This is a genomic window from Actinomycetospora rhizophila, from assembly GCF_042657905.1.
Lineage (GTDB): Bacteria > Actinomycetota > Actinomycetes > Mycobacteriales > Pseudonocardiaceae > Actinomycetospora > Actinomycetospora rhizophila.
Window position 1 is genome coordinate 169,618 of sequence record NZ_JBHSKG010000003.1, and the last position, 226,913, is coordinate 396,530.

Below are 226,913 nucleotides of genomic sequence, written 5' to 3' on the forward strand. Positions count from 1 at the left end.
CCTCACGCCGCTGTCGCGGCAGCTGGCGACCCCGCTCATCGAGTCGCTCGCCGAGGACCTCGTGTGCGTCGAGGAGGACGTGCTCGCCGTCATCGGGCCGCCGCCGGACGGGCGCACCACCTACGACGCCGCGGTCCGCGCGGCGCTGGGCCGGCGCGACGAGCCGCCGGCCCCGGACGACGACCCCGCGCTCGCCGGGCCCACCGACCCCGCGGGCTCCGGGGGCACCGTGTACCGCTGGAGCACCACCGAGCCCTCGCCCGCCGACGTCGCGGAGCTGTGGTCGGTCGTCGACGGCATCGGCGGCGACGCGGGCTGGTTCGTCCCGCTCGGCGCGTGGACGGTGTGGGGGTGGGCCGACCAGCTCCTGGGCGGCGTCGGCGGGTACCGCGGACGCCCGGCGCGCCGGGCCCTGGCCGTGGGCGACGTCGTCGACGGCTGGTGCGTCGAGGCGGTCGAGCCCCGGGTGCGCCTGCGGCTGCGCTCCGAGATGCGCGCGCCCGGCACGCTGACCCTCGAGCTCGCCGTCGACCCCGACGTGTCGGGCCACGGCTCGCACCTGCGCCTCGCCGTCCGCTTCGTCCCCACGGGCCTCGCGGGCCTGGTCTGGGGCCGCGCGCTGCTGGCCGGCGCGCCGGCGGTCTTCGGCGCCATGGCCCGCGGCATCGCCGCCCGCGCCGCCGTCATCCCCCTCGTACCCCCCATGTGAGCACTTTCCGGCCCTATGGCGCCGGAAAGTACTCACATGGTCGCGACCCCGGCAGGAAGCGCGCCACGGCGTCGTGGACGGCGCCGGCGGGGTCACCGCCGGCCCCGGCGGTCGCGGCGCGCTGGCGCTCGGCGCCCGTGCCGTCGGCGCGCAGACGCGCCAGGCCCTCGCTCGCGCGCTCGTGGTCGCCGGCGTCGGTGAGCGCGTCGGCGACGTGGGCGCGCAGCGCGTCGAGCACCTCGGCCGCCGGCGCGGGGCGGCCGGTGCGCGGGTCGACGAGCGCCTCGGTGAGACCCCGGCGCGACGCCCGCCAGTGCGCCAGCCGCAGCGCCTCGACCGGCGCCGTGGGCAGCGGCCCGCCGTCGCGGTGCTCGCGGGCGGCGGTGAGCACGAGCGCGCGGGCGAGCACGGCCACCAGCACCGTGTCCTCGATCTCGAGCGCCACGTCGGTCACGCGGACCTCCACGGTGCCCAGTTCCCGGGAGAGGCGGGCGTCGAAGTAGACCATCGCGTCGTCGAGCACCGTGTCGGTCGCGAGCATCGCCTCGACGGCCTCGTCGTAGGCGGCCAGCGACCCGAACACCCGCGTCGGCCCCGCCGACGGCCAGCGCGACCACACCACCGACCGGTAGCTGGCGTAGTCGGTGTCGTGGCCCCGCCAGTGCGGGGAGTTCGCGGCGAGCGCCCGCAGCGCCGGCAGCCACGGACCGACCCGGTCGAGCACGCCGACGCCCTCCTCGGGCGAGGTGACCTCGACGTGCACGTGCTGCCCGCTGGTCAGCTGGGAGGTCGCGATCGCCCCGAAGCGCTCGGCGATGCGCCCGTAGCGCCCCTCGGAGACCGCGCCGGGCTCGCTCCCGGCGTCCGGCGCCACGGGCGAGGTCGCCAGGCCCGCGACCTCCACCCCCGACGCCCGGGCGGCCTCGCGGGCCTCCTGGCGCCGCCGGCGCAGGTCGTCCGCGAGGTCGTCGGCCTTGTGGTGCGGGGCCGTGGCGGTCTCGACCTGCTCGGTGCGCATCTCGCCGTCGAGGTCGCCGTCGGCCTCGTCGCGCACGGTGCCGGCCCGCCCCCGTGGCGCGCCGGTCGCGGGGTCGACGAGCAGCAGTTCTTCCTCGGCCCCGAACGGGGGCACGTCGCTCATGGCCTCCGTCTACCCGATGCGGCCCGCACGTCCTGCCCCCGCACGCCCGACGGCCTACCGTGATCGCCGTGCGGGGTGACGGCGACGGCTGGGTGGTCTGCGACGCCGGGCACCGGCACTGGGGACGGTTCGGCGCCGCGGGGCTGCTGCTGCGCCACGGCGACTGCGTCCTGCTCGCGCACCGGGTGTGGTGGAGCCACCACGGCGAGACCTGGGGCATCCCCGGCGGCGCGCGCAACAGCGACGAGACCGCGCGCGAGGCCGCGCTGCGCGAGGCGGTCGAGGAGACCGGCGTCGAACGGGCGCGGGTCCGCCTGACCGGCGAGACCGTCGACGACCACGGCGGCTGGTCCTACGTCACCGTCCACGCCCGCCTCGAGACCGGCGACGCCCCGGCGCTCGAGCCCACCGACGGCGAGGCGACCGAGCTGCGCTGGACGCCGGTCGGGCGCGTGTCGGACCTGCCACTGCATCCGGGGTTCGCGGCCTTCTGGGCCGGTCCCGATGCCGTGGAGCACCTACCGTAGGAGCCATGGCTCCTCCCGTCCCGGCCCCCAGCGACTTCCTCGGCGTCGACGCCGACCTGAGCGCCGAGGAGCGCGACATCCGCGACGCGGTGCGCGACTACGCCGCCGCGGAGCTCTCCCCGCGCATCGCCGAGTGGTACGAGTCGAACACGCTGCCCCGCGACATCGCCAAGGGCCTGGGCTCCCTCGGCCTGCTCGGCATGCACCTCGAGGGTTACGGGTGCGCGGGCACCAACGCCACCAGCTACGGCCTCGCCTGCCGCGAGCTCGAGGCCGTCGACTCGGGCCTGCGCTCCTTCGTCTCCGTGCAGGGCTCGCTCGCGATGTTCGCCCTGCACCGCTGGGGCTCCGAGGAGCACAAGCAGCAGTGGCTGCCGCGCATGGCCACCGGCGAGGCGCTCGGCTGCTTCGGGCTCACCGAGGCCGACGCGGGCTCCGACCCCGGCTCGATGCGCACGCGCGCCCGCCGCGACGGGGACGACTGGGTGCTCGACGGGTCCAAGATGTGGATCACGAACGGGACGCTCGCCGACGTCGCCGTCGTCTGGGCGCAGACCGACCCCGACGCCGGGTCGAAGGGCATCCGCGGCTTCGTGGTGCCCACCGACACCCCCGGCTTCACCGCGGGCGAGGTCAAGCACAAGCTCTCGTTGCGCGCGTCGCTGACCGCCGAGCTCGTGCTCGAGGGCGTCCGGCTGCCCGCCGACGCGGTGTTCCCCGAGGTCAGCGGCCTCAAGGGCCCGCTGTCCTGCCTCAACGAGGCGCGCTACGGGATCCTCTGGGGCGCGGTCGGCGCGGCGCGGGCCTGCTTCGCGGCGGCGCTCGCGTACTCGGTGGACCGCGAGCAGTTCGGCCAGCCCATCGCCGGGTTCCAGCTGACCCAGCGCAAGCTCGCCGACATGGTCGTCGCGGTCAACCAGGCCGGGCTGACGGCCTCGCGGATCGGGCGGCTCAAGGACGCCGAGACGCTGCACCCCGCGCAGGTCAGCTTCGGCAAGATGGCCAACGTCCGGGCCGCCCTCGACGTCGCGCGCACGGCGCGCACGGTGCTCGGCGGCAACGGGATCACCCTCGAGTACCCGGTGTTCCGGCACATGACGAACCTCGAGACCGTCCTGACCTACGAGGGCACCGAGGAGATGCACGCCCTGTCGATCGGGCAGGCGCTGACGGGCATCGCCGCGTTCCGCTGAGTGCTGACGTGCCCTAGCGCGGGGGAGCGCACTCCACGCGGTTGCGCCCCCCGTGCTTGGCGGCGTACAGCGCGGTGTCGGCGCTGACCATGAGGCCGTCGAGGTCGTGCGACGCCGCCGGGTACGACGCCGTCCCGATCGAGGCCGTGAGCCCCCGGACGACGCCCCCGCCCCGCGCGGGGGAGACGGTGACCTCGCACTCGCTGATCCGCCGGCGCAGGCGCTCGGCGGTGCTGCCGATCTGCTCGGGCCCGGCCTCGGCGACCAGGACGACGAACTCCTCGCCGCCGAAGCGCCCGACGGCGTCGTAGGGGCGGACCTCGGAGCGCAGGGTGTCGGCGACGGCGCGCAGGACGTCGTCGCCGACGAGGTGCCCGTACCGGTCGTTGATCGCCTTGAAGGCGTCGATGTCGACCATGATGACGCCGAGCTCACCGCCGCGGCGGCGCAGGCGGGCGAGCTCGCGGTCGGCCTGGTCGCGCCAGGCCGACGCGTTGGCGAGTCCCGTCTTGGGGTCGGTGCGCGCGGCCCGGGCGAACTGCTGGATGAGGAAGCCGCGGTGCATCCCCATCACCGGCACGAGCAGCACCGGCAGCAGCCACGGCGTCGTCAGCGCCACGACCGCTAGTGCGGCGCCGAGGGCGAGCGCGCCGAGGCCGATGAGCGTGTCGGTGGGGGAGCCGAGCCGCTTCCACCACGGCGTGCCGGGGGCGCTCAGGCAGATCATGAACACGACGAGGCCGTGGTTGACGATCCAGCGCGTCAGGCCGGCGGCGACGAGCACGGCGAGACCGACCGGGCCCGCGACCTTGGCGAGTAGCCCGCCGGGCACCAGCTCGAGCACGCCCGCCGCCGCGATCGAGGCGATGAGGACCGTCGCCGCGGAGTAGGTCCACCGGTGCACGACGGGGCGTTGACTGACGCGCAGCCACCAGTACGCGAACGTGATGACGACCAGGGCGAGCGCGAGACCGAGGGGGAGCAGCAGCAGGCCCGCGAAGCTCCACACCGACTTCAGCTCGATGTAGGGCTGCCCGTCGGCGACGATCTCGCGGCGCCGTTCGATGCCGCGGGCGGTCTCGACGTGGACGACGAGCCCGAGGACGAGCAGCGCCAGCGCCCGCCAGTCGGCGGTGCCCACCGGCTCGAGCCCGGCGACGGCGAGCGAGAGCGCGACCGCCAGGACGTCGATGACGAGCACGGCCACGACGACCCGGCGCGGCGCCTGCCAGAGGCTCCAGCGGCGGGGGTCGAAGCGGCGTCCCGGTGTGGTCTGCGCGACATCGGGCGTTCCGGACGACCCGGACCCGGGCGCCGAGCCGGTGCCCGAGCCGGTGGCGCCGTGACGCGGCCGGCGGCTGGGCCGCCAGGGACGCGCTGCGCCGCCCGGACCGGCCGGGAGGTCGGCGTCGGTGACTGCGCGTACCGAACGATCGGGCGGGACTGCTCCGGGCGCGGGAGAGAGCGCGGACCCGGGGTCGATGGGACCCCTCCAGGGCTCACGCGCCGTCACGATGAGTGACCTCCTCCAGGTCCTGCGGCACGCGCATCGGGCGCGGTCCGCGTGCGGAACACGGTACCGACGACCTCTGGATCTCGGCAGGAGGCGTCACCCATTGGGAAGAGATCACTCCGATGGTTGACGCCCAGTCGCCGTCTGGTCACGCACCGCTTCTTTGACCAGCATCGAGGAGCGGATGTGACGCGGAGTGCGGCCGGATGTGAGGGTTCGGTCGCTCTCCGTCAACGCTGCGCGACCCGCGTCCGGTGCTCGATGCCGTACTCGGGTTCACCACACAGCGTGTGCGTTGGACCACGTCCGTGTCGGCGGGACGACCCGTCCCGGCCGGCCTCCCGCTCTCGTCGAAAGGACGCCCCGTGGCCGACTCGAACTGGCACCGCGACTCCAACTGGCACTTCGCGGACTCGAACTGGCACCGCGACTCCAACTGGCACTACGCGGACCCGAACCGGCACCGGGACTCGAACTGGCACCGCGACTCCAACTGGCACTGAGCCCACTCGTGCGGCGGTTACTGGCTGGTATCGCTCGCCGAGCGAGTGATACCAGCCAGTAACCGCACGCGCGCTCACCCCGACCGGGCGCGCGACCACGCCAGCGCGCACCCCAGCGCGACGAGCACCCCCACCCCGCCGGCGATCGCCACCGCGACGGCCGGCCCCGTCGCCTCGGCCAGCACGCCCGCCAGCAGGACGCCCAGGCCCTGGGTGACGCGCAGGGCGGTGACGGCGAGCCCGAAGGCCTGCCCGCGGTGGGCGTCGGGCACCGCGGCGACGAAGGCCGCGTTCGCGGGCACCTGGTAGGCGCACGCCAGCCCCGAGACCACCCACAGGGTCACGACGGCGGCGAGCGGCGGGTGCAGCGCCGAGGCGATCAGCGGCACGCACGAGGCCACCGCGAGCGGGCCCAGGAGGCGGTCGCGGCGCGCGGGCGGCACCAGGCGCGCGAGCAGCACGATGCCCAGCGCCGCCCCGAGCGGGTTCGCGGCGAGCAGCAGGCCGACCGCGACCGGGCCCCCGCCCAGCGTCGCCGCGTAGGGCGCCGCCAGGCCCTCGATCGTCACGACGAAGGCCGAGACGCACGCGAGGGCCACCAGCGCCCGCAGCCGCCGGTCGCCCACGACGATCCGCGCGCCCTCGCGCAGCCCGGCGGCGCTCTCCGCGGCCCCGGTCGCCCGCTGCTCGGCCACCCCGAACTGCAGGATCGCCGCCGAGACCACGAACGTCACCGCGTCGCCGAGCAGCGCGACCGGCACGCCGACCAGGGCCACGAGTGGCCCGCCCAGCGCGAAGCCGAGGACCTGCCCGCTCTGGTACGTCGTGCCCGACACCGCCGAGGCCACGAGGTAGCGCTCGCCGGTGAGCACGTGGGGCAGGATCGCCGCCCGCGCCGCCGCGAAGGGCGCGGCGATGAGCTGGCCCGCGACGACGAGCAGGCACAGCGCCCAGAACGGCATCCCCGGCACGGCCATCAGCGCGAGGACCGCCGCCCGCAGCAGGTCGCTGACCACCATGGTCAGCCGCCGCGGGGCCCGGTCGGCGATCCCGGACAGCAGGGGGCCGGCCACGAGGTCGGGCAGGAACGTCAGCGCGTAGGTCAGCGCGGTGAGCCCGGCCGACGCCGTCTCGGTGTAGACGAGAACCGCGAGGGCGACCCGGGCGACCTGGTCGCCGAGCACCGAGAGCAGCTGGGCGAGCCACAGCGCGAAGAACTGCGGGTCGGCGAGGACGTCCCGGAACCGCGCACCGCCCGTGTGCGGACCGTCATCCTCGGTCACGGTGGGACGACTCTACGGTCCGCGGCGGCGACACGCCCGGGAATCCGGGGACACTGGCGCCACAGCAGCATCACGGTGCACACTGCACGGCGGTTGCGATCAGTTCGATCTCTGCCCTGGACGAGGACGTTGGGGAAGACGCTTCTCGTCGAGTCGGAGGTCAGCAGTGAGCACCCGTGGCGTGATCTACGTCCACTCGTCGCCGTCTGCGGTCTGTCCGCACGTCGAGTGGGCGATCTCGGGCGTCCTCGACGCCCGTGTCGTGCTGGACTGGACCGCCCAGGAGGCGGCTCCGGGGACGGCGCGTGCCGAGGTGTCGTGGGCCGGGCCCGTGGGCACCGCGGCCCGTGTGGCGACCGCGCTGCGCGCCTGGGGGATGGTGCGCTTCGAGGTCACCGAGGACCCCTCGCCGGGCACCGACGGCGAGCGCTTCAGCCACGTCCCCGGCCTCGGGCTCTGGCACGGGCGCACCAGCGCGAACGGCGACATCGTCCTCGGCGAGGACCAGGTCCGCGCGGCGCTGGCCGGCGCCGGCACCCGGGAGTCGCTGACCCGCCGCATGGACGACCTCCTGGGCACCCGCTGGGACGACGCCCTCGAGGAGTTCCGCTTCGCCGGCGAGGGCGTGGCCCCCGCGCGGCTGCACCAGGTCGGCTGATCGAGCACGGCGGCAGGACGCCCACCGGACGTGTCGGGGGAGGCTGGCAGGCTGGACGTCATGCTCGGTCGGCTCCGTGACGGTGCGCTGGCGGACCGCCTGCGCCCGGGAGTCGTCCTGCCGGTCCTGCTCGCCGTGGCCCTCGTGATGCTCGTGATCGCCGGCGCCCTGCTCGGCTCCCGTGCGGCGTCCGTCGGCCGGGCCGCGGTGGGCGACACCGGGCCCGTGCTCGTCGGCGCCGAGCTGCCCGAGGACGGCTCGGCGGGCCCGCCGGCCGTGGTGCTCTCACCGGCCGCCGCCGTCCACCCCGAGTCGGCCGCCGTGCGCGACGTCCTCCAGCGCTGGACCGACGCCCGCAACGCCGGCGACCTCGCCGCCTACCGGGAGACGCTCGTGCCGGACGCGCGCGTCGACCCGACGACGTTCGCCGACACCGCGCGCACCCAGCGGGTCGGCTCGGTCGTCATCCGCCGCATCGACCCGGTCGCCGGGGGCGAGCTCGTCGTGCCCCTGGGCTTCGTCACCACCCAGGACCCGGCGGTGGCGCCGCCCGACGTCCGCGTGCCGCGCCTGTGCTGGCAGATCAGCGCCGTCGTCGAGACCGCGGGCGGGCGGCCCCGCCTGCTCGACCCGCGCCCGGGCAGCCAGCTGCGCTCGCCCTGCTAGCCGTCGGGCTGCAGCAGAGCGAGCGCAGCGGGCCGGTGGACCGTCAGGCCGGCGTGATCGCCAGGCAGACGTTGTGCCCGCCGAAGCCGAAGGAGTCGCTGATCGCGGCGTCCAGCGACGTCTTGCGGGCCTCGCCCGCGACGACGTCGAGGGTGACCTCGGGGTCGAGCTCCTCGAGGTTCGCGGTGGGCGGGATGAGCCCCTCGCGCACCGAGAGGATCGTCGAGATCGCCTCGACGGCACCGGCGGCGCCGAGCAGGTGACCCAGCGAGCCCTTGGGTGCGGTGAGCACCGGGTGGTCGCCGATGGACTTCTTGATCGCCACCGTCTCGGCCACGTCGCCGACGTTCGTCGCGGTGGCGTGGCAGTTGACGTGGCCGACGTCGGAGGGCTCGAGGCCCGCCGTGCGCAGGGCCGCGGCGATGGCGCGGGACTGGCCCGTGCCCTCGGGGTCCGGGGCGGTGATGTGGTACGCGTCGGCGCTGGTCCCGATGCCCGCGAGACGCCCGTGCACGGTGGCGCCACGGGCCTTCGCGAACTCCTCGCGCTCGAGCACCACGATGCCCGCGCCCTCGCCGAGCACGAAGCCGTTGCGGCCGGTGTCGAACGGCCGCGAGGCGCGCTCGGGCTCGTCGTTGCGCAGCGCCATGGTGCGGGCCTGGCTGAAGCCCGCGAGCGTGATCGGGTGGATGCACGCCTCGGTGCCCCCGGCCACGACCACGTCGACCTCGTCCGCCATCAGCATGCGCCAGCCCCACGCGATGGCCTCGGCGCCCGACGCGCACGCCGACACGGGCGCGTGCACGCCCGCCGCCGCGCCGAACTCCAGGCCGACGTGCGCGGCCGGGCCGTTCGGCATGAGCATCGGGATGGTCAGGACCGCGACCTTGCGCAGCCCCTGCTGCTCGAGGATGTCGTCCTGGCCCAGCAGGGTCAGCGCCCCGCCGATGCCGGTGCCGACGACCACCGCGAGCCGCAGCGCCTCGACCTTGGGCGACCCGCCCTCGGCGTTCGGGTAGTCGCCGAGGTCGGCGTGCTGCCAGGCCTCGCGCGCCGCGATGATCGCGGTCTGCTCGCTGCGGTCGAGGCGGCGGGCCTCGACCCGCTTGATGACCTCGGTCGGTTCGACGGCGAGCTGCGACGCGATCTTGACGGGCAGCTCGTAGGTGTCGACCCAGTCCTCTTCGATCTTCGAGGCGGCGCCGCGACCGGCCAGGAGGCCGTCCCAGGTGGTCGCCACGTCGCCGCCGAGCGGGGTCGTCGCGCCCATACCGGTGACGACGACCCCCTGGCCGGTGCTGCTCACGAAGTCGCCTTCCCTCAGGAGTGGCTGGAGATGTAGTTGACGGCGTCCTGGACGGTCGTCAGCTTGGCGAGCTCGTCGTCCGGGATCTTGACCCCGAACTTGTCCTCGGCCTGGACGGCGATCTCGACCATCGAGAGCGAGTCGATGTCGAGGTCGTCCACGAACGACTTCTCCGCGGTGACCTCCGCGGCGTCGACGCCGGCCACCTCCTCCACGATGCTCGCGAGGTCGGGCAGGATCTCTTCGTTGGTCGCCACGGGCTCCCTTTCTTCGGTGGACTGCAGTGCTCGGCTGGGAACGGTAGGGCAGATCAGGGCAGGACGGTCACGGCAGGACCACGACCTGCGCGGCGTAGGACAGGCCGGCGCCGAAGCCGACCAGCAGCGCGACGTCGCCGGACTTCACGCGCCCGGCGCCGCGCATGTGGTCGATGGCCATCGGGATCGAGGCCGACGACGTGTTGCCGGAGTACTGGATGTCGTCGGCGACGCGCAGGTCGTCACGGCCCCCGACCTGGCGCAGGCGCTTGGCGATGGCCTCGACGATGCGCAGGTTCGCCTGGTGGGGCACCAGCACGTCGATGTCGGAGGGCTGCAGCCCGGCCGCCTCGACCGCGCGCAGGGCCACCGGCGCGATCCTGGTGGTGGCCCAGCGGAACACCGCCTGGCCCTCCTGGCGCAGCGCGTCGGACTCGTCGATGTGGATGGTGGACACGAGGTCGCCCGCCGCGCCCCAGATGACCGGGCCGACGCCGACCTCCTCCTCGGTGGCCGCTGGTCCGATCACGGCGGCGCCCGCGCCGTCGGCGAAGATGATGCAGGTCGAGCGGTCGTTCATGTCGAGCCAGTCGGAGAGCTTCTCCGAGCCGATCACGAGCACGTGCTTCGCCGTGCCCGACCGGATCATGTCCCCGGCCAGCCCGGCGCCGTAGCAGAAGCCGGCGCAGGCGGTGTTGATGTCCATCGCGCCGATGCCGTTGACCCCGATGCGGTCGGCGGTCTGCGCGGCGGCGTTGGGGATGGGCTTCTGCATGGTGCAGGTCGCCACGATGACGGCGTCGAGGTCGGTGGGGGCGAGGCCCGCGTCGGCGAGGGCCTTCGACCCGGCCTCCACCCCCATGGAGACCACGGAGTCGTTCTCGTCGCCGAAGCGGCGCTCGACGATGCCGACGCGGCTGCGGATCCACTCGTCGTTGGTCTCGACGATCTTCTCGAGGTCGTGGTTGGTGACGACCTTGTCGGGCTGCATGCTGCCGAGCCCGAGGATCCGCGCGCCCGCGGCCTGGGGGGTCAGCTGGAGCCTCATGCGTGCTCCTCGATCATCTGCACGGCCTTCTCCAGGTCGTCGGGCGTGTTGATGTTGTGGGTGGGCGTGCCCTTGACCTGGCGCTTCACCATCCCGGAGAGCGTGCCGGCCGGGGTCAGCTCGATCGCGGCGCCGAGGCCGCGCTCGCGCATGGTGTCCATGCAGGCGTCCCAGCGCACCGAGCGCGTCACCTGGGCGACGAGCCGGTCGAGGAACTCCGCCCCGCTCGTGACCACCGCGCCGTCGGCGTTCTGCAGCAGCGGGTGCGAGGGGTCGGCGGGGGCGAGCTCGCCGCGGTGCTCGGCGACCCACTCGCCCAGGGCCTTCTCGGCGGGCTCCATGAAGCGGGTGTGGAAGGCGCCGGCGACCGACAGCGGCCGGATGCGGGCGCCCTCGGGCGGCTCGGCGACCAGCTGGTCGACCGACTCCTTTCGGCCCGCCGCCACGACCTGACCGGTGCCGTTGCGGTTGGCGGGCTCGAGGTCGAGCTCGGCGAGACGGGCGAGCACGGCGTCGGCGTCGCCGCCGAGCACCGCGGCCATCGTCGTCGGCTCCTGCGCGCAGGCGGCGGCCATCTCCTTGCCGCGCACGGCGGCCAGGGCGACGGCCTGCTCGGCGTCGATGACCTCGGCGATCGCGGCCGCGGCGAGCTCGCCCACCGAGTGCCCGGCGACCAGCGCGCCGTCCGGGACGGTGACCTCGAGGCGGAGCTGGTCCCACGCGAGCAGCGCGGACGCGACGAGCAGCGGCTGGGTCACCGCGGTGTCCTCGATGGCGGCGGCGTCGGCCTCGACGCCCAGGTGCACGAGGTCGAGCCCGGCGGCGTCCGAGAAGGCCTCGAGGCGCCCGCGGGCCTCGGGGCGGTCGAGCCACGGGGCGAGCATGCCGGGCTTCTGGGCGCCCTGACCCGGGGCGAGGATCGCGATCACGTAGGCCACCTCATCACGGCTCGGGGTCGGCCCGAAGGTGTCGGGGCGACGAACTCGCGTGCGTCGCGGTTGTCGAGTTCCCACAATGCCCTGGCTCACACACCTGGCGCGAGCCCTCCGGCTGTGGCGTGTCCGCCCTGCTCAGGGCTCATCCGCGGTGCCCGTCCGGGTGGAGACGATCGAGCCCGATCGCCAGTCGCAGGACCAGCGCGCCGCGCGCCTCGCCGGGGTGGACGCCCGTGAGTTCGGCCACCCGGCGCAGGCGGTAGCGCACGGTGTTGGGGTGCACGAACAGCGCCCGGGCCGCCGCCTCGAGCACGCCGGCGACGTCGAGGTAGCACTCCACGGTGGCCGCGAGCTCCCCGCCGGCCTCCCGCAGCGGGGTGGCGACGTCGCGCCGGAGCTGGTCGACGGCCTGCGCGTCGCCGTCGAGCACGCGCTCGGGCAGCAGGTCGTCGGCGGCGACCGGACGCGGCGCGCCGGGCCACGCCCGCACGGCCCGGTGCCCGGCGAGCGCGGCCGCGGCGCTGCGGTGGGCCTCGGTGAGCCCGGCGACCGTCGGCCCGGTGACGACCGCGCCGGGCCCGAACGACGCCGACAGCTCCGCCAGCGGCGCCCCCGGTCCGGCGATCATCACCAGCCGCGCGCCGTGGGTGCCGAGCAGCACGGTCGCGCCGGCCCGGTGCGCCGCGCGGCGCACGGCGTGCAGCGGCTCGGGCGGCTCCTCGGACGGCGGTTCCCCGACGACGACCGTCGCCTCCACCGCCGGGTCCCAGCCCAGCGCCGACGCGCGGGAGAGCAGGGTCGCCTCGGCCTCGCCGAGCACCACCGCGTCGACGACCAGCGCCTCCAGCCGGGCGTCCCACGCGCCGCGGGCCTCGGCGGCGCTCGCGTAGACCGTCGCCGCCGAGAACGCGACCTCGCGCCCGAAGCGCAGCACGGCGTGCACCAGGGCGGCGCGCTCGGCGTCGTCGGCGCCCAGCGGCGGGATGCTCTCCTCGAACACCTCGATCGCGATGCGCACCAGCTCGACGGTCTGGCGCAGCGTCACCCGGCGCGCCAGGTCCAGCGGGGCGGAGCGGAACGCCTCGGCGGTCAGGCGCGGGGTGGCGTCGGGGTCGCGCAGCCAGGCGGCGAAGTTGCCGGCGCCGGTCTGGGTCACCAGCAGGACCCCGGAGCGCTGTTCGGCGGTCAGCCGCCCGAACCAGGCCAGCCGCTCGGCCATGGCGGCCACGCCCGCGGCGGCGATGTCCCCGGAGGCCTTCTCGACACGGCGCAGCGTGGTGAGACGGACGCCCGCCCGAGCCGCGGCGCTGACCATGACCGGGGAGCATGGCACGGATGCCGACCGTGCGGACCCTGCTGCGGAGCGACCGTCCCGTCACCGAGGGCGGTGGCGTGTGCTCGCGCCACGGGCTGTCGTTCGGGCACCACTACGACCCGGAGCGCACCGCGTTCGGGGCCCTCGTGGCGCACAACGACGACGTGCTCGACGCCGGCGTCGCCTACGGCGCCCACGAGCACCGCGACGTGGAGATCCTCGCGTGGGTGCTCGACGGCGCGATGATCCACACCGGCCCGGACGGCAGCGAGACGCGGGTGCCCGCGGGCACCCTGCAGCACCTCGTCGCCGGCACCGGGTGGCACCACGACGAGCGGGCCTCCGACGACGCGCCGGCGCACCTGCTGCAGTTCTGGGTGGGCCCGGGGATGGACGACCCGCCGCCCGGTGAGCCGTCGCTGACCCACCACGAGGTCGACCGGGACCTCACGCTGGCGCTGCGGCGCCCGGGCGTGACGGTGGCGATCCGGCGGGTCCCGGCGGGGGAGTGGAGCCCCGAGGACGGCGCCTTCCGCCACGTGCACGTCACGCGGGGCTCGCTGGGCGACGCCGTGGCCGGCGACAGCCTCGAGATCACGGGCGCCGGGCCGGTCACGTTCGCGGCGGGCCCCGACGGCGCCGAGCTGGTCGTCGTCACCACCGCCTGACCCCGGACACACGACGGGGGCGGCGCGTCTCCCGACGCACCGCCCCCGTTTTCGTGAGGTGACTCCGCTGACCTGCTTACAGCGGCGTGACCTGAACGGCCTGCAGGCCCTTCTGGCCCTGCTCGACGTCGAACGAGACGCGCTGACCCTCGTCCAGGGTGCGGAAGCCGCGGGCCTGGATGGCCGAGTAGTGGACGAACACGTCAGCGCCACCACCGTCGGGAGCGAGGAAGCCGAAGCCCTTCTCGCTGTTGAACCACTTGACGGTGCCTTCTGCCATTCCTGCTCCTCATACCGATGTCACGAGGCGATGTTCTTCCGCCCCGACCTTCAGATCCGCCGCCGGAGCCGAGGCTCCCTACGTCGGAGTCCCGCCGCTGCGATCGTCCGGGGACGTCCGAGCAACGCGACGCCGACAGCCTATCCGGAAGGACGGGGTCGGTTGCCAGCCCCGATCGCCGATCTCGCGACGAACGGTCACTGCACGATCACCGCACGCCCCACGAGAGCCCTCAGGCCACCCCGGAGTCGGAGGTCTGCGGGCCGGCCGCCTGCGGGTCGTCGATCTGGTACTGCTCGGCGGCCCGGATCACGGTGTCGCGGCCGACCTCGCCGCGGCGGGCCAGCGCCGCGAGCACGCCGACCGTGATGTTCTGCGCGTCCACCCCGAAGTGGCGGCGGACCGCCGGGCGGGTGTCGGAGAGCCCGAAGCCGTCGGTGCCGAGCACCGTGTAGTCGCCGGGCACCCACTTGCGGATCAGGTCGGGCACGGCCTTCATCCAGTCCGACACGGCGAGCACCGGGCCCGCGGCGTCCCCGAGCGCCTCGGTGACGTACGGGGTGCGCGGGTCGGCCTCGGGGTGGGCGTGGTTGTGCTCGTCGCACTCGACGCCGTCGCGGCGCAGCTCGCCCCACGACGTCGCCGACCACACGTCGGCCTGCACGCCCCACTCCTCGGCGAGCATCCGCTGCGCCTCGAGCGCCCACGGCATCGCGACGCCGGACGCCAGGATCTGCGCGCGGGGGCCGGGGCCGCCGGGGGCCTGGGCGTAGCGGTAGAGCCCGCGCAGCAGGCCGTCCACGTCGAGACCCTCGGGCTCGGCGGGCTGCCGGTAGGGCTCGTTGTAGACCGTCAGGTAGTAGATGACGTTCGGGTCGCGGTGCGGGTCGGCCTCGCCGTACATGCGCGCCAGCCCGTCGCGCACGATGTGCCCGATCTCGAACGCGTACGCCGGGTCGTAGGCGACGACGCCGGTGTTGGTCGCCGCGAGCAGCAGCGAGTGCCCGTCGTTGTGCTGCAGGCCCTCGCCGACCAGCGTCGTGCGGCCGGCCGTCGCGCCGAGCAGGAAGCCGCGCGCCATCTGGTCGGCGGCGGCCCAGATGCCGTCGCCGGTGCGCTGGAACCCGAACATCGAGTAGAAGATGTAGATCGGGATCATCGGCTCGGCGTGGGTGGCGTAGGACGTCCCCACCGCGGTGAACGAGGCGACCGAGCCGGCCTCGTTGATGCCCTCGTGGAGCAGCTGGCCCGCCTCGGACTCGCGGTAGGCGAGCAGCTGGTCGTGGTCGACCGAGGTGTAGAGCTGGCCCTCCGGGTTGTAGATCTTCAGGTTCGAGAAGAACGAGTCCATCCCGAACGTCCGCGCCTCGTCGGGGATGATCGGGACCACGCGCTTGCCGATCTCGGCGTCGCGCGTGAGCTCCTTGACCAGCCGGACGAACGCCATCGTCGTGGCGATCTCCTGCTTGCCCGAGCCGCGCTTGACGACGTCGTAGACCTTGTCGCCGGGCAGCACCAGCGGCTTGTTGCGCAGCCGCCGCTCGGGCAGCGGGCCGCCGAGCTGGCGGCGGCGGTCGAGCATGTACTCGATCTCCGGGGCGTCGTTGCCCGGGTGGTAGTACGGCGGCAGGTAGGGGTCGCGCTCGAGCTCGGCGTCGCTGATCGGCACGCGGACCTCGTCGCGGAACGTCTTGAGGTCCTGCAGCGTCAGCTTCTTCATCTGGTGGGTCGCGTTGCGGCCCTCGAACGTCGGGCCGAGCGTGTAGCCCTTGATCGACTTGGCGAGGATGACCGTCGGGCGGCCCTGGTGCTCCATCGCCGCCTGATAGGCGGCGTAGACCTTGCGGTAGTCGTGGGCCCCGCGCTTGAGGTTCCAGACGTCGTCGTCGGTGAGATCCTTGACCAGCTCCTTCGTCCGCGGGTCGCGGCCGAAGAAGTGCTCGCGGACGTAGGCGCCGTTGTTGGCCTTGTAGGTCTGGAAGTCGCCGTCCGGCGTGGTGTTCATCAGGTTGATCAGGGCGCCGTCGCGGTCGGCGTGCAGGAGCCGGTCCCACTCCCGGCCCCAGACGACCTTGACGACGTTCCAGCCGGCGCCGCGGAAGTACGACTCCAGCTCCTGGATGACCTTGCCGTTGCCGTGCACCGGCCCGTCGAGGCGCTGCAGGTTGCAGTTGATGACGAAGGTCAGGTTGTCGAGACCCTCGGCCGCCGCGACGTGGATGGCGCCGCGCGACTCGGGCTCGTCCATCTCGCCGTCGCCCAGGAACGCCCAGGTGTGCTGCTGGGAGGTGTCCTTCATCCCGCGGTTGTGCAGGTAGCGGTCGAAGCGCGCCTGGAAGATCGCGTTGATCGGCCCGAGGCCCATCGAGACCGTCGGGTGCTCCCAGAACGCCGGCATGAGGCGCGGGTGCGGGTACGACGGCAGGCCGCCGCCGGGGCCGGCGTGGCTCAGCTCCTGCCGGAAGCCGTCGAGGTGCTGGGCGCCGAGGCGGCCCTCGAGGAAGGCGCGGGCGTAGATGCCGGGGGAGGCGTGGCCCTGGATGTAGACGTGGTCGCCGCCGCCCGGGTGGTCCTTGCCGCGGAAGAACCAGTTGAAGCCGACCTCGTAGAGGCTCGCCGCGCTCGCGTAGGTCGAGATGTGCCCGCCGACGCCGACGCCGGGGCGCTGCGCGCGGTGCACCATCGCCGCCGCGTTCCACCGGATCCACGCCCGGTAGCGCCGCTCGGTGTCCTCGTCGCCGGGGAACCAGGGCTCCTGGTCGGTCGGGATGGTGTTGACGTAGTCGGTGGAGTACAGCGACGGCACCGACACCCGGCGCTCGCGGGCGCGCTGGAGCAGCTGCAGCATGATGTAGCGGGCCCGCTGCTCGCCCTGCCCCTCGAGCATCGCGTCGAACGACTCGATCCATTCGGAGGTCTCGTCCGGATCGATGTCGGGCAGATGGGACGAGAGCCCGTCGCGGATGATGTGGACCCGGCCGGTGTCCGCGCCTGCGGAGCCCTTGTGGGTGGTCACGGATCGCTCTCCCTGTCGCTGGTTCGTCGACGGCGCGCGGCCGGGTCCGGATCGCGGGCTCCTGGCCGTTTCGGAACCGATTCTGCCCGGTGGTCCGTGGTGGCGCCGCCCCGCTGGTGGTCGTGCTGACGTGCCTGGTCACCCCATCGTCACCCGCGATGACCTCCGCGTCACGTCTACCCGCGAGTAGCCCGGTGCCGGCGCTCCGCGGCGGTTGCGGTGCGCGGAGACGGGCACCCGACCCCGCGTGGCTGGTTGCGCCCGCTGCGTGACCCGTGTTCGCTGGGCGCTTCACACGGGTGACGTGCACCGCACGTCGCCCCCGGACGAGGAGGAGGCACCGCGCGTGGTGGCGGCCACGGGGGATTCGGACAAGTCCGATCTCGCCGGCAAGCTCGGCATCGAACCGGGCATGATCGTTCAGGAGCTGGGCTGGGACTCCGACGTCGACGACGAGGTCCGGTCCGCCATCGAGGACCGATGCGGTGAGGACCTCCTCGGCGAGGACGCCCAGGAGGTCGTCGACGTCGTCCTCCTGTGGTGGCGCGACGGGGACGGCGATCTCGTCGACACCCTCATGGACGCCCGCTCGCCGATGACCGACGAGGGCGTGATCTGGGTGCTCACGCCCAAGACCGGCAACGACGGCCACGTCGAGCCCTCCGACATCGCCGAGGCGGCGCCGACGGCCGGGCTGTCGCAGACGTCGAACATCAGCCTGTCCGAGGGCTGGGTCGCGACGCGGCTCGTCGCACCGAAGGCGTCCGCCCAGCGACGCCGCTGACCTGCGCACCTCGTACGCTGGACGGGTTTCGTGACCCGGACGGACAGGAGACAGGTCGCATGACCGTCGAGGTGGGCTCGCAGGCCCCCGACTTCACGCTCAAGAACCAGGACGGCCAGGAGGTCTCCCTCAAGGACTTCCGGGGGAACCAGGCCGTCCTGCTGGTCTTCTATCCCTTCGCGTTCTCCGGCATCTGCACCGGCGAGCTGTGCTCGGTGCGCGACGACCTCTCGTCCTTCCAGAACGACGACGTCCAGGTGCTCGGCGTGTCGTGCGACGCGCCGTTCGCCCTCAAGGCGTGGGCCGCGCAGGAGGGCTACGAGTTCCCGCTCCTCTCGGACTTCTGGCCGCACGGAGCGGTCTCCGAGTCGTACGGCGTCTTCAACGCCGACGCCGGCATGGCCATCCGCGGCACGTTCCTGATCGACAAGGACGGCGTCGTGCGCTTCGCGGAGCAGAACGGTCCCGGCGAAGCCCGCGACCAGCAGGGCTGGCGCGACGCGCTGAAGCAGCTGGCCTAGATCTCCCTCGCCGCCGGAGCGAACGTGCTGTTCGCTGCTTCTATGCGGCGGAAGTCCCCGTTCGCTCCGGACCGGGGCGCGTAGCTCAGCGGAAGAGCACCGGCCTTACAAGCCGTCGGTCGCAGGTTCGAATCCTGCCGCGCCCACGCAGGTCAGAGGCTTATCGGCCTCCCGCCTAGGGGTCTCGTGTCATCAAACGTGGTGCGAGCAGGCGCTACGGTCGCACCATGTCGTCCTCCTCGGCCTCGACGCGGCGTCGACGCGGGACGGTTCAGAAGCTGCCCAGCGGGTCGCTGAGGGTGCGGGTGTACGCCGGGTACGACTCGGTCACGCAGCAACGGCACTACCTCACAGAGGTCGTTCCGGCTGGACCGAAGGCAGCTGCGCAGGCCGAGAAGGTCCGGACCCGCTTGGCCGCTGAGGTCGATGCGGGACGTCAGCCGCGGACGTCCGCGACCGTCGCTCAGCTGATGGAGCGCTACCTGGAGATCGCGCGCGTCGAACCCTCCACGCGCCAGGGCTACGAGGGTCTCGTGCGGAACCACATCGTTCCGCTGCTCGGCGACCAGCAGGTCGGCCGCGTGCGTGGAGAGGTCTTGGACTCCTTCTACGCCGAGCTCCGGCGGTGCCGTGTGCACTGCCGACGTGGTCGAGCAATCGTGGATCACCGCACGCAGGTCGAGCACCAGTGCGATCAGCGCTGTCGTCCGCATCGGTGCCGACCGTTGGGCGAGGGCACGATCCGCCACGCTCACAACCTGCTCAATGGAGCATTCTCCTTGGCCGTGCGATGGGAGTGGGTCGGCACGAATCCGGTCGCGACGGCCGTGGCGCCGACCATGCCGGCACCGAACCCTGAGCCGCCGACGGCCTCACAGGCGGCCCGCATCGCCTCCGAGGCGTGGAAGGACCCGGCGTGGGGCCTGTTCGTCTGGCTTGCGATGACCACGGGAGCCAGGCGTGGCGAGCTGTGCGCGCTTCGCTGGAAGCGCATCGACTTCGGAACGGGCGTGCTCTCGATCCGAGGGAGCATCGCCGAGGTCGGGGGCCGGTCGTGGGAGAAGGACACGAAGACCCACCAGCAGCGCCGTATCGTCCTTGATGCACAGACACTCGCTCTCCTGCGCGCCTTTCTCGTACACACCGCAGAACAAGCGGCCGCACTCGAGCTTGCGTTGCCAGAGGACGGGTTCGTCTTCTCGCCAAGCCCGGACGGGTCGAGCTGGCCGAAGCCCGGCACGGCGACCCAGCGCTACTCCCGCATGTGCGCCCGACTCGGGTACGGCATGCACCTTCACCAGCTCCGACACTACTCGGCGACCGAGCTCATCAGTGGCGGTGTCGACATCCGCACGGTGGCGGGCCGCCTGGGACACGGGGGAGGGGGAGTCACGACCCTTCGTGTCTACAGCGCGTGGGTCGCCGAGGCAGACCAGCGAGCCTCCACCTCGCTGGCGGCCCGCATGCCGGACCTTCCCAACCCGGTGTTGGGAGACGGCAGCACCCCGATAGGCAATCCAGTGCTCCCGACGCCGCCGGGGGAGGCGCCGACCGATCCATACAGGAAGATTGCAGCCGACCTGAAGGCGGCAATGCGGTGCGGGGTCCTGAAGCCGGGCGATGAACTCCCGACCATCAAGGACCTTTCCGCTCAGTACCAAGTCGCCTTCAGCACGGGTCACCGGGCCGTCGCTCTCCTCGCGGAGAAAGGCCTGATCGTGGTCTCGCGAGGCCGGCGAGCGAGGGTTGCGGGACGACGATGACCGCAGTGCGGCGTTTGCGCGCTCGTCCGCTGCCCCGGGGGCGCTAACCTCCCACGACCCCGTGCCAGATGGCCTACCTGCGGACGATCGCAACCGGGCAATCGGCCCGGTTGAGCACCGAGTGGGTCACCGAGCCGAACAGTCGCCGCCCGAGCACGCTGCGGTCCCGTTGGCCGACCACCAGCAGCGCCGCGCCGTCGGACTCCTCGACCAGGACGTCGGCCGCGGAGCCGTGTCGGCAGACGGTGGTGGCGCTGACGGTGGGGAAGGCCAGGCGCAGTCGGGCGATGGCGGTCACAAGTCGGGGCCACGACATACTCTCGACGCCGACCGCTGGGGCGACCTCGTGAAGGACGTCGTCGACAAGGTCGGGTGGCCGCGCGACGAGCGCCGTCAGGTCGACGCGGCGTTGCGCGGCGGCGCGGAACCCGAACTCGAGCATGGATAGCGACGGTGGCGAGCCGCCGATGCCCACCACGACCCGCCCCGCCTCCCGGCGCCGTCGCGTACCGATGCCCGGTGCTGCGGCGGACTCGGGAGACTTCAGCCGGACGACGGCGACCGGGCACATCGCGTAGGCCGCCACCCCGAGGCACACCGGCCCCCCGGACCGTGATCCCGTCCGGCGGGCTGTATTCCCGACGACGAGTAGGTCTGCGCGCTGGCCGAGAAGTGCGGGGACCGCTGCGCCGACCACCGAGCGGGCATGGACCGTGGTGTCGGATGCAATGGCGCGGGCGCGACCGACCGCCTCCTCGAGCAGCGGATCGCTGCTGGTGTGCGCGGGCGGCCCGTCGCATGTCCGTCGTTGGTGCGCGCGCACGAGCGCAGGCTGCGCGTGCACGATGCTGAGGTCGCAGGAACGGGCTGCTGCCTCGGCGGCCGCCCATTCCACGGCGGCTAGTCCGGCAGCACCCCCGTCGGTGCCGACGACGACCGCGGGCGACGGCAGGCCGCTCACGAGTTCCCACCACCCGTCAGCAGATCCTGGTGTGCCGAGGTCCCCACGTCCGCCCGCCTCCATCCTGTCGTGCCGCAGATGCCGTGGCCCCCAGCTTCATCCGCGAGTCGACGATGGGCTTTGTAGGGACGACCAACGTGGTCGCGCTCCTTTGTCGTCCCGCGAGGAGCGCGGGATGGGTGGGTAGATGCGGTTCACGCCGCCGACGATCGTTCGATGATCGGCATCGGTCTGACTACCGCGGTCGGACAGGGTGCGTGGTGCAGGACGGCGTGGCTGACCGAACCGAAGAGGGCTCCGGTGACGCAGCCGCGTCCGCGAGATCCGACCACCAGGAGCGCAGCGCCGATCGACTCGAGGGCGAGGGCACGAGCGGGTTCCTCGAGCACGAGGGTCGGCCGGACGTCGACACGCGGGTACCGGTTCCGCCACGGCGCGAGGGCGGCCGCGAGTCGGTGTCGTTCGACGGCCTCGGTCGCGGTCCAGTCCTCCCCGCGACCCTCGAAGTCAGCTGGCGGTCTCGGGGTCCAGGCGTGCAGAGCGGTGATCCCAACGCCGCGCTGGGCCGCTGCGGCGAACGCGAAGCCGATCGCGGTTCTCGACCGGTCGGAGCCGTCGATGCCGACGACCACCCGCGTGCGTGACGGACCGTGTCCACCCTCGCGGGCCGGGGGGACCACGACGACGGGACACGCCGCCCGGGAGCACGTCGCGATGCTCACCGAGCCTGCCAGTGCGGCACGGACCGGCCCCAGGCCGCGGGTGCCCACCACGAGCAATTGCGCGGGCTGCGATGCGAGGGCCGGTGCGGCGCCTCCGACGATGGTCCTACTGGTCACCTCGATGTCCGGAGTGGTCACTCGGACCCGCTCCTGGGCTCGGCGCAGCAGCACCACGCTCGCACCGTCTGTGTCCGAGACCGGAACGAACGGCCCTGGCGCCACCGGTGGCGAGCACGCGTTCACGATGAGGAGCGGGCAGCCGCGCGTCGCGGCCTCGGCGGCCGCCCAGTCCAGCGCGTCCCACGCCGAGCGTGACCCATCGACGCCGACGACCACCGGCTCGCCCACGCGAACACCTCCGACGAACGGGTTCCGCCAGGAATAAAGAATCGTAACACGATATAGATGCAGACAGTAGCTTCCCGTAAGAGATCAGCGGTTGCAGGGCAACGGACCGTCGCGGCTCAGATCGACGCCGAGCCGTCCGCTGAGCGCACTTCGTTGTGGGGAATCAGGCCGTGCTCGCGCACCGGTCTCCTCGCTGGAGCGCAACTAGGGTCGCATGCCGAACCGGGAACGGACCAACGCCTCGAAGTCCTCAACTGCAGCACCGTCGAGCTCGTCGACCGCGCGCAGGGCCAAACAGCCTCGCCGAACGGCAGGTGGACCCCGGCGACCGTTCCACCGTGCGGGTCGGGCTGACACCGACCGGGGCAGCGGATGCCGGCTGTGGTGAGCCCGCTGCACCAAGACCAGATGCGCCGTGTGGTGGGGGCCGCTGCGTCCGTGAAACGGAACCCGCTGCCGAGGACGCCGACAGCGCCTGACGTCGCACGGGAGCTGTCGGCGACCACAACGAGAAGGTCGTTGCTCCGATGCGAACGGTCATCGATCGCCACCCACCGCTGCGGGCAGCGAGGTGCTGGTGGTGGTGGAAGAGCGTTCTTGTCGTGGCGGCACGGGACCAGCCCTCCAGATTGTGCTGTCGGCACAACCCGAAGGAGCGTCGAACACGAGAAGTTCGCAGTAAGAGGTTTCCGATGACGAGGGGTGGGCGTGGCCGAAGAAGAGCGAACTATCATGCCGGGAACAGCGTGCTCGCTCGAATTGGACGCAGGGCAATCGGTCGACATCATCGACGTCAAGGGGCAACAGGTCGCCGACCTGGTCGCGTTCTCGCTGACGAACGTCGACCGTGAGTGGCTGTCACCCACCCACACCCGGTCGTCGTTGGGTCGGCTCAAGTTACGTCGTCTAGACCCACTCCTGACCAATTTCCGCCGAATGATCCTGAAGCTCGTCCACGATGACGTCGGAGTCCACGACATGACCTTTGCCTCGTGCGACAGGCAGCGCTACCTGCTCGGCTACGGTATAGCCGAACATCCCAACTGCCGCGAGGCGCTCTCTCGAGTTCTCCTGCCGTACGGCATCCCCGTCCACCGAATTCCGGACCCGATCAACCTGTTCCAGAACTCGACGGTCGATGCAGACGGAGTGATCGAGACGATCGCCCCGACGAGTCGGGCGGGCGACCGGCTGTCGCTGGTGGCCACGATGAACACGCTGCTCGCCGTGGCTGCCTGTCCGCAGGACCAGAGCCCCTGCAACGGATGGGCACCTACTCCCATCGCGCTGCGCGCCCCCATCGGTGCATTCGCGCCGTGACGGGCCGCGCAGCTCACCGCTGTGCCCTTCGGTCGGAGTCGAAGACGATCAGGTGTCCGGAGGCACGACCAGCACCGCTCGGTGTCCGTGGCGGAGTAATGCCCTGGCGTTGCTGCCGAGCAGACGCTCTCGCAATGTCGATCGTCGGCGGGAGGCGACCACGATCACGCCGACGTCCTGCGCTGCGGCTTCCTCGGCGAGAGTGTCGGCCACGCTGCGCGGCCCGAACTCTTCGGTGGCTAGTTTGACCGTCTCCGGCGGTAGCCCCTCCTCGCTGATTCGGCCCGCCACCTCTGGCTCGATCGCGACCCGTGGGCTGGGCCCGCCGAAGATCGCTGGGGTCTCGACGTAGCGGACGAGCTGCAGTCGGTCGCGGAACAAGTCTGCGGCGACGACCCGCGCTCGATCGGCGGCGGGGGACCCGTCGTGCGCGATCATCACCGCGCCGCCCACGGCGGCGGCGCGCTCCTCGGCCAGCAATGGCGGTACGACCAGCACTGGCGTCGAGCTGTAGTTGACCGTGGTGCGCGAGACGCTACTGAACAAGCCTGGGAGCCCCCGGGCGCCGCGAGAGCCAACCACGACAACCGCGGGCCGGAACCGCTCGGCGAGCTCCGCGAGTGCCAGGCCTTCGCCCCCGTGGACCTCGTGCACGAATGGTTCTGCCGTCCAGCCCGCCGCCTCGGCGAGGGTGACTCCCCTCGCGGCCACGCTGTTCGCCGTTGAGGCCGCCTCCTGCCGCACCAGCCTCCACAGATGATCGCCGTTCCAGGCCCGCCGCGCGAGCCGGCGATGCATGGTGGAATCGGCGCCGGGCGCGGTCCAGAGGTGGGCCACCCGGGCGTGACGAAGGGGCATCAGCTCCGCAGCGATCGAGACGGCGGTCATGGCGGCATGAGACCCGTCGAAACCGAGCAGCACCGAACCGTCGCCTCGACGGCCCAAAACTCGGTCGCGGGTCGCCACTACGTTCATCAGGCCGCCTCGTGATTCGTGTTCTAGGGTCGGCCTCCAGCTCCTCCGGCTCACTCTCGCGCCTTTCGCTCGATCTCCGCCCGGGGCGGCCGCGCGAATGTGGCGCGCAGCGTTCCCTCTCCGCTGCACCCATCATGGGGCGGCGCCGAGCCGGCTCCGTTGGAGTTTCTTGCCAAGGCAGCTCGCACTTCTTGTCGGTCTGAAGCCAACGGGCGCTGCTGCTGACCACACCGAGGTCCTCGATGGCGCGCGTCCTGCTGAGGACACCCGCAAGTCGACTCCCCGGGCGACGGGTGAACCGGACCACCCGCCGATGGGGAGGGACGCTGAAGGTCGAGGTCTGGACGGAGATCCACCTTCATCGGGCCAAGGGATGCCGATCAAGGCGCTGGTCGCCGGGGATCGGGTGAAGCACGATCCGTCAGGTGTGGGTCGCCGCCGCGCCGCCGAAGGACCAGTGCCAGCGAGGGGCTCGGTCGTCGACGACCCACGCCTTGGTCATGTGCGTGATCGACCATCCCGAACTCGGCGCCACCCGGGAGCAGGCCGCCGCCCCGAACGTCTTGGCGCCGCCACTCCGGGTGCAGATCGCCGGTTTCGACAACCTCTGGTGGCGGCTGCGCACGGCCGAGTGAGCGAACCCCTCCGGGGGGGATCGCAAGGTGGTCGCTCGTGGCCACCGCCTGTGTCGCGGACCGCGAGCGCGAGCCGAGGCCGAGCTCTTTCTTCGCCGGCTCGACCTCCGGCAGATGTCGCTCTGGGCAAGGCGCGGGCCGAACAAACTCGTCGTTCGTCAGGTCCGTCAGACGCGTGCCGGCGCCCGGCCCTTGGCCCTCGGCGCGGTCCTGCGGGTGCTCGTCGCGGTGAGCCGCCTCGGGCTGCAGGCGCTGACCGGGACTCTGTGAGGGCCGGTCAACGCCGTCCGTCTGGCGACAGCTCGGCCGGCGCCGAGGGGGAGGGGGCGGCGCCCCAGCCTCGGCGCACAACCACGACTCCTCTCCGCTGAGCAGCCACTGCACCGAGTCCGACGCGCGAGCCCCGGAGGCCTCGGAGATCGTCCAGCCGTTCCTTCATCGACATCGCCCACTGCGGCGCCGCGGTCGACCTCGCTTTGCTGCTAGCTTGCACGACCACCTGATTCTCCCTCGATCAGGCCGTGGACCCCGCAGTCGCCGACGACGCCAGCAAGAGCAGAACCATCGTCGGAGGGCGCCGAACAAATCCAGCAGCTCGTCATCGCCCGCACCATCTGGGGCCGGCACATTGCCTGATAGTTACCGAAGGTTGGGCATTGGTCGCACGGTGCCTCTGCTCGCCACCGGTCAGAGCGTCGTCAGGACGTCGAAGTCGTAGCCGTCGGCGCGGGCGAGATGGATGGCCTGGTGGCTCTCCCCGCGCCCTCCTCCGCTGAGGGCCACGGTGCCTCGCGGGCCTTCGTAGGTCACCCGTGTTCCGGCCGCGACCGCCGCGACGTCGTCAACGCGAACGGATCCGGCTGCCCGCGTCAGCGAGGTCAACGCCAGCAGACCCTCGTAGCACGACTCGGCAGCGTTGTTGAGCGCCGGGGCATCGGGGCCGTAGCGATGCACGTAGGCCGACATGAAATCCATCGCCGACGTCGTTGCGAGCGAGCTGAAGTAGGCGGCCGCGACATAGAGGTTGCCGGTCGCCTCCGCACCCGTCGCGAGCAACATGTTCTCCTCCATGAGAGGAGCGAACCGCGGCATGATCGAGTCCAGGCCGACCTCGGCGAACTCCCGATTGAACATCACGGCGTCCTGACCGACCAGCAGCATCAGAACACCGTCCGCCTCGCTGCGCGCGATGTCGACGAGGGTGGATGAGAAGTCTCGGCACCCGTACGAGACGAACGATTCGTGCACGACCTCGATGCCGGCGACGCGGGCGTACTCCCGCACCCGCGCCGCCGTGCGGCGCGGCCAGACGTAGTCCGCGCCGACCAGGGCCCATCGACGGACCCTGGCGTTGTCGCGCATCCACTCCAGCGCGGGTGCGACCTGTAGTTCGGGCACCTCTCCGCTGGTGAACACACCCCGCGGGATCGGGCCGCCTTCGTAGAGCGAGGTGTAGACGTAGGCCGCCCGGTCTCGCAGCACCGGCGCGAGCGCTTCCCGAACGCTGGAGATGTGCCAACCGGTAACGGCGTCGAGCTCGCGACGTTCGAGCAGGTGGTGGACGGTGCGTCGGATCTCGGGCAACGAGGTGCCCGCATCGATCACGGTGAGCTCCAGCTCGCGCCCCAGCACTCCACCTGCCGCGTTCACCTCTGCGGCGGCGAGCTCCGCGACGGCCTCGCACGAGGGGCCGAAGATGCCGCCCGGGCCCTGCAGGGGTATCGCGAGGCCGACGCGAAACGGCTCCTCCACGCGACCTCCTCGTCCGGCACGCAGAAGTGGAACGACATATCTTCATGTGGAAGTATCGCGAGGACCGACAGGGAAGGCAAGGCTAGGGGGACGGGTGGCATCAGACGGACCGAGTGCGATCGAGCTCGCCCGGTTGGTCGCGGACCGGGCGTTCGTGTGCGAGCGGGCCATCCACGCGGTGGTGTCGCCGGTTGGTCTCACCGTCGAACAGTGGTGGGTCCTGCACCACCTGACGGAGGTCGAAGCGGCGTCGATGTCGGGCCTGGTGAGCGCGTGTCGCGCGTCTGCGCCGACGATGACGCGGATCATCGACAAGTTGGTCGAGAACGCCCTCGTCTACCGCGGTCTGGACGGACCGGACCGGCGCCGGGTGCTCGTGCGTCTCGCACCGGGCGGGCGCGCCCTGGCCGCCTCGCTCGCCGAGGAGGTCGAGGTGGCGCTCGGGGCGCAGTTCGAGGGGCTCGTGCCGTGGCAGGTCGGCGCGCTCCAGGCTGTGCTTCGGATGCAATAACCACTCATTGACATATTTTCATATGGAAGTAGCGTCCTCGTCACCCCACAGGACGGAGGACGACGATGTCGACCGGCCCCACAGACTTCACGAAGTCCGGCGTGTCCCGGTTCCCTGACCGTGATCTCGCCGTACCGCGCTACCGGTGCGAGGTCGGCGTTCCGCTGGCCGATCAGAAGGAGCTCGGGCACAACCGGTGGCACCCGGACATCCCGCCGCTGCACGAGCTCGGCCCCGGCGACGAGATCATCCTTGAGGCGGGCGGGTACGACGACTACCAGCTCAAGGACGTCGACGACGACCAGGACATCCGCGACTTCGACCTGACTCGGACCCACCCGATGGCCGGCCCGGTCAAGGTCGACGGGGTCGAGCCCGGAGACCTGCTCGTGGTCGACGTCCTCGACGTGCAGCCGTTGTCGGGGATCGGCTACTCCAACATCCTTCCCGGCATGGGTGGTCCGCTCGCCTCCTGGTTCCCCGAGGGCTACAAGACGATCTGGGACCTGCACGGCCTGTTCGCCACCAGCCGCCAGATCCCCGGTGTCGAGATCCCGGCCATCTCCCACCCCGGCGTCATCGGTGTCGCACCCTCGATGGAGCTGCTCGAGACGTGGAACGCCCGGGAGGACCCGCTCATCGCCGACGGGTACGCGGCTCCGCGCGCCGACGCGATGTCGACCGCGGTGCTACGGACGCTGCAGGGTGAGGAGTGGGAGCGGGTCGCGGCCACGGCGGCCCGCACCGTGCCCCCGCGGGAGAACGGCGGCAACCTCGACATCAAGAACCTCTCGCGCGGGTCGCGCGTGTACTTCCCGGTGTTCGTCGAGGGCGGGATGTTCTCGACCGGTGACTTCCACTTCGCCGAGGGCGACGGCGAGATCACGTGGAACGCGATCGAGATGGACGGCGTCGGCTGGTACCGCTTCAACGTTGTCAAGGACGGCATGGCGCGATACGGGGTCCGGACCCCGATGCTGCGCCCGTCGCCCGTGGACCCGAATCTCGGCGCTCGCTACCTCAGCTTCACCGGCCTGTCGGCCAAGGGGACCGAGCAGAAGTACATCGACGCGACGATGGCAGCCGTCGACGCCGTCGAACAGGCGATCGCCTACCTGGGCAAGTTCGGGTACTCCCCGGAGCAGGCGTACACCATCATCTCGGTGGCCCCGTGCGAGATGCACATCGGCGGCATCGTCGACATCCCGAACGCGGCGGTCACCTTGAAGGTGCCGCTCGACATCTTCGACAAGGACATCCTGCCCACCTGATCGGCCGCCGGCTCCGGTCCGACCGGCGCGGCTCCGTCGCCGCACGTGCAGACGCTCGCAGCCCCCTGCACGCGTGTGCTGTGACGGAGCCCGCCGGTCCGCCTCCCCCGCGGGCCGATGCCGACGACCCGGGGGGCTGCCATCACGCCTCGACCACGTGAAGCTCGGACCAGTCAGGGGGAGAGGCGGCCTCCCTCGCGGACCACCCGCGTCACGAGCCCGTCGGTCCAGCGGGGCGAGAATGACGGTCAGCACGAGGCGGCGCGGGCGGGAGGATCGTGGGCCTCCTCGAGGGTGCGGTGGCGGGCTCGGTGATCGCAGTCGTCCTAGCCTTAGGCGTGCTGGTCTGCGCCTCGAGCGGCCTCGGCTACGCGACCGCGGTGCGGGTCGCCGGCACCGTGGCCTCCGGTCGGGGACTCGCGCTCGGACTCGTCGTGAGCGCCTACGCCGTCGGCTCCGCAGTTCTCGCGCCGGTCGCTTCGACGGCGTCTACCTCCTCTCCTCTCCGTCGCCGCCCTCGGGTGGTGCGTCGCCACGTACACGCGGCTCGCGCCCGGTTCGGTCGTAGCCCGTCCGACCTGAGTCTCGGCCGGCTCGACCTTCTCGCCGGCGCGCGCTCGCCCCAACAGCGGGCGACGATGCGTCGGTGAGGGAAGGCATGCAGGATCGCGTCGACGATCCGGAGGTCCAGGGCGTCGACTCCGACATCATCTTCGTCTCCGATGCCCTCCAGGCCCGGCTGGACACCTTCTGCGCGCAGCGACCCGAGCGCACGGTGACCTCGGTGACGTTCGATGCCATCGAGCATTTCGGGCGCCGACTGCCCGAGCTGATCGAAAACGCCCTGGCCCGGCCCGTTTCGCCGCCCTCCGAACACACGGAGCTCCGGTACCTCGGGGCGGGGCCGGTTCAGGTTCGGCTCCGGCCCGGTGTCGCCGGAGCGCGGATGCTCCGCCGGCTCTCGGACGAACTCGGACGGTCCTGGCGGACGTGGGTGCCACCGGTGCTGAACGCCTACCTGCCTGGGCGGCGGGAGCCTGAGAACATGCCGTGGCTGGTCCAGGACGATCGACGTCCCGGGGGTGCGTCCACGGGACACCGAGGAGGAGGCCCCGTGCTCGTGATCCGGGTCGACCTGGTCGAAGAGATCGTCGCCCACGCCCGCCGCGATCACCCCCGGGAGGCGTGCGGGCAGCTGTTCGGGGCCGCGGACGGCGGCCGAGCGATGCGCTACGTGCCGATGACGAATGCCGACGAGGCCGACGAGCAGTACGACAACTTCCGTTTCGATCCGGACGAGCAGCTCCGGGTCCACCTGGACGCGCAGTCGCGGGGCGAGGAGGTGGTGGCTGTCGTGCACTCCCACACCGGGATGCCCCGCCGGCTGCCCGAGGGCCGGAGGCAGTCGGAGGCGTACCCGTCGGCCAAGGACGTCCGCTTCATGGGCCTGCAGCCCGACGTGCACTTCGTCATCGTCGCGCTCGACGGCCCGGACGCCGAGACCGAGCTGCGGTCGTTCCTACTCGGCGGGCACGGCGAGGTCGTCGAGGACGAGGTGACGATCGGTCCCGGCGGGACGTACGGAGGTTGATCCCGGTCCGGGTGCGTGCCGACGTCATCTCGGTCGCAGTCCGCATGGGGAGGCGGCCCGGCGATCTCCAGCAGGCGCGCAGCGGGATCGGTCAGGAGCCGACATGCGCCGCAGGCCCGGCATAGGAGCGGTGTCGCCGTCCTGACCCGGCGGGCGCGACACCTGTACAAGGCCACAACTACCTTCCCGACGTTTGTCGCTGCTCGACAGCCCGAGGTGGCCGTACCTCGTCCATGGTCAAGGGACGAACAGCAGTCCCTGGAGGTGGCATGTCCTTGTCGAGGGGCGACATCACCCCGCGCAGCGCGGTGGTCGTCGGCGCCGGCATCGTCGGTCTGAGCACCGCGTGGTTCCTGCAGGACCGGGGCGTCCACGTGACGGTCGTCGAACGAGACGAGGTCGGAGCCGGAGCCTCTTGGGGCAACGCCGGCTACCTCTCACCGGCGCTCGCGGTGCCGCTGACCTCCCCCCACGTCCTGGGCGAAGGGCTACGGGGTCTGGCCGACCCGGGAGCGCCCCTGAGCATTCCGCTCCGCGCCGACCCGCGCCTGTGGGGCTTCCTGCTCCGGTTCGCCGCCCACTGCCGCTCCGCTTACTGGCGTCGCGCAGTTCGACACCACCTGCCCCTGCTCGAGGAGTGCCTCCGGGCCTTCGACACCCTCGCGAGCAACGGGGTCGACGCCGAGACCCATGACGCACCGGTGGTCGCCGGGATGGAGTCGGCACGCGCGGCTGCGGCGATGCGCCGCGAGCTGACCGTTCTGCGGAGTCTCGGCGTGCCCGTCGAGTTCGACGATCTCGATCGTCACGAGGTGTCGTCGCTACGGCCGCAACTCTCGGAACGTGTCGTGGCCGGGCTGCGGATCGACGGACAGCGTTACCTCGACCCCGGCCGGTTCGTCGACCGGCTGGCCCAATCCGTGGTCCGCCGGGGCGCCTCCATCCGACCGCGCTTCGCGGCCCGGAGGATCGTCGCCGACCTCGACCGCGTCTTCGTCTGCCCTGACGAGGGGCCACCGGTGACCGCGGACGTAGCCGTGGTCGCCACGGGCGCGCGGTTAGATGACCTCGTCCGCACGCGTGGTGTGCGCACCCGCGTCAGGGCCGGCCGCGGTTATTCGTTCAGCGTGCCCACCGACACCCCGGTGGACGGCCCCATCTACCTCCCCGGCATCCGCGTCGCGTGTACCCCGTATCGGGGCGAGCTCCGGGTGGCGGGGACGATGGAGTTTCGAGACGTCGACGAACCGGCGGACCCCCGGCGGGTCGACGCCATCATCGACTCGGTCCGGCCCTTCCTGGCCGGTGTCAACTGGGACGAGCGCAGCACCCCGTGGGTCGGGGCCCGGCCGGTCACTGCCGATGCGCTCCCCATCATCGGTGCGACGCGGCAGCGCGGTGTCTTCATGGCCGGAGGACATGGCATGTGGGGAGTCACGTTCGGCCCGATCACGGGTCGGCTGCTGGCGGAACAGATCACCACTGGGAAGCAGCCGGCCGAGCTCACCCCCTTCGACCCCCTCCGCTGATGGCTCCGCGCATCGACGCGGGGACCGGGGTGGACGAGGCGATCGTCGAGGCCGTGGAGGCGATCGCCCGGGTCGTCGCGGACCACCCCGACGCCATCGGGGCGCAGCCGATCCTCGATGTCGTGGTCGCGTCGGCGTTGCGTGCCGTACCGGGCGCGCGCAGCGCCTCGACGCTCCTGCTGGATCGACGACGTCATGCCGTCGGGGTGTCCGCCTCCGACCCCGCGACCGCGGGGCTCGACCAGGCGCAGGTGACGCTCGGGGAAGGACCTGCCGTCGAAGCGGCCACCGGGTCGACGATCACGTCGGAGAACGATCTGCCGCACAGCACCCGGTGGTTGCGGTGGGCGGCGTTGGCTGTCGGGACGGGTCACCTCACCGTCATGTCGCTGCCGATCCGGACCAGACGCGTCCGAGGCGCGGTCACGCTCTACGGGGCCGATTCCTTCGCCTAGCAGGACGTGCTGGCCGCACGACTCGTCGCCGGGGCCGCGGCCCTGGCGGTGGACAACGCCCTCAGCGTGACTGGTCTGACCCGCGCGCTCGAGACGCGGGACGTCATCGGACAGGCCAAGGGCATCCTCAAGGAACGCTTCTCCGTGGACGACCGTGCGGCGTTCGCTCTCCTCGTGAAGTCGTCGCAGGACACCAACATCAAGCTGCGTGAGGTGGCCTCCCTGCTCGCGGACGGTTCGCTCGGCCTGCCGCCGCGCTCCTGACCCGGTCGTCGGGAAGACCACCGGGTCAGGGGCGCCACGAGCCCTTCGTTCAGGTCTTGCCCTCCGTCGGACGGGGCCGATCCCGGTGACCCGCGGGTCGAAGCGGGCGGTCCACCATCCACACCGACCACGCGGTGCAGAGGACGAAGAACGTGGTCAGCGACGGGATACCGGCGAAGGCCGCGAGCAGTGCGAGGACGGCCGCCACCGACGCACCGACCACGAGCACGGCGCGTTGCCACGCCGGCCGGGCCTGTGCGGCGAGACGGCGTTGCGATGTGGCGAACCCTCGAACCAACTCGGGTCCTCCGCCGACAACCGACCCTCGATGTCGGCCAGAGTCCGGCGTTCGGAATCACTGAGCATGGTCGGGCCTCCTTCAGTCCTCGACGTCACTCGAGCACAGGCACGTCATGGCGGTACGGCCTCGCGGTGAGCACCGTGACCGACACCGTTCGCCCTACGGGGAGTTGGCAGGTCCGGGTCTCTCCCTCGATCGCCCCGAGCAGCGCGCGGCCGATCGGCGACGCGGTGGAGTACACCTCGACGTCCGCGGCGGCCGGGACGTCACCATCGCCGAGCAGGACGGTCTCCTCCTTGGACGACCCGTCGAACTGCACGGTGAGGAGCATCCCGGCTTCGACCAACCCGTCGTCCGGTGGCGCGCTCCCGATCTCGGCGGTCAGCAGGAGCTCCTGGAGGTGCCGGATCCGGCGCTCACGCCAGCGGTGCCGGGCCCACGCGTCCGCGTCGGCATCTGCGTCGTGCTCAGGCTGGAAGCCCGCGCGGTGTTCCAGGAGCAGCCGCTCGAGCTCGTCGCGGACCTGCTCACATCCCTGCGGGCTCAGCCAGGCCGGCCTGTTCGTGGTCATGCGGCGTTCCTCCGTGTGAGGCGGGAAAGGTGGTGACGAGGCGGGGCGTGGGGCCGGGCAGTTCGCGCGCGGACCTTCCCTCGGTTACGACCATCACCGGGCAAGGAGTCCGGGCCAGGAAGTCCTCGATGTCCGGATGTCGTCGTGTCGGGCCCCTCCGCTGCTCGAGTACGACCAGCTGGGCACGCCGCCCCGCGACACGCAGCGCGGCGACGAGGTCCTGTGCCGGCGCGAGCCAGGTCTCTCGGCGGTCGGCCGCGTCTGCTCGGGGAAGGGCTGCCCCACCCTCGGCCACCACGAGGAGAGGTGCCGCCCGTCGTGCGGCCACGGCTGCGGCCAGGTCGAGAACGCCGCCGTCGTCGTGCGCCATCAGGCCGACCACGACAGGACGGCTCGACGGTGTGGAGGCCCACGACCCGGTGCGGCGCGGCGGGACGACGACGACCGGGCAGTCGGCCCGACGGAGCGCCTCGGCGACCGTACGCCCTGCGGAGGGTCCGCCGTCCGCCAGTCGACGACCCCCCACCACGAGCAGGCTGGCTCGTCGGGTGTATCTCGCCAGGACCGGTCCGATCGCACCGTGCTCGCGAATGACCGTGATCCCGAGGCCCGGCGCGACCGCCGTGGCCGTGCCGAGTGCCCGGTGCAGCCACCGTCGGGGGTCCACGGAGTCCGGCCGATCGTCGCGCTCGACGTGCAGCAGGTGAAGGTCAACTCCCCGGTGCATCGCCTCGACGGCGGCCCAGCTCACCGCCGTGAGCACGCCCAGGGAGTTGTCGACACCGACCACGACCGCGTCGCGGACGCCTCCCCACCGCATGATGGGAGCGGAGGTTGCCGGCGGGGGTAGCGGGAGGGTTGCGATGCCGCCGTGGTCGCTCGGAAGCGCCCACGTGTCTGGTTCCGTCTCCACCGCCCCGCCCCTTCCGCACTCCGGCCATCACGGACCTCGTCCTCCGTGATGGCCAGGATGCGGTGACGACGGGTGCTGGCCGTTGTCGTTCACGGACAAACCTGGCGTGCGAATGTGGCCGCTCTCGCCAAGCAGTGGTCAGGCGTGCTCGTCGTCGGTCGCCGCCAGAGCGATGAACATGGCGATTCGCTGTTCGGGGCGATCGATTGCGAGGTGCGTTGCGGTGTTCATCTTCCGGAGCCGGTAGCGCACGGTGTTCGGGTGGACGTCGAGCTGGGCGGCGGTGACGCCGATGTCGCCGTGCGCCGCGAGCCAGGCCCGCAGGGTGTCGATGTACCGGGTGCCGTGCTGCTCGTCGTGTCGTCGGAGTTCGACGACGGGTCCCCGTTCGGGGACGCGGCCGTCGGCCGCGATAGCACGCAACCTGCGCAGGAGGATCCGGTCCCACGACTCGTCGTAGGCGATGGGCGGCGACCCGGGGTGCGCCACGTGCAACGCCAGTCCCTCGTCCGCCTCGCGCCGGCTGGCGGGCAAGGCCATGGCGTCGGCGGGCCCACCGATCCCCGCGTGCAACGAGATGTGCGACGGCATGGCAGCACGCACCGACTCCACCCAACTGCGCGCGCCGTCGGGTGTCTCGTCACGCATGGGCAGCACCGTGTACACGGTGTTGGCGAACAGCGCGCTCCGTCCCCACCGCGACCAGCCGAACCCGGTGGTGACGTGCTCGAAGACCAGCAGGACGCCGGCGTGCTGCTCCTCGTCGACGTGCGCCTGCAACGCCACGACCCGCAGGGCCGCGTTGGTCAGTCCGAGCTGGCTGATCATCGCCTGGCCGTCGCCGGTGCCCTCCAGCAGACGCGTGACGAGGTCGGACTCGACCTGACGTTCCAGGTCGGCGCTCGCCCTCGACCGCAGGAGGTGCAGTGCTGCCGTACGGGCGCCGTCCTCGAGGATTCGGCAGCGACGCTCGTCGAACGGGCCATCGGATTCCACCCAGAGTGAGCCGAGCAGCTCCCGTCCCGCCCGGACCGCCACGACCATGCGCCCGTCGAGACCGTGCTGCGGCGACGGCGCGACGAAGAGCGGGAGGTCGGAGGAGGCGAGGTGGCGGAACACGCCGCGCTCGGCGAAGACGCCGCGAATCGTCTCGGGGAGGCGGCGACCGAGGATGGTCTTTGAGCGCACCGCGTCCACGGCGTCGTCGAGGCTCGAGTACGCCAGGACCCGGGAGAGCTGGTCCTCGATGACGACCGGGCCGCCGACCGTCGCGGCCAGGGTGTCGGCGAGGGCGAACAGGTCGGTGGGGCCGCGACCCGCCTCGGTCTCGCGACCCTCGAGGACCAAGCCGTACGCCAGACCCGTCAGGTGGCTCCAGGACACCTCCGGCTCCGCGAGCACGACCGCTACGCCGGCCTCCTCGGCGGACGCCTGAACTGTCGGCTCCAGGGGGGCCGGAGCCCGTACCAGGGCGACCGCCGCCCGAGCGCGCGCGGCGAGCCGCACCGCTACGTCCGGGGTGTCCAGACCCACCGCCAGGAACACGTCCCCGGTGGCGACTCGAGTGTCGGTGGGATCGTGCACGATCAGGCTCCGCAGCAGGACGTCCCGCGAACGCGGACAGCAGACCAACCGCGCCCCGCTGCTCGCCAGCACGTTCACCAGCCGGTCAAGGGTGATCATGCGCGCCTGCCTCTCGCAGAGATCTCGGAGCCGGCCCGCAGGATCCCCGATCCATCGGTCGGGTTGTCACGCGCGGACAGATCGATTCTCAGAGCTTGTGGTTCTCCACCATCCCCGCCCCCGGTCGACGGTCCACGCTGGTGGCGTGTCAGCAGTACCTCGCTGGACTCGGAGGTGGTGGAGATGCTCGACACAGATATGGACGCCAGCACCCGGAGCCGGTCTCACCCGGATGTCGGCGCGCCGGGTGACCGGGGCGAGGAAGCTGCGCTGGTGGCGGTACCGCTGCCGCGGTCGGCGCCTTCTGCGGGACCGGTGGTGGTAGGCGCCGACGGCTCGCTCGGCGGGGAACGTGCCCTGCGCTTCGCCGCGGAGCACGCGGACCGGCTCGGAGCGGACCTGTTCGTGGTCACCGCCGAGAACAGCGGCCGCGCGGCCGTTCCCGAGATCGTGGAGGATGCCCTGGTCGCGCAGCTCGCCGCGTGCCGCGCGGCCCATCCTCGTGTGACCATCCGCCTCCGGGTCGTCGAGGTCGGGGCCGGGCAGGCCCTCCTGCGTGCGGCACGTCGCGCGCAGCTGGTCGCGGTCGGTACCCCGAGACGTCACGGTGCGGCGCGTCCTCCGCTCGGGGCGACCGGCTGGGACCTGCTGCAGGCTTGCTCCTGCCCGGTCGTCGTGGTCCCACCTGGCGCTTTCGCTGATCCGGGATCACGCATAGCCGCGCACGAGACCGACGGAGGCACCGTCGCACCCGCCGCAACGGTTCTCGCGTCGGGGTGGCGAGATCGGTGACCTGCCCTGCCTCCCAGCTCGAGATCGCGGTCGCGATGACGGAAGCCGGAGGCCCGTCGTGTGCTCGGTCGGTCCTCTCGACCGGACGACGGTCGACGACCTCCGCTGCACGATGCTGGCCTACATGCGTCACGGAGCCGCGCCGTCCTCGGCGGCCGGGGGCCGCCAGGTCACCTGGTGCACCTTGCGCGTGCTGCTGTTGACCCCTTGATCCGTCGCCTAAACCCTCGGCTCGGGGGAAATCGTCTTGTCCTCAAGAACCAAGCCGTTGGCTCGTATTCGTGCGGATCCGACTAACCGACCGCACGCGACAAGAGCCATCCTGAGCGGACCGAGGGTCCGGGTCTCCTCGGAACTGGAGATGTCGGGCGCACCCCACAAGAGCGTCTGTGGCGCCGGGAGCTACATCAACGGGCGGCCTCTGGTCCGCAGACGCTCCAATAATATCGTGTTACGATATAAAGTATCGGCACTTCGTCCGGCTGCCGCCGGTCCGGGGAGGTCGGTCATGCCCCGTGACCGGAAACGTCGACGTGGGACGCGCGTCGTCCAATCGGACGCTCCCATCGCGGCGTACGTAGGTCGGCGTGGCGCGGTGAGGAGATGTGGTGGCGATGACTTCCCAAGGAGCTGACCGACGGTCGGTGGGGTCCGCGGCGGGATGGGCAGGGAGATCGACGCACCGGGGCAGGCCGGACGGTGAGCCGTTCGGCGAAGACGTGGAGTGCGATCCGGCCACGCCGTGCTTCGCGGTCGCGATGACCACCAGCGGGGTGTCGGTGGTGTGTGCGGCGGGGGAGCTCGACCGCTCCGCGGTCGACGAGCTGCGCGGCCTCCTGCTGGCTCGTCTGTGTCTCTGCGTGAAGGGTGCAGCAATTATCTGCGACCTCAGCCAGGCGCGGGTGTTCGAGCCCACGCTCGTGACGCGCATGCTCTCCGGCACGGCGGTTCGCGCCGCGGGGCTGGTGGTCTGCCTGTTCGTGCTGCCGTGTCCTGGGTTGCGCAGACCGTCCACGGCGACCCTTTCCACCAGCGGCGCTGTTGGGACTTTCGCGTTGCTCGACGACATCGACAGTGGCTTGCGAAGGACCGGCGATCCCGGTCTCGAACGCGACGATCGACAGGTGCGCCGAGTCCTCGACCGGACCATCAGGCACTGCTTGCGCGATCTGCGTGGCCAACCGCCCTACGACACCCTCGACGCGGCCACCCGGCAAGCGCTGCGGTGGCGACTCACCGACGCCGCCCACGCGGGGGTCGGCGTCGGTCCCGGCCTGCTGTCGGCGGCTGCCGGGATCCGGAGGGCGCTCACCTCGCTGAACGCCCGACAGCACCGTGACGCCTACTTCGCCCTACTCGACGCCGAGGACCACCTCACGGGCCGCGTCGAGCCCACCTTGCCTGAATCTCCCAGATCGGCCGTACCACCGAGCGTGCCCACGCCGCGCGTGGCGAGCACCCGCGAGTGGCAGGCGGCCTCCGGCCCACAAGGTGGTACGCGGCGTCGCACGTCCATCCCGCGGCAGCAAGTGGTGCGACGACCCCAGCCGACCGGAGGCAGCCGATGACCCGAGTCGGGCCACGACCGGTGGCCACTGGGCAAGCACCAGCGCGCCGCTCGCGCCAGGGTAGTTCGGTGGTGCGCTACCTGCACACCACCGACCCGAAAGACATCGCCGTTCTCTACCTGGTCACGTCGTTCGCGTTCTTCATGGTCGGCGGGCTGATGGCGATGCTCATCCGCGCCGAGCTGGCCCGGCCGGGTCTGCAGATCCTGTCGGTCGAGCAGTACAACCAGCTGTTCACCATGCACGGCACGATCATGCTTCTGCTGTACGCGACGCCGATCCTGTTCGGCTTCGCCAACTACATCGTCCCGCTGCAGATCGGCGCCCCCGACGTCGCGTTCCCGCGGCTCAACGCCTTCTCCTACTGGCTGTTCCTCTTCGGCGGCATCATCGTCGTCTCCGGGTTCTTCACCCCGGGCGGGGCCGCGTCGGCGGGCTGGTTCGCCTACACGCCGCTCTCCGACATGACCCACACTCCCGGCTTGGGTCAGGACCTCTGGGGTCTGGGCCTCGCGGTATCCGGCCTCGGCACGATCCTCGGCGCCGTCAACTTCACGACGACCATCGTGTGCCTGCGCGCCCCGGGCATGACCATGTTCCGGATGCCGATCTTCACCTGGAACATCCTGGTGACGATGTTCCTCGTCCTCATGGCGTTCCCGATCCTCACTTCGGCCCTGCTCGGGCTGGAGGCCGACCGCCACCTGGGCGCCCAGCTCTTCGCGCCCGAGCACGGCGGGGCGATCCTGTGGCAGCACCTGTTCTGGTTCTTCGGGCACCCCGAGGTCTACATCGTCGCCCTGCCGTTCTTCGGCATCGTCACCGAGATCTTCCCGGTCTTCAGTCGCAAGCCGGTCTTCGGCTACAAGACGCTGATCTACGCGACCGTCGCCATCGGGGCGCTGTCGATCGCGGTGTGGGCCCACCATATGTACGCCACGGGCGCGGTGCTGCTGCCGTTCTTCGCCTTCACCTCCTACCTCATCGCCGTGCCGACCGGCATCAAGTTCTTCAACTGGATCGGCACCATGTGGCGCGGCCAGCTGACCTTCGAGACGCCGATGCTGTTCGCGATCGGCTTCGTCGTGACGTTCCTGTTCGGCGGCCTCAGCGGCGTCCTGCTGGCCAGTCCACCGATCGACTTCCACGTGACCGACTCCTACTTCGTGGTGGCGCACTTCCACTACGTGCTGTTCGGCACGATCGTGTTCGCCACCTACGCCGGCATCTACTTCTGGTTCCCGAAGATGACCGGCCGGATGATGAACGAGCGGGTCGGCAAGCTGCACTTCTGGCTGACGTTCATCGGGTTCCACATGACGTTCCTGGTGCAGCACTGGCTGGGCAACGAGGGCATGCCGCGCCGCTACGCCGACTACGCGGCGTCCGACGGGTTCACCGTGCTCAACACCATCTCGACGATCGGGGCGTTCATCCTGGGGGCCTCGACGCTGCCGTTCATCTGGAACGTGCTCCACAGCTTCCGGTACGGCCGTCCGGTGGAGGTCGACGACCCCTGGGGCCACGGCAACTCGCTGGAGTGGGCGACGTCGTGCCCGCCACCGCGGCACAACTTCACCGAGCTGCCCCGCATTCGCTCCGAGCGCCCGGCGTTCGAGCTGCACTACCCGCACATGGCCGACCGGATGCGGAGGGAGGCCCACATCGGCTCCGGTGCACCGAGTGTGGGCGAGGCCGCGGCCGGTGCCACGGGCCAGGAGCACCTGCCCGGTAGCGACCCCCGCAACCGCTGACGTGACCGTTGGTCGTCGGGGTCGCCCACGGCGTCACGAGGCCAGGAGCAGGGCGCCGGTGACCAGGAGGGCGAGGACCTTCGTGACCTTCAGGCCGATGTAGGCGTGGTGCCCGCGCGATCGGGGCGGGTCCTCGCCGGCGAGGACCCGGTCCGTCCGGCGGGCCAACGTCGGGCGCACGGCTCCCACCTGCACCACGAGGACCACAACGGCGGCGGCCCCGACGGCCACGACGCGGCCGGTGGCGCCCCCGAGTACGCCGGCGACCACCAGCACGACGGCGAGCGCGACTTCGGTGGCATTCAGGGCGCGGAAGACCACCCGTCCGATCCCCAGCCCGACGCGCAGGGTCACCCCGGATGCGCGGAACTTCAACGGCGTCTCGAGGAACGAGATGGCCAGCACCATCCCGAGCCATAGGAACGTCACCGCCGTGGTCACCGCCAGGGCCGGATTCATCACTCGCTCCTCTCCATGTCGGCGGAGGTGTCGATGGATCCGTCGACTCGCCCAGGGGCGTTGGCGCGCAGATGCGCCACGCAGAGGTCGGGCTCGACGAACGGGTCGAGCCACTCGACCGTGAGCGGTGTCCCGAGGGTGGTCATGGCGCCCTGCATCAGTCCCAGGTGCAGGGAACAGACGAGCCGGTCACCGGTCTCCACCAGGTCCAGGAACGGACAATGACGCAGCGCGAGCTGCCGGTCAGTGGCCGGGGCCCGCTGCTCGGGCGCGAACCCCAGATCGTCGAGCAATGCAAGCAGACGGGCGGTTGCCTGCCCGTCGGTGAGTTCCTGGTCCGGGGCCGGCTGCTCGATCATGTCCGCGCCCCAGGCTCGCCCGGCCTCCTGGGCCCGGGCCACGGCGTCGGGTCGGGCGCCCAGCTCAGCAGCGAGGATGCCGGCCAGCAGCCGGTAGCTGCGGGGGCCATCAGGGTCCATGCCGCGTCGGGCCCGGAATGCCAGCGGCGGGCGGCCCGGACCGTCCACCGTGCCGTCGACCTGTTCGACGTGGCCGCTGCGGACCAGGGACTCGAGATGGAAGCGCGCCGTGTTCGGGTGTACGTCGAGTCGACCGGCGATCTCGGCGATGGTCAGTTCGGATCCCGCATCCCGGAGCAACGTCACGACTTCCCGCTTCCGTCCGACGAGCGCACCGCGAGCGCCGGCGTCAGCAGACCTCCACGCCCGTCCCGGCCGCTGTCCGCCGTCACTCACGCGGGCCGCCGCGAGCCGGTCCGAGGCATCACGCGACCTGGTGCGGCAGCGCCGCCACCATCGGGGTGTCGGCCCCGAGTGCACCGAGCTTGGCCGCGCCGCCGGGTGCTCCCAGCGGCGCATCCCGGCCCGCGAGGGGCTCGGTGAAGAACCGCGCGTTGTCGGCCAGGTACTCCGCGAACTCAGCGGGGAGGTCGTCCTCGTAGTAGATGGCCTCCACCGGGCACACCGGCTCACACGCCCCGCAGTCGACGCACTCGTCGGGATGGATGTACAGGCTGCGCGCGCCCTCGTAGATGCAGTCGACGGGGCACTCGTCCACGCACGCCCTGTCGAGCACGTCGACACACGGCAAGCCGATCACGTACGTCATGAGCTCGAATTTACACAACACGCTCTAGTATCAATAGGGCGGAGCGACGAGAGGAACCCATGGCCACCTCAGAACTCGACGTCCGGGGCATGCGCAAGCCCGACAAGCACCCGGCGATCTTCCAGGCCTTCGCCGCCCTCGCCGTCGGCGAGTCCTTCGTCCTGGTCAACAACCACGACCCGCGCCACCTGCGCGAGGAGTTCGACACCGAGCACCCCGGCAGCTACGGCTGGGACTACCTCGATCGCGGGCCCGCGAGGTGGCGGATACGGATCAGCAAGCTCACCGCCGCTGCGCTACCGCGCGTCCTGTGCGACGTCACGACGGCCGCCGCCGCGGATGATCCGGACGCCGCGGGAGCGGTGTGGTCGCTGTCGATGCGCCGTCGCGACCTCGACGCCAACATCGTCCGCCTACGGCCGGGGGGCGGCATCGACGAACATCGGGGTCCCGACCTCGACGTCCTGATCCTCTGCCTCGCCGGCACGGGCCGGGTCCTCACCGAGACCGATCCACTCGAGCTCCGATCCGGAACCCTCGCGTGGCTTCCGCGCGGCTCGCGGCGCGGGTTCGCCGCCGGCCCGGAGGGGCTGAGCTACCTCACGGTGCACCAACGACGACAGTCTCTCGTCCTCGAACCCCCGACCGCCTCGAGTCCGTGAGTCGCCGGGGTCGCCACCGCGGGACGTCTCGACGTCGCCATCCAGGACCTGGCCGCGGTCGAGCTCGCGGAAGCCGGCTATTGGGCGTCGCCGACCTCTTGTCGAGTCGGACAGGCCGCGGCGGCAAGTATGTCCGACGCATACAGACCCTCTCCCGGTCGTGAGAGTCACACTCCGAGCGACGGGTGACCTCGCCGTCATGGAGGTGGTGGTGATGGCCGTCAAACGGACTGGTCAGGCGCGCCGTGGCCCTGACCCGGCAGCCGGGACGCTCGATCCCAGCGTCATTCGTCCTCAAGGGTGCCCCTTGCCCACAGCCGACGAGGTCGAGCGCGGTACCCGCGTCGGTCCGGACCGACAGGAGGTAGCCGAGGCGAGATGGGAGAACGAGGGCGGGCGCCTGCTCAGGGCCGCGGCTCACGGACGGACACGGGGGCGCCGGCGTGAAAGGAGCCCGGGATGACGACACGATCCGGCGTCCGGGTCGCTCGGGTCTACGAGCAGCGCACACCTCAGGACGGCGCCCGCGTGCTCGTCGATCGGGTGTGGCCCCGCGGGCTGACGAAGGCTGCCGCGGACCTCGACGCGTGGTGCGCGGACGTCGCGCCGTCGACCGCCCTGCGTAGGTGGTACGGCCACGACCCGTCGCGATTCGAAGAATTCGCGCGTCGCTATCGGGCAGAACTCGACGAACCGGACCGGGCGGCCGCACTGGAGCATCTGCGCGGGCTCGCGGCCGAACGAACGCTGACCCTGCTGACAGCAACTCGGCAGCCCGAGATCAGCCAGGCCGCGGTGCTCGCGGACCTGCTCGATGCGCAAGTCAGTGGCGACTGACAGCAAGTCGTGCCCGTCGAATGATATGCGAACGCAACGTCGTGCTTGGGGAACGAGCGGACATGGCGCCGACACTGTTGCTTGAAGGCCGTGGTCACCGTCGTCGATGCGGAGCTGGGTCGGTCATGGAGGTGCTCGTCGTCGGTGCAGGGATCGCGGGACCGACGCTGGCCTACTGGCTGCTGCGTGCCGGGCACACTCCGATACTGGTCGAGCACGCGCAGGAGCTGCGACGCGGCGGTCATCTCGTCGACTTCTGGGGTGCCGGCTTCGACGTCGCAGAGCGGATGGGCATCGTCCCGGAGCTCACGGGGCGGGGACACCATCTGGCCGAGGCGCGGGCGGTCGGCTCGAGTGGGCGACGGATCGCCTCCTTCGAGCTCTCCACCTTCGTGGGTCCGGACGACCGTTACGTCAGCATCGCCCGGTCCGACCTCGCCTCCGTCGTCTACGCCGCCCTCGAGGGACGTGTCGAGACCGTGTTCGGCGACTCGGTGAGGGCGCTCGACGACGACGGGGACGCCGTGCACGTCACCTTCGAGAGCGGGACGGCACGCACCATCGACCTGGTGATCGGGGCAGACGGTCTGCACTCACGGGTGCGCCGGCTGGCCTTCGGGCCACAGGAGCGGTTCGAGAGGAACCTCGGTCTCGTCGCCGCCGCGTTCGACGTCGTCGGATACCGCCCCCGCGACGACCTCGTCACCATGCTCTACGCCGAGGTCGGGTTCCAGCTGGTCCGGCTGTCCCTGCCCGACGACGTCTCGATGTTCTTGATCACCGCGCGACACGGGGGCGAGGCGCCGGAGAACCGCGCTGACCAACAGAACCTGCTGCGGGAGCGGCTCGGCCGAGGTGGCTGGGAGACCTCCGCGGTGCTCGAGGCCATGCCGTCGGCGCGGACGTTCTACTTCGACAGGGTGAGCCAGGTCCGGATGCCGGCCTGGAACCGCGGCCGGGTCGGCCTCGTCGGCGACGCGGCGGCGTGTCCGTCGCTGCTGGCCGGTCAGGGGTCCGCACTCGCGATGGTGGAGGCTTACGTCCTGGCCGCCGAGCTGTCCCGGTCGGACGGCGACCACGTCGGGGCGTTCGCCCGCCAGCACGCCCGGTTGGCGCCGTTGCTGCGCTCGAAACAGGACGCGGCGCGGGGACTGGGGCTGGCGTTCGCGCCGGCGACCTCTCTGCACCTGATGACCCGGAACGCGACGGTCAGGCTCATGGGTCTGCCGTTCGTCGCGAGACGGGTCATGGGGCGCAGCCTGCGGGATGCCGTCGAGCTCCCCGCCGAGACCACGTTCCACCGCTTTCCCTGATCACTGCGCCGGGCCTCGACGCAGGCACGCGTCGCCGCGTCGCCGCCCGCGAGGCCGAGAGGCCGAGACGAAGCTGTTGTCCTCTCCGAACAAGGCGCGCGGTCGTCCTTGTCGGATTCAGTAGATGGACTTCAGCGGGATGGAGCGCATCCTGAGCGATCGACGGCGAGTCTCCGGAGCGGGAGGTGTCGAGCGTGGGCGGCACCGAAGGGGCATACGGAATGGATGAGCTCCAACGTGGGCAGCGTCCGGGCCGGCGACCATCGCGAAGCCGATCGGCGGAAGCCATCGAGGGCGGCCGGACCTCTCGAAGGGGTCGAACTCTGGCTGTGCGGTCTTCAGGCCGGCGTCGCGCTGTCCAACGATGTCGGAGGGTGGGGTGTGTCGGCCCACGCGGGTGGGGTCAACGCCGCAGCCATCCGTTGCATCTGGTCGCGGTGCAGTGGGCTCAGCAGGGCGAGCAGCCGCTGACCTTCCGGAGTCAAGAGAACCCGCACCGTGCGACCGTCGTCCGGGTCCTCGTGTCGCTGCACCAGCCCGTTGCCCGCAGCGCGGTTGACCAGCTCGACCGTGCTGTGGTGCCGCAGCTGCAGCCGCTCCGCGAGCTCGCCCACGGTGGCCCACTCGCGGCCGGGAAAGCCTTTCAGCGCGAGCAGCAGCTGGTAGTGCTGCGGAGTGAGGCCGTGCTGGCGCACGGTCTCGTCGCTGAAGCGCAGGTAGGAGCGGACCGCGAAGCGGAAGTCGGCCAACGCCTCGAAGTCACGCTTCGTCATCGAGCCTGAATCACCCACGTCCAACACCACGACCTTCATCACCTCGTGACCCACCGTCACCCCGGCAATCTACCGCACGGCCATCAAATATCGTGGTACGATATAATAGATCAGTCCCTCGTTCCGCCCCACCGGTCCAGGAGGTCCGTCATGCTCAGTGACCACGAACGCGAGACGCTGGTCGAACTCGAAGCTCGACTGCTCGCCGACGATCCGACCTGGGCGATGGCGTTCGACGCCGCCAGCCGACGGGTGTCACGCCAGCAGGCGTTCGAGCTGGCCTTCCACGTCGTGGCGATGACGGTCTGCGTCGCACTGACCGGGCTCATGCTCGCGGTGCACGCACCGGGCCCCGCGCTCTTCTTCGCCGCGGTGGCCGCGACGTTGTTGTGGTTGATCCGACGGCTCCGACGGCTCCGCCGGACTGGCGAGGCTCGCAGCTCGCGTTCGGGCTCGGGCTCGGGATCCTCGAGCCCGGGTGCTTGAGCCCGGTCCGGCCGGGTCGAGGCGGACCGAGTCCCTCCGGCCCTTCTCGTCGTCCGGGCAGTCGGTGAGAGATGCGCGAGGCGCATGGAATCAGTCGGGATCGTCGATCAACGCGAGCGCGGTGTGTGCCGTCCACAAGGACGTCGGGAGGAATGATGAGTGAGCCCGCCCCGGTGGTCGTGGGCGTGGATGGTTCGGTCTCCGGGCGCGACGCGTTGGATTGGGCGGTGGCTGAGGCCGCTACGCGGCTCCGCCCGTTGTGGATCGTGCACGCCTGTCCGCCTCCGATCGATCCAGGTCCGCTCGGGCCGGTGCCGTCGCTCTCGCCGTACACCGGCACGTCGGACGTACTCCAAGAGGCGGCGCGACGAGCCCGGCTGGTTGCCCCTGAGGTCGAGGTGACCGCTCGCCTGGTCTCGGGCGGTCCGGTGCCAGCGCTCCTCGGTCAGCGGGCCAGTCTGATCGTGGTGGGCAGTCGTGGTCGGAGCGGCGTGCGTCGTGCCCTTGCGGGCTCGGTCAGTGTCGCGGTCTCCGCACGGGCCCAGTGTCCGGTGGTGGTGGTCCCCCCGTTGCGCGAGGTGGTTCCCGGCCCGTCACGAGCTCAGGTCGTGGTCGGTGTCGACGGCTCGTATCTCTCGAGCCGGGCGATCGACTTCGCACTGCGGGCCGCCGCTCAGCGCGGGGTCGGGCTCACGGCCCTGCATGCGTGGATTCCGCGTCCTCCGGTCGACAGTGGTGGCCTTGCCGATGACTGGGCCGCCTCCCGAGCCGCGGAGTGCCGCGCCCTCGACGGCGCGCTCGCAGGGCGGCGGGGGCAGTTTCCCACCGTGGCCATCAAGTCCAAGCTCGCGTGCGACGACCCGGCGCACGCGCTGGCCGTGGAGTCAGCCGGGGCCGCGCTGGTCGTCGTCGGTTCCCGAGGACGCGGCTGCATGGCTGGGGTCCTGTTCGGGTCGGTCAGCCAGGTGCTCCTGCACGAGGCTCATTGCCCCATCGCCGTGGTCCGACCGCGAGCGGCCACTGCCGGGCCGGCCCGAGCAGCGTGACGGCCGCACAGCGGACGCTGACATGTCTCTCCGCAAAGGCAAGTGCGCCGAGTTTCTGATCCACGGAGACGTTCCCTTCATAGGAGGTAGCCGCCATGGCCCAACCGTTCTACCCGCAGCCCACACCGGAGCTCTCAGAGCGGCGCAAGGCGCTCGCTCCGGAGATCCACTCCGCATTCGAGGCGTTCAGTCGCGCGGTGTTCGCCGAAGGCGCCCTGGCTGAGAAGACCAAGCAGCTCATCGCGGTCGCCGTCGCGCACGTCACCCAATGTCCGTACTGCATCGACGGCCACACGCGGCTCGCCCGCCGGAAAGGGGCGAGCGCGGAAGAGCTCATGGAGGCGATCTGGGTGGCGGCCGAGATGCGGGCCGGCGGCGCGTACGCGCACTCCACCCTCGCCCTGCACGCGTCGGGCGAAGTGCCGGCACACGAGCAGCATCGGTGATCCGCACCGAATTCGCTCATCGGGCCCCTCATGGAGCTCGGAGCATGGCCCGTGTGGCTAACAGAATTCTCGAGAGATCTGATCGTGTTCGCGTCGATCTTCAGGGGCCCATCGGTGCGGACGCACGCGGTGGGGAACGAGATGATGCAGGAGAAGTGAGATGATGATGCCCATCGTCGTATTGATTGCGGCCCTGGTCCTGCTCGTGGTGGTCCTCGGGTCGAGCGTCCGGGTGGTCAAGCAGTTCGAGCGCGGGGTCGTCTTCCGATTCGGCCGGGTGGAGGAAGGAACCACCCGCGGTCCGGGAATCGCGCTGCTGGTGCCGTTCGTCGACCGGATGCAGAAGATCAACATGCAGATCGTGACGCTGCCCGTCCCGGCCCAGGACGGCATTACGCGCGACAACGTCACCGTCCGAGTGGACGCCGTCATCTACTTCCGTGTCGTGGACCCCGTGCGCGTCGCGGTCGATGTGCAGGACTATCTCACCGCCGTCGGTCAGCTCGCCCAGACCTCGCTGCGCTCCATCATCGGCAAGAGCGATCTCGACGACCTGCTGAGCAACCGGGAAAAGCTCAACCAAGGCATGGAACTCATGATCGACAGCCCGGTCCTGGACTGGGGGCTGCACATCGACCGCGTCGAGATCAAGGACGTATCCCTGCCCGAGACGATGAAGCGCTCGATGTCGCGCCAGGCGGAGGCAGAGCGCGAACGCCGTGCCCGCATCATCACAGCTGACGGCGAGAAGCAGGCCGCGACCACGTTGTCCGAGGCCGCCGAGACCATGGCCGACCACCCCGCCGCGCTCCAGCTGCGACTCCTCGAGACCGTCGTCGAGGTCGCCGCCGAGAAGAACTCCACCCTGGTCCTGCCCTTCCCCGTCGAGCTGCTCCGCTTCCTCGAGCGCGCCACCCCCGCCGAGTCCGACCAAGGCACGCCGGCGCCCACTACGGCCGCGACCGTTGCCCGGGGAGCCGCACCCTCGCCGGCACCTGCGCCTCCGACGCTGCCGGACGCCGGTGCCTTCGGTGCGCAACGTCAGGAAGACCCCGCTCGGTTCCCCTCGACGGAGCCGGCCGCACTCCGTGACGAGTCCGAATGGAGGCCCGCGATGTCGGTGCCCGATCTGCGGACAGCGGAGAGGTGACGACGGCCTGCCGAGCAGCGCAGGAACGTCACCCACCTGCCATGCCGCGCGTCGAACCTCGCGGTCCAGCGCAGGAGCTGCTGCTGGCCGACCGGGGTCGGCTCGATCTCGGACGCTATCGAGGACTCAGTCGGTGTCTGGCTCGAGCGCGCTGGCGGTGTGGGTGCGCTTCTGAAGGTCGACCCCGATGACGACCGCGTCGCGGGCCTCTGGCTCGACGACCTTGGCGGGCGACCGCGGACGAGGTGGCGACCTCCAGCGTCGAAGCTCCGAAACACACTTCCGCTGAGTGAGCCGCGACCGGAGCGCCGACCGGCTCGAAGAATCCCGGCACAGCCAGCCCGAAGGGCGGCACGAAGCTCACGAGTCAGACCGGTCGGCGCTCCAGAAGCAGACGCTGGACCTATCGCCTGCGCCGCCCAGGAAGCGACCGCAGTGCGACCTCGTGCGCCGCTCAGTCGCAAGCGAGGTCGAGCTACCCTGCTGTGAAGGGGTCGTAGTGAATGCGGATGAGTGGGGTTCCAGCCTCGAGCATGGCTGAAACGGTTGCGCGCACCATGTCAGGTGACCCGCTGATCATTGTCTCGCGATCGGCCCATGCACCGTAGCGGGAGACGACTTCGGCAAGAGTTCCGACCTCGGCGTCTCCGGGTTCGTCCCCGTGTTCGACGACCGGGATCACCGTGAGCCAGGGGTGTTGGCGGGAGAGTGCGCGGAGGCGATCGATGGCGTAGAGGTCGGCGACGTCGCGTCCACCGTAGAAGAGGCCGACTCTGCGAGTGGAGCGGGTGTTCACTAGCTCCTCCAGTATCGCGAGTGCCGGGGAGAGTCCTGTACCTCCGACGACCATCAGAAGGTCGCGCTCCGATTGGGGGGCGAGGGTCAGCTGGCCCATCGGAGGGCCGATGCGCCACACGTCGCCAACGTTGCTGTGGGCGACGATCGCGCGGCTGACCCAACCTTCGGGAACGGCGCGGACATGGAACTCGACGATCCCGTCGCTATCGGGCGCGTTCGCCGGCGACAGCGATCGCCACATACGGGGCCGTTGGGGTATCTCAATGCTGAGGTATTGCCCGGGAGCATAGGGAATCGGAACGCTCGTTTGTGCCCGAACGACAGCGAGATCGTCGAGCAGACGCTGGTGATGCGTGATCCGAGCCATCCAGACGGCGGGCCCGCGCTCGGATTCGGCTGCATCGCGCATGATCGTGGCCACAAAATCGTACGCGTCCCGCCATGCGTGTTCAATCTGGGGAGTCCACCTTGGACCGGACACCTCAGCCATGGCTCTGAGCAACGCGTCGCCCACCACCTCGTAGTGCTTGGCGAGCACGCCGAATTTGCGGTGGTCGCGTCCGAGCTGGCGAAGGAAGATGGCGACGTCGTCCGGTCGATCCACTGTCTGCAGCACGTGGATGAGCGCCTGGAGGAATCGGCTGCGTTGGACCCCCATGGCAACGGGAAACAGGTCCCGAGTCTCGGGTGCCGTGTAGAACAACAGACCGTAGAACAACTTTCCCACTTCGTCAGAACGCGGGGTGATCGCGGCGAAACTCGAACGGATGAGGGAGACCGTGGACGCAACGTCGTTGGAGGACGAGCCGGTACGAGGGACGGGGGTCAGGGCCGGGGCCCACACTGGAGGGTGGGGCTGGCCGGCCCCTTCGGGAACCGTGTCTCGTCTGTGCCTGCCGTCTCTCATCGTCGCTGGCCCCTTCCGAAGCGGGGCTACAAGTCCTCCCACACCCGCGAGCCCGGACGGTACCTCGTGTCACGAGGTAACTGGCGACCGGGCCGCTCTCCTGGCTGACCGTGGGGAGTACGCCACGAGCGTCCACGCCGTTGAAGTCGAGGTGGGACTGCAGCGCCGCTGGCGGGGGCGACGTCGCTTCAGTCGGGTGGCTGCCTCCAACCCCGGTCTGTCGCTGCCACGGGTGGCGGCGGCTGAGCGGTTCGACGCATGGAAGAGCCCGTCAGAGGTGTCCTCCGTCAGGCATGTCCCTTGCCGTGGAGCCGAGACCGGCACCGGCTGAGGCGATGTCGACCTCGTCACCGCGCCCGGCAGTGCCCTGTCCACCGGCTCGGGCGTCTCGGATCGCGCGCCACACGCGGTAGGGCGTGGTGGGCATGTCGATGTCGGTCACGCCGTACTGACGTACTGCGTCGAGTACCGCGTTGACCACCGCCGGGGGAGAGGCGATCGTGCCGGCCTCGCCGACGCCCTTGACCCCGAGAGGATTGGTCGTGGCGGGGGTGGTGGTGCGGTCGGTGGTGAAGGTGGGCAGGTCGGCCGCGGTCGGGAGCGTGTAGTCGACGAAAGTGCCCGAAAGCAGGGTGCCGGAGTCGTCGTAGGCGGCTTCCTCGAACAGCGCCTGGGCGATGCCGTGCGCGAGGCCACCATGGACTTGGCCTTCGACCAGGGTCGGGTTGACCACCGTGCCGACGTCGTCCACGCAGACGTAGTCTCGTAGCTGGACCCAACCCGTTTCGGTGTCGACCTCGACCGCGCACAGATGTGTCCCGTGTGGAAAGGAGAAGTTCTCCGGGTCGAAGGTCGCTTCAGCGTCGATTGACGGTTCGACCCCGTCGGGCAGGTCGTGCGCGGTGAACACGGCCAGCGCGACGTCCTGGATCGTCACGCCCAGGTCGGTGCCCCGCACCGAGAACCGGCCACCGTGAAACTCGATGTCCTCGACGGCGGCCTCGAGCATGTGCGCGGCGATTGGCAGAGCCTTGGCGATGGCCTTCTCGGCAGCCTTGACCACGGCAATGCCCCCGACCGAGAGCGACCGGGACCCGTAGGTGTCCAGCCCGCGAGGTGCCGACGCGGTGTCGCTGTGGAGGACCTCCACGTCGTCGAAGCTCACGCCGAGCTGATCGGCAGCGACCTGGCACCATGATGTCACGTGGCCCTGCCCGTGCGGTGAGATTCCGGTGACGACCTCGACCTTTCCGGTGGGCAGCATTCGGATGCTGCTGTGCTCCCACCCGCCGGCGCCGTAGTTCAGCGAGCCGAGCACCCGCGAGGGCGCGAGCCCGCACATCTCGGTGTAGGTGGAGATGCCGATGCCCAGTTGAACGGTGTCGCCGCTTCGGCGGCGCTGGGCCTGCTCGCGACGCAGCCCCTCGTAGTCGAAGAGCTCCTGCGCCTTCTCGGTGGCGGCCTCGTAGTTGCCGGTGTCGTACGTCAGCGACGACGCCATCATGCAGGGGAACTCGTCATGGGTGATCTAGTTCTTGCGGCGCAGTTCCATCGGCTCCATGCCGAGCTCGACAGCGAGCTCGTCCATCAGCCGTTCGATGCCGAAGGTCGCTTCTGGTCGACCGGCGCCGCGGACGGCGTCGGTGGGCGTCTTGGTGGTGAAGACGTTGGTGCAGGAGAACCGGTAGGCCGGGATCTTGTAGATGCCCGGGTACATGAACCCGCCGAGGATCGGCACGCCCGAGGTCAGGATGCGCAAATAGGCGCCCATGTCGGCGAGTAGGTCGACTTGGAGCCCGGTGATGGTGCCGTCAGTGCGTGCGGACACCGTGAGCTTCTGGATCTGGTCACGCCCGTGGTGGCCCGACAGCAGGGACTCGGAGCGGGTCTCCGTCCACTTGACCGGCTTTCCTAGCTTCTGAGCGACCAGCACGAGCAGGATTTCCTCGGGCGTGACCTGCAGTTTTCCGCCAAATCCGCCACCGACGTCCGGCGCAATGACCCGCAGCCGGTGCTCGGGGATGTCCAGGGTCATCGCTGTCATGGTCCTGAGGATGTGCGGAACCTGGGTGGCGGACCACATCGTGAGCTGTTCAGGGTTCGGATCGACCACGACCGAACGGGGCTCCATGAACGCCGGGATCAGGCGCTGCTGGCGGAAGCGTCGGCGGACCACGATCTGGTCCGGGTCGGACTCGGCAGCCTCGAAGGCTTCGTCGACGTCGCCACCGGTACCCGCCGCGCCGGAGTCGAACCTCCAGACCGCGCTTCGGTTGGTGCCGAGGTGGGGGTGGACCAACGTCGCCCCCGTGGCGAGTGCCTCCTCCATGTCGAGCACCGGGTCGAGCGGGTCGTAGTCGACCTCGACCTTCTCGACCGCGTCCTTGGCGGCCGCAGCGTTGCGGGCGACGACGACCGCGACTGCGTCCCCGGCGAAGTTGACCGTCGTCGGGGCCAGCGGGTGCGCCGCCGGGGCCTTCTGGTCCGGGGTCACCGACCACGCGTTCGGCAGCGCGACCGTGTCGGCAGCCAGGTCGGAGGCGGTGTACACCGCGACCACCCCCGGGACCTGTTCGGCGGCGGCGCGATCAATGCCGGTGATCGTGGCGTGGGCGAAGGGGCTGCGCACCATCGCGCAGTGCAGCATCCCGGTCAGAGCGATGTTGTCGGTCCACTGTGTCCGTCCGGTGACCAGTCGTCGGTCTTCCTTGCGCAGCCGGCCTCGACCGACCTCGGTAGCGGACGGGGAGGGCTCAGTGACGGTCATCAGATACTCCGGTCTGGACTCCGCGGGAAGCGACGAACTTCCGCGGTTCGTGTCGTGAATGCAATGGGTGCATCGAGGTTGCTTCAGACGATTCTCGTGAGTTGCGGCCTCAGTCGTTTCCTCCGTCGGAAACTGTGGTGCGAGAGTGGGCTGACTGTGAGCGCGCCAGTGCGCATCTCGACGGCAAGTCGGATCGCTAGCATGAACTTCTGCGTCGCGCTAAGCGGGCGGCGCGCCTACGATAAGTACCTGAACGGAACGCATCGCTGTGTCGGGAATGTCCGGGGTCGGGTGCACGACGCCGCTGTACTCCCGCGCGTAACGGCGGGATACGTCGAGTGGCAGTATCTACTCCTCGCGGCGGCGCCGCCGGACGAGTCTGCTCCTCGGGGTCAATCGCCAGGAATAACAGCTCCGCAGGCCCCGCAGCGCGTCGGTGGCTCTTCGTCGGCGATCCGCCCGCATTCCGGGCACAACAGGTGCATCCAACACACCGGATCGCCCCCCGTCTCCGGCGCACGGGGCAGTCGAGTGCTCATTGCTTTCCACCTTCCTCGCTGTGCTGCTGGAGGAGTTTCCGGGCTCGAGGGAGGACCGGACGTCAATGAGCCGTCGGTCCCGTGCCTCGGCTGCGCGGCACGGAAAACGAGCCGGAACTTGCCGATCTGAACCTCGTCGCCGTCGGTCAGTACCGCCATGTCACTCAGCGCGCCGTTGACGTACGTTCCGTTGAAACTGCCGACGTCGACGACGACGAAGTCCGCGCCCTGGCGGCGGAACTCCGCGTGTCGACGAGAAACCGTCACGGCGTCGAGGAGGACGTCGCTGTCGGGGTGCCGGCCCACTGTGATCACGGCCTGATCGAGCGGACGGCGGAACCCGGCGTTCGGTCCACGTCGGGCGATCAGCAGCGCTGACTCCGAACGCGCCGCGTCCGCTTCGTCCGTCTCGCACTCTTCGCGCGTTCGGGTCAAGCCCCCCGTCATCCGTGTCATCTGTGTCTCGACTCGGACACGAGTGTTACCGGTGGTGTCGGCTGTTTCTCCCCCGGCACTCCGATGTCGTGGCGGGTCTGCGTTGTACGAGCGTGCCGGACTGCTCTGATCGAACACGACGTACCTCCTTCGAACTTGTCGCCGTCGGACCAGGGTGGCCTGTACTCAAAAATATCGTATCACGATACAGTGGCGTTAGGTGGTCTCGTTCGATTCGGTGAGTGTCGTGCACAGGCGCGCTGGCCCGCCGGTTCAGTGCGCCCTTGTCGCTCCACGAGCTCGACCGCGACGCGTTGCAGACATTGAATCCGGGTGTTCGGCGGGGTCCGGCTCTAGTAAGTGGGACGAGCGAAGCCCTTGGATCTGCGCCGGACCAGTCACGACAGATGCTCTGTCCCTCGTCCGGCGCCATGCGCCCCCGGCGGCTACTCGCGGATGGCCACGGCATGTAGGGCGAGGGCGACTCCCGGGGGAGGGGAGGAGGAGTCACCAGCCCGTCCGTTCAATGCTCTGGGCTGATCCGGCTACCCAGCCGGCACCGGCGCGCTGTCGATCAGGGACGCCGATGGGGGCAGTGACTTGCGGGGGCGTGCGCGAGTCGAGCGTCGCAGTCTCGTGCGGCGTCGCTGCCGCTACTGTCACGACGGTCCGGACCGACACTTCCGCGCTCCCTCAGGGCTTCGCCTCGAGAGGCGTCTGTTCGAACAGCTCGAAGGGATCGCTCGATGGGCCGTCCAGCAGGGTCTGCTCGCCGCCCACGCCGACGATGATGTCGTTGCGGAACCGGGCGCTCGCCCGGCGTAGCTCCTCGACGACGCGTTCGAGGGACGTCACCTCGAGGACGAACCGGTTCCACCCTCCGGGGCGCGGTGTTCTCCCGTCGGGCATCGCCTGGCTTCCGCCGGCCCGGCCGTTGAGAACGGACAGCACGAGGCTGAGGTCGCCGCGCGAAAGCATCGGAGTGGGGCGGGGCGCATGTCCTCGTAGAAGTCCAGGTGTCCGCAGTAGAACGTGATCGCCGCAACGACGTCGTCGACGATGTACCTCAAACTGACCGTGGCCAGGTCTCTTCGGCCTCCGCCGTAACGCCGCCGGGATGTCGGGGAGTCGGATCAGTCGCCGGTCCGGCCGACCTCGGGTTCGGGGACGTCGCGTTGCTCCGCCCGGGCCCGTGCGGCCAGGCTCGTGGCGATGAGCCCGTCGTAGATCAGGATGCCGGCCACCCCGCCGATGAGGGGGCCGACGATGGGCACCCACCAATAGTTGTCGAAGTATGTTCCGGCTCCGGGGAACGCCAGCGGGCCCCACCCCTCGATCCAGGTCCAGAGGCGAGGTCCCAGGTCACGTGCCGGGTTGATGGCGTAGCCGGCGTTGGTGCCGTAGGTCAGGCCGATCGCCACGACGAGGAAACCGATCAGCAGCGGTGCCAGGTTGCTGCCCGGGCCCTGGTTGCGCCGGTCGATCAACGCGGCGATGAGCGCGACCAGGAGAGCGGTCCCGACGATCTGGTCCAGGAGCGGACCGGCGAGTCCGCCGCCGAAGTACTTGGCGGGGAAGGTCGCGAAGACGGCGAACGTGTCGAGGGAGCCGGTCCGCGTGGGCACGTTGTTCGCCACGTCGTAGGCGTTGATGGCGGGCCGGTACACCGCGTAGACCAGCGCGGCAGCGACGAAGGCTCCGACGAGTTGGGCCAGCCAGTACGCGGGGACCTTGGCCCAGGCGAATCCTCGACGCAGAGCGAAGGCCAGGGTGACCGCCGGGTTCAGGTGGGCTCCGGAGACCCCGCCGCTGATGTAGACGCCGAAGGCCACCGCGAAGCCCCAGCCGAAGGCGATGATCAGCCAGTTGCCGGGGCCGAAGGCGTCGGCCTGACGGCCCGAGCCCGGCAGTCCGACCACCGCCACCGCCACCGATCCGCAGCCGAAGGCGATCAGGACGAACGTGCCGAGGAACTCGGCCAGACATTCGCCGCCGAGCCCGCCGAGGATGCGCGGCACACCGACATCGCGCTTCGAGGACGTCATCGTCGCCCCGTTCCTCGAGCACTCGCGACCGCACCCGGTGTCGCGACCGGAGCCGACCCGGGTGGGACGTCGTCCGTCCGGCGTTCGCTGCGAGGAGCCGCCGTCGCGCCGCGGACGGCCCGCACCACCTCCGCGAGCAGCCCGATCAGACGCTCGTCGCGGTCGTCGGTGGGGAGGGGGGCGAGCGCGTCCACGACGGCGATGACTGCCTCGTGGACGACCGCGTGGGCAGGCAGGCGCAGCCACCGGAGCCAGGGGTGGCCGAGCCGGCGCCGAGCGCGTTGCCGCAAGGCCGTCAGGCGGCGATCGCCAGGGGCGACGGCCAGCCCCGTCGTCGTGCAGCACAGCACGACGACGTCGTCGAGTCCGCCCTGCCGCGGACGGATGTCGATGAGGTCCGGCGCCGACGGGGCGAGTCGGGTCCTGGCCCGATCGCTGACCGCGTCGTTGACGCGACGGGCCACGACGGCGACCGCGCCCGGCGTGCACGCTGGGCGGTCGGTGAAGCGCAGCCCGGCCAGCACCGACACGTACTCCATCAGGCACGCGCCCTGCTCGGGGTCCGTGTGCTTGCCGACGTCCAGGCGTGGCAGTCCTGTGACTGCCGGCCGCTCGAGAACCATGTCCGGGCCTTCCCTTCCGAGACGCAGACCCTGGCCCACCAGCGTCGCACGTCGCGTCCATTATGAATGTCGTGCGACAAGAACGATATGCAAGCGCAACAACGTGCTAGCCTGGACGAGCGCAGCGGTAGGTGGCACGACGCGCGCGGGTCCCTCATGCCCCGTCGACGACGTCCGAGGTCGTGCGGGGCGGGCGCGGGCGCGGCCACCGTGTCCGGACCGTCGTGTCCCGCACGAGGAGGCGGTGGAACATGGTCGATCGCACAGAGAGGGCCACCGGTGTCGTCGCCGGTGTCGGCGGCAACCCGGCCACGTTGCGGGCGGTCCGGTGGGCGGCCCGTGAAGCCGGCCGCCGTGGCGTCGGCCTCGACCTCGTGCAGGTCCTGCCCCCGTCGCACCACGACCATGTCCTGCGGGCGCCGCAGGGACGCGCCCGGGCCCTGCTCGAGCAGGGCCGCCAGGTCGCCGCCGCAGTTGCCCCCGACGTCCCCGTCCGCCTCTCCGTGGTGACCGGCGTCTGCGGGCCCGCGCTCGTCCACGTCGCGGAACGCGCCGAGCTCCTGGTCCTGGGCTCCCGCACCGCGGCCGGGGACCTCGACCTGACGGTCGGGCGCGTCGTCGGACACGCGATCGGCCACGCCCGGTGCCCTGTCGTGCTGGTCCCGCAGATCTGGGATCCCGCCGCGGCACACTCCGGCAACGTGCTGGTGCACGTCGACGGCACGCGCGAGTCGATCGGCGCCGTGGCCTTCGCCGCGGACGTGGCCGACCGGTGGGGCGCGCCCCTCCAGCCTGTCGCCGTGGGGGTCCGTCACGGCTCCCGGACCGACGAGCAGGCCACCCGACAGCGGCTGGCGAACGCCGTCGCCGGAACCCCCGATCAGCATCCCGACCTCGCGCTGCACGAGACCGTGGTGTGGGGCAACGCCGCCGAGGCGATCCTGCACGAAGCTCGTGCGCAGGCGCGGCTCATCGTCCTCTGCTCTCGGGGGTACGGTGCGCTCGCGGCATCGCTCCTGGGCGCGACCACCCAGACGGTGATCCGCATGGCGAGCTGTCCGACCGCCGCCCTCCCGTCCGGGGTCGCCGAGGTCTGGGCGACGCGCGGGGTCGGGCAGGTGACGGCGGACGCGTGACGACCTGTGCTCCGCGCAGCAGTGGGGGTCGTCCGGCGAGTCATCATCGAGCCGTGGCGCGGCCGGGTGCGCGGCCCCGGCCTCCCCGCCGACGCCTTCGCCGTCGTCATGGCGACCGGCATCGTCTCGATCGCCGCCCGGGACACCGACCACGCGGTGGTGTCGACCGTCCTCGCGGTGACCGCGAGCGGCGCACTGGGCGCGCTCGCGCTGTGGTCGGCGATCAGCGTCGCGACCACGGGCAGGGCGATCGCCGCCGGCCCGGACCCGCTGGCCCGCTCGTTGCTGCTGTTCAGTGCCGTAGCCGCCTGCGACGTCGTGGCGGCCTGCTCCAGGTCCGACGACGTGGTGTCTGTGGTGCTCGGGGCGGTGGCCGTGGTGCTGTGGCTGGTCCTCGTCCCGCGGACACTGGCGGCACTGCGGTCGCGACCACGCGGGGCGCGAGCCGACGGTGCCCGCGGAGGATGGTTGCTCGCGGCGGTGGCGACCGAGTCGCTCGCGCTCACCGCCGCGCAGCTCACCGGGGCGGGGGTGCTGGTCCCGGTCCTGCTCGGTGTCGCCCTCGCCTGCTGGGTGCTGGGCCTGGCCGTCTACCTCGTGATCGCCGTGCCCGTCGTCCGGCGCGTCGTCGCGGCCCGGGGCGGCGTCGAGGTCCTCGGTCCCGACCTCTGGGTGCTCATGGGCGGGCTCGCGATCGCCACGCTGGCCGGGAGCGGTGTCGTCGCCGCGACCCGGGCCTCGGGGGCGCTCCCCGGGTTGCCCGAGATGCTCGGCCCTGCACCGGTGGGCCTCTGGGTGCTCGGCACGATGTGGATCCCGGTCCTGGTCGCGATGGAGATACGGCGCCGGCGACGGGCGGCGTGGCACTACGAGCGCGCGCGGTGGGCGACGGTGTTCCCGCTGGGCATGTACTCCGCGGCCAGCTCGGGGCTGACGAGCGTCGGAGAGACGACCGGCGTATTGCCCTCGGTGCTGCGGGACACCGGTCACGTCGCCTTCTGGGTGGCGCTCGTGTCGTGGTGCCTCGTGACCACGGGGTTCCTGCGACAGAGCTGGCGGCGCCCGCCGTCTCTGCCGTGGCGTCCCGTGGGCTCGCGGCCCGGATGACGAGGATCGATCCGCGCACGGCGCGCCGCGACCGACCCGACCTCAGGGGCGCAGGCCGAGCTCGGCGGCGAGGGCCGGCGGCAGGTCGTACAGCTCGACGCGCGCCTCCCGGGTGAGGCAGCGGATGCGCAACCGGGCGAGCGCGCGCACGAGTACCGGGTCGCACCCGTCGAGTCCCGAGAGGTCGACGACCAGCTCACGGCACGCCGCGCTCGGCAGCTCGTCGGCGAGGGCCCGCAGGAGCTCGCGGGAGCACCGCTCGAAGCGCCCACGCAGGACGAGGGCGACGCACCCGGCGCCGTAGCGGCGCAATCCCATCGCGCCCCGACCATCAGGGGAGACAGGCTCGACGTGGGCGCGCGCCTCGGTGACCGCGGCGCGACGCCGAGCGGGGAGGTCGGCAGGCAGGTCGACGTCGTCGATGACGAGCCTGTCCCAGGGGCGGACACCCGCGTCGGGGTCGAGGGTCATGGTCGGTTCCTCCTCGCGCCGTGGTCGGGACACCCGCAATCGCTACTATTGTACGTCGTGCACAACGCACGACAAGCGGCTAGCGTGAGGTCCGACGACAGGGACGGAGGGATGCGGATGGCGACCGAGGCAGGACGGGTGCAGGCGTTGCTCACCGCGTACCGCTGGGTGGCCTTCGCGGGCCCGCGGACCACGACGGGTGTCGGTGTGGTCCTCCTCGGCGCGGTCACCGTGCCGCAACTCTCCCTGCTGGGCGGGAGTCGCCCGGGCTGGGTGCACGTGTGGGCCGTGCTGGCCGTCGCGGTCGCGCTGCTCGCCGTGACGGCCATGCTCCGGGCACGCTCCCGCGTGGTGGCGGGCCTCGGCTGGTTCGGGGGCAGCGCCGTCTGCGCCGTGTCGATCACACTCTGGCTCCTCAGCCGGACGGTGGGTCTGCCCGGTCTGGTCGGCACGGTCGGTCGCTGGGACCACCCCGGCGCCACGGCCGCACTGGGCCTCGCGGCCGCCTTCCTCGTGCTGCACGTCTCGCTGCTGCTCGGCGTCACCGTCGCGCGGCCGGGACGCCGGCACTGGCACGACTGACGGACGGGACACCGTGACGACCCTGGACTTCCCGGCCTGGCTGCGCATCGAGCACTGGCTCAACGTGCTGTTCCTGACCCTGCTCATCCGCAGCGGCCACGAGATCCTCGCGACCCATCCCAAGCTGTACTGGCGGGACGACAGCCGGCCCGGCACGGAGTGGGCGCGGTTCACGCGCAAGACGATGCCGACGGACAAGCTCTACGACACCCTCGACGAGGAGGAGAGCTACTCGCCGGTGATCGCCCTGCCCGGCCGGAAGATGCTCGGGATGGGCCGACACTGGCACTTCATCAGCGTGCTGGGATGGATCGCGACCGGGGTGGCGTACATCGCGCTGCTGTTCGGGACCGGGCAGTGGCACCGCTACATCCCGTACTCCTGGGAGATCGTCCCGACGGCGTGGAACGACCTGCTCACCTACCTGAGCTTCGACCTCCCGCCCCTGCTGCCCGGCGAACCCCTCGACGGCATCCAGAAGCTCACGTACGCCGCGGTGATCTTCCTGCTCGCGCCGTTCCAGATCCTCACCGGCGCCGCCCAGTCACCGGCGGTGGAGGCACGCTTTCCCTGGTACGTCCGACTGTTCGGGGGCCGGCAGGCGGCGCGCAGTCTGCACTTCCTCGGGCTGGTCGCGTTCCTGGCGTTCATCGTCGTCCACGTCGCGATGATCGCGCTGTGGGGGTGGGGCGAGCTCAACGCACTCATGATCTTCGGCGAGGTGCGGGACACGGGTTGGGCGAACGCCGCCTCGCTCGGGATCCTCGCCGCGATCGTGCTCGTGCACGTCGCGGCCACCGAGTGGAGCCTGCACCATCCCCGGTCGGTGCAGCGGGTGCTCGGGGCCGTGCTCGAGAAGGTCCGGCATGTGGCGCTGCGGCCGCTCGTGTCCCGTCAGGACTACTCCCGCGCCGCGCTCTCCCCGGAGCACCGCGTCAACGGCAAGCCGCCCGACAGCGACGCCTACAAGACACTCGCCGTGCACGGCTTCGCCGACTGGTGCCTCGACGTCGGGGGGCTCGTCGAACGACCCGTGCGGCTCTCGCTCGACGAGCTGCGCGGGCTGGGCGAGGCGCAGACCCAACGCGTGCTGCACAACTGCGTCCAGGGCTGGTCGAGCATCGGGGAGTGGACGGGACTGCCGCTGCGCGAGCTGCTCGACCACGTGCGGCCCATGCCCGAGGCCCGCTACCTCTGCGTGCTCTCCCTGCAGGACAACGCCCGCGACGAGCCGAGCGCCGACGGCGGCGGGCGGTTCTACGAGGTCATCGATCTCGAGCTCGCCCGCCAGTCGCACACATTGCTCGCCTACGGGATGAACGGCGGGGCCCTGCCGATCAAACACGGGGCGCCGTTGCGGCTGCGCATCGAGAACCAGGTCGGCTTCAAGATGGTCAAGTGGATCGAGCGGATCGAGCTCGTGTCCTCCTACGACGTCATCGGGCGCGGGGCCGGCGGTTGGCGCGAGGACAACGTCTACTACGACAAGGACGTCGCGATCTGATGAGCACCCTGAACGCCGCCGACACCCGTCCGGCCGACCTCGTCCCGCTCGACGACGCGCAGCGCGGGCGGGTGCGCGCCCAGCTCACGCGGGAGGGCATCTCCTGCGGGACCTGCGGAGGCACCGCGTTCGCCGTCGGCGACGCCCTCTACCTGGGCTTCCTGTTCCGCAGCGAGCGCACCGACGCGTGGATGGTCGCGCTGACCTGCACCGAGCCCGAGTGCCCGTCACCGCGCACCGCGGTGCGGGTGCAGGACCCGCGGGGCCTGCTCGGACCCCGCGACAGCACGGGTGAGGCCGCGAGCAGCCAGCGCCGGACCTCCCTGCCGCGCCGTCCGCGCTCGCGCAACGGGACCGGCCCCCAGGCCTCCGCCGCCGCATCGCCGTAGCGGGTCCGGCGGACATCGGGCTCGGCAGGAGGAGGCGGTGATGATGTCGAGCGCCGGGAACGAGCGACGTCTCCAGGAGATCCACGGAGCGGTTGCGGGCCGACGATCGCCGGACTCGCCCGTCGGCTGACGCGCATCGTCTGGCTTTGATCGTCAGGCCGACGTCACCCGGTGGCAACGTGGGCCTCGCTGAGATGATCGAGCCACTCGGCGCGGAGCGCGCGCTCGTAGAGAGCAGTCCGGGCGTTGCCGCAGGCGGACGGCCAGCGGAGGCGGGAGTGGACGACCGCCCCACGCCAGCCGCAGCAACACGCAGCCCGCCAGCCGATGCTCGCGTCGTCGACGCCGGCCCCTTCGAGCGCTTCGCGCCCGTCGACACGCACGTTCAGTGAGTGCAACGAAATGGAGTTAGCCGTCTTCGCGGCCGACGAAACGCTCCTGCAAGGCCCGGCGCGCGACGGGGCCGTCGGCGTCCTCGGCGACCGAGTGGGCGTCCTTCTGGACGACGGCCTTCATGCTGGACCTCCGGGTCCTTCACGTCCGGCGCTGGCCGGCGCGCGGGTCGGGGAGCCCGAGGCGGTCGAGCACCGGCGACAGTCCGGCCAGTTCGACCTCGAGCTCGATGTAGCGACTCCCCTGTTCGTCCGACAACGCGCCGCGGTGGTGCAGCAGGGCCAGCCGGTGGAGGCGGCCCGCGACCAGGGCGCCCCAGCGGATCGACGCGTCGTAGACGCGGGACTCGTCGTGCCGGCGTTCCTCCGACCCGTCGAGGGCGCGCAGCGCCGCGACCTCGGCGAACGCCTGATCCAGGTCGTTGACGACCCCGCTCGGGTCGCGGGTGGGTGCCGGTCGGCGCTCAACTCTCCGTTCGGTCACGGGGCCTCCTCGGTAACGGTGGCGGGGTCAGAGCGGCGGTTCTGCGATGCCCACCACGGCGTCCTGCCCGTCGAGCGTCAGCCAGACACGCTCGGGACCCACAGCCAGGCCGGAGACGGGGGCGCTCCGCGCCGGGCCGTCGGGGAGGGCGTTGCGGAAGGGGATGGTGGCGATGCGCGGCAGGTGGCCGTCGGGGTATCCGGTGAAGCTCCTGGTCGCGAAGACCACGAGCTCGTCGTCGGTGGCGGCGTAGACGCGGGTCTCGTCGGTGCCGACGTGGCGCACCGGAGCGCCGAGATCGGCGCTCGCCACGACGGCCAGGCCCTCGTGGTCCGGCGGCGTCTCGACCGCGAGCAGTCGGTCGCCGTCGCGCTCGGCGACGTAGAGCCGGTCGACCTTCACCCGGTCGCCGGCGCTGTGGCCTGCCCGCACGTCGATGCGGCCCTTCTCCTCGACCTGCCCGGGAGCGCCCTTGTAGTGGGTGATCCCGTCGGGGCCGAGCACGTGGTAGGCCACGGGCCGTCCGCGGGCGGGCCCGTCGAGCTTGGCGTCGGGACTCGCGTGCACGTCCTGCGGCGGGAGCGCGTGCTGGTTGCCCAGGTCGACCGCGGACACGGTCGTGCGGTCCTCGGAGAGGGCGAGCAGGGCGCGGGAGCCGTCGTCGGTGGCGAGGAAGTCCGGTGCGCGGCCGAGGGGGAGCGCCCCCACGGGCCGCAGGTCGCGGACGTCCAGCGCGACGACCTCATCGGCGTCCGGCCGGGCGACGTACGCCACGGACGGGTCGCTCGGGTCGGTGACGACGTTCTCCCCGACGCGGCCCAGCGGGGGGGACAGCGTCATCCCGGGGGCGCCGGGGTCGACGCGGGCGACGCGGCCGTCGTCGGTGAGCGCGAGCAGGGCGTGGGTGCCCGGCGACCAGACCGGTTCGTGCAGAGCCGCGTCCGTGTGCCGTACGACCACGACCGGGGCCGGCCCGGCGTCCCCGGCGGTCGCGCAGCCGGTGACCAGCAGGGCGGGCAGGACCGCCGCCGCGAGTGCCCCGAGGGTGCTGTACGAGCGGCTCCGGCTCACGACGCGCGCCGGGTCAGGTCCCGCTCGGGGCGCTCCCCGCGCGGCGGGTATCCGCGGACGGCGGCCGCGAGCACCTCGGCGAGGTGCACCGGAGTGCGACCCACGTCGGACTGCTCGATCTGGGTGCGGCAGCTGTAGCCGTCGGCGATCACCAGCGTCTCGGGGTCGGTGTCGCGCAGGATCGGCAGCAGCTTGTCCTCGGCGCACGCCATCGACACGTCGTAGTGGCCGTCCTCGAAGCCGAAGTTGCCGGCGAGGCCGCAGCAGCCGGCGTCGAGCACCTCGAGGTCGACACCCGCCCGCGCCGCCACGGCCTGGTCGGCGTCGGTGCCGAGCACGGCGTGCTGGTGGCAGTGCGGCTGGGCGACCGCGCGCCGGTCGAGACGTGTCGCGGGACGCCAGTCGGGCGCCTCGGCCTGGAGCAGTTCGGCCAGCGTGTACGTCTGCGCGGCCAGGCGGTGGGCGTCCTCGTCCCCGTGCAGCAGCTCGGGCAGGTCGGACCGGAACACCGCGGCACAGCTGGGCTCGAGGACCAGGATCGGGGTCCCGTCGCGGAGCTGGGGCCGCAGCACCTCGAGCGTGCGCCGCAGGACCCGCTGGGCAACCGGCAGCTGACCGGTGGAGATCCAGGTGAGCCCGCAGCAGACCTCGGCGTCGGGGACGGTGACCTGGAAGCCCGCGGCCTCGAGGACGGTGACGGCGGCACGCGCGATGGCCGGGTGGAATGCGTCGGTGAACGTGTCCGGCCACAGCAGCACCCGGCCCCGCGGGTGCGGTTCCGCGGGGACCTGCGGGGTGCGCCGGGCGAACCAGGTGACGAAGCGCTCCTCGGCGAAGCTCGGGATCTCCCGCTGCGGGGCGACGCCACCGGCCTTCTTGACCAGCCGTGACAGGCCCGGCGTCGCCGTGGTGCGGTTGACCAGGCGGGCCACGGGGGCGGCACGCGTCGCCAGACGCGCCCAGAGCGGGAGCCAGCCCATCGACCAGTGGGCGAGGGGTCGGCGCCAGGCCCGGCCCGCGTAGTGGTGGGAGAGGAACTCGGCCTTGTAGGTGGCCATGTCGACGTCGACCGGGCAGTCGCTCCTGCAGCCCTTGCAGGCCAGGCACAGGTCGAGCGCGTCGCGCACCTCGGTCGAGCGCCAGCCGTCGGTGATGACCTCGCCGCGCATCATCTCGAACAGCACCCGGGAGCGGCCGCGGGTGGAGTGCTCCTCCTCGCGGGTCGCCCGGTAGCTCGGGCACATGACCCCGCTCTCGTGTCCCCGGCAGTGGCCGATGCCGACGCAGCGGGAGACCGCGGATGAGAACCGGTGGGAGTCGTCGGGGTAGTCGAAGAAGGTCTCCGGTTCCCAGGGCCGGTGGTCGCTGCCCTGGCGCAGGTCGGTGTCGAGGCGGCGGGGGTGGACGACCTTGCCGGGGTTCATCTTCTCGCCCGGGTCGAACAGCGCCTTGAGCTCGCCGAACGCCTCCACGATCCGTTCGCCGAACATGATCGGGAGCAGCTCGCCGCGGGCCTGCCCGTCGCCGTGCTCGCCGGAGAGCGACCCGCCGTACGACGCGGCGAGCTGCGCGGCCTCGACGAGGAACGCCCGGAAGTCCGTGACGCCGCCCGCCGTGCCGAGGTCGAAGGGGATGCGGCAGTGCACGCAGCCCTGGCCGAAGTGCCCGTAGACGGCGGTCTCGCCGAGGCCGTGGCGGGAGAGCAGGTCGAGGTAGTCGCGCAGGTAGTCGCCGAGCCGGTCCGGTGCGACGGCCGCGTCCTCCCAGCCCGGGTGGGTCTGGGAGCTCAGCGGCGGGTAGGCCGTCGCACCGAGACCGGCCTCGCGGGCCTCCCAGAGCTGTTGCTCGGACAGGGGCTGGTCGAGCACCTTCGCGCTCGGGGGATCGTCGCGGCGCCGCAGCTCGTCGACCAGGCCCCGGGCGGCCCGGTCGACCGCGTCCTGATCGTCGCCGGAGAACTGGGCCATCAGCCAGGACTCGCCGCGCGGGAGCTCGGCGATGGCCTCGTCGGCCAGTGACTCGTTGCGCTCGAGCTCGACGAGCCGGGAGTCGATACCCTCCAGCGCCGAGGGGCCGTGCGCGACCACCGCGGGCACGTCCGACGCGGCCGCGACCACGTCCGGGTAGCCCAGGACCACGAGGGCCGACGCCGACCGGGTGGGGAAGAGCTCGATCTCGGCCTGCAGGACGGTGACGAGCGTGCTCTCGCTGCCGACCAGGGCCTTGGCGACGTCGAAACCCTGCTCGGGCAGCAGCGCGTCGAGGTTGTAGCCCGAGACCCGCCGCGGGATGTCGGGGTAGCGCGCCCGGATCTCCTCGGCGTGCCGGTCCCGCAGGGCGCGCATCCCGCGGTACAGCTCGGCGCGCCGGCCGCCCGCGGCGAGGATCCGCTCGTACTCCTCGTCGGACGTCGGGCCGACCCAGCATCGCAGCCCGTCGTAGGTGAGGATCTCCAGGCGGCGCACGGAGTCGGCCATCTTGCCGTACGCCTGCGCCGTGGAGCCGCACGAGTTGTTGCCGATCATCCCGCCGATCGAGCAGCTGGCGTGGGTGGAGGGCTTGGGCCCGACCCCGAGGCCGTGCGCGGCGAGCTGGTCGTTGAGCGGGTCGAGCGCAGCGCCCGGCTCGACCACGGCGGTGCGGGCCTCGACGTCGAGCGACACGAGCCGGTGGCAGTACTTGGTCCAGTCGAGCACCACCGCGGTGTTCGTCGTGCTGCCGGCGAGGTTGGTGCCGCCGCCGCGGGACAGGATCGGCACCCCGTGCTCGTGGCACACCGCCACGGCCGCCTCGGCGTCGTCGACGGTCCTCGGCACGACGACGCCGATCGGGACCTCGCGGTAGTTCGAGGCGTCCGTGGAATACGCCGCGCGGGACCCGGCGTCGAAGCGCACCTCGCCGTCGACGCGGTCGCGCAGCGCGGCCTCCAGGCCGACATCGGTGTCGGTCCCGGCCCGAGCGCGGCGGACGCGGGGGAGATCCAGGTCGACGATCACCGTTGCCCCCCGGGCAGGTGCGACTTGATCGACTCGGTGAACTCGTGAGTCTTCTGCTTGACGCCCTTCTCAGCGATGCCGAGGGTCTCCGGGTCGCCCTTCGCGACGGCCTTCGCGGCGTGCTTGAGCTGCATCTTCATGATGTGCGGCGGCACCGGCGGGATCTCCGGGTCGACGACGACCTCGAGCACGCAGGGCACGTTCGACGACAGCGCCTCGTCCCAGGCCCCACCGATGTCCGCGGGGCTGTCGCAGCGGATCCCGCGCAGGCCCAGCAGCTTCGCGTACTCCGCGTACGGGACGTCGGGGATCCATTGGCTGCCGGGGTACTTCGGGTCGCCGGCCATCGCGCGCTGCTCCCAGGTGACCTGGTTGAGGTCCTGGTTGTTGAACACGCAGAACACCAGCGGCGCGCTCTGGAACCGCTCCCAGTACCTCTTGATGGTGATCAGCTCGAGCATGCCGTTCATCTGGAAGACGCCGTCGCCGATCAGCGCGATGATCGGGCGGTCGGGGAAGGCGAACCGCCCGGAGATCGCGTACGGGGTGCCCGGTCCCATGGTGGCGAGGTTGCCGGCCAGCGACGCCTTCATCCCCCGGCGCATCCTCAGGTGGCGCGACCACCAGTTCGCCGTCGATCCGGCGTCGGTGGTCAGGATTGCTCGATCGGGCAGCCGCTTGGAGAGCTCGTGGACCACCAGCTCGGGGTTGAGCGGGTCGGCGTCGTCGTGGGCGCGGTCGTCGAGCACCCGCCACCACTCGTCGACCTGTTTCTCGATCTGTTCCCGCCACGAGCGATCGGTCTTGCGCTCGATCATGGGGATGAGCTCGCGCAGCGTGTCGCCCGCGTCGCCGACGAGGTGGGACTCCATCGGGTAGCGCACGCCGATCATCCGGCCGTCCAGATTGATCTCGACGCCGCGAGCCTGGCCTTCCTCCGGCAGCCACTCCGCATAGGGGAACGCCGTGCCGACGAACAGCAGCGTGTCGCAGTTCGACATCACGAAGTCGCTGGCCGTCGAGCCCAGCAGCCCGATGGGCCCCGTCACGTAGGGCAGATCGTCGGCCGGCTCCACCCGGCCGAGGGAGGTCTTCGCGACTCCCGCCCCGAGCAGCTCGGCGATCTCCATGACCTCGTCCGCGGCGGTCTGCGCCCCCTGCCCGACCACCATCCCCACCTTGTTCCCGCTGTTGAGGATGTCGGCGGCCTTGCGCAGCTCCTCGGGCGGCGGGATCACGCGGGGCTGGCTCCAGCCCACGCCGGAGAACACGGCGCCGTGCTCGCGCGGCGGGGACTCCACCGCCTCGGACTCGCCGACGTCCTCCGGGATGATCACGGCCGTCACGGAGCGGTTGGTCAGGGCGACCTTGCACGCCCGGTCGATCAGGTGGCGGGCCTGGCCGGGGACCATGCAGGTCTGGATGAAGTCCGAGGCGACGTCCTTGTACAGCGAGTTCGGGTCGATCTCCTGCTGGAACGCCGATCCCAGCCCGATCCGCTTCTGCTGTCCGATGATCGCCACCACCGGCTGGTGGTCGAGCTTGGCGTCGTAGAGCCCGTTGAGCAGATGGATGGTGCCGCCCCCCGAGGTGGCCATCGCGCAGCCGATACCACCGGTGAACTTCGCGTGGGCAGTCGCCATGAACGCGGCCATCTCCTCGTGGCGAGCCTGGATGAGCTCAGGATCGCCCTCGGCTCGGTCCAGCGCGCCGAGCATGGCGTTGATGCCGTCCCCGGGATAGCCGTAGATGCGGTGCACGCCCCACTGACCCAGGCGCTGGAGAACGTAGTCCGCGACGAGCATCAGGCCTGACTCCTTCCGGTTCGAGTGGCTCGAGGATGACACAACATCGTGCGCTATGCACGACGTGTTTCCAATACGAAGTGCGCATGGTACGACGTACCGGTGACCAGGAATGTGCCCATCGAGGGCCTGGAAGTGGCGGCCTACACGCTGCCCACGGACGCCCCGGAGTCCGACGGCACGCTGACCTGGGAGTCCACGACGATCGTCGTGGTGCAGGCGCACGCGGCCGGGTGCACGGGGCTCGGCTACACCTACGCCGGATCGCCGGTGGCCACGGTGGTGGAGAGCGCGCTGGCCGACGTCGTGCGGGGGCGCGATCTGCTCGCCGTGCCGGCTGCGTGGGCGGCGATGCACGCCGCGGTGCGCAACCTGGGGCGTCCCGGCGTCGTCGCCGAGGCGATCTCCGCGGTGGACATCGCGCTGTGGGACCTGCACGCCCGCGTGCTCGGAGTTCCGCTGTCGGTGGCGCTGGGCGCGGTGCACGAGGCCACGCCGGTCTACGGCAGCGGCGGGTTCACCTCGTACGACGACGAGCAACTGCGCACGCAAGTGGGCGGGTGGGTCGACGAGGGCATGACCTCGGTCAAGATCAAGGTCGGGCGGTGTCCCGAGGACGACGAGCACCGGCTGGACGTGGTCCGCAAGGCCGTGGGCGACGGCGTCGAGCTGATGGTCGACGCCAACGGTGCCTACACCCGCAAACAGGCCCTGGGCTGGGCGGGACGGCTCGCGGACCGGGGCGTCACCTGGCTGGAGGAGCCGGTGAGCTCCGACGACCTCGAGGGGCTCGCCCTGGTCCGCGACCACGGTCCGGGTGGCGTCGAGATCGCGGGCGGCGAGTACGGCTACGACCTGCCCTACTTCCACCGCATGCTCGACACCGGCGCGGTGGACTGCCTGCAGGCCGACGTCACGCGCTGCGGCGGCTACACGTCCCTCGCGCGCGTGGCCGCCCTGTGCGACGCCCGCAGCATGGACCTCTCGCTGCACTGCGCGCCTCAGGTCAGCGCGCACGCCGGTATCGCCGTATGGCACCTGCGCCACCTCGAGTACTTCCACGACCACGTGCGGATCGAGACCCGCGCGTTCGACGGCGTCCTGCGCCCGGAGCCCGACGGCACCCTGCGTCCGGACCGCACCCGCGCCGGGCACGGGCTGACGCTGCGCGCCGGCGCCCTCGAGCCCTACCGGATCGCCTGATGCCACCGGTCCCCGCCCAGCGACCCTCGACTCCCCGGGAGCGCCCGTGACCACCCAAGAAGTTCCGCCGGCCCAGCCGGCGGGCCCCTCGCGCGACGTCTCCGACGGGTCGACCGCCACCTTGGCCTCGCCGCAGGTCCTGCGCGAGTACGCGCTGCTCGCCGACGGCGAGCGCGGCGCGCTGCTGGGGCCGCGCGGCGACATCGTGTGGATGTGCGCCCCGCGCTGGGACTCGCCCGCCGTGTTCGCCGGCCTGCTCGCTGCACCCGGGCACTACGACCTGACCCCGACCGAGCGGTACGTGTGGGGCGGGCACTACGAGGACGCCTCGTTGATCTGGCGCAGCCGGTGGATGACCGACGGCGGCCCCGTCGAGAGCCGGGAGGCGCTCGCCCTGCCCGCTGACAGGGACCGACTCGTGCTGCTGCGCCGAGTGCTCGCCGACGACGTCCCGGCCTCGGTACACGTCGTGCTCGACCCGCGCGGTGAGTACGGGCGCCACCCGCTCACCGAGCTGCACCGCGACGACGCGGGCTGCTGGACCGGTCGGATCGGTGACCTGCGGATGCGGTGGCGCGGTGGCGGCGACGCGGTCCCGGTGACGGTCGACGGCGGCACCCGCCTCGAGCTGGAGATCGTCGTCCCGCCTGGCCGTCAGCACGACCTCGTCCTGGAGATCGGCCTGCGACTGCCCGACCAGGCCCCCGACCCCGACCTCACCTGGCGGGAGACCGAGACCCGCTGGCAGGCGAACGTCCCGGCGTCCTCGCGGCTCATCGGGGCGGCTCCGCGTGACGCCGCCCACGCCGCCGCCGTGCTGCGCGGCATGACCACGAGCTCGGGCGCGATGGTCGCCGCGGCCACCACCAGCCTGCCCGAGCGTCCCGGCGGACGGGCCAACTTCGACTACCGCTACACCTGGGTCCGCGACCAGTGCTACGCCGGGCGCGCGGCCGCGCTCGCCGGTCTCGACGACCTGCTCGACGACGCCGTGCGCTTCCTCGGCGCCCGGCTGCTCGACGACGGACCCCGGCTCGCCCCGGCCTACGCGGTCGACGGCGGCCCGGTCCCCGACGAGACCCACCTCGGCGTGTCCGGCTATCCCGGCGGCGGGGACCGGATCGGTAACCGCGGCGGGCACCAGTTCCAGCTCGACGCCTTCGGCGAGATGCTGCTGCTCCTGGCTGCGGCCGCGGAGCGTGGCCGGCTGGACGCGGACGGTTGGCGGGCGGTGGAGATCGCCGTCACCGCCATCGAGCAGCGGTGGAGGCAGCCCGACGCCGGGGTGTGGGAGCTCGAGGACCGGGAGTGGACCCACAGCCGACTGGTCTGCGTGGCGGGCCTGCGCGCGGTGAGCGCCACCACGGGCAGGGGTACGGCCGGGCGCTGGTCGGCGCTCGCGGACACGATTCTCGCCTACACCGCTTGCACCTCCACCCACCCGAGCGGACGTTGGCAGCGCGCCGCCGACGACCCCCGTCCCGACGGGGCGCTGTTGCTCGCCGCGATCCGCGGGGCGCTCCCGGCCGACGACCCACGCAGCCGCGCGACCCTCGAGGCCTACCTGCGGGAGCTGACGAGCGAGGGATACGCCTACCGGTTCCGCGTCGACGACCGGCCCCTCGGTGACGCCGAGGGCGCCTTCCTGCTCTGCAACTTCATCACCGCCCTGGCCTGCCAGCAGCAGGGCGACGCGCTGTGCGCCCGCCACTTCTTCGAGCGCGGACGGTCGGCCTGCGGGCCGCCCGGCCTGCTCACCGAGGAGTTCGACGTCACCCAGCGCCAGCTGCGCGGCAACCTGCCGCAGGCCTTCGTCCACGCCCTGCTGCTCGAGGCCGCCACGGTCCTCGCGCCGCTCGAGGACGGCGCCCCCAGCACCACCCACCGAACGGAGGAACGATGACCAGGACCGCAGTCGTGACCGGGGGCACCGCCGGGGTCGGGCGCGCGACCGTCCGCGAGCTCGCCGCGGCGGGCTACGACGTCGCCGTCCTGGCGCGGGGGCAGGCGGGCCTCGACGGTGCGGCCGCGGACGTGAAGGGCGCCGGTCAGCGGGCGATGCTGATCGTCTGCGACGTCGCCGACGCGGACGCGGTCGAGCGGGCGGCCCACCAGGTGGAGGAGGGTCTCGGCGAGATCGACCTCTGGGTCAACGTCGCGTTCGTCGGGACCCTGGCCTTCTTCTGGGACACCACCGTCGAGGAGTTCCGCCGCGTCACCGAGGTCACCTACTTCGGGCAGGTGCACGGCACGCGCGCCGCCCTGGCCCGGATGCGGCCCCGCGATCGGGGCGTGGTCATCAACGTCGGCTCGGCCATGGCCGACCGTTCGATCCCCCTGCAGGCCGCCTACTGCGGCGCCAAGCACGCGATCAAGGGCTTCACCGAGTCGGTGATCACCGAGCTGGCGCACGAGCAGAGCGGGGTGCGTGTGTGCACGATCCAGCTGCCGGGACTGAACACCCCGCAGTTCACCTGGAACCTCGAGCGGGTGGACGGCCACCCCCGCCCGGTGGCGCCGGTGTGGCAGCCCGAGGTCGCGGCGCGCGCGATCCGGTTCCTCGCCGAGCACCCGCGCCGCAACATGTGGGTCGGTCTCGCCACCGTCTACACGATCCTGGGCGAGCGCCTCGCGCCCAAGCTCGTCGACTTCTACCTCGCGCGGTACGGGGTGGCGGGCCAGCAGACGAGCGCGGACCTGCCTCGACGCGGCTCGAACCTCGACGAGCCATGCGACGCCGAGGTCGACGCCGGAGCGCACGGGCCGTTCGACGACGAGGCGTGGACCCGCGACCCGCAGACGTGGGCCTCGGTGCACCGTCGCGCCCTGCTCGGCACGATGGCGGCCACCGTCCTCTCCGGCACCCTGCTCCTCGTCGGTGTGCGCGGTCGGGGCCGCAAGCGTGAGGGGCTCCGCCGGTGACCGGGCGGTCCCGGCGGGCCGACCTCGTCCACGCCGGCCACGTCGTCCATGGAGCAGCCCTGGTGCTGTGCCCCGCTCGGGTGGCGGCACGGGCCGACGGGGGAGCGGACGGGCGGAGCGAGGTCGCCTTCATCCGGGTGCTCGGTGCGCGACACGCCCTGCAAGGGCTGGCGGGGCTGACGGCGCCGCGGTGGATGTCGCCCACCCTCGGCGGCGCGGTCGACGTCCTCCACGCGGTGAGCATGGTCGGACTGGCCCTGCTCGACCGCGATCATCGGCGCGGCGCGTCGGCCGGCGCGGCGATGGCACTCGCGTTCGCTCTCGCTGACCGGTGGGCGGCCGCGGGACGGTGAGCTGCCCGGACGCGCCCTTGTTGCGCTGCGCCATGATCGTGCATGGTGCACGACGGGGGACGCGGGAGGCCTCGCCGCCACCGGAGGGGGACCACGATGGGACGATACGGGTATGGGTGAGCCAGTCGGGAGGGCCGTGCCGGACGCGCCGGGGCGCGCGCCGTTCGCCGAGCGCCTGGAGCTCGCCCTGCGGGGGCTGCTGGAGCTCAGCGTCGGCGTGCTCAGTGACATGGAGGAGAACGTCTCCCCGTCCCACCTGCGCGCGCTGCAGGCGCTGGACCACCTCGGGGGAGCCAAGGTGACCGTGCTCGGCGACGCGCTCGGCGTACCGCCCTCGACGGCGAGCCGGATCAGTGACCGGCTCACCGCCGCGGGGCTGATCACCCGCGAGGTCGCGCCCGACAACCGGCGCGCGACCCTGCTCGAGCTCACCCCCGCCGGCCGGGAGGTCCTGTCCGATCTTGCCGGGGCGCGGGCCACCGCACTGGAGCGTGTCACCGCGTCCATGACCCCGGAGGAGCGGGACGCCCTGCTGCTCGGAGCAGAGGGCTTTGCCCGCGCCTACGGGGAACTCGACCACGGCGTGGATGAGGAGCCTGCGGGCACGGGCCCGTGACGGCTCGTCCGCCGTCCCCGCGGGAGATCGTCGCGGATCTGGTCGACCGGGTCCTCGACGTCCCCGGCTCCCGCGCCGCACCCACGGCCGTGGCGTGGCTGCGCACCGTGCTCGACGCGGACAGGGTCGAGGTGCACCTGCTCGACCGGCGCCGGGAGCGCCTCCACCTCGCCGCCGCCGCGACGCGCGACCCGGCGTCCCGGGCGGTCGAGCACCACCTCGACGTGCGGGAGAATCCCGTCGCCCAGGCGCTGCGGGCCGAGGTGGTGCTCACCTACCGCGTGGGGGACGAGGAGGTCCGCCACATACCGCTCGAGGCCCACGGCCACACCCACGGCGTCCTGACCGTGGCGGGACCGGTCGGGCACGGGGCCGACGACGTCACGACCGTGTCGTTCGCGCCGTCGGACTGGCGGCGGCTGGGCCGGACCCTGGCCCTCCTCCTCCGTCAGGCGGCCACGACGACCGACGAGCTCGAGCTGGCCCGGCGCACGTACGACTACAGCATCGCCGCGGAGCTGCAGTGGGACCTGCTGCCGCCGGCGGACGTCGCGACCGACCGCATCGCGCTCCGTGCCCTCGTCGAGCCCGCTCCCCGCGTCACGAGCGACCTGTTCGACTGGTCGCTCAACGGCGACCGTCTGACCGTCGCGCTGCTCGACGCGGCCGGGCGTGGGCTGGTCGCGACCCAGGTCGGGGACCTCGCCCTCGCCGCCCTGCGCAACGCCCGGCGCAGCGGCCTGGCGATCGCGGAGCAGGCGGCGCTGGCCGACCAGGCGCTGTGGGACCGTCACCACGGTCACGCGGCCGTCGACGCCCTCCTGCTCGAGATCGACCTCACCGGGGGCACGGCGAGGGCGGTGCACGCCGGTTCTCCGGTCGTCCTGCGTCGACGCGATCACGAGGTGGAGCTGCTCGACCTCGGCGCCGTCCATGAGCCCCTCGGCCTGCTCGACCGCACGCGGTACGACGCCGGGGTCGTCGACCTCCGTCCCGGCGACGTGATGATGCTGCTCTCGGACGGCGTCGCCGCAGCCCGTGATCCCGACGGCCGCGTGTTCGGGGTCGACGCGCTGGCCCATCGACTCGCGCACACCAGCGTGCCCCGCGACCTACCCTCCTGGCTCGTCGGCGAGCTGCGCGCCCGCGCGGGCGGGGACCTCGAGGACGACGCCACGGCGCTGGTGCTCGAGTGGCACGGGCAGGCGTCGCGTCCGGAGGGCTCAGGCCGGCGCGATGGCGTCTGACGGCTGTGCGGCCCGCTCGGGCCGGCGGTTGACCTCGAGCACGGGGGACCGGCTGAGGACGACGGTGCCGATCGCCAGGAGCAGCGCCCCGAGGACGGCACCGACCAGCCATGGCCCGGTCCGGATGCGTTCGTCGAAGACGAGAACGCCCCAGGCGATCGCGACCAGCGGGTTGGCCAGTGTCAGTCCCGGTTCGGTGGCGAGCAGCAGGCCGGCGTTCATCGAGCTCTGGAGCAGCGCGAAGGCGGCGGTGCCGACGGCCAGCGCCGCGTAGGTCTGCCACGTACCGAGCGGGGCAGCGAGGCCGTGGTGGGTCGTCGCACCGGCCGCGGCAAGCAGCGTCGCCGTGGCGCCGTAGCCGACACCCGAGGCGAGACCGAGCAGCGCGGCCCTCCGGTTGCCGCGGGCGGACGCACCGGCTGCCGCGGGGCCGCCCATCAGCACGACGAGGGCACCGAGGCCGACGGCCCACGTCGTCCCCGGCACGGTGGTCGGGTCGCCGTGCTTCGGTGCCAGGCAGAAGAGCACCGCGGCCAATCCGACGGTCATGAGGACGATCGCCACCTGGTCCCGGCGCACGAGGCGCACGCCGAACAGGAGGCTGGTCCCGAGGACGGCCAGGGGGAACTCCATGACCAGGACGGGCTGGACGGCGACGATCCGGCCGATGGAGAGCGCGCCGATGTGCACGGCCAGACCCAGCACGCTCGCGCCGAGCCCGGCGAGCCATCCGGGGCGCCCGAGGAGCTGGACCACGAGTCGCAGCGGCCCGCCTCTCGGGCCGGGTTCCGTCCGCATCGAGCGGCGTTGGAGAAGGTCCCCCACCGCGTTCAGGGTCGCGGCGAGCATCGCGAGGACGAGGGGCAGGATCACCGCCGCCTCCTGTGCCCGCTCCGGCCCGCCGGCGCCGGACGGCCCCGGCACATCGTGGTGTGCCGGGGCCGCCTGGTCGCGCTCAGCGGTGCGTCCTGGCGCCGCCGATGCCGCCGAGGGCTGCGGCGACGACCGAGACGCCGAGCCAGAGGGCGCCCCAGCCGCTGGCGTCGGTGGTCGACTGCGCCAGCGACCCGGTGCTCGGCGGTGGCGCCGATCCGGCCCCGGCGAGCATCGTGCCGACGTCGCCGGCCAGCGCGCTGCCTCCGACCACGCCGAGCGCGACGAGGCCGGCCGTGGTCAGGGCCCAGACCAGGACCCCGTGCAGGACACCCCCGTCGCGACGCTCGGGCCCGGCCACCCGGCCGGCCAGCACGCCGCCGACGAGGAACGCGACGAGCGCGAGCACCGCGCTGACGATGCTGGAGGCCGCGCTCTGCTGGGTGCCGAGGTCGAGCCAGCCGAACCCGACGAACAGCAGCTCCAGGACGAGGAAGACCGGCAGCGCGACCAGCGCGCCGGCCCACACGGCCCCCCAGTGGAGGCCCGTGCCGACCGGTTCCTGCGCGGACCGCTGCCCGCCCTCCTCGTGGACCTCGTCCCGGGGTGCCGTCGTCCCCGAACCCGACCTCGATCGATCGACGTGCGTCGTCATGTTTCCTCCTCGCGGTGACGTCGGACCGTCCTTCCGGCGCCTGCGCCGGTCGCGGGTCACCTGGCCCGGACCGGCCTGCCAGCGCCGTCCCACGAGGATAGGCAAAACCTGCTTATTGCAAAACGTGCATCACGCACGAAATCTGAGTCGGTGCATCGGAGGTGGCGACGGTGACCGTCGCCCGGCCCACGGCCGCCGTGGCGACGTCGCTCCACCCTCGAACGCTTGGCCGCCGGCCCTGCGGCGGAGCCCGTGGCGGCTCAGCCGCAAGATGCACGTGATGGACCAGATGCACGACGTGCACAACGCAACACAATGGGCACCCTCGGCGCATGACTTCGACCGCAACGCCGCGTCCGCTGGTGTTCACCCTCGGGCACCGAGAGCTGATCATCCGCCGGCGCTATCAGCTCCTCAGCATCATCAACGACATCCTCATCGCCGTCTGGTTCACCATCGGCAGCTTCATGTTCTTCTCCGACAAGCTGACCTACGCCGGCACCTGGCTGTTCGTCATCGGCAGCATCGAGCTGCTCATCCGCCCGGCCATCCGCCTGATCCGCCAGATCCACCTGCAGCGCCTGCCCGGCTACCAGGGCGTCCGCGCACCCGAGTCGGAGCACGACTTCTGAGGCCACCACCGACTCGTGCCGCGGCTCGAGACGAGGTGCGCACCTGGCGCGCGGCGGCGGGTGTGCGGCGGACGCCGGAGGCGCCCCGTCCGCGGGCGGGGCCGTCGACCTTCTCGCCGGTCACACGGGTGGGTCCGCTCGTGTCGTCGACGCCCGTCCCTCCGGCGGCTCGCTGCCGATCCGACGCGTCCAGGAGCGCACCCGCCCAAGAAGTCGTGCATTGAGCACGTTGTGCCCACATCACATCGAGCCGCTAGCATGCCCAGAGTGCGCCGCGGAATGGGCGGCCCGTTCCGACAGGCGGGAGGTTCCATGGGTCTGCGGCAGTGGCTGGCGTCGTGGCCGGTGATCCGGCAGATCACCGCGGGCGACTCGGGTGGGCACGGAGCGGCGGTGAAGAGTTCGGTCAGCGTTCACGTGGACCCGCGGATCGCGTCGGCCGACACCGTCGTGAAGTCGGTCTGCCCGTTCTGCGCCGTCGGTTGCGGCCAGGACGTGTCGGTCCGGAATGGCCGGGTCGTGCAGATCGAAGGTGACCCGGACTCGCCGATCAGCCGGGGGCGGCTGTGCGCCCGGGGGTCGTCGAGCCTGCAGTTGGTGACCAGTCCGCTGCGGGAGCACCGGGTGCGCTACCGACGCCCGTACGGCACGGAGTGGGAGGACCTGGACCTCGACACCGCGATGGACATGATCGCCGACCGGGTGATCGCCTCGCGGCGGAAGGGCTGGCAGTGGGAGGCCGAGGGTCTCCGGGTGCGCCGGACCCTCGGCCTGGCCGGCCTCGGTGGCGCCACGCTGGACAACGAGGAGAACTACCTCATCAAGAAGCTGTTCACGGCCATGGGGGCAGTGCAGATCGAGAACCAGGCCCGCATATGACACTCCGCCACCGTCCCCGGTCTGGGGACCAGCTTCGGTCGGGGCGGCGCCACGACCTTCCAGCAGGACCTGCAGAACGCCGACTGCATCATCGAGCAGGGCTCGAACATGGCCGAGTGCCACCCGGTGGGGTTCCAGTGGGTGATGGAGGCGAAGGCCCGAGGCGCCAGGGTCATCCACGTCGACCCGCGCTTCACCCGTACCAGTGCCCTGGCCGACATCCACGTCCCACTGCGCGCCGGCACCGACATCGCCTTCCTGGGCGGGCTGATCAACCACGTCCTGCAGGGTGGCCACGAGTTCCGTGAGTATGTGCTGGCCTACACGAACGCCTCGACCGTCCTCACCGAGGACTTCGCCGACACCGAGGACCTCGAGGGCGTCTTCTCCGGCCTCGACCCCGACCAGCGCAGCTACGACTTCCGCACCTGGACCTACGAGGGCACCGAGGTCCAGGCGGCGGCCGGGCAGCGGGAGGAGCTGCGGGCCGACGACTCGGCCCCGGCGGGTCTCGGGACCTCGGGCGGGGAGGTCCACGAGGCCGGGCGGGGCGAGGCGCACGGGTCCGGCGGCGCACGGGTGCCCGCCGACGCGCCCCGGGACGAGACGCTGGCCCACCCGCGGTGCGTGTTCCAGGTGCTCAAGCGTCACTACGCCCGCTACACCCCGGAGATGGTCGAGGACGTCTGCGGGGTGCCGCAGGACGTCTTCGCGCAGGTCTGCGACCTCGTCGTGGCGAACTCCGGACGAGACCGCACGACGTCGTGGGTGTACTCGGTGGGCTGGACCCAGCACACCACCGGCGCGCAGAACATCCGGGCCGCCTCGGTGCTGCAGCTGCTGCTGGGCAACATCGGCCGGCCCGGCGGCGGCATCATGGCGCTGCGCGGGCACGCGTCGATCCAGGGCTCGACCGACATCCCGACGCTGTTCAACCTGTTGCCCGGCTACCTGCCGATGCCGCACGCGCAGGTCGACGACGACCTGCAGACCTATCTGGAGGCCGAGTCGACGCAGAAGGGCTACTGGGCGAACGCCGACGCCTACCTGGTCAGCCTGCTCAAGGCGTGGTGGGGCGATGCCGCCACGGAGAACAACGACTACTGCTACGACCACCTGCCCCGCGTCACCGGCAGCCACAGCACCTTCGAGACGGTCATGGCCCAGCTCGACGGGACCTGCACCGGGTACATCGTGCTCGGGCAGAACCCCGCGGTGGGCACCGCGAACGCGAAGATGCAGCGTCTGGGCATGGCGAACCTCGACTGGCTGGTCGTCCGCGACTTCCAGCTCATCGAGAGCGCCACCTGGTGGCGGAGCGGCCCGGAGATCGAGACCGGGGAGATGGCCACCGAGAACATCGGCACCGAGGTCTTCTTCCTGCCGGCGGCGGCCCACACCGAGAAGGACGGCAGCTTCACCAACACCCAGCGCCTGCTGCAGTGGCACCACCAGGCCGTCGAACCACCCGGCGACGCCCGCAGCGACCTCTGGTTCACCTACCACCTGGGACGCCGGATTCGGGAGAAGCTCGCGGCCGCGTCGGAGATGGCCACCGCCGAGGACCGCGAGCGGGACCGACCCCTGCTCGACCTGACGTGGAGCTACCCGACGAAGGGTCCGATCGACGAGCCCGAGGCCGAGGCCGTGCTCGCCGAGATCAACGGGTGGGGCTCCGAGGGGAACGCGCTGTCGAGCTACGAACAGCTCACCGCCGACGGTTCCACCGCGTGCGGCTGCTGGATCTACTGCGGCGTCCGCGCCGACGGGGTCAACCAGGCCGCGCGGCGGCGTCCACGCGTCGAGCAGAGCTGGGTGGCGCCCGAGTGGGGCTGGGCCTGGCCCTTGAACCGGCGCATCCTCTACAACCGCGCCTCCGCCGACCCGGAGGGGAAGCCATGGAGTGAGCGCAAGGCCTACATATGGTGGGACGCCGAGCAGGGCCGCTGGACCGGGCACGATGTCCCGGACTTCCCGCCCACCACGGCGCCCGACCACGTCCCGCCGGAGGGGACGCGCGGGCCGGCGGCGCTCGCCGGGATCGACCCGTTCATCATGCAGGCCGACGGCAAGGGCTGGCTCTACGTGCCGTCGGGGTTGGTCGACGGGCCCCTGCCGACGCACTACGAGCCCCAGGAATCTCCTCGGACCAACGCGCTCTACCCGCAGCAGCGCAACCCGGTCCGGCAGATCTCGGCGTTCGTCCATCCCGCGGACCGCTTCCAGCCCAGCGGGGACGAACCGGGCGCCGAGGTCTTCCCGTTCTCGCTGTCGACCTATCGCATCGCCGAGCACCACACGGCGGGCGGGATGAGCCGCTGGTCGCCCTACCTCGCCGAGCTGGCCCCGGAGCTGTTCTGCGAGGTGTCGCCGGAACTCGCCCGTCATCGCGAGCTGGAGCACGGCGGCTGGGCGACGCTCGCGACCGCCCGCGGCGTCATCGAGGCCCGCGTGATGGTCACCGAGCGGATGGCGCCGTTCGTGGCCGGCGGGGGGACCACCTACCAGGTGGGGTTGCCCTACCACTGGGGACACGGCGGTCCCGCATCGGGCGACGCGGCCAACGAGCTGACCCACATGTCGCTGGACCCGAACTCCCACATCATGGAGACCAAGGCGTTGACCTGCGACATCCGCCCCGGCCGGCGCCCCCGCGGGGCGGCCCGGCTCGACCTCCTGCGCGACTACCAGCGCCGCGCGGGCATCACCGCCGAGACCGGGACGGAGGTCTCCGGATGACGATCCACCCCCTCCCTGATCCCGTCGTCGCGAGCGGCTGGTCCGACGCGCCCCCGCGGATGGGGTTCTTCACCGACACGAGCATCTGCATCGGGTGCAAGGCCTGCGAGGTGGCGTGCAAGGAGTGGAACGCCATCCCGCCCCGGGCGGGCGACGCCGCCGCCGTGGGTCAGGACTTCACGGCGATGTCGATGGACAACAGCATGGGCCTGGGCGCGGACACCTGGCGCCATGTCGCGTTCATCGAGCAGCGCAAGCCGCTGGGCATCCAGGAGCCCGGCCAGATCCACGGCGACGACCCCTCGGGCGGCGACGTGCTGGCCCTGGCCGCGCAGGGGTCCGGCACCCCGGTCGGCGAGGCGGGGATGACGCCGACGACGCCCGGCCCGGCCGGAGAGTTCCGATGGCTGATGGCGTCGGACGTCTGCAAGCACTGCACCCACGCCGCCTGCCTGGACGTGTGCCCTACCGGCTCGCTGTTCCGCACCGAATTCGGGACGGTCGTGGTGCAGGAGGACATCTGCAACGGCTGCGGCTACTGCGTCCCGGCCTGCCCGTACGGGGTCATCGACCAACGACCCGACGACGGCCGGGCGTGGAAGTGCACCTTGTGCTACGACCGGCTCTCGGTGGGCGCCGAGCCCGCGTGCGCGAAGGCGTGCCCGACCGACTCCATCCAGTTCGGTCCCCTCGACGAGCTGCGGGCCCGCGCCGACGCCCGCCTGGCCGCGATGCACGACGCCGGCGTCACCGACGCCCGCCTCTACGGGCGGGACCCCGACGACGGCGTCGGCGGCGACGGCGCGTTCTTCCTGCTCCTCGACGAACCCGAGGTCTACGGCCTCCCCCCGGACCCCGTCGTGACCACCCGCGATCTGCCCTTGATGTGGCGACACGCCGCCGTCGCGGCGGCGACCCTCCTCGCCGGGGTCGCGGCCACCTTCGTCCCGCGCCGACGCGGTGCCGGGACAGCACGCGGGAGGCGGCGATGACGAGCTCGGAGGTGACCCGCTCCGGACTGCGCGGCACGCGCCCCGAGCGCGAGGCGGTCACCGGCGTGTACGCCGGGCGACGCGGACGCCGACGGGGGGAGCAGCCGCGGGTCGGCAGCGGGGAGGGGACGTCCTACTACGGCCTGCCGGTGCTCAACCAGGTCACCTGGCAGACCCTCGACATCGGCGGCTACCTCTACCTCGGCGGACTCGCCGGCGCGTCGTCGGTGCTGGCGGCGGGCGCGGAGGTCACCGGCCGGCCCATCCTCGCGCGGGCCATGAAGGTCGGAGCGCTCGGTGCGGTGGGTCTGTCCCTGGTCGGACTCGTCCACGACCTGGGCCGTCCAGACCGGTTCCTGCACATGCTGCGAGTGCTGAAGCCGAGCTCGCCGATGAGCGTCGGGTCGTGGTTGCTCACCGCCTACGGGCCGGTCGCGGGTGTCGCCGCTGCCGCCGACGTGGCCCGGGTGCTGCCGCGTACCGGACGCGCCGCGACCGTCGTCGCCGCTCTGGTCGGACCCGCGGTCGCGGCGTACACGGCGGTCCTCATCAGCGACACGGCCGTTCCCGCATGGCACGACGGCTACCGCGAGATGCCGTTCCTGTTCGTCGGGTCCGCGGCCACGGCAGCCGCGGGTCTCGGGCTGCTCGCCGCCCCGGCCGCCGAGAGCGGCCCCGCTCGGCGGACCGCAATCGTCGGGGCGCTGCTCGAGGTAGGCGCGGGCCGACTGATGCAGCGCAGGCTCGGGATGGTCGCCGAGCCCTACGAGCGGGGCCGCTCCGGGGCGTTGGTTCGCGCCGGGGAGATCGGGACAGCGGTGTCCGCCGTGGCGGCGCAGCTGGTGGGTAGGGCGCCGGCGAGGCGCCGACGAGTCGCATCCGTTCTCTGCGGTGCGGCCCTCATGGTGTCCTCCGGGTTGACCCGGTTCGGGGTCTTCCTCGCCGGTAAGGCCTCGGCCGCCGACCCCCGCTACACCGTCGAGCCCCAACGACGCCGACGAGAGGCGCGACGAGAAGGGGCCGGTGTGGAAGTCGGCTGACGTGCTTCACCGCGCAGAAGCCTATTGAGGGCGGTGGGGTCACGTGCGACCGAGAACACGTCAACCCCAGCGCGCGCCGTGAGAGGTCGCGTTCGCGTTTCGGAAGCGCCTGTGCGAGCAGGCCGCACCAAGCCTGGTACGAGAAGCGGGGGAGGAGGCCCGGGAAGCGCAGCAGGCGGCCGGGGTGGGGATCGGTCATGACCACCGTCGGCCGCTCGAGCACACCGCCGGCCGCCCGGACCGGGCACCGAGGGCACGTCGGGCCTGTGAGTTGATGGCTGATCACCGCGGAGCTGCCGACTGCGCCTCCGGGACGCACCCACCAGCGCACGTGGAGAGGGTGTGACTCAGGCTCCGCTCGCTCGCTGGGAGGCAATGCCGACCCCGCAGTTCCCTCAGGATCGTCTCCTTGCGAGGCGCGGCGCGCATCGGATGGGAAACGTGCAACGGAAGGAAGATATCTGCGCCGGAACCGTGCTGGAGGACGAGGCTGGCGGACCGTGCTCGGCGGCGAGGTTGTTGCGCCGGGCGTACCCCAGGATCGGCCAGGTGCCGGTTTCCTCGAAGCGTCATCGGCTCTTGCCGCGGACCTCGTTCCACTTCTCCCTGCCGGCTTCCAGCGCGCCGCGGGTCTTGGTCTTCGCTGCCGACTTCGTCGTGGTCTCGGCGGCCTTCCCGGCTCCTCCCCCGATCAGCTCGCCGAGGCCCTTGCCGCCCTTGGCGTGCAGGTCGAGCCGGTTGGTCGCCTCGGCGAAGCGCAGGTAGGTGTCCACGCTCGCCACCACGATGCGGGCGTCGATGGTGACGATCTCGATACCGACCAGGGAGACCTTGGCGAAGACGTCGATGACGAGGCCCTTGTCGAGGATGAGGTCGAGGACCTCGGCCAGCCCGCCCTGCGGTGAGCGCTGGACCCTGCTCCCTCCGGCCGGAGGACTGATAGTCACAGAGAAGCACCTCCGCGCCGTGGGGGACCGGCCGTCCAGGGACCGCCGATCGGCATCGTCGCAGGGTCGTCCGAGTAACGGTCGAACCCGAGCGACTTCCTTTCGACAATGGGCCGACTGCCTCGTTGCGGAGCTCGCGATGCCCGCCGAACGGGGTGTCGGCGGTGCGCTGCCCGAACAACGGACGTTCCCGTCGGGTGGTTCGCGGCGGTGTGGGCTAAGTTCCCGTCGTTCGTGACCCGCTGCCGGCCAGGGGCTGCGACGCGGCACCAGGGATCGCGGTCGACGTCAGAGGTGTCGGTTCGCGCGGAACCACCGCGGACTCGATGTCGGCGACCGAAGCGCCGGTCGCCAGTACGTGGACTCTTGTCCACTCTCACCGGCTCACTTGTGCCCGCCGGGATGACCATCTACCTCGCGAGCGGCCGCAGCTCGGTCGGCTGCGCCGATGGTGTCGAGCGGGCCCACGCGAGCGTCACGCGACGCTGGTGGCGTCAGCAATGGTCGGATAGACGGCGAAGGCGTCGGCGAGTCCGAGCCGGTTGACCATGCGGGTCAGGGGTCCCTATGGAGGGCCTACGAGGCGCAGAGGTGCAGTTTGGCCGTATCGCTGCTTCGTCTCGAGGAGCGCGCGGATGCCGGACAGCGCCAAGAACGTCATCTTGGTGCAGTCGATGATGACCGGGGCGTTCGCGGTCTTGGCGCCGACGAACGCGGCTCTCAGCGCGGCGCGGGTCGCTGGGTCCGTCCCCAGATCGACGTCGCCGGACAGCTCGACGACGATGAAAGCCGTGCCGTCCTCACGCTGACAAAATTCGACGCGTCTAGCCACGTATCCTCCGTCGTCGGTCCTCGACCAGTAGACGGTTATCGCCACAGGTCGACCGAGTACCCAGCTGGATCCGAGATCACGAAGAGATCACGAAGATTGCGCTGGGAAGGAGACCGTGTACGTCCGTGTGCCAAGCCGATCCACGACGAGTCGGGGGAAGGTGTGCCGGGGATGGCGGGCCGGCAGGGGAGTGCGGGGCCCCCTCCACGCCTCCCGGCTCTGCTCCCGGCGAACTAGACGTCTATGCCCTGAGCGGCCAGGACTGTCAACACGATCGCCTGGATGAGAAGGCCGGCGCCGGTCAGCAGCTCGTATCGCAGGTTGAGTCGCACGAGACGCGCGATCAGCCGGCCCATGAGCAGGCCGATGACCGACAGCACAATAGTCATCAGACCGAGAACGAGCGCAGAAATCCAAGGATTGAACCCGAGCAAGCCCAGGCCTGTCCCGCCCACGAGATCGTCGATGCTCAGCGGGAGAGGCAGGCCGAAGATCGTCCACGACTCCTCCATCTCATCGGGCTCGTTGTCCCGATGTCGATAGGCTTGGACGAGAAGGAAGACCCCGAAGAGCGCCAGTGTCGCCGGACCGATGTACTCGGCTGCCTCGCCGATCTCGTCGGCGAGGAGGTTCCCGAACAGCAGGCCGAGCAAGGGGGCTACCGCGTCCCAGAAGCCGAAGACTGCGGCCACCAGCAGGACCCGCATCCAGCGGAGTCGTAGGGGCCCCAGAATGATCGACGTGCGGCGCCGGTCGCGACGCTCACGCCGGCGAGTGCGAGGAAGTGCGACCGCGGTGGCGCCCGCCATGTGGTGCAGGTCGAGGTCGTCGGCACGCAGCGGGAAGAACCCGACGGCGAACCCGAGGACCGCCGATGTCGTGGCGAGGAGAAGCGTCGGGATGACGAATCCGCGCTCGGTGGTCTGGCGGATCAGATCGAGCAGGGTGTAGCGGGGCGGGGCACCACCGGCAACGCGGGCATCGCGACCGCGACCCAGACGGCCCCCGCGGCCTGAACGGTGAACCACCGGCTCGGCCGGGAGACCACGCGCGGCCCCGGCGGCTTCAACGGCCTCAGCTTGCGCCGGGCGTGCCGGTGCGATCACAGACGTTGCAGACCCGCACGTCGTCGCCGAGGGATAGCTGGCGGCGCGCGGCCGCACGCCCGACGTTGGCACTGCTCGTCCAGGTCGCGCATCCACGCGACGACCGCTGGCCGAGCAGCAGTCTGGGATAGACGACCTCGGCGCCAACCGGGCGCGCGGTCGGTGCCGGAGCCTCGCCCCGAGGCTCTGGAGATGAACCCCCGGACTGCCACCGGGTTGGCCGCTTCCGCGACTGAGCGAAACACAATGGATCGGCTTCACCTTGACCGCCCGTGACCGCCTCCGCGACGAGCTTGTCGGTGATGTGGTCCCCGACAGCCCCTCCGTCGCGAGGTGCCCGAAGAGCGAGCTCCCCCGTGGTGCGCGCCGCGGCTCGTCGGCGAAGCCCGCTTCCGCAGCTGACCCGGAGACGCTCCGGTGGCGTCGAGCAGCGCATGACCGCCAGCTCCGGGTTACGGGCATGGTGACCACGTCTCCGCTCTCCTCGCTGCAGCCCTCGGCGGGCACGGCCGCGAGAACAACACCTCTGGAACGAGGGTGAGCCAGGTCGAGGGCGTGGCGGAGGCGTCGGCGATCGGCGGCGGGCGGCAAGGACCACCGGTGAAGGACCCGCATCGTCAGGCCTGCGCAAGGTTGCGGCCACCGGGCGGTCGGCAACCCGCGCGCTGGAGCAGGTGGTCTCCGACGGGAGAATGTCCGGCCGACGACGGGTCGAGCGAGGTGCTGGTGACGAGGCCAATCCGCGGCGCGGAGCCTGATCGCGCGGTCGAGGGCGAGGTCGACCGACGCGTCCGGTGGCCGTTCCTGATCGTGCTCGGGGCCCCGGCGTTCGGCACGACGTTCGCCATCACGGCGCTGACCACTTACCTGCCGAGCCTGCTGGGAGCGGAGTCGAGCCCGCTCGTAACGGGCCTGGTCATCGGCGGGGAAGGGGCCGCGGGGCTGGTCCTGCCGCTGCTGGTGGGTTTGGCCAACGACCGGGCGGCGCGCTCGGTGGCCCACCGGCTCTGGTTCGTACTCGTCGCGGCGCCGCTGTGTCTGACCGGACTGCTGCTGGTGGCGACCGACCTCAACCGTACCGTGCTCATCGTCGGGGCCGCCGCGTACTTCGTCGGGCACTTCGCGTACCTGACGCCCTACGAGGCGCTCTACCCCGACCTCGTCCCGAAGCAGGTCAGCGGCCGTTCCCGGACCGCAGCCTCCTCCTGGCGCTTCGCCGGGCTGGGGGCGGCCCTGGTCGGCGGCGGCTTCCTGCTCGACCTGTGGGCGCCGGCGGTGTTCCTCGTGGCGGCCGGCGCCGTGGCGATCGGCACGGTCGCGCTCCTCGCAGGCCTCTGGTCCTCCCGTCGGGAGCCGCTGGCGGATGCGGCAGCCTCGCCGGGCGGGCTACGGGCGGTCGTCCGCCTCGTACGTGATCGGGAGGTCGCGGTCGTCCTCGGGGCGACCCTGCTGTGGAACGTCGCCCTCCAGGGCCTCAAAGCGTTCGTCGTCCTGTTCTTCACGGTCGGGCTCGGGCGCAGCGCCAGCTTCGTGTCCGGAGTGGTGTTCCCCCTCGTCGCGCTCGGTCTCGTCGTTGCGATACCCCTCGCGGGGCGAGTCGCCGACACCGTCGGGCACCGGCGCGTGCTCGCCGTCGCCTCGGCCGTGTACGGAGCCGGTCTGATCGGCGCCGGCTTCTCCCACAGCGCGTGGATGATCGCGCTCGTCCCCCTACCCGCAGCGGGCGCCGGGGTGGTCATGACCCTCAACTACTCCGCGCTGATGCAGGTGCTGCCCGCCGAGCACCACGGCGGCGCCGCCGGTCTCTTCCTGCTCAGCCGCGGCGCGGGCTGCCTGCTCGGGCCGCTCGCCGTCGGCGCCGCGGTATCGCTGGCCGCCCCGCTCTTCCCCGCCACCCAGGGATACAACGCCATGTGGTTCGTCATCGGGCCAGCTGTACTGGCCGCCGTCCCGCTGCTCCTGTGGGCGCGCGGGAGCCGGACATGACCGGCGCCGGCGTCGAGGACGCGGAGCGCGAGCTCGTCCCGCGATGGTTCCGCCGCGCCGTCGTCGTCTGCGCCGGCCTGCTGGTCATCGGTGCGACGGTGTGGGTGCTCGGATGGATCGCCCTACAGCTGGCCCTGGTCACGTTGTCGGTGGCCACGGCGTTGCTCCTGGCCGCGCTGCTCTCCCCGCTCGCCCGCCTGCTGCACCGCGTGCTGCCGGCCTGGCTCGCCGCCGGCCTCAGCGTGCTGTTCCTCGTCGGGGCCGTCGCAAGCACCGGGTACCTCCTCGAACAGCGGATTCGCGGGCAGCTCGAGAACCTGGCGTCGTCGCTGACGGCGAGCATCAACAGCATCCGCGACTGGCTGGTGACGGGGCCGCTCGCGCTGCGACCCGAGCAGGTCGACGAGGTGCGCGCCCGGCTCGTCGACGCCCTCCGGGGCGCCGCGCCGAGCGGTGTCACCGCCGCGAACACGGTGATATCGGTGCTCTCCGGGCTCCTCATCGCCTTGTTCGTCCTGTTCTTCTTCCTCAAGGACGGGACGGGGATGTGGCGCTCCGTGGTCGCCGTCGGGCCGGCGGCACACCGGGAGCGCCTCGAGGAGGCCGGGCTGCGTGGCTGGGAGACGCTGAGCCGGTACATCCGTGGCGTGGTCGTCATCGCCGTGGCCGACGCCGTTCTGATCGGGATCGGTCTGGTCGTCCTCGGTGTGCCGCTCGCGCTCACGCTGAGCCTGCTCGTGTTCCTCGGAGCCTTCGTACCCCTGCTGGGCGCCACCCTCAGCGGGGCCGTCGCGGTCCTGGTGGCGCTGGTCACCCGCGGCCCGGTCGTCGCCCTCCTCGTGCTCGGCGTCGTGCTCCTGGTGCAGAACGTGGAGGGCAACCTCCTCCAGCCGTTCGTGCAGAGCCGGGCGGTCAAGCTGCACCCGGTCGTCATCCTGTTGGCGGTCACCGCCGGATGGGTGCTGTTCGGCGTGGCGGGTGCCGTCATCGCGGTCCCTCTCGTCGCCGTCGCCCGCAGCGTCACCGAGTCCCTGCGCAGCCACGGCGTGACGGGCGACGAGGAGGCGGGCGAGCCCCGGTCACCCGCCTGATCGCACCGCCGAAGCCGCGGCCGTGATCGGCACCGGCGCCGGGGTGTCCCTGACGAAGCACGCCCGTCGAGACCTAGAGCGGGAAGACGGCGCTGGCCGTGAGCCACCCCGTGACGGCGGTGCCCGCGCCGGTGAGCGAGACCCGCCAGGTTCCTCGCCGCATCCCCAGGCACGCACCAGGACCGCCCGGGCGACGAGGGCGAGAACGACGACCGGCCGCGAAGGAGACGCAGAGCAGCTGTCCGCCCGGGACGTCGAGCACCAGCAGCGGGTCCTGCACCGCTGCAACGACTCGACCCACGCGTGTGCGGGGCGGGTCGCCGGCGCGCCAGGGCCACGATCACGCGTGCCCGCCGGACAGGTGCCTCAGTCCTCGTCCCCGTACGGGTCGGGGGGCGTGACCGTGTCGGACCCTCGGTGCAGCGGGGTCATGAGGTCGAACCACGTGTCAGCGGGGACGGAGCCGCCGGTGAGGTCGCCGTCGGAGCAGGTGCGCACCGGGTCGACGCAGACCGGCTCGGAGTCGTCGAGGGAGAAGGCCATGACGGCGGCGGCGTAGCGGTCGGTGGCCCCGAGGAACGCCGCCGAAGCCGAGCGCTGGGTGGTACCGGTCTTGCCGATCATCGGCCGCTGCCAGCCGGCCTCCTCGGCGGCGTCGGCGGCGGTGCCGTCGACGTGGTCCTGCGACAGCGCCGTCCGCAGCTGCTCGGCGATCTCCGGCGAGACGGCCCGCTCGCAGTGCGGCGCCGGTGGGGCCACGTCCCGGCCAGCACGGTCGGTCACCCGCGCCACCAGCGTCGGTGGGCACCAGGTGCCGCCGGCGGTGATCGTCGCGGCGACGTTCGCGAGGTCGAGCGGGCTCGTCGGATCCGGTCCGAGCGTGAACGAGGCCTGTTCGGCGGCGCGCACCCGCTCGGCCAGGGAGCGGCCGTCGGGTCCCGGCGCGGCCAGGGTCGTGCGCAGGCCGAGGCGGCGGGCGACGTCGACGACCGGGTCGACGCTGCCCAGCCGGTCGAGGAGGGCGACGAACGCGGTGTTGGGCGAGCGGGCGAGAGCCTCGCGCAGGGTCAGCTCGTCGTCGAAGGACCCGAGGTTCTCGACCGTGTAGTCCTCGCCCGCGTCGTCGAAGGCGGTGGAGGTGTAGCGCTGGGGCACGTCGAGTTCGCTGTCCGGAGCCACCAGCCCGCGTTCAAGGGCGGCGGCCGCGGTGAATATCTTGTAGATGGAGCCTGCGCCCCGCAGTGGAGCGGTCGTGATCGGCAGCATCGTCTCGCCCGCGGCGGCGTCGTCGCCGTAGGGGCGGTTCGCGGTCAGCGCGAGGACCGGTCGGCGGTCGGGGCGCGGCGCCACCACGGACACCGCCTCGGCGACCTCCCCGTCCGGGTCGACCGCGTCCCGGGCCGCCGCGCGGGCCTCGGCCGTGACCCGGGGATCGAGCGTGGTGCGCACGGTGTAGCCGCCGGTGGCGAGGTCGAGCCCGGCGGCGGTGAGGCGGTCGACGACCTCGCGGCAGAAGAAGCCGGTGCCCTCCCGCGCGCCGCGGCAGCCCTCGGCGAGCAGCGCCGGGTCGGGGACGACACCGAGCGGCGCGGCGCGGGCCGCTGCGGCCTGCGCCGGGGTCAGCGAGCCGACCTCGGTCATGGCGGTGAGCACCTGGCCGCGGCGGGCCCGGGCCGCGTCGGGGTGGTCGATCGGGTCGTAGTCCGCCGGGGCCCGGACGATGCCGGCCAGCAGTGCGGCCTGCGGCACTGTGAGGTCGGCGGCGCTCGTGCCGAACCAGGTGCGGGCCGCGGCCTCGACGCCGTAGGCGCCGCGGCCGAAGTACACGAGGTCCAGGTAGCGGGCCAGGATCGTGTCCTTGTCGAGGCGGTCCTCGATGCGGTGGGCGAGCCGGACCTCGGTGAGCTTGCGCACGAGCGTGTCGGCGGTGGCGGCCCGGCGCTCCTCCGGGGTGTCGGCGAGGGTGTAGAGCCGTTGGTTCTTGACGTATTGCATGGTGATCGTCGAGGCACCCTGGCCCTCCAGCGGCGTGCTGTGCACCGCGTTGCTGACCAGCGCACGGACGAGACCCTGCGGGTCGACGCCGTCGTGGGCGTAGAACCGGCGGTCCTCGATCGCGACGATCGCGGCCTTCATCGTGTCCGCGATCCCCGACGGACCGACAGGCAGCCGGAAGCGGCGGTAGAGCAGGGCCATCGGTGCCCCGGTCGCGTCGGTCACCACCGTGGCCGCATCTGGCGCGCGGTCGAGGACGCCGATGGTGGTGGCCCCGACTCCCGAGGCGGCCCGCGCGAGCACGGTCCCCGCGCCGATCGCGACCGGGGCGAGCAGCGCGGCCATCAGCAGGCCCGCGAGTGCGGTCGCCACGGCGCCCCGCAGCAGCAGGAGGCCCCGACCGGCGTCGGGCTCGTGCTGTTGGTCTCCATGGTCGAAGTCCTCGACATCGCGGCTACCCATGTCTCCACGTGAGCACGTCCGCGGCCCGACACGGACGCGACCGGCTGCCGATCACCTGACGATGCCGGCGATGGCCATGTCGGCGCCTGACCCGCGGGCACGCTCGGGCGTGCAGGGCGTCGCTCAGGACCCTGGGGCACCCGACCGCGGGAGAGTCGACGGGCTCGGCGGCGGGCTCGGCGTGGGCGGGGCCGGCTGCTGGGTGACCGAGGGCGGGAGCACCACCGGGGTCGTCGGGGGCAGGGGTTCGGGGTCGCTCTCGGCGCGGACTCCGCACGCGGCGGTCGCGCCGAGGGCGATCGCTGCGACGGCCAGCAGCCGGGCACCGCGTCGGGTCACGACGGCACCTCCTCGAGCGCGACGACGAAGCGCGCCCCGCCGCCGGGGCGGTCCTCGACCCACACGCGCCCGCCCAGGCCGCGGACGTGCTGGGCCACCAGCGCGAGCCCGAGGCCGGTGCCCCCGCTGTAGGCCCCGTTGAGCCCGGACCGTGCGCCACGGGTGAAGCGCTCGAAGACGCGCTCGCGCAGGTCTGCCGGCACACCCGGCCCGGCGTCGTCGACCTCGATCGCCGCCCGCGCGTCCCGGCGCACCACCCCGAGCCGGACCGCACCGCCGCCGTGGTGCCGCGCGTTGTCGCACAGGTTCGCGAGGACCTGGTCGAGGCGCCGGCGGTCGGCCAGTACGAGCGGCGGCGGGTCCACGACCTCGAGCACGGCGTCGGCGGCGAGCGACGCCGGCACGTTCTCCACCACCACGGCGAGATCGACCGGCGCGAGGTCGTGGCCGTCGGGGACCTGGATCCCTCGTGAGATCTCCAGCAGGTCCTCCACCATGCGGTGGAACCGCTGGACGTCGGCGCCGAGCAGGTCCACGGCGCGCCCGGCGGTCTCGGGGAGGTCGGCGCGACGGCGGCGCAGCACCTCGACCGCGTTGATCATCGTGGTGAGGGGGGTGCGGAGCTCGTGGCTGACGTCGCCGGCGAAGCGGGCGTCGCGCTGCACCCGCTCGGACAGGGCGTCGGCCGTCGCGTTGAAGCGCGCCGCCAGCGGGGCGAGGTCGGCCTCGCGCCGGACCGGGAGACGGGCGGACAGGTCGCCCTCGGCCATGCGTCCGGCCGCGTCGGTGAGCTCGGTCAGCGGCGAGAGGGCCCGCCGGGCGGTCCACCAGCCGAGCAGCACCCCCAGCAGCCCGGCCAGGAGGGTGCCGGCGACCAGGACGATCGAGAGGAACCGCAGCGTGCGGTCCAGCTCGGTCAGGGGGACGAGCCGGACGAACAGGTCGCCGTCGGCGGTCACGGGCAGCGCCACGGCGAGGACCGGGGCCCCGTCGAGGACCAGCCGCTGACGGGCCGGGGTCCCCGAGGCCGCGAGCGCGAGCAGGGCGGGGGACACGCCGTCGGCGTCGACCTGCCGCCCCGCGGTGGTCCACCGCCCGTCGGACCGCAGCAGCACGGCGGTCCGGGGCTCGCCGGTGAGCCCGACGAGCAGCGTCGGCAGGTCGGCGGACCCACGGCCCAGGCTGTCGGCGACGAGACGCGCGTCGACCACGGCCTGGTTGGTCGCGCCCCGCTCGCGCTGGTCGAGCATGAAGGTCGACGCGAGCTGCCAGGTCGTGACCGCCAGGAGTGCGGCGACGGCCGTCGTGACCACCCCGAACGCGAGCGCGACCCGCCAGCGCAGGGACACCGCCTCCCAGCGGCGGCACAGGCGGTTCACGGTCCGGTGCGGTACCCCGAGCCGCGCACGGTCAGCACCAGGGTCGGGTCGTCGGGATCGGGTTCGATCTTGCGACGCAGGCGGCGGACGTGGACGTCGAGCAGCCGGGTGTCGCCGAAGTAGTCGTAGCCCCACACCCGCTGCAGCAGCTGCTCGCGGGTGACGACATCACCGCCTGCCGTGGCCAGCTCCACCAGCAACCGGAACTCGGTGTGCGTCAGGTGCAGCGGCTGCCCGGCCCGCTCCACCGCCTCGCGCCCCGGGCTGATGACCAGGTCGCCCAGCCGCAGCTCCGGCGAGCTCGGCGCCTCCTCCGCACCCGCGGGACGCCGCCGGCGCAGGAGCGCCCTGATCCGCGCGGCCAGCTCGCCGGCGATCAGCGGCTTGGTGACGTAGTCGTCGGCACCGGCCTCGAGCCCGGCGATGACATCGGCGGTGTCGGAGCGCGCGGTCGCGATGATGATCGGCAGATCGCCACGGGAGCGCAGCGTCGAGCACACCTCGATGCCGTCGATGCCGGGCAGCATCAGGTCGAGCAGGACGACGTCGAGGTCGGGGTCGACGACCTCGAGCGCCTCCTCGCCGGTGGCGGTCTCCACGACGTCGTAACCCTCATCGGCCAGGGCCAGCCCGAGGGCCTGACGGATGCGCTCGTCGTCCTCGACGAGCAGGACACGCGTCCCCATCTCGTGGCCCCTCCCGCAGCGTCGGTGGGGAAACGCTACCCGCCTTCGGCCAGCCGAAGAGGGCCCGCGGAGCAGCGGGAGCACCTTCGTCAGGTGATCGTCAGGTGCGTGTGATCGCGCGGCGCTCGGCGGGTGCCATCTCGACCACGTCACCCGAGTGGCGGGCCGCCCGGAAGGCCGCGACCTCCTCCTTGACCACGGGCGCGAGGAGGTACAGCCCGATGATGTTGAACAGGGCGAGCAGGAACAGGACCGCATCGGCGAAGTCCAGGACGGCACCCAGGGTGAGCACCGAGCCGATGACGACGAACAGGCAGAACACCACCTGATAGATCCGCTCCGAGAGCGTGCTGCGGCCGAAAAGGTACGTCCTGGCCTTCTGGCCGTAGTAGCCCCACGTGATCATTGTCGAGATCGCGAAGAGGGCGACGGCGACGGTCAGCACGTAAGGGAACCAGGGGAGCACGGTCTCGAATGCCGAGGAGGTCACGGAGACCCCAGCCGGGTCCTGCCCGGCGACGGCCGCGGCCTGCGCGTCGCGCCAGTAAGGCGTGTCGGCGACGACGATCGTCAGGGCCGTCATCGTGCAGATCACGACCGTGTCCACGAACGGCTCGAGCAGCGCCACGTAGCCCTCGGTGACGGGGTAGCGGGTCTTGACCGCGGAGTGCGCGATCGGCGCCGACCCCAGCCCGGCCTCGTTGGAGAACGCGGCGCGCTGGAACCCGACGATGAGGGCGCCGATGACTCCGCCGGCGACGCCAGCCCCGGTGAACGCCCCGCTGATGATCGCTCCGACGGCTGCGGGTACGAGCGGCAGATTGACCGTGAGCACGATCAGGCACGCGGAGACGTAGACCAGGGCCATCGCCGGGACCAGCCTGCTGGTCACCTTGCCGACCGACCGGATGCCGCCGAAGATCACGAGGCCGACCACGAGGGCCAGGACGACGCCGGAGACCAGCGCCGCGCCGTCGCCGCCGAGGACGCGGCCTCGCCGCCGGTCACCTCGGTGAGCTGGGCGAAGGTCTGGTTGGCCTGGAACATGTTCCCGCCGGCCACCCCGAAGAACAGGATGAACACCGCGGCGAGGCCGGCGAGGAGCTTGCCGAGGTTGCGGCCGAACGCCGAGGGGGAGCGTTCGGCGATCCCGCGGCGCAGGTAGTGCATCGGCCCGCCCGAGACCGTGCCGTCGGGGTGGTGCTCGCGGTAGCGCACGCCGAGGGTGCACTCGACGAACTTGGTGCACATCCCCAGCAGCCGCCACGATCATCCAGAACGTGGCACCACCCCCGCCGATCGTGACCGCGACGGCGACGCCGGCGATGTTGCCGAGCCCGACCGTGCCCGAGACCGCGGAAGTCAAGGCCTGGAAGTGCGGGATCTCGCCGGGCTCGTCATCGCCGGTGTAGCGGCCGCGCGCGATGCGCACGGCGAGGCCGAAGTTGCGGAACTGCGGGCCCCGGAAGTACACCGTGAAGATCAGGGCCGCCAGGATCAGCCGATACCCCGAGCAGCGGTACCTCGGCGAAGACGACGGCCGACAGCCCCTCGGCGACCGGCGTGAACACGGCGTCGATGGCGTCCTCGACGGCGGTGAGTGCTCCACTGGAGGCGCCGCCCGCAGCGAGGACGTCGAGTTCGGCGGGTACGGCGGCTGCGACGGTCATGGACATCAGCTCAGGTGATGACGGTCACGGCGCCAAGACGCGTCGAGGGTTCGTCAGAAAATCGTCAGCGACGGCGCGAGCCACGACGCCCGCCGTCGCACCCACTCGGCGAACGTCAGACGAGCGACAGGTGCTGGCCGGGTCTGACCGGCCTCGAGCGGCGACGCTGGTGGACACGGGGCCGGGAGCGGTCAGCGGCCCGACCTGCGCACTACGGAGAGGGCGGCCATGGCACGTCACGGAGACGCGGCGCACGAGGTCCCAATCGACATCGGCGGGGACTTCGAAGCTTGCGGGAAGGCGGCAGGAGTGACGCCTGCGTTGGCGTGCCTGTGCGGGTTCAGGGGTCTGGGCCGTCACAGCGCGGAGGGGCTCGTGCACCGGCTCGTCGAGGGCGCCGTGCACGCGGTGCCGGCCGCCGACGCTGGCGGCGTCGCTGAACTCACCGACGCCGACGCGCGGTCGTGGGCCGCAACCCTGCCTCTGGTCAAGGAGCTCGCTCACCTCGCCGTCGCGACGGACGAGGGCCCCCTGGTGGAGGCGATGGAGGCGCGGCCGGGGGCGGCGATGGTGACGGACCTGAACGAGACCTCGACGCGGCGGTGGCCGCATTGGGCGAGACGCGCCCGCACCGCTGGCGTGGGCGCGGTGTTGACAGTGGTCCTGCCGTGCGGCGCGCGTCGACGGACACAGCTGTTCAGTCTCTACGGACCCCGGCCCGGCATCTTCGACGCCTCGAGTGCCGCAGCCGCGCAGGCGTTCGCCGCCCCGCTCGCCGTCGCCCTCCCGGCGGCCCACCGCGCTGCCGCGCTGGAGCGCGCGCTGGCCTCCCGCGATGTCATCGGACAGGCCAAGGGCGTGCTCATGACCCGCCAGGGCATCGACTCCACTTCCGCGTTCGATCATCTCGTGCGGCTCTCGCAGGAGAGCAACACGCGACTACCGGCCGTCGCCGCACGGCTCGTCGACGAGGTCGAGACCGCGGCCGAGCGCGGGTCCGGGGACGCCCACGACTCCTGACATGGTCTTGGTAGACCGCTCGAGGACAGGAGCCACACCTCGGGTGGGCGGCTTTGGTGCTCCGATGACGACTCCGTCGACTGGCACCGTGCTCAGCGAGCTGCCTGCGGCGACATCTCACCCGCCGAGCTGGAAGCCGCCCAGTACCGTCACCACCGGCCCCACCCGCGCACCCCGGCCGATAGCTCTGGGACACGCCAGGGCGGTCCACCCGGTCGTCCCGGGCTGGCGTCGCGCGACGTCTTCGCTCAGGCCGAAGGTGCCTTCACGGCACGGCATTGGCGCCTCCAAGGCCTTTGGATGGCTCGTCCGCACCCTGAAGAGGAAGGTCACACCTAGATTCGCGGAGATTGCGGCCCGCCTCGTCTGTGGAGTCGTGAGCTCATTAGGAGGGTCCCGACCGTCAGCCTCGCCGTGGACGAAGGCGCGTCGGTCCAGGGCCAGCAGAGTTGGCGGCGACATATCTCTGACGATCTGGAACGCTCTTTGTCGAGAAGGAACGGCTGTCGGACGATCGTCAGGTCGCGGTGCCGATCGGTCGGTCACCCTCGAACTATGTGGACTTACGCGTTGGCCGGAGCGGCATATGTCTTCATGGCGTTGTGGGTCGTGTCGATGTGGCGGCTGCGGAAGACCAGCGATCGACGTGCGTCACGCGATCGGGACCTGTCGTTCTCGGTTGCGGCTGGCGTGCTGTCCGTGATCACGGCTGTCACCGCCATCGCGCTGCTCCTCTGAGTCGGAGACTCGGAGCGGCCTCTCCGCGAACGGCTCGACGGCTCGACCACGGCCCCGTGGGTGGGGCAGCCGAGGGCGACAGGGTCGACCGCTGAGCCGACGGGAGGGAAGGTGCGAGGGGTGCCGCGCGCCTCGGGCGGGTGCTGCGTGGCCTGCTTCAGATCAGCGTCGGGACGTACTGGAATGATCTCGCCCCGGCTCTGTCACCAATCTCCTCTCCCTGCGCTGCGTGGATCGCGCCGACGGCGATGTCGCTGCTGACGAGTGCCCTGCCAACAATCGCGTGCCGCTGTCACCGCCGATTCCAAAGGGCTGCTACCTGACGATTGCCTGTCGCCTCGGGCGCTTCCGTTTCTCGGCGTGGGGCCTGGTGAAAGCTTGTTGAGAACACGCGGAGTCGTCGCGCGACGCCGCTCGACGCCAAGGCTCGCCGCGACCGGTCCGGGTTCGCGGGAAGCATGACGGCGACCCGGAAGGGGAGCAGTGACCATGACGACCGAGGGGCGGCGGCGGCCGCCGGGCCAGCTCGTTGCTGCGCTGCTCGCCGCGATGCCGGGTCTCGTGTTCGGAGCGGCCACCTACCTCGGCCTGCCGCACCCGGAGATGCCGCCGCCGCTGGCCGCAGTGGTTTATGGCGTCGCGATCATCGGGGCGGCGTTCACGCTCTCCTGGGGCGCTGAGGCCGCCCAGGTCGACATCAGCGCCGGGCTCGCGATCGCGCTGCTGGCTCTGATCGCGGTGCTGCCCGAGTACGCGGTCGACTTCGTGTTCACCTGGCAGGCCGGCCAGATCTATGAAGCCAACGGCGGGCAGTGCGTGCCGCTGCCCGGCGGGGCCAACCCGTGCTCGCTGGCCCTGGCCAACATGACCGGCGCGAACCGGGTGCTGGTCGGCGTGGGCTGGCCGCTGATCATTCTGGTGGCTTCGATCGCGGTGTGGCGCTCGCGACGCCACGGCGGCGGGGAGAGCGCCACCACGCACACGGACGGGGTCGATCTCGCACCGGCGATGTCGGCGGAGGTCGTGTTCCTGGGGCTGGCCACGCTGTATTCCCTGACGCTGCCGCTGCGCACCTCGCTGACGCTGCTGGACTTGGCGGTCTTCGTCGCCATCTTCGCGGCGTACGCGTGGCGCCTGGCCCAGGCGCCGGCCCAGGAGCCCGACCTGGTCGGCGTGTCGGCCTGGGCGGGGGAGAAACCGCGCCGGGCCCGCCGCGCCTGGGTGCTGGGGTTGTTCGCGGTGGCCGGCCTGGTCATCCTCGCCACCGCCGAGCACTTCGCGCAAAGCCTCGTCGACGCCGGCACCGACCTCGGCATCGACCAGTTCCTGCTCGTGCAGTGGGTGGCGCCTCTGGCCAGCGAGTCGCCGGAGCTGATCGTGGCATGTCTCTACGCGATGCGGCTCAAGGCCTCGGACTCGCTCGGGACCCTGCTGTCCAGCAAGGTCAACCAGTGGACGCTGCTGGTGGGCACGATCCCGCTCGTGTTCGCCCTCTCGGCCACGACGTTCGACGGACTGCCACTCGACGCAAACCAGCGCCTCGAGCTGCTCATCACCGCCGCGCAGTCCCTGTTCGCCGTGGCCCTGCTCATGGACCTGCGGTTGAGCCGCCGCGGTGCGGCGCTGCTGTTCGCCCTGTTCGCCGTGCAATTCACGGTCAGCGTCACCGCGGGAGCGGCCGTCAACCGGATCACCATTCTCGTCCTGTCCGCGATCTACGTCCTGCTGGCGGTCGGGCAGGTGCTGCGGCTGCGGCGACGCGTGGTGCGCACCGTTCGCGACGGGTTCGCCACCCCCTACGCCGAGCTGGAGCAGGACCAGCCGGCGACCCGCTGAGCCGTCGAAGAATCGGCCCTACCGCACGACCGGCAAGGGCCACCTCGCGCCGATGTTTGTCGGCCGAGGTGGGGAGACCTCGTTGAGGGAGGACGCCATGACCGAGGTGCACACCCGGACCATCGAGACCCAGGTGCCGGCGCGCCTCGACCGCCTCCCCTGGTCGCGGTTCCACTGGCGCATCGTGCTGGGCCTCGGCACCGTGTGGACCCTCGACGGCCTCGAGGTGACCATGGTGGGCTCGGTGGCCTCGCGGCTCACCGAGGCCGACAGCGGACTCGGTCTCACGCCGGGGCAGATCGGCGTGAGCGCGGCGATCTACATCCTCGGGGCGTGTCTCGGCGCCCTGGTGTTCGGGCAGCTCACCGACCGATTCGGTCGCAAGAAGCTCTTCCTCGCCACGCTGCTGATCTACATCGCGGCCACCGTCGCCACCGCGTTTCGTTCAGCGTCTGGTGCTTCTTCCTGTGCCGGTTCATCACCGGGGCCGGCATCGGCGGCGAGTACGCGGCCATCCATTCCGCGATCGACGAGCTGATCCCCGCCCGTGTCCGAGGCCGGGTCGACCTCCTGATCAGCGGGACCTACTGGCTCGGGGCAGCCGGCGGCGCCGGTCTCGCGATCCTCTTCCTCAACGAGTCGATCTTTCCGGCCGATGTCGGCTGGCGGCTGGCGTTCGGCGTCGGCGCCGTGCTCGGACTGGTCATCCTGTTCGTGCGTCGGCACGTCCCTGAGAGCCCGCGCTGGCTGTTCATCCACGGACGCGAGGACGAGGCCGAGCGGGTCGTCGACGGCATCGAGCGCACCGTCGAGGCCGAGACCGGGGAGGAGCTCGACGAGCCCGGCAAGACCCTGCGGGTTCGGCAGCGTCGCACCATCCCGATCAAGATGATCGCCGGGACCGCGTTCAAGCTCTACCCGAAGCGGGCTGTGCTCGGGATCGCGCTGTTTGTCGGGCAGGCGTTCCTCTACAACGGCATCACGTTCAACCTCGGCACGCTGATGTCCACTTTCTTCGGGGTGGCGGCTGCCATCACCCCGGTGTTCTTCGTGCTGTTCGCGCTGGGCAACTTCCTCGGGCCGCTCACCCTCGGGCGCCTGTTCGATTCGGTCGGGCGCAAACCGATGATCACTCTCACCTACTTGGGATCAGCCCTGTTGACGCTGCCGCTGGCCTGGTGGTTCGTGACGGGGGCACTGACGCGCTGGACCTTCATCGCGATGGTGATCGCCGTGTTCTTCCTCGCGTCGGCGGGCGCGAGCGCGGCCTACCTCACTGTCAGCGAGATCTTCCCGATGGAGACCCGGGCGCTGGCCATCGCGTTCTTCTACGCGGTGGGCACCGCCGTTGGCGGGATCACCGGCCCGCTGCTGTTCGGTCAACTGATCGGCAGCAACGACCCGGACCTGGTCGCGGTGGCATTCCTCGTCGGTGCGGGCGTGATGGCCCTTGGCGGACTGGCCGAGATCGCGTTCGGGGTGCGCTCGGAGCGCGCGGACCTCGAGGCGATTGCCGCGCCTCTGACGGCCCACGAGGCCGAGAGCGCCGACACCACGGGGCCGCCCGGGCGCTCAGGGCAGGGGGCGGGGCGTTCGGACCGACCGGCCCAGGCCCGTCGGTCCCGTGAGGAGGCCGCGCTCGCCCGGGCCCGTGCGGCTGAGCATCGCGCCGCGGTCCACGAGCTGGCGATTGCCTCCTGGGGTGACGCCCCGACTGGTTCGAGTGAGGCGGCGATGTCGACGGACGGCGTCGACCGCCAGCGGGTCGAGAAGACCCTCGCCGAGATCGACGATCTCCGCGCCCTGGAGTTCGACGAGCAGGCCATCGCCCAGGAGGAACTCGCCTTCGCCGATGAGGCGGACGGGCACGCCGCAGGGGCGGCCACTCATCGAGCCCGAGCCGCGGAGCACCGGGCACTGGCTCACGCCGATGAGGCTGCGGCCCTGGTCGCCGAGGACGACGGCACGGCCGCTAGCCACCGTGCGCTGGCCCGCGCGGCCGCCGAGAGGTCTCGAGCCGCGGCGCAACGCGCGCTGGCCGAGCAGGTACTCGTCGACCAACAGGAGCCGGAGTCCGACGAGTCCGGCGAGGTCGCGAGTACGCGTGACGGCGGAGACGAACTGAGTTGTCTGGGCCCAGACGAGGTCGCTCGCGCTCGCAGCGCGATGCACACCGCGTGGGCGGAGGTGCACGACGAGCGGTCTCGCGTAGAGACTGATCTCGCGGAGGGACGCAGCTCAGCGGGCGACCGCACCAGCGGGTTGCAGCAACGGGCCCTGGCCGCGGAGCAGCACCTCCAGGCGGCCGAGCACCGCGCCGCCGCTGGGATAACCCGAGCTCACCGCGAGGCCGCCGAGCAGGCCGAGAAGCGACAGGCCGCGCGCGCCGAGCGCGAGCGGCGCGCGCACCAACTCGAGGATCGGGTCCGCCGGCGCACAGCCCATCGGGCCGAGCGCGACCGGCACGGGCTCCGGCGCTTCCAGCCGGGTCCCGGTCCGTCCCTGAGCCCTCCGTTGGGTGGACTGAACGCCGCACCGGGCGACAGCGAGCACGCCCTCGACCACGAGATCGAGACCGTGGCGCGGGCCGTGTCGGAGCAGGGCGCCATCGATCGGCACGACCTGGCCCGCCTCGTCGGAGCCCGGTATTGGGGCCCCGGCCGCTTCGGAGCCGCGCTCGACGCCGCTGTCGAGGAAGGCCGCGTCCGGAGGCTGTCGCGCCGGACGTACGGCCCCACCGATGGCGCTCCAGGTCCGGTCGACCCGTGACCGGCACAGACCTAGGAGCCGCGTCGTCGTGACCGTGTCATCGCTCGCCACACCCGCAGCGGCCACATCCCGAGCACGGGAGCGTTGCGCCCCAGGTCCTCCGAGTCGGGGCGATCGAACGCCGCCGCGTAACGCCGCGCGTCCGCGGCCGAGGAATAGCGCTTGGAGCCACCCGCTCCGCACCCGCGCGAGCACGACCAGACCAGCACCTCGTTCTCAGCGGTGAACCGGTACTTGTGCCCCAGCACGACGCACGCCGTCACCGGTCACCCGCCCGACAACGTGCCGGAGCCTCGATTGCATCCACGACAGCATCCACCCACGCCAGAGTGCCCGACACCAACGACCGCGCGCGGTGTCGTCCCAGCACGAGGCGATGCGTCTCGGCGCACCCCCGTCCGCGGCACCGACGGGTCCGACAAAGCGATGCAGGGTCGGCGAGCTGCCGGGTTCCCGCCACGTCGGCCTGTGCAAGCTCGCTGCAACCTGGCCTCGGCGGGTGACCTCGGCATGATTCCCGCCCGGCTTCGAGCGATCGGCGTCGTCGTCGCGAGCTCGTTGCTCGTCCTGGCCGGCTGTGCCGACACCCCTTCTGCACCGGCAGCGGCGTGGCCGCAGCGGCCGGTGGTGCGCCTGGCTTTCGACGTCGCTCCCGACCTGCGTTCGGTCGCGGGGAGGGAGACGGTGTCGCTCACGCTCGGCCGGCGGGTGTGTGAGCTGGTGTTTCGGGCGTGGCCCAACAAGCCGTCGGCAGCGCGCGCGGGCAACCAACTCGAGGTCACCGGCGCGATCGTGGACGGTCGTCATGTCCAGCCCCGGGTGCTTCCAGCGGGCGCTCCCGATGGTGTGCCGGGGACGCTCGTGGAGCTCCCGCTCCCGCAGTGCGTGCCCGCCGGCGAGGAGATCCGCGCCGAGCTCGACTTCGCGCTGCGTCTCGGGGAGAACGCCGACGAACGGTTGGGCGTGTCGCCGGAGACCGGTACCGCGTGGTTCGGGTCGGGGTTCCCGCTGCTCGCGTGGGTCCGCGGACAGGGGTGGGCCCGAGAGGACGCCGTGGACATCGCGGGGGAGACAGCCACCAGCGAAGTGTTCCGTCTCAGCGACCTCACGGTCTCGGTTCCTGATGGCATGCGGGTCGCGGGCACAGGTCAGGCTCAGGGCGAGCGCCCTGGGCCTCGCGCCGGGACGAGGACCCACCGCTTCAGTGCAGACGCCGTCCGTGACGTGGCGGTGGCGGTGGGGCGTTACGAGGTGCTCGAGCGTGACATCACCGGCACCCGTCTGCACTTGTTCACCCCGGTTGACGGCACGCGCGTGGAGCCCGAGCAGTGGGCGGGCGAGCTCGACCGGGCCCTGCAGCGATTGACCGGCCGGTTCGGCCGCTTCCCGTACCCCGATCTGTGGGTAGCGATCGCACCTGCGCAGTCGTCGGGCATCGAGTTCCCCGGCGCCCTGCAGTTCGGCGACACCCGGCCCGAGAACCTCACGGGGCTCGCGACCCACGAGCTCGCCCACCAGTGGTTCTACGGCCTGGTCGGCGGCAACCAAGCCCGCGACCCTTGGCTCGACGAAGCGTTCGCGTCCTACGCCGAGGCCTCTCTCGGCGGCGCGACCGATCGAAGCTATTACGACCTCGAGGCCATTCCCGACCGGGTGCGCGGCGATCTCGGGGACCCGATGGCCGAGTGGGGCGATCGCGGATTCGGCACCTACTACCAGGGGGTGTACCGGCAGGGCGCGGCCGCGCTGCTCGCCGCGCGGGCGCAAGCCGGCCCCGACCGCTTCGACGCTGCACTGCGCGGCCACATCGCGCGCCACGCGCACGCCGTCACCCGCCCAGCGGACGTGGCGGCGGCATTCGACGACCTACCCGACGTGCTCGACCTGTTGCGTCGCTACGGAGCCCTCCCTCCCGCGGGCTGAGGAGCTCCCGATGACCGGGAACTCTGGCTCAGCTCACTCCGCATCGCGCGCCGACCGTGCGAGCTCGAGTGCCGAGCCCGTCCTCGACCCGGAAGCGGCGCTCAGCCCGGAGCTTGTCCGATGGTCACGGTGAGCGTGGTGGACTGCGGTCCGCGCTGAACGACCACGGGTACCTGTTGTCCGGGTCGGGTGCCGCGCAGGGCGCCGAGCAGCTCGCCGACCGTGGCGATCTCGCTGGAGCCGACGCGGGTGATGACGTCTCCGGGGCGTATTCCGGCGCCTGCGGCGGGCCCGGCAGGGGCGACGTCGAGCACGACCGCACCGCGCTGCGCGGCGACCCCCAGCAGATCGCGTAGTGCGCCGGTCAGGGGCTGCACGGCCACGCCCAGGTACGGGTGGTCGGCGGTGCCGTCGACCAGCAACTGGTCGACCACGTCGACCACGCGTGTCGAGGGGATGGCGAACCCGATGCTCACTGCCCCACTCGCCGGGGGCAGGTAGGCCTCGTTGATGCCGATGACGCTGCCGGTGGCATCGAGCAACGCTCCTCCGGAGTTGCCCGGGGAGATCGCCGTGTCGGTCTGGATCAGATCGACCAGCTGTTGGGCGCCGCGCGTTGAGGCGCCCGGCACCTCGCGGCCGACTCCGGAAACCACGCCGGCGCTGACGGTGTTCTCCAGGCCCAGCGGGCTGCCGATGGCGACCGCGAGCTCGCCGGGTCGGGGGAGCTGGTCGGCGTAGCGGGGCATCGGCAACCCGTTGCGGGCGACCTGGACCACGGCGAGGTCGGTGGTGCGGTCGGTGGCGCGCACGGTCCCGGGCACGCGGGTGCCGTCGGCGAAGCCGACCTCGACCTGGGTCGCGCCCCGCACCACGTGTTCATTGGTGACCAGCACACCGTCGGCCCGGTAGACCACACCGCTGCCCAGCCCGCCATCGGTGAAGATCGTGACCACGGAGGGGCTGGCGCGCTCGACGAGGTCCGGGACCGCGGCCAACGTCCCCGAGCTCTCTGTACTCGGCGCGGGAGGTACCGGTGATGGTGAGGTCCCCGCAGTGGTGGGGGTCGCTGCGGGTGGGTTGCCGCAGCCCGCCAACGCCACGAGCAGCAGCGCAATGAGCGGCGCGACCCGCAGTGTCATCAGTGACCTCCCGCGTGGGCGCACCGGCGGCCTGCCGGGCAGAGCTCGTGCACGGCGCGGTGGACCGCTCGCCGACGGTGGGCGCCGAGATCGCCACGCTGCTCGATTGCGGGGACCGGGCGCCGAGCCAGTCATGGCGTCGCTCCGGACGTGCGGCAGGAGGGCACCCGAGGCGCCACTGAGGAGAGTTCCGGGGTCAGTGCGAGGTCCTGCAGGCTCGAGCCCGGGCCGGTGAGCGGGAACCGGTTGCGGATCTCGTTGACCGTGCGCAGCAACGTGTTGGCCGCGTTGGAGGGCACCGAACGCAGTGTCTCGACCGCGGCCGACGCGTCGGCGGCGCGAGCGCGCAGCAGGCTCACCACCGGTTCGGTGACCTGTTGCCCGCCCTCCACCGGAGCCGGGCCGGCGGCGTTGATGCCGTCCGCGGCCGCGGTCAGGGCGCGGGCACGCTGGTCGAGGAAGTCCACCCATTGCGCCCGCGTGGCCACGGGGTCGGCCGGGTCCACCGGCGGGGCCGGGGTGTCGGTGCGGGTCGCGGGCAGCAGAGCGGTGCACACCTTGTCCAGCCACTGCTCGGCGCTCGGGGGCGAGAGGCCGGGGCGGGGATCGGGGCCCATGGGCCGTGGGTCGGGGTTTGACGTCGGTGCGCTGCTGTCGCTGCACCCCGTCAGTAGCAGCACTGCGATCCCGACCAGCACACTCAAGGTGCCCACGTGTCGCGCAGCCGCGCGCGGGCCGGTGCCGCCCCAGGGACGGGCTCTCGTCGCCCTGCCTGTGGGGTGAGCCGTTCTCGACTGGGTTGTCGGCGACAAAGCTGGTACCGCCTCTCGTGGTCCTCCTGCCCCTCGAGGCCGCGGATTGGGTCGACGGCGTGGCGAGGGTGGCCCATGAAGTTCATCTCGCCATGCTCGTCTGATGCGCTCGCTCACCTGTGGGGCGCCCTGGTGGTCAGCGCGGCGGACGAAGGATGACGGAGATGGCTGATGGATTGGTGGGCTAGGACGTCAGACGATGAACCGAATCGGCGCGGCGAGTTCGTCTGGCGAATATTGCTCGACGAGGCGAGCGTCCGCCCCGATGCGGACGGTGTAAGTGGTCGAGCCCTCGGGGACGCCCTCGACGATGAACGGGAAGATGCACTGTCGAAGGCCGGCGTCGGATGGAGACTCTCCGACGGACAGCGTCGAGCGCGCGACGATCTCACCCTCGGCGTCCTCCACGACCACCGGGGTACCACCGTTCACCGGCCGAGGGTGCGAGCTGTTCCCGGCACATGATTGATCCGTGACCGTCACGGTTCCCGAGATGCGTTGCATGCCTTCAGGGATTTCGGGGCCGGGGTCGGCGCACCCCCCCACCAACACGGCGACGGCAACGGCCACCATCATCGGCATCAAGCGTCGCATCTTCACCTCTTGCAAAGCTTTCGCGCCTTGACGCGTTCTCGCGTCAGTGCAGCAGTGGTCAAGGGCATCGGAACCCGGTCCGTCCACAGTGAAGGTGGCCGCCCTAGAGGCCCGGCCGCGGCTGCATCAGCCCTTGGCCGCCCGCCGTGTGGTCGGGGTGGAAGGCTCCGGCCGCGACGCGGCGCTCGATGAGCCAGGGGACGGTCGCAGACCAGACGGCCGTGAGTTCTGGTGGACGTGGCGGCTCGGGAGTGGATCGACGAGGGAGCCGGCACTGCTCGACGGCGGTGCCGGGCGATCATTCGACGACCGGGCCGCCGCGTGCACTCGCCCCGCGCAGTCCGCCGAGTGCGGCGGCGGCGACGGACACACCGAGCCAGAGGGCTGCCCACCCGGTCGCACTCTGGGCGACGTCGACGATGAGCGCTGCTTCAGGGGCGGTCACCAGTGCCGCCGCGACCCCGACGTTGCCCACGAGTACGCCGCCGCCGAACAGGCCCAGGCCGAACAGGGCCACGATCGCCAGCGCCCACATCAGCACACCGTGCAACAGGCCGGCACCAGAGCCTGCTCCCCGGGTGGTGGAGCCGGCCAGCAGTCCACCCACGAAGAAGGCGGCCGCGCCCAGGACCATGCTCACGGCGCTGGCCGTGGCTGCCTGTCCCCGGCCGCTCACCCCGAGATCGAGCCATCCGAGGGCGAGGAACAGCATCTGCAGCACGAAGAACACGGGCAGCGCGACGAGCGCGCCGGCCCACACGGCACCCCAGTGGACAGATCGACTCCGAACGGGTTCGCTCCCGCCGACCCGCTGGTCGGGGGAGGTGGCGTCCGGGGAGGTGGCGTCCGGAGAGGCCTCGGGTGAGCCGGTGGCCGGCTCAAGCCTGTCCGGCGAGCCCGGGGTGCCCCGGTCGACCGGAGCCTCCGAGCGACGATCAACGCCCGTCATCTCCACGGAATGGTTGCCAATGGTCATCGTGACTCCTTCTACCTCGGGCTTGGACGAAGGGTCGGTCACCGCATCGTCGGACACGACCTTCGTCGAGGAAATCGGCGGTGGCGATCGCCGGCCCCCGGCTGTCACGCAGTCTTCGCGAGAAGGCTCAGCTCGACTGCGGCACGTCGGTCTCGACAACGAGCGTCGGCGCGCAACACGCCGGTGCAGGTAATTCGTCTCGTACGTCTCCAGCGGGGTCGCGGGGTTTCGTCGGTGCTACCCCGGCCATCGTCACACCATGACGTGCGTCGGCTCCTTACGATTCTCTGACACCGGCGATGGCCGCTGCACACGAAGTCAGGAAGGCGGCCGGTCGGCGCGGACGCCCGTTCGCGTCCGTGACGGGGCACCGATTCCCTGCCGCAAGCATGGCCCCCATCGAGGCTCACTACCCGGCGAGCTTTCGTTTCGTCAGGTAGTCGTCAGACTCGCTCCAAGAGCCGGCCCGTCGCCTTCGATGATCGCGTTCCCCGCTTGCGGCACGTCCCGGTGCCGAGCGCGCCGGCCGAGCTGGCTTCGCGATGCGGATACCTGACGATCACCTGACAAAGCTGCTCCTGGCCAGCAGTGCCCGGCCGAGGCGGGCACCAGGCAGGCGTGCACGACGAGAGGCGCCAGCGGCGGTCTCCCGCATCCCGCCTCCGAGGTGGGACAGCGTCGGGGGACCGGCGACGTCGGGCAACCCGCCTCTCCGAGCCGCGGCGCGACGCGGGTGTCGGATCTGAATGTCCGGGAGGGGTGCGGGTGGCAACGTGGAGTTCATGGAGCCTCGGTCAGGGTCCGGAGCGACGGCTCGCGGGCCTGGCCTCGTCCTTGATCGTGCTGCTGGCTGTCGGCGGCTGCGCCGAGACACCGACGCCCACCGGGTCGGTGGACATCGTCGAGTTCTCCGCCGAGGGGACGTCGGGGACCGCGTTCGGCTCCTACGTCCTCGTCGGTGACCTGTTGAGCACCGGCGCCCGCTCGTTCTCCGGCCTGCCCTTCAGCGCTCGTGTCTCCGCGCCCGGGACGATCTCGCCCAAGATGTCGGTCTCCGTGGTGGACGTGCCGCCGAACTCCCGTGTGACCTGCCGGATCACGCTCAACGACGAGGTTCTTGTCCAGCGCACCGGGGACGTCCCCGGGCGTGACGTCGTCTGCATCGCACCCGAGACGATCGGATGACCGAAGGAGATGAGCTACCCGACGACAACGATCACCGGATCGCGGACTCGGCGCCGAGCCCGCGATCGTGGTGTAGCCGGCCTTGCGCTCCTGCTCGTCCTCGCTGAGAGCGCCGATCCGGGCGAGAGGAGGCCTCGGCGGCCCCTGCGCTCGAGGGAGCGGGCCCGCTCGCGCCCGGTCCCGGAGCTGGTCAAGCATGCTGTTGCTCTGCTTGGGAAGCGCCGAGCTTGAGCTGACCGCTGGTGGTCGCGACGTTGAAGCAGCCGAGGTCTGCGCCCTGACCGCGACCCCGACGAGCTGCCCGCTGCCGACGGCGGGGAGCGCTGAGCGGGGCTCAGCGAGAAGTCGGGGGAACCAGGACAAGACCGGGTGCGTCGAGCCCTGCATGACCACTTCGGAAGCCGGCCATCTACACCGCGACCAGGTCTGCACTCTCTTCGCCCTGGCTCTCGACGGGCACAGCCGCGCCGAGGACGAGCTGAGAGAGCTCGCCGTGCACCATGACGGAGCCGCGGAGCTTCTCGGCGTTCTGGCTTGCAGCGATGCCAACGTGCACACCGGTGCTCCGCGCCCTGCGGACGTCGCCGCCACCGACCAGGTGATCGCTGCCGTGCTCGAGGCCGTCCTCGGTAGGGCTCGGCGCACGTAGGTCCGAGCTCCGGGCGACGACGGGTCGGCCTGGTCGGGCTCCTCAAGGCCGGGCGGCCGTGGGGCCTTCGGCCCTGCACGGAGCCGCTTCGCGGCGCTGCTCAAAGGCCCTTCTTCTCCCCGTGGGGCGTCCCGAGTCTGAGGGGCCCGGAGCAGGCAAGCCGTCGATGAACCGGCCCCGCACCGACCTGGTGATCCCGCCGCAGCCCTCCCGCGCTGAGTAGCTCGGCTGCGGCCTGCCGCCCGTCTTGCGATGGCGGGCCCACCGGGTCGGAGGAGGCCGAACCCCCGACGGTCCCTCCGGGACCTGCCCCGGACCCCTCTTCGCGACTCGCGCCCCACGGGGCGAAGGAAATGGCAGCGGCGGCCCGGCAAGGGCAGCGGCGGTCGGCTTCTCGCCCCGGCTCACGTCGCGTCCGGGAGGACAGCAGAGATGACCGACCCCGCCACCGACGAGAACCGTCAGCGCGAGTTGACCGACCTCGAGCTGATCGAGCTCTACCGTCATCACGACGACCTCGATGCGATCACCGCCCTGATCCGTCGCCACGATGCGGGTCTGCGCACGATGGTTCGCCGGATCCTGCGCCACGACGAGGATGCCGCTGACGTCGCGCAGACCACCTGGGTTCGCGTCCTGACCGCTCTGGGACGACCCGAGCACGAGGTCCACGGCATCGTCCGGGGCTGGCTTTGGAGCATCGCTCGCAATGAGGCGATCGACCGGCTGCGGCGAGCCCGTTGCCGCCCCACCACCGGCATGCGCGGACTGGACCCTGAGGTTCCCCCGTTAGCTCGGAGACCGACGATCATGGCCGTGGGCCGTGAAGGGAGTCTGCGATGGTGGCGCCGAAGAAGTACCCCGACGAGCTGCGGGAGCGGGCGGTACGGCTCTACCGCACCAGCAGCCCGCGCCCGACCTTCCGGGCCCTGGCCGACCAGCTCGGGGTCCACCACGAGGCGCTGCGCAACTGGGTCCGGCAGGCCGAGGCCGACGCCGGCGAGCGCGACGACCGCCCGACCAGCACCGAGAACGAGGAGCTGCGCCGGTTACGCAAGGAGGTCGCCGAGCTGCGCCGGGCCAACGACATCCTGAAGGCGGCGAGCGCTTTTTTCGCCCAGGAAATGGACCCGACAAGGAAACGGTCATAGCGTTCGTCGAGGCCCGTCGTGACGAGTTCGGTGTCGAGCCGATCCTTCGCCAGCTCGAGATTCCGCCCTCGACGTTCTACGGCTGGCTCGACCAGGAACGCGGCCCCTCGGCGCGCCGCCGCGGCGACGCCGAGTTGCTCGAGCAGATCCGCGCCGTGCACGAGCGGTCCGGGCAGACCTACGGCGCCCCGCGGGTCCACGCCACCCTGCACCGCCGCGGCCGGCACGTGTCCCGCAAGCGGGTCGAGCGGCTCATGCGCGCCGCCGGCCTGCAGGGCGCCTACCTGCGCAAGCGGTGGCGCAAGCCCTCGACCAGGCAGGACCCGCGGGCCTCACCGGCCCCGGACCTGGTCGAACGCGACTTCACCGCGCCGGCCCCGGACCGGCTCTGGGTCGCTGATGCCACCCGCTTCCCGTGCGGCGAAGGCGTGTTCTGGCTGGCCGCGGTCCGCGACGTGTTCTCCAACCGCATCGTCGGGTGGAAGACCTCCGACCGCTGCGACACCGAACTCGTGCTCGGCGCGCTCGAGTACGCGGTCTGGACCCGCGAGGTCCGCGACGGCCAACTTCGCCATCATTCCGACCGCGGGTCGAACTACACGTCGTTCCGCTTCGGGACGCGGCTCGAAGACCACGGGATTCTGGCCTCGATGGGCTCGGTCGGCGACTCCTACGACAATGCGCTGATGGAGAACTTCTTCTCCACCCTCAAGACCGAGCTGGTCTACCGCACCAGCTGGCGCACCCGGGAGCAGGCCGAGAACGCCCTGTTCGCCTACATCGACGGCTGGTACAACCGCGAACGCATCCAGGCACGCCTGGGATGGCTGTCCCCCGACGAGTACGAGCACACCTGGCACACCAGCCGAGCTCACCCCGAGCCCGAACCGGCCAGGTAGGAACCACTCCGAGCAAGCGGGGGAACCTCAGGTGGCAGGCGCTTCCCGTCCGTCCGCCTCACGGAGGGCCTGGATCCCCACTAGCAAGTCGTTCCCTCACTGGTGCGGCTCGATCCGGCGGGCCGCCCCGCGCCGCACGGAGTTGTCGTCGGGCCGACGGGTCGTTGTGCTCCTCCGGCGTCGGGTCCAGTCTTCTTCTGTCCGACGAAGCGTTCAGACCGGGCAGGGACCCATGGCCGACCCGCTCACTTCCCTCCACGGCGTCGCACCCAACTCCCGGGAGGTCCTGACCTTCGCGGGAGTGACCCTCGTGGTCCACGTCGACGGGACCACGACCGGCGGGGCGTTCTCGGTCATCGAGGAGCTCCCGCCCCTGTCGGACACCCCGCTGCACGTCCACGAGAACGAGGACGAGTACTTCCACGCCGTCGAGGGCGAGCACGTGATCCGGATCGGCGATCGGGAGCACCGGCTCGCTGCGGGCGAGAGCGTGTTCGCGCCACGCGGGACCCCGCACGCGCAGCGGCGGGTGACGCCCGGCGAGGGGCGGGTGCTCGTCGTCATCTCCCCGTCCGGTCTCGAGGGCTTCTTCCGTCGCCTCGCCGCCGCGGAGGCCGACGGCACCCTCGACGGTGAGGCCCGCGAGGCGGCCTCCCGCGAGTACGGGATCACCTGGCTCTAGCCCGGCTCGGTCGTGTCCACCGTCGCCCTGCCGCCGAACGCCGACAACCGGATCGGGGACGCGAAGAGCCCGGGCGGCCATCGTCGCCTCGACCCGTGAACGGGCTCCGGCTCCTGGATCGCGGGGCGGTCGCCGCCACCTGGCTCGCTGCGGTCGTCGGTGCCCGAGGCCCGACGCCTCGTCACGCCGGCTCCGACCTCCGCACCGCGCGGAGCGGGGTCGGGAAGGCCGGGTGAGTCGCCAGAGCGGTGATCTCGAGGACGTTGTGCGGGAAGACCGGCAGCGTGCCGAGGTGCGTCTCGAGCGCCTCGCGGCTCTCCGCGTTCCAGATGGTCACGCTGGTCCCGGTGTTCGGGAGTCGCCACATCCACGTGATCGTGCCCGCGTCGATGAGCGCGGTGGCGACCTCGCGCTCCCGTGCCATCAGCTCGTCGCGCTCCTCGGCGGAGAGCTCGAGCAGTCCCGTCGTCGGGGTCGCCCTCACGAGGAAGTCCACGGTGTTCTCCGATCGGCGTGTGCGGCACGTGATGTCGCACTGTGACATCACGATAGCCCTGATGTCATGGTGTGTCATCACGTCCGGTACCGTCAGCACGTGCCGCGGTGGGAGCAGGGCAGCGAGGAACGCCTCACGGCGGCCGCGTTGCAGCTGTTCCGCGAGCAGGGCTTCGAGAACACCAGCGTCGTCGAGATCGCGCGCCGGGCCCGTGTCACCAACCGGACGTTCTTCCGCTACTTCTGCGACAAGCGCGAGGTCCTGTTCGCCCACGCCGACGACCTGCGGGCAGCCCTGGTGGAGGGAGTCGGTCGGGCGTCGGGCGTGGCGGACCCGGTCCGGATGGTGGTCGGGGTGCTGGCGCAGCACGACTGGGAGGGCCTCGCCCCGCGCCGTGCCCTCCGGGAGCGGCAGGCCGTCATCGCGGCCAACCCGGAGCTCCTCGAGCGCGATCTGATCAAGCAGCACGCCATGGCACTCGAGTTCGCCGACGTCCTCGCCCGGCGGGGGGTCGACGGAGACCTCGCCGGGGTCGCCGCGAGGGTCGGGGTCCAGGTGTTCCTGACCGCCTACCTCCGGTGGCTCGACGCCGAGGAGGGGAGCGAGGACCTGGTCGCCATCTGTGACGAGCTCCTGTCGGCCCTGCGGGCGACCGTGCTCGCCGGATGACGTCCGCGGCATCGCGATGACGTACGTCGACGTCGCGAGTCGGGTCACCGCCGGTGCGCGCGTGCCGGCGTCGTCCTCCGCGATCGTGACCGGGCTCGTGGCCGAGGGGGCACGCGGGCCGGCGAGCGGAGCGCTGAGCTGGTGCGTGCCGTGGAGGCGGTCGGGCCTCGGTGGGGGAGGGGTGGCGGTCCTGCGGCCGCCCGGTCCGTCGCGGTCGGGCCCGGGTGCTCCTCGGGGGTGATGCGCTCGAGGAACCGCAGGAGCTCGACGGGGAAGGGCAGCACGAGCGTCGAGTTCTTCTCGGCGGCCACCTCCACGACCGTCTCCAGGAGGCGCAGCTGCAGGGAGGCCGGGTGGTCCGACATCGTCTCGGCGGCCTCGGCGAGCGTCGCCGCCGCCTGCCGTTCGCCGTCGGCGGTGATGACGCGGGCGCGACGTTCGCGCTCGGCCTCGGCCTGGCGCGACATGGACCGCTTCATCGACTCGGGCAGCGAGACGTCCTTGATCTCGACGCGGTCGATGTGCAGGCCCCAGTCGACCACCGGGCTGTCGATCATCAGCTCGAGGCCCTGGTTGAGCTTCTCCCGGTTGCTCAGCAGGTCGTCGAGGTCGCTCTTCCCGATGATCGACCGCAGCGACGTCTGGGCGAGCTGTGCGATCGCGGCCATGTAGTCCTGCACGTCCACCGCCACGCGGACCGGATCGACCACCCGGAAGTAGATGACCGCATCGACCCGCACGGTGACGTTGTCGCGGGTGATCCCGTCCTGGGCCGGGACCGGCAGGGTCACGATCTGCATGTTGACCTTCGTCAGCCGGTCCGCGATCGGCCAGAGCAGGACGATGCCCGGGGCTCTCGTGGTGCCGGGCTCCACCCTGCCGAACCGGAACACGACTCCGCGCTCGTACTGGCGGACGATGCGCACGCTCGTCCCGACCAGCGTCGCGGCCACCAGGAGCACGGCGGCGCAGAGCGCAAGGGCAACGGTCATCTCGCCACATCCCTCACCGCGCGGCCCCCCGTCGGAGAGAGGGTCGCCGGGAAAAAGGTAGCGCAGCGACGGCGGAGAAGCCCTGTTCGTCAGCGGGACGTACCGTGCGACAGATGGCCACGACGAAGCACGGTGGGTCCTCGATCCCGGGCGCGAGCTGGGTGCGGCCCTGGTTCCAGCTCCTCGAGATCTCGGTGTCCGTGCCGGTGGTGATCGGCTTCCGCACGGTCCGGATCGTGGCCGGCGGGTGGCCGCCGGACGCCCGGGAACGGCGTGAGCTGGTGCGGATGGTCCAGGAGAAGGCCGAGGCCTTCGGGCAGGCGGCGGTCGCGGCGGTGACGACGCCGCCGAGGGACGGCGCGCGGTTCGTGGGCGCGGTCGTCACCCCGGTCCACCGGAGCGTGGTGGGGAACCGCCGGCGGCTGACCCGGGGCTGAGGCCTCGTCCCCGCGATCTCCCCGTCGAGGGGACGCGGCCGGTCGACCGCCCGCGCTAGCCTCCCGCGCCATGTCCACCGCGATGGAGGGCGGCGGGCGCTACAACGCCAACGCGTCGGCCCAGGCCGCGTCGTCCGTGTTCGGTCTCGACCTGCTCCGGGAGGCCGCGGCCGCCGCCCCGCTGGGTCCGGCCGGGGTGGTCACCGTCGTCGACTACGGGTCGTCCGAGGGGCGCAACTCCCTGGCGCCGATGTCGGCCGCCGTCGAGACGGTCCGGCGGGTCCGCGGCGAGCACCAGCCGGTGTGGGTGTGCCACACCGACCTGCCGGGCAACGACTTCGGCTCGCTCTTCCACACCGTGGCGGACGACCCGGACACCTACCGCCGACCGGGTGTGTACACCGCGGCCGTCGGCCGGTCCTTCTACGAGCAGCTGCTCCCCGAGGGCTGGGTGGGCGTCGGGTGGAGCTCCATCGCCGTGCACTGGCTCAGCGCCGTCCCGGGCCGGCTGGACGGCTTCTGGTTCAGCAGCGCGAGCGCGGAGCAGTACACGGCCTGGGCGCGAGCCGGCGCCGCCGACTGGTCCGCGTTCCTCGCGGCGAGGGCCGCGGAGATGCTGCCGGGGGCCCGCCTCGTGATCGTGGTCGGCGCCGCCCACGGCGAGGGGCCCACCCGTCGGTCCGGGGCCGAGCGCGCCATGGACGAGGTCGCCCGCGGCCTGCAGGAGCTCGTCGGGCGCGGCGTCCTCGGCGAGGAGGAACGCGACGCGATGACGATCCCGGCGTGGTACCGCACCGCGGCCGAGTGGCGGGCCCCGTTCGACGACGGCGGCGACCTCGTGCTGGAGCAGCTGGAGTTCGTCGACATCGGGGATCCCCTGTGGCGGCAGACCGGGGAGTCGCGCGGGGAGCAGCCCTCGACCTACCCCGCCACCGTGGCCGCTGCCCTGCGGGTGTCCTTCGGCCCCTCGCTGCTCCAGGAGCTCGACCCGGACCGGCGCGCCACGGTCGCCACCGAGCTCTTCGACCGGCACCTGGCCGGCGCGATCGCGACCGAGCGACCCGAGCCGTGGTTCGACTGGCGGCTGGCGGTCATGGTCGTCGCGAAGCGGGGGTGACCGTCACGCCGGCGGAGCCGGCTCCGGGTCGCGTCGGCGCACCTCCACGCCGCCCCAGATGGCCGCGCCGGTGACGTGCAGCGACGGGGCCCTGAACGACGACGGTGCCGTCGGCGGCCCGGAGAGGTCGGCGAACCCTCCCATCGCGCCGCGCCCGTCGCAGCGGACGTCGACCTCCGGACCGACGATGATCACGACGCCGGCCATGATCGCGTAGACGCGGATGGTGGTACCGCTCGGGTCGAGACGGGCCCGACGGAGATCCAGCTCCGCGCCGCCCATGAACGCCAGCACCGTGTGCTCCGGGCCCGGCGCCCACTCCCCGCGCCGGACCGTGGCGCGCAGGAGGCTGAGCGACGAGGTCGGGGACCCCGCCCCGGTCGCCGTCGGCGCCTCCAGATCGCGGACACAGGCCCGCAGCTCGTCGCGGGACACCGCGGCGGCGATGCCGGCCAGGCGCCCGTCACCCTGGGCCGGGGTCAGCCGACCGTCACCGACGGCCGACCGGACGAGTCGGGTGGCTCGTGCCCGGTCCTCGTCGGAGACGCGGGGGCCGGCGTCGCCGTGGTCCGACCCGCTCATCGCCTCGATGCTAGGTCCGGGCGATCCTCCGCGGGAGGGCATGAGGACGACGGGCACGCCGGCGCCGACCTCCATGACGACGTGCTCGGGAACCGGTTCCGGGGGCGGGCCGCACCGACGGGCGGGCGCCCGCGAAGGGGGGAACGGGCGCCGGGTCCGCCGGAGCCGCGCCGGCCCGCCCCCGGCCGGTCAGACCCTGCTGAGCAGGGCCTGCATCTCGGTGATCTCCTGCTGCTGGGCGGCCACGATGGCGCCGGCGAGCTCCTTGGCCTGCGGGTTGAGACCCTGCGCCTGCTCCGTCTGCGCCATCTGGACGGCGCCGGCGTGGTGCTCGATCATCATCTGCAGGAACATGCGGTCGAACGCGGCCCCGGACTGCGCCGCCAGCTGCTGCATCTGGGCGTCACTCATCATCCCGTGCATGGACATGTCGCCCATCGGCATGCCGGGCATCGCGTGTCCCGGCATCCCGGGCATCGCGGTGGAACCCGGCTGCGGGCGGGGAGCGCCCCAGGTGTCGAGCATCTGGTGCATCTGCTCGATCTCGGGAGCCTGTGCCCGGGCGATGCGAGCGGCCAGGTCCTTGACCTCCGGGGACGCTGCTCGGTTCGAGGCCTGGGACGACATGGCGATGGCCTGGACGTGGTGCGGGATCATGCCCTGGGCGAACATCACGTCCGCCTGGTTGTGCTCGGGCGAGATCGGCGCTGCGGCCGACGGCGACGGGGCCGCTGTCGGAGCAGCGGCGGGACCGGCCGCGGGTGGAGCGGTACCGGAGTCGGAACATCCGGCGGCCACGAGGGCGGCGGTGGCGGCGGCGATCACGCCGCCGACGAGACGGGCACGCACGAGGGAACTCCTTCGGCTGGGCACCGGCCGGTGCGCACGAGGCCGGTGCTGATGGCAGGTAGCGGCGCCGCTGCGCGGGCACGTGCGTGGACTCACGTGCGTGTACGCAGTCGGTGGGCCGGCCTACAGCCGGAGAACCTGGAGCTCGGCCTGTCTCGAGGACGCAGGAGGAGCGCGGGGAGCCGTCGCCGGAGCGACGTCCCCCGCGCCGGGACGGAGCGGCGCTGCCCGCCGCCACAGCGCGACGATGACGAGCAGGAGCAGGAGGACCACGGCACCGACGAGCGCGACGAGGCACAGGTGGACCAGCGACCCGGCGTGGTCGTGACCGTTCTCGTCCGGATGTCGGTGGAGAAGCGCCGCGCTGCTCGCGACAGCCGTCATGCCGACGTGCGGGTCGACGACCGGCCCGTCCGGGCGCGCCGGGCCGGCGTGCTGGTGCTCGCCCGGCGCGTCCGGAGCGGCGAGCGACGGAGCCGCCGCGCCGGAGGGGGCGACGTCCGCGGCCGAGTGCTGGTGGGCGCCGACGACGTGGTGCATGAGCACGAGTCCGAGCGCGATCACCAGGAGGGCCAGGCGCCCGGACCAGCTGCCGGGCACCAGGCTCTGCGGCATCGCGCTGCCCACGCGACGCCGTGAGCTCCCGTGCCGGCGCCTCACGGCGACGACGGTACCGAACCAGGGGGCCGACGGCGCCGTTCCGGCGTCGCGGACCAGGCCCGGCCCGCTGATGGACGCCACGAGATGATTGTCACGCTGAGTACCTGGCGCTACTCTGACCGGGCGAGTGATCCGCGCAACAAGCCCGTCGCCGACGACGTTCCGTAAGAGGTGTCCCATGCAGTGGTACCTGAAGGCGCTCAAGCAGTACGCCGACTTCGGCGGTCGGGCCCGCCGCACCGAGTTCTGGATGTTCGTGCTGTTCAACGTGCTCGCGAGCGCGGTGCTCGGCCTCGTCGACCGGCTGATCGGGACGGCGAGCGTGGTCGACGCCCGGGGCACCCTCGTCGTCACGCCCGGCCTGCTGCAGGGGCTCTACGGCCTGGCGGTGCTGATCCCGGCGATCGCGGTGGCCGTCCGCCGGCTGCACGACACCGATCGGTCGGGCTGGTGGGCGCTCCTCTACCTCGTCCCGCTCGTCGGGCAGATCGTGCTGATCGTGTTCTGGGTCATCGAGGGCACCCGCGGTCCGAACCGCTTCGGCCCGGACCCCAAGCAGGACGTCGCGGTCGGTGCTCCGTCGCCGACGCCGCAGCAGCCGGCGGCCTGACGCCCGCGTCCGCACCCTCGCGCGCGGCGGGCATCGACGATCCTCCCGTCAGGCGGCGGAGGTCCCGCGTCCCCACCAGCCGGTGGGCGCGGCAGGCCGCGAGGTAGGGGACGCCGGCGGTGTAGCCCGAGCCCGGGGCGTCGCCGAGCATCCGCGCCGCGAGGCTGTGGTGGGTCGTCTTCCAGCGCTGGTGAGCGGCTTCGAGGTCGGCGACGGCGGCCGCGAGCCGTCCCGGTGGGTGGCCCGGTCGGTCGGCCACGGCCCGGGCCAGGCTGTCGTGGCCGTCGGCCTCGGCACGAACGGCGGGGACGCCGGCGAAGGCCTCGGAGTCCAGGCGGGCCCGGCTGGGCTCGCCGCACGCCAGTTCGAAGCGCTTGTAGGCCTCGGACTGGATGGCGCTGGCCCCGTCGGTGTGCTCGCGGAAGGCGTGGAAGGACACGGCGCGCAGGGTGGCGACGAGCCGGAAGAGCAGGCTCGCCCGCTCGAACACGGTCGACGCCCGGACCATGACGGCGGTCGCGTCCCCGGGACGCCCGGCGCGCACGGCCGCGGTGGCCGACCGCAGCAGGGCGGTCAGCGTCGTGAACACCAGCTCGTGGGCCTGCAGGGAGCGGATGAAGAAGTACTCGTCGTGCTCGGTCGACACCGGCAGCACGGAGAGCCCGAGCCACTCACCGGCACGCGTGGCGGGCGGCGCGACGTCGTCGGCGAGCCCGTCGTCGACCGCGGACACGAAGCGCGCCGCCTGGCGGACGCGCTTGCGGCCCACGGCGGGGTCGGTGCCCTCGGGGTGGCGGCGCTCGTGGCGGACGACGTCGGCGAGCAGCAGGGCCGAGAGGTGCTCCGGGTCGAGCCCCGTCTCGGGGTCGTCGAGGATGCGCGCGAGCAGGGGGAGCGCGAGGTAGCTCGCGTTGTGGAACCGGTCGTGGTGGCGGGCGAGGACGGCGTCGAGGAAGTCGTCGAGGAACGGGTCCCGGCCGCGGTGGCGGCGCGCGATCTCCGCGAGCACGTCGAGCAGCGGGGCCGGGAGCGCGTGCCGCCCGACGCGCCGGATGCGCCGGGTCAGCAGGTGGGCCAGGGCGCGGCCGTCGGCGTCGGGGCCGGGGTCGGACGAGCGCCACACCTCGAGCTCGCGGGCGAGCGCCGCATCCGGCGGCCGGCACGGGTTCTCGGGCATCGCGACGACCTCCGCGGTCGGTGGCTGGGGCACCGAGGCTGCGCGACGGCGGCCCGCGCGACGATCGGGCCCGCCCCCGTGGGCCGGGGGAGAACCCGCCGGAGAGTCGGGTGCGGGCCCGGTGCCTGCCGTTCCCCGCGCGTGCGACAGGTACTGGTGTCCGTGGCCCCGGTCCAGCAATCTCGGCCCGCGGAGATCGACGCACGCCGACCGAGGAGCCCCGATGGACCACGCACGCCGTCCCGGAGAGGACGAGTACGTCAGCACGGTCGCCGAGACGGCCCTCGGGCCCGTCGAGTACGCCGTCGTCGGCACCGGGACGCCGGTCGTCGTCGTGCACGGACTCCCGGCGGGATCGACGCCGCCGCTCTCATGGCGAGGTTCCTGCCCCGCGACGGCATCTCCGCGATCCTGCTCTCCCGGCCCGGCTACCTCGGCACCCCGCTCGCGGACCGCACCACCATTGACCAGCAGGCAGACCTGCTCGCCGCGCTCCTCGACACGCTGGGCATCGACCGCGCCGGCGTCTACACGTGGTCGGGAGGCGGGCCCGCCGGCTACCGCCTCGCCGTGCGCCACCCCGAGCGGGTCACCTGCCTGCTCGCCCACGCCGCGGTGAGCCAGGCCTACCACGCCCCGCACCAGGACGTCGCCACCAAGCTGATGTTCACCACCGCCCCGGGGCGGTGGCTGCTGCGGCTGCTCGCCGCCCACCAGCCCGAGCAGTACATCAGGGCGGAGCTCGCCGCCGAGGGCGACCTGTCGGACGAGCAGCTCGCGCAGCGCGTCGAGGAGGTCCTCGCCCACCCGGCCAAGCGCGACCTCGCCCTCGCGCTCGGCCCCACGGCCGTCCCCGACCGCCACCGTCGGGCCGGCTTCCACAACGACCTCGAGCAGTTCGCGGCGATCACCTCGCTCGAGCTGGAGAAGATCACCGCGCCCGCGCTCGTCGTGCAGGGCAGCGCCGACGGCGACCTGCCCCCGGCGCAGAGCACGTTCGCCGCCGAGACCATTCCGGGCGCCGAGCTGCTCACCCTGGACACCGGCACCCACCTGGCGCTCTACACCCACCCCGACGCCGGTGCCGCGCAGGCCCGTGCGGTCGAGTTCCTGAGGCAGCCCGCGCGCACGTGATGCCGGGGAGCGCTACGCGTCCTCCGAGAACGCGCGGCGGAGCGCCCCGCCCACGAACCGCCGCGCCTCGGCAGCCGCGTCGACGGAGCCGGCGAGGTGGAGAGGGTGCGAGCGGTGCTCCCGGAAGCCCGCTCGCCCCGCACGTCACGACCTGACGAACTCCAGGAGGTCGGCGTTGATGGTCTCCGCCTCGGTGGTCGGCATCCCGTGCGGGAACCCCGCGTAGGTCTTCAGCGTCCCGTTCGGGAGGAGCTCCGCCGACAGCGGCCCCGAGTCGGCGTAGGGCACCACCTGGTCGTCGTCGCCGTGCATCACGAGGACCGGAACCGTGATCTTCTTCAGGTCCTCGGTGAAGTCGGTCTGCGAGAAGGCCACGACCCCGTCGTAGTGCGCCTTCGCCCCGCCCATCATGCCCTGGCGCCACCAATTCTGGATCAGTGCCTCGACCGGCTCCACGCCGTCGCGGTTGAATCCGTAGAACGGGCCGGCGGCCACCTCGCGATAGAATGCCGAACGGTTGGCGGCGAGCTGCGCCTGGAAATCGTCGAAGAACTGCTTGGACAGGCCGCCGGGGTTCGCGTCGGTCTGCACCATCAACGGCGGCACGGCGCTGATGAGGACGGCCTTGGCCACCCGGGCCTCCCCGTGCCGCGCGAGGTAGCGGACGACCTCGCCGCCGCCGGTGGAGTGCCCGACGTGCACGGCGTCGGTGAGGTCGAGGTGCACGGTCACCGCTGCGAGGTCGTCGGCGTAGTGGTCCATGTCGTGGCCCTCGCCGGTCTGGCTCGACCGCCCGTGACCTCGCCGGTCGTGGGCGACGACCCGGTAGCCGTGCTGCACGAAGAACAACAACTGGGCGTCCCAGTCGTCGGACGAGAGGGGCCAGCCGTGGCTGAACACGATCGGCCGGCCCGAGCCCCAGTCCTTGTAGAAGATCTCCGTACCGTCGCCGACCGTGATCGTTCCCATGCGGATGTCTCCCTCGCGGGCGTCTGGACAGGAATTGTTCGCAGAACGCGCGGAATGGCCACCGCCACGCTGCGGGGCCCCGGATCAAGGCGACCCTACCCAGGGCGCGCGACGGTCGGGAAGGGCAGGCGGGGCCCGCCACGGAACGCACACTCGACGCGACGGAGTGCGAGTGGTGGCGGGCCCGACGGGTCAGTGGCGCAGCCCCGCCTGCTTCAGCAGCGGCATGACCTCGTCGCCGAAGTACTTGAGCTCCTCGTTGTAGTCGATCAGCCCGAAGATCATGCCCTGCATCCCGGCCTCGTTGAGCTCCGCGAGCTTCTCGGTGACCTGCTCCGGGGTGCCGACGATCGGGTAGCCGCCCCAGCCGGCGATGAAGCGCTCCTGCATCTTGGTCGCGGCGTGGTCGAACGACTGGCTCGCCCCCGAGGTCGCCATCTTGATGACGTTCCCGGCCGCGCCCCAGTCGCCCTCGTCGACGACCTGCTGGAAGGCGCGCTGGGCCTCCTCCTCGGTGTCGCGGCACACCACGAGGCCGTAGGTCATCACCTGGATGTCGCGCCGGTAGTCGTCGCGGGCCTTCGCGCGGACCTTGTCGGAGTAGGCCCGGATGTTCTCGAGGGTGTCGAGGGAGGCGAAGTTGATGTCGACGTTGCGCGCCGAGAACTCGATGCCCGAGGCCGAGTTGCCGGCGTTGAGCAGCGCCGGCCGCGGCGCCTGGTGCGGCTTGGGGTACGCCTCGAGCAGCTCACCGTCGAAGTACCGGGTGTGGACGGCGAAGGTGCCCTCCTCGCTCCAGAGCCGGTCGGCGAAGTCGATCCACTCCTGGCCGAACGCGTAGCGCTCGTCGTGCTCGCGCTGCTCGGAGCCGAACATCTCCATCTCCGGCGCGACCCACCCCATGACGAGGTTGAGGGCGAAGCGCCCGCGGGAGATGTGGTCGATGGTGGTCGCCATCTTGGCCGCGACGATCGGGTGCACCGTGGGCAGGTGCGAGGTCGAGGCCACGGCGATCCGCTCGGTGGCCTGGGCGACGCCGGCGGCCCAGGTGAAGGTCTCGAAGCAGTTGCCGTTGAAGTTCGTCGAGCCGCCGAAGCCCTTCCACCGGGCCACGGGCACCAGGACGTCGAAGCCGAGGTCGTCGGCCCGGCGCGCGATCTCCATGGTGTGGTCCCAGGTGATCTCGTACGTGCTCGGGGCGTGGCTCATGATCAGGCCGTAGGAGCAGTTGACGCCGAAGAGGCCGAGCTTCATCTTCTGGTCGCCGAACAGCGGGTTGGTCAGGTGGCGGTCGACCAGGGGGCGCGTCTCGCTGATCGGTCGCGGATCGGTCGGGGCGAGGCCGAGGCGCTCGTTGGCGGTGACGGTCACGTCGTCTCCTTCGTCGTCGGGTGGGGTGGGTCAGCCGAGCTGGAACGGGTCGCGGGTGCCGCCCGTCAGCTCGACGAAGATCGACTTGTTATCGGTGTACTCGGCGATCGCGTCGACGCCGTTCTCGCGGCCGATGCCGCTGGAGCCGAAGCCGCCGAAGGGCATGTTCGGGGCGATGACGCGGTAGGCGTTGATCCACACGGTGCCGGCGCGGAGGGCCGCGGCGACGCGGTGCGCGCGGTGCACGTCCTTGGTCCACACCGCGCCGGCCAGCCCGTACGGGGTGTCGTTGGCGAGCTTGAGGGCCTCGTCCTCGTCGGTGAACGTGTAGGCGGCGAGGACCGGGCCGAACACCTCCTCGCGCACGACGGTGTTCTCCGGGGTGACGTCGGTGACCACCGTCGGCCGGACGAACAGGCCCCCGTGCTCGTCGTCGGCGGCGCCGCCGCAGGCGAAGGTCGCGCCCTCGTCCGCGGCGCCGCGCAGGTAGCCGAGGACCTTCTCGTACTGGGGCCGGTTGGCGACCGGGCCCATCTCCGTGCCGGCCTCCGTGGGGTCGCCCAGGACGATCGCGTCGGCCCGCGCCACCACCTTCTCCACGAGGGCGTCGTGCACGTCGGCGTGCACCAGCAGGCGCGAGCCCGCCATGCAGGTCTGGCCCGTGGCGGCGAACACCCCGGCGACCAGCCCGTTGGCGGCGGCGTCGAGGTCGGCGTCGGGGAAGACGATCTGCGGCGACTTGCCCCCGAGCTCGAGCGTGACGCGGTTGATGTTCGCCCCGGCCGCCTGCGCGATCGCGGCGCCGGTCGCCGTCGAGCCGGTGAAGGCGATCTTGTCGACGCCGGGGTGGCGGGCCAGGGCCTCGCCGGTCGACCGGTCCTGGCCGGTGACGACGTTCAGCACGCCGGCGGGCAGCCCGGCCTCGGTGAGGATCTCCGCGAACGCGACGGTGGAGGCCGGCGAGTGCTCGGAGGGCTTGACCACCATCGTGCAGCCCGCGGCGAGGGCCGGCGCGAGCTTGAAGGTGAGCAGCAGCAGCGGGGAGTTCCACGGGGTGATCGCGCCGACGACGCCGACGGGCTCGCGGCGGGTGTAGCCGAAGTAGTTCGGGTTGACCGGCGGCACCGTGCGGCCCTCGATCTTGTCCGCGAGCCCGGCGAAGTAGTAGTACCACTGCGGCAGGCTCGTGAGCTGCCCGCGCATCTCGCGCAGGAGCTTGCCGGAATCGTTGACCTCGAGGCGCGCGAGGCGTTCCGCGTTCGCGGCGACGGCGTCCCCGCAGCGGCGCAGGATCGCCGAGCGCGCGAATCCGGTCATCCGTCCCCAGTCGCCCTCGAACGCCGACCGGGCGGCGGCGACCGCCTCGTCCACGTCCGCCGCGCCGCCGTCGGCGAGCCGGGCCCACGCTTCCCCGGAATAGGGGTTCTCCGAGGAGAAGGTGCCGCCCGACACGGCGTCGACGGATTTGCCGCCGATGAAGAGCCTGAATTCCTCGAGCGCTGTCGTCATCGTTGTCGTCTCCTTGACCGTGGGTCCCGCACAACGGGAATCCGGGGTGGATGGCGGCCAACGCTAGGACCGCGGAAAGGGCGCCGATATCCGTGCAGGGCGGCGCCCGATCCGTTCCGTGCAGACGCGGGTGATCGGTCGCACGCGGCCCCCGAGGGGTCCTGCACGGAACGGATGGCGGGCTGCGCTCTCGGGCTGTTCGCCGTCGCACGGGCCGCCTAACGTTCTCCGGAACCGGACTCGGGGGTCGGCACGAGGAGGTGTCGGGCGATGCCATCCGCACGCGACGACGAGAGCGGCGTGACACCGGCTCGGCTCGGGCGTCACGCGGTCCTGGACACGCGTCGCCTCGAGGAGGCGCGCGAGGCCGTCGCCCGGGTCTACCTCGACCACGACCTCAGCGCGCCCGCCGAGGACGTCGCGATGACGCTGAACGCGACGACCGACCGGCTGTTCACCTTCGGCTACCTGACCTACCAGTCGCCGGCCAAGCTGGTGATGCCCCCGACCGAGGACAACTACCACGTCAACCTGACCATCGCGGGTGCCACGCGCGCGGAGCGGTCCGACGGCACGCGGGGGAGCACGGCGGCGGGGCGGTCGGGCCTGGTCCTGCTCCCGCACCACACCAACACCGTGCGCTGGTCGGCCGACGCCGAGCAGTGGATCCTGAAGATCCCCCGCTCGAGCCTCGAGACGCACCTCGGCGACCAGCTCGGGCGCCCCGTCCACGACGTCGTCGACTTCGAGTTCGGCATCGACCTCACGTCACCGGCCGGGCGCACGCTGCTGTCGTCGGTCGAGTTCCTCGCCCGGGAGCTCGACCGTCCGGGCGGTCTGGGGGACATGCCCCTGGCGCGCGAGCAGCTCGAGGCCTTCGTCATGACCCAGCTGCTCCACGTCGGGCGGCACCGCTACACCGACGCGCTGACGGCCCCCGCGGACCCGGTCCGCCGCGGCCGGCTGGGTCCCGTCCTCGACTACATGGAGCAGCACGCCGACGAGCCGCTCACCCCGCAGGAGCTCGCCCGCGTCGGCTGCCTCAGCGTCCGGACGCTGCACGCGACCTTCCAGCAGGAGCTCGGCGAGTCGCCGATGAGCTACCTGCGGCGCCTGCGGCTCGACCACGTGCGGGCCGAGCTCATGCGGGCGCACCCCGCCGACGTGCAGGTGACCGAGGTCGCGCTGCGCTGGGGGTTCCTGCACCAGAGCCGGTTCGCCCAGCAGTACCGCGAGCGCTTCGGTGAGCTGCCCCGCGACACCCTGCGCGAGCGCCGCTAGTCCCGGGCGGTCGTCCCGAGGAGGTCGTAGGCGCCGCGGTGGAACACCAGCGGCGCGCGCGTGGTGTCCGCATCGAGGGCGCGGACCCGCCCCACGACGATCGTGTGGTCCCCGCCCGGGAACTCGTCCTCCAGCGTGCAGTCGATCCAGGCGACGACACCGTCGAGGCGTGGCGCGCCGGAGGGCGCGGGGGACCAGGCGACACCGGCGTACTTGTCGGCGCCCGAGCGCGAGAAGGCCGTGCTGGTGTCGCGGTGCCCTTCGGCGAGGACGTTCACGCAGAACCGGCCGGCCACTCGGATCCGCGGCCACGTGGTGGACGAGCGCGCGGGGGAGAAGGAGACCAGCGGGGGATCGAGCGAGAGCGAGCTGAACGACTGGCACGTGAATCCGGCCGGCCCGTCCGGGGTCGTCGCGGTGATCACGACGATTCCCGACGCGAAATGTCCGAGCACGTGGCGCATCTGTGCGGGATCGACGGTGGCGGCGTGGGCGTCCATGGCCGAGAACGGTAGGTCCGTGCTCGTCGCCGGACCATCCGCGCACGGCGGCGCGATATCCGGTGACGGCGCCGTACCTCCTGCCCGCGCGCATCGGACAATCGTCGGCGCCCGGCGGATGGTGGTCGCCGTCCTCCCGTTCCTACGGTCGTCCCCGGAATCGTCGAGGAGAGGACACCACCATGAGCGGACCAGCGGGTCACGACGTCCCCGTCGCCGGGCTGCCGTCGACGACGTCGGTGCAGCAGGCGGTGGCGGCCCTCGCCGCGGGGCGGATGGTCGTGGTCACCGACGACGCCGACCGGGAGGACGAAGGCGATCTCGTGCTGGCCGCCGACGCGGCGACGCCGGAGCAGCTGGCGTTCGTCGTGCGGCACAGCACCGGCATCGTGTGCGTGCCGATGTCGGGGCCCCGTGCCGACGCGCTGGCGCTGCCGCCCATGGTCGACGACAACGGTGACCCGCACGGCACCGCCTTCACGGTGACCGTCGACCACGAGGACACGGGCACCGGCGTCTCGGCGGCCGATCGCTCGCGCACGGTGCGGGCCCTCGCCGACACCCGCACGCGCCCCGCGGAGCTGCGGCGCCCCGGCCACGTGTTCCCGCTGCGCGCCCGCGACGGCGGGGTCCTCGTGCGGGCCGGCCACACCGAGGCCACGGTGGACCTGCTGCGCCTGGCCGGCCGCGAGGCGGTCGGCGTCATCGGCGAGATGGTCGACGACGACGGCACCATGCTGCGCGGGGCCGCGCTGACCCGGTTCGCCGCCGAGCACGACCTGCCGGTGGTCGCGATCTCCGACCTCGTGCGCCACCGCCTGGCCACCGAGCGTTTCGTCGAGCACGTGGCGACGTCCGCGATGCCCACGGCGTTCGGGGCGTTCCGCGCCGTCGCCTACCGCTCGACCGTCGACGGCACCGAGCACCTCGCGCTGGTCCACGGCGACGCGGCGGCCGCCGCCCGGACGCCGCGGGGCGCGCTGGTGCGGGTCCACAGCGAGTGCCTCACCGGCGACATCCTGGGGTCGTTGCGCTGCGACTGCGGCGCCCAGTTCGAGCAGGCGATGCGGGCCGTCGCCGCCGAAGGGGCCGGCGTCCTGGTCTACCTCCGGGGCCACGAGGGTCGCGGTATCGGCCTCGCCCACAAGATCCGCGCCTACGAGCTGCAGGACACCGGCATGGACACGGTCGACGCCAACACCGCCCAGGGCCTTCCCGTCGACACCCGCACCTACGGCACCGGCGCGCAGATCCTCGCCGATCTCGGCGTGACCCGGCTGCGGCTCATCACCAACAACCCGGCGAAGTACCGCGGGCTCGCCGGCCACGGCGTCGAGATCCTCGAGCGGGTGGGCCTGCCGGCCGCCGCGGGTCCGGACAACCTGCGCTACCTGCGCACCAAGCAGGAGCGTCTCGGCCACCTCGTGGCCCTGGGCGGGGCCTGAGGGTCGCCCGGCGCCTCTACCGCCGTGGGTCGTCGAGCAGGTGGGCGAGGAGCTGGGCGGGAGCGTCCTCCTGCAGCAGGTGCCCGGCCTCGTCGATCCAGTGCAGCTCGGCGTGCGGGATGTGCTCGTGGAGCCAGGTGCCGTACTCGGGCGGGAGGATCCGGTCGTGGCGCCCCCACAGCAGCCGCACGGGAATGTCGATGCCGGTGAGCGACGACTCGTAGGGACGGGTGTCGGCCTCGGAGAGCTGGCGGTACTGCCGGTAGTAGGCGGCCTGGCCCTCCGGGCCGCGCCACGGGGCGAGGTAGGCCTCGAGGACCTCGGGGCGTAGCCCGCGGTGGCTGGCGTTCTCCAGGTGTGCGGTGACGAGGGCCTCGTGGGCGTACCCGGGCAGGGCGTCGAAGACGTCCGGGTGCTCGCGCATGAGCCGGAAGAGCCCGCGTTCCCAGTGACCGCCGCTGACGGCGTCGAAGATCGTCATGTCCCGGTAGGGCGCCGACTCGAGGAGATGGGCGCGCAGCACGATCGCGCCGCCGATGTCGTTCGCGACGACACTCGGCCGGTCCAGTCCCCAGTGCTCGAGGAGCCGGGTGAAGCGCTCGGCCTGCGCCGCCAGGGTCAGGTCCTGGCCCTCGGCCTTCTCCGACCGGCCGTAGCCGAGGTGGTCGAACACGTAGACCCGGCGTGACCGGGCGAGCGCGGGGGCGATGTCGCGCCACAGGTAGGAGGAGTAGGGGGTCCCGTGCACGAGGACGATCGGCTCCCCGCTCTCGCCGAGCCGTGCCCAGCGCACGACCCCGTCGCCCGTGTCGAAGACCTCCGGCAGTTCCCAGCTCATGGCGGCTCCCGTCGATGGTTCACAGGTCTGTGAACTTCTGCGACACCAAGGTACACAGATCTGTGAAGCAAGGGGTAGGCAGGTCGTCCCCGGCTCACCCGTGGTCGTAGTCCTCGCGCGCGGCGAGGACGTCCGCGATGTTGTCGATCGCCCACCGCTCGAGCGCGCCGAGCGGCGCGAGGAGGCTCCGGCCGAGGTCGCTGAGCTCGTACTCCACCCTCGGCGGGATCACGGGGTGCACCGTCCGGACGACGAGGCCGTCGCGCTCGAGGGCGCGCAGTGTCTGGGTCAGCATCTTCTGGCTCACGCCCTCGATCCGCCGGGCGAGCTCGGTGTACCGCCGCGGCCCGTCCGCGAGGGCGCCGACGACGAGCACGGTCCACCGGTCACCGATCCGGTCCAGCAGCTGGCGCGTCGGGCAGGCCTTCCGGTAGGGGTTCCACGGCGGCTCGTCGCCGGACTCCACGCTCGTCACCTGCACACTCTCCACCCGGTGCGTACAGCACCGCGAGGTGCCTCCTTCCCGGAGGACCCGTGTCCCGGCACGCTCGCCCGGTCGAGGAGAGGAGTCCGAGGATGACCGTGGAGCTCGTGCACCCCGAGGGGGTCCACCGGGTCGACGTCCACCACCAGGTGGCCGACACCCGGGGCTCGCGCACCGTGTACCTGGCCGGGCAGGTGTCCTGGGACATCGAGGGGAACCTCGTGGGCCGCGGCGACGTCGCCGCGCAGGCCGAGCAGTGCTACCTCAACATCGCCGCCGCCCTCGACGCGGTCGGGGCGTCGGCGGCCGACCTGGCCAAGGTCACGGTCTACGTCGTCGACCTCGACGAGGCGAAGGCCGGGCAGTTCGTCGTGGGGCGCGAGCGGGCGGCCGCGACGCTGGGCGTCGCGTTCCAGCAACCGAGCACCTGGATCGGGGTCACCGCGCTGGCCGCGCCGGGCTACCTCGTCGAGGTCGACGCGCTGGCCGTGCTGCCCTGAGTCAGCGGACGAACGTGTGGGCCGGGTACGACTCCACGTCGTTCTTGATCCCGACCTCGTCGAGGATCGGCGCGACCGCCTCGAAGAAGCGGCCGGCCGCCTCCTCGGACTCCCACACGTCGACGATCCGGAAGCCGTGCTCGCCCTGCCCGGTGACGTGGACGAGCAGTCCCGGCACCGGCCAGTCGTCGGGGCTCTCCATCCGGCTCCGGCCGGTCAGTCGCCGCACGGCCTCCTCGTAGCTCTCCTGCGTGAGTCCCGGTCCCTGGTGCACGAACACGACCGACATGATTCGTTCCTCCCTGGCTGAGGCTGGAGCCGGCACCGTGACACCCGGGTCTCCGCGCGACGACGGTCGCAGGGCCCGGACTCCGGGGTCCTTCGACCCGAGCGGGGCCGATCCCGAGCTCACCGGCGCCGCGACCAGCACACGCCCGCAAGGAGGTCGGTGACGGGCTCGTGGTGCCGGAATGCGTGGGGATCGACATGCGACCGAGCGTCGCCCGCGCCGGGGTACCGGACATCCGGGACACGACCGGCTCGACCCCGGGGAAACCGGACGCCGTCTACGCCGAGACGCTGACCGGTGTCCGCCTACCCGCCCGGTGCGGCGAGGTCGCTGCGCTCGGCGAGGTCGAGCAGCTCGCGGTGCAGCCGGCCCGGGTACTGCAGCGGCAGGAAGTGGCCGCCGAGCAGGGGGACGAAGCGCGCGTCGGGAAGGTCCCGCGCCGTGCGCTGCAGGTCGTCGGCGGCGGCGAGGTTGTCCAGGAGCCCGGCGACGACGGTGACCGGGAAGGTGGCGAACGCCGTGTCCATCGGCTCCTGGTCGCCCGCGGCGAGCACGAGCCGGGAGTACCAGACCCACGGGTGGGTCGCGAACTCCCGGGCGACCGCGCTCGTGGCCTGCAGACTCGCCGGCGGGCGGAGCCCGGACAGGCCGACGAGCGCCTGGGCGGTGTCGAGGAACGGGGCGAGCATCCCGGCGGCCGCGGCGACGGGCGGGCCGATCCAGCGCAGGGCCGAGGCGCCCGCCCGGCCGAGGGGTTCGCGCAGGTCGCGCAGCACGCCGGTGGGACCGAACAGGATGTGGAACGGGTCCCCGGCCCGGCCGCCGACGGCCAGGATGCCGGCGACGCGCTCGGGGTGGCGGCGGGCGAACTCGAAGGCGACGTTCACCCCGAGCGACCACCCGACGAGCAGCGCGCGGTCCATCCCGGCGTGGTCCATCACCGCCTCGAGGTCGGCGGCGTGGTCCTCCACGGTGATCCGGTCGAGGTCGGCCGGCGGCCGCGAGGCGTGCAGGCCGCGGTGGTACCAGGAGACGGCGTGCACGCCGCCGTCCGGGTCGGCGAGCAGCGGCCACGCCGACGGCGGCGCGCCCAGCCCGTTGCTGATGACCACGGGCAGGCCCACGCACTCGTTGTCCCAGGTCCGGATCCACGTGCCGTCACTGCTGCGGGTGCCGGGCGTCCCAGCCGGGCGGAGGTCGACCTGCGGTGCGGACATGACGAAGTCGTGCCCTCGATCCGACCCGGGGGAACGCGATGCGCGCCAGGTACCGACGAGCGGACCAACGGCCGTCGGCGCCGGGAGCACGGCGGCCCTCCGCGCGCGCGTCGCGAGGTCGGGCAGACCGATCGCCGCGCACGAGATCCGGATGCTCTGCTCTACCTCCTCGGCGCCCGGATGCTCGAGTACGAGGGCGAGGCGCTGGCCGAGGAGCTGATGTTCGCCGTCCGCCACGTCGGGTCCTACGAGCGCGTCGCCGTCGTCAGCGACCACGACGGGCTGCGACCGGCCCTCCGCGTGCTCTCGGCGCCCGTTTCGGGGCAGTGGCGGGCGTTCCCGCTCGACCGGCTGCCGCAGGCCACGGCGTGGGTGGCCACCGGCCAGGAGTCGTGACGGTCGCTACCGCTCGAACTCCCACACGAGGACACCCGGCAGGCCCACGTACGCGTCGCGGTTCGCGTTCGGGACGAGGTCCGCGGTCGGTGTGGCGGCGGCCTCGGCGGTCAGGCGCGGCTCCTCGCAGCTCCGGACGGTGAGGCCGGCGTCCCGCGCCGCCGTCACGTAGTCCGACGGCAGGTGGGCGTGCAGGCGCATGAACGCTCGCCCGTGGTCGGTCGGGAACTGCGCCTGCCAGCCCAGCGCCACCAGGAACGGGTGGACGTCGCTGATGACGACCCGGCCCCCGGGGCGCACGACGCGGGCGAGCTCGCCGAAGGCGACGCCGAGGTCGGGGACGTGCACGAGGGCCAGGGCGCAGACGGCCGCGTCGACGGACCCGTCGTCGAGGGGCAGGCGGGTCAGGTCGCCGTGGAGGAAGCGTGCGTCGGGGAGCTTGGCGCGGGCGAGGTCGAGCATGGCGGGGGACCGGTCGACGCCGATGACGGTGTGGCCGCGGCCGGCGAGGTGGGACGCCCACCGCCCGGTGCCGCAGGCGGCGTCCAGCATCTCGCCGGCGGGCAGCGCGTCGAGCAGGCGACGCACCGGCGGCTCCTCGAGGCCGAACAGCCGCAGCGGACGGTCGTAGGTGGCCGCCCATCGCGCGTAGCCCTCGGTGAGGTCGAGCTCGGCGCCCAAGCGCCCGGTCGGGGCCGCGCCGTCCAGCAGGGCGCGTGTCTCGGCGAGGCGCGCCGCCCGCTCGTCGGCGGCGTCGGCGTAGAGGGTCCGGAGCAGGGCCAGGCCCTCGACGCCGACCGCCAGCTCTTCGAGTGTCGGGCCCGGATCGGTCATCTCGAGGACGCTACCGGCGACGACGCCCGGCGCTACCGTGTTCCATGCGGATCCTGTTCGCCAGCACCGGCGGGGCGGGGCACGTCACCCCGATGCTCCCGTTCGCCGCCGCCTGCCGCCGGGCGGGGCACGACGTGCTGCTGGTGGGCCCGCCGGGGCTCGCCGCCACCGCAGAGCACGAGGGGCTGCCCTTCGCGATCGGCGCGGCGCCGGACGACGCGGAGCTCGGCCCGGTCTGGGCGCGGGTCCCGCACCTGCCCACCGTCGAGGCCGAGCGGCTCGTGGTCGGGCAGGTCTTCGCGACGCTGAACGTCCGCGCGATGCTGCCCGCGGTCCGCGACACCGTGCGCGCCCGGCGGCCCGACGTGATCGTCCGCGAGTCCGCGGAGATCGCGTCGGCGGTGGTGGCCGACGAGGAGGGGATCCCGCACGTCGAGGTCGGCATCGGGCTCATCTCGGCGCAGCGGCAGATGCTGGCGCTGGCGACGGACGCCATCGAGGCGTGGAGGCCCGGGCTGACCGGGCGGATCGCGGCCGCCCCGTACCTGACGTTCTTCCCGCCCTCGCTCGACTCCGGGCATGGGCCGGATCCCGCACCGACGTACCGGTTCCGGATGCCGCAGGCCGCGCCCGCACCGCTGCCGGACCACTGGCGCGGCGACGACCGCCCGCTCGTCTACGTGACGTTCGGCAGCGTCGCGGCGAGCGTGCCGACCGCGGCGCCGATCTACGACGTGGCCCTCGCGGCGGTGGCCGACCTCCCGGCGCGCGTGCTGCTCACCACCGGCCACGGGGTCGACGACGACCGGCTGGTCGCGCCCGGCCCACACGTGCACATCGCCCGGTGGGTGCCGCAGGCCGACGTGCTGGGCAACGCGCGCGTCGTGGTCTGCCACGGCGGGTCGGGGACGACGCTCGGCGCGCTGGCGGCCGGGGTCCCGCTGGTGATCACGCCGCTGTTCGCCGACCAGCCGGCGAACGCCCGCCGGGTCGCCGAGCTCGGCGCGGGGATCGAGGTCCGCCCGCGCGACCCGGGTGCCCCGGCCAGCGCGGTCGACCCGGCCGACCTGCGCCGGGCGATCACCGACGTGCTCGCCGACCCCGCGGCCGCGGCGGTGGCCCAGAAGATCGCCGCCGAGATCGGGGCGCTGCCACCGACCGAGGACGCCGTCGACTTGATCACGCCGGCCGCCGCGCGACCCCGTCGCTGACATCTCCCCGGAGCGTCTGCTCCGGCGGGACGAAGTCGCAAACCGGAGGAGACACGGTCGTTGTCCCGGGACGTCACCATGCACTCCGCTCGAGTTCTCGAACACTCGGCGCCCGGACGAATGCGGAGGTCGCGCGAATGGCTGACATCGAGCAGGGATCAGTTCAGGCGAACGGACTGGAGTTCCGTTATCTGCACGCGGGGAGCGGGCCGCTCGCCTTGTGCTATCACGGCTTTCCCGACTCGCCCTGGTCGTATCGCCATCTCCTGCCGGCCCTCGCCGATGCCGGGTACCACGCGGTCGCACCGTTCGCCCGCGGCTTCGCGCCGACGCAGTTGCCCGACGACCGCCACCACGTCCACTCGAGCACGATGGTCGCCGATGTCCTCGCTCTTCGGGAGGCGCTCAGCGGGGAGGACGCTGCGGTCCTGATCGCCCACGACTGGGGCGCGGTGGCTGCGTGGGGTGCGGCGGGGAAGGAACCCGACGGGTGGTCGCGGGTAGCCATCATGAACATCCCACCGTTGGAGATCTTCGGCGAGAACATCGTGACCTACGAGCAGATCAAGAAGTCGTTCTACTTCTGGTACTTCCAGATGCAGCGGGTCGCCGAGGACGTGATCCGGGCCGATGACTTCGCCTTCATCGACAACATCTGGGCGGACTGGTCACCGGGCTACGACGCCTCCGAGGATCTGCCCCGCGTCAAGGAGTGCATCCGCGATCAGGCGCACTTCGAAGCGGCGTTGGGTTACTACTGGGGCCAGTTCGATCCGACGCGCTTCGGGTCACCGTCCTGGGCCGCCGAGCAGGCCGCCGCGTGGGGGTTCTCGCTGACCCAGCCGACGCTCTATCTCCACGGCACCAACGACGGCTGCCACGGCATGAGCCAGGCCCAGGTCGATCGGGTGCCCGACTACTGCGGCAAGGGCTCGCGGTCGGAACTCATCGAGGGTGTCGGTCACTTCATGATGGTCGAGCGACCCGACGACATCAATCGCCGCATCCTCGACTTCCTCCAGGAGGTGTGACCTCAGCCCCGTGCCTTGAGCTGTTCGTTGCGCATGATCGTCCAGGTGACCATGGCCGAGTCGAGATAGGCGCGCACCTCCACGATCGTCGCGCCCGGCTCCGCGGAGTCGAAGCGGCAGATCCAGCACAGCGCCTGGTCGTACGGCGCGCCGTCGAGCGTCGTCGACAGGGCGTGCAGCTCGGCGATCGCGGTGGCGCCGTCGAGGAACAGGTGCCGCACCTCGAGCTGGGTGCCGTGTTGCATCAGCGCGCCGAGCCGGCCGAACGTCTCGGCGACGAAGACCTTCTTGTCCCTGTAGTGCCCGGCGAGCTGGTGGGTGCCCTGCACGGTCCAGTCGACGTTATCGGCGACGCGTTCGAAGAATTGCGGCGTGGTGTCCGGCGATCCGAGGAGGGCGAAGAGCTGCTCGCGGTCCTCGCGTAGATCCATGTCGGTGACGCTAGTGACGCCCGTCCGAGCTGACCAGGCCCGGCGACGTGACCCGCCCGGTCACCTCCCGCAGCGTCGCCAGGAACCGTCGCGGTGCCGACGTGCGGCTCTCGCGCCGGGAGCCGGTCACCGTGAGCACGCGCGAGCCGACGTCGACCGCCGACGCGTAGATGCTCACGCCCTCGGTGCGCAGATAGCTCAGGGTCAGGTCGGGCACGATGCCCGCGCCGAGTCCCGCGGCGACGAGCGCGAGCATCGTCTGTGACTCGGTGCAGATGTGCTGGTGTCCCGGCGTGATGGAGTATTCGGCGCAGAGCCGGTCGAGCATCTGCCGGGTGGGCCGGTCACTCGGTGAGGTCACCCAGGTACCCGCGAGGAGTTCTTCGACGTTCCCGGGATTCGACCACATTTCGGGGACGACGATGCGGAACTGCTCCCGGTACAGCTCGTCCTCGACCAGTCCGGGATAGGACGCCGCCGGGCTGGTGCGGTCGACGTAGCGTTCGCCGATCAGCAGGTCGAGGTCGCCGGCGCGCAGCAGCTTGATGCCCTGGCTCTCGTTCACCTCGATCACCTGGACGTTCAGCGCCGCGTCGGTGACGGCGAGCTGCTGGAGGGTGGGGACGACGAGGTGGCCCAGCGCGGTCGCGAAGCCGCCGATCCGCACGGTGCCGGACGTGCCCTCCCGCAGCCGCTCGGCCTCCCGCTGGGCCTCGGCGAGCGCGACCGCGACGTCGTCCGCGCGCTGGGCCAGCGCCAACCCGGCCTCGGTGAGCCGGACCGTACGGCCGCCGCCGCGCTGGGTGCGGTCGAGCAGCGGCAGCCGCGCCTCCGCCTCCAGCCGCACCAGGTGCTGCGAGACCCCCGACGCCGTGAGGTGCAGCGCCGTCGCCGCCGCGTGCACGCTCCCGGTCCGGTGGACCGCGCGCAGGACGAGGAGGCGGTGCGGGTCGATCGGCATGAAGTGATGCTGAACCAGGACCGGAGCAGTTGTCACTGCCGTCGCGGACCGACGTCGTGCAGGATCGATTTCGTCGGAGAACAACCGCATTCGGTGTCTCCCACGAATACGCATCCCGCGAATCGACACGTCGAATGGAGTGACGAGGGATGGACATCGTCGCGTCGGTCATGACTGCTCCCGGTGAACCCTTGGAGACGGTCACCCTCGAACTGTCCGACCCCCGCCCCGACGAAGTGCTCGTCCGGCTCGCGGCCACGGGCATCTGCGCCTCCGACGCCCACACCCACAGCGGGCGCATCCCCTCGCCGTCGCCCTGCGTGCTCGGCCACGAGGGCGCCGGGGTGGTGGAGCGGGTCGGCGCGGACGTGACGAACGTGGCCGTCGGCGACCACGTCGCGCTCTCGTGGATGCCCAGCTGCGGCGTGTGCCGCCACTGCGTCTCGGGGCGACCGGTGCTGTGCACCGCGGCGGCGCCCGCTCTGCTCGCCGGCACGCTCCTCGACGGCACCGTCCGCCTCCACCGCGACGGCCGGCCGGTGTACCACTACTCGTTCCTGTCGACCTTCGCCACCCACGCCGTCGTCCCCGCCTCCAGCGCCATCCGGATCGGGCGGCACATCCCGCTGGCCGTGGCGAGCCTCGTCGGGTGCGGGATCCTCACCGGCTACGGCGCCGTGGTGAACAAGGCCCGGGTCACCCCCGGCAGCTCGGTGCTGGTGTTCGGTGCCGGCGGGGTCGGGCTCAGCGCCGTCATGGCCGCGCGCGTGAGCGGGGCCGGCCAGATCCTCGTGGTGGACCCCGTCGCGGCGAAGCTCGAGGAGGCCGTCGTGTTCGGGGCGACCGACGGGCTGGTCCCGTCCGACGACCTCGTCGCGCGGATCCGTGACCTCAGCGGCGGCGGCGTCGACTACGCCGTCGACGCCGCCGGGGGCGAGGGCATCCTCGGCCAGGCCTTCGCCGCGACGGTCCCGGGTGGCACCATCGTGTGCGTCGGCATGCCGGACGTGCACGCGCGCCCCTCGCTGCCCGGACCCGAGCTGGTGCGGGACGAGAAGATCGTCACCGGCAGCCTGTACGGGTCGTCGCGGCCCAGCCTCGACATCCCGTCGATCCTGCGCCAGTACACGGCGGGGGTCCTGCCGCTCGACCGCATGATCTCGAAGGCCTATGCGCTCGACGAGATCGACCGCGCCTTCGCCGACATGCGCGCGGGCCGGCTCAAGCGCGGCGTGGTCGTGTTCGACGAGTCGCTGGCCGGGCTCGCCGCCCCGGAGATCACGCTGGCCGCTTAGGTCAGCCGATCGCCCGGTCCCGGCCCGCCCAGTGCGGCGCCCGCAGCGCCTTCTTGTCGACCTTCCCGAACGGGGTGACCGGGAGCTCGGCGACGAGCTCGGCGGACTTCGGGCGGGCGTAGGCCGCGAGCCGGCCGCGGCTCCAGGAGAGCAGCTCGTCCACGTCGAGAGACCCGACGACCACCGCGTGCACCGCCTCGCCCCAGTCGTCGTGCGGCACGCCGATCACCGCGACCTGGGCGACCGCGGGGTGCTCGGCGAGCACGTTCTCGACCTCGCTGCAGTAGACGTTCATCCCGCCGCTGATCACCATGTCGGCCCGGCGGTCGCGCAGGTGCAGGTAGCCGCCGTCGTCGAGGAACCCGACGTCGCCGGTGCGGATCCAGCCGTCGGGCAGGAACTTGTCCGCGGTCGCGGCCGGGTCGTCGAGGTAGCCCTCGAGGACGTAGGGCGAGCGCAGGCAGACCTCGCCGGTCTCGCCGGCCGGGACGAACGCGGACCCGTCGCCGACGACCGCCACGTCGGCCATGATCGACGCGCGGCCGCACGAGTCGAGGCGGTCGGGCCGCGCCGGGTCGTGGTCGTCCTTGGCCAGCCGCGTCCCCCAGTTCGGGCACTCGGTCTGGCCGTAGAGCTGGACGAACACCGGGCCGAAGACCTCCAGCGCGCGGGCGAGCCGGCCGGGCGTGATCGGGGCGGCGCCGTAGACGACGGTGCGGAGCCCGAACTCCTCGGGGCCGTCGAGGGCGTCGAGCAGCCGGTAGAGCATCGTCGGGACGAGGAAGGTCCAGGTGATCCCGCGGTCGCGCAGGGCCGCGAGCACCCCGTCCGCGTCGAACCCGGGCTCGATGACGCTGGTGGCGCCGCGGATCAGCGCGGACTGGGCGAACAGGCCGGCGGCATGGGCGAGCGGCGTGGTGAGCAGCAGCCGGTCGTCCTGCACGATCTCGGCCTCCAGCAGCTGGGCGTACTGGACGGCGACCGCCGAGGCCTGGGTGTGCACGACGCCCTTGGGGCGCCCCGTCGTCCCGCCGGTGAAGTAGATCGCCGCCCGTGCGCCGGGACCGACCGGGGCCGAGGGGGTGAGCGGCGGGCCGGTCGGGTCGGCGAGGTCGTCCAGCAGGATCACCGGCCCGGGGATCTCCACCCCCAGCGCCGGGTCCGCCACCACCACGCGCGCCCGGGTCGCCGCCACGATGTACCGCGCCGTGTCCGCCGGCAGCAGCGGGTTCACCGGCACCTTCACCGCCCCCAGCAGCGCCACCGCGACGTCGACGACCACGAACTCGACACCGTTCTGCAGGTGCAGCGCGACCGCGTCACCGGGCGCCACCCCGTGCGCCCGCAGCTGGGCGGCGACGGCCCGGGACCAGCGGTCGATCTCGCCGAACGTCCAGCTCCGGGCACCGGACTCGACGGCGGTCCGGTCCCGGTGGCGGTGCAGCGCCGCCGCGAACTCGGCGCCGAGAGTCGTCCGCATCGTGATCCCCCTAGTGCATCGCCATGCCGCCGTCGACCCCGAGCGTGGTCCCGGTGATGTAGGACCCGGCGTCGGACGCGAGCAGCAGCAGGGGCCCGTCGAGCTCGTCGAGGCGGCCGACGCGGCCGAGGGGCGTGGCGGCGTGGACGCTCGCGGCGCCGCGCTCGTGCGCGAGCAGCGGAGCGGTCATCTCGGAGGAGAAGAAGCCCGGGGCCAGCGCGTTGACCCGGACGCCGTGGCGCGCCCACTGGCGCGCCAGGTCGCGGGTCATGCCCAGCATCCCGGCCTTGGAGGCCGAGTAGGCGGCCTGGGGGACGTCGGTCGTGGCGAGGGCCAGCGCCGAGGAGACGTTGACGATCGACCCACCCCCACCGGCGATCATCGCCCGGCCCGCGGCGACGGCGACGTAGTAGGCGCCGAGGAGGTTGACCTCGAGGAGGCGTGCCGTCTGCGTGAGGTCGTCGCGCTCGCTGCGGCCGCCGTAGCCCGTGCCGGCGTTGTTGACCAGGACGTGCACGCCGCCGAGCTCGTCCACGGCGGCGTCGACGAGGGCGGCGCCCTGCGCGGGGTCGGTGACGTCGGTGGGCACCGCGAGGCACCGCCGGCCCTCGGCGAGGACGGCGTCGGCGACCGCGTCGAGCATCTCGCGGCGCCGGGCGGCGACCACGACGTCCGCGCCGGCGCGGGCGAGCACCACCGCGAAGTGGGCGCCGAGGCCCGAGGAGGCCCCGGTGACGACGGCGACGCGCCCGTCGAGGCGGAAGGCCCCGGTCACGACGGCTCCGTGGCCAGCGCGCCGAGCATGGCCCGCATGCTGCCCCCGGCCGCGAGCCCCCCGAGGGCGAGGGCGACGAGCTGGTCGGCGAGGCGCAGGTCGTCCTCCTCGCCGTGCGGGGTGAACCAGTGCTGCATCCAGTCGACCATCCCGACGATGGCGCGGGCGACGATGCGGGGTTCGGCGGCGAGGGAGAACTCGCCGGACGCCGCGCCCTCGGCGACGAGGGCCTCGACCGCCTCCATGTACCGGGCGTCCATCCGCCGGAACTCGGCGAACCGGGCCGACTGCTCGAGCCGCCCGAGGTGCTCGAGGTAGACGAACGCGGCGGGGTAGTACTCGCTGAAGATCCTGATCTGCATGCGGACCAGCTCGCGGAGCCGCACCGCGACACCGCTGTCGGTGTCGGCGCGCAGGCGGTCCAGCTGGTCGAGCAGGGCCCGGGCCGGCTGCTCGACCACCGCGAGCAGGAGGTCCTCCTTGCTGTCGACGTAGTTGTAGACGCTGCCCTTGAGGATGCCGACGCGGGTGGCGATGCCCTCGAGGGTCGCGTTCTCGTACCCGTGCTCGCGGAACTCCTGGCCGGCGGCCTCCAGGATCTCCGGCCAGCGGCTGGGACGGGGCATGGGGGACTCCGGGTCGGGTCAGGGGGTCGTGAAGCGTGCGGGGAAGCGTTGCATGCCCCGCGACAGCAGCACGGGATGCCACCGCAGCGACTCGTCGGTCAGCCGCAGTCCGGGCAGCCGCGCGAACGCGCGGGGGATCGCGATCGATGCCTCCAGCCGGGCCAGGGGAGCGCCCAGGCAGTAGTGCATCCCGATCCCGAAGCCGAGCTGGCCGGACTTCTCGCGGGTGATGTCGAGCGTGTCCGGGTCGGCGAACACCGCGGGGTCCCGGTTGGCCGACGACGGGCTGAGGAACACCCGCTCGCCGCGGCGCAGGTGCCGGCCGCGCAGCTCCACGTCGTCGCCCATCACCCGCGCGACGGTCTTGGCGGGGCCGTCGAACCGCAGGGCCTCCTCGACCATCCCGTCGACGAGTCCGGGGCGGTCGCGGAGCAGCGCGAGCTGGGCGGGGTTCCGGAGCAGCGCCAGGATCCCGTTGCCGATGAGGTTGGTCGTCGTCTCGTGGCCGGCGAACAGCAGCAGGACCCCGGTGGAGATGACCTCGTCGTGGCTGAGGGCATCGCGATCGTCCCGGGCGCTGATCATCGCGGAGATCAGGTCGTCGGCCGGCGCGCGCTCGTGGGCACGGACGAGGTCCGCCAGGTAGGACGTCAGCTCCGCCATGCCCTGCGCACCGACCGTGTGCCGCGTCGCGTCGCCCATGCCGCCGAAGACCAGCCCGGTGATCTGGTCGGACCAGTCCTTGAACTGCTCGCGGTCCGCGCGGGGCACGCCGAGCATGTCCGCGATCACCGAGGCGGTCAGGGGGTAGGCGAAGTCGCCGACGAGGTCGACATCGCCGGTGCCGCGCGCGACGATCCCGTCGAGGAGCTCGGCGGCGATCTCCTCGACCGACGAGGTCATCCGCGTGACCGCGCGGGGGGTGAAGGCGCGGCTGAGCAGGCGGCGCAGCCGCAAGTGGTCGGGCTGGTCCTTGAACACCATCCAGCCCTCGAGCACCTCGAACGCGGCGCGCACCCGCGGGTCGGCGTCCGGGCCCTCGAGCTTCGCGCGCCGGTAGGGCGTGATCCGGTCGGAGGAGAACCGGTCGTCGCGCAACGCGGCGGCGACGTCGTCGTACCGCGTGATGAACCACGAGCGGTACTTCGCGCTCCAGTGCACCGGGTCGTGCTCGCGCAGCGCCGCGAGCAGCGGGTACGGGTCGGCCACCGCCTCGTCGCCGAGCAGGTCGGCGCGCTCGGGGTCGAGGTGCCGGACGTCGGTGTGCTCGACGTCGGTGTTGTGGGCGGTCACCGCGCCTCCAGCACCGTCACGACGCACGAGTTGCCGTCGAGCACCGACACCCCGCCGCCCATCGTCTCGACGAGCCCGAGGCGGGCCCCTTCGACCTGGCGCGCCCCGCAGCGGCCCCGCAGCTGCCAGGTGATCTCCGCGAGCTGCGCGAGGCCGGTGGCGCCCAGGGGGTGGCCGCGGGAGAGCAGCCCGCCCGACGGGTTGACCGGGTGCGCGCCGCCGAGGGCGGTGACGCCGCCGGCCGCGGCCTTGCCACCGTCACCGGGCGGCACGAGCCCGAGCGCCTCGGTCGTGACGATCTCGCCGATCGTGAAGGCGTCGTGGACCTCGACGACGTCGACGTCGGCGGCGGCGTCGAGGCCGGCGCCCGCCAGGGCGTCGCGGGTGGTGGCCGCGACGATGTCGTGGCCCCAGACGTGGGGGGAGCGGTGGTTCCACGGCGCGCCGCTGCGCAGCGCCGCGCTGCGCACGACCACCTCGCCGCGGGCTCCGGTCGCCGGGGTGAGCACCGCGGCGGCGGCGCCGTCGGAGGTCGGGCAGCACTGCAGCAGCGTCAGCGGGTCGGCGATCATGCGCGACGCCAGCACCTCGTCGACCGTGTAGGTCCCGGAGTACTGGGCGCGCGGGTTGTGCACGGCGTGCGCGTGGTTCTTCACCGACACCGCGGCGAGCTGCTCGGCCGTCGCGGCACCGGTGTGCAGGTAGCGCGCGGCGCTCATGGCGTACATCGCGGGCATGGCCAGCCCGGCGCGCCCCTCGGGGTCGGTCGTCTCCGGGGTGATGGCGCCGGCGAACGCCGTGCTCATCTGCTCCAGGCCGAGGGCGAGGACGCGGCCGTGGCGCCCGGTCCGGACGGCCTCGTGGGCCTCGACGAACGCCGTGGTGCCGCTGGCGCAGGCGTTCTCCACGGTGATGATCGGGACCCCGGTGATCCCCATGGCGCGCAGCACGCGCTGGGCGACCCCCGCCGGCGCGAAGACGGTGCCGACCCACACGGCGTCGACGCCGTCCACCCCGGCGTCGGCGAAGGCCTCGCGCACCGCGTCCCACGCGAGCGCCACCAGGTCACGCTCCGGCTGCCGGCCGAAGTGCGAGGTGCCCACCCCGGCCACGGCGACGCTCACCGGACCACCTCCACCTGCAGGTCGCCCTCGTCCGACACCCCGACCAGCCGCACCCCGGCGTCGATCGGTGCCGGCTCGTCGCCGGCCGTGTGCGCGAGCACCCGCGGTCCGTCCTCGAGGTCGACGTAGGCCAGCGCGTACGGCGGGGTGTGTCCGGGCACGGCGATTCGCACCACCGTGCTGCTCCAGACGGTGCCGCGCGGACCGAAGGACGCAGGTTCCACCTCGGCGCCGCAGGCCGGGCACCGCGGCCACGCGTAGGCCACGGGCTCGGCGCAGGTCCGGCAGCGCCGGCCCGCGACGACCCAGTCGCCCTCGGCCGTGCGGTGGATCTCCGGGCGCGGATCGCTGCCCGTCGGAGAGGACATGAGCACTCCTGCGTCTCGACTGGCGCCCATGTAAGCAAACCGCGAGTCGGCTAACAACCTCCCCGGTCGGCAGTTTGGTCGCGGCGTCAGGCGGCTAGCGACGCCTCCTCGAACGAGCCTTGACACTGCTGGTGAGGCAGACCACAGTGAGTTCCACCGCGATGGCAAACTCACGTTTGCCAACGCCGCCCCCCGCCCCTGAGTGCGCGCTCGAGTCGAGCAGGAGGACCGATCGATGAAGTTCGGCTTTTTCACCATGCCGGAGCACCCGCCGATCGAGAACTGGACGCTGTCCTACGACCGCGACATCGCTGCGGTGGTCGAGGCCGAGCGGCTCGGGTTCTCGGAGTTCTGGATCGGTGAGCACCACACCGGCGGGTACGAGAACGTCCCGGTGCCGGAGTTCATGATCGCGAAGGCGTCCGCGCTGACGCACCGGATCCGGCTCGGCACGGGCGTGGTGAACCTGCCGTACCAGGACCCGTTCATGGTCGCCGAGCGCCTGGCCTTCCTCGACCACCTGACGCACGGCCGGCTCGAGTACGGATTCGGCGGCGGGGGGCTGCCCACCGACAAGGCGCTGTTCGGGCTGGAGCCCTCGGAGGCCGCGCCGCGGACCAACGAGGCGCTGGAGATCATCTGGCAGCTGCTGACCTCGGAAGACCCGGTCAGCTACGAGGGCGTGTACTGGAAGTACGAGGACCGCCAGCTGCAGGTCGGCCCGTACCAGGACGTGCCGCCGTTCGCGATCGCCGGGCTGACCGGCACGCACAACTACGCGAAGTGCGGCGAGAAGGGCTGGAAGCCGCTGTCGGTGCACTTCGCGCCGACCGACAACGGCACGTACATGGACGCGCCCGACCTCAAGGCCATGGGCGCCGCGATGCTGGAGGCGGGCAACCGCTCGGGCATCGCCGAGTCCGTGACCCGCGAGAACTGGCGCATCGTGCGCGAGGTCTACGTCACCGACGACAAGAACCAGGCGCTCCGCGACATCCGCGAGGGCGTCAAGCTCTCCTACGACTACCTGTTCGGCCTGGGTCTCGGCGCCCTGATGAAGATCGGCGACGGGATGACCGACGCCGACCTCACGCTCGACTGGATGGTCGAGAACATCCCCTGGATCGTCGGCAGCCCCGAGGAGTGCACCCGCCAGATCAAGGAACTGGAGGAGGAGACCGGCGGCTTCGGCACGCTGCTGATCAACTGCCGCGACTGGGTCACCACCGACAAGTGGAACCGCTCGCTGGAGATGTTCGCGCGCTACGTCATGCCGAACTTCCAGGCCAACCAGCGCATGGCCCGTCGCCAGAAGATGGCCAACGTCGCGCTCGGGATCGCCTGATGTCCCCCGGCATCACCCGCCTCGAGGGGCGGGTCGCGGTGATCACCGGCGGCGTGCAGGGGATCGGCCGCGCGGTGGCCCTGCGCTGCGCCGCCGAAGGCGCCACCGTGATCATCGGCGACCTGCAGGACGACGACTCCACCGCCAAGCAGATCGTCGCCGACGGCGGGCAGGCGTCCCACATCGTCATGGACACCCGCCAGCGGGACGACTGGAAGCGCCTCATGGACGAGGCGATCGGCGGGCACGGTCGGCTCGACATGCTCGGCAACATCGCCGGGGTCACCAACACCTTCGGTCCCGACAACGTCGTCGACCTCGACGACATCGGCTGGGACCACGTCGTCAACACCGACCTGCGCGGGGTCTGGCTGGGCATGCAGGCCGCGATCCCGCGCATGCTCGAGAACGGCGGCGGGAGCATCGTCAACATCGGCTCGATGGCCGCGCTCAAGGGCCTGGAGAACCTCGCGGCCTACTCGGCGGCGAAGGGCGGCGTCGTGAGCCTGACCCAGCAGGCGGCGATGGAGTACGGGCCGCGGGGCATCCGCATCAACTGCATCTGCCCCGGCACCATCGACACGCCGATCCTCGCGGGCATCACCGACAGCATGAAGAAGAACTTCGAGGCCGCCCACATCATCCCGCGTCTCGGGAAGCCCGAGGACATCGCGGCGGCCGCGGCGTTCCTGTTCTCCGACGACGCCGCCTTCTGCACCGGCGAGATCCTCCCGGTCGACGGCGGCTGGAACACCAAGGGCAGCGCCGGCTGATCCGGCCGGCGCGAGCGCGGGACCGGTGCCACCCCCCGGCGCCGGTCCCGCGCTGTGGTGACGACACGAAAGGAGTGAGCGTGGACCTGTCCGGACAGACCGCCGTGGTCACCGGCGCCGGCAGCGGCATCGGCAAGGGGATCGCCCGGGCGCTGCTGGAGCGCGGGGCGAACGTCGTCGGCCTCGAGATCGAGCCGGCCAACATCAAGGCGGCGGGCGAGGAGCTCGCGGGCGGCGAGCGTCTGGCCTGGTCGGAGGGCTCGGTCACCGTCGCGGCGGACGTCGAGGCCGCGTTCGACCTCGCGGAGGGCCGCTTCGGCACGGTCGACCACCTGGTCAACAACGCCGGCACCGCGTCGCTGTCGCTCGTGGTCGACATGACCGAGGACGACTGGGACCTCATCGTCGACACCTGCCTCAAGGGCACGTTCCTGTGCACGAAGGCGTTCGCCCGCCGCGCGCTCGCCGCGGGGCGGGGCGGCTCGGTCGTCAACATCTCGTCGCTCAACGCGATCGCCGCCACCGACGGCCTGGGCCACTACTGCGCCGCCAAGGCCGGGGTCATGAACTTCACCAAGGTCTGCGCCGGCGAGCTCGGGCGCTACGGCATCCGGGTCAACGCGATCGGGCCGGGCACCGTCAACACCCCGCTGGGGGCCGGCTTCACCGTCGGGCAGATCGGCCAGGAGTTCCTCGACCGCACGCTGGTGGGCCCGCCGCGCCACCAGGATCCGTCCGACATCGCCGACGTCGCCCTGTTCCTCATGTTCCCGCAGGCCGGGCGGATCACCGGGCACTTCATCCCCGTCGACGGCGGCCAGCACGTGCGCGGCCTGCACTCCTACTGGGACGTCGCCGAGGCGCAGGGCATCGTCGCCCGGCCGGCGCAGTGACCACCGAGACGCGGCCGATCGCGGCCGTCGACGACCGCGGGTTCCCTCGGTTCTGGGACGCGGAGCGGGAGACCCGCGACCCCGCCGAGCGCGAGCGGATCGTCCTCGAGCGCATGCAGCACCAGCTGCACTACGCGTATGCCGAGCTGCCGTTCTACCGGCGCCACTACGACGCCCACGGGTTCCATCCCGACCAGGTGCGGTCGGTGGAGGACTTCACGACGAAGGTCCCGGTGATCACCAAGAAGATGCTGATCGCCGACCAGCGCGAGCACCCGCCGTTCGGCAGCTACACGCCCCCGTTCGCCCCGGGGCAGATCGCCCGCATCCACGGCTCGTCGGGCACCTCGGGGACACCGACGATGTACGCGGTCTCCCACGCCGACTGGCAGCGCGCCGCCGACGTGCACGCCATGGCCCAGTGGTGCGCCGGGATCCGCCCCGACGACCTCGTGCAGGTCGGCTTCCCGTTCGGGCTGTTCTTCGGCGGCTGGGGCGTCGTGCAGGGCGCCGAGCGCATCGGGGCCACCGTCTTCCCCCTCGGCGTCACCGACTCCGAGCGGCACCTCGAGCTGATCACCGGCCTGGGCTCGACGGTTTTCAGCGCCACGCCCTCCTACTGCATCCACCTGCTCTCGGTCGCCGAGCGCCTCGGCATCGACCTGGCCGCGAGCAGCGTGCGGCGCATCCTGGTGGGCGGGGAGCCCGGGGGCAGCCTGCCGGGCACCCGCAAGATCATTGAGGAGGGCTGGGGCGCGATCGCCAGCGACGCCGGCTCCACCTCGGAGATGTACCCGTTCCAGACCAGCGTCGGCTGCGAGGCCGGCACCGGCACGCACCTGATCACCGACGAGGTGTTCACCGAGGTCGTCGCCGCCGACGACCTCAACGCCCCGATCCCGGTCGGCGAGCGCGGCGCGGTCGTCTACACCCACCTCTGGCGCGGGTCGCAGCCCATGATCCGGTTCGCGCCCGGGGACGAGACCTACCTGGCGACCGACCCCTGCCCGTGCGGGCGCACCTACCCGCGCCTGCCCGAGGGCATCCTCGGCCGCCTCGACGACATGCTCGTCATCCGCGGCGCCAACGTGTTCCCCAGCGCCGTCGAGACCGGACTGCGCACCGTCCCGGAGCTGGGCCCCGAGTTCCGCATCCTCGTGAGCAAGGCGGGGGCGCTCGACGAGATGACCGTCGAGGCCGAGCTGACCCCGCGGGCGGCGGCGCAGGCGCCGCGCGAGGAGCTGGTCGCGCGCGTCGAGGACGCGCTGCGCCGCAGCGTCCACATCCGCGTCCCCGTGACGCTGCTCGAGCCCGGGACCCTGCCCGAGACCACGTTCAAGGCCCGCCGCGTCGTCGACCAGCGACCGCGGGGCTGACCCGGAAGGAACCGATCCGTGATCGTCCAGCTGTCCGCGGGCGCGGCCCGCGTGGCCGAGCCCGACGACTGCACCCGCCTCCACGTGGCGACGTCGCTGCCCGCCGACGCCGTCGACGAGGCCCTGCGCGGGTCGGGGGCGGGCCGGCTCGCCCCCGAGGGGGACGCCCTGCTCGACGTCGAGACCCTGCGCCGCCGGGCCCGTGCCGCCGCCGACGCGCCCGACTGGGACGCGCGCTGGGCGAAGATGATCGACTACGCGCGGTCGAAGGGCTGGGTCACGGCCGACGACGCCGCCGTCCGGGCCCACGTCGAGTACGGAGCGTCCGCGTGACCGCGCCGGCGCGCGTGCCCCTGACCGCCGACGACCTGCGCGAGGTCTACGGCCGGTTCCCGTCCGGGGTGGTCGCCGTCTGCGCCGAGGTGGACGGCGCCCCCGTCGGTCTCGCCGTGAGCACCTTCGTGCCGGTCTCGCTCGACCCGCCGCTCGTCAGCATCTGCGTCCGGACGGCGTCGACGACCTGGCCGGCGCTCCGGCGGGCGCCGCGGCTCGGGATGAGCGTCCTGGGCGCGCACCACGAGGGCGTCGCCCGCGCGCTGGCGGGGCCGGCCGAGCACCGCTTCCGTGACGTCGCCACCGAGCGCCGGGACGACGGCGCGCTGTTCGTCACCGGTGCCCCGCTGGCCCTGGACGTGGGCGTGGTCGACGACGTCGTCGCCGGGGACCACCTCATCGCCGTGTGCCGCGTCGACGAGGTCCTCGTCGACGACCAGCACAGCCCGCTGGTGTTCCACCGCAGCGCGCTGCGGCCGCTGGCGGCCGCCTGACGCCGGGCGGCGGAACGGCGGAATGGCGGGGCGCCGGCGGCGGTTCCCCGCTCATGCGGATCGGCATCATCGGTACGGGCAAGATCGGTGGCACGCTGACGCGGCGGCTGGCCGCCCTGGGTCACGAGGTCCGCGTCGCGAACTCGCGGGCCCCCGAGACCCTGGCCGAGCTCGCGGCGGAGACCGGGGCGACGGCCGTGTGGGCGCGGGAGGCCGCGGTCGACGCCGACGTGGTGATCGTCAGCATCCCGCAGAAGGACACCGCCGACCTCCCGGCGGGGATCGTGGCGTCGGCGAAGCCGGGCGCCCCGGTGATCGAGACGAACAACTACTACCCGCGCCAGCGCGACGGCCGGATCGACGCCCTCGAGGACGGCACCCCGGAGAGCGTGTGGGTGTCCGGACACCTCGGTGTGCCCGTCATCAAGGCCTTCAACGGCATCAACTGGGTGCACCTGCTCGAGCGCGGCACCGCGCGCGGGACGCCGGGGCGCATCGCCCTCCCGGTCGCCGGGGCGGACGGGCCGGCGAAGGACACCGTGTTCGCGCTGATCGACGAGCTGGGCTTCGACCCCGTCGACGCCGGCCCGCTCGAGGAGTCGTGGCGTCAGCAGCCGGGCTCGCCGGTGTACGGCGCGGACCTCGACGCCGACGGTGTCCGCCGCGCCCTGGCGGAGGCCTCGCCGGACCGTCCGGCCGACTTCCGCGCCGCCTGACCCCTCACCGGGCCGGGCCCGGCCACGGGACCGGGCCCGGCGCGGGACGGCCGAGGTGACCTGCGTCATGATGCGCGCGGACTCTGGATCGATGAGGGGAGTGCGGACGGATGCGCGTGGGTGTGCTGACCGGTGGCGGCGACTGCCCCGGTCTCAACGCGGTGATCCGGGCGATCGTCCGGCGCGGGGTGCCCGAGTACGGCTACGAGTTCCTGGGGTTCCGCGACGGCTGGCGCGGCCCGCTGGAGGCCGAGACCCGGCCGCTGGACATCCCGGCGGTCCGCGGGCTGCTCCCGCGCGGCGGGACGATCCTCGGGTCGTCGCGGACCAACCCGTTCGCCATCGAGGACGGGGTCGACCGCATCCGGCGCAACCTCCAGTCCCTCGGCGTCGACGCCCTGGTCGCCATCGGCGGGGAGGACACGCTGGGTGTCGCGAGCGAGCTGCACGAGAAGGGCGTCAAGGTCGTCGGGGTGCCGAAGACGATCGACAACGACCTCTCGGGCACCGACTACACGTTCGGCTTCGACACCGCGGTGAACATCGCGACCGAGGCGATCGACCGCCTCCACACCACCGCCGAGTCCCACCACCGCGCGCTGATCGTCGAGGTCATGGGCCGCCACGCGGGCTGGATCGCGCTGCACTCGGGGATGGCCGGCGGCGCGAACGCCATCCTCATCCCCGAGGTCCGGTTCGACATCGAGCAGGTCTGCTCCTGGGTGGAGAGCCGCTTCCGGCTGGACTACGCGCCGATCATCGTCGTCTCCGAGGGCGCGATGCCCCAGGGCGGCGAGGCCGTGCTGGCCTCGGGCGGGAAGGACGAGTTCGGCCACGCCCGCCTCGGCGGCATCGGCGACTGGCTGGCCCACGAGATCGAGACGCGCACCGGCAAGGAGGCGCGCACGACCGTGCTCGGCCACGTCCAGCGCGGCGGCACGCCCAGCGCCCGCGACCGCTGGCTCGCCACCCGCTTCGGGCTCCACGCCATCGACGCGGTCGCAGGCGGTCAGTGGGGGCACATGGCGGCGCTGCGCGGCACCGAGATCACGATGGTGCCGCTGCGCGAGGCGACCGAGCAGCTCAAGCTCGTGGACCCGTCCCTCTACGCCGAGGCCGAGGTCTTCTTCGGCTGACGGGCCGTCAGTCGGTCCCGACCAGGACCGGCCAGCCGACGCCCTCGGACTGGAGCGCCACGCAGTCGGCCTCGACGGGGCGGGGGAGCGGGCGGGTGCCGAGGGCGCGCAGCACGAGGCCCATCACCAGCCGCGAGCCGGGCAGCGACGCGTGCGGTGTCCGGGCCGAGGGGCAGACCGACTGCAGCCGGATCGCCGCGACCCCGGGCAGCACCGCCGAGTCCGGGGGCGTCACGACGTCGTCGGTGTCGGTCCACACCGAGAGCCACGGCACCGCAGGCCGCGGACGGGCGGCGAGCCCGGTGAGCAGCGCGCTGCCCGGCACGAGCTGGCGGCACGCCTGCTCGCACACCTCGGGGGTCAGCGCGGTGCCGGCGGCGGCGACCTGCGTGCCGCGCAGTGGCGAGCCGAGGGTGACGACGCGACGCACGGCCGGCGCGGTCCGCCCGGTCGCCAGGTACTGCCACACCGCCACCCCGCCCGACGAGTAGCCGACGAGATCGACCGTCGAGGCGCCGTGGCGCAGCAGGTCACGCACCGTGCGGTCGATCGTCGCGGCCTGCGTCCGGAGGTCGCCGGTGCCGTTCCCCGGCAGCGCCACGACCACGCTCGGCCGCCCCACGATCCGCAGCCGGAACGCGAGCCCGACCAGCGCGTCCCGGGTGCCCCCGTAGCCGGGGACCAGGACGACCGTGCCCTTGTCGAGGGGGTTCGCGGCGGGCGGCTCGCCCCACTCGCGGACGACGGCGCCCGTCACGAGCGTCGTCGCGGCGACCAGTGCCGCGGTCACCGCGAGGAGGAACGCCCGGCGCCGCGGCGAGCGGTCGGCGAAGGGTGACCACGACATCGGTGGCCCACAGCGATCAGCGTGCGGCCTCGGCGTCGCGCGCGAGGGCTGCCACGATGTCGGCGGCGGGGCGCACGTCGTTGACCAGCGAGCACGACTGCCCGGCGTAGAGCACCGAGGCGTCCAGGTCGCCCTCGAAGCCCTCCATCGGCATGAAGATGCCGTAGCGCGGGAGCTCGACCGTCTGCCCGCCGACGGGCATCTTGCCGGTGACCTCGCCCTCGCCGGCCCGCTGCCCGGCCGCGGGCGACCCGGCGGCGATCCACTCGTCGACGATGCGGTTGCGCAGCACCCGGTGCGGCGCCCGGGGCCACCCGACGTCGAACATCTCCGTGTAGAAGGTGTCGGCCCCGGTGGCCGCGACCACCCGGTCCTTGTACGCGGCGCGCGACTCGTCGCTGCACACGAACCGCGTGCCCAGCGACACCGCCTGCGCGCCGAGCGTCAGCGCGGCCGCGAGCCCGCGGCCGTCGGCGATCCCGCCCGAGGCGATCACCGGCAGCGGGGCGACCGCGTCGACGGTGGCCGGCAGGACGGTCGCCAGCGACTCGACGCCGCGCACGTGCCCGCCCGCCTCGACGCCCTGGATCATCACGGCGTCCACCCCGGCGTCCGCGGCCGCGCGGGCCTCGGCGGCCGACCCGACGTGGGCCACGAGGCGCGCCCCGGCGGCGTGGGTGCGCTCGACGTACGGGCCCGGGTCGCCCCAGTACAGGACGAGGACCGCGACGCCCTCCTCGAGGCAGGTGTCGATCGGGGCGTCGTCGCCGTCGAGCAGCGGCAGGATGAGGTTGGCGCCGACGGGCCGGTCGGTCAGCGTGCGCGTCTCGCGGACCTGCTCGCGCACCACCGGCTCGGGCAGCCCGCCCATGCCGAGGACACCGAGGCCGCCCGCGTTCGACACGGCCGCGGCCAGGGCCGGACCGGCCAGACCACCGCCCATCCCCGCGTTCCAGATCGGGAGCTCGACTCCCAGGGTCCGGCAGAGGTCCGTGGTGAGCATGCCGACGCTCCCGCCCGTGGTCGAAGAAGGTGGTCCGCGAGCACTGTTGCGCTCGGGCGGAAGCACCGTCAACGGCCGGACGGACGCACCGGGGCGGCTCAGGCCGTCGCGGCCAGGGCCTCGGTGAGCAGGGCGACGAGCGCCGCGTGCTGCGCGTCGGTCGAGCTCCCGAGCTCCTCGTCGGACCCGTCGAGGGCGACGGCGGCGAGGTTGGCCTTCTCGCCGAGCAGGTCGGCGATCCGGGCGTCGATCGTCTGCGCGGCGAGGATGCGCCAGGCCGTGACCGGCTGCGTCTGACCGATGCGGTGGCAGCGGTCGATGGCCTGGGTCTGCTCGGCGGCGGTCCAGGGCAGCTCGGCGAGCACGATGTCCGAGGCCACCTGGAGGTTGATGCCCACCCCGGCCGCGGTCAGCGAGCACACCGCCACGGCGACGTCCGGGTCCTCGACGAAGGCGTCGATGTTGCGCTGCCGCACGTTCGGCGTCTGGTCGCCGCGGATCGAGGAGTACCGCACGCCCTGCTTGGCGAACAGCTCCTCGGCGGCGTCCATGACGTCGACGTGCTTGGCGAAGAACACGACCTTGCCGGAGCTGCGGGCGAGCTGGGCGGCGTAGTCGGCGGCGAGGGTCGCCTTCGCCTGCCCGATGCGGCGCATCATGCTGAACACGTTGTCGCCGTTCGACGCGCCGGCCGCGTCCTTCTGCTCCCAGGTGGCGACGCGGGCCACGAGGTCGTGGTCGATCCCGTCGACCGGACCGGAGTCGCGGGCGGCGAGCGCGTCGGAGTACCGCCGGACCATCCGCTCGGCGAGGTCCCGCTCGGCCGCGCGGATCGAGCGTCCGGTCGGTCCGTCCAGCTCGACGGGCAGGTCGGCGATGCGGCGCGCCGGGATGTCGGCGGCGACGTCGACCTTGCGGCGCCGGACGACCCCGCGGTCGACGACGGCCCGGCGCGCGGCGGGGTAGAAGCCCCGGTCGGCGGGGGTGAGGCCGGTCTCGGTGAGGGCGTCCATCAGGGCGCCGACCGGCTTCTTCACGTCGATCCAGCCGAGGAACTCCCAGATGGCGAGGAAGTCCTCGATGTCGTTGATCAGCGGGGTGCCGGTGAGCGCCATGAGCAGCGGGTCCGCGCTGAACGACCGGATCTTCTCCGAGAGCGCCAGCACGTGCTGGGAGCGCTGGGAGGTCTTGTTCTTGATGAAGTGGGCCTCGTCGACGACCATCCCGCGGAACCCGAAGTCGCGCAGCCACCCGACGTGCCGGTCGAGCACCTCGTAGTTGACGACGACGATGTCGGCGAACCCGTCGACGTTGTCGCCGTCGCCCTGGATCGCGGTGGCCTTGCGCCGCGTCGACCACAGGCCGGCCTCGCGCACCCAGTTCGTCTTGACGACGTTGGGGGCGACGACGAGCAGGGGATATGCCTTCGCCGCCTCGGCCGCGAGCAGGGCCTGGGCAGTCTTGCCCAGGCCGGGCTCGTCGGCGAGCAGGAAGGTCCGGTGGCCCTCCGCGGCGGCCGCGACGACCCCCGCCTGGTGCGGCATGAGCTCCTTGCCGCCGGCCGCCTTGCGGGAGCCCGATGTCGGCAGGGGCATGCAGGCCACGCCGTCCCCGGCGCGCTCGAACGAGCGCAGCAGCGGGTCGAGCAGCTCCCACCCGTCGAGACGGGTCGGGCGGGCCGCGGCCGGGCGGGCGGCCGAGAAGTCGGGGGCGAGGAACGGGTTGGCCATCTGCCGCGAGATGACCGACTGCGGCACCACGCCCTGCTTGACGGGCGCCGGGGCCGGCTCCTCCTCCTCGACGGGCGGGGCCACCTCGCGCGGCGGGGCGATGCCCGCGCGCCGCATCATGTCGCGCTCGAGCGACCGCGCCTCGTCGGTGACGACGGCGTCATCGCCGAGCAGCGCCAGGAGGGCCTGGTCGCGGACGGCGGTCCGGGCCAGCGACGTCGCGATCTCGTCGAGCTTCTTGAGCCGTTCGGCGCGACGGGCCTCGCCGATGTCGTCGTTCGCCCGCAGCCGTGCGCGTTCGTCGCGCAGCAGCAGGGCGACGGCCTGGAACTTGGTGCGGGTCGCTGCCGTCGGTCGGCCCTTCTTCAGGGCGGACCCGATCTCGTCGACCGCGCGCGTGAGCACCGAGACGACGTCCTCGCGCCGGCGTCCGTTCTGCGGGCGACCGGGGTTGCCGCGGCGGCCCCGGGACTGGGGCTGGCCTCGACGAGCCATGTGCCTCCTCCGGCACGACGTCCCCGACGTCGTGCGTGCTGGAACCCCAGGTGGACCCGGGTGGCCCTCCTGCGGTACGAGCCCGACGGCGGGTCGGCGGCGACGCCGCGTGTTCCCGGACGGCGCGTCGGATCCGGCGCCATCGGTCGGGCCCGCTGTGGCCACTGCCCGAATGGCGCGGGTAGTGGACGGCGTGCCGTACTCCCATCGTACTCCCGGCGGCGGGCGGACGTGCGACCGGCGCGCCGGGTGGATCGATCACCCGACCGCTGCGGTCCCGGCGCCGGCCGGGCTAGGGTCGCGGCATGCTCGCCGGGGCGCTCCTGACCACCCGGGGTCACATCGACCTCGTGCGTGTGTCGTCGGCGCTGTGTCGTCGCTGAGCCGCACTCCCGCTCGCGACCCCCTCCACCACGCCGGATCGCCGCTGCGCGCGGCCCGGCGTCCCGGCCGAAGGACACACCCGTGACCGCGCTCGACTCCGCCACGTCCACCGACGCCCAGCTTGACGAGATCTTCACCCCGATCTATGCCCGCATCGCCGACGGCGCGGTGCAGCGTGAACAGGACCGCGCCCTGGCGCACGACGAGGTCGCCGCGCTCAAGGAGGCCCGGTTCGGGGCGCTGCGGGTGCCGGTCGAGCACGGCGGCTACGGCGCGTCGGTGCGCCAGCTGTTCCGCCAGCTGGTCCTCCTGGCCGCCGCCGAGTCGAACCTGCCGCAGGCCCTGCGCGTGCACTGGTGGTTCGTCGAGGAGCAGCTGCTCGCCGAGCCGGGCCCGGAGCGGGACCGCTGGCTGCGGGCGGCCGCCGACGGCGTGCTCGTCGGCAACGCGATCTCCGAGCCGGGGGGTCGGCGCGATCGACCGCTACCGCACGGCGGTGACCCCGGACGGGGACGACCTGCGCCTGTCCGGCACGAAGTACTACAGCACCGGCAGCCTCTACGCCGACCACATCGTCGTCGCCGCCGACCAGGACGGCGAGCGCGTCGCGGTGCTCGTGGACGCCGACGCCGACGGCGTGACCCAGCACGACGACTGGGACGGCTTCGGCCAGCGCCTCACCGCCAGCGGGACCACCGAGTTCAGCGACGTGGCCGTGCCGGCCGACCGGGTCCTCGGCGCCGGGTACGGCACGCCGGGGCGGACGTACGGGACGTCGTACCTCCAGCTGGTGCAGCTCGCGGTGCTCGCCGGCATCGCCCAGCGGGCCACCGACGACGTCGCCGGCTGGGTGCGCGACCGCACCCGGACCTTCACCCACGCGCCCGCCGACCTCCCGCGCCACGACCCGCTCGTCCAGCAGGTCGTCGGCCGGCTCTCGGCGGCGGCCTTCGCGGCGCGCACGCTGGTCCTCGACATCGCCGACCAGCTCGACCACCTGCTCGCCACCGAAAGCGGCGACGCCGAGCTGCTCGACCGCGTCGAGTTCGACGTCGCGCGGGCCCAGGCCGTGGTGATCCCGACCGTCCTCGACGCCACGACCCAGCTGTTCGAGGTCGGCGGCGCCTCGATCACCTCGGAGAAGCTGCGCCTGGACCGCCACTGGCGCAACGCGCGCACCATCTCGGTGCACAACCCGCTGATCTACAAGCTGCGGACGGTCGGCGACCACGTCCTCAACGGCGCCGAGCTGCCCTACGCCTGGAGCGCCGGTCGCCGCTGATCTGCGGCCGAACGGTGGCCCCGGAGAGGGTCCGGCGTCCCTATCGTGGCCCCTCCCCCCGGGAGAGCGAGGCCGTCGATGACCCTGCTGCAGTTCGGGGACGAGGGCGCCCGGCGCATCGAGCGCGTCTACGCCACACCCGACGTCGTGGCGCAGCGCCGCGAGGTGCTCGAGCTCCTGCGACCGGTCCCCGGCGAGGAGGTCCTCGACGTCGGGTCCGGCCCCGGCTTCCTGCTGCGCTCGATCGCCGAGGCGGTCGGGCCGGCGGGCTTCGTGCGCGGGCTGGACCCGAGCGCGGCGATGAACGCCATGGCGCGCGCCCGCTGCGCCGACGTCGACTGGGTCGGTGTCGACGAGGGCGGCGCCGAGGCGCTGCCGTACGCGGCCTGCTCGTTCGACGCGGTCGTGTCGACCCAGGTCTACGAGTACGTCGCCGACGTCGCGGGCGCGCTCGTCGAGGTCCGGCGGGTCCTGCGCCCCGGCGGGCGCGTCGTCGTCCTCGACACCGACTGGGACTCGGTGATCTGGCACGCCGCCGACCGCGAGCTGCACCGGCGGGTCATGGCGGCGTGGGAGGAGCACCTGGTCGACCCGCGCCTGCCCCGCACGCTCCCGGGCCTGCTGGAACGGGCGGGGTTCCGGGTCACCGACCGCCGGCTGATCCCGGTGTTCAACCCGGAGTACGCCGAGGACACCTACAGCGCCGGCACGATCGACACCATCGGCGCCTTCGTCACCGGCCGGCAGGGCCTCGGCGAGGACGACGTGGCGCGCTGGGCCGCCGACCTGCGCTCCCGGGGCACGGACTACCTGTTCAGCCTCAACCGGTACTGCTTCGTCGCGTCCGCGACGGGGGAGCCGCCGTGATCACCGGGTGACGGCCGGTCACCGTCCGGGAGCGCGGGATCCCGGCCGGTCACCGACGATGGGTCGATGGCCGAGACCGGGCAGGGCGAGACGGCGGCGCCGGACACGGCGTCCGACACCAGGCTGGCCCGGAACGTCGGCGCGGTGCTCCTGTTCTTCTTCATCGTCGGCGACACGCTCGGCGCGGGGATCTACACGCTCGTCGGCACGATGGCCGAGGACGTCGGCGGCATGCTGTGGCTCCCGCTGGTGATCGCCCTCGTCGTCGCGCTCCTGACGGCGGGCACCTACGCGGAGATGATCAGCAAGTACCCGCACGCCGGGGGCGCCGCGCGCTACGCGGAGCGCGCCTTCAGGACGCCGTTCCTGACCTTCATCGTCGGCTTCTTCATGCTCTCGTCCGGCATCGTCACCGCCGCGCTGCTGGCCAACGCCTTCTCCGGTGACTACTTCACGACGCTGGTCGACCTCCCGGCCGTCCCGGTCACCGTGGTGTTCCTGCTGCTGCTCACCGCGATCAACCTGCGCGGCCTCCGGGAGTCGCTGGCCGCGAACACGGTCGCGACGATCATCGAGACCAGCGGCCTGGTGCTGGTCATCGCGGTGGCGGCCATCGTCTTCGGCAGCGGGGGAGGGGACGCGTCGCGGATCCTCACGCCGTCGCCCGACCAGCCGATCCTCGCAGGCGCGTTCGCCGCCTCGGTGGTCGCGTTCTTCTCGTTCCTGGGTTTCGAGGCCGCGGCGAACATGGCCGAGGAGGTCAAGCGGCCGAGCCGCGCCTACCCGCGGGCCCTGTTCGGGGCGGTGTGCACCGCGGGCCTGGTCTACCTGCTGATCGCGCTCGGGTCCGCGATCGTCGTCGACCCGGCCGTCATGGCGCAGTCCACCGGGCCGCTGCTCGAGGTGATCACCGCCTCCGGGCTGGCGATCCCCGGGTGGGTCTTCTCGCTGATCGCGCTCGTCGCCATCGCCAACGGCGCGCTGCTGTTCATGGTGATGGCCAGCCGCGCGACCTACGGGCTGGCCGAGGTCGGGCTGCTGCCCTCGGTGTTCGGCCGCGTCGGGTCGGGGCGCCGGACGCCGTGGGTCGCGATCCTCGCCGTCGGCGCGGCGACGATCGGGATGAGCTTCGTCGGCACGATCAGCACGCTCGCCGACACCACGGTCCTGCTCCTGCTGTTCGTCTTCATCTCCACGAACGTCTCGTGCCTCGTGCTCAAGAAGGACCGGGTGCCGCGCGAGCACTTCCGCGTGCCCGCCGTGGTGCCGGTGCTGGCCATCGTCGCGAGCATCGTGCTGCTCACCCAGCAGTCGCCGGAGATCTGGCTGCTCGGCGCGGGCTTCGTCGTGGTCGGGACGATCCTGTTCCTCGTCGCCCTGGCCGGGCGGCGCCGCGAGTCGACGTCCTCCTGAGTCCGCTACTCCCGCTCGCGCCGCTGCAGGCCCTGCCCCGGCGTCCACCACTCCACGACCAGCAGCGTCGCCCCGGGGTCCAGATGGGTGTGGACGACCTCGGTGATGTCGGCGCGGAAGAGGTCGCCCCCCGGGCCCTCGGTGATCTCGCCGGAGACGACCGCGCGCCCGGCGATCTTGGCCTCGCCGGGCCACTGCGCCTCCTGCCCCTCGGCCGGGTCGACGGTGGCGCTGTGCAGCGCGAAGCGCGGGTCGCGGCGCAGGTCGGCGCCCTTGCGGGCGGCGGGCATCGAGCCGAAGGTCAGCTCGCCGTCGTCGAACGCGCTCTCGATGCCCGAGATCCGCGGCGCGCCGTCGGCGCGCACCGTGGCGATCGTCTTGTGGCGATGGGCGTCGAACAGCGTGCGGACCCGCGCCGCGAACTCCGGCACGGCGCTCTCCACATCCCGCCAGCTCGTCATGCGCCGAGCATGGCACCGGGGTCCGACACCGGGGTCCGACACCGGGGTCCGACACCGGGGTCCGACACCGGGGTCCGACACCGGGGTCCGGTTCGCGGGCGCCCGGACCGGCGATGCCGCAGTGCCCGCACCACGGCGCGCGGCGTCGATGATCAGGAGCACGTGACACACCCGGGATCGCCACGCGGGGTCGATGAGGCGCCCGTGATCTCCGACCGAGCAGGCGTCCCCACTGGCCACGGCGCGACGTCGATGATCAGGAGCACCTGACGCACCCGAGGTCGCCACGCCGGGTCGACGACGTGCCCGTGATCTCCGGTCGACCGGCCGCTTGTCCCCGATCGGCCCACCCGCCACGATGCAGAGCGTGACGACGGGGGGATCGCGGCAGCTCGGGGTCGTCTACGACGTCGACGGGGTGCTGCGCATCGCGCCGCTGCGCCGGCAGTGGGGCCGGCTGCAGGCCCTGGTCGCGCACGGCGCGCGGGACCGGCGCTCCCTGCTCGGCATGCAGCGCGTGCTCGGGGTGCTCGCCGAGGGCGACCCGCCCGCCGAGGTCTACTTCCTGACCGCGCTGCCCCACCGGCTCGCCCGCCCCCTGCGCGCCGCCCTGCGCCACGACCAGTACCCCGGCGGCACGCTCCTCACGGCGGGGCGGTCGCTGTTCTCGGGGTGGCTGTTCGGCGCGGGCCTCGACCGCAAGCGCGCCACGCTCGACCGCCTCGCCGCCGCCCACCCCGAGGTGTCCTGGGTGCTCGTCGGCGACGACGCCGGCCACGACCCGGCGCTGTTCGAGGGCTTCGCCCGCGACCACCCCGGTCGGGTCGCGGCGATCGCGATGCGCCGGCTGCTCGGGGTCGCGGACGCGTCCACGCGCACCGACGGCGACGGCCCGCCGGTCGTCGAGGCCCCCAACGGCGAGGAGCTGCTGCCCGGGCTGCGCGCGGTCCTGGGGCTCGCCGAGACCGGGCGCGCGCCGCGCATCGACGACTGGTTCCTCACCGAGTCCCAGCGCGGCAACCCCGCGACGCGGCTGCGCCCCTGGACCGAGGGCAACGACGTGCGCCTGCGCGTGCACGGCGCCGCCTACTACCGGGTCCTCGCCGAGCGCCTGTCCCGCACGGGACCCGGCGATCAGGTGCTCTTCCTCGGCTGGCGCGGCGACGGCGACCAGCAGCTCACCGACCACGGGCCGACCGTCGCCGAGGCGCTCGTGGACGCGGCGCGCTGCGGGGCGCGGGTGTGCGGGCTGCTGTGGCGCTCGCACCTGTCGGCGTTCGGCTACCACGTCGGCCAGAACCGCCGCCTCGCCGCGGACCTGCGCGCGGCCGGCGCCGAGGTGCTGCTCGACCAGCGCATCCGCCCCCTCGGCAGCCACCACCAGAAGCTCGTCGTGATCCGTCACGACACCGAGCCCTCCGACGACGTCGCCTACGTCGGCGGCATCGACCTCGTCCTCGGCGCCCGCGACGACATCGTGCACCGGGGCGACCCGCAGTCCAGCGCCGCCGCCGACGCCTACGACCGCGACCCCCGCCACGACGCCCAGCTCGAGCTGCGCGGACCGGTCGTCCGCGACCTGCACGAGGTGTTCTTCGAGCGCTGGGTCGACCCGACGCCGCTGGTCCGGCTGCCGTGGCACGTGGTGCCCGACCTCGTCCACCGCCTGCCCCGGCGCGGCTCGCTGCTCCCCGCGCCGACGCCGGACCCGCCGGCGACGGGCACGTGCGCGGTCCAGGTCCTGCGCACCTACCCGCGCCGCACCCCGCCGACGCCGTTCGCGCCGTGGGGCGAGCGCAGCGTCGCCCGCGCGTTCATCAAGGCGCTCGGGCGGGCGCAGCGGCTGGTCTACGTCGAGGACCAGTACCTGTGGTCGGCCGACGTCGCCCGCGTCTTCGCCGCGGCCCTGCGGCGCGCCCCGGGCCTGCACCTCGTCGCCGTCGTGCCGCGTCCGCACCACGACGCCGGCCCGAACCCCGCCATGATCGGGCAGGCCGAGGCCATGGCGATGGTGCACGAGGCCGGCGGCGACCGCGTGCAGGTGCTCGACGTCGAGAACGACGAGGCGAGCCCGGTGTACGTGCACGCCAAGGTCTGCGTGATCGACGACGTGTGGGCGACGGTCGGCAGCAACAACTTCAACACGCGGTCCTGGACCCACGACTCCGAGCTGGTCACCGCGGTCCTCGACGCCGAGCGCGACGATCGGGCGCCCGCGGACCCCGGAGGTCTCGGCGACGGTGCCCGGACCTTCGCCCGCCGGCTGCGCCTCGAGCTCCTGCGCGAGCACCTCGGGCTGGCCGACGACGCCGCGATCCTCGACCCCGACCACGCCGCCGAGCTCGTGCGGACGCGGGCGGCGGCCCTCGACGCCTGGCACGCGGCGGGCGCCGAGGGCGAGCGGCCGCCGGGCCGGCTGCGCCGTCACACGCCCGTGCACGAGCAGGTGGAGATCACGCTGCGGCGGCGCTGGATCACCGGCCCCGCCTACCGGCGCGTGCTCGATCCCGACGGACGCCCGCTGCGCGCGCGCCTCCAGCGGACCTATTGAATGGGGCCATCGGGGAGTCGACGCGCCTGCGGGCCATGAGCTTCAACATCCGTGGCTTCACGACGCCCGTGGACGGGCGGCACCGGTGGTCCCGGCGCGCCGCGGCCAACGTCGCGGCGGTGCGCGCCCAGGCGCCCGACGTGCTCGGCGTGCAGGAGCTGCAGCGTCCGGCGCTCGCGACCTACCGCGAGGAGCTGACCGGGTACGACCTGGTCCTCGGTCCCGCCGCCGGCATGCCCGGGCGCCCCGAGTACAACGCGATCCTGTGGGCCCGCGACCGGCTCGAACTGCTCGACACCGGCGGCTTCTGGCTGAGCGAGACCCCGGACGCGTCGTCGGCCTCGTGGGGCACGCGGACCGTCCGGGCCCTGAACTGGGCGCGCTTCGCGGTCCGCGGCACCGAGGAGACCTTCCGGCACGTCAACGTCCACCTCGACCACTGGAGCGACCGCGCGCGGGAGGAGAGCGCCCGCCTGCTGCTGCGGCGCCTCGGCGACCCCGGCCCGACGGTCCTGACCGGGGACTTCAACTGCGCACCCGGCTCCCCGCCGCACCGCACGCTGCTCGGGCACGGGTTCGAGGACACGGCCGTCGGGGACGAGGACACCTTCCGCGGGTTCGGCCGGCTCGACGCCGCCGTGGCGCGCCGATTCCACCGCGGGCGGCTGCGCCTCGACTGGATCCTCGTGGGCGGCGCGCCGGGCCGGTGGGACGTCGAGGACGCCTGGACCGTGCGCGACACCGGGGCGAGCGACCACGATCCGGTGGTCGCGGATCTGCGGTTGTCCGGACGTTGACGGCTAGAGTGCCCGCGGGGTGATGCGGGTGGACGTCGACGACCACGAGGGCTACGTCGACCGCTGGTCGCGGGCCCACGGCGGCTACGACGTCCGCTCCTCGCGACCCGCCCGGGCCTGGCTGCGCGTCGCGCACTTCCTCGGCGCCCCGCTGGCCCGCCGCGGTGTCCCGCCCACCCGGGTGACCCTGGTCGGCGGCGTCGGCGCGGTCGCCGTCGGGGCCGTCGCCGCGCTCGGCGGGCGCTGGCCCCTGCTCGCCGCCGTGCTCGTCGTGCTGGTCGCGGTGCTCGACGGCGTCGACGGGGCGGTCGCCCAGCTCACCGACACCTCCACCTCCTGGGGCCGCGTCGTCGACCAGCTGGTCGACCGGGTCGGCGACCTCAGCATGGTCGCCGGGCTGTGGGCCCTCGGCGCACCCGGCCCGCTCTGTGCCGCTGCCGCGGTGCTCACGGTGCTCGACGAGGCGATCCGGGGCGGGGCGGGCGCCGAGGGCGTCGGCGGGGTCGGCCTCGTGAGCTTTCCCGAGCGCCCGGCCCGCCTGGTGATCGGCGGCGTCGCGTTCCTCGCGGCCGGGGTGGTCCCGGACGCCGCGGCCACGACCGTCACCGTGGCCGCGGCGATCTGGACCCTGCTGGCCGTGGCCGCGACCGTCCAGCTGGTGGTCAACGTCCGCCGCGAGCTGCGGGGGCGGCCGCGCAACATCGCCGGGGACGGCTGACCTACCCGCGTTCGACGATCTTCCAGTACGAGTCCTTGCGCACGACCAGCCCGTCGCGGAACTCCCAGTGGTCGCATCCCCGGACCCGCACCTCGTCCCCGTCGGGCGTGGTCCCGGTGAGCAGCCACTCCGAGACGCCCAGGTCCCCGCTCACCCAGTGCCGGTCGTCGCCGTAGTGGACGTCGGGCAGACCCGCGAACCGGCTCGCGAGGCCCTCGCGCACCGCCGCCCGGCCGACGAGGCGCCGTCCCCAGGGGTCGGGACCCCGCGGCATGTCGAGCGTGCAGTCCTCGGCGAAGAACGCCATGATCGCGTCCAGGTCGTGGGCGTTGAACGCCGCGGTGACGGCCTCCAGCGTCTCCCGGTTCGAGCGGCTCTCCGCAGACTCCATGCCGCCAGGGGACGCCCCCGGCGCGGCGGTGCCGATACGTACTTCCCGCCCCCCGGCGTCGGCGCCGGTCAGGTCGCCGGCGCGAGCTCGCCCACCTCCGCGTAGAACGAGCGCAGCAGCGCGTCGAGGCGCATCTTCTGCTCCTTGCCCGCAAGAACGTGCGAGGCGTCCCACCACGTCTCCTCGCGCGCGCCGGGCAGGAGCCCGGCGAGCAGGCCCGTGTGCTCGATGGTGGTGATCGGGTCGCGGCCGGCGTGCAGGACGAAGGCCGGGACGCGGACCGCGGCCAGCCGGTCGCGGGTGTCGTGGCCCAGGCACGCCTCCACGAGCCGGGCGTGGGCGTCGGCGTGACCAGCGAGGTCGCCCCACGCCCCGTCCGGTCCGAGCAGCCGGTCGCGATGGCGTCCGTAGAACGCCGGAGCGAAGCTCAGCGACGCGCACAGCATCTGGAACGCCGCGAAGCCCAGCTCCTGGTGCACGCGGCGCAGCATCGTCAGCTGGTCGGTCAGCGCCGGGTCGGCCCAGGCCCACGAGCCCGTCATGAACAGCGAGGCCACGAGGTCGGGACGGCGGATCGCGAGCTCCTGGCCGATGCAGGCGCCCATCCCGACCATGCCGAGGACGTGCACGGCGCCCCCGCCCAGGTGGTCGAGCAGCGCCGCGACGTCGTCGGCGTACGAGGACGTGGACGCCTCGGCGTCGGGGTGGTCCTCGCTCGCGCCCAGCCCGCGGTAGTCGAGGACCACGACCTCGAAGTCGGCGACCGCCGCGCGCGGGAGGTCGCCGAGGCGGCCGTGGCAGTAGGTGCCCCAGCCGCCCATGGCGACCATGCGCGGGCGGTCCTCACCCGCGCCGTGGACCTCGAAGTAGAGACGGCGCCCGTCGACGACGATCTCAGGCACCGGCGATCGCCTCGAGCCCCGCGACGGCCTCGTCGACCCCGACGACGTCGGCGTAGCGGCGGCCGACGTCGGCGAGGTTCGCCCGGTGCGCCTCCTGCTGCTGGTCGCCGCAGCACTCGCCGACCACGATGGTGCGCAGCCCGTGGGAGAAGGCGTCGACGATCGAGGCGCGGATGCAGCCCGAGGTCATGCAGCCCAGGACGACGACCGTGTCGACGTCCCAGTACCGCAGGATCGAGGCCACCGGCGTGCCGAAGAACGCCGACGGCGCCTTCTTGATCACCAGCTCGTCCGTGGGGTGCCAGACCTTGGGGTCGATCTCGGCGCCCGCCGAGCCCGGCGTGATCTTCCCGAGCTCGGGCATCTTCCAGCGGCCCAGGTCGGCGGGCCCGTCGAACGCGACCGCGGTGTGCAGCACCGGGACGCCGAGGGCCCGGGCGCGGTCGAGCAGCGGGCCGCTGCGCTCCACCGCGTCGCGGACGTGGGGGCTGCGGCCCAGCGCGAACTCGCCCTCGGTCAGCGCGCGCTGGAAGTCGACGACCAGCATCGCGGCGCGCCGCCCGAAGCCGATGTCGTGGCTGGAGTAGCCGGCGGCGTCGAACTCGTCGGTCATGGAGCCCACTCCTAGATCACGTCGGAGGCGCGCAGCTCGCGCACGGCCTCGGGGGTGTAGCCGAGGCGCTCGGTGAGCACCTCGTCGGTGTGCTCGCCGAGCTCCGGGCCCAGCCAGCGCACCTCGCCGGGCGAGCCCGACAACCGCGGGAACACGCCCTGCATGGGGAACTCGCCGAAGCGCGGGTCGGCCATCGACAGGATCGACTCGCGCGCCCGGAAGTGCGGGTCGGCGAGCATCTCCTGCGCGCGGTAGATCGGCCCCGCGGGCACGCCGTGCTCCTCGAGGTGCGCGAGGACGTCGGCGGCCGGGCGGGTCGAGGTCCACGCGGCGACGATCGCGTCGAGCTCCTCGGCGTGGGCGCCGCGCGCGGCGTGGGTGGCGAAGCGCTCGTCGTCGGCCAGCTCCGGGCGGCCCATGGCCGCGGCGAGACGGCGGAAGACCGTGTCCATGTTCGCCGCGACGAGCACGCTGCCGCCGTCGCCGGTGGGGTAGACGTTGCTCGGCGCGACGCCGGGCAGGGTCGCCCCGGTCCGGGTGCGCTCGTGCCCGGCGAGCACCCACTCCGGGATCAGCGACTCGGTGACGGCCAGCACCGACTCGTAGATCGACGCGTCGACGACCTGCCCCAGCCCGGTGCGGCGGCGGTGCTCGAGCGCCGCCAGCGCCCCGAGTGCGCCGAACATCGCGGTCAGCGTGTCGCCCAGGGAGATCCCGCAGCGCCCCGGCGGCCGGTCGGGCTCGCCGACGAGGTGGCGCAGCCCGCCCATGGCCTCGCCGATCGAGGCGTAGCCGGCGCGGTGGGCGTAGGGACCGGTCTGCCCGTAGCCGCTGATCCGCACCATGATCAGGCCGGGGTGCTCGGCGGCGAGCGTCGCGTGGTCGAGGCCCCAGCGCTCCAGGGTGCCGGGGCGGAAGTTCTCGACGACGATGTCGGCCTCGGCCGCCAGCGCGCGGGCGATCTCCCGGCCCTCGGGGGTGCGCAGGTCGCACGTCACGGACCGCTTGTTGCGGGCGACGATCGGCCACCACAGCGAGCGGTCGTCGGCCTTGCGGCCCCACTGGCGCATGACGTCGCCGCGCTGCGGGTCCTCGATCTTGACGACGTCGGCGCCGTGGTCGGCCATCAGCTGCGCGCAGTACGGGCCGGCGAGCAGCTGGCCCATCTCGAGGACGCGCACGCCCGCGAGGGCGCCGGTCCGGGTCGCCGCGGGGGCGGGGTCGGTGGCGTACGCCGTCATGCCCGGGCTCCTGTCTCGATAGGGTTCCGCACCGTGGAGCTGCGGTGAACCGCGCCGACACGGCCTACCGCCAGTTGCGGCGCGAGATCCTCGAGGGGGTGCTCCCCCCGGGGACGCCGCTGCCCGAGGTCGAGTCGGCGGAGCGGCTGGGGGTCAGCCGGACCCCGGTGCGCGAGGCGCTGGGGCGCCTGGCGGGGGAGTCGCTGGTCGAGGTGTCGCCGCGCCGCGCCGCGCGCGTGGCCCGCTGGCGGCCCGAGATGCAGCAGGAGATCCTCGACCTGCGCGTGGTGCTCGAGTCGCACGCCGCCGAGCTGGCCGCGGGCACCATCGGCCCGGACGACCTGGCGACCCTCGAGCGGCTCTGCGAGGAGGGCGACGCGGTGGTCGCCGCGCCGGCGGTCGACCTCGTCGCCTTCGCCGAGAACGCCCGGGTGTTCCACCTCGCGCTGGCCGCCGCGACCGGGCGCCCCCGCCTCGAGGCGATGGTGCACGGCCTGCTCGACGTGCCCGCGGTGGCGGCCCGCTACAGCGCCTTCCGCCCCGGGGACTTCGTGCGCAGCGCGGCGCACCACCACGAGCTGGTCGAGGCGCTGCGGGCGGGCAACGCGCCGTGGGCGGGCCACCTCATGCGCGCCCACATCCTCGCGGCGCGGGAGGCGATGCGGATCCCTCACCGCGACTCCGCCGGGGACGGCTCCGCGAGCTCGGGGCCGGGCGAGCCTGCCGGGTAGCGCGGCAGGCGACGCAGCATCGCGACGCCCGCCACCGAGGCCAGGCCGCCGAGGACGAGCGCGATCGCCAGGGGCACCGACGAGCCGCCGAACGTCTGGACCAGCGCGAGGGCCGGCAGGGGCAGCAGCGCGCCGCCGATGACGTTGGCGAGCGCGAACGACACCGCGACGCCGGTGTAGCGCAGCCGCACCGGGAACACGTCGCTCATCAGCGACGGGAGCGCGCCGTTGCCGAGGCCGTAGGGGATCACGCCGATCGCCATCGCGAGCCACAGCAGCGCCGGCTCACCGGTCGCGACCAGCCCGAACGCCGGGAACGCCCAGATCACCGTGAACACGCCGGCCGCGAGCACGAGCGTCTCGCGCGACACCTTCTTGGCCAGCAGCGCCGCGCCGATCGTGTAGGGCACGAGCAGCAGGCCGCAGAGCACGAGGCCGACCTGGACGTCGTGGGTGTCGATGCCCTCGACGTAGCTCTTGGCGTAGGCGAGCAGGCCGGTCATCAGCGCGTAGACCACGACGATGATCGCCAGCCAGGCCAGGGTGACCGCGAGGATCGGCCGGCCGGCCTCGCGCATCGTGGCGGCGAAGGTCGCCGGGACCTCGTCGCGCGTCTTCGTGAAGTCGGGCGTCTCCTCCAGGCGCAGCCGCACGAACATGCCCAGCGCGACGAGCACGAAGCCGGCGAGGAACGGCACCCGCCAGCCCCACGACAGGAACGTCTCCTCGTCGACCGCCGACGCCACGACCAGCAGCGACGCCGCCGCCAGCGCGAGACCGAGCACCGAGCCGACCTGGGGGAGCGAGCCGTAGAGCACCCGGCGCGACGGCGGCGCGTGCTCGACGGCGACCGCGACCGCGCCGCCCCACTCGCCGCCGACCGCGAGGCCCTGGACGAGGCGCAGGACCACCAGGAGCACCGGGGCGGCGACGCCGATCGCGGCGTAGGTCGGGAGCAGGCCGACGCCGGCGGAGGCGACGCCCATCAGGGAGAGCGACAGGACCAGCGCACCGCGGCGTCCCCACCGGTCGCCGAGGCGCCCGAACACCCAGGCACCCAGCGGCCGCACGAAGAAGGCGACGGCGTGGCTCGAGAGCGCCGCGAGCGTCCCCAGCCAGGGCTGCGCGCCGGGGAAGAACAGCGGCCCGAACACCAGCGCGGCGACGAACGTGTAGAGGATGAAGTCGTAGATCTCGACCAGCGTGCCGATCATGCACGCGACCGCGGTGCGGCCCGGCGAGAGGCCCGTCCGCGGTGGGCCGGACGTGGGGGCGATCTGCTCGGTCGGACGCATGTCCCCGCCTCTCCCGTCCCGCCGCGCGCGGGCTCCTGGAGGGACAGGGTGCAGTGACCCCGGTCATGCACGCAAGGGTTCTTGTATACCTATCTCGCACTCACGGGGCGTACGAGCCGACATAGCCGCACAGTCCGGATTTCTTGCATACACAGTCAGATCGCCGTGGACAGTGCGAGGGTGCAGCCCAGCCCGACCACCGACGCGATCGAGACCCCGAACGAGCAGGTCTTCAGCGCGCCCCGCACGCTCTGCCCGAGCAGCGACTGCAGCAGCCAGAACGTGTTGCTCGTGACGTGCACGAGGAACAGCGCACCCGTGCCGGCGGCGAGCGCGATCAGCACGGGGTCGAGGCCGATCGCCGGCGCGACGGGAGCCAGCACCCCGGCCGCGGTGATCGCCGAGATGGTCACCGACCCGACGGCGACGTGCAGCACCGCGGCGGTGAGCCAGACCGTCGCCAGCGGCAGCGCGGTGTTCGCCGAGAAGAGCCCGCCGAGCACCTCGCCCAGCCCCGACTGCGAGATCGCCTCCGCGAGCGAGCCGCCGACGCCGGTGAGCACGAGGATCAGCCCGCTCTCCCGGAAGCCCTCGGCGAGCGGGCCGTCGATGCCCTCGCGCCCGAGCTCCCGGCGCGCCACGACCATCGTGCCCAGCACGCCGAGCAGCAGCGCGATCGGCGGCGCGGCGACGAACGCGAGCACGGGGACCGAGGCGCCGGCCGCCTCGACGATCGCGCCGGCCGCGATGAGGGTCAGCGCACCCAGCAGGGGCGCGAGCAGCACCGCCAGCGGCGTGGCCGACGGGCGGGGATCGTCCGCGGGCTCCGCGAGGGCCTCGTCCTCGACCTGCTCCTCGGCGTCCTCGTCGACCAGGGGCTCGTCCCGCACCGGGTCCCACCAGCGCGACAGGATCGCGCCGGTGACCGCGGAGGCGATCACCACCGTCGGCACGAGCACCACGAGCCCGAACACGAGCATCCGCCCGAGCGGGACGCCCAGGACGCCCGCGATCGCCACCGTGCCGATCCCCGGCACCATCATGACGATCCCGCACTCGCAGCCGATCGCGATCGCCGCGGCCATCCGCGGGATACCGGTCGGGCCGATGCGGGCGGCGATGCGGCGTGCGAGCGGCGCCGCGATGACGATGAGGACGTCGACGAAGATCGGCTGGAGCACCGTCGCGCACGCCACCGTCATCGTCATCGGCATCCGTCGCGGCCCGAACCAGCGCAGCAGCGTCGCGACGAGGCGCTCGATCGCGCCCACCGCGCGCAGCAGCGAGCCGATGAGCACGCCGAAGGCGATCAGCAGGCCGGCGTCGGCCATGATGTCGCCGAAGCCGGTGGTGACGGCGTCGACGGTGCCCTCGACGCCGAGGCCGGTCATGAGGCCGACGGTCGCGGCGGCGAGGGCGAGCACGACCGCGGGGTGCAGACGCACCCGCACGATGAGCAGGACGGCGAGGACGACGACCGCCGCGGTCGCCGTCACGAGGTACCAGCCGGGCATGGGGCGCCATCATGAGGACTGGGGCGTTCGGCGTAAACCGGTGCCGGGACGGGACGCGGCGCGTCGGTCACGCCCCGTCAGATCACTGAGCTTTTCGGGCGAGTGTCGACCTCTCCGCTCTCGACTTCTTCTACTGTGCGTCACCATGAGTGCCGGTCACGCCCCCTCGGCTCGCCCGGCCGGGCCGGAGACGTTCGGGCCCTACCTCCTCGAGGAGCGCCTCGGGCGCGGCGGGATGGGGGAGGTCTACCGGGCCTACGACACCGCCCGCGAGCGCACCGTCGCCGTCAAGCGCCTGCACGCCGGTCTGGGCGACGACGACGAGTACCGCGAGCGCTTCCGGCGCGAGTCGCGCACCGTCGCGCGCCTGTCGTCGCCGCACGTCATCCCGATCCACGACTTCGGCACCATCGACGGCCGGCTCTACCTCGACATGCGGCTCGTGGCGGGCGACGACCTCGCCACCGTGATCGCGCGGCAGGGCCGCCTCGAGCCGGCGCGGGCGGTGGAGATCGTCCGGCAGACCGCCGACGCCCTCGACACCGCGCACGAGGACGGGCTGGTCCACCGCGACGTGAAGCCGTCCAACGTCCTCGTCGCCGAGCAGCGGGGCCGCGACTTCGTCTACCTCGTCGACTTCGGGATCGTCCGCGCGGTCGCCGGCGCCGCCGACGGGGGCGCGCTCACCAGGACGGGCGTGGCGATCGGGACGCTCGCCTACATGGCGCCCGAGGTGTTCGTGCGCCGTGACGTGGACCGCCGCATCGACGTGTACGCGCTGGGCTGCCTGCTGTTCGAGGCGATCGCCGGGCGCCCGCCGTTCCTCGCCGAGGGGGCGGCGCTCATGGACGCGCACCTCCGCACACCGCCGCCGCCGCTCTCCGCGCTCGTGCCCGGTGTCCCGCCGGCGCTCGACGCCGTGGTGGCGACGGCCATGGCGAAGGACCCGTCGCGGCGGCACCCGACGGCGGGCGCACTGGCCGCGGCGGCCGCCGCCGCACTCGACGGATGGCCGGCCGATCCCGCCGCGGAGGCGCCGACCACGTGGCTGTCCGGCCCGCCGGGACCGCCACCGGCGCCGCCGCGGCCGCCGGCGGGAGGTCCGCCCCCGCCCCCGATGGCGCCGCCGCCGATCACCCACCGGCCGGCCCCGGAGCCGCGGCCGCGGCGCCGGGGCGTCGTAATGGCGCTCGTCGCGGGCCTCGCGGTGCTCGTGCTCGCCGTCGGCGCCGGGGCGGTCGTCCTCACGACCCGGACCCCGGCCGTTCCGGCGGCCCCGGCCCCGCCCGCGCCCGGCGCCCTCCTCGCGCGACTGTCGCTCGCCCAGGTCTTCCCCGGCGCCGTCGGGCCGTCGTGTCGCCCGTCGACCCCCGAGGACGAGCTCACGACCGGCGACGGGGTCGCCCCGGTCGAGGCGATCATCTGCGAGTACCCGGACGTCGCGCCGTACGCCTCGGTGATCTACGCGCGGTGGCCGGACACCGCCGTGGCGCGCGCCTGGTACACCGACACCGAGGCGCTCGGACCGCGGGCCGACCCGGAGACGACGTGGCGGGCCGGCGACGCCGTCCAGGGTCCGCTCTACACGGCCGCGCGCGGCGGGACGGTCTACACCACGGGCATCTACGAGGGCATGACCTGGTCCTGGGAGATCCGGACGGCGTCGGCGGAGCACACCCGGCGGATCCGGGAGCGGCTGGAGTTCCGCCCGCGCACCGCGCTCGGTGGCTGAGCCCACGCTGCCGTCCCCCTCCGCGTTGACCTAGCGTGGACGGCGGCTCCTCACAGGAGACGTGACGACGGCGCAGGGAACGGGAGCGATGGACGAGGACCGGCGGGTGCTGTTCCTGCAGCACCAGGACGACTGCGGGCCCGGCCACCTGGGCGACCGCGTGCGCGAGCTCGGGCTGCCGATGGAGGTCGCCCACCTGAGCCACGGCGACCGTCCGGCCGACCCCTCGCGCTACGCCCTGGTCGTGGCCCTCGGCTCCGACGACTCGACGCTCGACGACGCGGTCGGCTACCTCGCCGACGAGACGGCGTTCCTCACCGCGGCGGTCGCGGCGGAGGTCCCCGTGCTCGGCGTGTGCTTCGGCGCGCAGCTGCTCGCGACGGTGCTCGGCGCGCGCGTCCGCCCGCTCGACGCCCCCGAGATCGGGTGGCTCGACGTCGAGACGATCCGGCCCGACGTCGTCGGGTCGGGGCCCTGGCTCGTGTGGCACCTCGACGCGTTCGAGTGCCCGCCCGACGCCGAGCTGCTCGCGACGACCGACGTGGCCGTGCAGGCGTTCCGCCAGGGCCCGCACCTCGGCGTCCAGTTCCACCCGGAGGCGACGCCCGAGAGCGCCGGGGCCTGGGCGGCCAAGTACCCCCGGGCGCTCGCGGCCGCCGGGATCGACCCGTCGGCCCTGCTCGCCGAGACCGATCGTCGGCAGCCGGAGTCGCGCGAACGGGCCGCGGCGCTGCTCGACGAGGTGGTGAACGGCGTTTCCTCCGCGGGTACGCGGACTACTCTGGGGCCGTGACGTCTGCGACCGACGACCCCGGCGCGGTGGAATCCGGTCCCGATCCGGAGGAGCCGGCCGCTCCGGGTCTCGGCGAGCTCGAGCACGTCATCGCCTCGCGCACCCGCGAGTACCGGATCGCCAAGGGCCTGACGATGACCTCGCTGGCCCGGCGGGTCGGCATGTCGAAGGCGATGCTCTCGAAGATCGAGAACGCGCAGACGTCCTGCAGCCTGTCGGTGCTCTCGCGCTTGGCGGCCGCGTTGGAGATCCCGGTGACCGCGCTGTTCCGCGGCATCGACTCCGACCGCGAGGCCGTCTACACCCCGGCGGGCCGCGGCGCCGAGATCTCGCGGCGCGGGAGCAACGTCGGGCACGTCTACCGCATGCTCGGGGCGCTGCGCGGCCAGCACAAGCGGCTCGAGCCGCTGCTGTGCACGCTCACCGAGGCCACCGAGGTCTTCCCGCTGTTCCAGCACCCCGGCACCGAGTTCCTCTTCATGCTCGACGGCGTCATGCGCTACGTGCACGGCGACGCGCAGTACGAGATGCACGCCGGCGACTCGCTGATCTTCGACGGCGAGGGCCCGCACGGGCCGTCGGAGCTCGTGCAGCTCCCGATCACCTTCCTGACGGTGACCGGCTACGGGCACATGCCCCCCGTGCCCTGAGACCCGCTCAGCGGTGCTTCGCCGCCCGCTCGGCGGCGAGCACGGTGTTCTGGACCAGCCAGACGTCGGTGACCGGTCCCACCCCGCCCGGCACGGGTGTCGCGGCGCGCGCCACCGACAGGGCCGCCGGGTCGACGTCGCCGACGAGGTGGGTCCGCCCCGTGGCCGGGTCCCGCACGGGGTTGATGCCGACGTCGAGGACGACGGCCCCGGGCGCGACGTGCTCGGGGCGGATCAGCCCGGGCACGCCCGCGGCCACCACGAGCACGTCGCCGAGACGGGTGTAGCGGGCGAGGCGACCGGTCCGGCTCGCGTTCTCGTCGCACGAGACGACGACGGCTCCCCGTTCCGCCGCGAGCGTGGTCAGGGGCTTGCCCACGTTGTTGCTGCGCCCGACGACGCAGATCGTCGAGGCCCCGTAGAAGGCCTCGCCCGCGATGTCCACCTCGTCGAGCCAGGCGTCGAGCAGGTGGAAGACCGACGCCGGGGTGGAGGGCACGAAGCGGGGGCGGCCGAGCGCGAGCAGCCCCGCGTTCTCGGGGTGGACCGCCTCGATGTCCTTGGCCGGGTCGAGGGCGGTGAAGATCTCTCCCTCGTCGAGGTGCGGGGGGAGGGGCCGGAGCACGAGGATCCCGCTGACGGCCGGGTCCGCCCCGAGCCGGACGACGAGCGCCAGCACCTCCTCCCGCGTCGTGTCCGGGGGCAGGTGGTGGTGGCGGTGCTCGATGCCGACGGCCGTCGCCGCGCGTCGCAGCCGGCGCGCGTACGCCTCGGCGGCGTAGTCGGAGCCCACGAGCACCGTCGCGAGCCCGCACCGGACCCCGAGGCCCGCGAGCCGCTCGACGTCGAAGGCGACCTGGAGCTGCAGCGTCCGGGCCCGGGCCCGCCCGTCGATGACGGTCGTGGGGGAGGCCATCGCGACCGCCGCCCCCGTCAGCTCCCGGCCGCGGCGAGCAGCTGGCCGATGATGACCACGACCACGCCGCCGGCCAGGACCAGGTACGGCCGGACGCCGGCGCGGCGGGGGAGCTCGACGGCCCCGTCCGCGCCGTTCTCCGCCGGGAGGTCCTCGCTGAACGAGGCCGGGAAGACGCCCTTGTCGACGACCTTGTGGCGGTAGTAGAAGACCGGCACCACGATCGCCGCGGCGATGAGCCCGGTGGCCAGGGCGCCGCCGCCCCACACGTTCGCGCCCCAGCCCAGCAGCAGGGCGTTGACGAAGGCCAGGACGGTGCCGACCGCGATGAGCGCCGTCGGCGCGCGGTAGGGCCGTGGCGCGTCCGGGTTGTCGACCCGGTGCATCCACCCGGCGTTGAGGTTGAGGAAATTGAAGATCATGTAGCAGACCGTGGACGTCGCGAGGACGAACACGTAGTCGCTGAGCAGCAGCAGGACGAGGTTGAACACGAGGTCGGTCCACATCGCCCGCGTCGGCGCGCCGTGCTGGTTGGTGCGCGAGAGGAAACGCGGGAGCCACCCGTCGCGCGAGCCCTGGTAGAGCGTGCGCGAGGAGCCGGCCATCGTCGTCATGATCGTGAGCAGCAGCGCGAGGACGAGCATGACGATGAGCAGGTTGGCGATCACCGGGCCGCCGCCGACGAGCACGGTCATCGCCTGGCCGACGCCGTTGCCGTCGACGATGTCGTCCTGGGTCAGGCGGTCGACGCCGAGGACGCCCTGGAAGGCGAACGGCACCAGCGTGTAGATGACGAGGCACGCGATGCCCGCGGAGAGGATCGCCCGGACGGTGTCGCGGCCGGGGTTCTTGAACTCGGCGGTGTAGCAGATCGAGGTCTCGAAGGCGTACGCCGACCACGCGGCGAGGAAGAGTCCGCCGGCGAAGAGCGTCCACCCGGACGCGTCCCAGGCCCCGGACAGCGGGACGAACGGCTGGAAGTTGGTGGCGACGATGTCGCCGGTGATCAGGGGGACGACACCGACGACGAGCAGCGGGACGAGGACCGCGAGACCGATGACCGTCTGGACCCGCGCCGCGCGCAGGATCCCGCCGTGCTGCAGGGCGAAGACCAGGAGCAGGAACAGCGCCGCGATGACGAACTGCGCGTTGAGGCGGATCTCGAGGTCGTCCTGGATGAAGCCCAGCGGGAGCAGGGTCATCGACCAGGTGTTGATCGTCGCCTCGGCCGGGAAGAGTGCGGTCAGGACGTAGCCCGCGGCGAGCCCGGACCCGACGGTGAGCACCGGCGACCACGCCAGCCAGTTGCACCACACCGACAGCGGGGCGACGGGCTTCGCGTACCGCACCCAGGCCATGGCCCCGTACACCGAGGCGCCGCCGGACTTGCTGGGGAACAGCCCGGCGATCTCGGCCCAGATGAACGACTGGAGCAGGCCGAAGATGATCGAGACGGTCCAGACCAGCGGGGACGGCGCACCGACCGTGGCCGCGATCGAGCCGATCGAGAAGAGGACGAGGGCCGGGACGCCGCTGGCGATCCAGAAGGCCCCTTTCCAGTCCAGCGTGCGGAGCAGGCCGTTGTCGGTGGCGGTCGCCCCCGTCCCCGCGGTGCTCGGCGTGCGTTGCGGTTCGGGATCCCGCGTCGTCTCGGACATCGCCCGTTCCTCCGTCCTGCGCGTGGCGTCAGTCGGCGTTGCCGGGCGTCTCCGGATCTCGTCCGCCGTCGGATGTGCCCGTTCTCCAGAGGTGACCTCGAGGGAGGTCGGGCCCGACCCGCGACCCCGTCGGTCGCGGGCCGGGCGCCGTCACGTCAGAACGTGAACGACTTCTCCCAGCTCTCCACGGTGGGAGGCGTCCAGTGCTCGCCGACGGTGGCCGACTCCGTCAGCCACGGCCCGAGCTCGGGCTGGGGGAACTTCGCGTGCTGGTGCTTCAGCCAGATCCCGTAGGAGTTGCCCTCCTGGAGGTGCTTGATGAGCACCTTCCGCGCGAACTCGTCCTCGCGGCCCTCCGGGATGTCGAAGTGGATCTTGAGGAACGCGTTCGTGTACCGGTCGAAGACGGCCGGGATGCCGTCCTCCTCCATGAGGTGGATGTCCTCGAGCCAGTTCAGGTCGTCGCCCGGCGTCGCGGCCAGCAGGTCGATGTCCTCGACCAGGCCCGGATCGAACTGGTAGGGGAAGGTCCGCCCGGTGAGCTCCTCGGTGTCGATGCCCTGCCGGGTCGTCAGGCGCCGCTGCGACAGGTCGAACTGCTTCTCGGCCCCGTCAGACATCCGAGCCTCCTCCGTCGTTGGCGACGTGCTTGGCGAGCAGGGTCTTGATCTCCTCGAGGGTCTGGGACTCGGTGACCCCGGGGATGTAGCTCGTGCCGGCCAGGGGCACCCGCGCCATCGCCGACGCCTCGGTGGTCAGCGCCGCGAGGTCCTCGGGCTCGAGGCTGTGCACGTCGGTCTTCCCGCAGGCCCGGGCGAGCATCTGGACCTCGAGGGTCAGGGTGTGCAGGAAGTTGTAGACCCGCGTGGCGCCCTCGTCGACGTCGAGGCGCTTGCGCAGCTCCGGGTCCTGCGTGGTGATGCCGGCCGGGTCCTTGCCGGTGTGCCAGTGGTAGAACTCGGCCGCCGAGACACCGAAGGTGCCCTGGTAGTCGGCGCCCTCGACCTCCTTGTTCGAGCCGAGCGCCATCAGCGCCGCGCTGCCGATCGCGATGGCGTCCGCGCCGAGCGCGATGCACTTGGCGACGTCACCGCCGTTGCGGATGCCGCCGGCGACCACGAGGTCGATCTCGTCGGCGAGACCGACGTCCTCGAGGGCCCGGCGGGCCTCGGGGATCGCGGCGAGCAGCGGGATGCCGGTCTCCTCGGTGGCGATGTGCGGGCCGGCGCCGGTGCCGCCCTCGGCGCCGTCGAGGAAGATGACGTCCGGCCCGCACTTGGCGGCCATGCGGACGTCGTCGTAGACGCGCGAGGCGCCGAGCTTGAGCTGGATCGGGACCTGGTAGTCCGTCGCCTCGCGGACCTCCTGGATCTTCAGCGACAGGTCGTCGGGTCCCAGCCAGTCGGGGTGGCGCGCCGGGCTGCGCTGGTCGATCCCGGCCGGCAGCGAGCGCATCTCGGCGACCTGCTCGGTCACCTTCTGGCCCATGAGGTGCCCGCCCATGCCGACCTTGCAGCCCTGCCCGATGAAGAACTCGACGGCGTCGGCGAGCATCAGGTGGTGCGGGTTGAACCCGTACCGGCTCTGGATGACCTGGTAGTACCACTTCGTCGAGAAGTCGCGCTCGGGCGGGATCATGCCGCCCTCGCCCGAGCACGTCGCGGTGCCCGCCATCGACGCGCCCTTGGCCAGGGCCATCTTGGCCTCCAGCGACAGCGCGCCGAAGCTCATCCCCGTGATGTAGATGGGGATGTCGAGCTCGAGCGGGTTCTTGGCGAAGCGCGACCCGAGGACGGTCTTCGTCGTGCACTTCTCGCGGTAGCCCTCGATCACGAAGCGCGTGAGCGTGCCGGGCAGGAACACGAGCTCGTCCCAGTGCGGGATCTTCTTGAAGATCCCGCCCCCGCGCATCCGGTAGCGGCCCAGATCGGCCTTCACGTGGATGTCGTTGATGACCTCGGGGGTGAAGATCCTGCTCTTGCCCAGCCCCATGCTCTCGGAGCTCGCCATCTCGTCGGCCATGTGACCTCTCCTCACAGGACGAGCTTGCGCTCGGACGGCTCGAGGTTGTCGTAGTTGTAGAGCTGCTTGCCGCAGACGAACTTCCGGAAGGTGTCCGGCCGGTCCATGCGGTAGATCCCGAGCTTCCGGTCGAGGAGCTCCTCGTCCTCCGGCGTCATCTCCGCCTCGATGCAGTCGACCCCGAGCGCGGCGACGGTCCCGCCGACGTAGATCTCGCCGTCGTACATGGAGTCGCCCATGCCGGGCCCGACGTCGCCGCAGATGATCTGGCGGCCGCGCTGCATCATGAAGCCGGTCATCGACCCGGCGTTGCCGCCGACGACGATCGTGCCGCCCTTCTGGTCGATGCCCGTCCGGGCGCCGACGTGACCGCGGACGACGAGGTCGCCCCCGCGCATGGCGGCGCCGGTCAGCGAGCCCGCGTTCTTGTCGATCACCACGACGCCGGACATCATGTTCTCGGCCACCGACCAGCCGACGCGGCCGGTGATGTGGATCTCCGGGCCGTCGCCGAGCGTGGCGCCGAAGTAGCCGAGGCTGCCGTTGATGGTGATCCGGCACCGGGCGAGCAGGCCCACGGCGATCGAGTGCTTGGCGCCGGGGTTCTCGATCCTGACCTCCCGGATCCCCTCGCCGTAGATCAGCCGGCGGAGCTCGAGGTTGACCAGGCGGGGGCTGAGGTCCGCGGCGTCGAACGTCGCGGTCCCGCCCTCGATCCGGGCGACCTTCGGCGCCTCGGCGTCGGGCTCGGCGAGCCCGCGGATGTCGTTGCGCCCCCGGGTGTCCTGGTCCGTCGGCGGATTCATCGCGACCACACCAGCACCTCCGACTCGTAGGGGTCGTAGGAGTCGATCTCCTGGGGGAGCACCGCGCGGATCGCGCTCTCCTCCGACGCGAGCGCGACCAGGTTCTCGCCCTCGTGCAGGACGAGCGGCTTCGCGGCCATCGCGTCCTTCGCCATGCCGAGGCTGTCCTCGGTGACCACGAGGTAGGTGAAGACGCCGTCGAGGTCGTCGAGGCTCTGCTTCATCGCGGTCTCGAGGCTCGTGCCGTCGGCCAGGCGCTCGGCCAGGTAGACCGCGATGATCTCCGAGTCGCACTCGGACTGGAACCGGTGGCCTGACCGCTCGAGGCGCCGCCGCCACTGGTGGTAGTTCGTCAGCTGCCCGTTGTGGACCACCGCGACGTCGGAGAACGGGTAGGCCCAGTACGGGTGGGCGCCGGCGATGTCGACGTCCGACTCGGTCGCCATCCGCACGTGCCCGATGGCGTGCGTGCCGCGGAAGCTGTCGAGGTGGTACTGGTCGGCGACCGTCTGCGCGTCGCCCAGGTCCTTGACGATCTCCAGCGAGTGCCCGAGGGAGAGCACCTCGCAGCCCCGGATGTCCTCGACGTAGTCGGCCAGGGGCTTGAGCTCGCCCTCGTAGCGGAAGGTCGCCCGGTACGCGTAGGCCGACTCGCCCTCGACGCGGTCGACCGTCGCCCCGATCTTGGACAGGCGGGACTCGACCTCGCGCCGGTTGCGCTCGAGGCGCTCGCTGTAGTCGAAGTCCGACGTCTCGTTGGGGTCGGCGAGCTTGAAGCGCATCACGACGAGCTCCGTGGGTTCGCCGTAGAGGGCGTACCCGGCGGAGTCGGGTCCACGGTGCTTCATGGACTGGAGCATCTTCGTCATCTCGCTGCCGACGTCGCCGGGCCCGTCCGTGTGGATGATTCCTGCGATCCCACACATGTCGTCCTCCTCTTCGATCGGTCGTCGATCGGTCAGGGCAGGATGTCGAGGTATTCCTTGACGTCCCAGTCGGTCACGGCGGCGCAGAACCGCTCCCATTCGTCGCGCTTGTAGTGCTCGAAGACCCGGTACATGTCGCCGGGCATCGCGCTGCGCACGACCTCGTCCGCGTCGAGCGCGCGGAGGGCGTCCCCGAGGTTCATGGGGATCTTCTTGACCTCCTTGCCCTCGGCCATCGCGTTGTAGATGTTGCGCTCCTCCGGGGGCCCCGGGTCGAGGTTGCGCTGGATGCCGTCGCCCATCGCCTTGATGAGGGCCGCGAACGAGAGGTACGGGTTCACCGCCGAGTCCACGGAGCGGTACTCGAAGCGGTCCGGCGAGCTCACCCGCAGCGCCGTCGTGCGGTTCTGGAAGCCCCAGTCGGCGAAGAGCGGGGCCCAGAACCCGGCGTCCCAGAGCCGGCGGTACGAGTTCACCGTCGGCGAGGTGATGCAGGTCAGGGCCGAGAGGTGCTCGAGGACGCCGCCGATCGCCGCCAGCCCGATCTTGCTGGGCATGCGGGGGTCGTCGCCCTCGGGGAGGAAGACGTTGGTGTCGCTGCGGTCCCAGAGCGACATGTTGTGGTGGCACCCGTTGGCCGAGACCCCGGTGAACGGCTTGGGCATGAAGCACGGGAAGGCGTTGAACTCGCGCCCGACCTGCCGGCAGATCTGGCGGTAGGTCGTCAGGCGGTCGGCGGTGAGCTCGGCGCGGTCGAACTGCCAGTTGAGCTCGAGCTGGCCCGGGGCGTCCTCGTGGTCGCCCTGGATCATGTCGAGACCCATCGCGCTGCTGTACTCCATGATCCGGTGGATCAACGGCTGCAGTTCGCTGAACTGGTCGATGTGGTAGCAGTACGGCTTGGTCATGCCGTCGACCGACGGCGTGCCGTCGGGATTGGTCTTGAGCCACATCATCTCGGGCTCGGTGCCGATCTTGAGGTGGAAGCCGGTGCGCTCCTCGAACTCCCGGTGGATGCGCTTGAGGTTGCCGCGACAGTCCGACGTGAGGTAAGCGCCCGGGTCCTCGGGCTCCTCGCGGCCGCGGAACAGCGTGCAGAAGACCCGCGCGGTCTTCGGGTCCCACGGGAGGACCTGGAAGGTCTCGACGTCGGGCAGCCCGATGAGCTCGGTGGCCTCGGCCCCGTAACCGATGTACTCGCCGTGCCGGTCGGTGAACAGGTTGGCGGTCGACCCGTAGACCAGCTGGAAGCCCTTGCGGCAGAAGCGTTCCCAGTGGTCGGCCGGGGCGCCCTTCCCCATGATCCGGCCCGTGACCGAGGCGAACTGGTAGTAGATGTACTTGACCCCGCTCTCGTCGATCTTCCGTCGGACCTCTGCGACGGCGTCCTCGCGTCCGTCCTGGGCGACGAAGTTCTCGATGTCGGTAGGCAAGTCACTGCCCTCCCGGATCCCGGTCCCGTGTGGACCTTGTGAGCGCGGCCACAACGAGTGAACCGTGTCCACCGACAGGAGACAACCGGCTGCCCGAAACTTCTCGAGATCGACCTCGCGCCGCCGCGACGTCTACTCAGGGTGGACAGTGTTTCACTGGGATCGTATGGTCTGCCTCACATCGACCCGGCCGAGCGAGGACGCGTCCATGAACGGCAACGGCAACGGACACCGATCGGCCGGCGGCAACGGTCACCGGCCGGCGAAGCTGCGCGGGTACTCGGCGTGGAGCCTCGTGCAGCACGGCCTGACACGGGGGGACTGGCCGCGCACGTGGCACGACCACGACCTGCGCGACAGCTACGACGTCGTGATCATCGGTGGTGGCGTCCACGGCCTGGCCACGGCGTACTACCTGGCCCGCGACCACGGCATCACCAACGTGGCCGTCCTGGAGAAGGCCTACATCGGCTCGGGCGGGTCGGGGCGCAACACCGCGATCCTGCGGTCGAACTACCTGACGCCCGAGGGCGTGCGGTTCTACGACCGGTCGGTGAAGCTCTACGAGAACCTGGCCGCGGACCTGAACTTCAACGTCATGTTCTCCCAGCGGGGACACCTGACCCTGGCGCACAACGACGCGTCTCTGCGGACCATGCGGTGGCGCAGCGAGGTCAACAAGCACGAGGGCGTCGACTCCGACGTCATCGGACCGGACGAGGTCAAGGGTCTGGTGCCCTACCTCGACACCTCGCCCGACACCCGCTATCCGATCCTCGGGGCGCTCTACCACCCGCCGGGCGGGATCGTGCGGCACGACGCGGTGGTCTGGGGCTACGCCCGCGGCGCCGATGCCCACGGGGTGCACATCCACCAGCAGACCGAGGTCACCGGCATCGACGTCTCCCACGGCCGGGTCAGCGGGGTGCAGACGACCCGGGGCCGGATCGCGACCCGGGCGGTCGTGAACTGCACGGCGGGCTGGGCGACCCTGATCTCGGACATGGCCGGGGTGTCGATGCCGGTGCAGACCTTCCCGCTGCAGGCCGCGGTCACCGAGCCGGTCAAGCCGTTCCTCGACACCGTGGTCGTCTCCGGCACCCTGCACGTCTACGTCAGCCAGACCGACCGCGGCGAGCTGGTGTTCGGCGCGAGCGTCGACCCGTTCGCGTCCTACTCGATCCGCGGGTCGCTCGAGTTCACCGAGGGCGTCGCCGGCCACGTCCTCGAGCTGATGCCCGCCCTGGCGAAGATGCGGCTGCTGCGCCAGTGGGCCGGGCTGTGCGACATGACCCCGGACTACTCGCCGATCATGGGCCCGACCCCGGTCGAGGGGTTCTACGTCGACGTCGGCTGGGGCACCTACGGGTTCAAGGCCGGCCCGGTATCCGGCGAGGCGATGGCCGCGACGGTCGCGCACGGCAGGCCCCCGGAGATCATCGCCGCGTTCGGGCTCGACCGCTTCGCCGACGGGCGCCTCGTCGGGGAGAAGGGCGCCGCGGCGGTGGGCCACTAGTCATGTCGTCCCGTTGCTGCGTGCTGGTCTGGAGTGATCGTCGATGATGCTGGTGCCGTGCCCGTGGTGCGGGCCGCGGAACGCGACGGAGTTCCGCTACGGCGGGGCGGCCGGTGCGCGCCCCGATCCGGTGTCGGCGACGCCGCAGCGGTGGCGGGAGTACCTCTACACGCAGGCCAACCCCCTCGGGTGGTCGCGGGAGGGCTGGTACCACCGCGCCGGGTGCCGTCGGTACATCGAGATCGAACGGCACACCGGGACCAACGAGGTCCGGCCCGTCGACACCACCACGGAGGGCGGCCGATGAGCCTCACGACCCCGTCCGGCCCGACCGCCACCGGCGTCCGGTCGGGGCGGCTCGCCCCGCAGCCGGGCGAGGTGATCGACCGCCGGCGTCCCGTCACCTTCACGTGGAACGGGTCGACCCACCGCGGTTTCCGGGGCGACACCATCGCCTCGGCGCTCGCGGCGTCCGGCGTGCGGGTGTTCTCCCGCAGCTACAAGTACCACCGCCCGCGGGGCCTGCTGACCGCCGACTTCCTCGACCCCGGCTGCAGCGTCCAGGTCGGCGACGAGCCCAACGTGCGCGGCGCGCACCGGCTCGTCGAGGACGGGATGGTGGTCACCTCGCAGAACACCTGGCCCTCGCTGGCGTTCGACGTCAAGGCCGTGAACGGCCTGGCCGGCCGGTTCCTCGCCCCCGGCTTCTACTACAAGACCTTCATCAAGCCCCAGCGGCTGTGGCCCCTCTACGAGAAGGTCCTGCGCCGCTTCGTCCACGCCGGCGAGATCACCGGTGACGTCTCCGGGGGCGCCTCCGGCGAGACGTTCGACAAGCGCTACGCCCACCCCGACGTGGTCGTCGCGGGCGGTGGCCCCGCCGGGATGGCGGCGGCCGTCGCCGCCGCGCGCGCCGGCTCGCGGGTCATGCTGGTCGAGGAGGAGCACGACCTCGGGGGCCACCTGCGGTGGGGCGACGCCGACGACCTTGCGGCGCTGCGCGACCTGCGGGCGCAGGTCGCCGCGGAGCCGGGGATCGAGGTCCTCACGAACTCGGTGGTCAGCGGCCGCTTCGACGACAACTGGCTCGCGATCGTGCAGCGCGGGCTGCCGCGGGTCTTCGAGCGCTTGATCAAGGCCCGCGCGGGGACGGTGGTCGTGGCGCCCGGCCTCGTCGAGCGCCCGTACGTCTTCGACGGCAACGACCTGCCGGGGGTCATGCTCTCGACCGCGGCCCGCCGGCTGATCAACCTGTACGCGGTGCGGCCCGGCTCGCGCGCCGTGGTGCTGACGGCCAACCCCGAGGGCGACGCCGCCGTGGCGGACCTGCGCCGGGCCGGTGTCGAGATCGCCGCCGTGGTGGACGCGCGGGCGGGCGAGGGCGTCGTGCGGGCCACCGGACGCGCCGGGGTCGCCGAGGTCGAGCTGACGACCGGCGCGCGGATCGCGTGCGACCTCCTCGTCACCGCGGTCGGCTGGACGGCACCGACGTCGCTGCTCAACATGTCGGGCGACCGCCCGGTCTACCGGCCGTCCGCGGCCCGGTTCGTGCCGGACCCCGAGCGGATGCCGGACAACGTGCTGGCGACCGGCGGCATCGTCGGCGACGGCACGGTCGGCGAGCTGGTTGCCCACGCCACGGCGATCGGCACCGAGGCCGCACGCCGCGCCGCGGCCCGGGCCCGCGCGATCGCCGACGCCGTGCCCACCCGGGGCGAGGACGCCCCGCCGCTGCCGGCGCCGGAGGCGACGCCGGTCGCCGTCCCGGCGCTCGCACCCGCCGACCACCCGGAGCTCTTCCGCAGCGCCACCCACGGGTTCGTCGACTTCTGCGAGGACGTGTCCTCCAAGGACCTCGTGATCGCGATCAAGGAGGGCTACGACTCGATCGAGCTGGTCAAGCGCTACACGACGGTCACGATGGGCCCGACCCAGGGCAAGCTCGAGACCGTCAACACGGTCGCGATCGTGGCCGAGGCGACCGGGCGCACGATGGCCGAGACGGGCACGACGACCTGGCGGCCGATGTACGCGCCGGTGACGCTCGGGGCGCTCGCCGGTCGCATCCACGAGCCGGTGCGCCACTCGCCGATGCAGCGCTGGCACGAGCGCCACGGCGCGACCCCGCTGGTCGCGGGGCAGTGGATCCGCCCCGAGCACTACGGCGACCCGGCCGGCGAGGTGAACGCCGTCCGGACGAAGGTCGGGATCATCGACGTCACCCCGATCGGCAAGCTCGACCTGCGCGGGCCGGACGTCGCGGAGCTGCTGAACCTGCTCTACGTCAACAAGTGGTCGAAGCTCGGCGTCGGGAAGGTCCGCTACGGGGTCATGTGCGCCGAGGACGGCGTCGTCATGGACGACGGGGTCACCGGCCGGCTCGGCGAGGACCACTACCTGATGTCCACCACGTCGTCGGGGGCGGCGACGGTGTGGGAGTGGGTCGAGGACTGGCTGCAGACCGCGCACCCGGACTGGCGGGTGCACGTCACCCCGGTGACCACGGCCTACGCCAGCATCAACGTCGCGGGGCCGCGGTCCCGCGAGCTGATGGCGCGCCTCGTCTCCGGCGTCGACCTCGCACCGGACGCCTTCGGCTACATGCAGGTCCGGACCGGCTCCGTGGCCGGGGTGGACGACTGCGTGCTGTGGCGGATCGGCTTCACCGGCGAGCTCTCCTACGAGATCCACGTGCCCGCCTCCTACGGCCTGCACGTGTGGGAGGCGCTGATGGCGGCGGGGGAGGACCTCGGCGTGGTGCCGTTCGGCGTCGAGGCCCAGCGCATCCTGCGCCTCGAGAAGGGCCACTTCATCGTCGGGCAGGACACCGACGGCCTGACCAAGGCCTACAGCGCCGCCCTCGACGGCGCCGTCAAGCTCGACAAGGACGACTTCGTCGGCAAGCCGGAGCTGGTGTGGCAGCAGGAGCAGGGGGTGACCACCCGGCTCGTCGCGCTCCAGCCGGTCGACCGCGCCACGGTGCCCGAGGAGGCCAGCCAGATCCTCCACCCCGACGGGCGGATCGCCGGGCGCATCACCTCGAGCCGCATGTCGCCGACCCTCGGCCGCTCGATCTGCCTCGGCCAGCTCGCGCCCTCGCTCGCGGCGCCCGGGACCCACGTCACCGTGCGCCTGGTCGACGGCCGGGACATCCGGGCGACGGTCATCGAGGGCCTCGCCCACGTCGATCCGGAAGGGGTGCGGCAGCGTGTCTGAGAACAACGGGACCGCGTCCGGCCCCCTGGCCCGCAGCGCCGTCGCCCCGGGCGTCGCGACGACCCGCTCCGGCTGGGTGGTCGACGCCCGGCCCAGCGTCGCCGACCTCGTCCTGTCCGACGAGAGCCCGCTGGCCAAGGTGCTGGTGAAGGGCCCGGTGACCGGTGGGCTCGGCAGCGTGCTCGGGACGTCCTTCGGGCGCGCCGCCCGCACCGCGATCGGGGGCGAGACCGTCCTGGTCGTCGGCTCCGGGCCGGGCGAGTGGCTCGTCGTCGGGGCCCCGGGCACCGCGGCGGCGACCGTCGCCGCGATCGAGCAGGCGGTCGGCGACCGGCCCGAGTTCGTCTCGGTGATCGACCTGACCCACGGGCGGGCGCTCGTGCGCCTGACCGGGCCGCGGGTGGCGTCGGTGCTGGAGAAGGTCTGCGCCATCGACCTGTCCGGCACCGTGGTGCCCGACGGCGCCGCCTTCCGCTCGTCGGTCGCCACCGTCGTCACCGACGTGGTGCGCGACGACCGGGCCGGCATGCCGTCGTTCCTGCTGCACTGCGAGCGTTCCACGGGCGGGTTCCTGGCCGAGGCGCTCCTCGACGCCGGCGAGGAGTACGGGATCGAGACGACCACCCTCGTCGGGCTCGGCTGACCACGCGTCACTAGTGGGAAACGGTGTCCACTGGGGCTTTACACAGGGCTCACGGAGGGGCCATGATCTGGGTCACATCCGAGGCCGACCCGGACCGCCCCCCAGCACCACTCCCGGCCCGACGGCGTCGCCCATCGACCGCAGCAGCGCCACGGCGTCTCCGCACCGCCCGACACGGCGGGCGGCCGTGGACGCCGACTGCTCGGAGGTGACCATGACGAGTCCGACGCAGATCGACGAGCTCCGCAACGAGTACCGCAACCGTCAGGTCCGGTGGGGCTTCATCTGGGCGCTGACGTGCGCCGTGCTGTGGGGCGCCTGGTACGTCCCCGGCTCGGTGATCTACGCCGAGTCGCCCTTCGTCGACGCCCCCACCAGCGGTGGCGGCTACCTGCTCGCCGCCGTGGTGGTGACGATCCTCAACGCCGTCGCGGTGCTCATCGCGATGGCGGTCTGGGTCGCGGTCCTGGGCAAGACCAAGGACTACGGCCGGACCCTGCGCCAGGTGAAGATCTCGCGGTGGTACCTCCCGGCCGGGCTCGCGGGCATGCTCGCGATCTTCGGCTCGGTGGTGGCCATCGCCTACATCGGCGCCGGGTTCTCCGCCGTCGCGGCCCTGCTCTACCCGATCGTCGGGGCGCTGGCCGCCCGCGCCTGGTACGGCGAGACGATCACCAAGCGGGCCGCGCTGGGCATCGTCGTCATCGTCCTCGGCGGCGTGGTCATCTTCGCGCCCGGCATCCTCGGCGAGATCAGCGGCGCGGGCGGCGGCGCCTGGCTCGGCTACCTCGGCGGCGTCTGCGCCATCGTCGGCTGGGGCCTGGAGGGCGCCATCGCCGGGCGCGCGCTCGACGTCAGCGACCCGGACGTCGGCCTGACCCTGCGCTTCACCGCCGAGGTCGCGATCTGGCTGGTCATCGTCGTGCCGATCTGCTCGATCGCCGCGGGCGCCACCTTCTGGTCGACGGTCGGCGCGGCGCTGGCCAGCCCGACGGTGCTGCTGCTGCTCGTGCTGCTCGGGCTGACCTTCGGGTTCTGCTACGTGTCCTGGTACAAGTCGTTCCCGCTCATCGGGGTCGGCCGCGGCCAGGCGATCGCCGCGCTCTACGGGCCGCTCGCGCTGGTGTGGCTCTACGTCTTCACCCTCGAGCCGCCGGGCCTCGAGTTCGTCATCGGCGGCCTCATCGCCGTCATCGGCAGCTTCGTGCTCTTCACCGAGAAGCGCGACGTCCTCGAGGTGCTGCGCGCGGTGCCCGCCCGCTCGACCCGCACCTCCACCTCGGCCCGGCAGGAGGCGTGACGACCATGCACATGAAGGGATACGTCCTGCAGCTCTTCGCCGACCGTGGCCCGCTGTGGACCGACCAGGTCATCGAGGCGGTGGAGGCCGAGTACGGCGTCTCCGGGGCGTACTGGCGCGGCACGGTCCGGCTGACGCTCGTCGACCTCTACGCCGGCGGCCTGCTCAGCGAGCAGGAGGCCACCGTCGACCCGCAGCGCACCCAGGGGGAGGAGCGCGTGCTGTTCAAGTACGCGCTCACCGACTTCGGACGCGAGCGCATGGCGCAGTCCGGTCTGGCCACGAACCGAGGAGGAGTTCCGGCATGAGCGATTTCTTCGCCTACGCCGCCGGCCCCGTGCTGGCGACGATCCTGTTCATCGGCCTGCCCGTGGCCGCCCTCGTCATGGCGCGGCTGTTCGTCCGCCGCCTGTAGGGGAGTGCCGATGGCTGCACCGACCACCCCGCCCCTGATCCCGTCCCGGCGGCTCCGGCTGCCCGGGCTGCTCGAGGCGGTGCCGGGGGTCGAGACCTACTGGGTCCGCCCCGGCGGCGTCACCGCCGTGCGCGTGCACGGCGGTGACGAGATCACCGTGGTCGACCGGCAGGGCCGGCAGCGCGCGGAGGTCACCGCCGTCGGGCCGGACGGGGCGGCCGCCCGGGACCTGCTCGGTCTCACCGCGGACGCCCCGGCGACGACGCTGCGGGCGCTCGGGGCGGACGCCTCCCCGCACGCGATCGAGGACCCGGTCCTGGCCGTCCTCCTCGCGCACGGGCTCGACCCCACCGGGCTCCGCGCGGCCTACCTGTTCGGGGAGTGGTCGCCGGCCGGGTCGCGCGAGACCCTGCGCGCGGCCGGGCCCGGCATCGTGCTGGTCGCCGCGCCCGCCGGGTCGATGGCGGTGGACGAGACGACGGGCAACCCGCCGTCCGACCTGGTGCTCGAGGTGCGGCGCGCCCAGCCGCGGGTGCCCGAGGTCCCGCCGCTGCCCCCGCCGCTCGCCGACCCGATCCTCGACGTCCGCGTCGACGCGGCCACCGCCCTGAGCTACGAGGTCAAGGCCGGCCAGTACATCCAGGTCCTCGACGTCGAGGGCCGGCAGTGCTCCGACTTCCTGGCCTTCCACGCCCACCGGCTCCAGGAGGGCCGCGAGCGCGGGCTCGACGCCACCGCCACCCGCTACTTCATGGGGCAGGCCTACCCCCAGCCCGGGCTGCACGGGAAGTTCTACGACCAGGACATGGAGCCGCTGGTCGAGATCGTCCGCGACACCGTCGGCCGGCACGACACCTTCGGCCTGGCCTGCAACACGAAGTACTACGACGACCTCGGCTACTTCGGCCACATCAACTGCACCGACAACTTCAACGCGCAGCTGCGGCCCTACGGCATCGAGGAGCGCGCCGGCTGGCCCGCACTCAACCTCTTCTACAACACCGCGTTCGACGCGCAGAACCAGCTGATCTTCGACGAGCCGTGGTCGCGGCCCGGGGACTACGTGCTGATGCGCGCGGGCGTCGACCTCGTCTGCGCGACGTCGGCCTGCCCCGACGACATCGACCCGGCCAACGCCTGGACGCCGACCGACATCCACCTGCGCGTCTACTCCGCCGAACGGAAGTTCTCGATGGCCATGGCGCACCGCCCCACGCCCGAGCACCCGGCCTCGCTGACCAAGGAGACGGGATTCGCGCCGCGGACCCGGGCGTTGACCCGCCAGTTCACCGAGTACCGCGGCTACTGGCTGCCGACCAGCTTCGACGGCCACGGCGCGATCGACGAGTACTGGGCCTGCCGCGAGCGGGCGGCGGTGATGGACCTGTCGCCGCTGCGCAAGTTCGAGGTCCTCGGGCCCGACGCCGAGGCGCTGCTGCAGGCCTGCGTCACCCGCAACATCCGCAAGCTCTCGATCAACCAGGTCGTCTACTCGGCGGTGTGCAACGAGACCGGCGGGATGATCGACGACTGCACGGTCTTCCGGCTCGCCGACACGAACTTCCGCTTCGTCGGCGGCGACGAGTACACCGGCACCTGGCTGCGCGAGCAGGCCGAGCGCCGCGGGCTCGACCGGGTCTGGGTCAAGCACTCCACCGACCAGATGCACAACATCGCGGTGCAGGGCCCGCGCAGCCGCGACATCCTGCGCGGGCTCATCTGGACGCCGGGCACGCAGCCCGCGTTCGGCGACCTGACGTGGTTCCGGTTCACCGTCGGGCGGATCGGCGACCACCGCGGCATCCCCGTGGTGGTCTCGCGCACCGGCTACTCCGGCGAGCTCGGCTACGAGATCTGGTGCCACCCCTCGGACGGCCCGGCGGTGTGGGACGCGGTCTGGGAGGCCGGTACGCCGCACGGGATGCTCCCGCTGGGCCTCGACGCCCTCGACGTCCTGCGCATCGAGTCGGGCCTGGTCTTCGCCGGCTACGACTTCGACGACCACGTCGACCCCTTCGAGGCCGGCGTCGGCTTCACGGTGCCGCTGAAGACCAAGGAGGACGACTTCGTCGGCCGCGACGCGCTCGTCGCGCGCAAGGCGAGCCCGCAGCGGCGGCTGGTCGGCCTCGAGCTCGCGGGCAACGAGCCGGCGCACCACGGCGACTGCGTGCACGTCGGGCGCCACCAGGTCGGCGTCGTCACCAGCGCGACCCGCTCGCCGATCCTGCGCAAGAACATCGCGCTGTGCCGTCTCGCGGTCGAGCACGCCGAGATCGGCACCGAGGTGGAGGTCGGGAAGCTCGACGGCCACCGCAAGCGCATCCCGGCCCAGGTCGTCCGGTTCCCGTTCTACGACCCCGACAAGGAACGTCCGCGCTCCTGACCAGCGCGTCCGGGAGAGCTCACCCACGACAGGAGGACCGTCCATGACACGGGTTGCCATCGTCGGCGCCGGACCGAGCGGGCTGGCCCAGCTCCACGCGTTCGAGCAGGCCCGCGCGGCGGGCGCCGACGTCCCCGAGCTGGTCTGCTTCGAGAAGCAGAGCGACTGGGGCGGGCTGTGGAACTACACGTGGCGCAGCGGCCTCGACCAGTACGGCAACCCGTGCCACGGCAGCATGTACCGCTACCTGTGGTCGAACGGGCCCAAGGAGTGCCTGGAGTTCGCCGACTACCCGTTCGAGCAGCACTTCGGCACGGCGATCCCGTCGTTCCCGCCGCGCGAGGTGCTCTTCGACTACATCAAGGGCCGCGCCGAGTCGAGCGACGTCCGCCGGCACGTGCAGTTCGACACCGCGGTGCGGTGGATCGAGTACGACCCCGCGCGCGACACCTTCGACGTCACCGTCGAGGCGCTCGCCGAGGGCGCCTCGCGGGTGGAGCAGTTCGACTACGTCATCGTCGCGACCGGGCACTTCTCGGTGCCGAACATGCCCGACTTCCCCGGCTTCGACCGCTTCCCGGGCCGCATCCTGCACTCGCACGACTTCCGGGACGCCCAGGAGTTCGCGGGCAGGGACCTGCTCGTGGTGGGCGGGAGCTACTCCGCCGAGGACATCGCGCTCCAGGCGAAGAAGTACGGCGCGAACACCGTGACGATCAGCTACCGCAGCGCGGCGATGGGCTTCCCGTGGCCCGAGGGCATCAGCGAGGTCCCGCTGCTCACGCGGCTCGAGGGCAGGACCGCGCACTTCACCGACGGCAGCTCGCGCGACGTCGACGCGATCATCCTGTGCACCGGCTACCAGCACCACTTCCCGTTCGTCGCGTCCGACCTGCGGCTGCGGACGGCGAACGTGCTGTACCCGCCGGACCTCTACAAGGGCATCTTCTGGATCGACAACCCGAAGATGATGTACCTGAGCATGCAGGACCAGTTCTACACGTTCACCCTCTTCGACGCCGAGGCGTGGGTGGCGCGCGACTACGTGCTGGGCCGCGTGGTCCTGCCCTCGCGCGAGGAGATGGCCAAGGACGTCGCCGAGTGGCGCGCACGCGAGGACGCGCTGCCCGACCCATTCGCACAGATCGACTTCCAGGCCGACCACATCGCCGACCTCATGGCCGGCACCGACTACCCCGACTTCGATCTCGACCTCACCCGTGCGCACTTCAAGAAGTGGGAGCACGACAAGGAGGAGAGCATCATCGGCTACCGCGACCGCGGGTTCTCCTCCCCGTGCACGGGGACGCAGGCCCCGATCCACCACACCGCGTGGTGGGAGGCGCACGACGACTCGCTGACGACCTTCCTCGGGAAGGACTGACGCGAGAGCTCCCCCGTCCGTCTCCCCGTGACGGGGGAGTCGGGACGGGGCCGCGCGACCTAGCGTCGAGGGGCACCACGCCGCCCGTCAGGAGGTCCGGCCGTGAAGATCGGTACGACGCACCTGTTCGTCCCCGGCCCCACCACCGTGCCCGAGGTGGTCCGCCGCGCGATGAACGTCCCCATGGAGGACCACCGGGCGCCCGACCTGCCCGACGTCGTCCTCGACGTGCTGGGCGACCTCAAGCGGGTGTTCCGGCTGCGCGAGGGCCGGGTGCTGCTCTACCCCGGGTCCGGCTCCGGGGCGTGGGAGGCGGCGATCACCAACTGCCTCTCGCGCGGCGACCGGGTGCTGATGTCGCGGTACGGCCACTTCTCGCACCTCTGGGTCGACATGGCCCGCCGGCTCGGGCTCGACGTCGTCTGCCACGACGTCGAGTGGGGCGAGGGCGTGCCGGTCGAGGCCTACGAGCGCGCGCTGCGGGACGACCCGTCGATCAAGGCGGTGTTCGTGACGCACAACGAGACCGCGACCGGGGTGACCTCCGACGTGCGGGCGGTGCGGCGCGCGATGGACGCCGCCGGCTCCGACGCGCTGCTGTTCGTCGACGGGGTCTCGTCCATCGCGTCGCTCGAGTTCCGGCAGGACGACTGGGGCGTCGACGTCGCGGTCGCCGGGAGCCAGAAGGGGTTCATGCTCCCGGCGGGGCTCGCGATCCTCGGGGTGAGCGAGAAGGCGCTGGCGGCCGCGGAGCGCTCGACGACCGAGCGCTGCTACTTCGCGTTCGCCGACATGATCGCCGCGAACGACGTCGGCTACTTCCCGTACACCCCGCCGATGCCGCTGCTGCACGGCCTGCGGGCGTCGCTCGACCGGCTCCTCGACGAGGGCATGGACGAGGTCGCCGCGCGCCACCACCGCCTCGGCGAGGGTGTCCGGCAGGGCGTCAAGGCGTGGGGCCTGGACCTGTGCGCGCTCTCGCCGCGCTGGTACTCCGACACGGTGACCGCCGTGCGCGTGCCGGCCGGGGTCGACGGGGCGCAGGTCTGCCGGATCGCGTACCACCGCTACCGGACGTCCTTCGGCGGCGGGCTCGGCCAGGTCGCGGGGCGGGTGTTCCGCATCGGGCACCTCGGCGACGTCAACGAGGTCTCCTGCCTCACCGCGCTCGCCGCGGCCGAGATGGCGCTGCTCGACGCGGGCGCGTCCCTCGAGGCGGGCTCGGGTGTCGCGGCCGCCCAGGCCTACTTCCGGCAGGCGCTCGCCGCCGAGGAGGCGGCGACCGCGCCGTGGACGGGGACGCGGCTCACCGCGGTGCGCTGACCGGGCTCAGAACGCCGACGCGACCGTGCGCGCGTGCTCGCGCAGCGCGCCGGCCAGCACCTCGGCGCGCTGCTCGTCGAGCCGCACCAGGGGCCCCTGCACCCCGAGGATCGCGACGAGGTCGCCGTCGCCGTCGAGCACCGGCACCGCGACACCGACGAGGTCGGGCTCGCGCTCGGCCTGCGAGAGCCCCCAGCCGCGCTCGCGGATCGTCGCGATCTCGCGCTCGAGCACCGCGCGGTCGGTGATGGTGTGCTCGGTGAAGCGGGTCAGCTCGTCGGGGGCCCGCCCCCCGTGGGCGAGGAAGACCTTCCCGACCGCGGTCGCGTGGCGCACGCTGTTGCGCCCGATCTCGGCGACGCTGCGCACCGACTGCGGGCTCTGCACGAAGTCGAGGGTCATGACGTCGTGCTCGCCGGGCACCGAGAGCGTGGCCGTCTCGCCGCTGACGGCCGCCAGGTCCTCCAGCGACGGGCGCGCGATCCGCCGGATGTCGAGCGTCTCCCGCGCCGCGCCGGCGAGCTGCAGGATGCGGATCCCGAGGCCGTAGCGCCCGCTGACCTGGTGGTACTGCACGAGGCCGGGCACGACGAGCGTGGCGAGCAGGCGCGACACCGTGCTCGCGTTGATCCCGGTGCGGCGGGCGATCTCGTTGGTGCCGAGCTCCTCGCCGGCGGCCGCGAGCACATCCAGGACGGCGATCGCCTTCTGGACGGATTCGACCTGCCGATCTGCTGGTCTGCCGGTTCTGGCCATGTTAATTTCGTCTCCCAGGGTGAAACACCGTTGCCCTGAGGGCAATGGCGACGCGACGACGATAACCGTCGGAACGGGTGAGAAGCATGGTCCCCTCGAACGTCCGGTACCTGATCATCGGCGCGGGCATCCACGGGCTGTCCACCGCATGGCACCTCGCCACCGAGCTGCGAGAACGCGGCCTCGGGGACGGCAGCGAGGTCCTGGTCATCGACAAGACCGCCGTCGGGGCGGGCGCGTCGGGCGTCGCCTGCGGCGTCATCCGCAACAACTACTTCCAGCCCGCGATGCGCAGGCTCATGGCGCACTCGGTCGACGTCTGGGAGTCCGACCCGGAGGCCTTCTCGTACCACGGGGTCGGCTACATCCAGGCCGCGCCGGAGGCCATGCACGCCGACGTCGTGCAGATCCACGCCGAGCAGCAGGCGATCGGCTACGACTCGGAGCTCGTCGAGGGCGTCGACGCCTGCCACGAGTACATGCGCGAGATGTTCTCGGACTGGCAGGCGCCGGGGATCTCGGTGATCCTGCACGAGAAGCGCGGGGGCTACGCCAACAACGTCGCCTCGCTGCGCGGGCTCGAGGAGAAGGTGCGCGCCGCGGGCGCCTCGATCGTCACCGGGGTGACCGTCACCGGGCTGCAGTTCACCGACGACTCGAGTTCATCCCGTCGCTCCGCTCGCCCGAGTGTCAGCGCCGTCGAGACCGACGCCGGGACCATCGCGTGCGAGCACCTGGTCGCCGCGGTCGGGCCGTGGGTCCGCGACCTCTGGTCGATGCTCGAGCTGCCGTCGACGATCCCGGTGCGGATGCCCGACGGCCGGCTGGTGCCCGACGTCCCGATGTGGACCTACTGGGCGCTGCAGGAGGGCATCCTCGGCATCGACCCGCAGGAGTTCATGGACAACCGCGGCGAGTTCCCGCCGGTCGTCCACGTCGACTCCGACGCCCCGCTCTACGACGACGTCGACGGCGAGCTGATCACCGACTCGATCTGGGGCATCTACTACAAGCCCGACTTCCACTTCGGCGGCGTGCAGGGCGGGGCGTCACCCGAGCAGGTCGGGCGCCCGGCCGACACCGTGGCCGTCGACCCCTACGGCGTCGACAGCCCGGAGTTCGTCGTCGGCGAGGACTTCGTCCGCATGTGGACCTCGGCGCTCGCGGTGTGCCACAAGCGCTTCGAGGGCCGCCGCGACGTGTACCGCAAGGAGCCCTCGGGCGGTCTCGGCGCGTTCACGCCCGACAGCTTCCCGGTCTTCGATTCCTTCCGCGGGAACGCGTACGTCATCGCCGACTCCAACCACGGGTACAAGATGATCGGTGTGGGCGCGCTGGTGGCGAAGGAGCTGCTCGGCGAGCCCCAGGACCTGCTGGAGCCCTTCCGCTTCTCCCGGTACGAGGCGGGCGAGCTCCACCCGACCAGCCATTCGCCGTTCCCCTGGAGCTGACCTTGACCTCGCCGACCCTCCCGGACCCCGACGTCGGCCGACTGCTCGTCTCCTGCGAGGACGGGCCCGGCATCGTGGCGGCGATCAGCGGGTTCCTGCACGCGCGCGGCGCGAACATCGTCCAGTCCGACCAGCAGACCACCGACCCCGTGGGCGGGCGGTTCTTCCTGCGGATCGTCTTCCGGGTGCCGGACCTGCCCCAGTGGCTGCCGGCACTGGAGGAGGAGTTCGCGGCCGAGGTCGCCGAGCGCTTCGGGATGTCGTTCCGCATGCGGGCCGCCTCGGTGCCGACGCGGGTCGCGCTGTTCGTGTCGCGCTACGACCACTGCCTGCTCGACCTGCTGTGGCGGTGGCGGCGCGGCGAGCTGCCGATCGACGTGGTGCAGGTGGTCTCGAACCACCCGGACCTCCAGAAGGAGGTGGCGGCCTTCGACGTGCCCTACGCGCACATCCCGGTCACGAGGGACACCAAGCCGGAGGCCGAGCGCCAGCAGGCCGAGCTGCTCGAGGGCCGGGTCGACCTGGTCGTCCTGGCCCGGTACATGCAGGTGCTCACCGGCGGCTTCCTCGAGCGCATCGGCGTGCCCGCGATCAACATCCACCACTCCTTCCTCCCCGCGTTCGCCGGCGCCGGCCCGTACGAGCAGGCGAAGACCCGCGGGGTGAAGCTGGTGGGCGCGACCGCGCACTACGTCACCGAGGACCTGGACGAGGGCCCGATCATCGAGCAGGACGTCGCCCGCATCTCCCACCGCGACCGGGTCGCCGACATCACCCGCCGCGGCGCCGACGTCGAGCGCACCGTGCTCGCCCGCGCCGTGACGTGGCACTGCGAGGACCGGGTGCTGCTCGACGGGCACTCGACGATCGTGTTCTGACCGGGCTGGGTCCTCGGCACTAGCCGAACGGCCAGGGCAAGCATGGCCACGCGGCCATGGGTCTCGCTGCTTGACTCGGACCCGTGGCCGAACCGACGCGCACCTCGCACGTGCTGCCGGGCCTCACGGGGCCCGCCGAGATCATCGTCGACCGGTGGGGCGTGCCGCACATCTACGCGGCGAGCACCTACGACGCCTTCCGCGTGCAGGGCTTCAACGCCGCGCGCGACCGGCTCTGGCAGATCGACTTCTGGCGGCGCCGCGGCCTCGGCCGGCTCGCCGAGGTGTTCGGCGCCGAGCACGCCGAGCGCGACCGGGCGGCGCGGCTGTTCCTCTACCGCGGGGACATGCGCGCCGAGTGGCTCGCCTACGGCTCGGACACCAAGCGGGCGTCCACCGCGTTCGTCGAGGGCGTCAACGCGTTCGTCGCGCTGACCCGCGAGGACCCCGACCTGCTGCCCGAGGAGTTCCGGGCGCTCGGCTACGAGCCGGCGTTCTGGGACCCCGAGGACGTGGCGCGCATCCGCAGCCACGGCCTGTTCTACAACGTGCGCGACGAGGTCGCGCGGGCCCGGACGCTGCGCGACCTGCCCGCCGAGGTCGAGGAGCTGCGGCGCCGCCGGGAGCCCCCGCGCCCGCTCGAGGTGCCCGAGGGCCTCGACCTCGCCGCGATCCCCGACGACGTGCTGCGCGTCTACGACCTCGCCACCTCCGCCCCGGTGTTCGGGCCGCCGTCGCCGGTCGACGACGCCCAGGGCGACGTGCTGCCCGAGGGCAGCAACAACTGGGTGCTCGCCGGGTCGCGCACCCGGTCGGGGCGCCCGCTGCTGGCCAACGACCCGCACCGCGCGGCCGCCGCCCTGCCCGGGCTGCGCTACATCGCCCACCTGTCCGCGCCCGGCTTCGACGTCATCGGCGGCGGCGAGCCCGCCCTGCCCGGCATCTCCATCGGGCACAACGGGCGCATCGCGTTCGGCCTGACGATCTTCGCGATCGACCAGGAGGACCTCTACGTCTACGAGACCGATCCGGACGACCCCACCCGCTACCGCTACGACGGCGGCTGGGAGTCGATGCGCCGGCTCGAGGAGACGATCGCGGTCCGCGACGGCGACCCGGTGACCGCGGAGCTGCTGTTCACCCGCCACGGGCCGGTGATCCACCAGGACGGCGACCGCGCCTACGCGGTCCGCGCCGCCTGGCTGGAGCCCGGGATGGCGCCCTACCTGGGCAGCATGGACTACATGCGCGCCCAGAACTGGGACCAGTTCGCGGCCGCGATGAACCGGTGGGGCGCGCCGCCGGAGAACCAGGTCTACGCCGACCCCTCGGGCACGATCGCGTGGCAGACCGGCGGGCTCACCCCGATCCGCCCCAACTGGGACGGGACGCTGCCGGTGCCCGGCGACGGGCGCTACGAGTGGGCCGGGTTCTACGACGCCGACCAGCTGCCCGGCCGGGTCGACCCCGCGCAGGGCTTCCTGGCCACGGCCAACGAGTGCAACCTGCCCGCCGACTTCCCGCGCGACCGCCACATCACCTACGACTGGTACGCGCCGTCGCGGCGGAACCGCCTCGACGAGGTGCTCGCGGAGGTCACGGACGCCACGCCGGAGAGCATGGTGGCGCTGCAGAGCGACTTCCTGTCCGTCCCGGCCCGGCGCATCCTCGACCGCGTCCGCGCGGTGGGCGTGCCCGGCGACACCGACGGGCTCGACCTGCTGCTCGCCTGGGACGCGGTGCTCGCGCCCGACTCGGCGGCCGCGGCGCTGTTCGAGGTGTGGTTCCGGCGCCACCTGCGCCCGGCGCTGCTGCGCGGCGCCCTGGAGCCCGTCGTCGGGGCGGGGGAGGCCGACGCCGTCGCCGCCCGCATCTCCCCGGCCGAGGACCTGCTCGCCGACGCGCGGGTCGACCTGGAGCTGGTGGAGCGCGGTCCGGACGCCGAGCTGGCGGCGACCGTGGCGACGACGCTGCCCGCCGCCGTCGCCGAGCTCGAGGGGCTGCTCGGCACCGACCGCGCCGCCTGGGCGTGGGGCTCGCTGCACGTCGCCCACGCCCACCACCCGCTGCGCCACCGGCTAACCGAGGTCGCCCCCGAGCGCCTGTCCGCCGGCCCCGCCCCGCGCGGGGGCAGCGGCGACACCGTCGGCAACACCGCCTACGGCCCGAACTTCGTGCAGAGCGCGGGCGCGACGTTCCGGCTCGTCGTCGACGTCGGCGAGTGGGACGCGTCGCTGGCGATGAACGCCCCCGGCCAGTCGGGGCGCCTCGGCGACCCGCACCTGACCGACCTGTTCGAGCCCTGGAGCCGCGGCGAGGCCTTCCCGCTGCTCTACAGCCGGTCCCGGATCGAGGCCGAGGCCGACGCCGTCATCGAGCTCCGACCTTCCTAGACGAGGAGACACCGTGGGACACCTGCAACTGCCGCCCGGGAAGAAGATCGCGGTCAACCTGGGGACCGACTTCGACGCCCAGGCCCTCTGGCTGGGCGCGTTCAACCGGCCGTCGCCGTCGGCCATGTCGCGGGGCCAGTTCGGCGCCGAGGTCGGCGTGCCCCGGCTGCTCGAGCTGTACCGCCGCTACGAGGTCACGACCACCTGGTTCACGCCCGGCCACTCGGTCGACACGTTCCCCGAGCAGTGCCGCGCCGTGCTCGAGGACGGCCACGAGTTCGGCCACCACGGCTACTACCACGAGGTCCCGCCGGGCCTGGAGCGCGACACCGAGCGCCGCCTGGTCGACCTGGCCTTCGAGTCGTTCAAGAACGTGCTGGGGCTGCGCCCGACGGGCTACCGCTCGCCGTACTGGGACTACAGCGAGAACACCCTCGACATCATCGAGGAGTCCGGCTTCACCTACGACACGAGCCTCATGGCGCGCGACCTCGTGCCCTACCGGCCGCAGCGCTGGCAGGTGAACTGGGAGAAGGCGAACGTGGCGGGCAAGGCGAGTCATGTCCTCGAGATCCCCGTGAACTGGTACCTCGACGACTTCCCGCCGCTGGCCTACACCGGCCCGCAGGCCGGCATGCAGGACACCGAGACGATCCTGCGGCGCTGGCAGGACATCTTCGACTACGCCTACCAGAACGTGGAGAACCCGGTGTACGCGACGTGCGTGCACCCGCAGATCATCGGCCAGGCGCACCACATGATGTGGTACGAGAAGCTGATCCAGCACATCGTCTCCCACGACGGCGTGTGGTTCGCGACCTGCGACGAGATCGCCCGCGCGTGGGTCGACGACGAGGAGGACGAGCGCAAGATGGCGCTGCCCGACGTCCGCGGCGTCGAGCCGGCCCCGGCCGATTCGAGCTGGGCGCGCCAGGCCTGATGACGCGGCGCGTCTCCTGTGTAACGCTCGGGGTTGCACGGGAGGAGACGTGTCCGTGGAGTATCTCGTCGACGGGGGCGGCTCGCAGGCGATCCACGACGCCGTGCGCCCGGTCCTCGACGAGATCCAGGCGCTGCTCGGCGCCGAGCTCGGCGTGGTGGTCTACGAGCCGCACGGCTCCGGCCCCGCGGTGACGCTGGCGTCGACGGGCCCGCACGCGTTCCTGCCGAACGAGGCGGTGGTGACCGACCCGGTGCTGCCGCGCCGGACGCCGGCCGCCCCCGAGCGGCTGGAGATCCGGTCCCGCCTGCGGGGGCACGGCGTGCGGCTGCGCTCGAGCGTGGTGGTGCCCTGGCGCGACCGCCACGGGCACGGCGCCGTGGTGGTCGGCAACCTCGCCACCGCGCTGGGCGACCCGGACGCCGTCCTCGACGACGACCTGCGCCGCCACTACCGGCAGGCGGTGGGGCGCGCGGTGCGGCGGGGTCGTCAGGCCGGGTCGCTCGCGCTCGGCCGCGACCTGCGCGCCGCCACCCGCACCATGGCCGAGGCAGCGGTGGCCGGCGGCGACGGGCCGGCCGTGCTGACGACGATCCTGGCCTCGGCCCGGGAGCTCTTCCGGGCGGAGGTGGCCTACCTCGCGGTCCCGGTCGACGGGTCGGGCACCTACGTCTTCGACGAGGCGCTGGGCATCCGCACCGCGCCGTTCCGCCGCCTGCGCGTCCAGCACGGGCAGGGTCTCGGCGGGCTCGCGCGGCGGCTCGGGCGCCCGGTGTGCTCGGCGAACTACGCCGCCGACGGGCGTCTCGAGGCGGCCCCGGTGGACGAGACGCGCCACGAGGGGATCGTGTCGGCCATGGCGGCGCCGGTGTCGGTGGGCAGCGAGATCGCGGCCGTCCTCTACATCGGCGACCGCCGGATGCGGCCGTTCACCAGCGTCGACGAGGAGCTGCTCGAGGAGCTGGCGGGCCACGCCGCCCCCGGGGTGCGGCGGCGCTACGACGACGCCGACCGCGCCCGGGCGCTGGAGCGCGCGGTGCGCGAGCAGGTCGCCTACGACCTGCACGACTCGGTGGTGCGCGGCCTGGTCGCGATCGGCTTCGAGGCCGAGCAGGCCCGCCACCACGCCGGCGAGGACGACACCGCGACGCGCCTGGACACCATCGCCCGCGCCGCCGAGGCCTGCATGGCGCGCCTGCGCGGCGAGCTCGAGCTGCTGGTCACGGCGCCGCGCGCCGGGTCGGTGGCGGCCTCGGAGGTCCTCGACCGGATCGCGCTGGTGCCCGAGCGCGACGTGGTGCGCGTGCTCGAGCTCGACGGGGTCGACCTGGAGATCGACCCGGACGCCGCGGAGGCGCTGGTGCGGGTGGGGCAGGAGGCCGTCACCAACGCCGAGCAGCACTCCGGCTGCGACCACCTCACGGTGCGCGTCGAGACCACCCCGCACGCGATCACGCTGCACGTCACCGACGACGGCACGTTCGACCCGGCGAGCGCGTCGCCCGGCGGGGCGCACTTCGGCATGCGGGCGATGCACGCCGCCGTCGACCGGGTCGGCGGGCGCCTCGAGGTCGGGGCGGCCACACCCGGCACCCACGTGCACGCCGTCGTCGCGCCGTGGCCGCTCTCGTGATCGGTTTCTGCGTCGTCGACGACCACGAGGTCGTCCACGACGGGCTGCGCGCCCTGGCCGGGCGCGAGCCGGACCTGGAGTTCCTCGGCGCCGCGACCACCGTCGAGCAGGGGGAGGGGCTCGTCGCCCGCACGCGCCCGGAGGTGGCCCTGGTCGACCTGCGGATCGGCGAGCGCGGCGGGGGCAGCGGCATCGAGCTCTGCCGTGCGCTGACGGCGCGTGCGCAGGCCCCGGCCGTCGTCATCTTCAGCGCCTACGGCAACCGCGACCTGCTCGCCCAGGCGATCGACGCCGGCGCGTCGGGCTACATGCTCAAGGAGACCTCGGTGAGCCGCGTGCCCGGGATCCTCCGGGAGGTCGTCACCACCGGCAGCTGGTTCGAGCCGCGGATCGCCGGTGAGCTGCTGCAGCGCCGCCGCACGGTCCCCCGCGGGGCGACGTTCAGCGAGCGCGACCTCGCGATCGTGCGCGGCATCGGGCGCGGCGAGAGCAACCACGAGATCGGCGAGAGCCTGCACCTCAGCTCGCACACCGTGAAGTACCACGTCGCGTCGATGCTGCGCCGCCACGGCTGCGGGCGCCGGGCCGAGCTCGTGCGGGTGGCGCACGACCTGCACCTGCTCGACGAGGGCTGACCTACTCCTCGATCCCCGCGTCCGGGTGCGCGACCACCGACAGGAAGCGGATCGGCAGCTCCATGAGGTCGCGGGGCCCGTGCAGGCCGTTGCCGTCGATCTGGAGCGCGTCGCCGGGCAGCAGCTCGTAGTTCGACTCGCCGTGGCTGTAGACCATCCGGCCCTCGAGCATGTACAGCAGCTCGGTGCCCGGGTGCTGGAACAGCGGGAACTCCTCGCTGCGCTCGGTGAGCGTCACGAGGTGGGCCTCCATGCGCTTGTGCTGGCCGCGCAGGCCGCCGAGCAGCGTGTAGTCGTGGCCCACCCGGGTGCCGCGGGCCACGATCCGGGCGCCCGCGCCGGCGCGCGTGTGGACGGCCTCGCGCTCCACGTCGGCGCCGCGGAAGAACGCGGTGACCGGGATGTCGAGCGCGTCGGCCAGCCGCGCGAGCGTCGTCAGGCTGCACGAGGTCTGGGCGTGCTCGATCTTGGAGAGCATCGGCTTGGAGATGCCGGTGCGCACCGACATCTCCGCGAGCGTGGCCCCCGACGCCCGGCGCAGCCGCCGGACCTCCGCGCCGATGGCCCGCTCGAGCCGTCCCTCCTGCGAGGGCGGCGCCGCGACCTCCCGGGCGGCAGGCCCGTGGTCGACGTCCTCGACGCCGTTCTCCTGGCTCATGACCAGGAGTATGCCGTCACCGCATCTGCCCGGCGCCCACGTAGGGGTGCGGACTGCGCAGCAGCTCTCCCTCGGCGAAGCGGGAGAGCCGGAAGTCCGACGCCGGGATGTCCGGGTCGCGGCTCCGGCCGTCCATCACCAGGTCCGCGACGAGCCGACCCACCGACGGCGCGATCTTGAACCCGTGCCCGGAGAACCCGGCCGCGACGATCAGCCCCTCGATGTCGGTCTCGGAGATCGCCGGGTTGAAGTCCGGTGTGACGTCGTAGCAGCCGGCGTAGGTCGACGCGATCGCCGCCTCCTCCAGCCCCGGGAACCGCGTGCCGACCTTCTCCACCGCCAGGTCGAGGAACGAGGTGGTGGCCTGGTTCGAGTAGCGGTCCGGGTCGGCGGGCTCGAGCTCGGCGAGGTCGGAGTTTCCGAAGAGGATCTCCTTGCCGCTCTCGGGGCGGACGTACTGCAGCGAGACGAGGTCGGAGAACACCGGCACCGGGCCGAGGTCCGCGCCCGGGTCGATGAGCACGATCTGCTCGCGGTGCACGGTGATCGGCAGGGTGATGCCGTGGGCGGCGAGCAGCGGCACCGACCACGGGCCCGCGGTCAGCACCACGGTGCCGGTGTGGATTTCCGAGCCGTCGGCGAGGCGGACGCCGGTCACCGCGCCGCTCTTCGTAATCAGGTCGGTGACGGTCGTGCCCTGGCGGAGCCGGACGCCGGCGCGGCGCGCGGCGCCCGCGAAGGCCTGGGCGGTCCGGTAGGCGTCGCCGTAGCCGCCGCGCTCCTCCCAGGCGAACGCGGCGAAGGGCTCGAGGTCGGCCGACGGCCAGAGCTCGGCCACCTCGCTCGCGTCGATGTCCTCGGTGCGCACGCCGACCGCGCGCTGGTCGGCCATCGAGGCGCGCAGGGCGTCGACGTTCTGCTCGCCGACGCCGACGACGTAGCCGGTCTGGTGGAAGCCGACGTCCTCGCCGAGCACCTCCTGCGCGTTCTCGAAGACCTCCAGCGCCTGCGTCGCCATCGCGGCCAGCGAGGAGACGCCGTAGTGGCAGCGCACGACCCCGGACGACTTGCCGGTGCCGCCGGAGCCCACGGTGGAGCGCTCGACGATGACGACGTCGGTGGTGCCGCGCTCGGCGAGCGCCCAGGCGGCGGCACAGCCCTCCAGGCCGCCGCCGATGATGACGACCTCGGCGGTGTCGGTGCTGCTCATCGGGTCACCCCCGGGATCCAGCTGGTCCCGGCCAGCGGGACGCGGGCCATGGCGGCGGCCTCGATGGTGAGGGCGACGAGGTCCTCGGGCTCGAGGTGCAGCACGTGGGCCTTGCCGCACGCGCGGGCGATGGTCTGGGCCTCCATGGTCAGGACCCGCAGGTAGTTGGCGAGGCGGCGGCCGCCCTCGACGGGGTCGAGGCGGGCGGCGAGCTCGGGGTCCTGGGTGGTGATCCCGGCCGGGTCGCGGCCGTCCTGGAAGTCGTCGTAGTAGCCCGCGGCCGAGCCGATGGCCTCGTACTCGGCGGCGTACTGCGGGTCGTTGTCGCCGAGCGCGACCAGCGCGGCGGTGCCGATGGCGACGGCGTCGGCCCCGAGGGCCATGGCCTTGGCGACGTCGGCGCCGGTGCGGATGCCCCCGGAGACGATGAGCTGGACCTTGCGGTGCAGCCCGAGCTCCTGCAGCGCCTGCACCGCCTGCGGGATCGCGGCCAGGGTGGGGATGCCGACGTGCTCGATGAACACTTCCTGGGTGGCGGCGGTGCCGCCCTGCATGCCGTCGACGACGACCACGTCGGCGCCGGCGGCGACGGCGAGCTTGACGTCGTAGTAGGTGCGGGTCGCCCCGACCTTGACGTAGACCGGTTTCTCCCAGTCGGTGATCTCGCGCAGTTCGCCGATCTTGATGGCGAGGTCGTCGGGGCCGGTCCAGTCGGGGTGCCGGCAGGCGGAGCGCTGGTCGATGCCGGGCGGGAGGGTGCGCATCTCGGCGACCCGGTCGGAGATCTTCTGCCCGAGCAGCATCCCGCCGCCGCCGGGCTTGGCGCCCTGCCCGAGCACCACCTCGATGGCGTCGGCGGCCCGCAGGTGGGCGGGGTTCATGCCGTAGCGGCTGGGGAGGTACTGGTAGACGAGGTGCTTGGACTGGCCGCGCTCCTCGTCGGTCATGCCGCCGTCACCGGTGGTGGTGGAGGTGCCGACCTCGCTGGCGCCGCGGCCGAGGGCCTCCTTGGCCTGGGCGGACAGGGCGCCGAAGCTCATCCCGGCGATGGTGACCGGGGTCTGCAGGTGCAGGGGGAACCGGGCGTGGCGGTCGCCGAGGACGACGTCGGTGTCGCAGCGCTCGCGGTAGCCCTCCAGCGGGTAGCGCGACATCGACGCCCCGAGGAAGAGCAGGTCGTCGAAGTGCGGCACGGCACGCTTGGCACCCCACCCGCGGATGTCGTAGACGCCGGTGCGGGCGGCGTGCTGGATGCCGGCGATCGTGGCGCGGTCGAAGGTGGCGGACTCGCGCAGGCCTCGTGCGGCGGGGCTCGTCATCAGTGGCTTCCCCATCAGTAGCTGGCGCTGTGCTCGCTGGTGAAGTGGTAGAGGGAGCGGCCGGAGCCGTAGCGGCGGAACTCCGCCGGGTCGTGGTGCAGGCCCGCCTCGGCGAGGAGCTCGGCGAGCTCGGTGCGGTGCTCGTCGCGCATCTCCTTCTCGACGCAGTCCGCCCCGAGGCTCCCGACGCGGCCGCGCACGTAGAGGCGCGCCTCGTAGATCGAGTCGCCGAGCCCGTCGCCCGCGTCGCCGCAGATCACCAGCCGGCCGGCCTGCGCCATGAAGGCGCTCATCGACCCGACGGACCCGCCGACGACGATGTCGACGCCCTTCATCGAGATGCCGCAGCGCATCGACGCCGACCCCTCGACGACGAGCAGGCCGCCGTGGGCGGTGGCGCCCGCCGACTGGCTCGCGTCGCCGCGCACCCGCACGGACCCCGACATCATGTTCTCGGCGACGCCGGTGCCGGCGTTGCCGTGGACGGTGACGGTGCCGCCGTCGTTCATGCCGGCGCAGTAGTAGCCGGCGTGGCCGCGGACCTCGACGGCGATGTCGGCGTCGATGCCGGCCGCGATCGCGTGCGCTCCCGCGGGGTTCTCGACCGCGTAGGACTTCGCCGACGGCCGGTGCAGCTCGGCGTTGAGGGCGCGCACGCCGCCGGTCTCGGCGAGGTCGAACGTGACGGTCTCGGGTGCTACCGCGTCCATGCGTAGACCTTTCCGGGCTCGGGCTCGTAGAGGCGGGCGGCGTCGATGCCGGGCAGCGACGCGAGGGCGCGGAACTCCGAGGCCATGGCCACCCAGGCGTCCGTCTCGGCGATCACCGCGGGCTTGCAGGCGATCGGATCGCGGACCACGGCGAAGCCGTCCGCGCTCGTGACCAGCAGCGTGTAGAAGCCGTCGAAGGTCTCGCGCAGCGCGAGCAGCGCCTTCTCGAGGTCCTCGCCCTGCGCCAGCCGGGAGGCGACGAAGCGGGCGCCGACCTCGGAGTCGTTCGCCGAGTCGAAGGTGACGCCCTCGCGGACCAGGTCGCGGCGGATCGTGGCGTGGTTGGAGAACGAGCCGTTGTGCACCAGGCACTGGTCGGGGCCCACCGAGAACGGGTGGCAGCCCTCCGGGGTCACCGCCGACTCCGTGGCCATGCGCGTGTGGGCGAGGCCCTGCCAGCCGCGCGCGCCCGCGAGGTCGTAGGTCTCGGCGAGCGCGCGGGGGTGGCCGGTGCCCTTGTAGACGGCGAGGTCGCGGCCCGAGCCGATCACCGTCGCCGCCGGGAACGCCGTGCGCACGGCGGCGACCAGCGCGTCGACGCCGGTCGGCGCGGCGACCAGCGTGGTGTCGCCCGCCGGGGTGACCACCGGGGCGAGTCCGGCCAGGGCGTCCTTCAGCGCCTCCGGCGTGGTGCCGGCCGGGAGCAGCACCGAGACGGCGGCGTGGCCGTCCGGCACGCGGCGGGTGTCGCCGTAGACGGCGACCCCGGCGGAGTCGGGGCCGCGCTCGACGACCCCGCACAGCATCGACTCCAGGAGCTGCCCGAGCTGCGGGTACAGCTCGGGGTCACGCAGGTGGAGTCCGACGATCCCGCACACGGGCGGTCTCCTTCTGGTCGACGACGTCTCTTGTCGAGAAAACTAGTCTCTCGACAGGAGATGTCGCCAGAGGTAACCGGCTCCTGTGACGAACTCGTGTCTCCTCGTGGGAGACGGCCTCGTGGTTACACCGGGAGCACCCGCCGGAAGGCCGGCACCGCAACGGCCGCGACCACGACGTGCATGATCATCAGCGCGACGACCAGCAGCACGGACAGGCCGACGGTGAGCAGGTAGAGGTCGGGGACGAAGCTCAGGACGACCACCAGCGGGACCAGCCACCGCAGCACCGCGGCGGGGCGGGGCGCGAGGCGGCGGACGAGCACCCAGCCCACGAAGCCGGCGAGCACGCCGATGACGCTGAAGGTGATCGCGGTGGTGGGGTTGTAGCCGGTGCCCTCGATGACGCCGACCAGCAGGCCGATGAGGGTGTTGACGACCGCGGCGGCCACGGCGGCCAGCACGACCGCCAGGGCGATGCGGCCGGGTGAGGCGGCCGGCGGGACGGTGCGCGCGCTGACGGTGCTGCTCATGACACCCCTCGTGAACGATCCGTGACGTTCTGTCCGGATCGAGCTTAGGGGAGCCTTGCCTGATACGCGCGCACCACGTCGTCGAAGGAGGTGTCGGCGTGCAGGCCGAGGGCGTGGGCGCGCGGGGTCTCGAACCGCGGCGGCCAGCTGCCGACGATGGCGACGACCGCCGGGTCCTCGACCCAGTCGACGAGGTCGCTGGTGCCGGGGCCGGCCACACGGTCGAGCGCGGCGGTCATCTCGCGCGGGGACGTGGTGAGCGCGGGCAGGTTCATCGCGGTGCGGCTGCCCCAGGTGGCGTCGTCGACCTCGGCGGCCCGGAGGATCCCCTCGAGGGTGCGGTCGGGCGAGGACAGCGCCACGGGCATGTCCGGGGGCGCCGGGCACACCGCGCGCTCGCCGGCCAGCGGCTCGCGGATGATCCCGGACAGGAAGCTCGAGGCCGCGGCGTTGGGGCGCCCCGGCCGCACCGACACCGTCATCAGCCGCACCGAGCGCCCGCGGACGAAGCCCTTGCGGGTGTAGTCGGCGACGAGCTGCTCGCCGATGAACTTCTGGATGCCGTAGCTCGACTGCGGGCGGGGGAGGGTGTCGTCGTCGACGGTGCCGACGGGCCCGAGGGCCGGGTCGCTGCCGAAGACGGCGAGCGAGCTGGTGAACACCAGCACCGGGGGCACGGCGTGGCCCCGGGCGTACTCGAGGACGGCGCGGGTGCCGTCGAGGTTGGTGTGCATGCCGGCGTCGAAGTCGGCCTCGGCCGCCCCGCTGACGACGCCCGCGAGGTGGAAGACGGCGTCGGCCTCGTCGCCGAGGGTCCGGCTCAGCTCGCCGTCGAGGTGCTCGGTCCGGGGGTCGGCGGCGACGTCGTCGGTCGGGGCGACGAGGTCGACGACGGTCAGCCTGCTCACCTCGGTCGGTCGTGCGCCGCCCAGACCGACCGGGCCGGCGAGCAGCCGGCGGCACAGCAGTGTCCCCAGGAACCCGGCACCGCCGGTGACGATCACGCGCATGCGGCGGCCTCCAGGCGGTCGACGACGTCGGCCAGGGCGTCGTCGTCGCCGACGTTCCCGGCGAACACCACGAGCGGCGGGCCGCTCGTCGGTGCCCAGAGCGACACGATCCCCGGCAGCAGCGAGCCGCGCACCCACGCCCGGTCGGCGCGCAGCGACTCGGTGGCGACGTCGGAGGAGGTGATGCCGCCCTTGGCGAGCACCCAGGCGGGCGGGCGCGCGGCGACGACCCGCGCGGTGACGGCGGTGAGCGCGGCGCTGATCCGGCGCGCGATGGCGAGGCTCTCGGCCTCGTCGCGGCCGGTGATGCGGGTGCGTGAGGTGGACAGGACGGTGGTGGAGCTGCCGAGCGCGCTCTCGACCTGCGTCGCGGCGCGGTCCAGGTGCGCGTCGCGGGCGCCGTCGTCGAGCACCGTCGGGACGTCGACCTCGACGCGGGCGAGGTCGCGGCGGTCGGCGAGGCGGGCCAGCTGGCGGCTGGTCCGCCCGACGTGGGAGCCCGCGACGACCAGCCCGTGGCCGTCGCCCACGGCTCCGCGCAGCTCGGCGTCGTCGATCGGCGGCGGCTCGGGCTGGCCGACGCGGGCGCGGACGAACGAGGGGCCGACGCGGTAGACGAAGCGCGCGCCGTCCCGCTCGGCGGCGAGGATCGCGAGGACCGCGGCGCGCAGGTCGTCGTCGACGACGGCGTCGAGGACGATGACGCGTCCGCTCGGCAGCTGGACCGGACCGGCACGCAGGTCCTCGATCCGCAGCTCGGCGACGTCGGTGATCGCGCCCGCGCTCTTCTCCGCGACCCAGTCCGCGAGCCGCGAGGACCGGTAGCCGAAGGTCGCGTCGGCGGCGAACTCGCTCTCGGCGACCGGGACGAGGTCGGCGCCGTCCGGGCCCTCGCGCAGCCAGTGCACGCCGTCGAGCGTGACCCGTCCGGCGTCGGTGTAGGCGGGCGCGAGGATCACCGCGTCGGGGGTGCCGGTCTCCTGCGCGATCACGTCGGTCTCGAGGGGGAAGTGCCCGCGCAGGGTGGAGTCGCTGCGGCTGGCGAAGACCAGCTCGACGCCGCGGCGGCGGGCGACCTCGAGGCAGGTGCGCACCACCTCGCGGTCGCGCGCGGCGGCGTCGTCGGCGCCGAGGCTGCGGGTGTTGGTGAGGACGAAGAACGCGGGCGTGCCCTGCGCGAGGGCCCAGTCGACGTCCTCGGCGGCCCAGCGCGTCAGCACCGGGAGGTCGCGGACGGTCTGGGTGCCGGTGGGGTCGTCGTCGAGCACCACGACGGTCGGCGTGCCGGCCAGCGCCTCGCGCACCCGCTGCGCGGGGACGACCCGGACCGGGGGCAGCGTCGCGAGTCGTCCACGTCCCATCGCGTCATGGTGGCAGCTCGTAGGCTCTCCGTCCGTGCCCTCCGATCTGCGCGACGCCTGGGAGGGGGAGGCCGAGCGCTGGATCGCGTGGACCCGCCGGCCCGGCCACGACAGCTACGGGCAGTGGCACCGGGACGCGTTCCTGCCGCTGCTCCCGGCGCCGGGCCGCCGGACGTGGGGTGCGGCGAGGGGCGGCTGTCGCGGACCCTGCGCGGGAGCGGCCACGACGTGCTCGGCGTCGACGGGTCCCCGACGCTGGTGGCGGCCGCCCGTGCCGCCGAGCCGGCGATCCCCGTGGTCCTCGCGGACGCGGCCGCGCTCCCGCTGGGCGACGGCGTCGCGGACCTCGCGGTCGCGTTCATGGTGCTGCACGACGTCGACGACCTCGACGGCGTCGTCGCCGAGGTCGCCCGCGTCCTCGTCCCCGGCGGCCGGCTCTGTGCCGCGGTCGTGCACCCGCTGAACTCGGCCGGCGGCTTCACGTCGCGGGACGCCGACAGTCCGTACGTCGTCGAGGGCTCGTACTTCGCGCGGCGGCGGTACGCGGACGCGATGGCGCGCGACGGGCTGGAGATGACCTTCCACTCGTGCCACCGCCCGCTCGAGGACTACACCGGCGCCCTCGAGCGCAGCGGTTTCGTCGTGGAGGCGCTGCGGGAGCCGGTCGCCCCGCCGGAGACGGTCCGCGACGCGAGCAACAGTCGCTGGCAGCGGATGCCGCTGTTCGTGCACCTGCGGGCCCGCCTCGACCGGTAGTGCGCGGAGCACACTGGCGGGGTGGAGTACGTGCGGACGTTCGCGCAGGTCGGGGCCGGCGACGTCGGGCTGGTCGGCGGCAAGGGCGCGAACCTCGGCGAGCTGGTCCGGGCCGGGCTGCCGGTCCCGGACGGGGTGGTGCTGACGACCGGGGCGTACGCGGCGGGCGCGGCCGGGATCGACGTGCGCGCGCCGGGTGTGCAGGAGGCGTTCCTGGGTCGGGCCGTTCCCGCGGAGGTGGCGGTGGAGATCCGCGCGGCGTACGCGGGCCTCGGCGAGGGACCGGTCGCGGTGCGCTCGTCGGCGACCGCCGAGGACCTCGCCGACGCGAGCTTCGCCGGTCAGCAGGAGACGTTCCTGGACGTGCGGGGCGAGGACGCGGTGCTGGACGCCGTGGTGCGGTGCTGGGCGTCGCTGTGGTCCCCGCGGGCGATCGACTACCGCGCCCGCCGGGGTGTCGCGCCCGAGGTGGTGCGGCTGGCCGTGGTGATCCAGCGGATGGCCGACGCCGAGGCGTCCGGGGTGCTCTTCACCGCGGAGCCGACGACGGGACGCCGCGACCGGATCGTGGTCAGCGCGGCGTGGGGCCTGGGCGAGTCGGTGGTCGGCGGGCTCGTCGCGACCGACGAGCTCGTCGTCGACCGGGCGACGTTCGTCGAGGTCGGCCGCACCGTGGCGAACAAGACCGAGATGACCGTGGCGGCCGGCGGGGGCACCGCCCAGGTCGCGGTGCCCGCGGACCGGCAGCGCTCCCCGGTACTGGGGGCGGCGGAGGCGGGGGAGCTCGCCCGGCTCGGCGTGCGGGCCGAGGAGCACTTCGGCGTGCCGCAGGACGTCGAGTGGGTGCGCGCCGACGGGGCGTTCGCGCTGGTGCAGGCGCGGCCGATCACGGCGCTGCCGCCGCCCGCGGCCCCGCCGCCGAGCACGTGGCCGCTGCCCTACCCGGGCGGCGCCTACTTCCGCGCCAGCATCGTCGAGCAGATGCCGAGCCCGCTGACGCCGCTCTTCGCGGACCTGGTCGGCCCGGCGGTGACGGGGTCGATCAGCGCGTTGTTCGCCGGGATCCTCGGTAGGCCGGTGCCCGCCGGCGACATCGCGTTCCCGACGATCAACGGCTACGCCTACTACTTCTACCGGACCCGTGGCCTGGTCCGGATGACGCTGCGGCTGCCGTGGGCGCTGCGCGGACTGAGCCGCCCGGAGACCCGGGGCGGCGTGCGCGGCTGGCGCGAGCGGGCGCACCCGGCGTACGCGGCGGTCGTCGCCGCGTGGAGGGCGAAGGACCTCGGGGCGCTGTCGTCGGCGGAGCTGCTCGACGGCGTCCTCACCCTGCTCGGGGCGGGCGCGACCTACTACACGGCGGTGCAGTCGGTGATCCCGCTGGCGGCGACCGCGGAGATCGGCTTCACCGCGTTCTACGACCGCGCGGTGAAGCGCGCCGGCGACCCGGCCGCGCACGTGCTGCTCGTGGGGGAGGACAGCGAGCCGCTGCGGGCCGAGCGCTCGCTGTACGCGCTGGCGGTGCAGGCGCGTGCCGGCGGCACGGAGACCGAGGCGTGGCGCGCCGGGTTCCGCGAGCACCTCGAGCGCTACGGGCACACCGTCTTCGACCTGGACTTCGCCGTGCCGACCCCCGCCGACGACCCCGGCCCGCTGCTCGACACGATCCGCTTCCAGATGTCTGGGGCGGGTGTCGACCCGGAGGTCCGCCGCGCCCGTCTCCGGGCCGAGCGCGACGCCCGGACCGAGGAGCTGCGGGCGCGCCTCGACCCGGTGCGGCGCCGGGCCTTCGACGCGCTGCTGGTGCGGGCGCGGCGGCTCGGGCCGGCGCGGGAGGACGCGCTGGCCGACATGGGGCTCGCGTGGCCGGTGATGCGCCGGATGCTGCTCCTGCTGGGGGAGCGGCTCGGGGTGGACGTGTTCTGGCTGACCGAGTCCGAGCTGCGCGCCCTGCTGCGCGGGGAGTCGGTGGACCCGCCGATCGCCGAGCGCCAGGCCCTGCGGCGGGGGCGGGCGCTCGTCTCGCCGCCGCAGATGCTGCCGGAGGTGACGTGGCTGCGGACGGTGTTCGGGCGGTTCATGCCGGGCGCGGACACGCCGGCGGGGGAGCAGCTGAGGGGCGTGCCGGGCTCGACCGGGTCGGTGACCGCGACCGCGCGGGTGCTGCGGGGCCCGGAGGACTTCGGGGCGATGCAGCCCGGGGAGGTGCTGGTCGCCCGGATGACCACGCCGGCCTGGACGCCCCTGTTCGCGCGGGCGGCGGCGGTGGTCACCGACATCGGGGGGCCGCTGAGCCACAGCTCGATCGTCGCCCGCGAGTACGGCATCCCCGCCGTGCTCGGGACGGGGTCGGCGACCGACCGCCTCCGGACCGGCGATCGCGTGCACGTCGACGGCGACGCCGGGACGGTGAGCGTCGTCTGAGGAGTCCGTAGCCTCGGGGTGGCGGAGGTGGGCCATGACGCAGACCCAGAACCGAGGACGGGGCGGCGAGCCGGAGGACGAGGTGCCGCCGGTGCCGCAGCGGCCGGCGCCGCGCGTCCCGGAGCACGAGGTGCCCGAGCTCGGCGAGGACGCGGTCCCCGACGTCGCGCGGGACGAGGTGCCGGAGACACCGGAGACGCCGACGGTGGCCGGCGAGCGACCGGTCGAGGCCGTCAGCGACGAGTATCGTCTTCGCAGCGGAGGCGAAGTCGACGCAGCTCTATTTGGCGACCCATTCGGAGGAATGGGCCGACGCGGGCTGGGGAGGGCTGACCCTGCTGAAGTCGGAGTTCCGCTTCGCGGACGGTCGCCGCGCCGATCTCGTGTTCCGCCAGCACACCGGGTGGCTACGGCGCCTGGTCGTCGTGGAGGTGAAGCGTGGTCGCGTGGGAGTCGATGCGGTGAACCTGCGCTGGCCTCGAGCGATCCTCGTCGGCGAGACGATCGACGGTGAGGCGGAGCGCGAGGTCGAACGGATCGCGGGCCTGTGCTTCATCCCGCTCGCCACGTTCGGCACGGAGCGAGTCGCTGCCTGACCCGGTGCGTCCGTGGATGCCGGATCGCGTCCGTCAGAACGGCGGCGGGTCGTCGGGGTCGTGGACCACGGGCGGTGTGGTCGTGTTCTTCGTCGAGCTGGTGCGGCCCGCGCGCCCTTCGGTCCGTTGCAGGAACTGGTGTCGCCAGTAGGCGTCCTCGGCGTCGGCCTGTCGGGGATCGGTGCGCCAGCCGTCGTCGGGCAGGGGTCTCGGCCGGTGGGCGGGTCGAGGTTCGGGGAGGTCCTCGAGAATCTTCGGCGGGGTGGTCGTGAGGTGCTGCCCGGCCCGGGTGCGGATCGTGAAATGCCCGGGGCGGGGTTGGCGGATCTGCCAGCCGGCGACGTGCTTGGCACGGTGGTGGTGCTTGTCGAGGACACCGAGGTTCCAGTGCGCCGAGGGGCCGTCGTGGGCCCAGTCGCGGGTGTGGTCGATCTCGGCGGAGGGGCTGCGGCGCCGGTGGTCGGCGGGGCTCCCGCGGGGCGGCCCGGGACGCCCGAGGTCGGCCAGGCGTGCCCGGAGCTCGCGCAGGAGGGCGGTCCAGGCGGGGTGGGCGTGGGGGTCGAGGGCAGCCAGCAGCGTCGTCGGGACCTGGAGCTCGACGATGGCCTGGCGTGCTGCCCCCCGCGGCGGCTGGTGCTCGACGCGGGGGCCGGGTGGTCGGGGTCGCCGGCGGGCGAGCAGGACGTGCCGGAGGTGGCCGTGGTCGTCGGTGAGCACGATGCGCCATTCGCCGTGCTGGGCGCGGGTGAGCAAGGCGCGGGCGTGGTGGGCCAGGACGGTGCCGTAGCCCGGGACGGTGGCGGGCATCTGGTCGAGCCCGAGCGCCGTCGTCAGGCGGAGGCGGAGCTCGCTGGTGCCGCTGCGCGGGCGCCCGGGTCCGGGGTCGGGCCCGCCGATCGTGGGTGGCGCCGCGGGTACGGGTGGGTCCGCGGCCTCGTCGTCGGGCTGTCCCGGCTCGGAGACGCCGGGCAGGTCGAGCAGGCCCTGACCTTTCGCGTCGCGCTCCCCGAGGTCCGTGTCGGAGCCGTCGCTCTCGGGGTCCGGGTCCGGGTCCGGGTCTGGGTCCGCGGGTCCATCGTCGTCGGGTCCATCGTCGTCGGGTCCACCGTCGTCCGGTCCACCGTCGTCGCCAGGGCCGTCATCGGCGTCATCGTCGGGCCTGCGGTCTTCGGACTCGTCGGACGCGGGCCGGCCGGCGGCGTCGTACTCGCTCGCGAGCAGCAGGGTGATCTGCTCGTCGTCGAGCCCGGCCACCGAGCCGTCGAGCAGTCGGCTGGCGACCTCGGCGCGGACGTCGCCGATCGGGATGCGCACCCCGAGCGCGCGGACGGCCGCGGCCACGGCGTCGCAGCGGTCCCGCATGGCCAGCCCGCGCGGGGCGCTGGTGTCACGGACCGAGAAGGTCGCGCTGCCCGACGGGTTCGCCGAGAGGATCACCCGGGTGTTCTTCACCGCGCGGGCCTCGCGGCGCTTTGCCCAGTCGGGGTCGAGCGCGGTCGCGGTGGCCTCGATGCGCCGGATGAGCTCAGCAACCGGGATCGACGGGGCCTCGGGCAGCAGGACCTGGGCGACGTGGCGGGCGTGGTCGTCGCACAGATCGCGGGTCCACTCGCAGAACCGGGCGGCCTTGGCCTCGTCGAGTCGCCCCTCCCACATCGCCTCGCCCACCGCGGGGAGCCGCGCGACGAGGTCGTCGGCGAGGTCGAGCCTGCGCGCCGACATCTGCCGCGACAGGCCCAGCGCCACCGCGACCTCGTCACCGGAGAACTCGTCGAGCACCGGCCGGCGCTCGGTGCGCCCGGCCTGGGCGCGACCGAGGTGGTGGATGCCCTCGAGCAGCCGGACGGTGCCACGGTTGTTCACCCGCGCGCAGCCGCGCACGTAGGCCGCGAGGTCCTCCCCGCTCAGCGTGTCCGGGGAGACCGACTCCAGGGCCGCGACCAGCTCCGGACCGGGCTCCAGGGCGTCGAGGTCGGCCGCCAGGCCGTCCCGCACACCCTGTTCGCTCATGTGTTCGAATCTAGCCACGACCCCCGACAGTCCCGGGGCGTCAGCAGGACCCGTAGGTCACGGGACGGTCACGATCCTGGGCGGCGCCCGAGCTCCGCGACGTCGTCGGCGGTCCAGTCCGCCGAGCGGCCGATGGACTCGCAGAAGCTCGCCCAGGTCACGGGCGGACCGTCCGGAGCGGGTGGACGGGCCCAGTACGTGACGCGCTCGTTGCGGGACCACGCCCCGGTCGCCGGGCCCGGCCGCTTGAGCAGCGCCTGCCGGTCCGCGAGCCGCCCCAGGGCGGCGGCGAAGCGCACGCTGGACGCCGTCGCCTGGCGATGGCCGAGGATCGCGTGCCCGCGGTCCGTGACGTGGGAGAGGAAGAGGTCCGGGTGCTCCTGCCGCAGCCGGTACTCGACCACGCCGTACTCGACGAACGGGTCGCCGTCGCGGACGCAGCGGAACAGGGGCTCGAGCAGCTCGTCCGTGACCCCCGCGGTGTCCGTCTCGGTGGGCCGGCGGGAGCCGGCGACCGCGGTCCAGGTCCGCGGCCCGGCGCCGCCGTGCGGGTCGTCGCAGACGTAGCTGACCATCTGCTCGGGCAGCCTCGACCAGCGCACGTCGTCGGCCCGGAAGCAGGACGGGCAGGTCTGGATCACGACCTCGATCCTGCCCGGTCACCTCCCTCTGGACCGCACCGCCGCCACGGCCCCATCCTCGGGTCGGCGAGAGGGGGGACCATGACGGCAGATTCCGAGGCGCGATCGCTGCCCGCCGTCGCCGCCACCGTGCTCGACGCGGTCGGCCACACCCCGCTGGTCCGCCTGCGCCACGTGGTGCCCGAGGACGGCGCGCAGGTGCTGGTCAAGCTCGAGGGCGCCAACCCGACGGGCAGCTACAAGGACCGGATGGCGCGCGCGATCATCGAGGGGGCCCGGCGCCGCGGCGAGCTTGCCGACGGTCGGCGCGTCGTCGAGTTCACCGGCGGCAGCACGGGGTCGTCGCTCGCGTTCGTCTGCGCGATCACCGGCCACCCGCTCTCGCTCGTCACCTCCGACGCGTTCTCCCCGGAGAAGCTGCGGACGATGCGGGCCTTCGGCGCCGACCTGACGGTCGTCCCCAGCGACGGCGGGCTGATCACCCCGGACCTGTTCGTCCGGATGCGCGCCGAGGTCGACCGGATCGTCGCCGACGAGGACGCCTTCTGGACCGACCAGTTCCACAACGCCGACGCCCTCACCGGCTACGCCGAGCTGGGCCGGGAGATCCTCGCGCAGTCCCCGGCGGTGGACGTCTTCTGCGCGGCGGTCGGCACGGCGGGGATGCTGGCCGGGGTCGCCGAGGTGCTGCACGCCGCGGGGTCGACGCGGGTGGTCGCGCTGGAGCCGGCGAGCTCACCGGTGCTCACGACCGGGGTCGCCGGGCCGCACCGCGTCGAGGGCACGGCGACCGGCATCGTCCCGCCCCTCCTGCGTCCCGGCACCCACGACGACGCCCGCGCCGTGGACGAGGACGCGGCGCGGGTCCTCGCCCGACGCCTCGCCCGCGAGGAGGGCGTCTTCGTCGGCACCTCCGCCGCGCTCAACATCGCCGGCGCCCTCGCGCTGGCCCGGGAAGTGGGACCCGGGCGCACCGTGGTCACCGTCGCCGCCGACACGGGCCTGAAGTACCTGGCCGGCGACCTCTTCGGCTGACGGTCAGCGACGGCGCCACGGCCGCGCCAGCGACCGGAAACGGGACTCTCGCTCGGCCTCGAGGCGGGCCCGCCGGGCGTGCCAGCGGCGCGCCCACTCGGGCATCTGCGCCGCCAGCAGGGCCTCGGCGTCGCCGCTGCGCAGCAGCTGGTGCGTCACCGGGTCGCCGCCGAGCTGGGAGGCGAGCGCCCGGGTCGGCAGGTCGGCGCCGTGCACCGGCACCCCGTAGCGGCGCGCGAGCGCGGCCCGCTGCTCGGCGGGGATCGCCGGGCCGGTGACGAGGAACCGCGGGTAGCCGTGCGACGCGCGCCAGCCCCGCGTGCCCTCGACGACCTGCCCCCACAGCGCCACGACGCCCAGCACCTCGAAGTCGGACGGGCCCCACTCCAGCGTCCTCGGGTCGTGCACCGCGTAGAGCCCGCACCGGCAGCGGTCGCCGGGCGGGGCGTGGTCCCGCGCGCCGCAGGTCGCGACCATCGGCCGGCGGGCCGGCCAGACGACCTGGGCGAGCGGGGCGACCAGCTCGGCGCGGCGCTGGGCACGACGTCCCACGCGCCAGGTGCGCCAGCCCAGGATCGCCTCGGGGACATCCGGGACACCGTCGAGGGTCGTCGGGGCGCCGTCGTGCCGGGAGGGTCCGGCCGGCGGCGGGTGGATCACCGCGCGGGCTCGGACCGTGGCGTCGTGACGGCGGCGTCAGCCGGCGCCGGGTGCTCGGTCTCGGGCACCGCGGGCTCGACGGGCGGGGACGCCTCGCCGGGCACGGGCGAGCTGACGGGTTCTGCGGTGAGGCGCCGACGCACGGGGCCGATGTCCATGACGGGAACGCTAGACACGCGCCCCGTCGTCGCACCAGGGAGAGGCGGACGGGCGGCGGTGAGACGCGGACGACATCACCCGCTCGGCCGCGTTGTCAGCCCGGCCCGGCGGCGACCGGGTGCCGCGGCTCGTAGAGACCGAGCCGTCCGCCGCCGGGCAGGTGGATCGCGGTCAGGCGGCCCCAGCCCTGGTCGGTCACGGGGTCGACGCCGACGCCTCGGGCGCGGAGGTCGGCCGCCGTCGCGTCGACGTCGTCGCACATCAGGTAGAGCTCGTGCTCGGGCTCGCCGTCGGTGGGGTGGACGGCGACCTCGGCGGGCGGCAGCCCGAGGATCAGCCAGCCGCCGCCGGCGTCCACGGTCCGCGTGCCGAGCAGGTCCTTCAGGAACGCGCGGTCCGCCTCCGCGTCCGCGCTGTACAGGATGGCGTGCGCTCCGGTGATCACGTCGGGACCTCCTCGTCCGCGCCGGTGGAGGAGCCAGTGTGGCCGGTCGCGCCGACTGCTCCGGACGGCTCGCCTGTACGGCGACCTCCAGGTGCGAGGCTCCCCGTGCCCGCGGCGGTCCGACCGCGAGGTCCTCGCCCGTCCGGACCAGTGACGTGCCACCCTGGCGCGACGTCATCGCCGTCGAGCGCGGGGAGCACTCCCATGAGCGACCAGACCGTCGAGCACTACGAGCGCGTCGCCGCGGACTACGACGAGCACTGGTCCTACGACCCCGACTACGTCCGGCGCTTCTCGCGGGCGATCGTCGACGCGCTGCGCCTGACCCGCTCCGACGCCATCGCCGACGTCGGCTGCGGCACCGGGCTCTACACCCGCCGCCTCGCCGCGGACGTCGAGCCCGAGCGGCCGATCCTGTGCGTCGACCCAGTGCCGGCGATGCTCGAGCGCCTGCCCGCCTCGCCGCGGCTGCAGCCGCTGGTGGCCGGCGCCGAGGACCTCGCGTCGGGGCGGGTCGCGCCTCCGGCGCCGGGGCGCCTCGACGCGATCGTCCTCAAGGAGTCGTTCCACCACGTGGCCGACCGGCGCGCGACGCTCGAGGGCCTCGCCGGGCTGCTCACCCGCCACGGCCGCATCCTCATCGTGATGCTCCCGCGGACCATCCACCACCCGCTGTTCCGCGAGGCCCACCGGCGCTTCGGGGAGCTGCAGCCCGAGCCCGCGCAGATCGTCGACATGGTCGCCGAGGTCGGCCTGCGGGCCTCGGTCAGCTACCGGACCTTCCACACCGCCATCGACCGCGAGCGCTACGTCCGGATGCTCGCCGCGCGCTACATGTCGGTGCTCGGGGAGTTCTCCGACGACGAGCTGCGCGCGGGCATCGAGCAGTTCCGCCACGCCTACCGCAACGACCCCGTCCTGCGCTTCGACGACCACTTCGCCTTCATCAAGGGCTGGGTCAGGCCCGGCTGATCGGTTGTGCACGACCGGCCCGGGTGCGAGAGTGGTCGCGATCACGCCGCCGATCCACCACAGCACCGGCGGTGACAGCGGAGGGGAACGTCCATGCCCGAGCAGTCCCTGTACGAGCGCCTCGGCGGCGCCTACGGCATCGCCGGCGCCGTCGACGTCCTGGTCGACCGGCTCTTCGCGAACGCCGCGGTGAACGCCAACCCGGCGGTGCACGCCCACCACGGCGTCCCCGCCAACGCGCCGGGCTACAAGTTCCTCGTCACCGCCTGGTCGATCGAGGCCACCGGCGGACCGAAGTGCTACATCGGCGAGGACATGGTCAAGGCCCACGACGAGCTCTCCATCGACCAGGCGGGCTTCGACGCGGTGAAGATGGAGATCGCCGCGACCCTGAACTTCCTCGGCGTCCCCGGCGCCGAGCACGACGAGTTCATGGAGATCATCGAGAGCTACCGGCCCCAGGTGGTCCAGGCGGCCTGATCCCCGCCGCCGATCGACCGCCGAGGTGGCGGGTGACCTCGACCGCGGTGCGCCCGACGACCGCGGCGAGGTCGGCGAAGTCGGTGCCGCAGGGCGACGCGCACTGGTGCGGGAACGTCACGCTGATCGCGGCGACGGCCTCGCCGCCGGCGCCGTGGACCGCGCGGGCGACCGACGCGTAGCCGCGGCTGACCTCGCCGTCCTCGACCGACCAGCCGCGCCGGGCCTCGGCGGCGAGCACCGCGGACAGCGCGCGCAGTGACGTCGGCCCGCGGTCGGTGCGCCGCGTCGGGGGCCCGGCGCCGGCGAGCAGTGCCCGGCGCTGGGCGGGCGCGAGCCCGGCGAGGACGGCCCGCCCCGACGCGGTGAGGTGCGCGGGGAGGCGGACGCCGACCGCGGTCACCAGCGTCTGCGGCCGCGGCGGGCGTTCGCGCACCAGGTAGAGCAGCTCGCGGCCGTCGAGCACGCCGAGGTGGACGTCGTGGCCGACGCGGTGGGCGAGGCGGCGCAGCGACGGTCCGGCGACCTCGTCGAGCGGGTGGTGGCGCAGGTAGGCCGTGCCGACCTCGAAGGCGCCGATCCCGACGGCCCAGCGGGCGGTGTCGGGCAGGTGCGCGACGACGCCGGCGGCCTCGAGCTCGGTGAGCAGGTGGTAGGTCGTCGAGCGGGGCAGGCCGAGGCGGGCCGCGAGCGTCGCCGCCGTGAGGGGCTCGCCGGCCGCGAGCAGGCGCAGGATCGCGAGCCCACGACGCAACCCCGGGACCCCGGCCACGTCCGGGAGTCTCGTATCCGAGACAGCAGGACGCCAGCGGGTCTGTCCGGGACGACGGCCGAGCGCTGCACTGTCACCCATGCCAGCAGCACGGGGACCGACGATGACCGCGCGGACGTGGGGCGCCGAGGGCGCGCTGCGGATGCTCGACAACAACCTCGACCCCGAGGTGGCCGAGCGGCCCGAGGACCTCGTGGTCTACGGCGGCACCGGCCGGGCCGCCCGCGACCACGCGAGCCTCGCCGCGATCCGCCGCTGCCTGGTCGACCTCGCGCCCGACGAGACCCTGCTCGTCCAGTCCGGGCGTCCCGTCGGCGTGTTCACCACGCACGAGTGGGCGCCGCGGGTGCTGCTGGCGAACTCGAACCTCGTCGGCGACTGGGCCACCTGGCCGGAGTTCCGCCGCCTCGAGCACCTCGGCCTGACGATGTACGGCCAGATGACCGCCGGGTCGTGGATCTACATCGGCAGCCAGGGGATCCTCCAGGGCACCTACGAGACGTTCGCCGCCGTCGCCCGCCCCCGCGGTGGCTCGCTCGCCGGGACCCTCACGCTGACCGCCGGGCTCGGCGGCATGGGCGGCGCGCAGCCGCTCGCGGTGACGATGAACGGCGGCGCCGCGCTCGTCGTCGAGGCCGACCCCGCCCGCGCGCACCGCCGGGTGGCCGGCGGCTACCTCGACGAGGTCGCCGCCGACCTCGACGCGGCGCTGCGCCGGGTGGAGGCGGCGCGCGCGGCGCGGGAGCCGCTCTCCGTGGGTGTCGTCGGCAACGCCGCCGAGCTGCTGCCCGCGATCCGCCGCCGCGGCGCGCCGGTCGACGTCGTCACCGACCAGACCTCGGCGCACGACCCGCTGTCCTACCTGCCGATCGGCGTCGACCTCGCCGACTGGGCCGAGTACGCCCGCGCCAAGCCCGACGAGTTCACCGACCGCGCCCGCGCCTCGATGGGCACGCACGTCGAGGCGATGCTGGGGTTCCTCGACGACGGCGCGGAGGTCTTCGACTACGGCAACTCGATCCGCGCCGAGGCCCGGCTCGCCGGCGTCGAGCGCGCGTTCGACATCCCCGGCTTCGTGCCCGCCTACATCCGCCCGCTGTTCTGCGAGGGCCGCGGGCCGTTCCGCTGGGCGGCGCTGTCCGGCGACCCCGCCGACATCGCCGCCACCGACCGCGCGGTGCTCGACCTCTTCGGCGACGACGAACCCCTCGCGCGCTGGATGCGCCTGGCGGGGGAGAAGGTGCGCCACCAGGGGCTGCCCGCGCGCATCTGCTGGCTCGGCTACGGCGAGCGGCACCGGGCGGGGGAGCGCTTCAACGACATGGTCGCCTCCGGCGAGCTCGCCGCACCCGTCGTCATCGGCCGCGACCACCTCGACGCCGGCAGCGTCGCCTCGCCCCACCGCGAGACCGAGGCGATGGCCGACGGCTCCGACGCGATCGCCGACTGGCCGCTGCTCAACGCCCTGCTCAACACCGCGTCCGGCGCGAGCTGGGTGTCGCTGCACCACGGCGGCGGGGTCGGCATCGGGCGCTCGATCCACGCCGGGCAGGTGTGCGTCGCCGACGGGTCGGCGCTCGCGCGGGAGAAGATCACCCGGGTGCTGACCAACGACCCCGGCACCGGCGTCGTCCGCCACGCCGACGCCGGCTACGCCCGCGCCCTCGAGGTCGCCGACGAGCGCGGCGTGCGGATCCCGCTGCGGGAGGGGTCGTGAGGCTCCTCGACGACATCGCCGACGTCGGCCGCGACGCGCGCCGGGGCGGCTGGTCGCGCCACCTCGGCGACGAGGCCGAGGCGACGCTGCGGGAGTGGTTCACCGAGCAGGCGGCGCGCCGCGGGCTGGTGGTGGAGATCGACGGCAACCGGAACGTCTGGGCGTGGTGGGGCCCGCCCGGCCCCGACGCCGTGGTCACGGGCAGCCACCTCGACTCGGTGCCCGGCGGCGGTGCCTACGACGGTCCGCTCGGGGTGGCCTCGGCGCTCGCCGCCGTCGACGAGCTGCGGCGCCGCGGTGTCGCGCCGCGCCGCCCCGTGGCCGTCGTCGTGTTCGCCGAGGAGGAGGGCGGGCGCTTCGGCGTCCCGTGCCTGGGCTCGCGCCTGCTCACCGGCTCGCTCGACCCCGACACGGCGCGCGGGCTCCGCGACCCCGACGGCGTCACGCTGGCCGAGGCGCTGGGCGCCGACGCGGCGCGGCTCGGTCCGGACCCCGAACGCCTCGCCCGGATCGGGTGCTTCGTCGAGCTGCACGTCGAGCAGGGCCGCGCCCTGGCGCCGCGCGGCGAGGCCCTGGCCGTGGGGTCGACGATCGTCGCCCACGGCCGCTGGCGGCTGTCGTTCCTCGGGCGCGCCGACCACGCCGGCACCACCCGCCTCGACGACCGCCGCGACCCCATGGTCCCGGCGGCCGCGACGGTGCTCGCCGCGCGCGCGGCCATGACGCACCACGGCGACGAGGCCCGCGCCACGGTGGGGCGCCTGCACGCCGTCCCCGGCGGCACCAACGTCGTCGCCTCCCGCGTGGACCTCTGGCTCGACGCGCGCGGGCCGCTGCCGCAGGCGCTCGTGGACGACGTCGCCGCCGCCGCACACGCCGCCGCGGCGGACGAGGGGTGCACGGTGGAGCTCCGCGCGGAGTCGGTGTCGGGCGCGGTCACCCTCGACGCCGGGCTCGCCGACACGCTCGCCACGATCACCGGGGCCGGGCGCCTGCCCACCGCCGCGGGCCACGACGCCGGCGTCCTCGCCGCGTACGTGCCGACCGGGATGCTGCACGTCCGCAACCCCACCGGCGTGAGCCACGCCCCCGACGAGCACGCCGAGGACGCGGACGTCGCGGCGGGCGTGCGGGCGCTGGCCGACGTGCTGGAGGCGCTGTGTCGGTGATCCTCTGGTGCGAGCGGGCCTGGCTGCCCGGCGGTCCGGCCGGGGCGGTGGCCCTGGAGCTGGTGAACGGGCGCATCGTCGACGTCACCCCCGACGCCCCGAGACGGGGCACCGTGCTGCCCGGGCTCACCGTCCCGGGCCTCGTCAACCGGCACTCGCACGCCTTCCACCGCGCGCTGCGCGGCCGCCCCGCACGGGCCGCGGACTCGTTCTGGAGCTGGCGCGAGGGCATGTACCGCGTCGCCGCGGCGCTCGACCCGGACCGCTACCGCCGCCTCGCCACCGCCGTGTACGCCGAGATGGCGCTCGCCGGCCACACCGCGGTCACCGAGTTCCACTACCTGCACCACGCCCCCGGCGGGCGCCCGTACGCCGACCCGGTCGCGATGGACCGCGCGCTGGTCGAGGCCGCTGCGGCCGCGGGGCTGCGGATCACGCTGCTCGACACCTGCTATCTCGCCGCCGGGTTCGACCGCCCGCCCGAGGGCGTCCAGCACCGCTTCGCCGACGCCGACGTGGACGCCTGGGCGGAGCGCGCGACGCTGGTCGCGAAGCTCGACGACGGCGCCAGCGATCGTTGTGGCAGCGTCCGCGTCGGTGCCGCCGTCCACTCGGTGCGGGCGGTGCCGCGCGAGGCGCTGGGGACGGTGGCGGCGTGGGCGGGTGAGCGGCCCCTGCACGTCCACCTCTCCGAGCAGCCCGCCGAGAACGCCGCCTGCCTCGCCGCCCACGGCCTGACCCCGACGGCGCTGCTCCACGACGCCGGCGCCCTCGGGCCCGCCACCACCGCGGTGCACGCCACCCACCTGACCGGCGACGACGTCGGCGTCCTCGCCCGCACCGGCACCGGGGCGTGCTTCTGCCCGACCACCGAGCGCGACCTGGGCGACGGCATCGGCCCGGCCGGGGCGCTGGCCGCCGCCGGGGTGGCGCTGAGCCTGGGCAGCGACAGCCACGCGGTGATCGACCCGTTCGAGGAGATGCGCGCCCTGGAGATGCACGAGCGCCTGGCGCACGGCGTGCGCGAGCGCTTCACGCCCGCCGAGCTGCTCGCCGCCGGGACGGACGGGGGCGCGATCTCCCCTGGAGCCCCGGCCGACCTCGTCACGCTCGACACCGCCTCCGTGCGCACCGCCGGCGCCCGACCGGACGGGGTCCCGCTCGCGGCGGCGGCGCCCGACGTCCGCGAGGTCCGGGTCGGCGGCCGCGTCGTCGTCCGCGACGGGGTCCACCAGCTCGTCGAGCGCCCCGCCGCGGACCTCGCTGCCGAGATCGCGGCGGTGCACGCATGAGCCTGGTGATCACCGGGATCGGCGAGCTCACCACCCACGCCGACGAGGAGCCGCGGGACGGGCCCTTCGCGGTCGTCGTCGAGGGCGACCGCGTCGCCTGGACCGGGCGGGCCCGGGACGCGCCGCCCGCCGACACCGCCGTCGACGTCGACGGCCGCGCGGTGCTGCCCGGCTGGGTCGACAGCCACACCCACCTCGTCTTCGCCGGCGACCGGGGCGAGGAGTTCGGGCAGCGCGTCGCCGGCCGGCCCTACAAGCCGGGCGGGATACAGACCACCGTCGACGCCACCCGCGCCGCCCCGGACGCCGACCTCGCCGCCCGGCTGCGCCGCCACGTCGACGAGGCCGCCCGGCAGGGCACCACCTGCCTGGAGACCAAGACCGGCTACGGGCTCACGGTCGCCGACGAGGTCCGCGCGGCCCGCATCGCCGCCGGGACCACCGGCGTCGACGAGGTCACCTTCCTCGGCGCCCACCTCACCCCGACCGGCACGACCACGCCGGACTACCTCGACCTCGTCTGCGGCCCGATGCTCGTCGCCGTCGCCGGGCACGTGCGGTGGATCGACGTGTTCTGCGAGGACGGCGCGTTCGACGCCGATGCCGCTGCCCGGGTGCTCGCCGCCGGCGCCGCGCGCGGGCTGGGCGGGCGCGTGCACGGCAACCAGCTGGGTCCCGGGCCCGGGGTCGCCGTCGCCGTGGCGGGCGGGGCCGCGTCGGTCGACCACGCCACGCACCTCACCGACGACGACGTCGAGGCCCTGGCCGCCTCGGACACGGTCGCGACCCTGCTGCCCGCCTGCGACCTCTCCACCGGCCAGCCCCCGCCGCCGGCCCGGCGCCTCGTCGACGCGGGCGCGACCGTGGCGCTGGCCAGCAACGCCAACCCCGGGAGCTGCTACACCACCTCCATGGCGCTCTGCGTGGCCCTCGCCGTCCTGCGGTCGGGGCTGTCGGTGCCCGAGGCGATCCGGGCCGCGACCCTCGGCGGCGCCCGCGCCCTGCGCCGCGACGACGTCGGCCACCTCCGGGTCGGGGCCCGCGCCGACCTGCACGTCCTCGACGCCCCGACCGTCGTGCACCTGGCCCAGCGCCCCGGCGTCCCGCTGACCGCGGCGGTGTGGCGCGCCGGGCGCCGCGTCCCGGCCCGCCGTCCCGTCCCCGAGGAGGTCCGCTCGTGAGCACCGACAGCCCGGTCCGCCCGGATCTCGCGGCGATCGAGGGCCGCCCGCCCCTGTGGCTCGGCGGGACGTCGCTGACCGCTCGGACCGTCGCCGCGATCGCGCGGACGCCCGGGCCGGTCGACCTGCACCTCGACCGCGCCGCGCTCGCCCGCGTGGAGCGCGCCGCCCGGCTGGGCGCGGACCTCAGCACCCGCCGGGCCGTCTACGGGCGCACCACAGGGGTCGGCGCCAACCGCGACGAGACCGCGGTCGCCGAGGACGCGGGCCACGGCCTGCGCCTGCTGCGCAGCCACTCCGGGGGCGCCGGCGACCGGCTCGACGCCGACCTCGTGCGCGCGGCGCTCGTCATCCGGCTCAACCAGCTCCTCGCCGGCCGGTCGGGGGTCTCGCCGGCGCTCGTGCGCGCGCTGGCCGGCGCGGTCGCCGCCGACGCCCTGCCCGTCGTGCACCGCCTCGGCGCGATCGGGACGGGCGACCTCGCGCCGCTCGCCCAGATCGCGCTGGCACTCGCGGGGGAGGGCGCGTGGGACACGGTCCCGCCGGACCACCGCTCCGTCCCCGTCGACGCCGGCGACGCGCTGGCGTTCGTCTCGAGCAACGCGGTGACGCTCGCCGAGGCCGCGCTCGCCGCGGGCACCCTCGACGTCGTCCTGGCCGCGAGCCACGCGGTCGCGGCGCTGTCGTACCTCGCGCTCGACGGCAGCCCCGAGGCGTACGCCGACCCGGTGCACCGGGCCCGCCCGCACCCCGGCCAGATGCGCTGCGCCCAGCGGATGCGCCACCTGCTCGGCATGGAGCGCACCCCGCCCAAGGGCCGCCGCATCCAGGACCCGTTCGGCCTGCGCGCGTTCCCGCAGGTCAACGGGCCCGCGATCGACGCGCTGGACACGCTGCACCGCGTGCTCGACGTCGAGATCGACGCGGGCGCGGAGAACCCGATGATCGCCGTCGCCGAGGACGACGCCTACCACCACGCGCACTTCCACACCGCCTACGTGGCGGGCGCGCTCGACCACGTCCGTGCGTGCGTGCACGGGGTCGCCGAGCTGTCCGCGGCCCGCCTCGGCGACCTCGTCGAGCCCGAGCAGACGGGCCTGCGGGCGTTCCTCGCCGACGGCCCGCCCGGCAGCTCCGGGGTGATGATCCTCGAGTACATGAGCCACGACGCGCTCGCCGCCCTGCGCCAGGCCGCGCTGCCGGTGACGCTGGGGAGCGCGGTCGTCTCGCGCGGGCTCGAGGACCACGCGAGCTTCTCGACCCAGGCCGCGCGCGCCACCGCCGAGGTCGCGACCGCCTACACGCGGGTGCTGGCGTGCGAGCTGGTCGCGGCGGTCCGCGCCCTGCGCCTGCGCCGCCGTGAGGGGTGGCCGACGGCGGCGGACGGGCCCGTGCCGGTGGAGGAGGCCCTGGCGCGCGCCGAGGAGGTCCTCGACCCCCGCACCGAGGACCGCCCGCTCACCGACGACGTCGACATCGCGGTCGACCTCGTGCGCGACCCCACCTGGGCGCAGGTCTGATCCGGGGCTGTCCGAGCGCCGTCCTCCCGCCCTGGGAGTATCGACTGGGCTGTTCGGCGGTACCGCTCACCGGTTCGGTACTGGTGGGTGCAGCGCATCGCTCTCCGTGTCGGCATCATGTCCTCGCCGAACGGACAGCGATCGCGCGGAGGTGACAGCGCTGACGGCCTCGCGCGACGTCGGCGGGCTCGAGCACCCCGCCTTCTTCTACGCCGACGACGACTCCTACGTCGCCGGCACCGTCCCGTTCCTGCGCGAGGGACTGGACGCCGGCGAGCCGGTGATGATGGCGGCGCCGCCGTCCCGGCTCGACCTCGTGGCCGACGCCCTGGGTCCGGCGGCGTTCGACGTGGCGATGCACGACATGACCGTCGCGGGCCGCAACCCGGGACGGATCATCGCCGGGGTGTTGCGCGCGTTCATCGACGAGCACGCCGGCGCCGGGCGCGTGCGCGTCATCGGCGAGCCGATCTGGGCGGGGCGCAGCCCGGCCGAGTACGCCGCGGCGGTGCAGCACGAGGCCCTCATCAACACCGCGCTCGGCGACCGCCCGGCCACGGTGCTCTGCCCGTACGACACGACCGCGCTCGCGCCGGCCGCCCTCGCCGACGCCGAGCGGACCCACCCCGTGCTCCTCGAGCACGGGGTGAGCACGGCGAGCACGCGCTACGCCGACCCCGCGGAGTTCGCCCAGTGGATGAGCGGGCCGCTGGCCGAGGACGACGGCGAGCTCGGCGAGACGCTGGTGTTCGACGCGCCCACCGGCCCGCGCACCGTCCGCCTCGCGGTCGCCGAGCACGCCCGGCGCGCCGGCCTCGCGCCGGACCGGACCGCCGACCTGTGCCTGGCCGCCTACGAGATCGCCGTCAACACCGTCGTGCACACGGGCCGCCCCGGGCTGCTGACGCTGTGGACGCGCAAGGCCGACGCGCGCGAGCCGGCCGCGGTGGTGTGCGAGGTGCAGGACAGCGGCTGGAT

210 protein-coding genes, 1 tRNA gene and 5 pseudogenes (2 of these 216 only partly in view) are annotated in these 226,913 nt (G+C 72.8%); 115 read left to right on the plus strand and 101 right to left on the minus strand.

What is annotated here, in order from left to right; genetic code table 11:
• A protein-coding gene (locus tag ACFPK1_RS08240) for a DUF2867 domain-containing protein (RefSeq protein WP_378020440.1) crosses the window boundary here: on the plus strand, positions 1-709 show its 3' end. Its footprint begins 755 nt before the window's first position; 709 of the gene's 1,464 nt are visible here — the last part of the coding sequence; the start codon falls outside the window, past its left edge; the stop codon is at positions 707-709.
• A 13-nt stretch (positions 710-722) separates the two neighbouring features.
• Here ACFPK1_RS08240 and ACFPK1_RS08245 read toward each other — a convergent pair whose 3' ends face one another.
• Entirely contained in the window at positions 723-1,850 is a 1,128-nt protein-coding gene (locus ACFPK1_RS08245) for a carboxylate-amine ligase (protein WP_378020441.1), read from the minus strand.
• Positions 1,851-1,918: 68 nt separating this feature from the next.
• Between ACFPK1_RS08245 and ACFPK1_RS08250 the strand changes: the two genes are divergently transcribed.
• Entirely contained in the window at positions 1,919-2,377 is a 459-nt protein-coding gene (locus ACFPK1_RS08250; RefSeq protein WP_378020442.1) for an NUDIX domain-containing protein, read from the plus strand.
• A gap of 5 nt (positions 2,378-2,382) precedes the next feature.
• Entirely contained in the window at positions 2,383-3,570 is a 1,188-nt protein-coding gene (locus tag ACFPK1_RS08255) for an acyl-CoA dehydrogenase family protein (protein ID WP_378020443.1), read from the plus strand.
• 13 nt (positions 3,571-3,583) lie between these two features.
• Here ACFPK1_RS08255 and ACFPK1_RS08260 read toward each other — a convergent pair whose 3' ends face one another.
• Positions 3,584-4,777: a GGDEF domain-containing protein gene (locus tag ACFPK1_RS08260; RefSeq protein WP_378020444.1), complete on the minus strand. Its 1,194-nt coding sequence runs from the start codon at positions 4,775-4,777 to the stop codon at positions 3,584-3,586.
• Positions 4,778-5,448: 671 nt separating this feature from the next.
• Here ACFPK1_RS08260 and ACFPK1_RS08265 point away from each other — a divergent pair.
• Positions 5,449-5,586 carry a hypothetical protein gene (locus ACFPK1_RS08265; protein WP_378020445.1) on the plus strand — a complete coding sequence of 46 codons (138 nt, stop codon included), beginning with the start codon at positions 5,449-5,451 and terminating at the stop codon, positions 5,584-5,586.
• Positions 5,587-5,660: 74 nt separating this feature from the next.
• Here ACFPK1_RS08265 and ACFPK1_RS08270 read toward each other — a convergent pair whose 3' ends face one another.
• The gene (locus ACFPK1_RS08270) at positions 5,661-6,869 is read right to left on the minus strand and encodes an MFS transporter (RefSeq protein ID WP_378020446.1); all 1,209 of its coding nucleotides are present in this window, start codon (positions 6,867-6,869) and stop codon (positions 5,661-5,663) included.
• A 166-nt stretch (positions 6,870-7,035) separates the two neighbouring features.
• On the opposite strand from ACFPK1_RS08270, the gene ACFPK1_RS08275 reads away from it, so the two are divergent.
• Together ACFPK1_RS08275 and ACFPK1_RS08280 are read left to right on the plus strand one after the other, a co-directional pair.
• Positions 7,036-7,527, plus strand: coding sequence for a DUF3145 domain-containing protein (locus tag ACFPK1_RS08275; RefSeq protein ID WP_378020447.1), 492 nt, complete (start codon positions 7,036-7,038; stop codon positions 7,525-7,527).
• A gap of 60 nt (positions 7,528-7,587) precedes the next feature.
• Positions 7,588-8,193, plus strand: a complete 606-nt coding sequence (locus tag ACFPK1_RS08280; RefSeq protein WP_378020448.1) for a hypothetical protein — start codon at positions 7,588-7,590, stop codon at positions 8,191-8,193.
• 43 nt (positions 8,194-8,236) lie between these two features.
• Here ACFPK1_RS08280 and ACFPK1_RS08285 read toward each other — a convergent pair whose 3' ends face one another.
• The 5 genes from ACFPK1_RS08285 to ACFPK1_RS08305 form a co-directional block, all read right to left on the minus strand.
• Positions 8,237-9,499, minus strand: a complete 1,263-nt coding sequence (locus tag ACFPK1_RS08285; RefSeq protein WP_378020449.1) for a beta-ketoacyl-[acyl-carrier-protein] synthase family protein — start codon at positions 9,497-9,499, stop codon at positions 8,237-8,239.
• Between the two features lie 14 nt (positions 9,500-9,513).
• Positions 9,514-9,756, minus strand: a complete 243-nt coding sequence (locus ACFPK1_RS08290; protein ID WP_133828979.1) for an acyl carrier protein — start codon at positions 9,754-9,756, stop codon at positions 9,514-9,516.
• A gap of 67 nt (positions 9,757-9,823) precedes the next feature.
• A complete protein-coding gene (locus tag ACFPK1_RS08295) occupies positions 9,824-10,804 on the minus strand; it encodes a beta-ketoacyl-ACP synthase III (RefSeq protein WP_378020450.1) in 981 nt (326 codons plus the stop codon).
• A complete protein-coding gene (locus ACFPK1_RS08300) occupies positions 10,801-11,733 on the minus strand; it encodes an ACP S-malonyltransferase (protein ID WP_378020451.1) in 933 nt (310 codons plus the stop codon). Before ACFPK1_RS08300 ends, ACFPK1_RS08295 begins: the two co-directional genes overlap by 4 nt.
• A 148-nt stretch (positions 11,734-11,881) precedes the next feature.
• The gene (locus tag ACFPK1_RS08305) at positions 11,882-13,054 is read right to left on the minus strand and encodes a PucR family transcriptional regulator (RefSeq protein ID WP_378020452.1); all 1,173 of its coding nucleotides are present in this window, start codon (positions 13,052-13,054) and stop codon (positions 11,882-11,884) included.
• A 20-nt stretch (positions 13,055-13,074) separates the two neighbouring features.
• On the opposite strand from ACFPK1_RS08305, the gene ACFPK1_RS08310 reads away from it, so the two are divergent.
• Entirely contained in the window at positions 13,075-13,722 is a 648-nt protein-coding gene (locus ACFPK1_RS08310) for a pirin family protein (RefSeq protein WP_378020453.1), read from the plus strand.
• Positions 13,723-13,798: 76 nt separating this feature from the next.
• On the opposite strand, the gene ACFPK1_RS08315 is transcribed toward ACFPK1_RS08310, so the two are convergent.
• Positions 13,799-14,002 carry a cold-shock protein gene (locus ACFPK1_RS08315; protein WP_116710338.1) on the minus strand — a complete coding sequence of 68 codons (204 nt, stop codon included), beginning with the start codon at positions 14,000-14,002 and terminating at the stop codon, positions 13,799-13,801.
• A 232-nt stretch (positions 14,003-14,234) separates the two neighbouring features.
• The gene (gene aceE / locus ACFPK1_RS08320; RefSeq protein ID WP_378020454.1) at positions 14,235-17,018 is read right to left on the minus strand and encodes a pyruvate dehydrogenase (acetyl-transferring), homodimeric type; all 2,784 of its coding nucleotides are present in this window, start codon (positions 17,016-17,018) and stop codon (positions 14,235-14,237) included.
• Positions 17,019-17,367: 349 nt separating this feature from the next.
• Between aceE and ACFPK1_RS08325 the strand changes: the two genes are divergently transcribed.
• The 4 genes from ACFPK1_RS08325 (at position 17,368) to ACFPK1_RS08340 (ending at position 20,086) form a co-directional block, all read left to right on the plus strand.
• Positions 17,368-17,802 carry a DUF3052 domain-containing protein gene (locus tag ACFPK1_RS08325; protein ID WP_378020644.1) on the plus strand — a complete coding sequence of 145 codons (435 nt, stop codon included), beginning with the start codon at positions 17,368-17,370 and terminating at the stop codon, positions 17,800-17,802.
• 59 nt (positions 17,803-17,861) lie between these two features.
• The gene (locus ACFPK1_RS08330) at positions 17,862-18,323 is read left to right on the plus strand and encodes a peroxiredoxin (RefSeq protein WP_378020455.1); all 462 of its coding nucleotides are present in this window, start codon (positions 17,862-17,864) and stop codon (positions 18,321-18,323) included.
• Positions 18,324-18,397: 74 nt separating this feature from the next.
• Positions 18,398-18,469 (plus strand) — tRNA-Val (locus ACFPK1_RS08335).
• Between the two features lie 81 nt (positions 18,470-18,550).
• The gene (locus ACFPK1_RS08340) at positions 18,551-20,086 is read left to right on the plus strand and encodes a tyrosine-type recombinase/integrase (protein WP_378020456.1); all 1,536 of its coding nucleotides are present in this window, start codon (positions 18,551-18,553) and stop codon (positions 20,084-20,086) included.
• Positions 20,087-20,159: 73 nt separating this feature from the next.
• On the opposite strand, the gene ACFPK1_RS08345 is transcribed toward ACFPK1_RS08340, so the two are convergent.
• Together ACFPK1_RS08345 and ACFPK1_RS08350 are read right to left on the minus strand one after the other, a co-directional pair.
• Positions 20,160-21,047 (minus strand): universal stress protein, encoded by an 888-nt coding sequence (locus tag ACFPK1_RS08345; RefSeq protein ID WP_378020457.1) that lies wholly within the window; start codon positions 21,045-21,047, stop codon positions 20,160-20,162.
• Between the two features lie 194 nt (positions 21,048-21,241).
• Positions 21,242-22,117, minus strand: a complete 876-nt coding sequence (locus ACFPK1_RS08350; protein WP_378020458.1) for a universal stress protein — start codon at positions 22,115-22,117, stop codon at positions 21,242-21,244.
• 708 nt (positions 22,118-22,825) lie between these two features.
• Between ACFPK1_RS08350 and ACFPK1_RS08355 the strand changes: the two genes are divergently transcribed.
• A complete protein-coding gene (locus tag ACFPK1_RS08355; RefSeq protein ID WP_378020459.1) occupies positions 22,826-23,437 on the plus strand; it encodes a DUF1989 domain-containing protein in 612 nt (203 codons plus the stop codon).
• 48 nt (positions 23,438-23,485) lie between these two features.
• Here the strand turns inward: ACFPK1_RS08355 and ACFPK1_RS08360 are convergent, their stop codons facing one another.
• Positions 23,486-24,412 (minus strand): universal stress protein, encoded by a 927-nt coding sequence (locus ACFPK1_RS08360; protein WP_378020460.1) that lies wholly within the window; start codon positions 24,410-24,412, stop codon positions 23,486-23,488.
• A gap of 425 nt (positions 24,413-24,837) precedes the next feature.
• Between ACFPK1_RS08360 and ACFPK1_RS08365 the strand changes: the two genes are divergently transcribed.
• A complete protein-coding gene (locus ACFPK1_RS08365) occupies positions 24,838-25,047 on the plus strand; it encodes a hypothetical protein (RefSeq protein ID WP_378020461.1) in 210 nt (69 codons plus the stop codon).
• Between the two features lie 687 nt (positions 25,048-25,734).
• Here the strand turns inward: ACFPK1_RS08365 and ACFPK1_RS08370 are convergent.
• On the minus strand, positions 25,735-26,799 hold the full coding sequence (locus tag ACFPK1_RS08370) for a substrate-binding domain-containing protein (RefSeq protein ID WP_378020462.1): 1,065 nt from the start codon (positions 26,797-26,799) through the stop codon (positions 25,735-25,737).
• 133 nt (positions 26,800-26,932) lie between these two features.
• Between ACFPK1_RS08370 and ACFPK1_RS08375 the strand changes: the two genes are divergently transcribed.
• The 6 genes from ACFPK1_RS08375 to ACFPK1_RS08400 all read left to right on the plus strand — a co-directional run bounded on the left by ACFPK1_RS08375 (position 26,933) and on the right by ACFPK1_RS08400 (position 32,420).
• Entirely contained in the window at positions 26,933-27,310 is a 378-nt protein-coding gene (locus ACFPK1_RS08375) for a MarR family winged helix-turn-helix transcriptional regulator (protein WP_274187939.1), read from the plus strand.
• A gap of 101 nt (positions 27,311-27,411) precedes the next feature.
• Positions 27,412-28,581: an acetamidase/formamidase family protein gene (locus ACFPK1_RS08380; RefSeq protein ID WP_378020463.1), complete on the plus strand. Its 1,170-nt coding sequence runs from the start codon at positions 27,412-27,414 to the stop codon at positions 28,579-28,581.
• Positions 28,582-29,695: 1,114 nt separating this feature from the next.
• Positions 29,696-30,172 carry a M67 family metallopeptidase gene (locus tag ACFPK1_RS08385; protein WP_378020464.1) on the plus strand — a complete coding sequence of 159 codons (477 nt, stop codon included), beginning with the start codon at positions 29,696-29,698 and terminating at the stop codon, positions 30,170-30,172.
• A gap of 269 nt (positions 30,173-30,441) precedes the next feature.
• A complete protein-coding gene (locus ACFPK1_RS08390; RefSeq protein ID WP_378020465.1) occupies positions 30,442-31,701 on the plus strand; it encodes an NAD(P)/FAD-dependent oxidoreductase in 1,260 nt (419 codons plus the stop codon).
• 53 nt (positions 31,702-31,754) lie between these two features.
• A complete protein-coding gene (locus ACFPK1_RS08395; RefSeq protein WP_378020466.1) occupies positions 31,755-32,156 on the plus strand; it encodes a GAF domain-containing protein in 402 nt (133 codons plus the stop codon).
• A gap of 6 nt (positions 32,157-32,162) precedes the next feature.
• Entirely contained in the window at positions 32,163-32,420 is a 258-nt protein-coding gene (locus ACFPK1_RS08400; protein ID WP_378020467.1) for an ANTAR domain-containing protein, read from the plus strand.
• Positions 32,421-32,576: 156 nt separating this feature from the next.
• Here the strand turns inward: ACFPK1_RS08400 and ACFPK1_RS08405 are convergent, their stop codons facing one another.
• The 4 genes from ACFPK1_RS08405 to ACFPK1_RS08420 form a co-directional block, all read right to left on the minus strand.
• Positions 32,577-32,786, minus strand: coding sequence for a DUF3040 domain-containing protein (locus ACFPK1_RS08405; protein ID WP_378020468.1), 210 nt, complete (start codon positions 32,784-32,786; stop codon positions 32,577-32,579).
• A 26-nt stretch (positions 32,787-32,812) separates the two neighbouring features.
• Complete coding sequence (locus ACFPK1_RS08410) at positions 32,813-33,292, minus strand: GreA/GreB family elongation factor (RefSeq protein WP_378020469.1); 480 nt, start codon at positions 33,290-33,292, stop codon at positions 32,813-32,815.
• A complete protein-coding gene (locus ACFPK1_RS08415; RefSeq protein ID WP_378020470.1) occupies positions 33,249-34,082 on the minus strand; it encodes a universal stress protein in 834 nt (277 codons plus the stop codon). Before ACFPK1_RS08415 ends, ACFPK1_RS08410 begins: the two co-directional genes overlap by 44 nt.
• A gap of 261 nt (positions 34,083-34,343) precedes the next feature.
• Entirely contained in the window at positions 34,344-35,888 is a 1,545-nt protein-coding gene (locus ACFPK1_RS08420; protein WP_378020471.1) for a PucR family transcriptional regulator, read from the minus strand.
• A 183-nt stretch (positions 35,889-36,071) separates the two neighbouring features.
• On the opposite strand from ACFPK1_RS08420, the gene ACFPK1_RS08425 reads away from it, so the two are divergent.
• From ACFPK1_RS08425 to ctaD, 3 genes are all read left to right on the plus strand, one after another.
• Positions 36,072-36,680: a universal stress protein gene (locus ACFPK1_RS08425; protein WP_378020645.1), complete on the plus strand. Its 609-nt coding sequence runs from the start codon at positions 36,072-36,074 to the stop codon at positions 36,678-36,680.
• A 758-nt stretch (positions 36,681-37,438) separates the two neighbouring features.
• Positions 37,439-38,248, plus strand: a complete 810-nt coding sequence (locus ACFPK1_RS08430; RefSeq protein ID WP_378020472.1) for a hypothetical protein — start codon at positions 37,439-37,441, stop codon at positions 38,246-38,248.
• On the plus strand, positions 38,245-40,002 hold the full coding sequence (ctaD, locus tag ACFPK1_RS08435; RefSeq protein WP_378020473.1) for an aa3-type cytochrome oxidase subunit I: 1,758 nt from the start codon (positions 38,245-38,247) through the stop codon (positions 40,000-40,002). The genes ACFPK1_RS08430 and ctaD overlap by 4 nt, the downstream gene beginning before the upstream one ends.
• Before the next feature lie 33 nt (positions 40,003-40,035).
• Here the strand turns inward: ctaD and ACFPK1_RS08440 are convergent, their stop codons facing one another.
• From ACFPK1_RS08440 to fdxA, 3 genes are all read right to left on the minus strand, one after another.
• On the minus strand, positions 40,036-40,461 hold the full coding sequence (locus ACFPK1_RS08440) for a hypothetical protein (RefSeq protein ID WP_378020474.1): 426 nt from the start codon (positions 40,459-40,461) through the stop codon (positions 40,036-40,038).
• Positions 40,461-41,126, minus strand: a complete 666-nt coding sequence (locus ACFPK1_RS08445) for a helix-turn-helix transcriptional regulator (RefSeq protein ID WP_378020475.1) — start codon at positions 41,124-41,126, stop codon at positions 40,461-40,463. Before ACFPK1_RS08445 ends, ACFPK1_RS08440 begins: the two co-directional genes overlap by 1 nt.
• A 118-nt stretch (positions 41,127-41,244) precedes the next feature.
• Positions 41,245-41,589 (minus strand): ferredoxin, encoded by a 345-nt coding sequence (gene fdxA / locus ACFPK1_RS08450; RefSeq protein WP_378020476.1) that lies wholly within the window; start codon positions 41,587-41,589, stop codon positions 41,245-41,247.
• Between the two features lie 59 nt (positions 41,590-41,648).
• On the opposite strand from fdxA, the gene ACFPK1_RS08455 reads away from it, so the two are divergent.
• From ACFPK1_RS08455 to ACFPK1_RS08465, 3 genes are all read left to right on the plus strand, one after another.
• Positions 41,649-42,251, plus strand: coding sequence for a DUF2249 domain-containing protein (locus ACFPK1_RS08455; RefSeq protein WP_378020477.1), 603 nt, complete (start codon positions 41,649-41,651; stop codon positions 42,249-42,251).
• Between the two features lie 459 nt (positions 42,252-42,710).
• Positions 42,711-43,088 (plus strand): DUF488 domain-containing protein, encoded by a 378-nt coding sequence (locus tag ACFPK1_RS08460; RefSeq protein WP_378020478.1) that lies wholly within the window; start codon positions 42,711-42,713, stop codon positions 43,086-43,088.
• Positions 43,089-43,213: 125 nt separating this feature from the next.
• Entirely contained in the window at positions 43,214-44,401 is a 1,188-nt protein-coding gene (locus tag ACFPK1_RS08465) for an FAD-binding domain (protein WP_378020479.1), read from the plus strand.
• Between the two features lie 338 nt (positions 44,402-44,739).
• Here ACFPK1_RS08465 and ACFPK1_RS08470 read toward each other — a convergent pair whose 3' ends face one another.
• Positions 44,740-45,213, minus strand: a complete 474-nt coding sequence (locus ACFPK1_RS08470) for a MarR family winged helix-turn-helix transcriptional regulator (protein WP_345332896.1) — start codon at positions 45,211-45,213, stop codon at positions 44,740-44,742.
• Between the two features lie 111 nt (positions 45,214-45,324).
• Here ACFPK1_RS08470 and ACFPK1_RS08475 point away from each other — a divergent pair, with 111 nt between their 5' ends.
• The 4 genes from ACFPK1_RS08475 (at position 45,325) to ACFPK1_RS08490 (ending at position 48,302) form a co-directional block, all read left to right on the plus strand.
• A complete protein-coding gene (locus ACFPK1_RS08475) occupies positions 45,325-45,660 on the plus strand; it encodes a DUF3040 domain-containing protein (protein ID WP_274187958.1) in 336 nt (111 codons plus the stop codon).
• Between the two features lie 155 nt (positions 45,661-45,815).
• Positions 45,816-46,706 carry a universal stress protein gene (locus tag ACFPK1_RS08480; RefSeq protein WP_274187959.1) on the plus strand — a complete coding sequence of 297 codons (891 nt, stop codon included), beginning with the start codon at positions 45,816-45,818 and terminating at the stop codon, positions 46,704-46,706.
• A gap of 95 nt (positions 46,707-46,801) precedes the next feature.
• Positions 46,802-47,152: a carboxymuconolactone decarboxylase family protein gene (locus tag ACFPK1_RS08485; RefSeq protein WP_274187960.1), complete on the plus strand. Its 351-nt coding sequence runs from the start codon at positions 46,802-46,804 to the stop codon at positions 47,150-47,152.
• Between the two features lie 166 nt (positions 47,153-47,318).
• The gene (locus ACFPK1_RS08490; RefSeq protein WP_274188016.1) at positions 47,319-48,302 is read left to right on the plus strand and encodes a slipin family protein; all 984 of its coding nucleotides are present in this window, start codon (positions 47,319-47,321) and stop codon (positions 48,300-48,302) included.
• 475 nt (positions 48,303-48,777) lie between these two features.
• Here the strand turns inward: ACFPK1_RS08490 and ACFPK1_RS08495 are convergent, their stop codons facing one another.
• From ACFPK1_RS08495 to ACFPK1_RS08520, 6 genes and pseudogenes are all read right to left on the minus strand, one after another.
• Positions 48,778-49,818, minus strand: a complete 1,041-nt coding sequence (locus ACFPK1_RS08495; protein WP_378020480.1) for a globin domain-containing protein — start codon at positions 49,816-49,818, stop codon at positions 48,778-48,780.
• 460 nt (positions 49,819-50,278) lie between these two features.
• Positions 50,279-52,774 (minus strand): annotated as a pseudogene (locus tag ACFPK1_RS08500) (xanthine dehydrogenase family protein molybdopterin-binding subunit).
• 605 nt (positions 52,775-53,379) lie between these two features.
• Positions 53,380-53,709 (minus strand): annotated as a pseudogene (locus ACFPK1_RS08505) (FHA domain-containing protein); the annotation flags it as partial.
• Positions 53,710-54,441: 732 nt separating this feature from the next.
• The gene (locus tag ACFPK1_RS08510; RefSeq protein ID WP_378020481.1) at positions 54,442-54,726 is read right to left on the minus strand and encodes a hypothetical protein; all 285 of its coding nucleotides are present in this window, start codon (positions 54,724-54,726) and stop codon (positions 54,442-54,444) included.
• Positions 54,727-54,881: 155 nt separating this feature from the next.
• The gene (locus tag ACFPK1_RS08515; RefSeq protein ID WP_378020482.1) at positions 54,882-55,793 is read right to left on the minus strand and encodes an MIP/aquaporin family protein; all 912 of its coding nucleotides are present in this window, start codon (positions 55,791-55,793) and stop codon (positions 54,882-54,884) included.
• Positions 55,790-56,416 carry a hypothetical protein gene (locus ACFPK1_RS08520; protein ID WP_378020483.1) on the minus strand — a complete coding sequence of 209 codons (627 nt, stop codon included), beginning with the start codon at positions 56,414-56,416 and terminating at the stop codon, positions 55,790-55,792. Before ACFPK1_RS08520 ends, ACFPK1_RS08515 begins: the two co-directional genes overlap by 4 nt.
• Before the next feature lie 251 nt (positions 56,417-56,667).
• Here ACFPK1_RS08520 and ACFPK1_RS08525 point away from each other — a divergent pair, with 251 nt between their 5' ends.
• Positions 56,668-57,552 (plus strand): universal stress protein, encoded by an 885-nt coding sequence (locus ACFPK1_RS08525; protein WP_378020484.1) that lies wholly within the window; start codon positions 56,668-56,670, stop codon positions 57,550-57,552.
• A gap of 6 nt (positions 57,553-57,558) precedes the next feature.
• A complete protein-coding gene (locus ACFPK1_RS08530) occupies positions 57,559-58,659 on the plus strand; it encodes a tellurite resistance/C4-dicarboxylate transporter family protein (protein WP_378020485.1) in 1,101 nt (366 codons plus the stop codon).
• A 42-nt stretch (positions 58,660-58,701) separates the two neighbouring features.
• Here ACFPK1_RS08530 and ACFPK1_RS08535 read toward each other — a convergent pair whose 3' ends face one another.
• Positions 58,702-59,130, minus strand: coding sequence for an STAS domain-containing protein (locus ACFPK1_RS08535; protein WP_274187968.1), 429 nt, complete (start codon positions 59,128-59,130; stop codon positions 58,702-58,704).
• A 117-nt stretch (positions 59,131-59,247) separates the two neighbouring features.
• On the opposite strand from ACFPK1_RS08535, the gene ACFPK1_RS08540 reads away from it, so the two are divergent.
• Genes ACFPK1_RS08540 through ACFPK1_RS08550 form a run of 3 tightly spaced genes read left to right on the plus strand, consistent with a single transcriptional unit; the run spans position 59,248 to position 61,605 of the window.
• A complete protein-coding gene (locus tag ACFPK1_RS08540; RefSeq protein WP_378020486.1) occupies positions 59,248-59,712 on the plus strand; it encodes a hypothetical protein in 465 nt (154 codons plus the stop codon).
• A 13-nt stretch (positions 59,713-59,725) separates the two neighbouring features.
• On the plus strand, positions 59,726-61,216 hold the full coding sequence (locus tag ACFPK1_RS08545) for a molybdopterin-dependent oxidoreductase (RefSeq protein WP_378020487.1): 1,491 nt from the start codon (positions 59,726-59,728) through the stop codon (positions 61,214-61,216).
• On the plus strand, positions 61,216-61,605 hold the full coding sequence (locus ACFPK1_RS08550; RefSeq protein WP_378020488.1) for a hypothetical protein: 390 nt from the start codon (positions 61,216-61,218) through the stop codon (positions 61,603-61,605). Before ACFPK1_RS08545 ends, ACFPK1_RS08550 begins: the two co-directional genes overlap by 1 nt.
• A 534-nt stretch (positions 61,606-62,139) precedes the next feature.
• On the opposite strand, the gene ACFPK1_RS08555 is transcribed toward ACFPK1_RS08550, so the two are convergent.
• From ACFPK1_RS08555 to ACFPK1_RS08570, 4 genes are read right to left on the minus strand one after another with little or no spacing between them, the layout of a single operon-like run.
• Complete coding sequence (locus tag ACFPK1_RS08555; RefSeq protein WP_378020489.1) at positions 62,140-62,481, minus strand: hypothetical protein; 342 nt, start codon at positions 62,479-62,481, stop codon at positions 62,140-62,142.
• Between the two features lie 27 nt (positions 62,482-62,508).
• On the minus strand, positions 62,509-63,552 hold the full coding sequence (locus tag ACFPK1_RS08560; protein WP_378020490.1) for a YncE family protein: 1,044 nt from the start codon (positions 63,550-63,552) through the stop codon (positions 62,509-62,511).
• Positions 63,549-66,548, minus strand: coding sequence for an FAD-binding and (Fe-S)-binding domain-containing protein (locus ACFPK1_RS08565; RefSeq protein ID WP_378020491.1), 3,000 nt, complete (start codon positions 66,546-66,548; stop codon positions 63,549-63,551). Before ACFPK1_RS08565 ends, ACFPK1_RS08560 begins: the two co-directional genes overlap by 4 nt.
• A complete protein-coding gene (locus tag ACFPK1_RS08570) occupies positions 66,545-68,353 on the minus strand; it encodes a thiamine pyrophosphate-requiring protein (RefSeq protein WP_378020492.1) in 1,809 nt (602 codons plus the stop codon). The genes ACFPK1_RS08565 and ACFPK1_RS08570 overlap by 4 nt, the downstream gene beginning before the upstream one ends.
• A gap of 102 nt (positions 68,354-68,455) precedes the next feature.
• Here ACFPK1_RS08570 and ACFPK1_RS08575 point away from each other — a divergent pair, with 102 nt between their 5' ends.
• From ACFPK1_RS08575 to ACFPK1_RS08600, 6 genes are all read left to right on the plus strand, one after another.
• Positions 68,456-69,556, plus strand: coding sequence for an enolase C-terminal domain-like protein (locus ACFPK1_RS08575; protein WP_378020493.1), 1,101 nt, complete (start codon positions 68,456-68,458; stop codon positions 69,554-69,556).
• A gap of 46 nt (positions 69,557-69,602) precedes the next feature.
• Positions 69,603-71,459, plus strand: a complete 1,857-nt coding sequence (locus tag ACFPK1_RS08580; protein ID WP_378020494.1) for a glycoside hydrolase family 15 protein — start codon at positions 69,603-69,605, stop codon at positions 71,457-71,459.
• Positions 71,456-72,478: an SDR family oxidoreductase gene (locus ACFPK1_RS08585; RefSeq protein ID WP_378020495.1), complete on the plus strand. Its 1,023-nt coding sequence runs from the start codon at positions 71,456-71,458 to the stop codon at positions 72,476-72,478. Before ACFPK1_RS08580 ends, ACFPK1_RS08585 begins: the two co-directional genes overlap by 4 nt.
• Positions 72,475-72,831 (plus strand): hypothetical protein, encoded by a 357-nt coding sequence (locus ACFPK1_RS08590; protein WP_378020496.1) that lies wholly within the window; start codon positions 72,475-72,477, stop codon positions 72,829-72,831. The genes ACFPK1_RS08585 and ACFPK1_RS08590 overlap by 4 nt, the downstream gene beginning before the upstream one ends.
• A gap of 112 nt (positions 72,832-72,943) precedes the next feature.
• Entirely contained in the window at positions 72,944-73,447 is a 504-nt protein-coding gene (locus tag ACFPK1_RS08595; protein ID WP_378020497.1) for a MarR family winged helix-turn-helix transcriptional regulator, read from the plus strand.
• A complete protein-coding gene (locus ACFPK1_RS08600; RefSeq protein ID WP_378020498.1) occupies positions 73,444-74,694 on the plus strand; it encodes a PP2C family protein-serine/threonine phosphatase in 1,251 nt (416 codons plus the stop codon). Before ACFPK1_RS08595 ends, ACFPK1_RS08600 begins: the two co-directional genes overlap by 4 nt.
• Here ACFPK1_RS08600 and ACFPK1_RS08605 read toward each other — a convergent pair.
• Both ACFPK1_RS08605 and ACFPK1_RS08610 read right to left on the minus strand, forming a co-directional pair.
• Entirely contained in the window at positions 74,671-75,567 is an 897-nt protein-coding gene (locus ACFPK1_RS08605) for a DMT family transporter (RefSeq protein WP_378020499.1), read from the minus strand. The genes ACFPK1_RS08600 and ACFPK1_RS08605 overlap by 24 nt on opposite strands.
• A gap of 82 nt (positions 75,568-75,649) precedes the next feature.
• A complete protein-coding gene (locus ACFPK1_RS08610; RefSeq protein ID WP_378020500.1) occupies positions 75,650-76,222 on the minus strand; it encodes a hypothetical protein in 573 nt (190 codons plus the stop codon).
• Positions 76,223-76,554: 332 nt separating this feature from the next.
• Here ACFPK1_RS08610 and ACFPK1_RS08615 point away from each other — a divergent pair, with 332 nt between their 5' ends.
• The 4 genes from ACFPK1_RS08615 to nrfD all read left to right on the plus strand — a co-directional run bounded on the left by ACFPK1_RS08615 (position 76,555) and on the right by nrfD (position 82,504).
• Positions 76,555-76,854 (plus strand): YrhK family protein, encoded by a 300-nt coding sequence (locus ACFPK1_RS08615; protein WP_378020501.1) that lies wholly within the window; start codon positions 76,555-76,557, stop codon positions 76,852-76,854.
• A gap of 312 nt (positions 76,855-77,166) precedes the next feature.
• Complete coding sequence (gene fdh / locus ACFPK1_RS08620) at positions 77,167-80,472, plus strand: formate dehydrogenase (RefSeq protein WP_378020502.1); 3,306 nt, start codon at positions 77,167-77,169, stop codon at positions 80,470-80,472.
• Positions 80,469-81,464 (plus strand): 4Fe-4S dicluster domain-containing protein, encoded by a 996-nt coding sequence (locus tag ACFPK1_RS08625; RefSeq protein WP_378020503.1) that lies wholly within the window; start codon positions 80,469-80,471, stop codon positions 81,462-81,464. The genes fdh and ACFPK1_RS08625 overlap by 4 nt, the downstream gene beginning before the upstream one ends.
• A complete protein-coding gene (nrfD, locus tag ACFPK1_RS08630; RefSeq protein WP_378020504.1) occupies positions 81,461-82,504 on the plus strand; it encodes an NrfD/PsrC family molybdoenzyme membrane anchor subunit in 1,044 nt (347 codons plus the stop codon). Before ACFPK1_RS08625 ends, nrfD begins: the two co-directional genes overlap by 4 nt.
• 569 nt (positions 82,505-83,073) lie before the next feature.
• Here nrfD and gvpJ read toward each other — a convergent pair.
• The 3 genes from gvpJ to ACFPK1_RS08645 all read right to left on the minus strand — a co-directional run bounded on the left by gvpJ (position 83,074) and on the right by ACFPK1_RS08645 (position 85,389).
• Positions 83,074-83,451: a gas vesicle protein GvpJ gene (gene gvpJ / locus ACFPK1_RS08635; RefSeq protein ID WP_378020505.1), complete on the minus strand. Its 378-nt coding sequence runs from the start codon at positions 83,449-83,451 to the stop codon at positions 83,074-83,076.
• A 565-nt stretch (positions 83,452-84,016) separates the two neighbouring features.
• On the minus strand, positions 84,017-84,328 hold the full coding sequence (locus ACFPK1_RS08640; RefSeq protein WP_378020506.1) for an STAS domain-containing protein: 312 nt from the start codon (positions 84,326-84,328) through the stop codon (positions 84,017-84,019).
• A 188-nt stretch (positions 84,329-84,516) separates the two neighbouring features.
• Positions 84,517-85,389 (minus strand): manganese efflux pump, encoded by an 873-nt coding sequence (locus ACFPK1_RS08645; RefSeq protein WP_378020507.1) that lies wholly within the window; start codon positions 85,387-85,389, stop codon positions 84,517-84,519.
• 726 nt (positions 85,390-86,115) lie between these two features.
• Between ACFPK1_RS08645 and ACFPK1_RS08650 the strand changes: the two genes are divergently transcribed.
• On the plus strand, positions 86,116-87,375 hold the full coding sequence (locus ACFPK1_RS08650) for an MFS transporter (protein WP_378020508.1): 1,260 nt from the start codon (positions 86,116-86,118) through the stop codon (positions 87,373-87,375).
• Complete coding sequence (locus ACFPK1_RS08655; protein WP_274187983.1) at positions 87,372-88,466, plus strand: AI-2E family transporter; 1,095 nt, start codon at positions 87,372-87,374, stop codon at positions 88,464-88,466. The genes ACFPK1_RS08650 and ACFPK1_RS08655 overlap by 4 nt, the downstream gene beginning before the upstream one ends.
• A gap of 366 nt (positions 88,467-88,832) precedes the next feature.
• Here ACFPK1_RS08655 and ACFPK1_RS08660 read toward each other — a convergent pair whose 3' ends face one another.
• From ACFPK1_RS08660 to ACFPK1_RS08675, 4 genes and pseudogenes are all read right to left on the minus strand, one after another.
• A complete protein-coding gene (locus ACFPK1_RS08660; RefSeq protein ID WP_378020509.1) occupies positions 88,833-90,923 on the minus strand; it encodes a transglycosylase domain-containing protein in 2,091 nt (696 codons plus the stop codon).
• 335 nt (positions 90,924-91,258) lie between these two features.
• The gene (locus ACFPK1_RS08665) at positions 91,259-92,641 is read right to left on the minus strand and encodes a sensor histidine kinase (protein ID WP_378020510.1); all 1,383 of its coding nucleotides are present in this window, start codon (positions 92,639-92,641) and stop codon (positions 91,259-91,261) included.
• Positions 92,638-93,327: a response regulator gene (locus ACFPK1_RS08670; RefSeq protein WP_378020511.1), complete on the minus strand. Its 690-nt coding sequence runs from the start codon at positions 93,325-93,327 to the stop codon at positions 92,638-92,640. The genes ACFPK1_RS08665 and ACFPK1_RS08670 overlap by 4 nt, the downstream gene beginning before the upstream one ends.
• A gap of 100 nt (positions 93,328-93,427) precedes the next feature.
• A pseudogene (locus ACFPK1_RS08675) lies at positions 93,428-95,003 on the minus strand (alanine/glycine:cation symporter family protein).
• 369 nt (positions 95,004-95,372) lie between these two features.
• Between ACFPK1_RS08675 and ACFPK1_RS08680 the strand changes: the two are divergent.
• The 5 genes and pseudogenes from ACFPK1_RS08680 (at position 95,373) to ACFPK1_RS08700 (ending at position 103,283) form a co-directional block, all read left to right on the plus strand.
• Positions 95,373-96,017, plus strand: coding sequence for an ANTAR domain-containing protein (locus ACFPK1_RS08680; RefSeq protein WP_274187988.1), 645 nt, complete (start codon positions 95,373-95,375; stop codon positions 96,015-96,017).
• 555 nt (positions 96,018-96,572) lie between these two features.
• Positions 96,573-96,755, plus strand: coding sequence for a hypothetical protein (locus ACFPK1_RS08685; protein ID WP_274187989.1), 183 nt, complete (start codon positions 96,573-96,575; stop codon positions 96,753-96,755).
• A gap of 489 nt (positions 96,756-97,244) precedes the next feature.
• Complete coding sequence (locus ACFPK1_RS08690) at positions 97,245-98,591, plus strand: sodium:proton exchanger (RefSeq protein ID WP_378020512.1); 1,347 nt, start codon at positions 97,245-97,247, stop codon at positions 98,589-98,591.
• A 232-nt stretch (positions 98,592-98,823) separates the two neighbouring features.
• Positions 98,824-101,360: pseudogene (locus tag ACFPK1_RS08695) on the plus strand (MFS transporter).
• 510 nt (positions 101,361-101,870) lie between these two features.
• The gene (locus ACFPK1_RS08700) at positions 101,871-103,283 is read left to right on the plus strand and encodes a M1 family aminopeptidase (RefSeq protein WP_378020513.1); all 1,413 of its coding nucleotides are present in this window, start codon (positions 101,871-101,873) and stop codon (positions 103,281-103,283) included.
• 101 nt (positions 103,284-103,384) lie between these two features.
• Here ACFPK1_RS08700 and ACFPK1_RS08705 read toward each other — a convergent pair whose 3' ends face one another.
• From ACFPK1_RS08705 to ACFPK1_RS08720, 4 genes are all read right to left on the minus strand, one after another.
• Positions 103,385-104,281 carry a S1C family serine protease gene (locus ACFPK1_RS08705; protein WP_378020514.1) on the minus strand — a complete coding sequence of 299 codons (897 nt, stop codon included), beginning with the start codon at positions 104,279-104,281 and terminating at the stop codon, positions 103,385-103,387.
• A gap of 275 nt (positions 104,282-104,556) precedes the next feature.
• Positions 104,557-105,042, minus strand: coding sequence for a hypothetical protein (locus tag ACFPK1_RS08710; protein ID WP_378020515.1), 486 nt, complete (start codon positions 105,040-105,042; stop codon positions 104,557-104,559).
• Between the two features lie 387 nt (positions 105,043-105,429).
• Positions 105,430-105,837 (minus strand): hypothetical protein, encoded by a 408-nt coding sequence (locus ACFPK1_RS08715; RefSeq protein ID WP_378020516.1) that lies wholly within the window; start codon positions 105,835-105,837, stop codon positions 105,430-105,432.
• 292 nt (positions 105,838-106,129) lie between these two features.
• Positions 106,130-106,807 carry a hypothetical protein gene (locus tag ACFPK1_RS08720; protein WP_378020517.1) on the minus strand — a complete coding sequence of 226 codons (678 nt, stop codon included), beginning with the start codon at positions 106,805-106,807 and terminating at the stop codon, positions 106,130-106,132.
• A gap of 840 nt (positions 106,808-107,647) precedes the next feature.
• Here ACFPK1_RS08720 and ACFPK1_RS08725 point away from each other — a divergent pair.
• The 6 genes and pseudogenes from ACFPK1_RS08725 (at position 107,648) to ACFPK1_RS08750 (ending at position 111,373) form a co-directional block, all read left to right on the plus strand.
• Positions 107,648-107,992: a hypothetical protein gene (locus tag ACFPK1_RS08725; protein WP_378020518.1), complete on the plus strand. Its 345-nt coding sequence runs from the start codon at positions 107,648-107,650 to the stop codon at positions 107,990-107,992.
• A 385-nt stretch (positions 107,993-108,377) separates the two neighbouring features.
• Positions 108,378-108,641: a hypothetical protein gene (locus ACFPK1_RS08730; RefSeq protein ID WP_378020519.1), complete on the plus strand. Its 264-nt coding sequence runs from the start codon at positions 108,378-108,380 to the stop codon at positions 108,639-108,641.
• Positions 108,642-109,073: 432 nt separating this feature from the next.
• A pseudogene (locus ACFPK1_RS08735) lies at positions 109,074-109,370 on the plus strand (RNA polymerase sigma factor); the annotation flags it as partial.
• Between the two features lie 110 nt (positions 109,371-109,480).
• A complete protein-coding gene (locus ACFPK1_RS08740; RefSeq protein ID WP_378020646.1) occupies positions 109,481-109,792 on the plus strand; it encodes a transposase in 312 nt (103 codons plus the stop codon).
• Between the two features lie 41 nt (positions 109,793-109,833).
• Entirely contained in the window at positions 109,834-110,691 is an 858-nt protein-coding gene (locus tag ACFPK1_RS08745) for an IS3 family transposase (RefSeq protein ID WP_378020647.1), read from the plus strand.
• Positions 110,692-110,923: 232 nt separating this feature from the next.
• Positions 110,924-111,373 (plus strand): cupin domain-containing protein, encoded by a 450-nt coding sequence (locus ACFPK1_RS08750; RefSeq protein ID WP_378020520.1) that lies wholly within the window; start codon positions 110,924-110,926, stop codon positions 111,371-111,373.
• A gap of 181 nt (positions 111,374-111,554) precedes the next feature.
• On the opposite strand, the gene ACFPK1_RS08755 is transcribed toward ACFPK1_RS08750, so the two are convergent.
• Entirely contained in the window at positions 111,555-111,857 is a 303-nt protein-coding gene (locus tag ACFPK1_RS08755) for a muconolactone Delta-isomerase family protein (RefSeq protein WP_378020521.1), read from the minus strand.
• Between the two features lie 111 nt (positions 111,858-111,968).
• On the opposite strand from ACFPK1_RS08755, the gene ACFPK1_RS08760 reads away from it, so the two are divergent.
• Complete coding sequence (locus tag ACFPK1_RS08760; RefSeq protein ID WP_378020522.1) at positions 111,969-112,538, plus strand: TetR family transcriptional regulator; 570 nt, start codon at positions 111,969-111,971, stop codon at positions 112,536-112,538.
• A gap of 44 nt (positions 112,539-112,582) precedes the next feature.
• Here ACFPK1_RS08760 and ACFPK1_RS08765 read toward each other — a convergent pair whose 3' ends face one another.
• Positions 112,583-113,530, minus strand: coding sequence for an SPFH domain-containing protein (locus ACFPK1_RS08765; protein WP_378020523.1), 948 nt, complete (start codon positions 113,528-113,530; stop codon positions 112,583-112,585).
• A 113-nt stretch (positions 113,531-113,643) separates the two neighbouring features.
• Between ACFPK1_RS08765 and ACFPK1_RS08770 the strand changes: the two genes are divergently transcribed.
• Entirely contained in the window at positions 113,644-113,967 is a 324-nt protein-coding gene (locus ACFPK1_RS08770) for a hypothetical protein (RefSeq protein WP_378020524.1), read from the plus strand.
• A gap of 70 nt (positions 113,968-114,037) precedes the next feature.
• Positions 114,038-115,084, plus strand: a complete 1,047-nt coding sequence (locus ACFPK1_RS08775) for a class I SAM-dependent methyltransferase (protein ID WP_378020525.1) — start codon at positions 114,038-114,040, stop codon at positions 115,082-115,084.
• Between the two features lie 3 nt (positions 115,085-115,087).
• On the opposite strand, the gene ACFPK1_RS08780 is transcribed toward ACFPK1_RS08775, so the two are convergent.
• The 3 genes from ACFPK1_RS08780 to ACFPK1_RS08790 form a co-directional block, all read right to left on the minus strand.
• Positions 115,088-115,666, minus strand: coding sequence for a DUF1707 SHOCT-like domain-containing protein (locus tag ACFPK1_RS08780; protein ID WP_378020526.1), 579 nt, complete (start codon positions 115,664-115,666; stop codon positions 115,088-115,090).
• Positions 115,667-115,855: 189 nt separating this feature from the next.
• A complete protein-coding gene (locus ACFPK1_RS08785; RefSeq protein WP_378020527.1) occupies positions 115,856-116,515 on the minus strand; it encodes a DUF305 domain-containing protein in 660 nt (219 codons plus the stop codon).
• Positions 116,516-116,638: 123 nt separating this feature from the next.
• A complete protein-coding gene (locus ACFPK1_RS08790; RefSeq protein WP_378020528.1) occupies positions 116,639-117,256 on the minus strand; it encodes a hypothetical protein in 618 nt (205 codons plus the stop codon).
• 97 nt (positions 117,257-117,353) lie between these two features.
• Between ACFPK1_RS08790 and ACFPK1_RS08795 the strand changes: the two genes are divergently transcribed.
• The gene (locus tag ACFPK1_RS08795) at positions 117,354-117,785 is read left to right on the plus strand and encodes a DUF805 domain-containing protein (RefSeq protein WP_378020529.1); all 432 of its coding nucleotides are present in this window, start codon (positions 117,354-117,356) and stop codon (positions 117,783-117,785) included.
• Here the strand turns inward: ACFPK1_RS08795 and ACFPK1_RS08800 are convergent.
• Entirely contained in the window at positions 117,685-118,962 is a 1,278-nt protein-coding gene (locus tag ACFPK1_RS08800) for a tryptophan 2,3-dioxygenase (RefSeq protein WP_378020530.1), read from the minus strand. The genes ACFPK1_RS08795 and ACFPK1_RS08800 overlap by 101 nt on opposite strands.
• A 372-nt stretch (positions 118,963-119,334) precedes the next feature.
• Here ACFPK1_RS08800 and ACFPK1_RS08805 point away from each other — a divergent pair, with 372 nt between their 5' ends.
• Positions 119,335-120,096, plus strand: a complete 762-nt coding sequence (locus ACFPK1_RS08805) for an alpha/beta fold hydrolase (protein ID WP_378020531.1) — start codon at positions 119,335-119,337, stop codon at positions 120,094-120,096.
• Positions 120,097-120,240: 144 nt separating this feature from the next.
• Here ACFPK1_RS08805 and ACFPK1_RS08810 read toward each other — a convergent pair whose 3' ends face one another.
• The 3 genes from ACFPK1_RS08810 to ACFPK1_RS08820 form a co-directional block, all read right to left on the minus strand.
• The gene (locus tag ACFPK1_RS08810; protein ID WP_378020532.1) at positions 120,241-121,065 is read right to left on the minus strand and encodes an alpha/beta fold hydrolase; all 825 of its coding nucleotides are present in this window, start codon (positions 121,063-121,065) and stop codon (positions 120,241-120,243) included.
• A gap of 192 nt (positions 121,066-121,257) precedes the next feature.
• Positions 121,258-122,436 (minus strand): LLM class flavin-dependent oxidoreductase, encoded by a 1,179-nt coding sequence (locus ACFPK1_RS08815; protein WP_378020533.1) that lies wholly within the window; start codon positions 122,434-122,436, stop codon positions 121,258-121,260.
• A 30-nt stretch (positions 122,437-122,466) separates the two neighbouring features.
• Positions 122,467-123,945 carry an aldehyde dehydrogenase gene (locus ACFPK1_RS08820; protein WP_378020534.1) on the minus strand — a complete coding sequence of 493 codons (1,479 nt, stop codon included), beginning with the start codon at positions 123,943-123,945 and terminating at the stop codon, positions 122,467-122,469.
• A 270-nt stretch (positions 123,946-124,215) separates the two neighbouring features.
• On the opposite strand from ACFPK1_RS08820, the gene ACFPK1_RS08825 reads away from it, so the two are divergent.
• Positions 124,216-125,226, plus strand: a complete 1,011-nt coding sequence (locus ACFPK1_RS08825; protein ID WP_378020535.1) for an AraC family transcriptional regulator — start codon at positions 124,216-124,218, stop codon at positions 125,224-125,226.
• Here the strand turns inward: ACFPK1_RS08825 and ACFPK1_RS08830 are convergent.
• On the minus strand, positions 125,223-125,726 hold the full coding sequence (locus tag ACFPK1_RS08830; protein ID WP_378020536.1) for a flavin reductase family protein: 504 nt from the start codon (positions 125,724-125,726) through the stop codon (positions 125,223-125,225). The genes ACFPK1_RS08825 and ACFPK1_RS08830 overlap by 4 nt on opposite strands.
• Positions 125,727-125,908: 182 nt before the next feature.
• On the opposite strand from ACFPK1_RS08830, the gene ACFPK1_RS08835 reads away from it, so the two are divergent.
• Positions 125,909-127,171 (plus strand): bifunctional 3,4-dihydroxy-2-butanone-4-phosphate synthase/GTP cyclohydrolase II, encoded by a 1,263-nt coding sequence (locus ACFPK1_RS08835; RefSeq protein WP_378020537.1) that lies wholly within the window; start codon positions 125,909-125,911, stop codon positions 127,169-127,171.
• A 16-nt stretch (positions 127,172-127,187) separates the two neighbouring features.
• Here the strand turns inward: ACFPK1_RS08835 and ACFPK1_RS08840 are convergent, their stop codons facing one another.
• Both ACFPK1_RS08840 and ACFPK1_RS08845 read right to left on the minus strand, forming a co-directional pair.
• Positions 127,188-128,009 carry an alpha/beta fold hydrolase gene (locus ACFPK1_RS08840; protein WP_378020538.1) on the minus strand — a complete coding sequence of 274 codons (822 nt, stop codon included), beginning with the start codon at positions 128,007-128,009 and terminating at the stop codon, positions 127,188-127,190.
• A 94-nt stretch (positions 128,010-128,103) separates the two neighbouring features.
• A complete protein-coding gene (locus tag ACFPK1_RS08845; protein WP_378020539.1) occupies positions 128,104-128,484 on the minus strand; it encodes a winged helix-turn-helix transcriptional regulator in 381 nt (126 codons plus the stop codon).
• Positions 128,485-128,585: 101 nt separating this feature from the next.
• Here ACFPK1_RS08845 and ACFPK1_RS08850 point away from each other — a divergent pair, with 101 nt between their 5' ends.
• Positions 128,586-128,993, plus strand: coding sequence for a RidA family protein (locus tag ACFPK1_RS08850; RefSeq protein WP_378020540.1), 408 nt, complete (start codon positions 128,586-128,588; stop codon positions 128,991-128,993).
• A gap of 1 nt (position 128,994) precedes the next feature.
• On the opposite strand, the gene ACFPK1_RS08855 is transcribed toward ACFPK1_RS08850, so the two are convergent.
• Positions 128,995-129,282: a hypothetical protein gene (locus ACFPK1_RS08855; RefSeq protein WP_378020541.1), complete on the minus strand. Its 288-nt coding sequence runs from the start codon at positions 129,280-129,282 to the stop codon at positions 128,995-128,997.
• Positions 129,283-129,587: 305 nt separating this feature from the next.
• A complete protein-coding gene (locus tag ACFPK1_RS08860) occupies positions 129,588-130,499 on the minus strand; it encodes an alpha/beta fold hydrolase (protein ID WP_378020542.1) in 912 nt (303 codons plus the stop codon).
• Between the two features lie 180 nt (positions 130,500-130,679).
• Here ACFPK1_RS08860 and ACFPK1_RS08865 point away from each other — a divergent pair, with 180 nt between their 5' ends.
• On the plus strand, positions 130,680-130,895 hold the full coding sequence (locus ACFPK1_RS08865) for a SpoIIAA family protein (RefSeq protein WP_378020543.1): 216 nt from the start codon (positions 130,680-130,682) through the stop codon (positions 130,893-130,895).
• 6 nt (positions 130,896-130,901) lie between these two features.
• Here ACFPK1_RS08865 and ACFPK1_RS08870 read toward each other — a convergent pair whose 3' ends face one another.
• Positions 130,902-131,729 (minus strand): class I SAM-dependent methyltransferase, encoded by an 828-nt coding sequence (locus ACFPK1_RS08870; RefSeq protein WP_378020544.1) that lies wholly within the window; start codon positions 131,727-131,729, stop codon positions 130,902-130,904.
• 44 nt (positions 131,730-131,773) lie between these two features.
• Here ACFPK1_RS08870 and ACFPK1_RS08875 point away from each other — a divergent pair, with 44 nt between their 5' ends.
• The gene (locus tag ACFPK1_RS08875) at positions 131,774-132,940 is read left to right on the plus strand and encodes a glycosyltransferase (RefSeq protein ID WP_378020545.1); all 1,167 of its coding nucleotides are present in this window, start codon (positions 131,774-131,776) and stop codon (positions 132,938-132,940) included.
• 137 nt (positions 132,941-133,077) lie between these two features.
• On the plus strand, positions 133,078-133,971 hold the full coding sequence (locus tag ACFPK1_RS08880; RefSeq protein WP_378020546.1) for an alpha/beta fold hydrolase: 894 nt from the start codon (positions 133,078-133,080) through the stop codon (positions 133,969-133,971).
• Positions 133,972-133,973: 2 nt separating this feature from the next.
• Here the strand turns inward: ACFPK1_RS08880 and ACFPK1_RS08885 are convergent, their stop codons facing one another.
• Positions 133,974-134,402 (minus strand): nuclear transport factor 2 family protein, encoded by a 429-nt coding sequence (locus ACFPK1_RS08885; protein ID WP_378020547.1) that lies wholly within the window; start codon positions 134,400-134,402, stop codon positions 133,974-133,976.
• A 10-nt stretch (positions 134,403-134,412) separates the two neighbouring features.
• Positions 134,413-135,363, minus strand: coding sequence for a LysR family transcriptional regulator (locus ACFPK1_RS08890; RefSeq protein WP_378020548.1), 951 nt, complete (start codon positions 135,361-135,363; stop codon positions 134,413-134,415).
• Positions 135,364-135,554: 191 nt separating this feature from the next.
• On the opposite strand from ACFPK1_RS08890, the gene ACFPK1_RS08895 reads away from it, so the two are divergent.
• Entirely contained in the window at positions 135,555-136,658 is a 1,104-nt protein-coding gene (locus ACFPK1_RS08895) for an alcohol dehydrogenase catalytic domain-containing protein (protein WP_378020549.1), read from the plus strand.
• A gap of 1 nt (position 136,659) precedes the next feature.
• Here ACFPK1_RS08895 and ACFPK1_RS08900 read toward each other — a convergent pair whose 3' ends face one another.
• The 6 genes from ACFPK1_RS08900 to ACFPK1_RS08925 are packed head-to-tail and all read right to left on the minus strand — an operon-like array spanning position 136,660 to position 142,324.
• The gene (locus tag ACFPK1_RS08900; RefSeq protein WP_378020550.1) at positions 136,660-138,138 is read right to left on the minus strand and encodes an AMP-binding protein; all 1,479 of its coding nucleotides are present in this window, start codon (positions 138,136-138,138) and stop codon (positions 136,660-136,662) included.
• 10 nt (positions 138,139-138,148) lie between these two features.
• Complete coding sequence (locus ACFPK1_RS08905; RefSeq protein WP_378020551.1) at positions 138,149-138,913, minus strand: SDR family NAD(P)-dependent oxidoreductase; 765 nt, start codon at positions 138,911-138,913, stop codon at positions 138,149-138,151.
• Positions 138,910-139,539, minus strand: a complete 630-nt coding sequence (locus ACFPK1_RS08910) for a TetR/AcrR family transcriptional regulator (protein ID WP_378020552.1) — start codon at positions 139,537-139,539, stop codon at positions 138,910-138,912. The genes ACFPK1_RS08905 and ACFPK1_RS08910 overlap by 4 nt, the downstream gene beginning before the upstream one ends.
• Positions 139,540-139,557: 18 nt before the next feature.
• On the minus strand, positions 139,558-140,832 hold the full coding sequence (locus ACFPK1_RS08915; protein ID WP_378020553.1) for a cytochrome P450: 1,275 nt from the start codon (positions 140,830-140,832) through the stop codon (positions 139,558-139,560).
• Entirely contained in the window at positions 140,829-141,956 is a 1,128-nt protein-coding gene (locus tag ACFPK1_RS08920) for a thiolase family protein (protein WP_378020554.1), read from the minus strand. The genes ACFPK1_RS08915 and ACFPK1_RS08920 overlap by 4 nt, the downstream gene beginning before the upstream one ends.
• Entirely contained in the window at positions 141,953-142,324 is a 372-nt protein-coding gene (locus tag ACFPK1_RS08925) for a Zn-ribbon domain-containing OB-fold protein (RefSeq protein WP_378020555.1), read from the minus strand. Before ACFPK1_RS08925 ends, ACFPK1_RS08920 begins: the two co-directional genes overlap by 4 nt.
• Before the next feature lie 235 nt (positions 142,325-142,559).
• Here ACFPK1_RS08925 and ACFPK1_RS08930 point away from each other — a divergent pair, with 235 nt between their 5' ends.
• The 8 genes from ACFPK1_RS08930 to ACFPK1_RS08965 all read left to right on the plus strand — a co-directional run bounded on the left by ACFPK1_RS08930 (position 142,560) and on the right by ACFPK1_RS08965 (position 149,390).
• On the plus strand, positions 142,560-143,669 hold the full coding sequence (locus tag ACFPK1_RS08930) for an LLM class flavin-dependent oxidoreductase (protein WP_378020556.1): 1,110 nt from the start codon (positions 142,560-142,562) through the stop codon (positions 143,667-143,669).
• On the plus strand, positions 143,669-144,442 hold the full coding sequence (locus tag ACFPK1_RS08935) for an SDR family NAD(P)-dependent oxidoreductase (protein WP_378020557.1): 774 nt from the start codon (positions 143,669-143,671) through the stop codon (positions 144,440-144,442). The genes ACFPK1_RS08930 and ACFPK1_RS08935 overlap by 1 nt, the downstream gene beginning before the upstream one ends.
• An 80-nt stretch (positions 144,443-144,522) precedes the next feature.
• Positions 144,523-145,335, plus strand: a complete 813-nt coding sequence (locus ACFPK1_RS08940) for an SDR family NAD(P)-dependent oxidoreductase (RefSeq protein ID WP_378020558.1) — start codon at positions 144,523-144,525, stop codon at positions 145,333-145,335.
• Positions 145,332-146,711, plus strand: coding sequence for a phenylacetate--CoA ligase family protein (locus ACFPK1_RS08945; protein ID WP_378020559.1), 1,380 nt, complete (start codon positions 145,332-145,334; stop codon positions 146,709-146,711). The genes ACFPK1_RS08940 and ACFPK1_RS08945 overlap by 4 nt, the downstream gene beginning before the upstream one ends.
• An 18-nt stretch (positions 146,712-146,729) precedes the next feature.
• Complete coding sequence (locus ACFPK1_RS08950) at positions 146,730-147,044, plus strand: hypothetical protein (RefSeq protein WP_378020560.1); 315 nt, start codon at positions 146,730-146,732, stop codon at positions 147,042-147,044.
• Entirely contained in the window at positions 147,041-147,538 is a 498-nt protein-coding gene (locus tag ACFPK1_RS08955; RefSeq protein ID WP_378020561.1) for a flavin reductase family protein, read from the plus strand. The genes ACFPK1_RS08950 and ACFPK1_RS08955 overlap by 4 nt, the downstream gene beginning before the upstream one ends.
• A 53-nt stretch (positions 147,539-147,591) precedes the next feature.
• Positions 147,592-148,254 (plus strand): NADPH-dependent F420 reductase, encoded by a 663-nt coding sequence (locus ACFPK1_RS08960; protein WP_378020562.1) that lies wholly within the window; start codon positions 147,592-147,594, stop codon positions 148,252-148,254.
• Between the two features lie 110 nt (positions 148,255-148,364).
• Complete coding sequence (locus tag ACFPK1_RS08965) at positions 148,365-149,390, plus strand: 6-phosphofructokinase (protein ID WP_378020563.1); 1,026 nt, start codon at positions 148,365-148,367, stop codon at positions 149,388-149,390.
• 7 nt (positions 149,391-149,397) lie between these two features.
• On the opposite strand, the gene ACFPK1_RS08970 is transcribed toward ACFPK1_RS08965, so the two are convergent.
• From ACFPK1_RS08970 to ACFPK1_RS08980, 3 genes are all read right to left on the minus strand, one after another.
• Positions 149,398-150,237: an esterase/lipase family protein gene (locus tag ACFPK1_RS08970; RefSeq protein ID WP_378020564.1), complete on the minus strand. Its 840-nt coding sequence runs from the start codon at positions 150,235-150,237 to the stop codon at positions 149,398-149,400.
• A gap of 16 nt (positions 150,238-150,253) precedes the next feature.
• Positions 150,254-151,240, minus strand: coding sequence for an NAD(P)H-dependent flavin oxidoreductase (locus tag ACFPK1_RS08975; RefSeq protein WP_378020565.1), 987 nt, complete (start codon positions 151,238-151,240; stop codon positions 150,254-150,256).
• A 98-nt stretch (positions 151,241-151,338) separates the two neighbouring features.
• On the minus strand, positions 151,339-153,465 hold the full coding sequence (locus ACFPK1_RS08980; RefSeq protein WP_378020566.1) for a DEAD/DEAH box helicase: 2,127 nt from the start codon (positions 153,463-153,465) through the stop codon (positions 151,339-151,341).
• 305 nt (positions 153,466-153,770) lie between these two features.
• On the opposite strand from ACFPK1_RS08980, the gene ACFPK1_RS08985 reads away from it, so the two are divergent.
• From ACFPK1_RS08985 to ACFPK1_RS09000, 4 genes are all read left to right on the plus strand, one after another.
• Positions 153,771-153,848, plus strand: a complete 78-nt coding sequence (locus ACFPK1_RS08985; protein ID WP_378020648.1) for a putative leader peptide — start codon at positions 153,771-153,773, stop codon at positions 153,846-153,848.
• A gap of 497 nt (positions 153,849-154,345) precedes the next feature.
• On the plus strand, positions 154,346-155,131 hold the full coding sequence (locus ACFPK1_RS08990; protein WP_378020567.1) for an acyl-CoA dehydrogenase family protein: 786 nt from the start codon (positions 154,346-154,348) through the stop codon (positions 155,129-155,131).
• A gap of 78 nt (positions 155,132-155,209) precedes the next feature.
• The gene (locus ACFPK1_RS08995; RefSeq protein ID WP_378020568.1) at positions 155,210-155,998 is read left to right on the plus strand and encodes a methyltransferase domain-containing protein; all 789 of its coding nucleotides are present in this window, start codon (positions 155,210-155,212) and stop codon (positions 155,996-155,998) included.
• Between the two features lie 66 nt (positions 155,999-156,064).
• On the plus strand, positions 156,065-157,411 hold the full coding sequence (locus tag ACFPK1_RS09000) for an APC family permease (RefSeq protein ID WP_378020569.1): 1,347 nt from the start codon (positions 156,065-156,067) through the stop codon (positions 157,409-157,411).
• A gap of 5 nt (positions 157,412-157,416) precedes the next feature.
• Here the strand turns inward: ACFPK1_RS09000 and ACFPK1_RS09005 are convergent, their stop codons facing one another.
• Entirely contained in the window at positions 157,417-157,872 is a 456-nt protein-coding gene (locus ACFPK1_RS09005; protein ID WP_378020570.1) for a pyridoxamine 5'-phosphate oxidase family protein, read from the minus strand.
• A gap of 367 nt (positions 157,873-158,239) precedes the next feature.
• Between ACFPK1_RS09005 and ACFPK1_RS09010 the strand changes: the two genes are divergently transcribed.
• Genes ACFPK1_RS09010 through ACFPK1_RS09020 form a run of 3 tightly spaced genes read left to right on the plus strand, consistent with a single transcriptional unit; the run spans position 158,240 to position 161,938 of the window.
• A complete protein-coding gene (locus tag ACFPK1_RS09010; RefSeq protein WP_378020571.1) occupies positions 158,240-160,423 on the plus strand; it encodes a phosphatase domain-containing protein in 2,184 nt (727 codons plus the stop codon).
• A gap of 35 nt (positions 160,424-160,458) precedes the next feature.
• A complete protein-coding gene (locus ACFPK1_RS09015) occupies positions 160,459-161,220 on the plus strand; it encodes an endonuclease/exonuclease/phosphatase family protein (protein ID WP_378020572.1) in 762 nt (253 codons plus the stop codon).
• Positions 161,221-161,248: 28 nt separating this feature from the next.
• Entirely contained in the window at positions 161,249-161,938 is a 690-nt protein-coding gene (locus tag ACFPK1_RS09020; RefSeq protein WP_378020573.1) for a CDP-alcohol phosphatidyltransferase family protein, read from the plus strand.
• A gap of 1 nt (position 161,939) precedes the next feature.
• On the opposite strand, the gene ACFPK1_RS09025 is transcribed toward ACFPK1_RS09020, so the two are convergent.
• From ACFPK1_RS09025 to ACFPK1_RS09040, 4 genes are all read right to left on the minus strand, one after another.
• Complete coding sequence (locus ACFPK1_RS09025) at positions 161,940-162,329, minus strand: nuclear transport factor 2 family protein (RefSeq protein WP_378020574.1); 390 nt, start codon at positions 162,327-162,329, stop codon at positions 161,940-161,942.
• 68 nt (positions 162,330-162,397) lie between these two features.
• Positions 162,398-163,231, minus strand: coding sequence for an alpha/beta fold hydrolase (locus ACFPK1_RS09030; RefSeq protein ID WP_378020575.1), 834 nt, complete (start codon positions 163,229-163,231; stop codon positions 162,398-162,400).
• Positions 163,224-163,844, minus strand: coding sequence for an isochorismatase family protein (locus ACFPK1_RS09035; protein WP_378020576.1), 621 nt, complete (start codon positions 163,842-163,844; stop codon positions 163,224-163,226). The genes ACFPK1_RS09030 and ACFPK1_RS09035 overlap by 8 nt, the downstream gene beginning before the upstream one ends.
• An 11-nt stretch (positions 163,845-163,855) precedes the next feature.
• Positions 163,856-165,085, minus strand: a complete 1,230-nt coding sequence (locus ACFPK1_RS09040; RefSeq protein ID WP_378020577.1) for a CaiB/BaiF CoA transferase family protein — start codon at positions 165,083-165,085, stop codon at positions 163,856-163,858.
• Between the two features lie 44 nt (positions 165,086-165,129).
• Here ACFPK1_RS09040 and ACFPK1_RS09045 point away from each other — a divergent pair, with 44 nt between their 5' ends.
• Entirely contained in the window at positions 165,130-165,816 is a 687-nt protein-coding gene (locus tag ACFPK1_RS09045) for a GntR family transcriptional regulator (RefSeq protein WP_378020578.1), read from the plus strand.
• Here ACFPK1_RS09045 and ACFPK1_RS09050 read toward each other — a convergent pair.
• Both ACFPK1_RS09050 and ACFPK1_RS09055 read right to left on the minus strand, forming a co-directional pair.
• Positions 165,756-167,111: an MFS transporter gene (locus ACFPK1_RS09050; RefSeq protein WP_378020579.1), complete on the minus strand. Its 1,356-nt coding sequence runs from the start codon at positions 167,109-167,111 to the stop codon at positions 165,756-165,758. The genes ACFPK1_RS09045 and ACFPK1_RS09050 overlap by 61 nt on opposite strands.
• Before the next feature lie 155 nt (positions 167,112-167,266).
• On the minus strand, positions 167,267-168,625 hold the full coding sequence (locus ACFPK1_RS09055; protein ID WP_378020580.1) for a GntP family permease: 1,359 nt from the start codon (positions 168,623-168,625) through the stop codon (positions 167,267-167,269).
• Positions 168,626-168,770: 145 nt separating this feature from the next.
• Between ACFPK1_RS09055 and ACFPK1_RS09060 the strand changes: the two genes are divergently transcribed.
• From ACFPK1_RS09060 to ACFPK1_RS09070, 3 genes are all read left to right on the plus strand, one after another.
• On the plus strand, positions 168,771-170,357 hold the full coding sequence (locus ACFPK1_RS09060) for a serine/threonine-protein kinase (RefSeq protein WP_378020581.1): 1,587 nt from the start codon (positions 168,771-168,773) through the stop codon (positions 170,355-170,357).
• Between the two features lie 61 nt (positions 170,358-170,418).
• Positions 170,419-171,150 carry a type 1 glutamine amidotransferase gene (locus ACFPK1_RS09065; protein WP_378020582.1) on the plus strand — a complete coding sequence of 244 codons (732 nt, stop codon included), beginning with the start codon at positions 170,419-170,421 and terminating at the stop codon, positions 171,148-171,150.
• Positions 171,147-171,800, plus strand: a complete 654-nt coding sequence (locus ACFPK1_RS09070) for a helix-turn-helix domain-containing protein (RefSeq protein WP_378020583.1) — start codon at positions 171,147-171,149, stop codon at positions 171,798-171,800. The genes ACFPK1_RS09065 and ACFPK1_RS09070 overlap by 4 nt, the downstream gene beginning before the upstream one ends.
• Positions 171,801-171,807: 7 nt before the next feature.
• On the opposite strand, the gene ACFPK1_RS09075 is transcribed toward ACFPK1_RS09070, so the two are convergent.
• The 7 genes from ACFPK1_RS09075 to ACFPK1_RS09105 all read right to left on the minus strand — a co-directional run bounded on the left by ACFPK1_RS09075 (position 171,808) and on the right by ACFPK1_RS09105 (position 179,561).
• The gene (locus tag ACFPK1_RS09075) at positions 171,808-172,716 is read right to left on the minus strand and encodes a bifunctional 5,10-methylenetetrahydrofolate dehydrogenase/5,10-methenyltetrahydrofolate cyclohydrolase (protein ID WP_378020584.1); all 909 of its coding nucleotides are present in this window, start codon (positions 172,714-172,716) and stop codon (positions 171,808-171,810) included.
• A gap of 17 nt (positions 172,717-172,733) precedes the next feature.
• Complete coding sequence (locus ACFPK1_RS09080; protein WP_378020585.1) at positions 172,734-174,374, minus strand: APC family permease; 1,641 nt, start codon at positions 174,372-174,374, stop codon at positions 172,734-172,736.
• Positions 174,375-174,529: 155 nt separating this feature from the next.
• Positions 174,530-174,994 carry a hypothetical protein gene (locus ACFPK1_RS09085; protein ID WP_378020586.1) on the minus strand — a complete coding sequence of 155 codons (465 nt, stop codon included), beginning with the start codon at positions 174,992-174,994 and terminating at the stop codon, positions 174,530-174,532.
• Positions 174,987-176,396, minus strand: a complete 1,410-nt coding sequence (locus ACFPK1_RS09090; protein WP_378020587.1) for an FMN-binding glutamate synthase family protein — start codon at positions 176,394-176,396, stop codon at positions 174,987-174,989. The genes ACFPK1_RS09085 and ACFPK1_RS09090 overlap by 8 nt, the downstream gene beginning before the upstream one ends.
• An 11-nt stretch (positions 176,397-176,407) precedes the next feature.
• The gene (locus ACFPK1_RS09095) at positions 176,408-177,202 is read right to left on the minus strand and encodes a GltB/FmdC/FwdC-like GXGXG domain-containing protein (protein WP_378020588.1); all 795 of its coding nucleotides are present in this window, start codon (positions 177,200-177,202) and stop codon (positions 176,408-176,410) included.
• Entirely contained in the window at positions 177,199-178,050 is an 852-nt protein-coding gene (locus ACFPK1_RS09100; RefSeq protein WP_378020589.1) for a class II glutamine amidotransferase, read from the minus strand. The genes ACFPK1_RS09095 and ACFPK1_RS09100 overlap by 4 nt, the downstream gene beginning before the upstream one ends.
• A 110-nt stretch (positions 178,051-178,160) precedes the next feature.
• Positions 178,161-179,561 carry a glutamine synthetase family protein gene (locus ACFPK1_RS09105; RefSeq protein WP_378020590.1) on the minus strand — a complete coding sequence of 467 codons (1,401 nt, stop codon included), beginning with the start codon at positions 179,559-179,561 and terminating at the stop codon, positions 178,161-178,163.
• Between the two features lie 208 nt (positions 179,562-179,769).
• Between ACFPK1_RS09105 and ACFPK1_RS09110 the strand changes: the two genes are divergently transcribed.
• From ACFPK1_RS09110 to ACFPK1_RS09150, 9 genes are all read left to right on the plus strand, one after another.
• On the plus strand, positions 179,770-181,077 hold the full coding sequence (locus ACFPK1_RS09110; RefSeq protein ID WP_378020591.1) for a sarcosine oxidase subunit beta family protein: 1,308 nt from the start codon (positions 179,770-179,772) through the stop codon (positions 181,075-181,077).
• A gap of 43 nt (positions 181,078-181,120) precedes the next feature.
• A complete protein-coding gene (locus ACFPK1_RS09115; RefSeq protein ID WP_378020592.1) occupies positions 181,121-181,384 on the plus strand; it encodes a sarcosine oxidase subunit delta in 264 nt (87 codons plus the stop codon).
• A complete protein-coding gene (locus tag ACFPK1_RS09120; RefSeq protein ID WP_378020593.1) occupies positions 181,381-184,293 on the plus strand; it encodes a 2Fe-2S iron-sulfur cluster-binding protein in 2,913 nt (970 codons plus the stop codon). Before ACFPK1_RS09115 ends, ACFPK1_RS09120 begins: the two co-directional genes overlap by 4 nt.
• Positions 184,286-184,936 (plus strand): sarcosine oxidase subunit gamma, encoded by a 651-nt coding sequence (locus ACFPK1_RS09125; protein ID WP_378020594.1) that lies wholly within the window; start codon positions 184,286-184,288, stop codon positions 184,934-184,936. The genes ACFPK1_RS09120 and ACFPK1_RS09125 overlap by 8 nt, the downstream gene beginning before the upstream one ends.
• 214 nt (positions 184,937-185,150) lie before the next feature.
• On the plus strand, positions 185,151-186,236 hold the full coding sequence (locus ACFPK1_RS09130) for a hypothetical protein (RefSeq protein WP_378020595.1): 1,086 nt from the start codon (positions 185,151-185,153) through the stop codon (positions 186,234-186,236).
• On the plus strand, positions 186,233-186,544 hold the full coding sequence (locus ACFPK1_RS09135) for a hypothetical protein (RefSeq protein WP_378020596.1): 312 nt from the start codon (positions 186,233-186,235) through the stop codon (positions 186,542-186,544). Before ACFPK1_RS09130 ends, ACFPK1_RS09135 begins: the two co-directional genes overlap by 4 nt.
• A 117-nt stretch (positions 186,545-186,661) precedes the next feature.
• Positions 186,662-189,034 carry a DUF1989 domain-containing protein gene (locus ACFPK1_RS09140; RefSeq protein ID WP_378020597.1) on the plus strand — a complete coding sequence of 791 codons (2,373 nt, stop codon included), beginning with the start codon at positions 186,662-186,664 and terminating at the stop codon, positions 189,032-189,034.
• Between the two features lie 43 nt (positions 189,035-189,077).
• Positions 189,078-190,418: a flavin-containing monooxygenase gene (locus ACFPK1_RS09145; RefSeq protein WP_378020598.1), complete on the plus strand. Its 1,341-nt coding sequence runs from the start codon at positions 189,078-189,080 to the stop codon at positions 190,416-190,418.
• A 102-nt stretch (positions 190,419-190,520) separates the two neighbouring features.
• A complete protein-coding gene (locus ACFPK1_RS09150) occupies positions 190,521-191,741 on the plus strand; it encodes a pyridoxal-phosphate-dependent aminotransferase family protein (protein WP_378020599.1) in 1,221 nt (406 codons plus the stop codon).
• Positions 191,742-191,747: 6 nt separating this feature from the next.
• On the opposite strand, the gene ACFPK1_RS09155 is transcribed toward ACFPK1_RS09150, so the two are convergent.
• Entirely contained in the window at positions 191,748-192,497 is a 750-nt protein-coding gene (locus ACFPK1_RS09155; RefSeq protein WP_378020600.1) for an IclR family transcriptional regulator, read from the minus strand.
• Between the two features lie 86 nt (positions 192,498-192,583).
• Between ACFPK1_RS09155 and ACFPK1_RS09160 the strand changes: the two genes are divergently transcribed.
• The 6 genes from ACFPK1_RS09160 to ACFPK1_RS09185 all read left to right on the plus strand — a co-directional run bounded on the left by ACFPK1_RS09160 (position 192,584) and on the right by ACFPK1_RS09185 (position 200,427).
• A complete protein-coding gene (locus ACFPK1_RS09160; RefSeq protein ID WP_378020601.1) occupies positions 192,584-193,948 on the plus strand; it encodes an NAD(P)/FAD-dependent oxidoreductase in 1,365 nt (454 codons plus the stop codon).
• A 2-nt stretch (positions 193,949-193,950) separates the two neighbouring features.
• On the plus strand, positions 193,951-194,826 hold the full coding sequence (purU, locus tag ACFPK1_RS09165; RefSeq protein ID WP_378020602.1) for a formyltetrahydrofolate deformylase: 876 nt from the start codon (positions 193,951-193,953) through the stop codon (positions 194,824-194,826).
• An 83-nt stretch (positions 194,827-194,909) separates the two neighbouring features.
• Positions 194,910-197,219, plus strand: a complete 2,310-nt coding sequence (locus ACFPK1_RS09170) for a penicillin acylase family protein (protein ID WP_378020603.1) — start codon at positions 194,910-194,912, stop codon at positions 197,217-197,219.
• Between the two features lie 13 nt (positions 197,220-197,232).
• A complete protein-coding gene (locus ACFPK1_RS09175; protein ID WP_378020604.1) occupies positions 197,233-198,159 on the plus strand; it encodes a polysaccharide deacetylase family protein in 927 nt (308 codons plus the stop codon).
• Between the two features lie 49 nt (positions 198,160-198,208).
• Entirely contained in the window at positions 198,209-199,792 is a 1,584-nt protein-coding gene (locus ACFPK1_RS09180; RefSeq protein WP_378020605.1) for a GAF domain-containing sensor histidine kinase, read from the plus strand.
• Positions 199,777-200,427 (plus strand): response regulator, encoded by a 651-nt coding sequence (locus tag ACFPK1_RS09185; protein WP_378020606.1) that lies wholly within the window; start codon positions 199,777-199,779, stop codon positions 200,425-200,427. The genes ACFPK1_RS09180 and ACFPK1_RS09185 overlap by 16 nt, the downstream gene beginning before the upstream one ends.
• A gap of 1 nt (position 200,428) precedes the next feature.
• Here ACFPK1_RS09185 and ACFPK1_RS09190 read toward each other — a convergent pair whose 3' ends face one another.
• The 8 genes from ACFPK1_RS09190 to ACFPK1_RS09225 all read right to left on the minus strand — a co-directional run bounded on the left by ACFPK1_RS09190 (position 200,429) and on the right by ACFPK1_RS09225 (position 208,106).
• On the minus strand, positions 200,429-201,085 hold the full coding sequence (locus tag ACFPK1_RS09190) for a helix-turn-helix domain-containing protein (protein WP_378020607.1): 657 nt from the start codon (positions 201,083-201,085) through the stop codon (positions 200,429-200,431).
• A gap of 16 nt (positions 201,086-201,101) precedes the next feature.
• Entirely contained in the window at positions 201,102-202,295 is a 1,194-nt protein-coding gene (locus ACFPK1_RS09195; RefSeq protein ID WP_378020608.1) for an NAD(P)/FAD-dependent oxidoreductase, read from the minus strand.
• Positions 202,292-203,614, minus strand: a complete 1,323-nt coding sequence (locus ACFPK1_RS09200) for an FMN-binding glutamate synthase family protein (protein WP_378020609.1) — start codon at positions 203,612-203,614, stop codon at positions 202,292-202,294. Before ACFPK1_RS09200 ends, ACFPK1_RS09195 begins: the two co-directional genes overlap by 4 nt.
• Before the next feature lie 14 nt (positions 203,615-203,628).
• The gene (locus ACFPK1_RS09205; RefSeq protein WP_378020610.1) at positions 203,629-204,324 is read right to left on the minus strand and encodes a GltB/FmdC/FwdC-like GXGXG domain-containing protein; all 696 of its coding nucleotides are present in this window, start codon (positions 204,322-204,324) and stop codon (positions 203,629-203,631) included.
• A complete protein-coding gene (locus ACFPK1_RS09210; RefSeq protein WP_378020611.1) occupies positions 204,312-205,202 on the minus strand; it encodes a class II glutamine amidotransferase domain-containing protein in 891 nt (296 codons plus the stop codon). Before ACFPK1_RS09210 ends, ACFPK1_RS09205 begins: the two co-directional genes overlap by 13 nt.
• A 125-nt stretch (positions 205,203-205,327) precedes the next feature.
• On the minus strand, positions 205,328-205,735 hold the full coding sequence (locus ACFPK1_RS09215) for a DUF6069 family protein (RefSeq protein WP_378020612.1): 408 nt from the start codon (positions 205,733-205,735) through the stop codon (positions 205,328-205,330).
• Between the two features lie 44 nt (positions 205,736-205,779).
• Positions 205,780-206,745 (minus strand): D-erythronate dehydrogenase, encoded by a 966-nt coding sequence (gene denD / locus ACFPK1_RS09220; RefSeq protein ID WP_378020613.1) that lies wholly within the window; start codon positions 206,743-206,745, stop codon positions 205,780-205,782.
• The gene (locus ACFPK1_RS09225; protein ID WP_378020614.1) at positions 206,736-208,106 is read right to left on the minus strand and encodes a four-carbon acid sugar kinase family protein; all 1,371 of its coding nucleotides are present in this window, start codon (positions 208,104-208,106) and stop codon (positions 206,736-206,738) included. Before ACFPK1_RS09225 ends, denD begins: the two co-directional genes overlap by 10 nt.
• A gap of 174 nt (positions 208,107-208,280) precedes the next feature.
• Between ACFPK1_RS09225 and ACFPK1_RS09230 the strand changes: the two genes are divergently transcribed.
• From ACFPK1_RS09230 to ACFPK1_RS09240, 3 genes are all read left to right on the plus strand, one after another.
• A complete protein-coding gene (locus tag ACFPK1_RS09230; protein WP_378020615.1) occupies positions 208,281-208,862 on the plus strand; it encodes a class I SAM-dependent methyltransferase in 582 nt (193 codons plus the stop codon).
• A gap of 21 nt (positions 208,863-208,883) precedes the next feature.
• Complete coding sequence (locus tag ACFPK1_RS09235; RefSeq protein WP_378020616.1) at positions 208,884-211,286, plus strand: PEP/pyruvate-binding domain-containing protein; 2,403 nt, start codon at positions 208,884-208,886, stop codon at positions 211,284-211,286.
• Between the two features lie 284 nt (positions 211,287-211,570).
• Positions 211,571-211,882 carry a PDDEXK family nuclease gene (locus ACFPK1_RS09240; RefSeq protein WP_378020617.1) on the plus strand — a complete coding sequence of 104 codons (312 nt, stop codon included), beginning with the start codon at positions 211,571-211,573 and terminating at the stop codon, positions 211,880-211,882.
• A gap of 33 nt (positions 211,883-211,915) precedes the next feature.
• Here the strand turns inward: ACFPK1_RS09240 and ACFPK1_RS09245 are convergent, their stop codons facing one another.
• Entirely contained in the window at positions 211,916-213,892 is a 1,977-nt protein-coding gene (locus ACFPK1_RS09245) for a DUF222 domain-containing protein (RefSeq protein ID WP_378020618.1), read from the minus strand.
• Between the two features lie 68 nt (positions 213,893-213,960).
• Positions 213,961-214,533 carry a hypothetical protein gene (locus ACFPK1_RS09250; RefSeq protein ID WP_378020619.1) on the minus strand — a complete coding sequence of 191 codons (573 nt, stop codon included), beginning with the start codon at positions 214,531-214,533 and terminating at the stop codon, positions 213,961-213,963.
• A gap of 81 nt (positions 214,534-214,614) precedes the next feature.
• On the opposite strand from ACFPK1_RS09250, the gene ACFPK1_RS09255 reads away from it, so the two are divergent.
• Positions 214,615-215,568, plus strand: a complete 954-nt coding sequence (locus ACFPK1_RS09255) for a PLP-dependent cysteine synthase family protein (protein WP_378020620.1) — start codon at positions 214,615-214,617, stop codon at positions 215,566-215,568.
• 3 nt (positions 215,569-215,571) lie between these two features.
• Here ACFPK1_RS09255 and ACFPK1_RS09260 read toward each other — a convergent pair whose 3' ends face one another.
• The 3 genes from ACFPK1_RS09260 to ACFPK1_RS09270 form a co-directional block, all read right to left on the minus strand.
• Complete coding sequence (locus ACFPK1_RS09260; protein WP_378020621.1) at positions 215,572-216,228, minus strand: hypothetical protein; 657 nt, start codon at positions 216,226-216,228, stop codon at positions 215,572-215,574.
• Positions 216,225-216,386 (minus strand): hypothetical protein, encoded by a 162-nt coding sequence (locus ACFPK1_RS09265; RefSeq protein WP_378020622.1) that lies wholly within the window; start codon positions 216,384-216,386, stop codon positions 216,225-216,227. The genes ACFPK1_RS09260 and ACFPK1_RS09265 overlap by 4 nt, the downstream gene beginning before the upstream one ends.
• A gap of 95 nt (positions 216,387-216,481) precedes the next feature.
• The gene (locus ACFPK1_RS09270; protein WP_378020623.1) at positions 216,482-216,832 is read right to left on the minus strand and encodes a VOC family protein; all 351 of its coding nucleotides are present in this window, start codon (positions 216,830-216,832) and stop codon (positions 216,482-216,484) included.
• A gap of 204 nt (positions 216,833-217,036) precedes the next feature.
• On the opposite strand from ACFPK1_RS09270, the gene ACFPK1_RS09275 reads away from it, so the two are divergent.
• Together ACFPK1_RS09275 and ACFPK1_RS09280 are read left to right on the plus strand one after the other, a co-directional pair.
• The gene (locus ACFPK1_RS09275; RefSeq protein WP_378020624.1) at positions 217,037-217,804 is read left to right on the plus strand and encodes a class I SAM-dependent methyltransferase; all 768 of its coding nucleotides are present in this window, start codon (positions 217,037-217,039) and stop codon (positions 217,802-217,804) included.
• 93 nt (positions 217,805-217,897) lie between these two features.
• The gene (locus ACFPK1_RS09280; protein WP_378020625.1) at positions 217,898-218,284 is read left to right on the plus strand and encodes a group I truncated hemoglobin; all 387 of its coding nucleotides are present in this window, start codon (positions 217,898-217,900) and stop codon (positions 218,282-218,284) included.
• On the opposite strand, the gene ACFPK1_RS09285 is transcribed toward ACFPK1_RS09280, so the two are convergent.
• The gene (locus ACFPK1_RS09285) at positions 218,244-219,056 is read right to left on the minus strand and encodes an IclR family transcriptional regulator (protein ID WP_378020626.1); all 813 of its coding nucleotides are present in this window, start codon (positions 219,054-219,056) and stop codon (positions 218,244-218,246) included. The genes ACFPK1_RS09280 and ACFPK1_RS09285 overlap by 41 nt on opposite strands.
• Positions 219,057-219,135: 79 nt before the next feature.
• On the opposite strand from ACFPK1_RS09285, the gene hutU reads away from it, so the two are divergent.
• The 6 genes from hutU to ACFPK1_RS09315 form a co-directional block, all read left to right on the plus strand.
• On the plus strand, positions 219,136-220,773 hold the full coding sequence (gene hutU / locus ACFPK1_RS09290) for a urocanate hydratase (RefSeq protein ID WP_378020627.1): 1,638 nt from the start codon (positions 219,136-219,138) through the stop codon (positions 220,771-220,773).
• Entirely contained in the window at positions 220,770-221,942 is a 1,173-nt protein-coding gene (locus ACFPK1_RS09295; RefSeq protein WP_378020628.1) for an allantoate amidohydrolase, read from the plus strand. Before hutU ends, ACFPK1_RS09295 begins: the two co-directional genes overlap by 4 nt.
• Positions 221,939-223,234 (plus strand): formimidoylglutamate deiminase, encoded by a 1,296-nt coding sequence (locus ACFPK1_RS09300; RefSeq protein ID WP_378020649.1) that lies wholly within the window; start codon positions 221,939-221,941, stop codon positions 223,232-223,234. Before ACFPK1_RS09295 ends, ACFPK1_RS09300 begins: the two co-directional genes overlap by 4 nt.
• Complete coding sequence (gene hutI / locus ACFPK1_RS09305) at positions 223,231-224,415, plus strand: imidazolonepropionase (protein ID WP_378020629.1); 1,185 nt, start codon at positions 223,231-223,233, stop codon at positions 224,413-224,415. Before ACFPK1_RS09300 ends, hutI begins: the two co-directional genes overlap by 4 nt.
• Before the next feature lie 53 nt (positions 224,416-224,468).
• Complete coding sequence (locus tag ACFPK1_RS09310; RefSeq protein ID WP_378020650.1) at positions 224,469-225,935, plus strand: aromatic amino acid ammonia-lyase; 1,467 nt, start codon at positions 224,469-224,471, stop codon at positions 225,933-225,935.
• Positions 225,936-226,086: 151 nt separating this feature from the next.
• A protein-coding gene (locus tag ACFPK1_RS09315; protein ID WP_378020630.1) for an anti-sigma factor RsbA family regulatory protein crosses the window boundary here: on the plus strand, positions 226,087-226,913 show its 5' portion. Its footprint extends 181 nt past the window's final position; the window shows 827 of its 1,008 coding nt (coding positions 1-827); it begins with the start codon at positions 226,087-226,089; its stop codon lies beyond the right edge, outside the window.

Bases quoted from the DNA above. Each gene is read 5' to 3' on its own strand.
- ACFPK1_RS08615 (WP_378020501.1), top strand. From the start codon at position 76,555: ATGACTTCGACCGCAACGCCGCGTCCGCTGGTGTTCACCCTCGGGCAC.
- ACFPK1_RS08255 (WP_378020443.1), top strand. From the start codon at position 2,383: ATGGCTCCTCCCGTCCCGGCCCCCAGCGACTTCCTCGGCGTCGACGCC.
- hutU (WP_378020627.1), top strand. From the start codon at position 219,136: ATGCCAGCAGCACGGGGACCGACGATGACCGCGCGGACGTGGGGCGCC.
- ACFPK1_RS08820 (WP_378020534.1), bottom strand. From the start codon at position 123,945: ATGACGACAGCGCTCGAGGAATTCAGGCTCTTCATCGGCGGCAAATCC.
- ACFPK1_RS08700 (WP_378020513.1), top strand. From the start codon at position 101,871: ATGATTCCCGCCCGGCTTCGAGCGATCGGCGTCGTCGTCGCGAGCTCG.
- ACFPK1_RS08420 (WP_378020471.1), bottom strand. From the start codon at position 35,888: ATGATCACCCTTGACCGGCTGGTGAACGTGCTGGCGAGCAGCGGGGCG.
- ACFPK1_RS08510 (WP_378020481.1), bottom strand. From the start codon at position 54,726: ATGCTTTCGCGCGGCGACCTCAGCCTCGTGCTGTCCGTTCTCAACGGC.
- ACFPK1_RS08425 (WP_378020645.1), top strand. From the start codon at position 36,072: ATGCTCGACACAGATATGGACGCCAGCACCCGGAGCCGGTCTCACCCG.
- ACFPK1_RS08245 (WP_378020441.1), bottom strand. From the start codon at position 1,850: ATGAGCGACGTGCCCCCGTTCGGGGCCGAGGAAGAACTGCTGCTCGTC.
- ACFPK1_RS08795 (WP_378020529.1), top strand. From the start codon at position 117,354: ATGCAGTGGTACCTGAAGGCGCTCAAGCAGTACGCCGACTTCGGCGGT.
- ACFPK1_RS08750 (WP_378020520.1), top strand. From the start codon at position 110,924: ATGGCCGACCCGCTCACTTCCCTCCACGGCGTCGCACCCAACTCCCGG.
- ACFPK1_RS08670 (WP_378020511.1), bottom strand. From the start codon at position 93,327: ATGGGGACGCGTGTCCTGCTCGTCGAGGACGACGAGCGCATCCGTCAG.
- ACFPK1_RS08825 (WP_378020535.1), top strand. From the start codon at position 124,216: ATGCCATCCGCACGCGACGACGAGAGCGGCGTGACACCGGCTCGGCTC.
- ACFPK1_RS09110 (WP_378020591.1), top strand. From the start codon at position 179,770: ATGAACGGCAACGGCAACGGACACCGATCGGCCGGCGGCAACGGTCAC.
- ACFPK1_RS08455 (WP_378020477.1), top strand. From the start codon at position 41,649: ATGGCCACCTCAGAACTCGACGTCCGGGGCATGCGCAAGCCCGACAAG.
- ACFPK1_RS09215 (WP_378020612.1), bottom strand. From the start codon at position 205,735: ATGAGCAGCACCGTCAGCGCGCGCACCGTCCCGCCGGCCGCCTCACCC.
- ACFPK1_RS08595 (WP_378020497.1), top strand. From the start codon at position 72,944: ATGGGTGAGCCAGTCGGGAGGGCCGTGCCGGACGCGCCGGGGCGCGCG.
- ACFPK1_RS08465 (WP_378020479.1), top strand. From the start codon at position 43,214: ATGGAGGTGCTCGTCGTCGGTGCAGGGATCGCGGGACCGACGCTGGCC.
- ACFPK1_RS09200 (WP_378020609.1), bottom strand. From the start codon at position 203,614: ATGACGAGCCCCGCCGCACGAGGCCTGCGCGAGTCCGCCACCTTCGAC.
- ACFPK1_RS08975 (WP_378020565.1), bottom strand. From the start codon at position 151,240: ATGCTCACCACGGACCTCTGCCGGACCCTGGGAGTCGAGCTCCCGATC.
- ACFPK1_RS09115 (WP_378020592.1), top strand. From the start codon at position 181,121: ATGATGCTGGTGCCGTGCCCGTGGTGCGGGCCGCGGAACGCGACGGAG.
- ACFPK1_RS08840 (WP_378020538.1), bottom strand. From the start codon at position 128,009: ATGAGCTGGGAACTGCCGGAGGTCTTCGACACGGGCGACGGGGTCGTG.
- ACFPK1_RS09085 (WP_378020586.1), bottom strand. From the start codon at position 174,994: ATGTCTGACGGGGCCGAGAAGCAGTTCGACCTGTCGCAGCGGCGCCTG.
- ACFPK1_RS08810 (WP_378020532.1), bottom strand. From the start codon at position 121,065: ATGGGAACGATCACGGTCGGCGACGGTACGGAGATCTTCTACAAGGAC.
- ACFPK1_RS09000 (WP_378020569.1), top strand. From the start codon at position 156,065: ATGGCCGAGACCGGGCAGGGCGAGACGGCGGCGCCGGACACGGCGTCC.
- ACFPK1_RS09090 (WP_378020587.1), bottom strand. From the start codon at position 176,396: ATGGCCGACGAGATGGCGAGCTCCGAGAGCATGGGGCTGGGCAAGAGC.
- ACFPK1_RS08930 (WP_378020556.1), top strand. From the start codon at position 142,560: ATGAAGTTCGGCTTTTTCACCATGCCGGAGCACCCGCCGATCGAGAAC.
- ACFPK1_RS09140 (WP_378020597.1), top strand. From the start codon at position 186,662: ATGGCTGCACCGACCACCCCGCCCCTGATCCCGTCCCGGCGGCTCCGG.
- ACFPK1_RS09265 (WP_378020622.1), bottom strand. From the start codon at position 216,386: ATGGACATCGGCCCCGTGCGTCGGCGCCTCACCGCAGAACCCGTCAGC.
- ACFPK1_RS08685 (WP_274187989.1), top strand. From the start codon at position 96,573: ATGTGGACTTACGCGTTGGCCGGAGCGGCATATGTCTTCATGGCGTTG.
- ACFPK1_RS08780 (WP_378020526.1), bottom strand. From the start codon at position 115,666: ATGAGCGGGTCGGACCACGGCGACGCCGGCCCCCGCGTCTCCGACGAG.
- ACFPK1_RS08330 (WP_378020455.1), top strand. From the start codon at position 17,862: ATGACCGTCGAGGTGGGCTCGCAGGCCCCCGACTTCACGCTCAAGAAC.
- ACFPK1_RS09190 (WP_378020607.1), bottom strand. From the start codon at position 201,085: ATGAGCCAGGAGAACGGCGTCGAGGACGTCGACCACGGGCCTGCCGCC.
- ACFPK1_RS09005 (WP_378020570.1), bottom strand. From the start codon at position 157,872: ATGACGAGCTGGCGGGATGTGGAGAGCGCCGTGCCGGAGTTCGCGGCG.
- ACFPK1_RS08890 (WP_378020548.1), bottom strand. From the start codon at position 135,363: ATGCCGATCGACCCGCACCGCCTCCTCGTCCTGCGCGCGGTCCACCGG.
- ACFPK1_RS09080 (WP_378020585.1), bottom strand. From the start codon at position 174,374: ATGTCCGAGACGACGCGGGATCCCGAACCGCAACGCACGCCGAGCACC.
- ACFPK1_RS08875 (WP_378020545.1), top strand. From the start codon at position 131,774: ATGCGGATCCTGTTCGCCAGCACCGGCGGGGCGGGGCACGTCACCCCG.
- ACFPK1_RS09120 (WP_378020593.1), top strand. From the start codon at position 181,381: ATGAGCCTCACGACCCCGTCCGGCCCGACCGCCACCGGCGTCCGGTCG.
- ACFPK1_RS08535 (WP_274187968.1), bottom strand. From the start codon at position 59,130: ATGACCCTCGACCCCGACGCGGGTGTCCGCCCCTGGGACAGGCTCGTC.
- ACFPK1_RS08720 (WP_378020517.1), bottom strand. From the start codon at position 106,807: ATGACCATTGGCAACCATTCCGTGGAGATGACGGGCGTTGATCGTCGC.
- ACFPK1_RS09060 (WP_378020581.1), top strand. From the start codon at position 168,771: ATGAGTGCCGGTCACGCCCCCTCGGCTCGCCCGGCCGGGCCGGAGACG.
- ACFPK1_RS08970 (WP_378020564.1), bottom strand. From the start codon at position 150,237: ATGTCGTGGTCACCCTTCGCCGACCGCTCGCCGCGGCGCCGGGCGTTC.
- ACFPK1_RS09205 (WP_378020610.1), bottom strand. From the start codon at position 204,324: ATGGACGCGGTAGCACCCGAGACCGTCACGTTCGACCTCGCCGAGACC.
- ACFPK1_RS08865 (WP_378020543.1), top strand. From the start codon at position 130,680: ATGCTCGAGTACGAGGGCGAGGCGCTGGCCGAGGAGCTGATGTTCGCC.
- ACFPK1_RS08310 (WP_378020453.1), top strand. From the start codon at position 13,075: ATGCCGACCGTGCGGACCCTGCTGCGGAGCGACCGTCCCGTCACCGAG.
- ACFPK1_RS09145 (WP_378020598.1), top strand. From the start codon at position 189,078: ATGACACGGGTTGCCATCGTCGGCGCCGGACCGAGCGGGCTGGCCCAG.
- ACFPK1_RS08995 (WP_378020568.1), top strand. From the start codon at position 155,210: ATGACCCTGCTGCAGTTCGGGGACGAGGGCGCCCGGCGCATCGAGCGC.
- ACFPK1_RS09075 (WP_378020584.1), bottom strand. From the start codon at position 172,716: ATGGCCTCCCCCACGACCGTCATCGACGGGCGGGCCCGGGCCCGGACG.
- ACFPK1_RS09130 (WP_378020595.1), top strand. From the start codon at position 185,151: ATGACGAGTCCGACGCAGATCGACGAGCTCCGCAACGAGTACCGCAAC.
- ACFPK1_RS08360 (WP_378020460.1), bottom strand. From the start codon at position 24,412: ATGAACGTAGTGGCGACCCGCGACCGAGTTTTGGGCCGTCGAGGCGAC.
- ACFPK1_RS08910 (WP_378020552.1), bottom strand. From the start codon at position 139,539: ATGCCCCGTCCCAGCCGCTGGCCGGAGATCCTGGAGGCCGCCGGCCAG.
- ACFPK1_RS08540 (WP_378020486.1), top strand. From the start codon at position 59,248: ATGGCGACCGAGGCAGGACGGGTGCAGGCGTTGCTCACCGCGTACCGC.
- ACFPK1_RS08960 (WP_378020562.1), top strand. From the start codon at position 147,592: ATGCGGATCGGCATCATCGGTACGGGCAAGATCGGTGGCACGCTGACG.
- ACFPK1_RS08550 (WP_378020488.1), top strand. From the start codon at position 61,216: ATGAGCACCCTGAACGCCGCCGACACCCGTCCGGCCGACCTCGTCCCG.
- ACFPK1_RS08515 (WP_378020482.1), bottom strand. From the start codon at position 55,793: ATGACGTCCTCGAAGCGCGATGTCGGTGTGCCGCGCATCCTCGGCGGG.
- ACFPK1_RS08305 (WP_378020452.1), bottom strand. From the start codon at position 13,054: ATGGTCAGCGCCGCGGCTCGGGCGGGCGTCCGTCTCACCACGCTGCGC.
- ACFPK1_RS09095 (WP_378020588.1), bottom strand. From the start codon at position 177,202: ATGAATCCGCCGACGGACCAGGACACCCGGGGGCGCAACGACATCCGC.
- ACFPK1_RS08880 (WP_378020546.1), top strand. From the start codon at position 133,078: ATGGCTGACATCGAGCAGGGATCAGTTCAGGCGAACGGACTGGAGTTC.
- ACFPK1_RS09035 (WP_378020576.1), bottom strand. From the start codon at position 163,844: ATGACCGACGAGTTCGACGCCGCCGGCTACTCCAGCCACGACATCGGC.
- ACFPK1_RS09050 (WP_378020579.1), bottom strand. From the start codon at position 167,111: ATGCGTCCGACCGAGCAGATCGCCCCCACGTCCGGCCCACCGCGGACG.
- fdxA (WP_378020476.1), bottom strand. From the start codon at position 41,589: ATGACGTACGTGATCGGCTTGCCGTGTGTCGACGTGCTCGACAGGGCG.
- ACFPK1_RS08525 (WP_378020484.1), top strand. From the start codon at position 56,668: ATGGTCGATCGCACAGAGAGGGCCACCGGTGTCGTCGCCGGTGTCGGC.
- ACFPK1_RS08855 (WP_378020541.1), bottom strand. From the start codon at position 129,282: ATGTCGGTCGTGTTCGTGCACCAGGGACCGGGACTCACGCAGGAGAGC.
- ctaD (WP_378020473.1), top strand. From the start codon at position 38,245: ATGACCCGAGTCGGGCCACGACCGGTGGCCACTGGGCAAGCACCAGCG.
- ACFPK1_RS08775 (WP_378020525.1), top strand. From the start codon at position 114,038: ATGTCCACCGCGATGGAGGGCGGCGGGCGCTACAACGCCAACGCGTCG.
- ACFPK1_RS08475 (WP_274187958.1), top strand. From the start codon at position 45,325: ATGCTCAGTGACCACGAACGCGAGACGCTGGTCGAACTCGAAGCTCGA.
- ACFPK1_RS08430 (WP_378020472.1), top strand. From the start codon at position 37,439: ATGACCACCAGCGGGGTGTCGGTGGTGTGTGCGGCGGGGGAGCTCGAC.
- denD (WP_378020613.1), bottom strand. From the start codon at position 206,745: ATGCGCGTGATCGTCACCGGCGGTGCCGGGTTCCTGGGGACACTGCTG.
- ACFPK1_RS08470 (WP_345332896.1), bottom strand. From the start codon at position 45,213: ATGAAGGTCGTGGTGTTGGACGTGGGTGATTCAGGCTCGATGACGAAG.
- nrfD (WP_378020504.1), top strand. From the start codon at position 81,461: ATGACGAGCTCGGAGGTGACCCGCTCCGGACTGCGCGGCACGCGCCCC.
- ACFPK1_RS08585 (WP_378020495.1), top strand. From the start codon at position 71,456: ATGACCAGGACCGCAGTCGTGACCGGGGGCACCGCCGGGGTCGGGCGC.
- ACFPK1_RS09025 (WP_378020574.1), bottom strand. From the start codon at position 162,329: ATGGAGTCTGCGGAGAGCCGCTCGAACCGGGAGACGCTGGAGGCCGTC.
- ACFPK1_RS09055 (WP_378020580.1), bottom strand. From the start codon at position 168,625: ATGCCCGGCTGGTACCTCGTGACGGCGACCGCGGCGGTCGTCGTCCTC.
- ACFPK1_RS08965 (WP_378020563.1), top strand. From the start codon at position 148,365: ATGCGCGTGGGTGTGCTGACCGGTGGCGGCGACTGCCCCGGTCTCAAC.
- ACFPK1_RS08805 (WP_378020531.1), top strand. From the start codon at position 119,335: ATGGCGAGGTTCCTGCCCCGCGACGGCATCTCCGCGATCCTGCTCTCC.
- ACFPK1_RS09255 (WP_378020620.1), top strand. From the start codon at position 214,615: ATGACGGCAGATTCCGAGGCGCGATCGCTGCCCGCCGTCGCCGCCACC.
- ACFPK1_RS08520 (WP_378020483.1), bottom strand. From the start codon at position 56,416: ATGGTTCTCGAGCGGCCGGCAGTCACAGGACTGCCACGCCTGGACGTC.
- ACFPK1_RS08980 (WP_378020566.1), bottom strand. From the start codon at position 153,465: ATGGCTCGTCGAGGCCAGCCCCAGTCCCGGGGCCGCCGCGGCAACCCC.
- ACFPK1_RS08830 (WP_378020536.1), bottom strand. From the start codon at position 125,726: ATGGACGCCCACGCCGCCACCGTCGATCCCGCACAGATGCGCCACGTG.
- ACFPK1_RS08625 (WP_378020503.1), top strand. From the start codon at position 80,469: ATGACGATCCACCCCCTCCCTGATCCCGTCGTCGCGAGCGGCTGGTCC.
- ACFPK1_RS08485 (WP_274187960.1), top strand. From the start codon at position 46,802: ATGGCCCAACCGTTCTACCCGCAGCCCACACCGGAGCTCTCAGAGCGG.
- hutI (WP_378020629.1), top strand. From the start codon at position 223,231: ATGAGCCTGGTGATCACCGGGATCGGCGAGCTCACCACCCACGCCGAC.
- ACFPK1_RS08460 (WP_378020478.1), top strand. From the start codon at position 42,711: ATGACGACACGATCCGGCGTCCGGGTCGCTCGGGTCTACGAGCAGCGC.
- ACFPK1_RS08730 (WP_378020519.1), top strand. From the start codon at position 108,378: ATGACCACTTCGGAAGCCGGCCATCTACACCGCGACCAGGTCTGCACT.
- ACFPK1_RS08870 (WP_378020544.1), bottom strand. From the start codon at position 131,729: ATGACCGATCCGGGCCCGACACTCGAAGAGCTGGCGGTCGGCGTCGAG.
- ACFPK1_RS08340 (WP_378020456.1), top strand. From the start codon at position 18,551: ATGTCGTCCTCCTCGGCCTCGACGCGGCGTCGACGCGGGACGGTTCAG.
- ACFPK1_RS08985 (WP_378020648.1), top strand. From the start codon at position 153,771: ATGCTCGCCGGGGCGCTCCTGACCACCCGGGGTCACATCGACCTCGTG.
- ACFPK1_RS08765 (WP_378020523.1), bottom strand. From the start codon at position 113,530: ATGACCGTTGCCCTTGCGCTCTGCGCCGCCGTGCTCCTGGTGGCCGCG.
- ACFPK1_RS08935 (WP_378020557.1), top strand. From the start codon at position 143,669: ATGTCCCCCGGCATCACCCGCCTCGAGGGGCGGGTCGCGGTGATCACC.
- ACFPK1_RS08740 (WP_378020646.1), top strand. From the start codon at position 109,481: ATGGTGGCGCCGAAGAAGTACCCCGACGAGCTGCGGGAGCGGGCGGTA.
- ACFPK1_RS08835 (WP_378020537.1), top strand. From the start codon at position 125,909: ATGAGCGGACCAGCGGGTCACGACGTCCCCGTCGCCGGGCTGCCGTCG.
- ACFPK1_RS09100 (WP_378020589.1), bottom strand. From the start codon at position 178,050: ATGAAGCACCGTGGACCCGACTCCGCCGGGTACGCCCTCTACGGCGAA.
- ACFPK1_RS08610 (WP_378020500.1), bottom strand. From the start codon at position 76,222: ATGACGACGCACGTCGATCGATCGAGGTCGGGTTCGGGGACGACGGCA.
- ACFPK1_RS09040 (WP_378020577.1), bottom strand. From the start codon at position 165,085: ATGACGGCGTACGCCACCGACCCCGCCCCCGCGGCGACCCGGACCGGC.
- ACFPK1_RS08390 (WP_378020465.1), top strand. From the start codon at position 30,442: ATGTCCTTGTCGAGGGGCGACATCACCCCGCGCAGCGCGGTGGTCGTC.
- ACFPK1_RS09160 (WP_378020601.1), top strand. From the start codon at position 192,584: ATGGTCCCCTCGAACGTCCGGTACCTGATCATCGGCGCGGGCATCCAC.
- ACFPK1_RS08570 (WP_378020492.1), bottom strand. From the start codon at position 68,353: ATGCTCGTCGCGGACTACGTTCTCCAGCGCCTGGGTCAGTGGGGCGTG.
- ACFPK1_RS08850 (WP_378020540.1), top strand. From the start codon at position 128,586: ATGACCGTGGAGCTCGTGCACCCCGAGGGGGTCCACCGGGTCGACGTC.
- ACFPK1_RS08315 (WP_116710338.1), bottom strand. From the start codon at position 14,002: ATGGCAGAAGGCACCGTCAAGTGGTTCAACAGCGAGAAGGGCTTCGGC.
- ACFPK1_RS08710 (WP_378020515.1), bottom strand. From the start codon at position 105,042: ATGGGCCCCGATCCCCGCCCCGGCCTCTCGCCCCCGAGCGCCGAGCAG.
- ACFPK1_RS09225 (WP_378020614.1), bottom strand. From the start codon at position 208,106: ATGGGACGTGGACGACTCGCGACGCTGCCCCCGGTCCGGGTCGTCCCC.
- ACFPK1_RS09155 (WP_378020600.1), bottom strand. From the start codon at position 192,497: ATGGCCAGAACCGGCAGACCAGCAGATCGGCAGGTCGAATCCGTCCAG.
- ACFPK1_RS08800 (WP_378020530.1), bottom strand. From the start codon at position 118,962: ATGCCCGAGAACCCGTGCCGGCCGCCGGATGCGGCGCTCGCCCGCGAG.
- ACFPK1_RS08480 (WP_274187959.1), top strand. From the start codon at position 45,816: ATGAGTGAGCCCGCCCCGGTGGTCGTGGGCGTGGATGGTTCGGTCTCC.
- ACFPK1_RS09245 (WP_378020618.1), bottom strand. From the start codon at position 213,892: ATGAGCGAACAGGGTGTGCGGGACGGCCTGGCGGCCGACCTCGACGCC.
- ACFPK1_RS08660 (WP_378020509.1), bottom strand. From the start codon at position 90,923: ATGGGTAGCCGCGATGTCGAGGACTTCGACCATGGAGACCAACAGCAC.
- ACFPK1_RS09280 (WP_378020625.1), top strand. From the start codon at position 217,898: ATGCCCGAGCAGTCCCTGTACGAGCGCCTCGGCGGCGCCTACGGCATC.
- ACFPK1_RS08410 (WP_378020469.1), bottom strand. From the start codon at position 33,292: ATGACCACGAACAGGCCGGCCTGGCTGAGCCCGCAGGGATGTGAGCAG.
- ACFPK1_RS09275 (WP_378020624.1), top strand. From the start codon at position 217,037: ATGAGCGACCAGACCGTCGAGCACTACGAGCGCGTCGCCGCGGACTAC.
- ACFPK1_RS08885 (WP_378020547.1), bottom strand. From the start codon at position 134,402: ATGGATCTACGCGAGGACCGCGAGCAGCTCTTCGCCCTCCTCGGATCG.
- ACFPK1_RS08655 (WP_274187983.1), top strand. From the start codon at position 87,372: ATGACCGGCGCCGGCGTCGAGGACGCGGAGCGCGAGCTCGTCCCGCGA.
- ACFPK1_RS08925 (WP_378020555.1), bottom strand. From the start codon at position 142,324: ATGTCCTCTCCGACGGGCAGCGATCCGCGCCCGGAGATCCACCGCACG.
- ACFPK1_RS08295 (WP_378020450.1), bottom strand. From the start codon at position 10,804: ATGAGGCTCCAGCTGACCCCCCAGGCCGCGGGCGCGCGGATCCTCGGG.
- ACFPK1_RS08280 (WP_378020448.1), top strand. From the start codon at position 7,588: ATGCTCGGTCGGCTCCGTGACGGTGCGCTGGCGGACCGCCTGCGCCCG.
- ACFPK1_RS09195 (WP_378020608.1), bottom strand. From the start codon at position 202,295: ATGAGCAGCACCGACACCGCCGAGGTCGTCATCATCGGCGGCGGCCTG.
- ACFPK1_RS08440 (WP_378020474.1), bottom strand. From the start codon at position 40,461: ATGAATCCGGCCCTGGCGGTGACCACGGCGGTGACGTTCCTATGGCTC.
- ACFPK1_RS08900 (WP_378020550.1), bottom strand. From the start codon at position 138,138: ATGCGGACGACTCTCGGCGCCGAGTTCGCGGCGGCGCTGCACCGCCAC.
- ACFPK1_RS08690 (WP_378020512.1), top strand. From the start codon at position 97,245: ATGACGACCGAGGGGCGGCGGCGGCCGCCGGGCCAGCTCGTTGCTGCG.
- ACFPK1_RS08405 (WP_378020468.1), bottom strand. From the start codon at position 32,786: ATGCTCAGTGATTCCGAACGCCGGACTCTGGCCGACATCGAGGGTCGG.
- ACFPK1_RS08860 (WP_378020542.1), bottom strand. From the start codon at position 130,499: ATGTCCGCACCGCAGGTCGACCTCCGCCCGGCTGGGACGCCCGGCACC.
- ACFPK1_RS08770 (WP_378020524.1), top strand. From the start codon at position 113,644: ATGGCCACGACGAAGCACGGTGGGTCCTCGATCCCGGGCGCGAGCTGG.
- ACFPK1_RS09015 (WP_378020572.1), top strand. From the start codon at position 160,459: ATGAGCTTCAACATCCGTGGCTTCACGACGCCCGTGGACGGGCGGCAC.
- ACFPK1_RS08490 (WP_274188016.1), top strand. From the start codon at position 47,319: ATGCCCATCGTCGTATTGATTGCGGCCCTGGTCCTGCTCGTGGTGGTC.